At 72.8% G+C, this 219,161-nt stretch carries 180 protein-coding genes, 1 tRNA gene, 1 rRNA gene and 4 pseudogenes; 113 read left to right on the top strand and 73 right to left on the bottom strand.

Annotated features, from left to right (window positions below):
• From rrf to AB0D49_RS11420, 3 genes are all read left to right on the top strand, one after another.
• Positions 1-93 (top strand): 5S ribosomal RNA (rrf, locus tag AB0D49_RS11430); the annotation flags it as partial.
• A 151-nt stretch (positions 94-244) separates the two neighbouring features.
• The gene (locus AB0D49_RS11425) at positions 245-1,351 is read left to right on the top strand and encodes a hypothetical protein (protein ID WP_362754606.1); all 1,107 of its coding nucleotides are present in this window, start codon (positions 245-247) and stop codon (positions 1,349-1,351) included.
• Positions 1,330-2,088, top strand: coding sequence for a tetratricopeptide repeat protein (locus tag AB0D49_RS11420; protein WP_362754603.1), 759 nt, complete (start codon positions 1,330-1,332; stop codon positions 2,086-2,088). The genes AB0D49_RS11425 and AB0D49_RS11420 overlap by 22 nt, the downstream gene beginning before the upstream one ends.
• Positions 2,089-2,160: 72 nt before the next feature.
• Here AB0D49_RS11420 and AB0D49_RS11415 read toward each other — a convergent pair whose 3' ends face one another.
• The gene (locus AB0D49_RS11415; protein ID WP_362754537.1) at positions 2,161-3,450 is read right to left on the bottom strand and encodes a DUF1015 domain-containing protein; all 1,290 of its coding nucleotides are present in this window, start codon (positions 3,448-3,450) and stop codon (positions 2,161-2,163) included.
• Positions 3,451-3,522: 72 nt separating this feature from the next.
• On the opposite strand from AB0D49_RS11415, the gene AB0D49_RS11410 reads away from it, so the two are divergent.
• From AB0D49_RS11410 to AB0D49_RS11395, 4 genes are all read left to right on the top strand, one after another.
• Positions 3,523-4,551, top strand: coding sequence for an HAD hydrolase-like protein (locus tag AB0D49_RS11410; protein ID WP_362754534.1), 1,029 nt, complete (start codon positions 3,523-3,525; stop codon positions 4,549-4,551).
• Positions 4,552-4,670: 119 nt separating this feature from the next.
• A complete protein-coding gene (locus AB0D49_RS11405; protein WP_362754530.1) occupies positions 4,671-5,714 on the top strand; it encodes an iron ABC transporter permease in 1,044 nt (347 codons plus the stop codon).
• Positions 5,715-5,770: 56 nt separating this feature from the next.
• Positions 5,771-6,817, top strand: coding sequence for an iron chelate uptake ABC transporter family permease subunit (locus AB0D49_RS11400; protein WP_362754528.1), 1,047 nt, complete (start codon positions 5,771-5,773; stop codon positions 6,815-6,817).
• A 497-nt stretch (positions 6,818-7,314) separates the two neighbouring features.
• Complete coding sequence (locus AB0D49_RS11395) at positions 7,315-8,133, top strand: ABC transporter ATP-binding protein (protein ID WP_362754525.1); 819 nt, start codon at positions 7,315-7,317, stop codon at positions 8,131-8,133.
• 67 nt (positions 8,134-8,200) lie between these two features.
• Here AB0D49_RS11395 and AB0D49_RS11390 read toward each other — a convergent pair whose 3' ends face one another.
• A complete protein-coding gene (locus AB0D49_RS11390) occupies positions 8,201-8,548 on the bottom strand; it encodes a sterol-binding protein (protein WP_362754522.1) in 348 nt (115 codons plus the stop codon).
• Positions 8,549-8,590: 42 nt separating this feature from the next.
• Between AB0D49_RS11390 and AB0D49_RS11385 the strand changes: the two genes are divergently transcribed.
• From AB0D49_RS11385 to AB0D49_RS11365, 5 genes are all read left to right on the top strand, one after another.
• Positions 8,591-8,881, top strand: a complete 291-nt coding sequence (locus AB0D49_RS11385) for a hypothetical protein (RefSeq protein WP_362754519.1) — start codon at positions 8,591-8,593, stop codon at positions 8,879-8,881.
• A 7-nt stretch (positions 8,882-8,888) separates the two neighbouring features.
• Entirely contained in the window at positions 8,889-9,704 is an 816-nt protein-coding gene (locus AB0D49_RS11380) for a TlyA family RNA methyltransferase (RefSeq protein WP_362754516.1), read from the top strand.
• Entirely contained in the window at positions 9,701-10,639 is a 939-nt protein-coding gene (locus AB0D49_RS11375; protein WP_362754513.1) for an NAD kinase, read from the top strand. The genes AB0D49_RS11380 and AB0D49_RS11375 overlap by 4 nt, the downstream gene beginning before the upstream one ends.
• 278 nt (positions 10,640-10,917) lie before the next feature.
• Entirely contained in the window at positions 10,918-12,636 is a 1,719-nt protein-coding gene (recN, locus tag AB0D49_RS11370) for a DNA repair protein RecN (protein WP_362754600.1), read from the top strand.
• A gap of 238 nt (positions 12,637-12,874) precedes the next feature.
• Positions 12,875-13,999: a glycosyltransferase family 4 protein gene (locus AB0D49_RS11365; protein WP_362754510.1), complete on the top strand. Its 1,125-nt coding sequence runs from the start codon at positions 12,875-12,877 to the stop codon at positions 13,997-13,999.
• Positions 14,000-14,209: 210 nt separating this feature from the next.
• On the opposite strand, the gene AB0D49_RS11360 is transcribed toward AB0D49_RS11365, so the two are convergent.
• Both AB0D49_RS11360 and AB0D49_RS11355 read right to left on the bottom strand, forming a co-directional pair.
• Positions 14,210-15,916, bottom strand: coding sequence for a PucR family transcriptional regulator (locus AB0D49_RS11360; RefSeq protein WP_362754507.1), 1,707 nt, complete (start codon positions 15,914-15,916; stop codon positions 14,210-14,212).
• A 111-nt stretch (positions 15,917-16,027) separates the two neighbouring features.
• The gene (locus AB0D49_RS11355) at positions 16,028-17,830 is read right to left on the bottom strand and encodes a glycoside hydrolase family 15 protein (protein WP_362754597.1); all 1,803 of its coding nucleotides are present in this window, start codon (positions 17,828-17,830) and stop codon (positions 16,028-16,030) included.
• Between the two features lie 731 nt (positions 17,831-18,561).
• Between AB0D49_RS11355 and AB0D49_RS11350 the strand changes: the two genes are divergently transcribed.
• The 17 genes from AB0D49_RS11350 (at position 18,562) to der (ending at position 38,234) form a co-directional block, all read left to right on the top strand.
• Positions 18,562-20,244: a CTP synthase gene (locus AB0D49_RS11350; protein WP_362754504.1), complete on the top strand. Its 1,683-nt coding sequence runs from the start codon at positions 18,562-18,564 to the stop codon at positions 20,242-20,244.
• Between the two features lie 92 nt (positions 20,245-20,336).
• The gene (locus AB0D49_RS11345; protein WP_362754501.1) at positions 20,337-20,978 is read left to right on the top strand and encodes an NUDIX hydrolase; all 642 of its coding nucleotides are present in this window, start codon (positions 20,337-20,339) and stop codon (positions 20,976-20,978) included.
• Positions 20,979-21,732: 754 nt separating this feature from the next.
• Positions 21,733-23,694 (top strand): tetratricopeptide repeat protein, encoded by a 1,962-nt coding sequence (locus tag AB0D49_RS11340; protein ID WP_362754594.1) that lies wholly within the window; start codon positions 21,733-21,735, stop codon positions 23,692-23,694.
• Positions 23,695-23,955: 261 nt separating this feature from the next.
• On the top strand, positions 23,956-25,080 hold the full coding sequence (ald, locus tag AB0D49_RS11335) for an alanine dehydrogenase (protein WP_362754498.1): 1,125 nt from the start codon (positions 23,956-23,958) through the stop codon (positions 25,078-25,080).
• A gap of 446 nt (positions 25,081-25,526) precedes the next feature.
• Complete coding sequence (locus AB0D49_RS11330) at positions 25,527-26,705, top strand: ParA family protein (RefSeq protein WP_362754495.1); 1,179 nt, start codon at positions 25,527-25,529, stop codon at positions 26,703-26,705.
• Complete coding sequence (locus AB0D49_RS11325) at positions 26,690-27,274, top strand: hypothetical protein (protein ID WP_362754492.1); 585 nt, start codon at positions 26,690-26,692, stop codon at positions 27,272-27,274. Before AB0D49_RS11330 ends, AB0D49_RS11325 begins: the two co-directional genes overlap by 16 nt.
• Before the next feature lie 501 nt (positions 27,275-27,775).
• The gene (locus AB0D49_RS11320; RefSeq protein WP_362754591.1) at positions 27,776-28,759 is read left to right on the top strand and encodes a segregation/condensation protein A; all 984 of its coding nucleotides are present in this window, start codon (positions 27,776-27,778) and stop codon (positions 28,757-28,759) included.
• The gene (gene scpB, locus AB0D49_RS11315; RefSeq protein ID WP_362754489.1) at positions 28,756-29,403 is read left to right on the top strand and encodes an SMC-Scp complex subunit ScpB; all 648 of its coding nucleotides are present in this window, start codon (positions 28,756-28,758) and stop codon (positions 29,401-29,403) included. The genes AB0D49_RS11320 and scpB overlap by 4 nt, the downstream gene beginning before the upstream one ends.
• Before the next feature lie 22 nt (positions 29,404-29,425).
• Positions 29,426-30,502 carry a pseudouridine synthase gene (locus AB0D49_RS11310; protein WP_362754486.1) on the top strand — a complete coding sequence of 359 codons (1,077 nt, stop codon included), beginning with the start codon at positions 29,426-29,428 and terminating at the stop codon, positions 30,500-30,502.
• A gap of 150 nt (positions 30,503-30,652) precedes the next feature.
• Positions 30,653-31,216: a TIGR03086 family metal-binding protein gene (locus tag AB0D49_RS11305; protein WP_362754483.1), complete on the top strand. Its 564-nt coding sequence runs from the start codon at positions 30,653-30,655 to the stop codon at positions 31,214-31,216.
• Positions 31,217-31,329: 113 nt separating this feature from the next.
• Positions 31,330-32,076: an NUDIX domain-containing protein gene (locus tag AB0D49_RS11300; RefSeq protein WP_362754480.1), complete on the top strand. Its 747-nt coding sequence runs from the start codon at positions 31,330-31,332 to the stop codon at positions 32,074-32,076.
• The gene (locus AB0D49_RS11295; protein WP_362754477.1) at positions 32,073-33,095 is read left to right on the top strand and encodes an ADP-ribosylglycohydrolase family protein; all 1,023 of its coding nucleotides are present in this window, start codon (positions 32,073-32,075) and stop codon (positions 33,093-33,095) included. Before AB0D49_RS11300 ends, AB0D49_RS11295 begins: the two co-directional genes overlap by 4 nt.
• 137 nt (positions 33,096-33,232) lie before the next feature.
• Positions 33,233-33,742, top strand: coding sequence for a YidB family protein (locus tag AB0D49_RS11290; RefSeq protein WP_362754474.1), 510 nt, complete (start codon positions 33,233-33,235; stop codon positions 33,740-33,742).
• A gap of 169 nt (positions 33,743-33,911) precedes the next feature.
• Positions 33,912-34,997: a prephenate dehydrogenase gene (locus AB0D49_RS11285; protein ID WP_362754471.1), complete on the top strand. Its 1,086-nt coding sequence runs from the start codon at positions 33,912-33,914 to the stop codon at positions 34,995-34,997.
• A gap of 337 nt (positions 34,998-35,334) precedes the next feature.
• A complete protein-coding gene (gene cmk, locus AB0D49_RS11280) occupies positions 35,335-36,021 on the top strand; it encodes a (d)CMP kinase (protein ID WP_362754468.1) in 687 nt (228 codons plus the stop codon).
• Complete coding sequence (locus AB0D49_RS11275; protein ID WP_362754464.1) at positions 36,018-36,665, top strand: lysophospholipid acyltransferase family protein; 648 nt, start codon at positions 36,018-36,020, stop codon at positions 36,663-36,665. Before cmk ends, AB0D49_RS11275 begins: the two co-directional genes overlap by 4 nt.
• A gap of 90 nt (positions 36,666-36,755) precedes the next feature.
• Complete coding sequence (gene der / locus AB0D49_RS11270) at positions 36,756-38,234, top strand: ribosome biogenesis GTPase Der (protein WP_362754461.1); 1,479 nt, start codon at positions 36,756-36,758, stop codon at positions 38,232-38,234.
• A 60-nt stretch (positions 38,235-38,294) separates the two neighbouring features.
• On the opposite strand, the gene AB0D49_RS11265 is transcribed toward der, so the two are convergent.
• Complete coding sequence (locus AB0D49_RS11265; protein ID WP_362754458.1) at positions 38,295-38,678, bottom strand: hypothetical protein; 384 nt, start codon at positions 38,676-38,678, stop codon at positions 38,295-38,297.
• A gap of 79 nt (positions 38,679-38,757) precedes the next feature.
• Positions 38,758-39,540, bottom strand: coding sequence for a hypothetical protein (locus AB0D49_RS11260; RefSeq protein WP_362754455.1), 783 nt, complete (start codon positions 39,538-39,540; stop codon positions 38,758-38,760).
• Between the two features lie 536 nt (positions 39,541-40,076).
• On the opposite strand from AB0D49_RS11260, the gene AB0D49_RS11255 reads away from it, so the two are divergent.
• Entirely contained in the window at positions 40,077-40,712 is a 636-nt protein-coding gene (locus tag AB0D49_RS11255; protein WP_362754452.1) for a transglycosylase family protein, read from the top strand.
• Between the two features lie 70 nt (positions 40,713-40,782).
• Positions 40,783-41,820, top strand: a complete 1,038-nt coding sequence (locus AB0D49_RS11250; RefSeq protein ID WP_362754449.1) for a YafY family protein — start codon at positions 40,783-40,785, stop codon at positions 41,818-41,820.
• Here the strand turns inward: AB0D49_RS11250 and ctaD are convergent.
• Positions 41,702-43,396, bottom strand: coding sequence for a cytochrome c oxidase subunit I (ctaD, locus tag AB0D49_RS11245; RefSeq protein ID WP_362754445.1), 1,695 nt, complete (start codon positions 43,394-43,396; stop codon positions 41,702-41,704). The two genes, AB0D49_RS11250 and ctaD, sit on opposite strands and share 119 nt — an antisense overlap.
• 353 nt (positions 43,397-43,749) lie before the next feature.
• Between ctaD and AB0D49_RS11240 the strand changes: the two genes are divergently transcribed.
• A complete protein-coding gene (locus tag AB0D49_RS11240) occupies positions 43,750-43,965 on the top strand; it encodes an I78 family peptidase inhibitor (RefSeq protein ID WP_362754442.1) in 216 nt (71 codons plus the stop codon).
• 16 nt (positions 43,966-43,981) lie between these two features.
• Here AB0D49_RS11240 and AB0D49_RS11235 read toward each other — a convergent pair whose 3' ends face one another.
• Positions 43,982-45,205, bottom strand: coding sequence for a phosphatase PAP2 family protein (locus tag AB0D49_RS11235; protein WP_362754439.1), 1,224 nt, complete (start codon positions 45,203-45,205; stop codon positions 43,982-43,984).
• 264 nt (positions 45,206-45,469) lie between these two features.
• Positions 45,470-46,627 (bottom strand): glycosyltransferase family 39 protein, encoded by a 1,158-nt coding sequence (locus AB0D49_RS11230; RefSeq protein WP_362754436.1) that lies wholly within the window; start codon positions 46,625-46,627, stop codon positions 45,470-45,472.
• Between the two features lie 330 nt (positions 46,628-46,957).
• Between AB0D49_RS11230 and AB0D49_RS11225 the strand changes: the two genes are divergently transcribed.
• Complete coding sequence (locus AB0D49_RS11225; RefSeq protein ID WP_362754433.1) at positions 46,958-48,574, top strand: MFS transporter; 1,617 nt, start codon at positions 46,958-46,960, stop codon at positions 48,572-48,574.
• Between the two features lie 109 nt (positions 48,575-48,683).
• On the top strand, positions 48,684-49,886 hold the full coding sequence (locus AB0D49_RS11220) for an acyl-CoA dehydrogenase family protein (RefSeq protein WP_362754430.1): 1,203 nt from the start codon (positions 48,684-48,686) through the stop codon (positions 49,884-49,886).
• 70 nt (positions 49,887-49,956) lie between these two features.
• On the opposite strand, the gene AB0D49_RS11215 is transcribed toward AB0D49_RS11220, so the two are convergent.
• Positions 49,957-50,394 (bottom strand): cell division protein SepF, encoded by a 438-nt coding sequence (locus AB0D49_RS11215; protein ID WP_362754427.1) that lies wholly within the window; start codon positions 50,392-50,394, stop codon positions 49,957-49,959.
• Positions 50,395-50,740: 346 nt separating this feature from the next.
• On the opposite strand from AB0D49_RS11215, the gene AB0D49_RS11210 reads away from it, so the two are divergent.
• The 7 genes and pseudogenes from AB0D49_RS11210 (at position 50,741) to AB0D49_RS11180 (ending at position 59,381) form a co-directional block, all read left to right on the top strand.
• Entirely contained in the window at positions 50,741-51,904 is a 1,164-nt protein-coding gene (locus AB0D49_RS11210; protein ID WP_362754424.1) for a DUF5685 family protein, read from the top strand.
• Positions 51,905-52,462: 558 nt separating this feature from the next.
• The gene (locus AB0D49_RS11205) at positions 52,463-54,226 is read left to right on the top strand and encodes an FAD/NAD(P)-binding protein (protein WP_362754420.1); all 1,764 of its coding nucleotides are present in this window, start codon (positions 52,463-52,465) and stop codon (positions 54,224-54,226) included.
• A gap of 50 nt (positions 54,227-54,276) precedes the next feature.
• On the top strand, positions 54,277-55,086 hold the full coding sequence (locus AB0D49_RS11200) for an LLM class flavin-dependent oxidoreductase (protein WP_362754417.1): 810 nt from the start codon (positions 54,277-54,279) through the stop codon (positions 55,084-55,086).
• Between the two features lie 100 nt (positions 55,087-55,186).
• A pseudogene (locus AB0D49_RS11195) lies at positions 55,187-55,402 on the top strand (LLM class flavin-dependent oxidoreductase); the annotation flags it as partial.
• A gap of 499 nt (positions 55,403-55,901) precedes the next feature.
• Entirely contained in the window at positions 55,902-56,741 is an 840-nt protein-coding gene (locus AB0D49_RS11190; RefSeq protein ID WP_362754414.1) for a DUF1684 domain-containing protein, read from the top strand.
• Between the two features lie 244 nt (positions 56,742-56,985).
• On the top strand, positions 56,986-57,891 hold the full coding sequence (locus AB0D49_RS11185; protein WP_362754411.1) for a S1 family peptidase: 906 nt from the start codon (positions 56,986-56,988) through the stop codon (positions 57,889-57,891).
• Between the two features lie 407 nt (positions 57,892-58,298).
• The gene (locus AB0D49_RS11180) at positions 58,299-59,381 is read left to right on the top strand and encodes a S1 family peptidase (protein WP_362754408.1); all 1,083 of its coding nucleotides are present in this window, start codon (positions 58,299-58,301) and stop codon (positions 59,379-59,381) included.
• Positions 59,382-59,497: 116 nt separating this feature from the next.
• Here the strand turns inward: AB0D49_RS11180 and AB0D49_RS11175 are convergent, their stop codons facing one another.
• Entirely contained in the window at positions 59,498-60,568 is a 1,071-nt protein-coding gene (locus tag AB0D49_RS11175) for a DUF3533 domain-containing protein (protein ID WP_362754405.1), read from the bottom strand.
• A gap of 177 nt (positions 60,569-60,745) precedes the next feature.
• Here AB0D49_RS11175 and dnaE point away from each other — a divergent pair, with 177 nt between their 5' ends.
• The 3 genes from dnaE to AB0D49_RS11160 all read left to right on the top strand — a co-directional run bounded on the left by dnaE (position 60,746) and on the right by AB0D49_RS11160 (position 66,683).
• Positions 60,746-64,312, top strand: coding sequence for a DNA polymerase III subunit alpha (dnaE, locus tag AB0D49_RS11170; protein WP_362754401.1), 3,567 nt, complete (start codon positions 60,746-60,748; stop codon positions 64,310-64,312).
• The gene (locus AB0D49_RS11165) at positions 64,309-65,301 is read left to right on the top strand and encodes a hypothetical protein (protein ID WP_362754398.1); all 993 of its coding nucleotides are present in this window, start codon (positions 64,309-64,311) and stop codon (positions 65,299-65,301) included. The genes dnaE and AB0D49_RS11165 overlap by 4 nt, the downstream gene beginning before the upstream one ends.
• A 524-nt stretch (positions 65,302-65,825) precedes the next feature.
• Entirely contained in the window at positions 65,826-66,683 is an 858-nt protein-coding gene (locus AB0D49_RS11160; protein WP_362754395.1) for an alpha/beta fold hydrolase, read from the top strand.
• Positions 66,684-66,762: 79 nt separating this feature from the next.
• Here the strand turns inward: AB0D49_RS11160 and AB0D49_RS11155 are convergent, their stop codons facing one another.
• Together AB0D49_RS11155 and AB0D49_RS11150 are read right to left on the bottom strand one after the other, a co-directional pair.
• Positions 66,763-67,842: a lytic polysaccharide monooxygenase gene (locus AB0D49_RS11155; RefSeq protein WP_362754392.1), complete on the bottom strand. Its 1,080-nt coding sequence runs from the start codon at positions 67,840-67,842 to the stop codon at positions 66,763-66,765.
• A 207-nt stretch (positions 67,843-68,049) separates the two neighbouring features.
• Positions 68,050-68,184 (bottom strand): hypothetical protein, encoded by a 135-nt coding sequence (locus tag AB0D49_RS11150; RefSeq protein WP_362754389.1) that lies wholly within the window; start codon positions 68,182-68,184, stop codon positions 68,050-68,052.
• Positions 68,185-68,361: 177 nt separating this feature from the next.
• Between AB0D49_RS11150 and AB0D49_RS11145 the strand changes: the two genes are divergently transcribed.
• The gene (locus AB0D49_RS11145) at positions 68,362-68,973 is read left to right on the top strand and encodes a class I SAM-dependent methyltransferase (protein ID WP_362754387.1); all 612 of its coding nucleotides are present in this window, start codon (positions 68,362-68,364) and stop codon (positions 68,971-68,973) included.
• A gap of 490 nt (positions 68,974-69,463) precedes the next feature.
• On the opposite strand, the gene AB0D49_RS11140 is transcribed toward AB0D49_RS11145, so the two are convergent.
• Both AB0D49_RS11140 and AB0D49_RS11135 read right to left on the bottom strand, forming a co-directional pair.
• Positions 69,464-69,997, bottom strand: a complete 534-nt coding sequence (locus tag AB0D49_RS11140; protein ID WP_362754384.1) for a DUF402 domain-containing protein — start codon at positions 69,995-69,997, stop codon at positions 69,464-69,466.
• On the bottom strand, positions 69,975-70,907 hold the full coding sequence (locus AB0D49_RS11135) for a GNAT family N-acetyltransferase (protein ID WP_362754381.1): 933 nt from the start codon (positions 70,905-70,907) through the stop codon (positions 69,975-69,977). Before AB0D49_RS11135 ends, AB0D49_RS11140 begins: the two co-directional genes overlap by 23 nt.
• A 70-nt stretch (positions 70,908-70,977) precedes the next feature.
• Between AB0D49_RS11135 and AB0D49_RS11130 the strand changes: the two genes are divergently transcribed.
• On the top strand, positions 70,978-71,346 hold the full coding sequence (locus AB0D49_RS11130) for a GntR family transcriptional regulator (RefSeq protein ID WP_362754378.1): 369 nt from the start codon (positions 70,978-70,980) through the stop codon (positions 71,344-71,346).
• A gap of 86 nt (positions 71,347-71,432) precedes the next feature.
• Here the strand turns inward: AB0D49_RS11130 and AB0D49_RS11125 are convergent, their stop codons facing one another.
• The gene (locus AB0D49_RS11125; RefSeq protein WP_362754376.1) at positions 71,433-72,527 is read right to left on the bottom strand and encodes a DUF5925 domain-containing protein; all 1,095 of its coding nucleotides are present in this window, start codon (positions 72,525-72,527) and stop codon (positions 71,433-71,435) included.
• A 76-nt stretch (positions 72,528-72,603) separates the two neighbouring features.
• Here AB0D49_RS11125 and AB0D49_RS11120 point away from each other — a divergent pair, with 76 nt between their 5' ends.
• The gene (locus AB0D49_RS11120; protein ID WP_362754373.1) at positions 72,604-74,007 is read left to right on the top strand and encodes a xylan 1,4-beta-xylosidase; all 1,404 of its coding nucleotides are present in this window, start codon (positions 72,604-72,606) and stop codon (positions 74,005-74,007) included.
• A 13-nt stretch (positions 74,008-74,020) separates the two neighbouring features.
• Here the strand turns inward: AB0D49_RS11120 and AB0D49_RS11115 are convergent, their stop codons facing one another.
• The 7 genes and pseudogenes from AB0D49_RS11115 to AB0D49_RS11085 form a co-directional block, all read right to left on the bottom strand.
• A complete protein-coding gene (locus AB0D49_RS11115; protein ID WP_362754370.1) occupies positions 74,021-77,719 on the bottom strand; it encodes a polysaccharide biosynthesis C-terminal domain-containing protein in 3,699 nt (1,232 codons plus the stop codon).
• Positions 77,712-78,512, bottom strand: a complete 801-nt coding sequence (locus AB0D49_RS11110) for a polysaccharide deacetylase family protein (protein WP_362754367.1) — start codon at positions 78,510-78,512, stop codon at positions 77,712-77,714. The genes AB0D49_RS11115 and AB0D49_RS11110 overlap by 8 nt, the downstream gene beginning before the upstream one ends.
• 223 nt (positions 78,513-78,735) lie before the next feature.
• A pseudogene (locus tag AB0D49_RS11105) lies at positions 78,736-79,689 on the bottom strand (glycosyltransferase family 2 protein); the annotation flags it as partial.
• The gene (locus AB0D49_RS11100; RefSeq protein WP_362754363.1) at positions 79,686-80,540 is read right to left on the bottom strand and encodes a glycosyltransferase family 2 protein; all 855 of its coding nucleotides are present in this window, start codon (positions 80,538-80,540) and stop codon (positions 79,686-79,688) included. The gene AB0D49_RS11100 and the pseudogene AB0D49_RS11105, both read right to left, overlap by 4 nt.
• Before the next feature lie 354 nt (positions 80,541-80,894).
• Positions 80,895-81,995, bottom strand: coding sequence for a GNAT family N-acetyltransferase (locus AB0D49_RS11095; protein WP_362754360.1), 1,101 nt, complete (start codon positions 81,993-81,995; stop codon positions 80,895-80,897).
• Between the two features lies 1 nt (position 81,996).
• Positions 81,997-82,491, bottom strand: a complete 495-nt coding sequence (locus AB0D49_RS11090) for a hypothetical protein (protein ID WP_362754357.1) — start codon at positions 82,489-82,491, stop codon at positions 81,997-81,999.
• A 320-nt stretch (positions 82,492-82,811) separates the two neighbouring features.
• Positions 82,812-84,020 carry a S8 family peptidase gene (locus AB0D49_RS11085; RefSeq protein WP_362754354.1) on the bottom strand — a complete coding sequence of 403 codons (1,209 nt, stop codon included), beginning with the start codon at positions 84,018-84,020 and terminating at the stop codon, positions 82,812-82,814.
• A 325-nt stretch (positions 84,021-84,345) separates the two neighbouring features.
• Here AB0D49_RS11085 and AB0D49_RS11080 point away from each other — a divergent pair, with 325 nt between their 5' ends.
• The gene (locus tag AB0D49_RS11080) at positions 84,346-85,149 is read left to right on the top strand and encodes an SGNH/GDSL hydrolase family protein (RefSeq protein WP_362754351.1); all 804 of its coding nucleotides are present in this window, start codon (positions 84,346-84,348) and stop codon (positions 85,147-85,149) included.
• A 44-nt stretch (positions 85,150-85,193) separates the two neighbouring features.
• On the opposite strand, the gene AB0D49_RS11075 is transcribed toward AB0D49_RS11080, so the two are convergent.
• On the bottom strand, positions 85,194-86,828 hold the full coding sequence (locus AB0D49_RS11075; RefSeq protein WP_362754347.1) for a protein kinase: 1,635 nt from the start codon (positions 86,826-86,828) through the stop codon (positions 85,194-85,196).
• Positions 86,829-87,019: 191 nt separating this feature from the next.
• Between AB0D49_RS11075 and AB0D49_RS11070 the strand changes: the two genes are divergently transcribed.
• The 3 genes from AB0D49_RS11070 (at position 87,020) to AB0D49_RS11060 (ending at position 88,809) form a co-directional block, all read left to right on the top strand.
• Positions 87,020-87,616, top strand: a complete 597-nt coding sequence (locus AB0D49_RS11070; protein ID WP_362754344.1) for a sigma-70 family RNA polymerase sigma factor — start codon at positions 87,020-87,022, stop codon at positions 87,614-87,616.
• Complete coding sequence (locus AB0D49_RS11065) at positions 87,613-88,413, top strand: anti-sigma factor (RefSeq protein ID WP_362754341.1); 801 nt, start codon at positions 87,613-87,615, stop codon at positions 88,411-88,413. Before AB0D49_RS11070 ends, AB0D49_RS11065 begins: the two co-directional genes overlap by 4 nt.
• 126 nt (positions 88,414-88,539) lie before the next feature.
• Positions 88,540-88,809, top strand: a complete 270-nt coding sequence (locus AB0D49_RS11060; protein WP_362754338.1) for a hypothetical protein — start codon at positions 88,540-88,542, stop codon at positions 88,807-88,809.
• 125 nt (positions 88,810-88,934) lie between these two features.
• Here AB0D49_RS11060 and AB0D49_RS11055 read toward each other — a convergent pair whose 3' ends face one another.
• Positions 88,935-89,717: an ABC transporter permease gene (locus tag AB0D49_RS11055; RefSeq protein ID WP_362754335.1), complete on the bottom strand. Its 783-nt coding sequence runs from the start codon at positions 89,715-89,717 to the stop codon at positions 88,935-88,937.
• A complete protein-coding gene (locus AB0D49_RS11050) occupies positions 89,714-90,718 on the bottom strand; it encodes an ATP-binding cassette domain-containing protein (protein WP_362754330.1) in 1,005 nt (334 codons plus the stop codon). The genes AB0D49_RS11055 and AB0D49_RS11050 overlap by 4 nt, the downstream gene beginning before the upstream one ends.
• A 63-nt stretch (positions 90,719-90,781) precedes the next feature.
• Between AB0D49_RS11050 and AB0D49_RS11045 the strand changes: the two genes are divergently transcribed.
• Positions 90,782-91,495: a TetR/AcrR family transcriptional regulator C-terminal domain-containing protein gene (locus AB0D49_RS11045; RefSeq protein WP_362754326.1), complete on the top strand. Its 714-nt coding sequence runs from the start codon at positions 90,782-90,784 to the stop codon at positions 91,493-91,495.
• Positions 91,496-91,508: 13 nt separating this feature from the next.
• Here the strand turns inward: AB0D49_RS11045 and AB0D49_RS11040 are convergent, their stop codons facing one another.
• Genes AB0D49_RS11040 through hmgA form a run of 3 tightly spaced genes read right to left on the bottom strand, consistent with a single transcriptional unit; the run spans position 91,509 to position 94,792 of the window.
• Positions 91,509-92,666, bottom strand: a complete 1,158-nt coding sequence (locus tag AB0D49_RS11040; protein ID WP_362754323.1) for a type ISP restriction/modification enzyme — start codon at positions 92,664-92,666, stop codon at positions 91,509-91,511.
• A 32-nt stretch (positions 92,667-92,698) separates the two neighbouring features.
• Positions 92,699-93,448 carry a GntR family transcriptional regulator gene (locus tag AB0D49_RS11035; protein WP_362754320.1) on the bottom strand — a complete coding sequence of 250 codons (750 nt, stop codon included), beginning with the start codon at positions 93,446-93,448 and terminating at the stop codon, positions 92,699-92,701.
• Positions 93,449-93,475: 27 nt separating this feature from the next.
• Positions 93,476-94,792, bottom strand: coding sequence for a homogentisate 1,2-dioxygenase (gene hmgA, locus AB0D49_RS11030; protein ID WP_362754317.1), 1,317 nt, complete (start codon positions 94,790-94,792; stop codon positions 93,476-93,478).
• A 200-nt stretch (positions 94,793-94,992) separates the two neighbouring features.
• On the opposite strand from hmgA, the gene AB0D49_RS11025 reads away from it, so the two are divergent.
• From AB0D49_RS11025 to AB0D49_RS10990, 8 genes are all read left to right on the top strand, one after another.
• Positions 94,993-95,502, top strand: a complete 510-nt coding sequence (locus tag AB0D49_RS11025) for a hypothetical protein (RefSeq protein ID WP_362754314.1) — start codon at positions 94,993-94,995, stop codon at positions 95,500-95,502.
• Positions 95,503-95,572: 70 nt separating this feature from the next.
• The gene (locus tag AB0D49_RS11020; RefSeq protein ID WP_362754311.1) at positions 95,573-96,184 is read left to right on the top strand and encodes a TetR/AcrR family transcriptional regulator; all 612 of its coding nucleotides are present in this window, start codon (positions 95,573-95,575) and stop codon (positions 96,182-96,184) included.
• Positions 96,185-96,480: 296 nt separating this feature from the next.
• Entirely contained in the window at positions 96,481-98,751 is a 2,271-nt protein-coding gene (locus tag AB0D49_RS11015; protein WP_362754308.1) for a molybdopterin-dependent oxidoreductase, read from the top strand.
• 135 nt (positions 98,752-98,886) lie between these two features.
• Positions 98,887-100,338, top strand: coding sequence for a citrate:proton symporter (locus AB0D49_RS11010; protein WP_362754305.1), 1,452 nt, complete (start codon positions 98,887-98,889; stop codon positions 100,336-100,338).
• Between the two features lie 46 nt (positions 100,339-100,384).
• The gene (locus AB0D49_RS11005) at positions 100,385-101,608 is read left to right on the top strand and encodes an MFS transporter (protein WP_362754301.1); all 1,224 of its coding nucleotides are present in this window, start codon (positions 100,385-100,387) and stop codon (positions 101,606-101,608) included.
• 223 nt (positions 101,609-101,831) lie between these two features.
• Positions 101,832-102,323, top strand: a complete 492-nt coding sequence (locus tag AB0D49_RS11000; protein WP_362754298.1) for a DUF3574 domain-containing protein — start codon at positions 101,832-101,834, stop codon at positions 102,321-102,323.
• Between the two features lie 168 nt (positions 102,324-102,491).
• Entirely contained in the window at positions 102,492-103,877 is a 1,386-nt protein-coding gene (locus tag AB0D49_RS10995; protein ID WP_362754588.1) for an aldehyde dehydrogenase family protein, read from the top strand.
• A gap of 35 nt (positions 103,878-103,912) precedes the next feature.
• Positions 103,913-104,995 (top strand): Zn-dependent alcohol dehydrogenase, encoded by a 1,083-nt coding sequence (locus tag AB0D49_RS10990; RefSeq protein ID WP_362754295.1) that lies wholly within the window; start codon positions 103,913-103,915, stop codon positions 104,993-104,995.
• Positions 104,996-105,244: 249 nt separating this feature from the next.
• On the opposite strand, the gene AB0D49_RS10985 is transcribed toward AB0D49_RS10990, so the two are convergent.
• On the bottom strand, positions 105,245-105,892 hold the full coding sequence (locus tag AB0D49_RS10985) for a TetR/AcrR family transcriptional regulator (RefSeq protein WP_362754292.1): 648 nt from the start codon (positions 105,890-105,892) through the stop codon (positions 105,245-105,247).
• Positions 105,893-105,983: 91 nt separating this feature from the next.
• Here AB0D49_RS10985 and AB0D49_RS10980 point away from each other — a divergent pair, with 91 nt between their 5' ends.
• The 3 genes from AB0D49_RS10980 (at position 105,984) to AB0D49_RS10970 (ending at position 108,249) form a co-directional block, all read left to right on the top strand.
• Complete coding sequence (locus AB0D49_RS10980) at positions 105,984-107,135, top strand: acyl-CoA dehydrogenase family protein (protein ID WP_362754289.1); 1,152 nt, start codon at positions 105,984-105,986, stop codon at positions 107,133-107,135.
• Between the two features lie 90 nt (positions 107,136-107,225).
• Positions 107,226-107,513, top strand: a complete 288-nt coding sequence (locus AB0D49_RS10975) for a YiaA/YiaB family inner membrane protein (protein ID WP_362754286.1) — start codon at positions 107,226-107,228, stop codon at positions 107,511-107,513.
• Between the two features lie 82 nt (positions 107,514-107,595).
• Complete coding sequence (locus tag AB0D49_RS10970) at positions 107,596-108,249, top strand: TetR/AcrR family transcriptional regulator (RefSeq protein WP_362754283.1); 654 nt, start codon at positions 107,596-107,598, stop codon at positions 108,247-108,249.
• Positions 108,250-108,551: 302 nt separating this feature from the next.
• On the opposite strand, the gene AB0D49_RS10965 is transcribed toward AB0D49_RS10970, so the two are convergent.
• On the bottom strand, positions 108,552-109,013 hold the full coding sequence (locus tag AB0D49_RS10965) for a MaoC family dehydratase (protein WP_362754280.1): 462 nt from the start codon (positions 109,011-109,013) through the stop codon (positions 108,552-108,554).
• A 144-nt stretch (positions 109,014-109,157) separates the two neighbouring features.
• Here AB0D49_RS10965 and soxR point away from each other — a divergent pair, with 144 nt between their 5' ends.
• Complete coding sequence (soxR, locus tag AB0D49_RS10960) at positions 109,158-109,619, top strand: redox-sensitive transcriptional activator SoxR (protein WP_362754277.1); 462 nt, start codon at positions 109,158-109,160, stop codon at positions 109,617-109,619.
• A 204-nt stretch (positions 109,620-109,823) separates the two neighbouring features.
• On the opposite strand, the gene AB0D49_RS10955 is transcribed toward soxR, so the two are convergent.
• Complete coding sequence (locus tag AB0D49_RS10955; RefSeq protein WP_362754274.1) at positions 109,824-110,591, bottom strand: 3-keto-5-aminohexanoate cleavage protein; 768 nt, start codon at positions 110,589-110,591, stop codon at positions 109,824-109,826.
• A 26-nt stretch (positions 110,592-110,617) separates the two neighbouring features.
• Positions 110,618-111,220 (bottom strand): hypothetical protein, encoded by a 603-nt coding sequence (locus tag AB0D49_RS10950; RefSeq protein WP_362754271.1) that lies wholly within the window; start codon positions 111,218-111,220, stop codon positions 110,618-110,620.
• A gap of 234 nt (positions 111,221-111,454) precedes the next feature.
• On the opposite strand from AB0D49_RS10950, the gene AB0D49_RS10945 reads away from it, so the two are divergent.
• Positions 111,455-114,253, top strand: coding sequence for a penicillin acylase family protein (locus tag AB0D49_RS10945; protein ID WP_362754268.1), 2,799 nt, complete (start codon positions 111,455-111,457; stop codon positions 114,251-114,253).
• Positions 114,254-114,434: 181 nt separating this feature from the next.
• On the opposite strand, the gene AB0D49_RS10940 is transcribed toward AB0D49_RS10945, so the two are convergent.
• Complete coding sequence (locus AB0D49_RS10940) at positions 114,435-115,670, bottom strand: DUF1343 domain-containing protein (protein ID WP_362754265.1); 1,236 nt, start codon at positions 115,668-115,670, stop codon at positions 114,435-114,437.
• A gap of 140 nt (positions 115,671-115,810) precedes the next feature.
• Here AB0D49_RS10940 and AB0D49_RS10935 point away from each other — a divergent pair, with 140 nt between their 5' ends.
• Together AB0D49_RS10935 and AB0D49_RS10930 are read left to right on the top strand one after the other, a co-directional pair.
• Entirely contained in the window at positions 115,811-116,575 is a 765-nt protein-coding gene (locus AB0D49_RS10935) for an SDR family oxidoreductase (protein WP_362754262.1), read from the top strand.
• Positions 116,576-116,687: 112 nt separating this feature from the next.
• A complete protein-coding gene (locus AB0D49_RS10930; protein WP_362754259.1) occupies positions 116,688-117,281 on the top strand; it encodes a TetR/AcrR family transcriptional regulator in 594 nt (197 codons plus the stop codon).
• Positions 117,282-118,333: 1,052 nt separating this feature from the next.
• Here AB0D49_RS10930 and AB0D49_RS10925 read toward each other — a convergent pair.
• The 8 genes from AB0D49_RS10925 to AB0D49_RS10890 form a co-directional block, all read right to left on the bottom strand.
• A complete protein-coding gene (locus AB0D49_RS10925; protein WP_362754256.1) occupies positions 118,334-119,548 on the bottom strand; it encodes an acyl-CoA dehydrogenase family protein in 1,215 nt (404 codons plus the stop codon).
• Positions 119,549-119,552: 4 nt separating this feature from the next.
• Positions 119,553-120,614, bottom strand: a complete 1,062-nt coding sequence (locus AB0D49_RS10920) for a phosphotransferase family protein (RefSeq protein WP_362754253.1) — start codon at positions 120,612-120,614, stop codon at positions 119,553-119,555.
• A 258-nt stretch (positions 120,615-120,872) separates the two neighbouring features.
• Entirely contained in the window at positions 120,873-121,169 is a 297-nt protein-coding gene (locus AB0D49_RS10915; protein ID WP_362754250.1) for a hypothetical protein, read from the bottom strand.
• 111 nt (positions 121,170-121,280) lie between these two features.
• The gene (locus AB0D49_RS10910; protein WP_362754247.1) at positions 121,281-121,607 is read right to left on the bottom strand and encodes a DUF202 domain-containing protein; all 327 of its coding nucleotides are present in this window, start codon (positions 121,605-121,607) and stop codon (positions 121,281-121,283) included.
• A 7-nt stretch (positions 121,608-121,614) separates the two neighbouring features.
• A complete protein-coding gene (locus AB0D49_RS10905; RefSeq protein WP_362754244.1) occupies positions 121,615-122,007 on the bottom strand; it encodes a DUF202 domain-containing protein in 393 nt (130 codons plus the stop codon).
• Positions 122,008-122,077: 70 nt separating this feature from the next.
• A complete protein-coding gene (locus AB0D49_RS10900; protein WP_362754241.1) occupies positions 122,078-122,569 on the bottom strand; it encodes an NUDIX domain-containing protein in 492 nt (163 codons plus the stop codon).
• The gene (locus tag AB0D49_RS10895; RefSeq protein WP_362754238.1) at positions 122,566-122,715 is read right to left on the bottom strand and encodes a hypothetical protein; all 150 of its coding nucleotides are present in this window, start codon (positions 122,713-122,715) and stop codon (positions 122,566-122,568) included. Before AB0D49_RS10895 ends, AB0D49_RS10900 begins: the two co-directional genes overlap by 4 nt.
• 105 nt (positions 122,716-122,820) lie before the next feature.
• The gene (locus AB0D49_RS10890; RefSeq protein ID WP_362754235.1) at positions 122,821-123,729 is read right to left on the bottom strand and encodes a DMT family transporter; all 909 of its coding nucleotides are present in this window, start codon (positions 123,727-123,729) and stop codon (positions 122,821-122,823) included.
• Positions 123,730-124,238: 509 nt separating this feature from the next.
• Between AB0D49_RS10890 and AB0D49_RS10885 the strand changes: the two genes are divergently transcribed.
• The 4 genes from AB0D49_RS10885 to AB0D49_RS10870 all read left to right on the top strand — a co-directional run bounded on the left by AB0D49_RS10885 (position 124,239) and on the right by AB0D49_RS10870 (position 128,320).
• Positions 124,239-125,189 (top strand): hypothetical protein, encoded by a 951-nt coding sequence (locus AB0D49_RS10885; RefSeq protein WP_362754232.1) that lies wholly within the window; start codon positions 124,239-124,241, stop codon positions 125,187-125,189.
• Between the two features lie 183 nt (positions 125,190-125,372).
• Complete coding sequence (locus AB0D49_RS10880) at positions 125,373-126,923, top strand: APC family permease (RefSeq protein WP_362754229.1); 1,551 nt, start codon at positions 125,373-125,375, stop codon at positions 126,921-126,923.
• Between the two features lie 85 nt (positions 126,924-127,008).
• Positions 127,009-127,725, top strand: coding sequence for a molybdopterin-dependent oxidoreductase (locus tag AB0D49_RS10875; protein WP_362754226.1), 717 nt, complete (start codon positions 127,009-127,011; stop codon positions 127,723-127,725).
• A complete protein-coding gene (locus AB0D49_RS10870; RefSeq protein ID WP_362754223.1) occupies positions 127,709-128,320 on the top strand; it encodes a cytochrome b/b6 domain-containing protein in 612 nt (203 codons plus the stop codon). The genes AB0D49_RS10875 and AB0D49_RS10870 overlap by 17 nt, the downstream gene beginning before the upstream one ends.
• A gap of 21 nt (positions 128,321-128,341) precedes the next feature.
• Here AB0D49_RS10870 and AB0D49_RS10865 read toward each other — a convergent pair whose 3' ends face one another.
• From AB0D49_RS10865 to AB0D49_RS10855, 3 genes are all read right to left on the bottom strand, one after another.
• On the bottom strand, positions 128,342-129,919 hold the full coding sequence (locus AB0D49_RS10865; protein WP_362754220.1) for a hypothetical protein: 1,578 nt from the start codon (positions 129,917-129,919) through the stop codon (positions 128,342-128,344).
• Between the two features lie 203 nt (positions 129,920-130,122).
• A complete protein-coding gene (locus AB0D49_RS10860) occupies positions 130,123-131,520 on the bottom strand; it encodes a gluconate:H+ symporter (protein ID WP_362754217.1) in 1,398 nt (465 codons plus the stop codon).
• Between the two features lie 61 nt (positions 131,521-131,581).
• Positions 131,582-132,088: a gluconokinase gene (locus tag AB0D49_RS10855; RefSeq protein ID WP_362754213.1), complete on the bottom strand. Its 507-nt coding sequence runs from the start codon at positions 132,086-132,088 to the stop codon at positions 131,582-131,584.
• A 189-nt stretch (positions 132,089-132,277) separates the two neighbouring features.
• On the opposite strand from AB0D49_RS10855, the gene AB0D49_RS10850 reads away from it, so the two are divergent.
• Complete coding sequence (locus AB0D49_RS10850; RefSeq protein ID WP_362754210.1) at positions 132,278-132,979, top strand: FadR/GntR family transcriptional regulator; 702 nt, start codon at positions 132,278-132,280, stop codon at positions 132,977-132,979.
• 13 nt (positions 132,980-132,992) lie between these two features.
• Here AB0D49_RS10850 and AB0D49_RS10845 read toward each other — a convergent pair whose 3' ends face one another.
• The 4 genes from AB0D49_RS10845 to AB0D49_RS10830 all read right to left on the bottom strand — a co-directional run bounded on the left by AB0D49_RS10845 (position 132,993) and on the right by AB0D49_RS10830 (position 139,172).
• Positions 132,993-133,343 carry a YchJ family metal-binding protein gene (locus AB0D49_RS10845; protein WP_362754585.1) on the bottom strand — a complete coding sequence of 117 codons (351 nt, stop codon included), beginning with the start codon at positions 133,341-133,343 and terminating at the stop codon, positions 132,993-132,995.
• A gap of 59 nt (positions 133,344-133,402) precedes the next feature.
• On the bottom strand, positions 133,403-134,782 hold the full coding sequence (locus AB0D49_RS10840) for a M1 family metallopeptidase (RefSeq protein ID WP_362754208.1): 1,380 nt from the start codon (positions 134,780-134,782) through the stop codon (positions 133,403-133,405).
• A 69-nt stretch (positions 134,783-134,851) separates the two neighbouring features.
• Positions 134,852-138,733 carry a Pls/PosA family non-ribosomal peptide synthetase gene (locus tag AB0D49_RS10835; RefSeq protein WP_362754204.1) on the bottom strand — a complete coding sequence of 1,294 codons (3,882 nt, stop codon included), beginning with the start codon at positions 138,731-138,733 and terminating at the stop codon, positions 134,852-134,854.
• 351 nt (positions 138,734-139,084) lie between these two features.
• Positions 139,085-139,172, bottom strand: a tRNA-Leu gene (locus AB0D49_RS10830).
• Positions 139,173-139,394: 222 nt separating this feature from the next.
• Between AB0D49_RS10830 and AB0D49_RS10825 the strand changes: the two genes are divergently transcribed.
• From AB0D49_RS10825 to AB0D49_RS10815, 3 genes are all read left to right on the top strand, one after another.
• Positions 139,395-140,720 (top strand): M20/M25/M40 family metallo-hydrolase, encoded by a 1,326-nt coding sequence (locus tag AB0D49_RS10825; protein ID WP_362754201.1) that lies wholly within the window; start codon positions 139,395-139,397, stop codon positions 140,718-140,720.
• Positions 140,721-140,869: 149 nt separating this feature from the next.
• Positions 140,870-141,103 (top strand): chaplin ChpH, encoded by a 234-nt coding sequence (gene chpH / locus AB0D49_RS10820; RefSeq protein WP_362754198.1) that lies wholly within the window; start codon positions 140,870-140,872, stop codon positions 141,101-141,103.
• Between the two features lie 116 nt (positions 141,104-141,219).
• Positions 141,220-142,194 carry a chaplin family protein gene (locus AB0D49_RS10815; RefSeq protein ID WP_362754195.1) on the top strand — a complete coding sequence of 325 codons (975 nt, stop codon included), beginning with the start codon at positions 141,220-141,222 and terminating at the stop codon, positions 142,192-142,194.
• A gap of 91 nt (positions 142,195-142,285) precedes the next feature.
• Here the strand turns inward: AB0D49_RS10815 and AB0D49_RS10810 are convergent, their stop codons facing one another.
• Positions 142,286-142,474, bottom strand: a complete 189-nt coding sequence (locus AB0D49_RS10810) for a DUF5703 family protein (RefSeq protein ID WP_053673944.1) — start codon at positions 142,472-142,474, stop codon at positions 142,286-142,288.
• A 47-nt stretch (positions 142,475-142,521) separates the two neighbouring features.
• On the opposite strand from AB0D49_RS10810, the gene AB0D49_RS10805 reads away from it, so the two are divergent.
• Positions 142,522-143,268, top strand: a complete 747-nt coding sequence (locus tag AB0D49_RS10805) for a hypothetical protein (protein ID WP_362754191.1) — start codon at positions 142,522-142,524, stop codon at positions 143,266-143,268.
• Positions 143,269-143,387: 119 nt separating this feature from the next.
• On the opposite strand, the gene AB0D49_RS10800 is transcribed toward AB0D49_RS10805, so the two are convergent.
• Positions 143,388-145,652 (bottom strand): helix-hairpin-helix domain-containing protein, encoded by a 2,265-nt coding sequence (locus AB0D49_RS10800; protein ID WP_362754188.1) that lies wholly within the window; start codon positions 145,650-145,652, stop codon positions 143,388-143,390.
• Positions 145,649-146,632 (bottom strand): aldo/keto reductase, encoded by a 984-nt coding sequence (locus tag AB0D49_RS10795; protein ID WP_362754185.1) that lies wholly within the window; start codon positions 146,630-146,632, stop codon positions 145,649-145,651. The genes AB0D49_RS10800 and AB0D49_RS10795 overlap by 4 nt, the downstream gene beginning before the upstream one ends.
• A 182-nt stretch (positions 146,633-146,814) precedes the next feature.
• On the opposite strand from AB0D49_RS10795, the gene AB0D49_RS10790 reads away from it, so the two are divergent.
• Together AB0D49_RS10790 and AB0D49_RS10785 are read left to right on the top strand one after the other, a co-directional pair.
• The gene (locus AB0D49_RS10790) at positions 146,815-147,870 is read left to right on the top strand and encodes an LLM class F420-dependent oxidoreductase (protein ID WP_362754182.1); all 1,056 of its coding nucleotides are present in this window, start codon (positions 146,815-146,817) and stop codon (positions 147,868-147,870) included.
• A gap of 314 nt (positions 147,871-148,184) precedes the next feature.
• Positions 148,185-148,973: a ferritin-like domain-containing protein gene (locus AB0D49_RS10785; RefSeq protein WP_362754179.1), complete on the top strand. Its 789-nt coding sequence runs from the start codon at positions 148,185-148,187 to the stop codon at positions 148,971-148,973.
• A gap of 167 nt (positions 148,974-149,140) precedes the next feature.
• Here the strand turns inward: AB0D49_RS10785 and corA are convergent, their stop codons facing one another.
• Positions 149,141-150,136 carry a magnesium/cobalt transporter CorA gene (corA, locus tag AB0D49_RS10780; RefSeq protein WP_362754176.1) on the bottom strand — a complete coding sequence of 332 codons (996 nt, stop codon included), beginning with the start codon at positions 150,134-150,136 and terminating at the stop codon, positions 149,141-149,143.
• Between the two features lie 62 nt (positions 150,137-150,198).
• On the opposite strand from corA, the gene AB0D49_RS10775 reads away from it, so the two are divergent.
• From AB0D49_RS10775 to mshC, 4 genes are all read left to right on the top strand, one after another.
• Positions 150,199-150,885, top strand: a complete 687-nt coding sequence (locus AB0D49_RS10775; protein ID WP_362754173.1) for a histidine phosphatase family protein — start codon at positions 150,199-150,201, stop codon at positions 150,883-150,885.
• Positions 150,886-150,992: 107 nt separating this feature from the next.
• A complete protein-coding gene (locus tag AB0D49_RS10770; RefSeq protein ID WP_362754170.1) occupies positions 150,993-151,583 on the top strand; it encodes a DUF3090 domain-containing protein in 591 nt (196 codons plus the stop codon).
• Complete coding sequence (locus AB0D49_RS10765) at positions 151,547-152,401, top strand: SCO1664 family protein (protein WP_362754167.1); 855 nt, start codon at positions 151,547-151,549, stop codon at positions 152,399-152,401. Before AB0D49_RS10770 ends, AB0D49_RS10765 begins: the two co-directional genes overlap by 37 nt.
• Positions 152,402-153,141: 740 nt before the next feature.
• The gene (gene mshC / locus AB0D49_RS10760) at positions 153,142-154,371 is read left to right on the top strand and encodes a cysteine--1-D-myo-inosityl 2-amino-2-deoxy-alpha-D-glucopyranoside ligase (protein ID WP_362754164.1); all 1,230 of its coding nucleotides are present in this window, start codon (positions 153,142-153,144) and stop codon (positions 154,369-154,371) included.
• 68 nt (positions 154,372-154,439) lie between these two features.
• Here the strand turns inward: mshC and AB0D49_RS10755 are convergent, their stop codons facing one another.
• The 8 genes from AB0D49_RS10755 to AB0D49_RS10720 form a co-directional block, all read right to left on the bottom strand.
• A complete protein-coding gene (locus tag AB0D49_RS10755; RefSeq protein WP_362754161.1) occupies positions 154,440-155,369 on the bottom strand; it encodes a PAC2 family protein in 930 nt (309 codons plus the stop codon).
• A 177-nt stretch (positions 155,370-155,546) separates the two neighbouring features.
• Positions 155,547-156,218, bottom strand: coding sequence for a FadR/GntR family transcriptional regulator (locus AB0D49_RS10750; RefSeq protein ID WP_362754158.1), 672 nt, complete (start codon positions 156,216-156,218; stop codon positions 155,547-155,549).
• A 176-nt stretch (positions 156,219-156,394) separates the two neighbouring features.
• Positions 156,395-157,165, bottom strand: a complete 771-nt coding sequence (locus tag AB0D49_RS10745; protein WP_362754155.1) for a nucleoside phosphorylase — start codon at positions 157,163-157,165, stop codon at positions 156,395-156,397.
• A gap of 94 nt (positions 157,166-157,259) precedes the next feature.
• On the bottom strand, positions 157,260-157,712 hold the full coding sequence (locus tag AB0D49_RS10740; RefSeq protein WP_362754152.1) for a phospholipase: 453 nt from the start codon (positions 157,710-157,712) through the stop codon (positions 157,260-157,262).
• 769 nt (positions 157,713-158,481) lie between these two features.
• Positions 158,482-160,098: a glycerol-3-phosphate dehydrogenase/oxidase gene (locus tag AB0D49_RS10735; protein ID WP_362754149.1), complete on the bottom strand. Its 1,617-nt coding sequence runs from the start codon at positions 160,096-160,098 to the stop codon at positions 158,482-158,484.
• A 180-nt stretch (positions 160,099-160,278) separates the two neighbouring features.
• Positions 160,279-161,817 (bottom strand): glycerol kinase GlpK, encoded by a 1,539-nt coding sequence (gene glpK / locus AB0D49_RS10730; RefSeq protein WP_362754146.1) that lies wholly within the window; start codon positions 161,815-161,817, stop codon positions 160,279-160,281.
• Between the two features lie 167 nt (positions 161,818-161,984).
• Positions 161,985-162,776, bottom strand: coding sequence for an MIP/aquaporin family protein (locus AB0D49_RS10725; RefSeq protein ID WP_362754143.1), 792 nt, complete (start codon positions 162,774-162,776; stop codon positions 161,985-161,987).
• A 705-nt stretch (positions 162,777-163,481) separates the two neighbouring features.
• Positions 163,482-164,246 (bottom strand): IclR family transcriptional regulator, encoded by a 765-nt coding sequence (locus AB0D49_RS10720; protein ID WP_362754140.1) that lies wholly within the window; start codon positions 164,244-164,246, stop codon positions 163,482-163,484.
• 544 nt (positions 164,247-164,790) lie between these two features.
• On the opposite strand from AB0D49_RS10720, the gene metH reads away from it, so the two are divergent.
• From metH to AB0D49_RS10700, 4 genes are all read left to right on the top strand, one after another.
• Complete coding sequence (metH, locus tag AB0D49_RS10715; protein ID WP_362754137.1) at positions 164,791-168,306, top strand: methionine synthase; 3,516 nt, start codon at positions 164,791-164,793, stop codon at positions 168,304-168,306.
• A 365-nt stretch (positions 168,307-168,671) separates the two neighbouring features.
• A complete protein-coding gene (locus AB0D49_RS10710; RefSeq protein WP_362754134.1) occupies positions 168,672-169,367 on the top strand; it encodes an HAD family phosphatase in 696 nt (231 codons plus the stop codon).
• Positions 169,368-169,863: 496 nt separating this feature from the next.
• Positions 169,864-171,468, top strand: coding sequence for an ABC transporter substrate-binding protein (locus tag AB0D49_RS10705; RefSeq protein WP_362754131.1), 1,605 nt, complete (start codon positions 169,864-169,866; stop codon positions 171,466-171,468).
• Between the two features lie 60 nt (positions 171,469-171,528).
• Positions 171,529-173,109 carry an ABC transporter substrate-binding protein gene (locus AB0D49_RS10700; RefSeq protein WP_362754128.1) on the top strand — a complete coding sequence of 527 codons (1,581 nt, stop codon included), beginning with the start codon at positions 171,529-171,531 and terminating at the stop codon, positions 173,107-173,109.
• A 173-nt stretch (positions 173,110-173,282) separates the two neighbouring features.
• Here the strand turns inward: AB0D49_RS10700 and AB0D49_RS10695 are convergent, their stop codons facing one another.
• Positions 173,283-173,954 carry a response regulator transcription factor gene (locus AB0D49_RS10695; protein ID WP_085572980.1) on the bottom strand — a complete coding sequence of 224 codons (672 nt, stop codon included), beginning with the start codon at positions 173,952-173,954 and terminating at the stop codon, positions 173,283-173,285.
• A gap of 459 nt (positions 173,955-174,413) precedes the next feature.
• Positions 174,414-175,340, bottom strand: a pseudogene (locus tag AB0D49_RS10690) (RecB family exonuclease); the annotation flags it as partial.
• A gap of 173 nt (positions 175,341-175,513) precedes the next feature.
• Here AB0D49_RS10690 and AB0D49_RS10685 point away from each other — a divergent pair.
• The 9 genes from AB0D49_RS10685 to prcA all read left to right on the top strand — a co-directional run bounded on the left by AB0D49_RS10685 (position 175,514) and on the right by prcA (position 185,624).
• Positions 175,514-177,031 carry a site-2 protease family protein gene (locus AB0D49_RS10685; protein ID WP_362754123.1) on the top strand — a complete coding sequence of 506 codons (1,518 nt, stop codon included), beginning with the start codon at positions 175,514-175,516 and terminating at the stop codon, positions 177,029-177,031.
• Between the two features lie 67 nt (positions 177,032-177,098).
• The gene (locus AB0D49_RS10680) at positions 177,099-178,004 is read left to right on the top strand and encodes a tRNA (adenine-N1)-methyltransferase (RefSeq protein WP_362754120.1); all 906 of its coding nucleotides are present in this window, start codon (positions 177,099-177,101) and stop codon (positions 178,002-178,004) included.
• Positions 178,005-178,247: 243 nt separating this feature from the next.
• Positions 178,248-178,829 (top strand): hypothetical protein, encoded by a 582-nt coding sequence (locus AB0D49_RS10675; RefSeq protein ID WP_362754117.1) that lies wholly within the window; start codon positions 178,248-178,250, stop codon positions 178,827-178,829.
• 567 nt (positions 178,830-179,396) lie between these two features.
• On the top strand, positions 179,397-181,163 hold the full coding sequence (gene arc, locus AB0D49_RS10670; RefSeq protein ID WP_362754114.1) for a proteasome ATPase: 1,767 nt from the start codon (positions 179,397-179,399) through the stop codon (positions 181,161-181,163).
• Between the two features lie 228 nt (positions 181,164-181,391).
• Positions 181,392-182,903 carry a depupylase/deamidase Dop gene (gene dop / locus AB0D49_RS10665; RefSeq protein WP_362754111.1) on the top strand — a complete coding sequence of 504 codons (1,512 nt, stop codon included), beginning with the start codon at positions 181,392-181,394 and terminating at the stop codon, positions 182,901-182,903.
• 189 nt (positions 182,904-183,092) lie between these two features.
• Complete coding sequence (locus AB0D49_RS10660) at positions 183,093-183,311, top strand: ubiquitin-like protein Pup (protein WP_362754107.1); 219 nt, start codon at positions 183,093-183,095, stop codon at positions 183,309-183,311.
• 50 nt (positions 183,312-183,361) lie between these two features.
• A complete protein-coding gene (locus AB0D49_RS10655) occupies positions 183,362-183,967 on the top strand; it encodes an endonuclease VII domain-containing protein (RefSeq protein ID WP_362754104.1) in 606 nt (201 codons plus the stop codon).
• Positions 183,919-184,764 carry a proteasome subunit beta gene (gene prcB, locus AB0D49_RS10650; protein WP_362754101.1) on the top strand — a complete coding sequence of 282 codons (846 nt, stop codon included), beginning with the start codon at positions 183,919-183,921 and terminating at the stop codon, positions 184,762-184,764. The genes AB0D49_RS10655 and prcB overlap by 49 nt, the downstream gene beginning before the upstream one ends.
• A gap of 62 nt (positions 184,765-184,826) precedes the next feature.
• Positions 184,827-185,624, top strand: coding sequence for a proteasome subunit alpha (prcA, locus tag AB0D49_RS10645; RefSeq protein ID WP_362754098.1), 798 nt, complete (start codon positions 184,827-184,829; stop codon positions 185,622-185,624).
• A 71-nt stretch (positions 185,625-185,695) separates the two neighbouring features.
• Here the strand turns inward: prcA and AB0D49_RS10640 are convergent, their stop codons facing one another.
• The gene (locus tag AB0D49_RS10640) at positions 185,696-186,799 is read right to left on the bottom strand and encodes a LacI family DNA-binding transcriptional regulator (protein ID WP_362754095.1); all 1,104 of its coding nucleotides are present in this window, start codon (positions 186,797-186,799) and stop codon (positions 185,696-185,698) included.
• A 115-nt stretch (positions 186,800-186,914) separates the two neighbouring features.
• On the opposite strand from AB0D49_RS10640, the gene AB0D49_RS10635 reads away from it, so the two are divergent.
• The 10 genes from AB0D49_RS10635 (at position 186,915) to tatC (ending at position 196,028) form a co-directional block, all read left to right on the top strand.
• A complete protein-coding gene (locus AB0D49_RS10635) occupies positions 186,915-188,174 on the top strand; it encodes an MFS transporter (protein WP_362754092.1) in 1,260 nt (419 codons plus the stop codon).
• 9 nt (positions 188,175-188,183) lie between these two features.
• On the top strand, positions 188,184-189,545 hold the full coding sequence (pafA, locus tag AB0D49_RS10630) for a Pup--protein ligase (RefSeq protein ID WP_362754089.1): 1,362 nt from the start codon (positions 188,184-188,186) through the stop codon (positions 189,543-189,545).
• Positions 189,546-189,737: 192 nt separating this feature from the next.
• Positions 189,738-190,742 carry an FKBP-type peptidyl-prolyl cis-trans isomerase gene (locus AB0D49_RS10625; RefSeq protein ID WP_362754086.1) on the top strand — a complete coding sequence of 335 codons (1,005 nt, stop codon included), beginning with the start codon at positions 189,738-189,740 and terminating at the stop codon, positions 190,740-190,742.
• A gap of 94 nt (positions 190,743-190,836) precedes the next feature.
• Complete coding sequence (locus AB0D49_RS10620) at positions 190,837-191,208, top strand: FKBP-type peptidyl-prolyl cis-trans isomerase (protein WP_362754083.1); 372 nt, start codon at positions 190,837-190,839, stop codon at positions 191,206-191,208.
• A 407-nt stretch (positions 191,209-191,615) separates the two neighbouring features.
• A complete protein-coding gene (locus AB0D49_RS10615; protein ID WP_362754081.1) occupies positions 191,616-192,569 on the top strand; it encodes a WYL domain-containing protein in 954 nt (317 codons plus the stop codon).
• Between the two features lie 35 nt (positions 192,570-192,604).
• Positions 192,605-193,630, top strand: coding sequence for a WYL domain-containing protein (locus AB0D49_RS10610; protein WP_362754078.1), 1,026 nt, complete (start codon positions 192,605-192,607; stop codon positions 193,628-193,630).
• A gap of 289 nt (positions 193,631-193,919) precedes the next feature.
• Positions 193,920-194,213, top strand: a complete 294-nt coding sequence (locus AB0D49_RS10605) for a hypothetical protein (RefSeq protein ID WP_362754075.1) — start codon at positions 193,920-193,922, stop codon at positions 194,211-194,213.
• Between the two features lie 38 nt (positions 194,214-194,251).
• Positions 194,252-194,446 carry a hypothetical protein gene (locus AB0D49_RS10600; protein ID WP_362754072.1) on the top strand — a complete coding sequence of 65 codons (195 nt, stop codon included), beginning with the start codon at positions 194,252-194,254 and terminating at the stop codon, positions 194,444-194,446.
• 299 nt (positions 194,447-194,745) lie between these two features.
• Positions 194,746-195,033: a Sec-independent protein translocase subunit TatA gene (gene tatA, locus AB0D49_RS10595; protein ID WP_362754068.1), complete on the top strand. Its 288-nt coding sequence runs from the start codon at positions 194,746-194,748 to the stop codon at positions 195,031-195,033.
• A 47-nt stretch (positions 195,034-195,080) separates the two neighbouring features.
• Positions 195,081-196,028 (top strand): twin-arginine translocase subunit TatC, encoded by a 948-nt coding sequence (gene tatC, locus AB0D49_RS10590; protein ID WP_362754065.1) that lies wholly within the window; start codon positions 195,081-195,083, stop codon positions 196,026-196,028.
• A 79-nt stretch (positions 196,029-196,107) separates the two neighbouring features.
• Here tatC and AB0D49_RS10585 read toward each other — a convergent pair whose 3' ends face one another.
• Positions 196,108-196,605 (bottom strand): hypothetical protein, encoded by a 498-nt coding sequence (locus AB0D49_RS10585; RefSeq protein ID WP_362754062.1) that lies wholly within the window; start codon positions 196,603-196,605, stop codon positions 196,108-196,110.
• A gap of 223 nt (positions 196,606-196,828) precedes the next feature.
• Between AB0D49_RS10585 and AB0D49_RS10580 the strand changes: the two genes are divergently transcribed.
• Positions 196,829-199,678 carry a DEAD/DEAH box helicase gene (locus tag AB0D49_RS10580; protein WP_362754059.1) on the top strand — a complete coding sequence of 950 codons (2,850 nt, stop codon included), beginning with the start codon at positions 196,829-196,831 and terminating at the stop codon, positions 199,676-199,678.
• A gap of 195 nt (positions 199,679-199,873) precedes the next feature.
• Here AB0D49_RS10580 and atzF read toward each other — a convergent pair whose 3' ends face one another.
• The 5 genes from atzF to AB0D49_RS10555 form a co-directional block, all read right to left on the bottom strand.
• Entirely contained in the window at positions 199,874-201,523 is a 1,650-nt protein-coding gene (atzF, locus tag AB0D49_RS10575) for an allophanate hydrolase (protein ID WP_362754056.1), read from the bottom strand.
• Between the two features lie 377 nt (positions 201,524-201,900).
• Positions 201,901-205,437 (bottom strand): 5-oxoprolinase/urea amidolyase family protein, encoded by a 3,537-nt coding sequence (locus AB0D49_RS10570; RefSeq protein ID WP_362754053.1) that lies wholly within the window; start codon positions 205,435-205,437, stop codon positions 201,901-201,903.
• A complete protein-coding gene (locus tag AB0D49_RS10565; protein ID WP_362754049.1) occupies positions 205,434-206,159 on the bottom strand; it encodes an urea amidolyase associated protein UAAP2 in 726 nt (241 codons plus the stop codon). The genes AB0D49_RS10570 and AB0D49_RS10565 overlap by 4 nt, the downstream gene beginning before the upstream one ends.
• On the bottom strand, positions 206,156-206,980 hold the full coding sequence (locus tag AB0D49_RS10560) for an urea amidolyase associated protein UAAP1 (RefSeq protein WP_362754045.1): 825 nt from the start codon (positions 206,978-206,980) through the stop codon (positions 206,156-206,158). Before AB0D49_RS10560 ends, AB0D49_RS10565 begins: the two co-directional genes overlap by 4 nt.
• Before the next feature lie 111 nt (positions 206,981-207,091).
• A complete protein-coding gene (locus tag AB0D49_RS10555; protein ID WP_362754042.1) occupies positions 207,092-207,358 on the bottom strand; it encodes a hypothetical protein in 267 nt (88 codons plus the stop codon).
• Here AB0D49_RS10555 and AB0D49_RS10550 point away from each other — a divergent pair.
• The 6 genes and pseudogenes from AB0D49_RS10550 to AB0D49_RS10525 all read left to right on the top strand — a co-directional run bounded on the left by AB0D49_RS10550 (position 207,357) and on the right by AB0D49_RS10525 (position 213,533).
• Positions 207,357-207,986: a TetR/AcrR family transcriptional regulator gene (locus AB0D49_RS10550; RefSeq protein ID WP_362754039.1), complete on the top strand. Its 630-nt coding sequence runs from the start codon at positions 207,357-207,359 to the stop codon at positions 207,984-207,986. The two genes, AB0D49_RS10555 and AB0D49_RS10550, sit on opposite strands and share 2 nt — an antisense overlap.
• Before the next feature lie 822 nt (positions 207,987-208,808).
• Positions 208,809-210,464 carry an ATP-binding protein gene (locus tag AB0D49_RS10545; RefSeq protein ID WP_362754036.1) on the top strand — a complete coding sequence of 552 codons (1,656 nt, stop codon included), beginning with the start codon at positions 208,809-208,811 and terminating at the stop codon, positions 210,462-210,464.
• Positions 210,461-210,868, top strand: a complete 408-nt coding sequence (locus tag AB0D49_RS10540; RefSeq protein ID WP_362754033.1) for a roadblock/LC7 domain-containing protein — start codon at positions 210,461-210,463, stop codon at positions 210,866-210,868. The genes AB0D49_RS10545 and AB0D49_RS10540 overlap by 4 nt, the downstream gene beginning before the upstream one ends.
• A 206-nt stretch (positions 210,869-211,074) precedes the next feature.
• Positions 211,075-211,401 (top strand): annotated as a pseudogene (locus AB0D49_RS10535) (DUF742 domain-containing protein); the annotation flags it as partial.
• Positions 211,382-212,002 (top strand): ATP/GTP-binding protein, encoded by a 621-nt coding sequence (locus AB0D49_RS10530; RefSeq protein ID WP_362754030.1) that lies wholly within the window; start codon positions 211,382-211,384, stop codon positions 212,000-212,002. The pseudogene AB0D49_RS10535 and the gene AB0D49_RS10530, both read left to right, overlap by 20 nt.
• 37 nt (positions 212,003-212,039) lie before the next feature.
• Positions 212,040-213,533 carry a cytochrome P450 gene (locus AB0D49_RS10525; RefSeq protein ID WP_362754027.1) on the top strand — a complete coding sequence of 498 codons (1,494 nt, stop codon included), beginning with the start codon at positions 212,040-212,042 and terminating at the stop codon, positions 213,531-213,533.
• A 55-nt stretch (positions 213,534-213,588) separates the two neighbouring features.
• Here AB0D49_RS10525 and AB0D49_RS10520 read toward each other — a convergent pair whose 3' ends face one another.
• Both AB0D49_RS10520 and AB0D49_RS10515 read right to left on the bottom strand, forming a co-directional pair.
• A complete protein-coding gene (locus tag AB0D49_RS10520; RefSeq protein WP_362754024.1) occupies positions 213,589-214,572 on the bottom strand; it encodes a pseudouridine synthase in 984 nt (327 codons plus the stop codon).
• A gap of 66 nt (positions 214,573-214,638) precedes the next feature.
• A complete protein-coding gene (locus AB0D49_RS10515; RefSeq protein ID WP_362754021.1) occupies positions 214,639-216,243 on the bottom strand; it encodes an ATP-binding cassette domain-containing protein in 1,605 nt (534 codons plus the stop codon).
• Positions 216,244-216,638: 395 nt separating this feature from the next.
• Here AB0D49_RS10515 and AB0D49_RS10510 point away from each other — a divergent pair, with 395 nt between their 5' ends.
• Positions 216,639-217,220: a GNAT family N-acetyltransferase gene (locus AB0D49_RS10510; protein ID WP_362754018.1), complete on the top strand. Its 582-nt coding sequence runs from the start codon at positions 216,639-216,641 to the stop codon at positions 217,218-217,220.
• A gap of 64 nt (positions 217,221-217,284) precedes the next feature.
• On the opposite strand, the gene AB0D49_RS10505 is transcribed toward AB0D49_RS10510, so the two are convergent.
• The gene (locus AB0D49_RS10505) at positions 217,285-218,820 is read right to left on the bottom strand and encodes an amino acid permease (protein WP_362754015.1); all 1,536 of its coding nucleotides are present in this window, start codon (positions 218,818-218,820) and stop codon (positions 217,285-217,287) included.
• Positions 218,821-219,161 lie beyond the last annotated feature (341 nt).

Here is a 219,161-nt window from a genome sequence, read left to right as displayed (position 1 = left end):
ACGCCCGGTTACATTCCGAACCCGGAAGCTAAGCCTTACAGCGCCGATGGTACTGCTGGGGGGACCCGGTGGGAGAGTAGGACGCCGCCGAACAATCTTTGGAGGACCCCTGGTCCCAGCGTTCAGCTGGGACCAGGGGTCCTTTTGTTTTTACAATGCTTGCGGTACCGAAGACAGGAGTCACCGATGTCCACCAACTCTCCCGACGATCGACCGGAGCGCGACCAGCGGCGACGGGACAGTGGTGACCGCGGGAACCGGGGGGAGCGCAGCGACCGTGGTAGTGCCGGTCGCGGTGACCGCGGTGACCGTGGCGGGTTCCGCCGGGACAACGACCGGCGGGACAACGACCGTGGTGGCTATCGCCGTCCCGGTGACGGGCGGCGGGACGACAACCGTGGTGCGGGGCGCGGCGAGCGTTCCGAGCGGTCTGACCGCCCGGGTGACCGCGGTGGCTTCCGTGGGCGGGACGACCGGCGTGATGGTGGCGATCGGGGGTCCAGGCCGTCGTACCAGCGGGACGATCGTGCGCGGGGCCCTCGGCGTGAGGACGAGCGGAGTCGGGGTGGGTTCCGGCGGGACGACCGCGGGGACCGGCCGGCGTTCCGGCGGGACGACCGTCGTGATGACCGGAGGGATGATCGCCGGGACGACCGTAGGGACGATCGTCGTGACGGTGATCGGGGAGGTTACCGGCGGAGCGACGACCGCGGTGGGTTCCGGCGGGATGACCGGCGTGATGATCGGCGGGACGACAACCGTGGGGGTTATCCGCGGCGGGACGACCGTCGTGACGATCGGCGCGATGAGCGGCGTAGTGACGACCGTGGGGGATACGTCCGGCGTGATGAGCGGCGGGACGATCGTGGTGAGCGCAGTGGTGGCGGGTTCCGTCGGGACGATCGGCGGGACCAGCGGGGGGATCGGCCGGCGTTCCGGCGGGATGATCGTGGGGAGCGTCCGGGTTTCCGGCGGGATGACCGCGGAGAGCGGCCGGGCTTCCGGCGGGATGACCGTGGGGATCGGCCGGCCTTCCGGCGCGACGACCGTCGGGACGAGCGGCGTGATGACCGGCGGGATGATCGACGGGACGAGCGTCGTTTTGAGCGGCGGGACGATCGGGGTGAGCGGTCCGGGGTCCGGCGGGACGGTGGGGAGCGCGGAGGGTTCCGTGGGCGGGACGACCGTGGTGCTCGGGATGACCGGCGGGGCGGGCCCCGGCGGGACGACCGTGGTGGGTTCCGGGGGCGGGACGACCGGCGGGGGCCTGCCGGTGGTGGGGGTCGGTTCCGTGAGGAGCGTGACCGGGACCGTGAGCCGATCAAGCGGCTGCCCATCCCGGAGGATGTGACCGGCGAGGAGATCGACAAGGACGTACGGCAGGAGTTGCTGAGTCTGCCGAAGACGCTTGCTGATGATGTCGCCAAGAACCTGGTGATGGTCGCTCGGCTGATCGATGAGGATCCTGAGGGGGCCTATGGGTATGCGCGGGTCGCGTTGCGGCTGGCGTCGAGGGTCGCTGCCGTACGGGAGGCGGCCGGGTTCGCGGCGTATGCGCATCAGAAGTACGGGGAGGCGCTCGCGGAGTTCCGGGCTGCTCGGCGGATGACCGGGAATGCCGATCTGTGGCCGGTGATGGCCGACTGTGAGCGTGGGCTCGGGCGGCCGGAGAAGGCGCTGGACATGGCCGGGGCGCCGGAGGTGCAGAAGCTGGACAAGGCCGGGCAGGTCGAGATGCGGCTGGTCGCGGCCGGGGCGCGGCGGGACATGGGGCAGCTGGACGCGGCCATCGTGACCTTGCAGAGTCCTGAGCTGGCGTCGAACTCCGTACAGCCGTGGACCGGGCGGCTGCGGTACGCCTATGCCGATGCGCTGCTGGAGGCGGGGCGGAAGGACGAGGCGCGGGAGTGGTTCGCCAAGGCCGTCGAGGCGGACCGGGACGGTGGTACGGACGCGTCGGACCGGCTCGCTGAGCTGGACGGGGTGGAGTTCATGGACGCGTTGGACGAGGAGACCGACTCCTCCTCCGGTGATGCGGTGGAGAAGGAGACGGGGTCGGGGTCGGAGCCCGGGGGTAGCGCGGGCTGATGTGAGGTGGGGGTGGGTTTCCCGGTTGGTCGGGAAGCCCACCCCCTTTTTTTGTTGGTGCTTCGGGGGGTGTCAGAGGTCCAGGGCTCTCAGGACCAGGCCCGAGGCCGGTTTTGGGCCGAAGGATGTCGACTTTCGGGGCATGGTGACACCCTGGCGGGCCAGGTCGCGGACCAGTTCCTCGCGGACCGGGTGCATAAGGACGGCCGTACCGCCGTCCTGTTCGGCCTTGGTGACGGTGGCCGCCGTGTCGTGGATGTAGGCGATGTGGGTCGGGGAGTCCTCCGGGATCTGCCAGAGGTGGTCCAGGAGGGTGCTGTGCAGGACCGTCGCGTCCAGGGTGCGCCAGGTGGAGGGGCGGTCGGTGGGGACCGTGCGGGCGAGGAGGGCCTGGTTCGGCTGGTCGACCAGGTGGTAGGTGCCGTCGCCCGCCAGGAGGTAGGCGTTGCTGTGGGCCGCTGCCTCGGACAGGGCGGCTAGGGCCTGGTCCAGGGGGGCGCGCAGGGAGCGGATGCGGAAGTGGGGCTTCAGGGCCGCCAGGGCGTCCGGGACGGGGAGGTGGGGGAGGTAGCGGTGGATGGCCCGGACGCGTAGGGGGTAGCGGGCGGTGTCCACGAGGAGGACCAGGCCGTCGTCCCAGGGGCTGGGGGAAGGGTGCTCCGCGCGGAGCCGGCGGTAGGTGGCCCAGCGATGGTGGCCGTCGGCGATCAGGGCCTGGTGGCGGGCCAGGTCGGTGGTGATCGTCGTGAGGTCGGTGGGGGAGGTGAGGGACCAGAGGCGGTGGTGGTAGCCGTCCTCGGTGGTGGTGGAGAAGAGCGGGGAGGTCTGGGTGGTGCGTTCGATGATCTCGGCGGTTGTCGTGTGCTCGTCGCCGCGGTAGGTGAGGAGGAGTGGCTCCAGGTTGGCGGAGGTGGCGCGCATCAGGGCGGCTCGGTCGGCCACCAGGTGGGGCATCACGTCCTCGTGGGGCAGGACGATCCGGTCCTCGGGGTCCGTGACGCGCAGGGCGCCGATGATTCCGCGTTGCAGCAGGCCCTCGCCGTCGCTCTGTTCGTAGAGGTAGAGGCCGGGTTCGGGGTCGGCGGACAGTGTGCCCTCGGTGCGCCAGCGGGTGAGGGTGGCGGCGGCCTGGGCGTTGCGGGCCTCGGGGGTCTCGGCCTGCGGGAGGATCAGCCGGACGATGTTGTGCGGGTCGGCGGCCTGGAGCTGGTGGAGGCCGTCGGGGCGGACCACGACGTCGTAGGGCGGGGACGTCACGGCGGCGAGGCTGCCGACCCGGTCGGGGTCGTAACGAAGGCCGCGGAACGGGGTCAGTTCCAGGCCCCGGCGCTCCGTCGCTTCCGAGTGACCTGCTGTATTCATCCCGGCATCGTACGTGTGTCAGTGCCATGGGGGATGATCGGGGGAAAGCCGGTGGAGCGAGGAGCGGGTGCGATGAGGCAGGGCGTCAGGACCAGGCCCGGGGGCAGTGCGCGGGCGCTGAGCGAGGCGTACGACACGGCGCTGCTCGATCTCGACGGTGTGGTGTACGCGGGCGGGAACGCGATCGCGCACGCCGTGGAGTCGCTGGCCACCGCGCGGGACGGCGGGATGCACCTGGCGTATGTCACCAACAACGCGCTGCGGACGCCGGACACGGTGGCGGCGCATCTGACCGCGCTCGGGATACCGGCGGCGGCCGGGGATGTGATCACCTCGGCGCAGGCGGTCGCGCGGCTGATCGCGGAGCAGTTGCCCGCGGGGGCGCGGGTGCTGGTGATCGGCGGGGACGGGCTGCGGGTGGCGCTGCGCGAGCGCGGGCTGACGCCGGTGGAGTCGGCGGACGACGATCCCGCGGCGGTGGTGCAGGGGTACGGCGGGCCGGAGCTGGCGTGGGGGCGGTTCGCGGAGGCGTGTTACGCCATCGCGCGCGGGGTGCCGTGGTTCGCGTCGAACACGGATCTGACGATTCCGAGCGCGCGGGGCATCGCGCCGGGCAACGGGGCGGCGGTGGAGGTCGTGCGGATCGCCACGGGGGCGGAGCCGCAGGTGGCGGGGAAGCCGCTGCCGCCGATGCACCGGGAGACGATCCTGCGCACCGGGGCGCGGCGGCCGTTGGTGGTGGGGGACCGGCTGGACACGGACATCGAGGGCGCGTTCAACGGGGATGTCGACGCGCTGCTGGTGCTGACCGGGGTGACGGACGGGGCGCAGTTGCTGGCCGCGCCGCCGCGGCACCGGCCGACGTATGTGGACGCCGATCTGCGCGGGATGCTCACCGGGCAGCCGGAGGTCACGCCGGTCGGGGACGGCTTCCGGTGCGGGGGATGGACGGCGACGGCGGGTGCCGAGCGGCTGGAACTCGACGGTGAGGGGGCGGCGCTGGACGGGCTGCGGGCGTTGTGCGCGGCGGCTTGGACGGCGGCGGGGGATGGGGCGTGTGCGTTGGATGGGGGGAAGGGGCTGGCTCGGCTGGGGTTGTGAGGGTGCGGGGGGCGAGGGCGGGCCAACGGTCGCTTGAGTGGGCCGGTGCGTGGGGTGCCTGCGGTGCCGCCGAGGTCAGCGGGGCGGCGCGCTGACGAGGGTAGGCTAACCTAACCTCCGTGTTGGTTGAGAGTCCTCCCAAGCCGCGCGTGGCAGCCGTTCCCGTGCCGCCGACTCGTCAGGTGATCCGAGGCGTCGGGCTGCTGGTCGCGCTGGCGGTACTGGTGCTGGTCGCCCTGGCGAGCATCGCGATCGGCGCGAAACCGCTCTCCCCGGGCGAGGTGTGGCACGGTCTGTTCCAGGATTCGGGCCGGTACGCCGATGTGGTCGTCGGTGAGCGGGTGGCGCGGACGGTGCTCGGGCTGCTCGCCGGAGCCGCCCTCGGGCTGTCGGGCGCGGTGCTCCAGGCGCTGACCCGTAATCCGCTGGCCGATCCGGGGCTGCTCGGCATCAACGCCGGGGCGTCCGCCGCGGTCGTCACCGCCATGACCTATCTCGGGGTCACCAGCCTGATCGGCTATGTGTGGTTCGCGTTCGCGGGGGCGGCGCTGGTCGGCGCGCTGGTGTGGTTCCTCGGCGGCAGCCGCGGGGCGACCCCGGTCCGCCTCGCCCTCGCGGGCACGGCAATCAGCGCAGCCCTGTACGGCTATCTCCAGGCCGTGATGATCATGGATCAGGCGGCGCTGGGCAAGATGCGCTTCTGGACCGTCGGTTCGCTGAACGCGGCGACCGGCGACACCATCCTCCAAGTGCTGCCGTTCCTCGTCCTCGGCACGCTGCTGGCGCTCGGGCTGGCCCGGCCGCTCAACGCCATGGCGATGGGCGACGACACCGCCAAGGCGCTGGGCGCCCACCTCAACCGGACCCGGGCGCTGTCGATGCTGGCCGCGACCGTGCTGTGCGGGGCGGCGACCGCCGCGTGCGGTCCGATCGTGTTCGTCGGTCTGATGGTGCCGCATGTGGTGCGGTCGTTCACCGGTCCCGACATGCGCTGGATCCTGCCGTACGCCACGGTCCTGTCGCCGGTGCTGCTGCTCGGTGCCGATGTGATCGGGCGGGTCGTGGCGCGGCCCGCGGAGGTGCAGGTCGGGATCGTCACGGCGGTGCTGGGCGGGCCCGTCTTCATCTATCTCGTACGACGGCGGAGGACGGCGCAGCTGTGAGGGGCGTGGCGAAGGACGCGGTGGACACGGCCGCCGGGGAACGTGCCGTTCCGGCCATGAGGGCAGGTCGGGTCCGGGGGTCCGTCTGGGCGTTCGGTGGGGTCTCCGTGCGGGTGGACGCGCGGGTGGCCGGGGTCACCGCCGTGCTGGTGGTGGTCGCGCTGGTGATGGGGGTGCTGCTGGTCGGTACGGGGGACTTCCCGATCCCGGCCGGTGAGGTGCTCAGGACGCTGGCGGGGCGGGGCGATGCCGGGCAGGAGTTCATCGTCCGGGAACTGCGGCTGCCGCGGGTGCTGGTGGGGCTGCTGGTGGGGGCCGCGCTCGGGCTGGCCGGGGCGCTGTTCCAGTCCATCACGCGCAACCCGCTGGGCAGTCCGGATGTGCTCGGGCTCGGGCAGGGCGCGACCGCCGGTGCGCTGATCATGATCGTGCTGGTGTCCGGGAGCGCCGGGCAGGTCACCATGGGGGCGCTGGTCGGGGGGCTGGTAACCGGGGCGGCGATCTATCTCCTCTCCTGGAAACGGGGGGTGCAGGGCTATCGGCTGGTGCTGGTCGGCATCGGTGTCTCGGCCGTGCTCACCGCCGTCAACGGATATCTGCTGACCAGGGCGGACATCGTGGACGCCAGCCGGGCCATGGTCTGGATGACCGGTTCGCTGGGCGGCCGGGGCTGGGAGGAGGTCTGGCCGCTGCTGGCGCTGTGCGCGGTGCTGGTGCCGCTGGTGCTGGTCAACGGGCGCGGGCTGCGGATGCTGGAGATGGGCGACGATGTGTCGTACGCGGTCGGGGTGCGGGTCGAGCGGGTGCGGCTGGTGCTGATGCTGGCCGCCGTGCTGCTGGTCGCCGGGGCCACCGCCGCCGCCGGGCCGGTCGGCTTCGTGGCGCTCACCGCACCCCAGCTGGCCCGGCGGCTCACCCGCTCACCCGGCCCGAATCTCGTGCCGTCGCTGTGCATGGGCGCCGCGCTGCTGGTCACCGCCGACTGGACGGCACAGCGGGTCTTCGGCGCCGATCAGCTGCCGGTCGGCGTGGTCACCGGGGTGCTCGGCGGTGGCTATCTGCTGTGGCTGCTGGTGACCGAGCGGCGGGCGGGGCGGATATGAGCGGGGGGACGAGCGGTGGCCGGGGCGGGGCGATGAGCGCGGAGGCGAGCGGTGGTCGAGGCGCGGAGACGAGTGGTTGCCGGGGCGGGGAGCTGAGCGTGGAGATGAGCGGCGACCGGGGTGCGGAGTTGAGCGCGGAGGTGAGCGGTGGTCGAGGCGCGGAGATGAGCGCGGAGACGAGTGGCGGCCGGGGTGCGGAGTTGAGCGCGGAGGCGAGCGGCGGTCGAGGCGCGGAGGCGAGCGGCGGCCGGGGTGCGGAGTTGGGCGCGGAGGTGAGCGGCGGTCGAGGCGCGGAGATGAGCGGTCGCCGGGGCGGGGAGTTGAGCGCGGAGGCGAGCGGCGGTCGAGGTGCGGAGACGAGCGGGCGCCGAGGCGGCGAGTTGAGTGCGGAGACAAGCGGCAGCGCAGGCGCCGCGATGAGCGCGCGTACGGGCGCCGACCCGAGCCCCGTCGCCGTACCGGCGTCCGGAACAAGTACCTCCCAAGGAGCAAGCACCGTGAACCGTCTGACCGCGGAGCAGGTCACCCTCGCCTACGACCAGCGGGTCATCGCCGAGCGGCTGTCCGTGGCGATACCCGACCACTCCTTCACCGTGATCGTCGGTCCCAACGCGTGCGGCAAGTCGACGCTGCTGAGGGCGCTGTCGCGGATGCTGCGGCCCAGCGAGGGCCGGGTGCTGCTGGACGGGCAGGTCATCCAGTCGATGCCCGCGAAGAAGGTGGCCCGGACGTTGGGGCTGCTGCCGCAGTCGTCCATCGCGCCGGACGGGATCACGGTCGCCGATCTGGTGGGCCGGGGCCGGTATCCGCATCAGGGGCTGCTGCGGCAGTGGTCGGCGGAGGACGAGCGGGTGGTCCAGGAGTCGATGGCGCAGACGGGCGTGGCCGAGCTGGGCGAACGGTATGTCGACGAGCTGTCCGGCGGTCAGCGGCAGCGGGTGTGGATCGCCATGGCGCTGGCCCAGCAGACGCCGCTGCTGCTGCTGGACGAGCCGACCACGTATCTCGACATCCAGCACCAGATCGATGTTCTCGACCTCTGTGCCGAGCTGCATGAGGAGCAGGGGCGGACGCTGGTCGCCGTGCTGCACGATCTCAATCACGCGGCGCGGTACGCCACGCATCTCATCGCGCTGCGGGACGGGGAGGTGATCGCCGAGGGGGCGCCCCGCGACATCGTCACCGCCGAGTTGGTCGAGCGGGTGTTCGGGCTGCGGTGCCAGGTCATCGACGATCCGGAGACGGGTACGCCGCTGGTGGTTCCGGCGGCGCGGCGGGCACGGGCGGCGGTGGCTGTGGAGGCCAAGGCTTCCTGAAGGAGGGGGCTTCCTGAAGGGGGCTTCCTGAAGGGGGCTTCCTGAGGGAGGGCCCCTGAAGGGGGCGCTACAGGAGCTTTCTCAGGTGCAGCAGGTCCCGCAGGCCCGCGGTGAGCTTCACCCGGCCCGAGCCCCAGGCGCGGGCGAAGTTCAGCTCGCCGTCGACCAGGGCGATCAGGTCGTCGCCGGTCAGGACCAGTCTGATCTGGGCCTTCTCGCGCGGTGGCCCGGTGTGGGTGTCGTCGATCCGCAGGCCGCCGTCCGCGGTCCGGCCGGCGAAGGTGACCTCCAGGTCGGTGAGGTGACAGCTCACCGAACGGTCCAGGTCGGCAGCCGCGCGGAGGTCGCCCTCGGCGCTCCGCATCCGGTCCGAGAGTCGGTCGAGTGCGTCGCGGCACTCCTCGATCGTCGCCATCGTGAGCGACGGTATCGCAGTGCCACGCGGTAGCGTCGGGGCATGAGCGAGTCGATGTCGGAGGCCGAGAGCGACGCCGGTGACGCCGGCGAGGAGGCCGGCGCGTACGAGCCCGCCGCTCCCGCGCCGCTGGACGTGCCCCGTGAGCCCACCGGTGAAGCCGGTGTCGACGCCCAGCTCCAGCGGCTGGCCGACGCCGACCACCTGGCGACGGACGGGCATGTCGAGGTGTACGAGGATGTGCACCGGGGGCTGCGTGACGCGCTGACCGCGCTCGACGCCCGTCCGGGACCTCCGGCGCCCCCGCCGCCGTACCCCCAGAGCAGGAGCTGAACCGAACGTGGCAGGAGTCGCACGCCGCCGTCTGGACGCGGAGCTGGTCCGCCGGAAGCTCGCGCGGTCGCGGGAGCACGCCAGTCAGCTGATCGCCGCCGGGCGGGTCAGTGTCGGCCGGACCCTCGCGACCAAGCCCGCCACCCAGGTGGAGACGGCCGCGGCGATCGTCGTCGCCGCCGACGACAGCGATCCCGAGTACGTGTCCCGGGGCGGGCACAAGCTCGCCGGGGCGCTGGCCGTCTTCGTACCGGCGGGGCTGGTGGTGGACGGGCGGCGGGCGCTGGACGCCGGGGCCTCCACCGGCGGGTTCACCGATGTGCTGCTGCGGGCCGGGGCCCGGCAGGTGGTCGCCGTGGACGTCGGGTACGGCCAGCTCGCCTGGACTTTGCAGAGCGATGAACGCGTCACCGTCAAGGACCGTACGAACGTACGCGAGTTGACGCTCGACGCGATCGATGGGGAGCCTGTGGAACTGGTCGTGGGGGATCTGTCCTTCATTCCGCTCGGGCTCGTGCTGCCCGCGCTGGCCCGGTGCGTGACGCCGGACGCCGATCTGGTGATGATGGTCAAACCCCAGTTCGAGGTGGGCAAGGAACGGCTGGGCAGCGGGGGAGTGGTCCGCAGTCCGGAGCTGCGGGCCGAGGCGGTGCGCGGAGTGGCCGCCAGGGCGGGGGAGCTGGGACTCGGGGTGCGGGGAGTGACGGCCAGTCCACTGCCCGGACCCTCGGGGAATGTCGAATACTTTCTGTGGCTGCGGGCCGGGGCTCCGGAACTGGACCCGGCCGACGTTGACCGTGCAGTGGCGGAGGGGCCGCGTTGACAACGAACCCTGGTTCCGGTTCCGGTTCTGGATCTCGTTCTGGTTCTCGGACTGTTTTCCTGCTGGCGCACACCGGGCGGCCCGCGGCCATCCGCAGTGCCGAACTGGTGGTGAAGGGACTGCTCCGCTCCGGTATCGGGGTGCGGGTGCTGGAGCACGAGGCACGGGATCTGCCGCTGCCCGCGGAAGTGGAGCTGATCAAGGAGGCCACCCCGCTGTGCCTGGACGGGTGCGAGCTGCTGATCGTGCTCGGGGGCGACGGGACGCTGCTGCGCGGCGCCGAGTTCGCCAGGGCGTCCGGGGTGCCGATGCTCGGGGTGAACCTCGGGCGGGTCGGGTTCCTCGCCGAGGCCGAGCGGGACGATCTCGACAAGGTCGTCGACCGGGTGGTGACCCGGGCGTACGAGGTCGAGGAGCGGATGACCGTCGATGTCGTGGTGCACAGCAACGGGGACATCGTGCACACCGACTGGGCGCTGAACGAGGCGGCGGTGCAGAAGGCCACCGCCGAGAAGCTGCTGGAGGTCGTGCTGGAGATCGACGGGCGGCCGGTGACGGGGTTCGGGTGTGACGGGATCGTGCTGTCCACGCCGACCGGGTCCACGGCGTACGCGTTCTCCGCGGGGGGGCCGGTGGTGTGGCCCGAGGTGGAGGCGTTGCTGATGGTGCCGATCAGCGCGCACGCGTTGTTCGCCAAGCCGCTGGTGACCTCGCCGGATTCGGTGCTGGCGGTGGAGGTGCTGCCGCATATTCCGCCGGGGGTGTTGTGGTGTGACGGGCGGCGGACCGTCGAGCTTCCGGCGGGGGCGCGGGTGGAGGTGCGGCGGGGGGCGGTGCCGGTGCGGTTGGCTCGGCTGCATCATGCGTCGTTCACTGATCGGCTGGTGGCGAAGTTCGCGTTGCCGGTGTCGGGGTGGAGGGGGGCGCCTCACTGACACCGGGCGTTTCATCCGGGAGGGTGGTTTCGGGGTGGGCGAGTGCGGGTCCGGTGGGGCTTCTCGCGCAGTTCCCCGCGCCCCTGAGGGGGTGGTGGCGGGTATGGGTGAGTGGCTGCGGGTGTGATGTGGCTGGTCGCGCAGTTCCCCGCGCCCCTGGGAAGTGGCTGGTTGCGTAGTTCATCCCCAAGAGGGGGTACCCGCAGCACCCCTCAGGAGGGTGGGGCGGTCGCATGGGGTGGGGGGGACCTCGTAAGGTCGTGTCCGTGTTGGAGGAGATGCGGATACGGTCGCTCGGAGTCATCGACGACGCCGTGGTCGAGCTGTCGCCGGGGTTCACGGCCGTCACCGGGGAGACCGGTGCGGGCAAGACGATGGTGGTGACCAGCCTCGGGCTGCTGCTCGGTGGCCGGGCGGACGCGGCACTGGTGCGGATCGGCGCCGAGAAGGCGGTCGTCGAGGGGCGGATCACGCTCGCCCGCGGCGCGTCGGCCGCCGTACGGGCCGAGGAGGCCGGGGCCGAGCTGGACGACGGGGCGCTGCTGATCAGCCGTACCGTTTCCGCCGAAGGGCGGTCTCGGGCGCATGTCGGCGGGCGGTCCGTACCGGTGGGGATGCTGGCCGAACTCGCCGACGAACTCGTCGCCGTGCACGGCCAGACCGATCAGCAGGGGCTGCTGAAGCTGTCCCGGCAGCGGCAGGCGCTCGACCGGTACGCGGGGGACGCCGTCGCCGTACCGCTCGCCAAGTACGCCGAGGCGTACCGGCGGGTGCGGGCCGTCGCCGTCGAGCTGGCCGAGATCACCACCCGGGCGCGGGAGCGGGCGCAGGAGGCCGATCTGCTGCGCTACGGGCTGGACGAGATCGCCGGGGTCGAGCCGCGCGCCGGGGAGGATGTGGAGCTGGCCGAGGAGGCCGAGCGGCTCGGTCACGCCGAGGCGCTGGCGTCGGCGGCGACCGTCGCGCACGCCGCTCTCGCCGGGAACCCCGAGGACCCCGAGGGGGTCGACGCCTCGACGCTGGTCGCGGGCGCCCACCGGGCGCTGGAGGCCGTACGGTCGCACGATCCGGCGCTGGCGGCGCTGGCCGGCCGGATCGGGGAGATCGGGATTCTGCTGGGCGATGTGGCGGGCGAACTCGCCGGGTACGCCGACGATCTCGACGCCGATCCGCTGCGGCTGGCGGCGGTTGAGGAGCGCCGGGCGGCGCTGACCGGGCTGACCCGGAAGTACGGGAACGACATCGCCGCCGTGCTGGACTGGGCCGAGCAGGGCGCCGCGCGGCTGACCGAGCTGGACGGCGACGACTCGCGGATCGACGAGCTGACCGCCGAGCGGGACGCGCTCCGCGGTGAGCTGGGCGGGCTGGCGCAGGCGCTGAGCGAGGCACGGCAGGAGGCGGCGGAGCGGTTCGCCGCCGCGGTGACCGCCGAGCTGGCGTCGCTGGCCATGCCGCACGCCCGGGTGTCGTTCGCGCTGCGGCAGACCGAGGACGCGGAGGGCGTCGAGATCGGCGGCCGGACCGTGGCCTACGGGCCGTCCGGCGTCGACGAGGTCGAGCTGCTGCTCGCCCCGCACCCGGGGGCGCCGGCCCGGCCGATCGCCAAGGGCGCGTCCGGCGGTGAGCTGTCCCGGGTGATGCTCGCGGTGGAGGTGGTGTTCGCCGGGACGGACCCGGTGCCCACGTATCTCTTCGACGAGGTGGACGCGGGCGTCGGCGGCAAGGCGGCCGTGGAGATCGGGCGGCGGCTGGCGCGGCTGGCCCGGTCCGCTCAAGTGGTGGTCGTGACGCATCTGCCGCAGGTCGCCGCGTTCGCCGACCGGCAGTTGCTGGTGGAGAAGACCAACGACGGGTCGGTGACCCGCTCCGGGGTGAAGGTGCTGGAGGGCGAGGACCGGATCAGGGAGCTGTCGCGGATGCTGGCGGGCCAGGAGGACTCGCAGACGGCACGGGCCCACGCGGAGGAACTGCTCGCGGCGGCCCGCGGGGAGTCGTAGGACGGGTCCTCGGGGCGTGCGGTGGGGGGCGGCTCGGGCGCAGTCCGTGGTCACTCGTGTGAGTGGATCGTGCGGGCTCCGTGTGACCCCCCATGACCTCGGGCGTTGCGGGAACCGGTGGGCGTGCTGGCATCCTTGGGAGGGTGCAGGGAGGGGGCCGCGCGGTGCACGGTGCGGGGTCGAACCTTCTGTACGTTGCTTCGTGACCGTTCGATGCCGACCCAGGAGCCCCGGCCACGTGACCCCCGTGAGCAGTCACCCGCACGGCCAGTCGACGCTGCGCACCGTGCAGGTGCTGGGCGGCGGGCACGCCGGAAGCAGCGCGCATGTGCGGTCGCTGGCCGCCGGGCTCGTCGCCCGGGGCGTGCGGGTCACGGTGTGCGCCCCCGTCGAGGCCGAGCGGGAGTACGACTTCAGCGGTGCCGGGGCCGATCACGCCCATGTGCCGCGCGGCAGCGACCCGTCGTCGGTGGCGGCGCTGCGGGCGGCGTGCGCGGACGCCGATCTGGTGCACGCGCATGGGCTGCACGCCTCGTTCCGGGCCGCGCTGGCGCTCAGCGGGCGGCACATTCCGCTGGTGGTGACCTGGCACAGCCGGGCCCGGGTCGAGGGGGCGCGGGCGCGGCTGCTGCGGCTGCTGGAGCGGCGCGTGGTGCGGGCGGCGGCCGTGGTGCTGGGCACGTCGTCCGATCTGGTCGACCGGGCCCGGCGGCGCGGCGCGCGGGACGCCCGGCTGGCGCCCGCCGCACTGCCGGGGACGTGGGTGACACCGGGGGACGAGTGCGATCCGGCGAAGCTGCGCGCCGAACTCGGGGCCACCGGACGGCCGCTGGTGCTGGCGGTGGCCCCGCTCGAACGGAACCGGGGGTACGACGTGCTGCTGGACGCGGCCCGCACCTGGCGGCTCCTCGACCCCGCGCCGTTCGTGGTCGTCGCCGGTGAGGGCGAGCTGCGGGGGCCGCTCCAGCGCCGGATCGAGGACGAGGAACTGCCGGTGCGGCTGCTCGGCCGGCGCGACGACATCGCCGAACTGCTCGCCGCCGCCGATCTGGTGGTGCTGCCCAGCCGGTGGGAGTCGCGGTCGGTGCTCGCCCAGGAGGCGCTGCACGCCGGGGTGCCGCTGGTCGCCGCCGCCGTAGGGGGCATCCCGGACCTGGTGGGGGACGCCGCGGAACTCGTCCCGTACGGGGACGCGGAAGCGCTCGCCGCCGGTGTCGTACGGCTGCTCGGGGACGCCGGGCGGTGCGAGGAGCTGCGGCGCAACGGGGAACGGCAGGCGGCGACCTGGCCGACCGAGGACGAGACGGTGGCTCAGGTGCTGAGTGTGTACGACGAGTTGACGCAGCCGCGCGCGATGGTGTGAGCGGTGGGGGGTTCGGCGGGGCGGGGGTGTTGGTGTGGACGCCGGTGGGTTCGGTGAGGCGGGGGCGTTGGTGTCGGCGCCGGTGGGTTCGGCGCGGTGGCGGGCGTCGGTGTGAGCGCCGATGGGTTCGGCGCGGTGGCGGGCGTCGGTGTGAGTGCCGGTCGGTTCGGCGCAGTCGTTCGCGGTGGTCCGGGCTGATCTGCGCGCCGGTCAGCCCACGTGCCGGCGGGCGCGCAGGGCCAGGCTGAGGGCGAGCACGGTCTGCGGGTCGTCCAGGTCGGTGCCGAGGAGTTCGCCGATGCGGGCCAGCCGGTTGTACAGGGTCTGGCGGTTGAGGTGGAGTTCGCGGGCCGTCTCCGCCTTGCGCCCGGCGTGCGCGAGATAGGTCTCCAGAGTGGGCAGCAGGGGCGGCTTGGAGCGGCGGTCGTGGTCCCGGATCGGGCCGATCGCCCGGTCCACGAACGCGGCCAGGTCGGGATGGTCGCGCAGCCGCCACAGCAGCAGGTCGATGTCCAGGCGCCGGGCGTCGTACCAGGGCCGGTCGGCGAGCCCCTGGGCGGCGGTCGCCGTCTCCGCCGCGTGCCGCAGGCCCGCCGAGGCCGCCGCCCAGCCGCCCGCCACACCCACGACCACCACCGGCGGCCGGGCCCCGGGCCGCTGCATCCCGGCCCGCTCGACGCCCGCCCGCAGCGCCGCCGCCACCCGGTCGGCGACCGTGGCCCGCTCCGTCTCGGCGCGCAGCCCCACCAGCAGCGGCACCCGGCCCTCCACCGGCCGCACGCCCAGCAGCACCGGCACTCCGACCGAGGCCAGTTCCTCGGCGACCGCGCGGGCCAGCAGCGCCCAGCCGCCGCCCTGCGCGATCGGGTCGCCCAGCCGCATCACCACCGGCAGCAGCGGACCGGCGGAGGGCTTGAAGCCCAGGACCCGGGCCTGCGCCGGGGCGTCGTCGGCGGCGATCCGGCCCTCGGCGAGGTCGGTGAGGAAGTCGCCGCGGCCCCGGGCGGCCAGTTCCTCCTCCTGGCGGGCCTGCATCAGCACCACCGCGAGGATCTCCGCGACCCGCTCGGTGGCGATCCGGTGCACCGGCGCGAGCGCCCCGCGCACCGGCAGGGTCACCAGCCGGGCCCGTACCGCGCCCGATCCATGGCCGCCGCCCGGTACGTCCACCAGGACCGAGCCCGCCGGGGGCGGGGTCTCCTTGTGCTGGCCGCGCAGCCCCTCCCACACCTGGAGCGGCTCGGCGCCCTCGGGGCCCGACCCGGCCGCGTACAGGAGCAGGCCCTCGGGGGTCTCCAGGAAGACCGGGTTGCCGCTGAAGTCCGCCAGGACGGCCAGCACCTGCGGGACCCCGCCGCCGCCGAGCAGGGCCTCGGTGCACCGGCGGACCACGTCCTCGGCGCGCTGGAGCAGGGCGTAGTGGCCGTTGACGATCTCGGTGTGGATCTCCTCGGTCACCGTCACGAACGGGACCTCGCGGTGCAGCTGGATCAGCGGGAGCCCGGTCGTACGGGCCGTCTCCACCAGCGTCGCCGGGAGCCGGGTGAAGCGCGGGCCCAGCTCGACCACCAGGGCGGCGATCCCGCGCTCGGCGAGGGTGCGGACGAACGCGCGCTGTTCGGCGGGGCGGGTGCCCAGGCCGTAGCCGGTGGTGAGCAGGAGTTCGCCGCCCTTGAGCAGGGAGGCGATGTTCGGCACCTCACCGGCGTGCACCCAGCGCACGGTGCGGTGCAGCCGGTCGGCGCCCGCGAGGACCTCGGGGAGCCCGCTGCGCAGTCCGGGCAGCTCCAGGGCGCGCTGCACGGTGATACCGGCGCCGGAGCTGTCGTACCGCTGATCGGTCCGGTGGTCATGCCGCTGGTCGTACCGGGGGGCGTCGGTCCGGTGGTCGGGGCGGGGGTCCGTGCGGCTGTCCATGGAGCGGACGCTACCCGCGTGGACGGGGTGGTGACAGTTCAGGGCGGTGATGGGCGGTGGTGGCGGCCCCGGGAACTGCTCCGGGACCGCCACCGGGGGTGTCCGGCGAGGTCAGCCGCCGTACGCGCCCGATGCCGTCAGGCGCAGGGCCGTGTCGATCAGCGGGACGTGGCTGAACGCCTGGGGGAAGTTGCCGACCTGGCGCTTGAGACGCGGGTCCCACTCCTCGGCGAGCAGTCCGAGGTCGTTGCGCAGGGCGAGGAGGCGTTCGAAGAGCCTGCGGGCCTCGTCGACCCGGCCGATCATGGCGAGGTCGTCGGCCATCCAGAAGGAGCAGGCGAGGAAGGCGCCCTCGTCGCCGGGCAGGCCGTCGACTCCGGCGTCGGGGCCCTCGGTGGGGTAGCGCAGGATGAAGCCGTCCGGGGTGGACAGCTCGCGCTGGATGGCCTCGATGGTGCCGATGACCCGCTTGTCGTCCGGGGGCAGGAAGCCCATCTGGGGGATCAGCAGCAGGGAGGCGTCCAGCTCCTTGGAGCCGTAGGACTGGGTGAAGGTGTTGCGCTCCTTGTCGTAGCCCTTCTCGCAGACGTCCCGGTGGATGTCGTCGCGCAGGTCGCGCCAGCGGTCCAGGGGGCCGTCCGCGTCGCCGGACTCGATCAGCTTGATGGTGCGGTCCACCGCGACCCAGGCCATCACCTTGGAGTGCACGAAGTGGCGGCGCGGGCCGCGCACCTCCCAGATGCCCTCGTCCGGCTCGTTCCAGTGGTTCTCCAGGTAGTGGATCAGCTTGAGCTGGAGCAGTGAGGCGTAGTCGCTGCGGGCCAGACCGGTCATGTGGCCCAGGTGCAGGGCCTCGGTGACCTCGCCGTAGACATCCAGCTGGAGCTGGTGGGCCGCCCCGTTGCCGACCCGGACCGGGGCCGAGTTCTCGTAGCCGGGCAGCCAGTCCAGCTCGGCCTCGCCCAGCTCGCGCTCGCCGGCGATGCCGTACATGATCTGGAGGTTCTCCGGGTCGCCGGCCACCGCGCGCAGCAGCCACTCGCGCCAGGCGCGGGCCTCCTCGCGGTAGCCGGTGCGCAGCAGCGAGGAGAGGGTGATCGCGGCGTCCCGGAGCCAGGTGTAGCGGTAGTCCCAGTTGCGGACGCCGCCGATCTCCTCCGGCAGGGAGGTGGTGGGGGCGGCCACGATGCCGCCGGTGGGGGCGTACGTCAGCGCCTTCAGGGTGATCAGGGAGCGGACCACCGCCTCCCGGTACGGGCCGTGGTACGTGCAGTGCTCGACCCACTCGCGCCAGAAGTCCTCGGTCGCGGTGAGCGACAGCTCGGGCTCGGGCAGGGCGGGCGGCTCCTTGTGCGACGGCTCCCAGGAGATGGTGAACGCGATCCGCTCGCCCGGCGCGACCGTGAAGTCGGCGTACGTGGTCAGCGCCTTGCCGTAGGTCTCGGCCGGGGTGTCGAACCAGACCGAGTCGGGGCCCGCGACGGCGACCGTGCGCCCGTCGTGCTTGTGGACCCAGGGCACGATCCGGCCGTAGGAGAAGCGCATACGCAGGGTGGAGCGCATCGGGACACGGCCCGAGATGCCCTCCACGATGCGGATGACCTGGGGCGCCCCGTCGCGCGGGGGCATGAAGTCGGTCACCCGGACCGAGCCGCGCGGGGTGTCCCACTCCGACTCCAGGATCAGGGAGTCGCCCCGGTAGGTCCGCCGGGTCGCCGAGGGCGGTTCGGCGTCCGGCGCGTGGGACGGGCCGATCCGCCAGAATCCATGATCCTCGGTGCCGAGCAGACCGGCGAAGATGGCATGTGAGTCGAAGCGGGGCAGGCACAGCCAGTCCACTGTGCCGTCCCGGCAGACCAGTGCGGCGGTCTGCATGTCTCCGATGAGTGCGTAGTCTTCGATGCGCCCGGCCACGTGCAACTCCAGTCGAACGGCCACGTCACCCCGTGAAGGGGCTGTCGCTTGGTGCGGTCAAGGGGAAATGTCATGTGTCGTTGAACGATGAAGCAAAACGGCCGGTCGGCGCCGATGTGCAGAACGGCAGTCTGTGCTCAACGAACTGACGAGCTCTCGTTGTTCCGGCTTGTTCCCATGGAATTCCGGTGGAATTCCGGTGGAAAACGGGCGGGGGGTGGTGCCGTTGTTCCAGTGGGCTCGGCAGCGAGTGTCCGAGCAGGATACGACGCACGTAGATGATCTGCGTGCCGCTCCGGGCAACGCGGGTGAGCCGATCGGGTGAGCGAGCGGTGAGAGGCGTGTGAGGCGCGCCGCGCGGGTGCGGTGGTTGTGGCGCGTTTGTGCCGATGCGCACGGTGTGCTGGTGCGGCACATGGGCGGATGCGGGTGCTGTGCCAGGGCCGCACGGGTGTGGAGGTGAGTGCCGTGTATGTGCCGTGTAGGTGTCGATGTGTACGCGGAGCGTGGCGGGGGTGTGGCCGGGCCGTATCGCCCCGGGGCGCTGTTACCCTGGTAGCCCGTGGACCGGTGGGCGTAGAACCCCCGAACCGCAGCGACGGCGCCCCCGGCGGCCGTACGCGGTCCCCGGCGGAATCTCCGAAGGAATCCCGCAGGGAAGCTCGTACGCGATCCGGTACGCACGCGCCACCGCACCCCCAGACCGCGACCACGGGAGCCCCGTTTTGGCCATGCCGCCCGCTGCTTTTCGAAACAGCACAGCCACGACGACCAAGCACATCTTCGTCACCGGGGGTGTCGCCTCCTCGCTCGGCAAGGGTCTGACGGCCTCCAGCCTGGGCATGCTGCTCAAGGCCCGCGGTCTGCGCGTGGTGATGCAGAAGCTCGACCCCTACATCAATGTCGACCCCGGCACGATGAACCCCTTCCAGCACGGTGAGGTGTTCGTCACCAACGACGGCGCCGAGACCGATCTCGACATCGGCCACTACGAGCGCTTCCTCGACCGCGACCTCGACGGCTCCGCCAATGTCACCACCGGCCAGGTGTACTCGACGGTGATCGCCAAGGAGCGCCGCGGCGAGTACCTCGGCGACACCGTGCAGGTCATCCCGCACATCACCAACGAGATCAAGAACCGCATCCGGCGGATGGCCGCCGACGACGTGGACGTCGTGATCACCGAGGTCGGCGGCACGGTCGGCGACATCGAATCGTTGCCGTTCCTGGAGACAGTCCGTCAGGTCCGCCACGAAGTGGGCCGGGACAACGTGTTCGTCGTCCATATCTCGCTGCTGCCCTACATCGGCCCCTCCGGCGAGCTGAAGACCAAGCCGACCCAGCACTCGGTGGCCGCCCTGCGCAACATCGGTGTCCAGCCGGACGCCATCGTGCTGCGCTGCGACCGTGAGGTGCCGACCGCCATCAAGCGCAAGATCTCGCTGATGTGCGATGTCGACGAGGCCGCGGTCGTCGCCTGTCCGGACGCCCCCTCCATCTACGACATCCCCAAGGTCGTGCACTCCGAGGGGCTGGACGCGTACGCCGTGCGCCGGCTCGACCTGCCGTTCCGGGACGTGGACTGGACGACCTGGGACGATCTGCTCGACCGGGTCCACAACCCGCGTCATGAGATCACCCTCGCCCTGGTCGGCAAGTACATCGACCTGCCCGACGCCTATCTCTCGGTCACCGAGGCGCTGCGCGCGGGCGGCTTCGCCAACAAGACCCGCGTCAAGATCAAGTGGGTCACCTCCGACGACTGCAAGACCCCGGCCGGGGCCGCCGAGCAGCTCTCCGACGTGGACGCCATCTGCATCCCCGGCGGGTTCGGCGACCGGGGCGTGTCCGGCAAGGTCGGCGCGATCCGCTACGCCCGTGAGCAGAAGATCCCGCTGCTGGGGCTCTGTCTGGGCCTCCAGTGCATCGTGATCGACGCGGCCCGCAACCTGGCCGGGATCACGGACGCGAACTCCACCGAGTTCGACCCCGCCACCGGGCACCCCGTCATCTCCACCATGGCCGAGCAGCTCGACATCGTCGCCGGTGAGGGCGACATGGGCGGCACCATGCGGCTCGGCATGTACCCGGCGAAGCTGGCCGAGGGCTCGATCGTGCGCGAGGTGTACGACGGCAAGGAGTACGTGGAGGAGCGGCACCGGCACCGCTACGAGGTGAACAACGCCTACCGCGCGGAGCTGGAGAAGAAGGCCGGGATCGTCTTCTCGGGCACGTCCCCCGACAACAAGCTGGTCGAGTACGTCGAGTACCCGCGCGAGGTCCACCCCTACCTGGTCGCCACCCAGGCCCACCCCGAGCTGCGCTCCCGGCCGACCCGGCCGCACCCGCTGTTCGCCGGGCTGGTGAAGGCGGCGGTGGAGCGCAAGGGGGCCGCGGCGGAGCGGTCGGTGTAACGGCCGGTTGTACGGTGGGTGGCCGGGGTGGGTTCCTGAGAGGGGCGCACCCCGGCTTCCTTTTTCTGTTCGCGCGTGGGAGGGCACCCGGAATGCACGGCACGACGATCGAGGACAGCCCCGAGGAATGGGAGGTCCGGGGGACCGCGACGCCGTTCGTGGGCAAGAAGACCTCCGTGCGGACGGACGAGGTGGTCATGCCGGACGGGAGCGTGGCCCGGCGGGACTACCAGGTGCATCCCGGGTCGGTGGCCGTGCTCGCGCTGGACGAGGCGGACCGGGTGCTGGTGCTGCGCCAGTACCGGCATCCCGTGCGGCAGAAGCTGTGGGAGATCCCGGCGGGCCTGCTGGACGTGCCGGGGGAGAACCCGCTGCACGCGGCGCGGCGGGAGCTGTACGAGGAGGCGCACGTCAAGGCGGAGGACTGGCGGGTGCTGACCGACGTGTACACGACGCCGGGCGGCTGCGATGAGGCGGTACGGGTGTTTCTCGCGCGGGGGTTGTCGGAGGTCGAGGGCGAGCGGTACGAGGCGGAGGGGGAGGAACTGGACCTCGAACTGTGCCGGGTGCCGGTGGGGGAGCTGGTACGGGGGGTGCTCGCGGGGGAGCTGCACAACAACTGCCTGGTGGTGGGGGTGCTGTCGCTGGTGGCTGCGCGGGGTGAGGAGGGCGGGGGGTTGGACGCGCTGCGGTCGGCTGAGGCGGCGTGGCCTGCGCGGCCGTTCGAGTCGTGAGGGTCTGTTGCCCTGCGCTGCGGCGCACCTAAGGGGCGCGGGGAACTGCGCGACCAGCCCTCCACGAGCCGCACCCGAACGACGACCGGCGTCGCCGTGAGGTGGCCGGGGTGGGGGTGTCACTCACCGCGTTGGCGGGTGCCGCTGCGCCCACCCGTGCCGCCCTGGGGGTCCCCCCTCTGGGGGAGGCACGACTGCCCGCAGTTAGAGGGGCGTGGGGATCTGCGCGACCAGCCCGCCATGGAGCGCAGCTGGGTGGCGGCCGGTGTCGCCACGGGACGGGGCGGGGTGTCACTGCCCGCAGCGATGCGGGCACAGGGGGCGCGGGGAACTGCGCGATCGGGCGTCCACGGGCCGCGGTCGAACGAGGCCCCGCGGCCAACAGGGCCGCGGGAAACCGCGCGGCCGGTCACCCACGGCCCGCACCCCGGGGACGGACCCGTGCCGGAGAGACACCCCGGCACACCCCTGGCGCACGGTATGACCATCCGCTGATCCGATCGGGGGACCCGCCCGGCGCTTTGCCGGGGGCCTTGCGGAGGGTGAACTAGGCTCGTCGCGACCAGCCAGGGACAGGCGCAGACGCCGGTGGACGGGAGTGTGGCCCGTGACGGATCAGGCGGTGGACACGGACGGCGGCTCGCCCGCACCGAACGGGCAGACCACGAAGTGCTCCCCGGTCAGCCCGGCGCGGCCGGCCGAGCCGTCGGGACACCCGTCGCAGGACCGTGGATTCCTGGGCCGGACACGGGAGTTGAAGGAACTGCGCGCCGACATCGAGCGCGCCGGACTGGACACCCTCGCCGGGACCAAGGCCCCCCGCGCCCGGGTCCTGCTGATCGCCGGGAAGCCCGGTTCCGGCCGCAGCGCGCTCGCCGGGGAACTGGTCGCGGAGATCGCCGACCGCTACCCGGACGGCGTGCTGCGCACCCGGCTGACCGAGCCGGACGGCACCCCCGTACCCGTCGCCCGCGCCGCCCGTGACCTGCTCACCGCGCTCGCGCTGCCCACCCCGCCCGGTGCCGCCGAGGACGATCTCACCGCCGATCTGCGCGAGGCGCTCACCGGTCGCCGGGCCGTGCTGCTGCTGGACGACGCCGCCGACGCCGAGCAGGTCGACGCCCTGCTGCCGGACACCCCGGAGTGCCTGGTGGTCGCCGTGGCCCGGGGACCGCTCACCGGGATCGCCGATGTCCGCCCGTGCACCCTCGGCGGCCTGGACACCAAGTCCGCCGTGGAACTGCTGTCGCGGCACACCGGCTCCGTACGGATCACCGTCGACCCCCAGGCCGCCGAGGCGCTCGTCGAGGCGTGCCAGGCGCAGCCCGCCGCGCTGACGCTGGCCGGGGGCTGGCTGGCGGCCCGCCCGAAGGCGGCCGTCGCCGACCTCGGCAAGCATCTGCACGCCGAGGGCGACGAGGGCGGCGCGCTGGCCCGGGTCCTGCGGCTGGTGCACGCCTCGCTCCCGGCCCAGGCCGCCCGGATGCTGCGGCTGCTCTCCCTCGCCCCGGCCGGTCTCGCCGACCCGCACACCGCCTCCGCGCTCGCGGGCTGCTCGGTCGGCGGCGCCCGCCAGACACTGGACGACTTCGTGGCGTACGGGCTGCTGCACCGCGCGCCCGGCACCCTGCCGCAGTACGAGGTCCCGGGGTGTCTGCACCCCCTGCTGGTCGCCCTCACCGAGACCCACGACAAGCCCGCCGAACTCCAGCTCGCCCGCGCCCGGATGCTGGAGCGCACGGTACGGCTGCTCCAGTCCTGCCGGGCGATCACCGAGACCGACAACCCCGAGGCGCGCGAGAAGCTCCAGGGCATGCCCCGCGCCCTGCGCTTCCCCACCCCCCGGGCCGCAGCCGAGTGGCTGGGCGGCCGGCGCCCCGCCCTGCTGGCGTCGGCCCGGCTCGCGGTGGCCGACGGTGAGCTGGACACCCTGGCCCGCCGGCTGATGTCCCAGCTGGTCCGCGCGATGGTGGCGCACGTCGGCACACACGCCGCCGCGGCCGACCTGTACGGCGTCCACCGGCTGGTCCTGGATGTCGCCGAGCGGCGCCGACTGCCCCGGGAGCGGGCGGCGGCCCTGCTGAACCTGGGCGATCTGGACGCCCGTACCGGCCGTACGGCGGACGCGCTGGTGCGCTACCGGGCCGCGCTGGACGCCGGACGGGAGGCGAACGACCCGTATGCGACCGGGCGCGCGATGGAATCCGTCGGCGGCGCCCATCTGGAGCTGGGGGACTACGAGCGGGCGGCGGACTGGTTCGGCCGGGCGCTGGCCGAGCGGCTGGCCCGTGGCGAGCGCGCGGACGTGGCCCGGCTGTACGGCCGGATCGCCACCGCCCACACCTACGCGGGCCGCTACGGCGAGGCGCAGCGCGGCTGGCGGGCGGCGCTCGCCGGGTACCGCAGGCTGGACGACGTGGGCGCCTACGCGCGGGCGCTGAGCGAGCTGGCCCGGGTCCAGGAGTACGCGGGACGGCCCGAGGAGTCGCTGCGCACCTGCCAGGAGGCGGTGGAGTGGGCGCGCCGCGCCGACGACACCCGGCTCCAGGCCGCACTGCATCTGCGGCTCGCCGACACCCTCCAGCATCTGGGCGACACCACGGCCGCCGGACTGCACCGCGGTGCGGCCGAGCGCATGCTGGGGGAGGACACCCCGGGTGAGGAGCGGGCGGAGCGGGCGGAGCGGGCGGAGGTGCTGGGAGAGGTCGCCGGATGACGGCACCGCTCGCCGTCACTCCCGCCGTCACACACGCACCACACACGCACCACACACGCTGTCACTCCCGCCTTCACCTGGAACACGGTGCTAATGCCTGCGAAATCCGTAGTACATCCACTGAAGATTGCCTCAATGAAAGGCTAGACAGCGGGAACGCCTTCATTAAACTGGCTCTACCGCACGTTCTCTGCGGTGTCTCCCGGTGTGCCCGTGTGTGCCCGGGTATATCGGACAAGCACCCCTTCTGAGCCAAGGACCGTGATCGACGTGAAGGTCGGCATCCCCCGCGAGGTCAAGAACAATGAATTCCGGGTGGCCATCACCCCGGGCGGCGTGCACGAGCTGGTGCGCCACGGCCATCAGGTCGTCGTCGAGCGCGGGGCCGGTCTCGGCTCCTCGATCCCGGACGAGGGCTACGTCTCGGCGGGTGCCGAGATCCTGGACACCGCCGACGAGGTGTGGGCCGCCGCCGACCTGCTGCTGAAGGTCAAGGAGCCCATCGCCGAGGAGTACCACCGGCTGCGCAAGGACCAGGTCCTCTTCACCTATCTGCACCTGGCCGCCTCCAAGGAGTGCACGGACGCTCTGATCGAGTCCGGCACCACCGCCATCGCCTACGAGACCGTCGAGCTGCCGAGCCGCGCGCTGCCGCTGCTCGCCCCGATGTCCGAGGTCGCGGGCCGGCTGGCCCCCCAGGTCGGCGCCTACCACCTGATGCGCCCGGCCGGTGGCCGCGGTGTGCTGCCGGGCGGTGTGCCGGGCGTGACCCCCGCCAAGGCGGTCGTCATCGGCGGCGGTGTCTCCGGCTGGAACGCCACCCAGATCGCCGTCGGCATGGGCTTCGACGTGACCCTGCTCGACCGGGACATCAACAAGCTCCGCGAGGCCGACAAGATCTTCGGCACCAAGGTCAAGGCGGTCATGTCGAACGCCTACGAGCTGGAGAAGGCCGTCCTGGAGGCCGACCTCGTGATCGGCGCGGTCCTCATCCCCGGCGCCAAGGCCCCGAAGCTGGTCACCAACGAGCTGGTCTCCCGGATGAAGCCGGGAAGTGTCCTTGTCGACATCGCGATCGACCAGGGCGGCTGCTTCGAGGACTCCCACCCGACCACCCACGCCGAGCCGACCTTCCGGGTGCACGAATCGGTGTTCTACTGCGTCGCCAACATGCCCGGCGCGGTCCCCAACACCTCCACCAACGCGCTCACCAACGCCACGCTCCCGTACATCGTGTCGCTGGCGGACAACGGCTGGGTCGAGGCGCTGCGCCGCGACCCCGCGCTGGCCAAGGGCCTCAACACCCATGACGGCAAGGTCGTCTACAAGGAGGTCGCCGAGGCGCACGGCCTGGAGCACCTCGCCCTGGAGACGCTCCTCGGCTGACCGGCGGCTCACCACCGACGGACCCCCGGCCCCCGGCGCGCACCCCCGACACGCCGGTGGACCGACCGCGATGCGGCACTGTCAAGCCGTCATCCGGCAAAAGGCGATTCGTCAACACGGTTCGTCAACCCCACACGCCCGGCCGGACCTTGCCCGACAAGGTCCGGCCGGGTGTGTGTATGGTCACTTTGCCGCACTCGGTCAACTCGCCTCGAACGTAACCCTTGAACCGACCTTGGACCGATTCGCACACCTGGGAAACCCACCGTGCGACGGCCGTACGCCCTTGACAGAGGGATGTTTCATTGCCGACACATCCTGCCGGGTCCGGCGGATTGTGTTGCTGCGGACGCCCGACACGCCATAGAGTCGCCAACCGTCGGCATGGTGCCACGCTGACCTGTCGATAAATGTTCCTGGTCACATCCAAGGAGGTAAGACGACTTGTGAATGAGTCGACATTTTCTCCCGGGGGTGGTCAACCAGGAAGCCTCGCGCGGGGCCAGGCTCCCGCGGGGTTCGAGGCTGTCGGCTCCGTAGCGGTGCGCACGTTCGCAGCCCACCAGGGTCACCTCAAGCCTGGGGTGACTCAGTCAGCACACCAGAGCATGGATGGCCATCACGTGAACGCCATGACCGGCGACGGAAGTGGCGTGCCCCACAACCACTTCGCCGACTACGACGTACTGCCCGACGGGCACTTCTACGACCCGGACGCCGAGTACGAGCCCGACCCCGAGTACGCGGCCACCCTCGCGCCCGACGCGGCCCGCCAGCGCCGTGAGCGCGTCGGTCCGACCGGGCGTCCGCTGCCGTACTTCCCCATCCCGGGTCCGCTGACGGACCACGGGCCCGCGAAGATCATCGCGATGTGCAACCAGAAGGGCGGCGTCGGCAAGACCACGTCGACCATCAATCTGGGCGCCGCGCTCGCGGAGTACGGCCGCCGGGTGCTGCTGGTGGACTTCGACCCGCAGGGCGCGCTGTCGGTCGGTCTCGGCGTGAACCCGATGGAACTCGATCTGACGGTCTACAACCTGCTCATGGAGCGGGGGATGTCCGCCGACGAGGTGCTGCTGAAGACCGCGGTCCCCAACATGGACCTGCTGCCCAGCAACATCGACCTGTCGGCCGCCGAGGTGCAGTTGGTCTCCGAGGTCGCCCGGGAGTCCACGCTCCAGCGGGCGCTGAAGCCGCTGCTGCCCGACTACGACTACATCGTGATCGACTGTCAGCCCTCGCTCGGTCTGCTCACGGTCAACGCCCTGACCGCCGCGCACAAGGTCATCGTCCCGCTGGAGTGCGAGTTCTTCGCGCTGCGCGGGGTCGCCCTGCTGACCGAGACCATCGAGAAGGTCCAGGAGCGGCTCAACCCGGAGCTGGAGCTGGACGGCATCCTCGCCACCATGTACGACTCGCGCACGGTGCACAGCCGTGAGGTGCTCGCCCGGGTGGTCGAGGCGTTCGACGACCACGTCTACCACACGGTCATCGGCCGCACGGTCCGCTTCCCGGAGACCACGGTCGCCGGTGAGCCGATCACCACCTACGCCTCCAACTCCGTCGGGGCCGCCGCCTATCGCCAGCTCGCCAGGGAGGTGCTCGCCCGGTGTCACGCCGAGTGAGTCTGCCGGGGGCCGACGAACTCTTCCGTACGACAGGGGGCATGGCGCTCCAGCCGTCCACCCCGCGGCGCGGGGCGGGCGGTGAGGCCCGGGTGCCGGCGCCGGCCGGGGAGAGCGACCCGCAGGCCGCCGAGGACGCCCCGCACTCCGTGCCCGCCCAGGGCGGCGACGGCGAGGGGCCCGAGCATGTGGCCGCGGGCGCCGAGCCCGAGACCGAGGCGCGGGGGCGTGAGCGGGACCGCGAGCGGGGCGCCCGCCGGGGCGCCACGGCCGCGCAGGAAGGTTCACCCGCCGGGAACACCGCGTCCGGCGCCGCGCCGAAGAAGCGCGGACGCGGCGGCGGCGCACGGCGCCCCAGCGGGCGTGAGCGGCACGACGAGAAGATCACCGTGTATGTCTCCGCCGAGGAACTGATGGACCTGGAGCACGCGCGGCTGGTGCTGCGCGGCGAGCACGGGCTGGCGGTGGACCGCGGCCGGATCGTCCGCGAGGCGGTCGCCGTGGTCCTCGCGGACCTGGAGACGCGGGGGGACGCCAGCATCCTCGTACGACGGTTGCGCGGGCGGTAGGGGTAGCCTGCGGGGGCTATGACCTCCAGTGACGCTTCTGCCCCCGGTGACAGCCGTGCCGGGCGACGGCGTGCGCTGGGGCGTGGACCCGGGGCCGCGGGTCCCGGGCCCGGGGTGGACGCGGTGGACGGCGGCGATCGGTCGTCCGTCGACGGGCTCGTGGAGCCGGACCCTGCGGAGATGCCCGGACCGCCGGGCCTCCCGGTCGAACCGTCTGGCGGGCCCTGGGCCGGTCAGACCGCCGGACGGCCCGCCGAGCCCTTTGAGCCGGACGTCTTCGGGGCGGATACCTCCGGGAGCGGCGCGTCCGAGGCGGATGCCTTCGAGGCAGGCGCCTCCGAGGTCGTTCTGTCCGAGCAGGAGAGTCCCGCGCCGGATGGCTTCGTTCTGTCCGAGCCGGGGCGTCCCGCGCCGGATGGCTTCGGGCCAGGCGCCCATGACGCCGGAACCCCTGAGCCCGGCGCCCCTGGGCCCGCTGTCCGCGGGGCGGGCGCGCCCGAGCTGGATGCCGTCGAGGCGGGTGTCGCCGAGCCGGGCGCATCCGGGGCGGATCGCCCCGGGCCCGGTGCTTCGGAGGCTCGTGCACCCGAGTCGGCCGCCGCCTTCGAGACACGTGCCACCAAGACAGACGCCCCCGAACCCGACGCCTCCGCGGCGGACGGGGTCGACGGCGACGACGGGGGCTTCACTGTTCGGCTGGCGAACTTCGAAGGGCCCTTCGATCTGCTGCTTCAGTTGATCTCCCGGCACAAGCTCGATGTCACCGAGGTCGCCCTGTCCAAGGTGACCGACGAGTTCATGGTGTACATCCGGGCGATGGGCGCGGACTGGGACCTGGACGAGACCACCGAGTTCCTGGTCGTCGCGGCGACGCTGCTGGACCTGAAGGCCGCCCGGCTGCTGCCCGCCGCCGAGGTGGAGGACGAGGCCGACCTCGCCCTGCTGGAGGCCCGTGACCTGCTGTTCGCGCGGCTGCTCCAGTACCGGGCGTACAAGCGGATCGCGGACATCCTCAGCGGGCGCCTCGACGACGAGGGCCGCCGCTACCCCCGTACCGTCGGGCTGGAGCCGCACCATGCCGAGCTGCTGCCGGACGTGGTGATCAGCATCGGGGCCGAGGGGTTCGCGCGGCTCGCGGTGAAGGCGATGCAGCCCAGGCCCAAGCCGCAGGTGTACGTGGACCACATCCACGCGCCGCTGGTGAGCGTGCAGGAGCAGGCCCGGATCGTGGTCGCCCGGCTGCGGGAGCTGGGCGAGGCCAGCTTCCGGGAGCTGGTGCGGGACACCGACGACACCCTGACCGTCGTCGCCCGGTTCCTGGCGCTGCTGGAGCTGTACCGGGAGAAGGCGGTCGCGCTGGAGCAGGAGAGCGCGCTCGGCGAGCTGCTGGTGCGCTGGACGGGCGGCGAGGCGGGCACCGGGTCGCTGGTCACCGACGAGTTCGACCGGGCGCCCGAGCCACCGAAGGAGGAGAGGACGTCATGACGGACGGTGCCGTGGAGAGCCCGGCGGCGGGAGCGGTCGCCGATCTCGCGCTCAAGCCCGCGCTGGAGGCCGTCCTGATGGTCGTGGACGAGCCCGCGACCGAGGAGCATCTCGCCAAGATCCTCCAGCGGCCCCGGCGCCGGATCGCCGACGCGCTGCGTGAGCTGGCCGACGAGTACACCGCTCAGGGCCGGGGTTTCGAGCTGCGGCTGATCGCCGGGGGCTGGCGGTACTACACCCGGCCCGCGTACGCGGCGGCCGTCGAGGGGTTCGTGCTGGACGGTCAGCACGCCCGGCTCACCCAGGCGGCGCTGGAGACCCTCGCGGTGGTCGCCTACCGCCAGCCGGTCAGCCGCAGCCGGGTCTCCGCGGTGCGCGGAGTGAACTGTGACGGGGTCATGAGGACCCTGTTGCAGCGCGGACTGGTCCAGGAGGCGGGCACGGAACCCGAAACAGGTGCGATCCTGTACACGACGACGCACTACTTCCTGGAGCGGATGGGCCTGCGCGGCCTGGACGAGCTGCCGGAACTCGCGCCCTTCCTCCCGGAGGCGGAGGCGATCGAGGCCGAGACGATGGAAGGGGTGCCGTCGTTCGACCCGGACGCGCCCGACGCCCCGGGCGCAGACGACGCGGACGACTAGACGGAACCAGACGGAACTTTTGATGCGAAGCAGCGGCAGCGGCAACAGCGGCGGGCGCGGTAACCACCGCGGTGCCGGGAACAACAGGGACCAGAAGCAGGGGCAGGGCCAGAGCCAGGGCCGTCCCCGCAAGCCCCGCCCCGAGGAGCGCCGCTACGACGTGGGCCCCGCGGGAACCCAGGACGGGCCGAAGTCCGGGCGCGGCGGCGCGGCCCGTGGCGGCGCCAAGGGCGGCCCCAAGCAGGGCCAGCCCGCGCGGGGCCGTACGGCCCCCGGGCGCTCGCGCGAGTACGAGGCGCGGGCGGAGGAGCGCAACCGGGAGCGGTACGCGGGCAAGAAGGACGTGAAGCCGCCGAAGACCTTCCCGGGCGCCGAGCAGGAGGGCGAGCGGCTCCAGAAGGTGCTGGCGCGGGCCGGTTACGGCTCCCGGCGGGCCTGCGAGGAGCTGATCGACCAGGCCCGGGTCGAGGTGAACGGCGAGATCGTCACCGAGCAGGGCAAGCGGGTCGACCCGGAGAAGGACGAGGTCAAGGTCGACGGGCTGACCGTGGCCACTCAGTCGTACCAGTTCTTCTCGCTGAACAAGCCCGCCGGTGTGGTCTCCACCATGGAGGACCCCGAGGGGCGGCAGTGTCTCGGGGACTACGTCACCAACCGGGAGACCCGGCTCTTCCACGTGGGGCGGCTGGACACCGAGACCGAGGGCGTCATCCTGCTCACCAACCACGGTGAGCTGGCGCACCGGCTGACCCATCCCAAGTACGGCGTGAAGAAGACCTATCTCGCGCACATCGTCGGCCCGATCCCGCGCGACCTGGGCAAGCAGCTCAAGGACGGCATCCAGCTGGAGGACGGGTACGCGCGCGCTGACCACTTCCGGGTCGTCGAGCAGACCGGCAAGAACTACCTGGTCGAGGTCACCCTGCACGAGGGCCGCAAGCACATCGTGCGGCGGATGCTGGCCGAGGCCGGGTTCCCGGTCGACAAGCTGGTCCGGGTCGCCTTCGGCCCGATCACCCTGGGCGACCAGAAGTCGGGCTGGCTGCGGCGGCTGTCCAACACCGAGGTCGGCATGCTGATGAACGAGGTCGACCTGTAACAGCCGTTTCCGTCCGGGCGGCGGACATCAGCGGTGGCGCCTCACGGCCGGTCCTGGAATTCTCCGGGACCGGCCGATGTCTTTCGCCCGCCCGGCCGGTCTGTAGGGAGGACGGAAGCGGGTGCGGGACCACACGGGAGGGAGTGCCGGATGACCGGGACGGGACTGGACGATCCGGGGGAGCTGCTGGAGCGGTCGCTCGCCTACGCGCTGGGCAGCGTGGCCGGGGTGGAGGGGACGAGCCTCGGGCGGGACACGCCGTGCGCCGGATGGGACCTCGGGGCGCTGCTGGGACATCTGGACGACTCCCTGGACGCCCTGTACGAGGGGCTGACGGGCGGGACGATCGGCCTGTTCCCGGGGGCTCCGGAGGCCGCCGCGTGCGGGTTCCGGCGGCGGGCGTGCGCGGTGCTCGGGGCGTGGGCGGCGGGACCGCCGGGGCGGGTGCTGATCGGGGACCGGCCGTTGGGGACCCGGGTGCTGGCCGCGACCGGCGCGGTGGAGATCGCCGTGCACGGGTGGGACGTGGCGCGGGCGTGCGGACGGACCCGTCCGCTGCCGGTGCCGCTGGCCGCCGAGCTGCTGCCGGTCGCCCGCCTGGTGGTCGCGGACGCGGACCGGGGGGTGCGGTTCGCCGCGCCGCTCGCCGTACCGGCCGGCGCGGGGGCGGACGAACGGCTGCTGGCGTTCCTGGGGCGCCGGGCGGGGGACTGACGGCGGGGACCGGCACCAAGGGGGTTGCCGCCGCCTCCGGGACCTCTTTATAGTCGCTCTTTATAGTCGTACTGACTATTAAAGGTGGGGTCCATCGAAGGTGCGGGGTGGCTGTGAGCGGTGGCAGTGGGCCGGGCGGGCTCGACGGATACGACAAGCACGCCTACGAGCCGTTCGCCGTCACCGTCGACCTCGCCGTGTTCACGCTGCGCGCGGACGTCCTTCATGTGCTGCTCGTCCAGCGCGGGCAGGAGCCGTACGCCGGGCGCTGGGCGCTGCCCGGCGGGTTCCTGCTGCCGGACGAGTCCGCCGAGACGGCCGCCCGGCGGGAACTGGCCGAGGAGACAGGGCTGACCGATGTCTCCGGGCTGCACCTGGAGCAGCTGCGCACCTACAGCGAACCCGGGCGCGACCCCCGGATGCGGGTGGTGTCCGTCGCCTTCGCCGCGCTGCTGCCGGGCCCGCCCGAACCGCGCGGCGGCGGCGACGCGGCCCTGGCCCGCTGGGTGCCCCACGCGGACGCCCACGGCCTCGCCTTCGACCACGACCGGATGCTGGCCGACGCCCATGACCGGGTCGGCGCCAAGCTGGAGTACACCTGCCTCGCGACCGCCTTCTGCCCGCCCGAGTTCACGCTCGGCGAGCTGCGGCAGGTCTACGAGAGCGTCTGGGGCACCGCGCTGGACCGGCCCAACTTCCGGCGCAAGGTGCTCACCACCCCCGGCTTCGTCGCCCCCGTGCCCGGCGCCGCCCGGCTCACCGGCGGACGCGGCAAACCCGCGGCGCTCTACCGCGCGGGCCCCGCCACCGCCCTCCACCCGCCCCTGCTGCGACCGTCCCGGGAAGGACACCCCCGATGACCGCGACCACCGTCCGCAAACAGGCCGCCACCGGCTCCCTGCTCGGCCTCGCCCTCGGGGACGCGCTGGGCTTCCCCACCGAGTTCGACGACGTGCCCTCGATCCTCGCCAAGTGCGGGCCCTGGCGGGAGATGGAACTGCCCCGCCCGGCGTTCGCCACCGACGACACCCAGATGACCCTGGCCGTCGGCCGGGCCATACGCACCGCCATGGACCGTGGCGTGCTCGGGCCCGAGACCCTCACCGGGCCGCTGCGCGAGGAGTTCACCGCCTGGTACCACTCACCCGACAACGACCGCGCGCCCGGCCGCACCTGCCTCGTCGCCTGCGAACAGCTCACCGACCCGGACCGCGCCTGGCAGGACGCCAGCCAGATCCACTCCAAGGGCTGCGGCGCCAACATGCGGGTCGCGCCCGTCGGCCTGGTCCCCGGCCTCAGCGACGAACAGCGCGCCGGAGCCGCCCAGTTGCAGGCCGCCCTCACCCACGGCCACCCCACCGCCCTCGCCGCCGCCGACCTCACCGCCCACGCCGTACGGCTGCTCGCCCAGGGCGCCGAACCGACCGGCCTGGTCGGACTGCTCCGGTCGTACGCCTATGACAACCGGGGCCGCTACCACGAGCGGTGGCTCGGCGATCTGTGGACGCGGGGCCAGGACCCGTCCGCCGCGCACTACATCGCCCGCGGCTGGGACGAGTGCCTCGCGGTGCTGGAACGGCTCGGGGACGCCCTGCGGACCGTCTCGCCCGAGACCGACCCCTGTCTCGCCACCGGCGACGGCTGGATCGCCGAGGAGGCGCTCGCCACCGGGCTGCTCTGCTTCCTCCAGTTCGTCGACGAGCCGGTCACCGCGGTGCGCCGGGCCGCCTGCACCCGTGGCGACTCCGACTCGATCGCCGCGCTCGCCGGTGCGTTCGCCGGGGCCCGGTCGGGCGCGGGGAGCTGGCCCGCCGAGTGGGCCGACCGGATCGAGTACCGGGGCGAACTGGTCACGCTGGGCGCCCTCTGGGACGCGTGACGTCACCACGGCACTGACCTGCGGTTCCTTGCCCCGACGGGCCGCCGGGTAGCGGAACGGGACCCGCCACGTGACATTGGCAGAGTCGGGGCCGGAGTCGCGTCCTGCGCCCGGCCGCCCTCTCGAAAGGCACGATCATGGCGGGAAACGATCTCGGTAGCCTGCTCGGCGGTCTGCTCGGCGGCGGTCAGAAGAGCGCCGCCGGAGCGGGCGGCGGGAGCGGTGGGAGCGGTGCCGTGAACATCCTGGGCTCGCTGCTCGGCACGCTGATGGCCGGCAAGACCGGAGCGGCGGGCGGCGCGGCGGGGACCGGCGCCGCGGCCTCCGGTACGGGTGCCGCGGCCTCGGGCGACGGCGCCCAGAACCCGCTGGGCGGGCTGCTGGACATGCTGAAGAAGTCCGGCCTCGTCGACCAGGCGCAGTCCTGGATAGGCCAGGGGCAGAACAAGCCCGTCAGCGGCGCCCAGATCAAGGAGGCGCTGCCCGACGAAACCCTCGGCAAGGTGGCCCAGGAGTCCGGGGTCAGCCCCGACAAGGCCGCCGACGAACTGGCCTCCGTGCTGCCGCAGGCGGTCGACAAGCTCACCCCGCAGGGACAGGTCCCCTCCGGATCGCTGGAGGACATCATCCAGCAGCAGCGGCTCTGAGGACCGTCGAGCCGTACCGGCCCCGGCGCGCGCCGCCCGGCCCCGTCTCACCGGCCGGGCGGCGCGCGTCCGGCATGTCCGCGCTGACTACGCTGGACGGGCGTGAGCCGATGCCCGCCGCCAGGCGACGGCTCCCGTGCCGCAGCCGCCCTTCGCAAGGACACGCCCAGTGAGAACCGCACTCGTCATCGGCACCGGCCTGATCGGCACCTCCGTCGCCCTGGCCCTGGTCCGGCGCGGGGTCACCGTCCATCTCGCCGACCACCACCCCGAGCACGTCCGCACCGCCGCCGCGCTCGGCGCCGGGACCGAGGAGCCGCCCGAGGGGCCGGTCGACCTGGTCGTCGTCGCAGCGCCGCCCGCCCAGGTGGCCGCGGTACTCGGCGACGCCCTGCGGCGCGGCGCCGGACGCGGCTACCTCGACGTGGCCAGCGTCAAGGGCGGACCCCGCCGCGCACTGGAGGCCCAGGGTCTCGACCTCACCGCGTACATCGGCACCCACCCCATGTCCGGCCGGGAGCGGTCCGGGCCGCTGGCCGCCAGCGCCGACCTCTTCGAGGGCCGCCCCTGGGTGCTCACCCCGACCCGGGACACCGACACCGAGGTCCTCAACCTCGCCCTGGAACTGGTCTCGCACTGCGCCGCCGTCCCGGTCGTCATGGACGCCGACGCCCACGACCGGGCCGTCGCCCTGGTCTCCCACATGCCCCACCTGGTCTCCTCCCTGGTGGCCGCCCGGCTGGAGCACGCCGAGGAGACGGCCGTACGGCTGTGCGGACAGGGCATCCGGGACGTGACCCGGATCGCCGCCTCCGACCCGGCGATGTGGATCGACATCCTCTCCGCCAACCCGGGCCCGGTCGCCGATCTGCTCACCGACGTCTCCGCCGACCTCGACGAGACCGTCCGCGCGCTGCGCGCCCTCCAGTCCGCCGACGAGGCCAAACGGCAGGGGGGCGCGGATGGCGTGCGGGACGTGCTGCGGCGGGGCAACGCCGGGCAGGTGCGGGTGCCGGGCAAGCACGGGTCCGCTCCGCGGGCGTACGAGGTGGTGGCGGTGCTGATCGACGACCAGCCGGGGCAGCTGGCGCGGATCTTCGCGGACGCGGGGCTCGCCGGGGTCAACATCGAGGACGTGCGGATCGAGCACGCGACGGGGCAGCAGGCGGGGCTGGTGCAGTTGATGGTGGAGCCGAAGGCGGTCGGTGTGCTGTCGGGGGCGTTGCGGGAGCGGGGGTGGGCTGTGCGGCAGTAGGGGGTTTGGGTGGTCCGGCGTTCCCTGTGCTGGCCGGTGTCGCCGTGGACGTCCGGGGGCTGCCGCCCCCGCGCCCCCGCTTCGGCCCCGAAAGGGCCTCGTCCTCAAACGCCGGACGGGCTGAAGGTGACCGGGCTCGCCATGGAACCGGACGGGCCGGAGCAGCCCGCCGGGACTGACAGGGTGCGGTGGCCTCCTCCTCCGCGGGCCGGACGAGTCAGCCGTACGCAGTAACCTTGTGCAGGGCCCCCGCACGCCCCCGTATCCCGTCCCACCCCGTCACAACCCGTCTCACCCCGCCACAACCCCTCGCACCGCACCAGGAAGGTGTCCCTCCGTGGAAAACGGCGCCGCCCAGCCCGTGATCGTCGCTATCGACGGTCCGTCCGGCACGGGGAAGTCGAGCACGTCCAAGGCTGTCGCCGCCCAGCTGGGGCTCAGCTACCTGGACACCGGCGCCCAGTACCGGGCGATCACCTGGTGGATGGTGAGCAACGGGATCGACACCGACGACCCCTCGGCGATCGCCGCCGCGGCCGGGAAGCCGGAGATCGTCTCCGGGGTGGACCCGGCCGGGCCGACCATCGAGGTCGACGGGACGGACGTGGCCGGGCCGATCCGGACGCAGGACGTGACCGCCAAGGTCAGCGCGGTCAGCGCGGTGCCGGAGGTGCGGGCCAGGATCACCGAGTTGCAGCGGACCATCGCGGCCGGTGCCGGGGGCGGCATCGTGGTCGAGGGCCGGGACATCGGTACGACGGTGCTGCCGGACGCCGATCTGAAGATCTTCCTCACCGCCTCCGCCGAGGCCCGCGCCGCCCGCCGCAGCGGCGAGCTGAAGGGCGCCGACCTCGCCGCCACCCGCGAGGCGCTGGTCAAGCGGGACGCGGCCGACTCCGGCCGCAAGACCTCCCCGCTGGCCAAGGCCGACGACGCCGTCGAGGTGGACACCACCGAGCTGACCCTGACCCAGGTCGTGGAGTGCGTGGTCACCCTGGTCGAGGAGAGGCGAGCCGCGAAGTGACCGAGTCGCCCACCACCCGCAGCGCCGAGATCGGCCGCCGGATCGGCGTGCCGCTGATGTACGGGCTGTTCCGGCCGCGTGTGCTGGGCGCCTGGCGGGTGCCCGCCGCCGGACCGCTGATCCTCGCGGTGAACCACTCGCACAACGTCGACGGTCCGATGGTGATGGGCGTCTCGCCCCGCCCGGTGCACTTCCTGATCAAGAAGGAAGCCTTCATCGGCCCCCTGGACCCGTTCCTGACCGGTATCGGTCAGCTGAAGGTGGACCGGGACAGCACCGACCGGACCGCGATCAGCCGGGCCGTCGGCGTCCTGGAGCAGGGCGGCGTCCTCGGCATATTCCCCGAGGGCACCCGAGGCGAGGGCGACTTCGCCGCGCTGCGCGCCGGACTCGCCTACTTCGCGGTGCGGGCGAACGCCCCCATCGTCCCGGTGGCCGTGCTGGGCAGCGCGGAGCGCAGCGGACGGCTGGTCAAGGCACTGCCACCGCTGCGCAGCCGGATCGACGTGGTCTACGGCGACCCCTTCGACGCGGGCGACGGCAGCGGCAGGCGCACCCGCAAGGCCCTGGACGCGGCCACCGAGCGCATCCAGAAGCAGCTCACCGCCCACCTGGAAAACGCCAGGCGCCTGACCGGGCGCTGAGCGACACTGAGTAGTGGATCAGTTCCGCGGGAACGCCGACGAAGCGGCGGAACACTCCACGATCACCACGATGAACGAGGTACGCACTTCATGAACGACGACATCCACTCCGCGGGCTCGCCGGGCGAGCACGACCACGGAGCGCTCGGCGACGCCGAGTACGCGCGGTTCATGGAGCTGGCCGCCGAAGAGGGCTTCGACGTCGAGGACGTCGAGGGCGCGATCGAAGAGGCGGGCCATGGTCCGCTGCCCGTCCTCGCGGTGGTCGGGCGGCCCAACGTCGGCAAGTCGACCCTGGTCAACCGGATCATCGGGCGCCGTGAGGCGGTCGTCGAGGACAAGCCCGGCGTCACCCGCGACCGGGTCACCTACGAGGCCGAGTGGGCGGGCCGCCGTTTCAAGGTGGTCGACACCGGCGGCTGGGAGCAGGACGTCCTCGGCATCGACGCCTCCGTCGCCGCCCAGGCGGAGTACGCGATCGAGGCCGCCGACGCCGTGGTCTTCGTGGTGGACGCCAAGGTCGGCGCCACCGACACCGACGAGGCCGTGGTCCGGCTGCTGCGCAAGGCGGGGAAGCCCGTGGTGCTGTGCGCCAACAAGGTGGACGGCCCCAGCGGCGAGGCCGACGCCTCCTATCTCTGGTCGCTGGGCCTCGGCGAGCCCCACCCGGTCTCCGCGCTGCACGGCCGGGGCACCGGCGACATGCTGGACGCCGTCCTGGAGGTGCTGCCGACCGCGCCCGCGCAGTCCTTCGGCACCGCCGTCGGCGGTCCGCGCCGGATCGCCCTGATCGGCCGCCCCAACGTCGGCAAGTCCTCGCTGCTGAACAAGGTGGCGAACGAGGAGCGGGTCGTCGTCAACGAGATGGCCGGCACCACCCGCGACCCGGTGGACGAGCTGATCGAACTGGGCGGGATCACCTGGAAGTTCGTGGACACCGCCGGTATCCGCAAGCGGGTCCACCTCCAGCAGGGCGCCGACTACTACGCCTCGCTGCGCACCGCCGCCGCGGTCGAGAAGGCGGAGGTCGCGGTCGTCCTGATCGACGCCGCCGACAGCATCTCCGTCCAGGACCAGCGGATCGTGACGATGGCCGTGGAGGCCGGGCGCGCGATGGTGCTGGCCTTCAACAAGTGGGACACGCTGGACGAGGAGCGCCGCTTCTATCTGGAGCGGGAGATCGAGACCGAGCTGGCCCAGGTCGCCTGGGCGCCCCGGGTCAATGTGTCCGCGCGCACCGGCCGCCATATGGAGAAGCTGGTCCCGGCGATCGAGACGGCCCTCGCGGGCTGGGAGACCCGGGTCCCGACCGGCCGCCTCAACGCCTTCCTGGGCGAGCTGGTCTCGGCCCATCCGCACCCGGTGCGCGGCGGCAAGCAGCCCCGCATCCTGTTCGGCACCCAGGCCGGGACCAAGCCGCCCCGGTTCGTGCTGTTCGCGTCCGGCTTCATCGAGGCCGGATACCGGCGGTTCGTGGAGCGCCGGCTGCGCGAGGAGTTCGGCTTCGACGGGACGCCGATCCACATCTCGGTGCGGGTGCGCGAGAAGCGCGGTACGAAGAAGAAGTAGCCCGGCACGACTGAGGGGCGGTCCGTGGATACGGACCGCCCCTCAGTCGTGCGTCATGGCTCACATGCCCCGGCGCGGTGCCGGTGGCAGGGCCGCCGGGATCTGCCCGACCCGCTGCCAGGGCGACGGCTGGGCGCCGCCCTGTCGCGCGCTGTTGGCCCCCGCGCTGTACGCGCTGTAGCTGCTGCTGAACGAACCGCCGCCGAACAGCCCGCTGCCGAGCCCGTACGACCCGATCCCCGGTGGCAGGTTGCCGAACGCGGTGAACCCCAGCTTCTCCTCACCGCTGCGGTCGCCCGGCAGGGTGCGGAACGACTTGACGTACTCGGCGTAGAGCGCGTCGAAGATCGGTGTGGTGGAGGGGCCGCCGGGGTTGTCCGGGGCCGTTCGGCCGGCGGGGATCGACGGATAGGACGGACGGGACGGAACGTCGTATGCGTGCACGTCTGTACAAACGACCCGAACCGCGAAGAGATGCGGTTACCGGACATACCGAAGAGTGCGGGGCGGGGCGGACGGTCTGTCAGGTGCCCGCGAGGGGCAGCGCGGCGGCGACCAGCTTGCCGTTGGCGGCGGCCTTGTCCAGGGCGTCGCGCAGCAGGTCCTCGCGCGGCTGGCGGCCGATCGAGCCCACCGGGGCCGCGCACATCAGCACCTGCTGGTGCTTGTTGGCGGCGGACCGCCAGCCGTCGGTGACCTGGAGCGGCTGGTGCGCCTGCCACCAGGCCACCGGCTGGCCGCCGGCCGGGCCCGGCTGGAGGACGGCGTGCAGCTGGCCCATCGCCAGCAGTACCGACCAGCCGTGCAGGACCGACGGGACGCTGGACAGTTCGGTGACCGGCATGAAGCCCTGCTCGATCAGCAGCGGCAGGAAGTCGTCGCCGATCCCGCTGGAGCCGGGCCGGACGATCGGCGCGGTCGGCTCCACGACCAGCGCGGGGTGCAGTTCCCCGGCGATCAGCACCAGTCCGCTGGTGACGCCGAGCACGGCCTGCTCGGGGGCGACCTTGTGGGGCTCCAGGTCGGCGGCGACCCCGCCGATGGACCGGACGGCGCCCTGGAGCTGCTCCTCGGTCACCTGGACGATCTGGGAGGGCAGACAGGAGGCGTGGGCGAAGGCGAGGACGGCGGTCTCGTCGCCGATGAACAGCACGGTGCTGGTGCGCTCGTGCTGGGAGTCGCCCGGGGTGCGGCAGGACGTGCAGTCGTAACTGCCCGGGGCGTTGTCTCCGGCGAGCAGCCGGTCGGCTTCTTCGTCGCCGATCTCGGCGCGAACCTCGTCGCTGACATCGAGCATGCGCGGCACGGGTGGCTCCCTCGGGATGCGGTGCGTGGGTCGGGGCCGGTGGGGTGCCGGCCCATGGGTCCGGGTGGCCCCGGGCTCATGAAGCAACAACGGGCGACCTGTGGCGGGGGTCACGCGTGACAGCGGACGGAATCGAACCGGCGGACGCGGTCGGTCACGCCTGGCGCGGAATCGACCACTCATAGTCAAGTACGGGGAATGTCAATGCATTTACGGCGGTGAGGTGTCTCACAGGTTTCGCCCAGGTGTGGTGGATATAGGGCGACATCAGCGAATTAAATGGGTGTCCTGATCTCGCCGCTACCTGGGGTAACGGTCAACTGGCCTGCCCCGACAGGCCGTTCATTGCCTCCGGCTCGCACTTCTCCGTACATTCCTGCGCCGAGTGCACCGAGCACCGTCCGGGTACGTCCGCCACGCACCACCGGCCCTCCGGCCACCGGCCCCACGGCGGACGGGACGGGCATGTCGCACCGCGCCCCCGCGCGGAGCGCGTGCCGCGTCCGGGGACCCCGGGTCCGTGGAGAGGGAACTACATGTCCGAATGTGCCGATACCACCCGCGGCAACGTCCGTAAGACCCGTACGACGGCGGTCCTCGCCGGGGCGGCGCTGCTCGCCCCGCTCGGGCTGCTGGCCGCGACCGGCAACGCCGCGGCGGCGGACGGCGGGGTGTGGGACCGCATCGCCCGGTGCGAGAGCGGCGGCGACTGGGACATCAACACCGGCAACGGCTACTACGGCGGCCTCCAGTTCTCCGCCGGGACCTGGCGGGCGTACGGCGGCACGGCGTACGCGCCCACCGCCGACCGGGCGACCAAGGAACAGCAGATCGCCGTCGCCACCAAGGTGCAGCGCGGCCAGGGCTGGGGCGCCTGGCCCACCTGTTCGGCGAAGGCGGGCGCCTACGGGGCCGCCCCCTCGGCACCGGCCCCTTCGGCATCGGCTCCCTCGGCACCGGCCCCCGCCGCCACGCCGGGCACCTCCACGGAGCGGGTCCAGCCCGCCCGCGCCGCCAGCGGCGGCGGCCACTACACCGTCCGCGCGGGCGACACCCTCAGCGCCATCGCCGACCGCCACGGCACCACCTGGCAGCGGCTGCACGCCGCCAACCGGGACGTGATCGGCGCCGACCCCGATGTGATCGTGCCCGGCCAGCGCCTCGCCGTCTGACCGGAACGGTGAGCGGACCACCGCCGGGACGCGGACCGGCGGTGTCCGTGAGCGCTGGCAGACTCGGGGGATGCTCGACACCTCCGCCCGTCTGCTGCGTCTGCTCTCCCTGCTCCAGACCCGGCGCGAGTGGCCCGGCGCCGAACTGGCCGGGCGGCTCGGGATCACCGCCCGGACCGTGCGCCGGGACGTCGAACGGCTGCGCGCCCTCGGCTACCCGGTGCACGCGAGCCCCGGCACCGGAGGCGGCTACCGGCTCGGCGCCGGCGCCGAACTGCCGCCGCTGCTGCTGGACGACGACGAGGCGGTCGCCGTCGCCGTGGGGCTGCGCACGGCCGCCGGACAGGGCGTCGAGGGCATCGGCGAGACCTCGGCACGGGCGCTGGCGAAGCTGGAGCGGATGCTGCCGGACCGGCTGCGCCGCCGGGTCGGCACACTGCACGCCTACACCGTGCCGATGCAGCACGCCGGCCGCCCCGCCGCCGTCGACCCGGCGCTGCTGAGCGAGCTGGCCGGGCTGTGCCGGGACGCGGAGCGGCTGCGCTTCGACTACGCGGACCACGAGGGGGCCGTCAGCCGCCGCAGCGTGGAGCCGCACCGGCTGGTGTGCAGCGAGCGGCGCTGGTACCTGGTCGCCTGGGACCTGGACCGGTCCGGCTGGCGGACATTCCGCGCCGACCGGATCGTCCCCAGGCCCCCGCACGGACCCCGGTTCCCGCCCCGCGAGCCGCCCGACGAGGACATCGCCGGGTATGTCGCCCGGGGCGTCTCCACCGGCGCCTACCCCACCCGGGCCGTGCTGCGGGTGCTGGCGCCGCTGGAGGAGGCCGCGCGGCAGGTCTCGCCCACCGACGGCACCCTGGAGGCCGAGACCGCGACCACCTGTCTGCTGCGCACCGGCGCCGCCGGCCTCGATGTGCTGGTGGTCCATGTGGTGCTGCTGGGCCTGGAGTTCGAGGTGCTGGAACCCCCGGAGCTGACCGGCGCGATCAGGGCCGTACGGGACCGGCTGGGCCGGGCTCTGGAGCGGGGCGCTGGCCTCTCGCGTACCGGGGATGGTGCAGATCGAACGCCGGGGACTCCGAGCGGATCCGGGGCAGGGTCGTGAAGTTGTGCCGGGGCGGCGGGCAGGAGGTCGCCCACTCCAGGGAACGGCCGTAGCCCCAGGGGTCGTCGACGGTGACCGGTACGCCGTACTTCGTGGTCTTCCAGACGTTGTAGAGGAACGGCAGGGTCGACAGGCCGAGGAGGAACGCGCCGATGGACGACACCATGTTCAGCGCGGTGAAGCCGTCCGCGGCCAGATAGTCGGGGTAGCGGCGGGGCATACCCTCCGCGCCCAGCCAGTGCTGGACCAGGAACGTGGTGTGGAACCCGACGAACAGCGTCCAGAAGTGCGTCTTGCCGAGCCGTTCGTCCAGTATCCGGCCGGTGAACTTCGGCCACCAGAAATAGAACCCGCCGAAGATCGCGAAGACGACCGTGCCGAAGACCACGTAATGGAAGTGCGCGACCACGAAGTACGAGTCGGTGACATGGAAGTCCATCGGCGGGGAGGCGAGGATGACGCCGGTCAGGCCGCCGAAGAGGAAGGTCGCCAGGAAGCCGACCGCCCACAGCATCGGGGTCTCGAAGGAGAGCGAGCCGCCGAGCATGGTGCCGGTCCAGTTGAAGAACTTCACCCCGGTCGGCACCGCGATCAGAAAGCTCATGAAGGAGAAGAACGGCAGCAGCACCGCCCCGGTCGCGAACATGTGGTGCGCCCACACCACGATCGACAGCCCGGTGATCGCCATGGTGGCGCCGACCAGCGCCTGATAGCCGAAGACCGGCTTGCGGCTGAAGACCGGGATGATCTCCGTGATGATCCCGAAGAACGGCAGCGCGATGATGTACACCTCGGGATGGCCGAAGAACCAGAACAGGTGCTGCCACAGCAGCGCGCCCCCGTTCGGCGCCTCGAAGACCCGGCTGCCGAACCGCCGGTCCGCCTCCAGCACCAGCAGCGCCGCCGCCAGCACCGGGAACGCCAGCAGCACCAGGATCGAGGTGAACAGGACGTTCCAGGTGAACACCGGCATCCGGAACATGGTCATGCCGGGCGCCCGCATCCCGAGGATGGTGGTGATGAAGTTGACCGCGCCGAGGATCGTGCCGAACCCGGCCAGCGCCAGCCCCATGATCCACAGATCGGGCCCGACACCGGGCGACCGCTCCAGGCTGTTGAGCGGGGCGTAGGCGAACCAGCCGAACGCGGCCGGACCGTCCGGCACCAGCAGCGAACCGAGCACGATCAGCCCGCCGAACAGGAACAGCCAGTAGGCGAACATGTTCAGCCGGGGGAAGGCCACGTCCGGGGCGCCGATCTGGAGCGGCATCAGCTCATTGGCGAAGCCCGCGAAGCTGGGGGTGGCGAACAGCAGCAGCATGATCGTGCCGTGCAGCGTGAACAGCTGGTTGAACTGCTGGTTGTCCAGGATCTGGAGGCCCGGCCGGGCCAGTTCGGCGCGCATCAGCAGCGCCATCACCCCGGCGATCAGGAAGAACCCGAACGACGTGACCAGATACAGATGGCCGATCTTCTTGTGGTCGGTGGTGGTCAGCCAGTCCACCACCACCCGGCCCCGGTGCCGTCCGCGTACGGTCCGGGCCGCCTCGCGCACGGTCTCCGTCTCCGTCCCCATGGCCCGCTCGCCCCTTCGCTCGCCCCGGCGTCCGCTCACCCGTGTCACCGGCGTGGCGCCCCGGCATTACCGGCCCGCGACAGGCTTCCCGGCCCGTCCGGAAACGGAATGGAATGCGGTACGGGAGCCAGCCTCGCGGAACTCTCCGCACGGCATTTCCGGGGGGCGTACCGACACGCGGGAATTACGTTCGAATGCCCATGGAAGTCGGCTGGATACCGTCATTCGGGTGACCGAGTTCCGATGGAACGCCTGTCGTGATCCTGTGACACAAGCGTGACCGGGCGGGTATCGGTGACCCTCGGTGTCCGGCTCCGCTTCCGCCTTTTGCGCCGAGCGCCTAGCGTGGCGTCATGGCACGGATACCGACACCCCCCAGGGACCCCGACGACCGCACCGACAGCTATGTCGGCCTCGACGCGGACGCCGCCGAACGACGGGCGCGGGAGCGCGGCTGGAGCACGGTCAGAGCGCTGCCGCCGGGCGCCATCATCACCATGGAGTACCGCCAGGGACGGCTGAACTTCGAGGTCAGGGACGGACGGGTGACCCGCGCCTGGAAGGGCTAGGGGGTGTCTGACGGACTCACGCGTCGCGCTGGCCGTTCGCGGTGAGCGGGCGGCCGGTCGGCGGGCCGCCGCGGGCGGGACCGCGCTCGGTGTGCGGGGGGCGGCGGGTGCCGGTCGGGGTGACCGGCGCGCGCTCGCCGCGGACCGGGTGCGTGCCGTGCGCGCCGGGGCTCAGATGGGCCGCGGCGCGGGTGGTGGCCCCGCGCGGGGTCGCGGCGGGCTCGCAGACGGCGGCTTCGTGCGCCGCGGGTACGGGTGCGGATGCGGGCGTGGATGCCGGTGCGTGCGCGGGTACGGGCTCGGCGCCCGGCGCCTGGTACGGCGGGAACGCCGGCACGGAGGCGGCCGGTGCGGCCGGAGTCGCCGGGGCGGGCGGACCGGCTGGAGTCGCCGACGCGGCGGAGGGGGCCGGGGCGGACAGCGGGACGGGCGCCAGGGCCGGGACCTGGGCCGGGGCGCCGCGCCGGGCGGGCAGCCGGGCAAAGACTCCGTCGCGCAGGGTCAGCAGCCAGGCTTCTGCCTGGCTGATCAGCGGCTCCATCCAGGGCAGCGCCAGCAGCACCAGCAGCCCGGCGGCCCAGCCCAGCAGGACATCGCTCAGCCAGTGCGTGCCGAGATACACCGTGGTCAGGCCCACGGACAGGGACATGATGGCGGACAGCGCCGACAGATAGCGGCGGGCGGCGGGCGTAGACGCCAGATAGGCGAGGATGCCCCAGGTCACCACCGCGTTCGCGGTATGGCCGGAGGGAAATATGTCGCTGCCGGCCTGGAACCAGTGCCACATCTCGTTGGAGCCGACCTCGGTCGCGTAGTGCGGACCCGAGCGGCCCAGGCCGTACTTGACCGCGCCCACCGTGATGTTGAGCAGCAGCAGCGCCGTGCCGAAGGCCAGCAGCGGGCGCAGGGTGTGCTGCCGCCAGCAGCGCCAGCCCAGCCAGGCGGCGACCATCACGGCCGTCGGACCGCGCTGGCCGAGGACCACCCAGTAGTCCAGGAACGCGTGCACCTCGGGCCACTGCTGGTAGGGGCGGAACAGCATCGCCTGCCAGTCCAGCCGGACCAGCCATGAGGTGGTCACGACCGCCAGCACGATCGTGATGTAGAAGGTGAGCGTCGCGCCGAAGAGCACCGCCCGGTGCCGCGTCATCCGGGGTACGTCGAGGCCCGGCCGGGCCGGCTCACGGTCCAGTCGGGCGAACATCCGGTCCAGCCGGGTCGGCTTTGGTTCGGTACTCACTCAATCGACGTTACAGGGAGTGAGCTGTGAATCCCGTGCGGACTGCGCCTTTGTGATGACCATGTGATGTGGGATTGGTCGCGGCGCCGACGAATTCCCAAGGAATCCACAATCCTTGAGCCGCCGTCACCTTAAATTCCTTTGATCATTCCAAGTGCGGCGTTTTACTTGGATTATGAATTCGTTCACCGGGGCATGACGAGGAATTTCCCCGCCGCTCACCCGGTCGGGTGACCGGACCCCGGGGCCGCCGGGCCGCCACCGTCACGGCGGGCCCGAGCCGTTCAGCCAGAACGCCCCGTACACCGCCGCCGCCACCGCGACGGCCCCCAGCGCGGTCCCCGCCCGGGGGACACGGGTCCGGGCCAGCGCCACGGCGAGCGGCAGCAGCAGCGGGAAGGCCGGCATCAGCAGCCGTGGCTTGGACCCGAAGTAGCTCGACGCGCACAGGGCCAGTGCGGTGACGACCCCCGCGTACACCAGCAGCGGCAGTGGCTGGCGCTGCCGGACGCAGACCGTGTACAGCCAGATCACCAGGGCGACCCCGGCGAGCAGGCCGAGACCCGCGAGGACGGACCCCGGGGAGGGGGAGGCGAACTTGGCGGCGATGAACCGGGCGAAGGCCACACCGCCGTCGAAGCCGTTGCCCCAGCCCGCCTGGACGTCGAGATAGCCGAGCGGGCCGCCCCCGGTGCGGTGCCCCACCCACAGCACGTATCCGGCGGCGCCCAGCGGCGCGAGCAGTACGCCGAGCACCGGCCGCACGGGGAGCGGGCGCCCCGCCCGGCGCTCCCGGAGCAGATGCGCGAGCGCCCCCGCCCACACCGCCGCGACCACCGCCGCCCCCACCGGCCGGGTCAGCCCCGCCAGCAGCGCCAGGGTCCCGGCGGTGAGCCAGCGGCCGGTCAGCACCGCGTACAGCGACCAGGCGGCCAGCGCCGTGAACAGCGACTCGCTGTACGCCATCGACTGCACGATCCCGACCGGCAGCACCGCCCACAGCAGCACCGCGCACACCCCGGCCCGGCGCCCGTACAGCAGCTCCGCGACGGCGAAGATGCCCCAGGCCGCCGCGAGCGAGGCGACGACGCTCACCGCGAAACCGGCGTCCGCGTACGACAGCGGGGTCAGCTGCTGCCCCAGCCGCTCCAGCCAGGGCAGCAGCGGGAAGAACGCGAGATTGGAGTGCACGTCCCCGTCGGGCAGCCGTACCTCGTAGCCGTAGCCCAGTTCCGCCACCCGGGTGTACCAGAGCGCGTCCCAGCGGGCGGTCAGCAGGGTGTACGCGCTCTTGTCCCGCGCGGCGCTCCAGCCCGCCAGCACCAGCAGTCCCAGGACGCGGACGGCCGCGAACCCGAGGAGGGCCGGGGCCGCCCGGCGCAGCCCGGGAGGCGTTGCCACGCGCGTTTCAAGATCGGTCACAGGCTCGATTATCGGATGCGGACCCGGCGGCCCGGCCGACCGGGTGGGGTGCGGACGACGGAGAAGGGGCGGAGAAGGGACGGAGAAGCGGGAGAGAAGTGGGAGAGAGGGAGTGGCGGAGCCGGACGGGGGAGTGGTGTACGCCACAGGTGTGGAGGTGACGTGGGGTGAGGTCCGCCACGCGGCATCCGGAGGGCGTCGCGTACGCTGACGTGTCACTCGCCGTCCGCCGCGCGGGCCGGAGACCACCGCTCCTCTCCGGCCGAGTCATGGGGGAGCCCCACCCCCGCGATCCCGCCGACGGCGAGGGAACATCTGGGAGGTACGTACATGCTCGGGACGACCACGGCCGCCGCTGCGCTGCGCCGTCGGGCGGCCGGGGCCGGTGCCAACCGCTGGGTCGTCCTCGTGGTCCTCTGCACCAGTCTGCTGCTGGTCGCGGTCGACGCCACCGTGCTGCATGTCGCGGTACCTGCCGTCACCGAGGACCTCCGCCCCAGCGCGATAGAGCTGCTGTGGATCGTCGACACCTATCCGCTCGTCTGCGCCGCCCTGCTGATCCTGTTCGGCACGCTCGGCGACCGGGTGGGCCGCCGACGGGTGCTGCTCCTCGGCTACGCGCTGTTCGGTGTGGCCTCCGCCATGGCGGCGCTCGCCGATACCGCTCAGGTGCTGATCGTGGCGCGGGCGCTGCTCGGTGTCGGCGGCGCGATGATCATGCCGGCCACGCTGTCGATCCTGCGGCAGGTCTTCCCCGACCGCCGGGAGCGGGCCGTCGCCATCGGGATCTGGAGCGCGGTCGCCGCGGTCGGCGCGGCCGTCGGACCGCTGCTCGGCGGGTTTCTGCTGGAGCACTTCTGGTGGGGTTCGGTCTTCCTGGTCAATATCCCGCTGATGCTGGTCAGCCTGCCGGTGGGGCGGCTGCTGCTGCCCGAGTCCACCGGCTCGGGCGACGGCCCCTGGGACGTGGTCGGCGCGCTGATGGCGGCGGGCGGGCTGTTCGGGGTGGTGCTCGGGGTCAAGCGGCTGGGCGGCGGCGAGCAGATGGCGAGCCCGTTCACCGTGCTGCCGTTGGTCGTGGGCACGGTCCTGCTGGTCCTCTTCGTCCGGCGGCAGCGGCGGCGCCGCCATCCGCTGGTCGATCTGAAGCTGTTCTCCCGTCCGGCGTTCAGCACCTCCGTCGGCTGCATCGTGCTGGCGATGCTCGCGCTGGTCGGGCTCGAACTGATCGCGGCGCAGTACCTCCAGCTGGTGCTGCGGCTGTCGCCGCTGGAGACCGGGCTGCGGCTGCTGCCGCTGACCGTCGCCGCGATGGCCGCCGGGCTGGTCGGGGCGCGGCTGCTGCGGCGGTTCGGGCCCCGGCGGATGGTGGCCGCCGGGTTCTGCCTCACCGCGTTCGCGGTGGTGCTGCTGACCGCGATGGGCCGGGAGGACAACGCCCCGCTGCTGCTCAGCGGTTTCGTCCTGCTCGGCTTCGGCCTGGAGGTGACCCTCTTCGGGTCGTACGAGTCGATGCTCGCGGAGGCTCCCCAGGAGCAGGCCGGGGGCGCGGCGGCGATCGGCGAGACCTCCTACCAGCTCGGTGCCGGGCTGGGGATCGCGCTGCTCGGCAGTGTGATGAACGCGGCCTACGCACCCGGGCTGAAGGCGGTGCCGGGCGTCCCGGCGTCGGCGTCGGCCGCTGCGGGCCACTCCCTGGGCGAGGCGTACGAGGTGGCGGGTCGGCTCGGCGGGTCCGCCGGGGGCGCCCTGCGCCGGGCGGCCCGGGACTCCTTCGTCCAGGGACTGCATATGACGCTGCTGGTCAGCGCGGGGCTGTTGCTGCTGGGGGCGGTGATGGCGCTGCGGCTGCCCCGGCTGATGCAGTGCGAGGCCGGGGTCGTGGAGGTCCCGGCGCCCCGCGAGGTCGCCCATCCGCCCGCCCGTGACTCCCTGCTGCGGAGCTGACGGACCGGGACTCCCCGGCAAGGCCCGGTCTCTGGATCTGCGGGGCGCCGGGCCGTAGCGTCGGCGTCAGTTCCTAGCGCTGCTAGTTTTCCGCATCTGGAGGCCCTCCATGTCCGCCCAGTCCCCGTCGTCCGCTCCGCCCGTCCGCTTCGACCCCCGGGACCCGCTCGGCCTCGACGATCTCCTCGAACCCGAGGACCTCGCCGTCCGGGACACCGTGCGCCGCTGGGTGGCGGACCGGATCACCCCCCAGGTGGCCGAGTGGTACGAGAACGGCGAGCTGCCCGGCATCAGGGAACTGGCACGGGAACTCGGCGCCCTCGGCGCGCTCGGTATGCCGCTCGACGGATACGGGTGCGCCGGGGCGAGCGCCGTCCAGTACGGGCTGGCGTGTCTGGAGCTGGAGGCGGGGGACTCCGGTATCCGCTCGCTGGTGTCGGTGCAGGGATCGCTGGCGATGTACGCGATCCACCGCTTCGGCAGCGAGGAACAGCGCCGGGAGTGGCTGCCGCGGATGGCGTCCGGCGAACTGATCGGCTGCTTCGGGCTGACCGAGCCCGACCATGGCTCGGACCCCGCCTCGCTGCGGACGCGCGCGGTGCGCGACGGGTCGGACTGGGTGCTCACCGGGCGGAAGATGTGGATCACCAACGGGTCGGTCGCCGGGGTGGCCGTGGTGTGGGCGCAGACGGACGACGGCATCCGGGGATTCGTGGTGCCCACCGACCGGCCCGGGTTCTCGGCGCCGGAGATCCACCACAAGTGGTCGCTGCGCGCCAGCGTCACCAGCGAGCTGGTGCTCGACGCGGTCCGGCTGCCCGCCGACGCGGTGCTGCCGGAGGTCACCGGGCTGCGCGGACCGCTGAGCTGTCTGTCGCACGCCCGGTACGGGATCGTGTGGGGCGCGATGGGCGCGGCGCGCAGCTGCTTCGAGACGGCCGTCGACTACGCGAAGTCCCGGGAGCAGTTCGGGCGGCCCATCGGCGGCTTCCAGCTGACCCAGGCCAAGCTGGCGGACATGGCGGTCGAACTGCACAAGGGGATTCTGCTCGCCCACCATCTGGGGCGGCGGATGGACGCCGGGCGGCTGCGGCCGGAGCAGGTCAGCTTCGGCAAGCTGAACAATGTGCGCGAGGCGATCGAGATCTGCCGTACCGCGCGGACGATCCTCGGGGCCAACGGGATCTCGCTGGAGTACCCGGTGATGCGGCACGCGACCAATCTGGAGTCGGTGCTCACCTATGAGGGCACGGTCGAGATGCACCAGCTGGTGCTGGGCAAGGCGCTCACGGGGCTGGACGCCTTCCGCTGAGTCGAGCGCGGGCCGTCCCCGACCTGGGAGGCGGGGCGAGCGTGGGCGGGGCCGGGTGAGCGGCCCCGCCTCAGCTCTGGTTGAAGAAGCCGTCCGTGCGATGCGCGGCCGACTCACCGCTGATGATCTCCGTGTCCGCCGGGGTCAGCAGGAACACCCGGTTGGACACCCGCTCGATGGAGCCGCGCAGCCCGAAGATCAGGCCCGCCGCGAAGTCGACCACGCGCTTGGCGTCGCCGGCGTCCATCGCCGTCAGGTTCATGATGACCGGGACCCCGTCCCGGAACAGCTCGCCGATCGCGCGGGCGTCCCGGAAGCTGTCCGGGGTGACCGTGCCGATCCGGCGGCCCTTCTCCTGCGCGGAGTCCGTGGCGACCTTGACCCGGGGGTCCGTGACCCAGGCGTCCTGGGACTCGTTGCCCTCGTAGTTGTCGTCGTCGTAGTAGCGCTCGTCTTCACTGTCGTCGACGAGGCCGAGCCACGCACTCGCCTTGCGCACCGATCCCATGGACGCCTCCTCTCACTGCGGTCTCATCTGCGTTCCGCATCCCTATGGTCATCCATGATGCGTATGACGCGCCAAGTGGATAGACGCCGCGCGGGGGGTTTGTGACGGTACTGGTGCACGGCCGATCCGTCGAGAGCCCGTGTGCCCCAAGGCTTCCCAAGGGTCTTGGTGGTCATGGCTGCTGACTGTGAGTGAAATATGACTCTTCCCGGCGTATGGGTGAGGGACGGGGTCGTACGGGTGAACGAGACCTCCGGTGCGCGCGGTCGGCTGGCCGATATCATGCCGCCCGGGGGCGCCTGTCCGACAGGGCGTCAATATCGGTGCGTACCACGGGGGGAACGCCATGTTCGGGATCGTCCGGCCCTGCCGTCATCGGCTCGGGGAGCGGCTGGCAGCGCAGTGGATGGCGCATTTGTGCGGGTTGTGTCTCGCCCTGCGCAAGGACCACGGACAGTTCGCCAGGATCGTCACCAACTACGACGGGTTGCTGATCTCCGTGCTGACGGAGGCTCAGCTGTCCGCGCCGGTACGGGAGACGGGCGCCTGGCGGCGCACCGCCGGGCCCTGTCCGCTGCGCGGGATGCGCACCGCCTCCGTCGCCCGCGGCGAGGGCGCCCGGCTGGCGGCGGCGGTGTCGCTGGTGCTGGCCTCGGCCAAGGTGCGCGACCATGTCGCCGACGGGGACGGGCTGCTGGCCCGGCGTCCGGTGGCACCGGCCGCCCGCCGGGTCGCCGAGAGCTGGGGACGGGCCGGGGCGCGCGGCGGGTCCGCCGTCGGCTTCGACACCGGTGTCCTGGTCGACGCCGTCGAGCGGCAGCTCGGCATCGAGGCGCTCGCCGGTCCCGGCACCCCGCTGCTCACCGTCACCGAGCCCACCGAGTCGGCCACCGCCGCCGCCTTCGCGCACACCGCCGTGCTCGCCGGACGGCCCGCCAACGCGGCCCCGCTCGCCGAGGCGGGACGCCTCTTCGGGCGGCTCGCGCATCTGCTGGACGCCGTCGAGGACCGGGACACGGACGCCGCGGCCGGTGCCTGGAACCCGCTCACCGCCACCGGCACCCCGCTCACCGAGGCCCGCAGGCTCGCCGACGACGCCGTGCACGGCATCCGGCTGGCGCTGGCGGAGGTCGCGTTCGACGAGGGACGGCTCGCGCACCGGCTGCTGGTGCACGAACTGCCCGCCTCCGTCGACCGCGCCTTCGGCACCACGTCCTGCGCGGCGCACGGCCACCACGACGTCCGCGGCGCCAACCCCTTCGCGCCGCCCGGCAGCCCCGGCACCCCGCCGCCGCCCGAGCCGCCGCGCAGACGCGGACTGATCCCGGGCTGCGCGGTGTTCCTCGGGCTGGCCTGCACCTGCCAGCTGTGCTGCGGGGAGTACGACGATCCGTGGACCGGTGAGCGCCGACAGGGCGGCTGTGAGGGCTGCGACTGCTGTGAGTGCTGCCAGTGCGACGGTTGCGGTGACGGATGCTGCTGTGACGGGTGCGGTGGCTGCAACTGCTAAGCGGTGACCGGGTACCGGTGGGTGGGGCGAGCGGGTGAACCCGAGGGTGGCTGACTGCTGACGCGAGGGGCGCGTGTGGAGGCGAGGGCTGCGCGTCCCGACGCCGGGCGGACCGGTGGGCGTGCGGGAGTCACGCGGGAGACACGGGAGGCGTCCGCTCAGCGGGACGGACGCGGGCAGTGCGGTCGGGGTCGGCTCAACAGGAACAGGACCACACGCGACCGAAGTCGATGTGGGAGCGGGTGACCAGCCACTGCTGCGGATGCATGGGGCAAGTGGAACAGGCATCCGGTTTCCCGTCAACCGCCGCCCGCCGCGCCGCTCACAGTTCGGACAGCCTTGACATGGCCCGCGAACGGGCCCGTACTCTCATCGCACCACGGCCCTGCTGAGGGGCTCGGCCGTGCCGCGCCGCCAGCGGCGCCCGTGTGAAGGCACCACCGGTGTTCGAGTTTCTCGAACCGTTGTGTCATGGAGCCTTCGTATGCCTTCCAGGGCCCTGAGTGCCTTCCCTCCTGCGCGTCCCCTCCGCCCCGTCCGTTGCTTTGGACCCGTGCGATGAGGCCCTCCGTGGTGATCGTCGGCGCCGGGCCGCGCGGGACCGGGGTGATCGAGCGGCTCGCGGCCAACGCCCCCGAGCTGTACGCCGGTACGGGCCTCGACCTGCATCTGGTCGACCCGTATCCGCCGGGCGCCGGACGGGTCTGGCGTACCGACCAGTCACCGCTGCTTTGGATGAACTCGCACGCCGAGGACGTCACCATGTTCACCGACGACACCGTGACCATGGACGGCCCCGTCCGCCCCGGGCCCACCCTGCACGAGTGGGCGGGCGTCGCCGGGCACACCTTCACCGACCGCCGGCTCCAGGGCGCCTATCTGCGCTGGGTGCACGAGCGGGCGGTGGCCGCCCTGCCGCCCGGGGTCACCGTCCACCACCACGCCCGGCGGGCCATACGGGTCGGCGGGTCCCGCGAGGGGCGCCAGCGGGTGTGGCTCGCGGACCGGCCGCAGCCGCTCCTCGCCGACCTGGTGATCCTCACCCTCGGCCATCTCGACGCCGAACCCGACGCCGAACAGCGCGAGCTGAGCGCGTACGCGGCCACCCATGGGCTGGTGCACCTCCCGCCGGAGTTCACCGCCGACAGCGACCTCGACGTCCTCGCGCCCGGCGAACCGGTCGTGGTGCGCGGCTTCGGACTGGCCTTCGTCGATCTGATGGTGCTGCTCACCGAGGGACGGGGCGGACGCCACGACGGGGACACCTATGTGCCCTCGGGCCGGGAGCCGGTGCTGTACGTGGGCTCGCGGCGCGGAGTGCCGTACCACGCGAAGATCGGGTACGACCTGGACGGGGAACGGCCGCCGCTGCCGAGGTTCCTGGGGCCCGCGCAGATCGACGGGCTGCTCGCCCGGCCGGACGGCGTCGACTTCCGGCGGGACGTCTGGCCGCTGGTCGCGAAGGAACTCGGCTTCGCCCACTACCACCGGCTCTTCCACGCCCATCCGGAACGCACCCGCATGGACTGGACCGTCTTCGAGGAGAAGTACGCCGCCGGGGACGCCGGGGACGCCGGGGAGCGGGCCGCGCTCGCCGCGGCGGCCGTGCCCGACCCGGCCGACCGGCTCGACCTCGCCCGGCTCGACCGGCCGCTGACCGGGGTGCGCCATGGCTCGCACGCCGGGTTCCAGGAGGCGCTGCGGGACCATGTGGAACGGGACCTGACCCGGCGTCACGATCCCGCGCACAGCCCCGACCTCGCGGTCTTCCACGCCCTGCTGTCGGTGTACGGGCAGCTGGTGCGGCTCGGGGACATCGGGTCCTGGTGGCACGGCTTCTTCAGCTATCTGGCGTCCGGACCGCCGGGGCCACGGCTGCGGCAGCTCCAGGCGCTGTCCCGGGCCGGGGTGGTGCGGTTCGTCGGCGCCGACATGGCGGTGGCCGCCGAGGACGGGGTGTTCCGGGCGTCCAGTCCGACCGTGCCGGGCTGGAGCGTCGAGGCGCGGGCGCTGGTCGAGGCCCGGCTGCCGGACCCCACGCTGGAACGCGCCCGCGACTCCCTGCTGCGCGCGCTGCACACCGACGGCGCCGCGGCCACGCCCGACGGGCTGCTCGCGGTGGACCCGGCCGACGGGCGGGTGCTGGACCGGGCCGGACGGCCGCATCCACGGCGGTTCGCGCTCGGACCGCCCACCGACGGACGGGGCGCCGGGGCGTTCACCCGGCCGCGCACCGGCGGCCCGGCGTTCCGGCAGAACGACGCGACCGCGCGGGCGGTGCTGCGGTTCCTGGCGGCGCTGGACGGGCGCGCGGTCGCGTGATGTCCGGTCCCAGGGAAGGGCGTGCCCCGATGACCTCCTCTTACGGATCCTTGTCCGGTTCCTCGTACGGTCGTGGGCTGCCGCATCTCGCCGCCGCCGTGGATCAGCGGGTGCCGGGTGACGGGGGGAGCGTGGTCGAGCTGATCCGGCTGGCCGAGCGCGGCGGGCTGGACTTCGTGACGCTCGGCGACGGGCGCGGCGGGCCGGACGTGCCCGGGACGCTCGCCTTCGCGGCGCCGGTCACCCGGCGGATCGGGCTGGTCGCGCGGGTGGCCGGGCCGGACGCGGCGGCGCTCGGCACGCTCGACTGGATCAGCGGGGGCCGGGCCGGGGCGTGTACCGAGGGGCCGGGGGCGGCCGGGGACGTGGTGCGGGTGGCCGACGCCACGGCGGGGCGGGCCGGGCAGTGGGCCGATGTGGTGCTGATCCGGGCGGGCGGCCCCGAACAGGCCGCCGCCGCACGGGCCGAGGTGCGCCGGGAGGCCGCCGCGGCGGGCCGCGACCCGGCGGGGGTACGGGTGCTGGCGGCGCTGCTGGTCGACCTCGGGGACGGCGAACGGGCCGCCGAGCCCGGCCACGGCGGCGGCGGACCGCGCTTCACCCCGGGTGGGCCGCTGTACCGGGGCGGACCGGTCGACCTCGCCGACCTCGTCACGGCCTGGCACACGGGCGGGGCCGTGGACGGCTTCCATCTGACCCCGGTCGAGCCGCGCCGGGACCTGGAGCGGCTGGTGAACGGGACGGTGGGGCTGCTCCAGCACCGAGGGCTGTTCCGTACGTTCTATCCGGGCAGCACGCTGCGTGAGCACCTCGGGGTGGGCGCGCGGCGGCCGGACGGGGTCGCGGAGGGAGCGGCGTGAGCGGCGGCGTGAGCGGCGTGGCGCGGGAGAGGACGGTGTGATGGACGGGTGGCTGCGGCTGGGGGTGCGGCTGCCGCTGGACGACCCCGGGATCACCTACCCGGTGGTGGAGCGGCTGGCGCGCACCGCCGAGCGCGGGCTGCTCGACTTCGTCCTGGCGGACGGGGCGGTCCCGGCTCTCGACCCGGTCACCGTGCTGAGCGCGCTGGCCGCCGTCACCGGGCGGACCGGACTGGTCGCCGGGGTGCGGGGCGGGCGGGAACTCGCCCGCCGGGTGGCGGAGCTGGACCGGTTGAGCGGGGGACGGGCGGGGTGGGCGGGCTGGTCTGAACGGGCGGACCGGTCGGACCGGTCGGACCGGGACCGGGCGGGCCGGTCGGAGCGGGCGGGCCGGTCGGGCGGCGACGGGGAGGCGGGCGTGGTGAGCGGGGTGGGCCCGGTGGGCGTGACGGGCGTGGTGAGCCCGGTGGGCGCGGTGGGCGTGACGGGCCCGGTGGGCCCGGTGGGCGTGGCTGTCGTGGTGGTCCGTCGGGACGATCCGGGATGGGACCTCGCCGATCTGCGGATACTGGGGCCGGTCGGGATCGACGGCCCGCCCGAGGAGGTCGCCGACCGGATCACCGACGCCCCGGTCCGGCGGGCGGGCGCCGACGGACTGCTGCTCGCCCCGCGCGCGGTCCCCGACGGGCTGGACGGGTTCGTGGACCGCGTCCTGCCGCTGCTGCGCGGACGCGGCGTGTTTCGTACGGAATACGGGGGTGCGGCATGGCGCTCCCCTCTGGGGCGGACCGCCCCGGTAAGGAAGGGTTAGGTAGATGACGGACGCAACCGATGCGTGGAAGCGGTGGCACGAGGCGCGGCTGGAGTCGGTCTCGGCGCCCTATGGGCCGCTCGCGCTGACCGGCACCCACTGGCTGGAGGACTATCCGGAGGGTCGAATTCCGGCCACTCCGGGGGAGTGGACGGTCGACGGGGACGCCGTACTGCTCACCGCCGCCGCGGACGACGGGCTGACCCTGGACGGCGAGCCCTTCGCCGGGCGGGTGCGGCTGGCCGCCGACGCGGGACCGGCGCGTGCCGCCCGGGTGGCGCACGGGGCGCGCCGACTGGTGGTGCTGGAGCGCGAGGGCAGCTGGGGCGTGCGGGACTTCGACCCCGACGCGCCCGCGCGCCGGGCGTTCACGGGCATCGACGCCACCCCCTACCAGGAGCGCTGGTCGGTGCCGGGCCGGTTCACCCCGTACGACGAGCGGCGCACCGTGCGGGTCGGCAACGCGGACGGCCGGGAGCGCGGGCTCGGGCTCGGCGGGGAGCTGGCGTTCACCCTGGACGGGCGGGAGCTGACCCTCCAGGTGTCGGTGGAGGGCGACGGCTCGCTGTGGGCGGTGTTCGCCGACGCGACCAGCGGAAACGGTAGTTATCGGTTCCGCTTCCTGCGGCCCGCGGCGCCGGACGCCGAGGGGCGGACCACGGTGGACTTCAACCGGACGCTGCTGCCGCCGTGCGCCTTCGCCGATCACTTCATCTGCCCCTTCCCGCCGCCGGGCAACCGGCTGGAGGCGGCGGTCGCGGCGGGGGAGCGGGACGTGGCGCCGGGCGGCGCGGGGGACGGGGCGGGGGGCGGGGCGGGGGACGGGGCGGACGTGGCGCATTGACGCCGGGGGTCCGTCCCGACATCCGGGGGAAGCACAGGTAACGGCCTTCGGCGCCAGGGGGATTCGGGGGCGCGCGGCCGAAAGGCACCCTTGCGCCGATCGGCCGTGCCCCCGAATACTCCCCCTCAGCGCTTGTCAGGGTCACGGCAGAAACCGGAATCCGGACAACGGCCGACCCCGGCTGCGCCTCACGGGCCCCGACCCCACGAGAGGGCCCCCGACTTCCCCTGTGGAGGAACGAAAAGTGAGGATCAAGCGCACTACCCCCCAAAGCGGTATCACGAGACCGACCCGGCTGATCGCCGTCTCCACCGGACTCGTGGCCGCGGCCGCGATCGCGATCCCCAACGCGAGCGCGTCGGACGTCACCACCTTCAGCGCCAACCAGCTCAAGAGCGCCAGCGACTCGGTGCTCAAGGCCGACATCCCCGGCACCGCCTGGGCCGTCGACAGCAAGACCAACCGCGTGCTCCTCACGGTCGACTCGACCGTGTCCGACGCGGAGCTGGCCACCATCAAACGGCAGGCCGGAGCCAACGCCGACGCGCTGACCGTCAAGCGCACCCCGGGCAAGTTCAACAAGCTGATCGGTGGCGGCGACGCCACCTACGCGACCAGTTGGCGCTGCTCCCTCGGCTTCAACGTCCGTGACAGCGCGGGCACCTCGTACTTCGTGACCGCCGGTCACTGCACCGACGGCGCGGGCACCTGGTACGCCAACTCCGCCCGCACCACCGTGCTCGGCCCGACCGCGGGTTCCAGCTTCCCGGTCAACGACTACGGCCTGGTCCGCTACAGCAACACCACGATCACGAAGTCCGGCACCGCCGGGACCGTGGACATCACCAGCGCGGCCACGCCCGCCGTCAACACCAACGTCATCCGCACCGGGTCGACCACCGGCACCCGCACCGGCCGGGTCACCGCGCTCAACGCGACGGTGAACTACGGCAACGGCGATGTGGTGTACGGGATGATCCAGACCACGGTGTGCGCCGAGCCGGGCGACTCCGGCGGCCCGCTGTACGGCAGCAACGGGGTCGCCTACGGGCTGACCTCGGGCGGCAGCGGCAACTGCACCTCCGGCGGGACGACGTTCTTCCAGCCGGTGACCGAGGCGCTGTCCGCGTACGGCGTGAACGTGTTCTGAGCACCGTGCTGAACCCCGGCGGCTGACCGGATCAGGCGAGTCCCCGCGCATCTGGTGGTGTGCGGGGGCTCGCCCTTGTGTGGTGCCCGGGGGCGCCCTCGGTGTGCCGGTGGCGGTGCCTGTGCCTGTGCCTGTGCCTGTTCTTGTGCCACCCGCGCCCCCGCCTACCACCCGCTCGCACATGGTGTTTGCGCTGTGAACGATTCCGGGGGCGACCGTGGACGGACCTGTGGACGGCGGGCCGGTCAAGGCGTAGGGGGCGCACGGCCGTTGTCGTACGCGCGTCCTGAGGTCGACCTTGTGTGCTCCCTGCACCGGTCGGGATAGTGGGCCGCCAGTCCCAGCACAGAGCGGCCGGTCCGGGTCCCCACAACCTGGTCGGCCGTCCCCCCACAGGAGGACCTGAGTTGAAGCACCGACGTATACACCGGCGGCGGGTCGCCGCGGCCGGCGCGGGTGTCGCCGCACTGGTCGCGGCGGGTGTCACTTTCCAGACCGCGAACGCCAGCGAGGCCCCGGACATCGCACAGCCGAAGATCCTCTCGGCACCGGCGGCCGGAAGACTCGCCTCGGTCCTCGGTCAGGGCCTCGGCACGGACGCGGCCGGAACGTACTACGACGCGAGGACGGAGAGCCTCGTCGTCAATGTGGTCGACGAGGCCGCCGCCCGGGTCGCCGAGAAGGCGGGGGCGCGGGCGAGAATCGTCGAGCACACGCTCGCCGAGCTGACGGCCGCGCGGACCACGCTCACCGCGGACGCCGCCCTGCCGGGCACGTCCTGGGTGACGGACCCGCGCACCAACACCGTGGTGGTCACCGCCGACCGGACCGTGACCGCCGCCGGGTGGGCCACGCTCACCGAGGTGGTCGGCGCGCTCGGTTCCCGGGCCGAGCTGAAGCGGACGGCGGGGGAGTTCACCCCGCTCATCGCGGGCGGTGACGCCATCACCGGCGGCGGTGGGCGCTGTTCGCTCGGCTTCAACGTGGTCAAGGGCGGCGAGCCGTTCTTCCTGACCGCGGGCCACTGCACCGAGTCCATCTCCACCTGGTCGGACGCGTCCGGCACGGTGATCGGCAAGAACGCGGCGTCCAGCTTCCCGGGCGACGACTACGGCCTGGTCCGGTACACCGCCCAGGTCGCCCATCCGAGCCAGGTGAACCTCTACGACGGCTCCGCCCAGCGGATCAGCGGCGCCGCCGAGGCCACCGTCGGGATGGCGGTGACCCGCAGCGGCTCGACCACACGGGTCCACTCCGGCACCGTCACCGGCCTGGACGCCACCGTCAACTACGGCAACGGCGACGTCGTCGGCGGTCTGATCCAGACCGATGTCTGCGCCGAGCCCGGCGACAGCGGTGGCCCGCTGTTCTCGGGCAGCGGTGCCGTCGGACTCACCTCGGGCGGCAGCGGGAACTGCACCTCCGGTGGGACGACGTTCTTCCAGCCCGTGACGGAGGCGCTGTCCGCCACGGGGACACAGATCGGCTGACCTGACCGGTCGGCCGTGGCACGGGTCCCGCCTCTCCTCCGGGGGCGGGACCTCTCCGTATCCCGGAGCCGATCCCGTACCCCCGAGCCGACCCCGTACCCCGCAGCCACCCCCCGTCACCGCCGCTGCACGGTCGCCGCGTCCACCAGTTCCCGGCGGCGGCGCAGTCCGGACGACAGCAGGGTGAGCAGGATGCCGCCCAGGGCCCAGGCGGAGAGCACCAGCAGCGCGCCGGTGAGCGCGTTGCCGTGGAAGTAGGCGATCGAGCGGGCCGCCCAGGTGCCCGCGCCCGGCGGCAGCGCGGCGCCGATGGTCCCCCAGAACGGCGGCAGCATCGGGTACGGGAAGGCACCGCCCGCGCTGGGGTTGCCCGCGATCACCACCACCAGGATCGCCAGACCGATGCCGACGATCCCGAAGATCCCCTGGAGGGCGAGCGTGGCGGCGCCGACCGCGAAGGTGATCAGCGCGCCGAGCCCCCACAGCGCCCCCACCGGACCCGGCAGCGCGCCCAGCACCGGCCCGACGATCAGCGCCCCGCCGAGCCCTCCGACGACCGCCACCGCCGCCATCGCGGCCAGCCGGATCACCGCGCGGCGGGGGTTCGCGGGCCGCGCGCCGGTGCTGATCGCCAGGATCGAGGCGCACAGATAGCCGCCGACGCACCAGCCGACCACCAGATAGAAGGACGACAGCCCGTTGAAGTCCTCGGGGGAGGCCGGGGCCACGTCGACGGTCCGGACCGTCCGCCCCCGGGTCCCGTCCACCGCGCCGACCAGCCGCTCCAGGGTGGTGGCGAGGACCGTGCCGCCGCCGGAGGCGACCAGCAGGGTGTCGGTGGGCCGGGCCGGGTCCACGATCAGCGCCCCGTCGATCCGCCGGTCGAGGATCTGGTCGCGGGCGCTCGCCTCGTCGGCCAGCGGACGCGGGTCCAGCGGGGAGCCGGGCAGCTCGGCGAGCGCGGTCACCGTCCGTCCGGCCGCGGCGGCGGGGGCGACCACCCCGAAGGGCACGTCCCGGGGCCGGGGGTCGTGCAGCGCGCCCACATAGGACGCGATGAACAGCAGCTGGAGCGCGACCACACCGATCACCAGCAGGGTGGCCCGGGGGGTGACGGCGTCCCGTACCTCGGCGAGAAGGCCGTGCCGGGTCGCGGGTCCCACGGTCGGCGGCATTCCCTGTGTCATGTCCTCACGGTCCGGGTCCCGGGGCATTTGCGCAGGTGGGAGGCGGCCGAACGGATGTCGTACTGACGTTCGAAGATGGGTCGGGATGGGGGTATGGTGGGCGGTGGAAGAAAAGAGAACTGATGTTCGAGAGAGTCGGTCCGGAGCGGACCCGGCTCACCAGTGCGGGAGGTGCGGATGCCGGGCTTCACGCATCTGCGCACCGTCTCCGGGTTCTCCGCGCGCCATGGCGCCTCGCACCCGGAGCGGCTGGCCGAGCGCGCCGCCGAACGGGGCATGGACGCCCTCGCGCTCACCGACCGGGACACGGTCGCCGGGACCGTGCGGTTCGCCAAGGCGTGCGCGAAGGCCGGTGTCCGCCCCCTGTTCGGCGCCGACCTGGCGGTGGAGGGACCCGACCCGGTCCGCGCTGCCCCGCGCGGCGCCACCCGCCGTACCCCGGTGCGTGGCGGCGCCTTCCTCGACGAGTCGACCCCGCGCGTCACCTTCCTCGCCCGGGACGGCGCGGCCGGCTGGGCGGATCTGTGCCGGCTGATCACCACCGCCCACCAGCACCCCGACACCCCGCTGCTGACCTGGTCCGCGAACCACGCCGACGGTCTCACCGTGCTGCTCGGCCCCGGCTCCGACGTGGGCCGCGCCCTCGCCGCCGGACGCCCGGACCGCGCGGCCCGGCTGCTCGTCCCCTGGCGCGAGGTCTACGGCGACGCCCTGCGGCTGGAGGCCGTCTGGCACGGCCGCGAGGGCACCGGCACCGGCTCCCTGCGGCTGGCCGCCCGGACCGTCGGGTTCGCCGCCGAACAGCGCGTCCGGCCGGTGCTCAGCAACGCCGTGCGGTACGCAGACCGGGGCATGGGCCCGGTCGCCGACGTCCTGGACGCGGCCCGCCGGCTCGTCCCCGTGGACCCCACCAAGGAGCTGGACTCCGGTGAGGCATGGCTCAAGGACGCCGCCGCCATGCTGCGCTCGGCCGAGCGGATCGTGGAGGCGGCCGGGTTCCGGCGCGACACCGCGTACCGGCTGCTGGAGCAGACCCAGGCCACCGCCGCCGCCTGTCTGGTCGACCCCGAGGACGACCTCGGGCTGAACAGCGTGCACTTCCCCGAGCCGGAGCTGGTCGGCGCCGGGCGGCGCGGCGCCCAGCGGGTGCTCGCCTCCCGGGCGGCGGCCGGGATGGTCCGCCACGGCTACACCGGCCGCCGCGCCTACTGGGAGCGGATGCACGACGAGCTGGACGTCATCGCCCACCACGGCTTCGCCTCCTACTTCCTGACGGTCGCCCAGGTCGTGGACGATGTGAAGGCGATGGGCGTACGGGTCGCCGCGCGCGGCTCCGGCGCCGGTTCGCTGGTCAACCATCTGCTCGGCATCGCGCACGCCGACCCCGTCGAGCACGGGCTGCTGATGGAGCGGTTCCTGTCCCGGCGCCGCGCGGTGCTGCCGGACATCGACATCGACGTGGAGTCCGCGCGGCGCCTCGACGTGTACCGGGCGATCATCGGCCGGTTCGGCGCCGAGCGGGTCGCCACGGTCGCCATGCCGGAGACCTACCGGGTGCGGCACGCGGTCCGGGACGTCGGCGCGGCCCTGTCCATGGACCCCGCCGACATCGACCGCATCGCCACGTCCTTCCCGCACATCCGCGCCCGGGACGCCCGCGCCGCCCTGGCGGAGCTGCCCGAACTGCGCGCGCTGGCCCGGGAGGTACGGGACGAGGAGAGGAAGTACGGCCGGTTCTGGGACCTGGTGGAGGCGCTGGACGCGCTGCCGCGCGGGGTCGCCATGCACCCCTGCGGCGTGCTGCTGTCCGACGCCGGGCTGCTGTCCCGCACCCCGGTGGTGCCGACCAGCGGCGAGGGCTTCCCGATGGCCCAGTTCGACAAGGACGACGTGGACGACCTCGGGCTGCTCAAGCTCGATGTGCTGGGGGTGCGGATGCAGTCGGCGATGGCCCACGCGGTCGCCGAGGTGGCCCGTGCGACGGGGGAGCGGATCGACCTGGACGCGGTCGCGGACGGCGATCCGGCGACGTACGCGCTGATCCGGTCGGCCGAGACGCTGGGGTGTTTCCAGATCGAGTCGCCGGGCCAGCGGGATCTGGTGGGGCGGCTCCAGCCGGCCACCTTCGACGATCTGGTGGTGGACATCTCGCTGTTCCGGCCGGGGCCGGTCGCGGCGGACATGGTGCGGCCGTTCATCGAGGCCCGGCACGGCCGGGCGCCGGTCCGCTATCCGCACCCGGACCTGGAGGAACCGCTGAGGGAGACATACGGGGTCGTCGTCTTCCATGAGCAGATCATCCATATCGTGCACCTCATGACCGGCTGTGGCCGCGACGAGGCGGACCGGGTGCGGCGCGGACTGTCCGACCCGGGGTCGCAGGGCCGTATCCGGGTGTGGTTCGCCCAGCACGCGGCGGCCCGCGGATACGACGCAGAAACGATTCAGCGCACCTGGGGGATCGTCGAGGCGTTCGGGTCGTACGGCTTCTGCAAGGCGCACGCGGTCGCGTTCGCCGTACCGACGTACCAGTCGGCGTGGCTGAAGGCCCATCACCCGGCGGCCTTCTATGCCGGGCTGCTCACCCACGACCCCGGGATGTATCCCAAGCGGCTGCTGCTGGCGGACGCGCGGCGGCGCGGGGTGCCGGTGCTGGCGCTGGATGTGAACCGGTCGGGGGTCGCCCATCGGGTCGAACTGGTGTCCGAGGCTGAGGGTGCGGGCACGGCGTGGGGGCTGCGGCTGGCGCTCTCCGATGTGCATGGCATCACCGAGGCCGAGGCGGCGCGGATCGCGGACGGCCAGCCGTACGCCTCCCTGCTGGACTTCTGGGAGCGGGCCCGGCCCAGCCGGCCGCTGGCCCAGCGGCTCGCCCAGGTCGGCGCGCTGGACGCGTTCGGCGCCAACCGGCGGGATCTGCAACTGCATCTGACCGAGCTGCACCGGGGCGCGCGCGGCGCGGGCGGCGGCCAGCTGCCCCTGTCCGGCGGGCGCCGGACCGCCTCCGCCGGGCTGCCCGACCTCACCCCGGCGGAACGGCTCAGCGCCGAGCTGGGCGTGCTGTCCATGGACGCCTCCCGCCATCTGATGGACGACCACCGGGAGTTCCTGCGCGAGCTGGGGGTGGTGTCGGCCAAGCGGCTGCGCGATGCCCGGCACGGCGAGAGCGTGCTGGTCGCGGGCGCCAAGGCGGCCACCCAGACACCACCGATCCGGTCCGGCAAGCGGGTCATCTTCTCCACCCTGGACGACGGCACCGGCCTGGTCGACCTCGCCTTCTTCGACGACTCGCACGACGCCTGCGCGCACACCGTCTTCCACTCCTGGCTGCTGCTGGTGCGCGGGGTGGTGCAGCGGCGCGGGCCGCGCAGCCTCAGCGTGGTCGGCTCCGCCGCGTGGAATCTCGCCGAGCTGATCGAGCTGCGCGCCGAGGGCGGCCTCGACCAGGTGGCGACCCGGCTCGCGACGCCGGAGGGACGGGAGGTGCCGGAGGGGCAGGAGGGACAGGGGGCGCCGGAAGGACGGGAGGCGCCGGAGGGACAGGGGGCGTCGGAGGGGCGGGAGGTGCCGGAGGGGCAGGGGGCGCCGGAGGGACGGGGGGCGCCGGAGGACCCGACGCACGGCCGTCGGATCCGGCTGCCGACCGGATACGAGCTGCATCCGTGGGCCGATCTGCGTCCCGCGGGGCAAGAGCCCTCACAGGTACGGAAGTTGTGGCACCAGAGCCCGGGGAGTGCGGGATGACCATTCTCTGCGTACGTTTCCAGCAGCCGCCGCGGGACACCGCCGCGCCGTCGCCCGAAGGGGTCCTGCCGGGGCTGCTCGCCCTGCTGGAGGAGTTCACCCCGGTCGTCGAGGCGCTGCCGCCCGACGGGGCGCTGGCCGATCTGCGCGGCGCCGAACGGTACTTCGGCCGGGACGCGGTCCAGCTGGCGTCGGTGATCCGGGTGCGCGCCCTGGCCCGGTACGGCGTGGACTGCGCGATCGGCGCCGGACCCGGCCCGCTGCTCGCCCGGCTCGCGCTGCGCACGGCGGTGCCCGGGGCGACCCGCGCGGTGCCCGCCGACCCGGACGGGATCGCGGAGTTCCTCGCCGGGCAGCCGGTCGGTGTACTGCCCGGCGTCGGCACCGCGACCGCCCGCACGCTCTGCGCGTACGGCCTCGACAGCCTCGGCGCGGTGGCCGCCGCGCCGCTGTCCACGCTCCAGCGGCTGATCGGCGCGAAGGCCGGGCGCGAACTGCACGAGCGGGCGAACGGGGTCGACCGCGGCCGGGTGGTGCCGAACGCCGTCTCCCGCTCGCTGGTCGCCGAACGCCTCTTCGCCCTGGACGAGCTGGACCCCGACCGGCACCGGCGGGCGCTGCTCTCGGCGGCCGGGGAACTGGGCGGCCGGCTGCGGTCGCTGGAGAGGATCTGCGGGGGGCTCACCCTCACCGTGCGGTACGCGGACCGGTCCGCGACCACCCGCACCCGCACCCTGCGGGAGCCGACCGCGCACTCCGCTGCGCTGACCCGGGAGGCGTACCGGATGTACGAGGCGCTGGGGCTGCAACGGGCGCGGGTACGGGCGGTGCTGCTGCGGGCGGAGGGGCTGACGTCCGCCGAACGGGCCGCCCATCAGCTCACCTTCGACCCGGTGGAGGAGAAGGTGCGCCGGATCGAGGAGGTCGCGGACCGCGCGCGGGCGAGGTTCGGGGCGAAGGCGGTGATGCCGGGGAGTCTGGCGGCGTGACGCCGAGCGGGCCCCGGTGACGGACGGGCCGGGTTCCTGGTGCCGGCTTCGCGTGGGCGGGCGTGGCTGGTGGTGTCGACTTCGCGTGGGCGGGCCCCGGTGACGGACGGGCCGGGCTCCTGGTGCCGGCTTCGCGTGGGCGGGCGTGGCTGCGCGCCGCGCGGGAGACGGCGGGGGACGCGGTGCGCGGGTGGGGTACGGCCGTGGGGGCGGGCGAGGTCCGGGAAGTGCGGCGCGGACTGCCGGAGACCGCGTCGAGAGAGCCCCTGCGTCCGGCGTGGTGCGTGCGGTGCGCACCTGATGGGCGGGCGGGCTTTGTCATCCGGGAGCTAAGTCGGGTCGGGCGACGCACCTCATTATCACGGTGACATGTGCAGGTGCGGAGGGTGCGCAAGGTTTTACTCGCCCGTAACTTCCCCCTTGAACTACTGGTCCGTAACTTGACGAGTGAACAGCATCCTCGTGATCCGGATCACAGGGCGTAAGGCCGTCGTAATTCCCTTGAGCCGCAAGGAGATCACCCGATGCTGCCCTGGAGAAGAGTGCTCCGACCGCTGGCGGCAGTGCTGCTGACCGGCGCGCTGGCCACCGTCCCCACCGCCACCGCACAGGCCGCAGCGCCCAGCGCGGGCTGGAACGACTACTCCTGCAAGCCGTCCGCCACGCATCCGCGCCCCGTCGTCCTCGTGCACGGCACATTCGGCAACTCGGTCGACAACTGGCTGGGCCTCGCGCCCTATCTGACCCAGCGTGACTACTGCGTCTTCTCCCTCGACTACGGCCAGCTTCCCGGAGTCCCGTTCTTCAACGGCCTCGGCCCGATCGACAAGTCGGCGGAGCAGCTCGGGGCGTTCGTCGACACGGTGCTCGCCGCGACCGGCGCCAAGGAGGTCGATGTCGTAGGCCACTCGCAGGGCGGCATGATGCCCCGCTACTACCTCAAGTTCCTGGGCGGGGCGGCCGAGGTGAACACCCTCGTCGGTCTCTCCCCCGACAACCACGGCACCACCCTGAACGGCCTCACCGGGCTGCTGCCGTACTTCCCCGGCGCCGAGGACCTGCTCAAGACCGCCACCCCGGCGCTCGCCGACCAGATCGCCGGATCGGCGTTCCTCACCAAGCTCAACGCGGGCGGCGACACCGTGCCCGGGGTGAACTACACGGTCATCACCACCAAGTACGACCAGGTGGTCACGCCGTACCGCAGTGCCTTCCTGGACGGTCCGAACGTGCGGAACGTGCTGCTCCAGGATCTGTGCCCGGTCGATCTCTCCGAGCATCTGGCGATCGGGCTGTTCGACCGGATCGCCTTCCACGAGGTGGCCAACGCGCTCGACCCCGCCCGCGCCAAACCCACCACCTGCGCGTCCGTGTTCAGCTGAGCCGGACCCGCCCGGACCCGGGTCCGGGGTCCGACCGGCCTGAGCCGCCGGTCGAGCCCCGGACCCGGGAGTGTCCGGGTCAGCCGCCGCTGCGCGCCCGGCGCCGGACCGACGCGAACAGCGCGGCCGAGCCCAGCGCGAGGGCCGCCGCGCCGCCGACCGCGATCACCGGGGTGGTGCTGTCCCCGCCGGTCTCGGCGAGGGCGGTGCCGTCACCGGAACCGTCCGCGGCACCGTCCGCCACGGGCCGTGCGGGAGCGCCCGCGGCCTTCGGCTCGTTGCCCGCGCCCTCGGCACCGGCGGCGGGGGTCGGGTCGGTCGTGGTGTGCGCGTCGTGGTCGCCGTGGCCGCCGTTCTCCACCGTCGACTTCTCCGTACCGGCGTCGATCTGCTTCTCCGAGGGCGCGGAGGCGGTGGGCGCCGGGGTGGCACCGCCGCCGGAGCCGCCCTCCGTCCCCGTCGAGCCGCCGCTCGCCCCGCCGAAGGTGATGTCCGCGCAGGAGTAGAACGCCTCCGTGCTGTCCGAGCGCTGCCACACCGCGTACAGCACATGCTTGCCGGACCGCTCGGGCAGGGTGCCCCGGAAGGTGTAGAAGCCGCCGTCCGAGCTACGGGTGGTGGGGGTCGAGGCGACCGGGTTGGCCAGGTCCAGGTCGCCCCAGGCGAGCGCCTTGGACGGGTCGAAGCCGGGCTTGGTCAGATACACCTTCATGGCCCCCTGGTGCGGCGCCGTCACCCGGAACTTGAAGGTGTACGCACCGGCCTGGACGCTGGTCGCGGGCCAGTCGGCGCGCGGCAGGTCCATCCCCTTGAAGGTGGGGTCGTTGGCGCTGCACAGCTTGCCGTCCGGGATCAGCTGCTGGTGGCGGCCGTCGGCGTTGCCGATGCGGATGCCGTTCCAGTCGTAGAGCGCCTGGGTGCCGCCGGCCGCGACCGCCGCCTTGCACGCCGCGGACCGGGGGTTCTCCGGTCCCTCCGCGAGACACTGCGAGACCCGGCTGACCGGGTCGCCCAGCGCCCCGTGCGCGGCGGCGGGCGCTCCGGTCAGCACGGTCAGCGCGGTCAGGGCGAGCGGGACGACGGCGGTCGCGGCGACGGCGGCGGCCGTACGGCCGGTGGGACGGCTGAGGGACGGGCGGACGGGCAGGCGGACGGGCATGGGGGCACTCCTCGCAGCGGTCGTTCGCGGGATCTCCGGGTGACCGGTGATCCCGTGGGGGCGATCAGAAGCTAGCCCCAAGAAACCGCCCCGACGGCTGTGGAGAGCGCGTCGGGGCGATCTTTATGTTCGAATTAAGGGAGTGCTCAGGCTGGGCTGAGGTAGGTCCGGTCCAGGTGCCCGGCGCGCGGCCGGGACGGCTCCCGCTCAGTCCTCGGGCCACCAGGTGCGGGCGATGTCCTCGCGCACCTCGGAACGGTCCGCGGGGCGGTCCTCGCGCTTCTCCCGGACCCGTCGGGCGTCCGTCTTCTTCAGGGGCTTCTGCACGGTCGTACGGCGCATGGCTGCCTCCTTCAGTGCCTACCGGGTTCCGTGGCGGCACGGAGGCAGGCCCTTGGGGGGAGAGTTCCTCATGGACGCCGGTCTGTCAGTGGCGGACATCACGATTGAACGTCCGGTCGGTGTACGGCGGCGCGGGGAATGGACGGGATTGTCAGTGCCGGGTGTCACTCTGGGTGCATGACGAACGACAGTGACACCGGTGTGGGCGAGGTGGACTGGGACGCGGCGGCGGCCGGGTTCGACGACGAGCCGGACCACGGGCTGCGCGACCCGGTGGTGCGGGCCGCCTGGGCCGCCCGGCTGCGCGGCTGGCTGCCCGCGCGCCCCAGCGATCTCCTCGACCTCGGCTGCGGCACGGGCAGTCTGGCCCTGCTCGCCGCCGAGCAGGGCCACCGGGTCACCGGGGTCGACCGCTCCCCGGCCATGGTCGAGCGCGCCCGAGCCAAACTCGCCGGGCGGGACGCCGCGGTCCTCGTCGGCGACGCGGCCACCCCACCGGTCGGTGAGGAGCGGTACGACGTGGTGCTGGTCCGGCATGTGCTCTGGGCGCTCCCCGACCCCGCCCGCGCCCTGCGCCAGTGGCGCGGACTGCTGCGCCCCGGCGGCCGGCTGGTCCTGGTCGAGGGCGTGTGGGGCACGGCCGCCCCGACCGGCATCCCCGCCACCCGCCTGACCGCCCTGCTCGCCCCCACCACGGCCGAACTGCGCACCGAGTCCCTGTCCGGGGAGCCGGACCTGTGGGGGAGAGCGGTGGACGACGAACGGTATGTGGTGGTGGCGGTGGTGTGACCGGGGCGGCTCAGGGGGGCGCGGCTTGGGGTCGGGGCGTGGAGGGGGATCGGGGTGTCTGGCGGGACCCGGCGCCCACCGGGGCCGGGGCGTGGATCGGGGTGCGGATCAGGATCGCGGTGCCTGCCGGGACCCGGCGCCCACGGGGGTCGGGGCGTGGATCGCGGCGTGGATCGGGGCCGGGGTTGCCGGGATCCGGGCGCGGATCGAGGCCGGGGCGTCTGGCGCGACCCGGCGCCCACCGGGGCCGGGGTGCGGATGGGGATCGCGGTGCCTGCCGGGGCCCGGCGCCCACGGGGGTCGGGGCGTGGATCGCGGCCGGGGTGTCTGCCGGGACCCGGGCGCCTACCGGGGTCGGGGCGCGGATCGAGGCCGGGGCGTCTGGCGCGACCCGGCGCCCGCCGGGGTCGGGGCGTGGATGGAGATCGGGGCTTCCACCGGGACCCGGGGCGCTCACCCCGACCCGGGCGCGCACGCCCCGGCCCATGTCTCAGCCCAGCCGCTCCCCGAACCGCTCCCCCCAGGAACCCTCCCTGTCCCCCGTCCTCGCCAGGCGCTCCAGTTCGTCCAGTGCCGCCACGGCCGCCGTCGCCGCCTCCGGGTCACGGGTCGCCAGGCCGCTGCGGGTGAACTCGTCCTCGTCCAGGCGGCGTACGTCCGTGCCGTCGGCGGAGCGCCACAGGTCCAGGTCGAGGTCCTCCACGACCAGCTCGCCCCCGGTACGCACGGCCGGGCGGGTGATGTCGCAGTACCAGCCCTTCAGCGTGCCGCCCGCGTCCCGGACCTCCTTCACCGCGTACCACCGGTCACGCCAGTAGTACTCGGTGAAGACATCACCGGCCTCGAACCGGACGAACCCGAAGTCCCGGGTCCCGGCGCCCGCCCAGGGGGCGCGGACCGCGATCCGCACACCGTCGTCCGCCAGCAGTTCGGCGGGGTAGCGGATCTTCGTGCGGCCCGCCTTGACCAGGACGATGTCCAAGGTCGTGGCGGCCGACGGGTCAGCCGCCGAGGGCGCGGGCATGGCTGACCTCCGTCACACGGATCTCATAGCCGAACGCCTTGTTGATCGCGAGCATCGGCCCGTTGTCCGCGTCGTTGCCGGTGATCGCCTCGGTGCGGCCGGCCGCGCGGGCGCGCAGCAGCGAGTCGGTCTTGGCGAGCTTGGCCAGCCCCCGGCCGCGGTGCGCGCGGGCCGTGCCGGTCATGGCGGAGCCGTAGCGGCCCAGCTCGTCGGTGTAGGCCGCGCTGAACGCCGCGGGTACGCCGTCGACCAGCACCACCGAGGTCAGCTCATGGTTCAGCAGCGGATGGTGCCAGGTCTCGGCGAGCCACGCCGGATAGTCGGTCAGCGCCGCCTCGATGTCGCTGGGCTCGTCCAAGGTGGTCTCGGCGTCCAGCGTGAACAGCGGACGGGGGTCGTCGGCGAAGTCGGCGCCGGTGCGCAGCTCCACACCGGGCGGCAGCGGGGGGAGGCCGGGGAGCGCGGCCGTCGTCAGGTCCAGCCGCAGGAAGTGCGCGGCGCGGCTGGGCGTGTAGCCGCGGCGGGCGGCGAAGGCCCGGTCCTCCGGGCGGTCCAGCACCCAGGCGAACACCTTGGTCGCGCCCGCGGTCGCGAGATGCTCCTCGGCCGTGCGCACCAGCAGCGATCCGGCGCCCTCACCGGTGCGGTCGGGCCGGACGTACACATTGAGGTACGCCTGGCCGGGCTCGGGGCTGTCGGCGGACAGACCGGTCTGGGCGGTGCCGACGATCTCGCCGTCCACCTCCGCCACGAGCAGTCGGTGCCGGGCCTCCGGGCGCTGCCGGATGAGGTCGTGGACCACCGAGTCGGCGGTGGCCATCAGATACGGCAGAGCGAGCCGGCGGGTCGCGCAGAACCCCTCGGCGTCGGCCCTGACCCCGGGACGGATGTCACGTACGAGCACGGTCATGTGGGCGCACGCTACGGGGGCCGTGCGCCGGGCGCCTCCGAATTTTCCCCGGGTGCGGAAGAATCGGGGCGTGACCTTGAAGATCCGGATCGATGACAGCGCACCGCCGTTCGAGCAGGTGCGGGCACAGATCTCCACGCAGGCGCGGTCGGGGGTGCTGCCGGTGGGGTACCGGCTGCCGACGGTACGGGGGCTCGCCGAGACCCTGGGCCTCGCCGCGAACACCGTGGCCAAGGCGTACCGGGCGCTGGAGACGGACGGCGTGATCGAGACCCGGGGGCGCAACGGCACATATGTCGCCGCCGCGGGCTCGGCGGCCGAGCGGGAGGCGGCGTCGGCGGCCCAGTCGTACGCCGAGCGGGTACGGCGGCTCGGCGTGGCGGAGGACGAGGCGCTGACCGCCGTACGGGACGCCCTGCGGGCGGCTTACGGGACGTGACGGGGCGGGTCGGGGAACGCCCCCGCCTTCCCGACGCCCCCCTACGGGCACAGCCCCCTACAGGCACAGCCCATACAGGAAGCCCCCTACAAGTACAGCCCCGCCTCCGCGCCGCCCCGCGGTTCCGGCAGGGACGTCGGGGAGATGCCCCGGCGCAGGGCGTACAGCTCCGCCAGGGTCGCGCCCTCGCGTCCGACGCCGTCCTCCGTGCCCAGCCAGCTCACCGCCTCCGACCGGGTCAGCGCGCCGACCTCGATCCGGGCGAGACAGCGGCCGGGGCGGACCACGGCCGGGTGCAGCCGCTCCAGGTCCTCGTTGGTGGTGACCCCGACCAGCACGTTGCGCCCCTGGCCGAGCAGTCCGTCCGTCAGGTTCAGCAGCCGGGACAGGGCCTGGCCCGCCGTGTGCTTGGCCTCGCCGCGGATCAGTTCGTCGCAGTCCTCCAGCAGCAGCAGCCGCCAGCGGCCCTTCCCGTGGGAGTCGTCCTCACCGATCGCGATGTCCATCAGATAGCCGACGTCGGAGAAGAGCCGCTCGGGGTCCAGGACGCAGTCCACCTGGCACCAGTCCCGCCAGGACCGGGCGAGCGTGCGCAGCGCGGAGGTCTTGCCGGTGCCCGGCGGGCCGTGCAGCAGGAGCAGCCGCCCGGCGATGTCCTCCGGGGTGGTCTTCATCAGACCGTCCATCGCGTCGGCGACCGGCGCGGTGTAGTTGGACCGCACCTCGTCCCAGGTCCCCGCCGCGATCTGCCGGGTCGTGCGGTACGGGCCGCGCCGCGGCGACATGTACCAGAAGCCCATCGTCACATTCTCCGGCTGCGGCTCGGGTTCGTCCGCCGCGCCGTCCGTCGCCTCGTCCAGCACCTTCGCGGCGAGTTCGGCGGTGGTCGCGGTGACCGTGACATCGGCGCCCCGGTTCCAGCGGGAGATCAGCAGGGTCCAGCCGTCGCCCTCGGCGAGGGTGGCGCTGCGGTCGTCGTCGCGGGACAGGCGCAGTACCCGCGCGCCCTCGGGCAGCAGGGTCGCGCCGGAGCGCACCCGCTCGATGTTCGCGGCGTGCGCGTACGGCTGCTCGCCGGTCGCGAAACGGCCGAGGAACAGCAGGTCGACGACGTCCGACGGGGAGTCGGAGTCATCGACGTTGAGCCGGAGCGGCGGGACGCCGTGCGGGAGGTCGGACATGCCGCCATGATCGGGCACGGGCGGCCGGTACGCACCCCGTTTCCACCGGGTGGTCGCACGGTTACTGTTGCCCCCGATGGCACGTCATGAGGCGAATTCGGGGGCGCGGCGCTGGCGGCTCACCGCGCTGCTCGGTGTCGGAGCCGCCGCGGTCGCGCTGCTCGTGACCCTGCTCACCGCCCTGCCCGGCGGCGGGGCCCCGTCCGGCACCACCTCCGACGGCGACCGGCCGCACGGCACCCCGGCGGTCCCCGCCGACACCGGTCCCGACGTCGGCTGGGGCTTCACCCACACCCAGTTCAGCGCCGACGACGGCGACCCGGCCGCGGTGTCCCGGGTCGAGGAGCGGCTCACCGGCAGCGGTCTGCCGCAGAACCAGCACATCATGGGCTGGGGCGCCGACAACCCCGAGCCGTCCGAGGGCCGTTACGACTTCGCCGCCCTGGACCGCCGGATCGACTTCGCCCGCGCGACCGGCGCCACCCCCGTCGTCACCCTGTGCTGCGCGCCCGACTGGATGAAGGGCGGCGACCCCGGCAGCACCGACTGGAGCGCCCTGGAGACGGCCCCCGACCCGGAGCACTTCGCCGACTTCGCCGCCCTCGCCGCGACCGTCGCCCGGCGCTACCCCGACGTCCGGCACTTCGTCGTCTGGAACGAGTTCAAGGGCTTCTGGAACGACACCGCCGCCCGCTGGGACTACGAGGGCTACACCCGGCTCTACAACCAGGTGTACCGCGCGCTCAAGAAGGTGGACGCGGACATCCTGGTCGGCGGGCCCTATCTCGTCATGGACAGCGTCGACCCCCGCCAGACCGAGCTGGCCTCCCCCACCCTCAAGGGCCCCTGGGGCGCCGCCGACCAGCGGGTCCTGGACGCCTTCGACTACTGGAACGCGCACAAGGCGGGCGCCGACTTCGTGGTCGTCGACGGCTCCAGCTACACCCGGGACGACGAGCTGCTGCCCGACGAGTTCGCCGCCACCGACAAGTTCACCGCGGTGAGCGCGTGGGTGCGCGCCCGGACCGGGGAACTGCCGCTGTGGTGGGCCGAGTACTACGTCGAGCCCGCCGACTCCAACGACGACCGCGAGGGCTGGTCCGAGCCGCACCGGGTCGCCGTCCAGGCCGCCGGACTGATCGCGCTGGCCCGCGGCGGCACCACCAGCGGCTTCTACTGGAACCCGGAGAAGGAACGCGGCCCCGACTGCCCCGGCTGTCTGTGGACCCCCACCGACACCCCCGGCGGCGGGACCGCCCTCCCGCTGTACGACCTGCTGGCCCGCTTCTCCGCCGCGTTCCCGCCCGGCACCCGGTACGAGGACGTCCCGGTCGTCGCCGACGACCCGGCGGACGTGCGGGTGCTCGCCGCCGCGGAGACCGTCCTCGTGGTCAACACCCGGGACCGCCCGGTCACCGCCGAGATCGACGGGCGGCGGCTCGACCTGACGGCGTACGAGGTGCGCTGGCTCGACCGCTGACCCCCTGACCTCCTCACTTCATCGTCAGGAACCGCTGCACCAGCGACGCGACGAACAGCGCCAGCAGCGGCAGCGAGAACCAGAAGCTCCCCTGGAGCAGCCGTAGCTGCCGCACACTCGGCCGGACCGCCACCCGCACCACCTCCCGCGCCATGAGCAGCACGATCAGGGTGACCGCGGCCAGCGCCCCCACCACCGACCACGGCGTCCAGGTCACCCGCGGCCCGACCGGGCCGGGATCGGCGCGCGGCACCGGATCGGACGGCTGCTCCCGCAGGGTGTAGAGCGTGACGTCCCCGTTCACGAACGGCTTGGCCAGCTCCGGCCGCCGGTCCAGGTTCTCGATCAGCCGCGCCTCCCACGCCACCGGATAGCCCGAGTCCATCGTCAGATACACCACCTGACTCCGGTTCACCATCAGATACGCGTTCGGCCCCGCGTCCCTGAGCGCCTTGACCAGGCTCGACACCAGCACCGGATCGGGCGGTGCGAGCGTCGGCACGTACTCCACCTTCTCCATGTCCCGCGCGCCCCAGGGCAGGGCGGGCGTGACGTTCTCCAGGACGTCGTCGCTCAGCCACAGCAGCCGCAGCGTCGGATCGTCGTGCGCGTACACGTACTCCATCGCGGCGACCTCGCCGGGCCGGACCCGTTCGAACGGCTCGTTGCCCCAGCGGGCCACCAGGAAGCCGCCCATCAGCACCAGTCCCGCCATGAGCGCGGCCAGCGGGGCGAGGCTCGCCGCGTCCTTGCCGCGCTCCTCGGGCGTGGCGCCGGTCCTCGGGAACAGGGCGAGCGCGGCGAGCAGCGCGGCGCCGGGCAGCGCGAACATGAAGACCCGCAGCGCCATCTCCCCGCCGTACGACTGCATACCGAAGCCGAGGAACGGGACGAACGCCAGTACCGGCAGGACGCGTTCGCGGTAGCGGTGGAAGCGGCGCCGCCACCAGCCCCAGCAGGCGAACGCCAGCACCCCGCCCGCCAGCAGCACCCGCACGTACAGCACCAGCTTGTGGCTGGAGGAGCCGCCCTCGATCCGCCCCGACACCGACGAGGAGACATTGCCGCCGACCCCGCCGATCCCGCCGAACAGCTCGTCGAAGTGCCCGGACCAGTACGGCTCGGCGAGGAAGCCGATCCAGGCCGCGACCATCACCGTGAACAGCACCGGCAGTCCGCGCAGCTCCGACCTGCCGGTCAGCACCAGCGCCGTGACCACCCCGAGCATCACGAACGGGGTCAGCTGATGCGCCGGGACGCTCGCCGCGAACAGACCGGTCACCACCAGCAGCAGGACCGTGCGCTGCCCCCGGTCCGCCGGTTCCACCTCTGTCTCGCCCGGCCGCACCCGGCCCCAGATGACGTGCGGGGCGCGGAACCACACCAGCAGCAGCGCCACGAACACCAGATAGAGCAGATAGGTGAAGCCCTGCGGCGAGAAGTAGTCCTGGCCGACCCAGCCGCTCAGCACGAAGATCCAGATCCCGGTCCAGCGCGCCCGCCAGCTCACCCGCAGCGCCCGGGTCAGCAGGAACATCGGCGCGAGGTACAGCAGTTGGATCGCCGTCGGCCACCAGCGGATCACCTCGGTGAAGTCGTCCACCCCGCACGCCTGGGCGACGAACGCCACCGCCGCGAAGAAGCCCGGCCAGCTCCACCGGGCGTCCAGATCGGGCACCGCCGACCCGGTCCGGTCGATGTAGTCCAGAAACCCGAGATGCTGCCACGCCGTCGCGAACCGCGGCTCGGTCTCGATCACCGCGGGCAGCGCGTGCAGCGATACGACGGTGGCCAGCAGGGTCACCAGCAGCAGCGCCCGGCGCTCCCGGTGCGGCCAGAGCAGCGACGAGAACACCACGACCAGCAGGGCCGCCCCGGCGAGCGTGGGCACCGGCAGCACCGAGATCAGCCCGAGGCCGCCCATCCGGTCGAGATCGCTCTCGCCGAGCCGCGCGGCCGGTACCCAGTACAGCGCCAGGGCGACGGCCAGCAGACAGCCGAGGACCACACCGACCCGGGTGGGGCGGAGGGAGCGGCGGGTACGGGGGGTACGGGGGTGGGGGCCGGGCCCGGTCTCCGCCGGCCGTTCCCTCGCGGCTGCGGGCTCCGCCACTTGCTCCTTCGCGGCGGTGGGCTCCGCCACTCGTTCCTTCGCGGCGTCCCACACGGCCGCCCGCTCCGGCGGCAGCGCCCACGCCGGGGTCCGCACCACCCGGACCCCCCTGGGCGGCGTCCCCGGGCCCGGCCGGACGTCCGGCCGCCGTTCCGCGTGGTCGAAGTCGGCCGGGAGGCGCAGCGCGAGGGTGTCGCCGTCCGGCGCGTCCCCGTCGCCACCGTCCGGGGCGTCCGGGGTTTCCGGCGGGGCCGTCGGCGGGGTCGCCCGGATCGTGCGGTACAGCCGGGGCGCGGCCAGCGCCACGATCACCGCGAGGCTGCCGATCTCGGCGACCGCGGCCCCGGTCAGCCCCATCCGGGGCAGCAGCGCCAGCGTCAGCCCCAGCACCAGCGCGCACAGCAACCCCTGGAGCCAGGCGAGTCCGGCGGTCCGGCTCTGCGCCCGCAGCACCGCGAAGTACGTCTCCATCACGACCCGCAGCACCGCGCCCACCGCGAACCAGCGCAGCAGCGGCGTCGCCGCCTCCGCGTACCCGGCGCCGAACACCCCGAGTATCCAGGGCGCGCCGAGGAACAGCGCGGCGGCGACCGGCAGCATGATGCGGGCCATCCGGCCGAGCGCGGCCCGGGTGTTGGCGGCGAGCCGCGCCGGGTCGTGCGAGCCCTCGACGGTGAGCGAGGCGCCCATGTTGATGGCGAGCAGATTGACCGTGCCGCCGATGGTGGTGGCGATGTAGAAGTAGGCGTTGTCGACCGCGTCGACCTGCGCGGCCACGATCACCGGCACCAGATAGACCACGGCCAGCGAGAACAGCGACCCGGTGTAGTCCCCGGCGAGGAACCGGCCGACCTCCCCGAGCGTGGGCGGCGCGGCCCTGCCCTCGGTGGCCCGCACATGGCGGGGCACCAGCCGCCGGAACACCAGCCAGCCCAGCGGCAGCACCGAGCAGGCGATGGCCGCCACCCAGGACACGAACACCCCGGCGACCGGCACCGCCACCGCGAACGCCACCAGCAGCCCCAGCTTGACGGCGGAGAACACGGTGTTGCCGACCGGCACCCAGGTGGCGCTGCGCAGCCCGGTCAGCACCCCGTCCTGGAGGGTCAGCAGATTCCAGCCGACCACCGCCAGCACGAAGAACAGCGCGGGCCCCGGCCCATGCAGAAACCGGTACGACGGCCCCCAGAGGTCCAGCGTCAGCAGGAACGCCCCGGCGGCCACCGCCACGACCAGCGAACTCCCGGCGTAGGTACGGAAGATCAGCCGTCCGGTGGTGCGCCCGGCGATCGGGATGAACCGGGTGAGGGCGCCGGTCAGGGTCACCGCGGTCAGCCCGGCCAGCAGCTTCATCGCCGCGATGGCGGCCGAGCCCTGACCGACCGACGACTCGTCGTAGTACCGGGCCGCGGCCAGCCAGAAGCTCAGGCCCAGCACCGCGGAGACCCCGGTGTTCAGCATCAGGGCGTAGGCGTTGCGGAAGAGCGGGCTGCCGCCGCCGTCGGGGCGGCCGGGCCGGGGCAGCCGCAGCCGTCGCCGCGGTGGCCCGGTGCTCTCGGTGACAGGTGCGGTGGCGGTGGTGGTGGTCGTGTCAGACACGGGATCGGGTGGCCTTCCGGCGGACCTGGCGGGCGCGGCGGACCACGGCGTACCCCTTGGTCAGGGCGCGGTCCCGGGCGAAGGTGCGGGCGAGGGAACGGCCGTCGAGCAGCCGCTCGAACTCCTCGTCGCCGGTGCCGCGCCGCACGGTCACCCGGCGCAGCGCGTACGGCCCCTGGCGGCGGGCGGCGAGCGCGTTGCCGACGGCGAGCGCCTGGGCGTACCCGGCGGCCCGCACCTCCTCGCGCACCCGGCGGTCGGAGTACCCGTAGGGGTAGGCGAAGGAGGCGGGCGGGGTGCCGAGTTCGCCGGTGACGACGTCCCGGCAGCGGGTCAGCTCGGTGTGCAGGGAGTCGTCGTCGAGCTGGTCGAGCTGCGGATGGCTGTGGCTGTGGCCGCCGATCTCGACCCCGGCGGCGGCCAGCGCGCGGACCTGCTCCCAGTCGAGCATGGTGTCCGGTCCGCCGCCGGTGCCGTGGGGGCCGCGCAGCCAGCCGGTGGAGACGAACAGCGTGGCGGGGAAGCCGTGCCGGGCGAGCACGGGCAGCGCGTGCCGGTGCACGCCCTCATAGCCGTCGTCGAAGGTGATCAGTACGGGCCGGGGCGGCAGCGGGCGGCCGTCGCGCCACCGTCCGGCCAGCTCGGCGGTGGTCAGCGGGGTCATCCGCAGTTCCGCGACGATGCCGAGTTGGGCGGCGAACGCCTCCGGCGACACGGACAGCGTCCGGGTGGCCGGGCTGGGTTCGGCGGCGACCGAGTGGTACATGAGGATCGGCACCCGCGTCTCACCCATGACGGCCACCCACGGGTCTCCCGCCGCCCGGTCCGGCGGCCACGTCCTCCTCGGGCGCGCCCCTCTGGGATCCACCCCTCTCGGACACGCCCTCCTCAGGCACGCCCCTCTCGGACGCGCCCACCTCAGACACGTCCGACCCGCCCCGCGCCCCCACACCCTCGGCGGAGACACCGGTGCCGCCCCCCGCCGTACCCCCCGCCCCGCCGATCCGCCCCGCCTCGAACGTCGTCCCGCCGCGCCGCGCCCGCACGCTCCCCACGGCGTACCCGGCGGCAGCCGTCAGCACCCCCGTGACGATCGCGCCCGCGCGGCCCGCGCCGCCCGGCCGGGCCAGCACGGCGTCCCGCAGTCCGCGCAGCACCCCCGACGGCAGTACCCGGGTGGCGTACCGGCGCTCCGACTCCAGCCCCTTGGCGGCGCCCACGCTCCGGGTGACCAGCGCCTTGGAGAGCCCCTCGGCGTAGACCCGGGTGCGGAAGTAGCCGAACCGCTCGCGGGCGCCGGGCACCCGGTGGTGGATCACCGCCCGGTCGTCCAGCAGCAGCACGGCGTCCGGCACGGCGTGCGCCAGCCGGATGCACAGCTCCGTCTCCTCGCAGCCCAGCGGGCGCCGGTCGCCGTCCCGGCCGATGCCGGTGGCGAAGCCGCCCGCCGCGTCGAACGCGGTCCGGCGGAACGAGGCGTTGCCGCCCAGGACGTTGCGGACCCGGGCGACCCCGCCGGGCTGGCCCCGGTAGGTGCAGCCGACCACCCAGTCGAACTCCTCCGGGAACCAGACCGGGCGCCGCCCCGACGCCCACACCGGCTCGGTGCGCCCGCCGACCGCCATCACCCGCGGGTCGGCGTAGTGCCCGGCGAAGCCGCGCAGCCAGTCCGTCTCGGCGACGGCGTCGTCGTCCAGGAAGGCGATCACCTCGCCGCGCGCGGCGGCGATCCCGGTGTTGCGCCCGGCGGACAGCCCGCGCGGCCCGGCGTTGGCGAGCACCCGCACGCCTTCGGTGTCCGCGTAGTGCGCGCCGAGACGGGCGAGGAGCCCCGGATGGTGGTCGACGACCAGCAGGGTCTCCAGGGCGGGCAGGGACTGGGCCCGGACCGAGCCGACCGCGGCGAGGATGTCCTCCCAGCGGTCCTCGGTGTAGGCGCAGATCACGACGGAGATGCCGGGACCGCTCACGACGCCTCTCCCCGTACCGTGTCGAGCAGGGGGGAGGGGCGGGTGGCCCGGCGGCGCAGCGCCCGCCGGTTGGAGCGCTCCGCGAGGATCACCCGCAGCACCCGCAGCCCGTCCCGGACGGCCCGCAGATTGCTGGTGCCGTGGATGCGCAGATATTCATGGCTGGGGATCTCCTGGACCTTCAGCCCGGCCTTGACGACCCGGATGTTCATCAGGGTCTCCACCTCGAAGCCGGTGCAGTCCAGCTCGATCTTGTCGAGGCAGTGCCGCCAGAACGCGTTGTATCCGTAGCAGAGATCGGTGTAGCGGGCGCCGAACTTCCCGTTGACGACGGCACACAGGGCGCGGTTGCCGAGTCTGCGGATCAGCGTCATGTCGTCGGTGCCGCCACCGTTGGCGAACCGCGACCCCTTGGCGAAGTCGGCCCCGGAGACCAGCGCGGAGACGTACGAGACGATCTCCCCGCCGTCGGCGGAGCCGTCCGCGTCCACCATCACGATGATGTCGCCGGTGCACGCCTCGAACCCGGTGATCAGCGCGTCGCCCTTGCCCTTGCCGCGCTGTTCGACCACCCGCACCCCGGGCCACAGCTCGCGGGCCACATCGACGGTGGCGTCGGTGGAGTTGCCGTCGACCAGCACGACCTCATGGATCCAGCCGGGCAGGCTCTTGAAGACGTACGGCAGGTTCTCCGCCTCGTTCATGGCGGGGATCACCACGCTCACCGGTGGGGTGATCGCCAGATGGGAGGAGATCGGCCGGTAGGCGCGGGCGGTGGAGTCGTCCGGCGGGCCGGACTGCGTTATGGACGGATCGTCACCCGTGCTCACCGGGTGCAGTACAGAACTCATGGGTCCGGTCCCTCTCGTCCGGTGGACCGCCCGCCCCTGGGCGGCCCGGCTCTGTGTCCGGTTCGAAAGGGGGGTTCTCACCTACGGCACAGCGCGGCTGACGCTCCGTGACACCGGGTGAGCTGGCGGAACGCCGGACACCGCACAGCGGCGCCCGGTCGCGCGGCTCGGCCCGTCGGCCCTGCGGCCACCGGGCACGGCACCCCCCTGCCGCGCTCCCGCCCCGGCGTCCCTCGGAAGGCCCTGAGCCCTCCCCTGGAGCCCTCCGGTGATGTCCGGTGCGGGTGAGTTGTACGACGGTATAGATGGTTGAGTGTTGATGGAAGACTTACAACAGGTCTCCCATATCGCTTGTTATTTCGCTTGTTTTGACCGAATCTTTCCTATCCGCTTCAGTAGACGATCAGCGGGTTCGAACAGCTCCGGCCGGGTCACCACCGCGTTGCGCAGTGCCCGTACCGGCGCCCGCCGCGCCCGATGCCCGACCGCCACCGGGTGACGCCGGGTCACCCACCCCTCCGACACCTGGATGTCCCGGGTCTTCAGGGAGTCCTTGTACTCCTTCTGGCCGCGGCCGAGGTCCAGCTGCCCGATCCCGTCGGCCGCCGCCCCCTCGGCCATCCGCAGATGCAGCACCAGCCCCGGCGAGTACTTCGCGAACGCCGGGTCGTACGCCGGGAACCAGCAGGCCAGCACCTGCCCGGTACGCGGCCCGAAGTGCGCGGCGACCGGCCGGTCCCCGGCGTACAGCACCGACAGCAGCCCCGCGAACGGGGCCGAGCGGGTGTGGAAGAGCTGCGCCACCAGCCGGGTGATCCACTCCTGCGCGAACCGGTCGCTGCGGCCGGTCCTGCGGTACTGCGCCGACTTCCACGCCATCAGCGTGCGCAGCGCGGCCGGGTCGCGCTCGTCGTGGACATAGCGCACCTCGCCCGCGTCCCGCCCGAGCCTGCGCTCCTTGGCGAGGGTGGTGCGGGTGAACTTCGGCGACCGGGCCCGCAGCCCGCTCAGATACGCCGCGAAGCCCTGGTCCAGATCGATGACCGGGGACGGGAAGGTGCCCGAGGCGCCCTCCTCGAACGGCCGCTGCCCCGCCACCAGATGGTCGTACTCGAACACCGCGAGACCGCAGGCCCGCAGCAGTTCCCCGGCGTCCCAGGTGAAGCCCGGCCGGTGCACCACGCCCTGCGCGTCGGACACCCCGAGCCCGATCGCCCGGCCGACGCCCGCCGCCGTGCGCTGGAACGGGAAGTACGCGACGCCCTCGCCGCCCTCCCGGACCACCGCGATCCGCACCCCCCGCCGGCACCGGCCGACCGCGAGCGCGAACTCGGGGGAGAGGAACGGATTGGCCAGCTCCGGCGCGCCGTGCAGCGGGGCGTCGCTCTGGAGGGCGGTCCAGGCCGCCCGGTCGGCGGCGGTCAGCTCGCCGGGGCGGTACACACGGATGTCCACGTCACGCGTCCTGTCCGCGCACCGCCGCGGTACGGGCCCGTCTGCGCCGCACCAGCACCAGCAGCAGCGTCCCGGCGCTGAACGCCGAGACCGCCAGGGTCCCGCCGGGCGCCGACCAGCGGTGCAGCGCCAGCATCGTCTGGGCGACCAGCATGTCGACCACGACCGCGCCGGCCAGCGCGGCGACCAGCCGGGCGAACGGGTCGAGGCCCGACAGCGCGGCGCCGATGGCCGCGGCCGGGGCGGCGAGCAGGAAGAACAGGGTGAAGGGCGCGCGCAGCGGTGAGTCGGAGCCGGTGAGCGCCAGCGCGGCGCCGATCCCTCCGACGGCCGTGGCGGCGCCCGCGAGCAGCGGTGCCAGGTCCCTCCCCGGTCCTGACGCCTGTCCTGATCGCGACCCTGATCCCGGTCCCGGCCGGTTCCGCCGGGTGTCCTGCGATGCCGTTGTTGTCGTCGTTGCCGCTGTTGCGGCTTTCTTGCTCTGTAAGCCCTGCATTGGCGACTTTGCCCCCCGAAGCGCCGGATGCCGGGCTTCAATGTCGCGCAGCGCTCGGGGGGACGTCAAGATGCGGAACCTGGTCACCGGGCGTGCGGGGGCGGGCTCCCCGGAGGGTGTGAGCCACTCCGGAGAACCCGCCGGTCACACCGGGCGCACGGGGACGGACCCCGCGCGCTCCGGGGCGGTACGGGTGGAACTCGGGGGAGTAATCCCGGGACACCCCAGGGAAGGGCCCAGGAAGAACCCCGGGCGGAACCCCAGGAAGAACCCCAGGAAGAACCCGGGGGAGGTCCCCGGGAAAGGCCCGGGGTCCGGGCTCAGGGGACGATCTTCAGCAGCCGGTTCGGGGACCCGGTGCCGGGGCTCGTCACCTTGCTCGGCGTAGAGCCGTTCACCAGCGCCGTGGCCACCTGGGCGGGTGTGGAGCCGGGGTGGCCCGCGAGGTAGATCGCCGCGGCGCCCGCCACGTGCGGGGTCGCCATCGACGTACCCGAGATGGTGCTGGTCGCCGTGTCGCTGGTGTGCCATCCGGCGGTGATGGAGGAGCCGGGGGCGAAGAGGTCGAGCACCGCCCCGTAGTTGGAGTAGCTGGCGCGGGCGTCGGTGCTGGTGGTGGCGCCGACGGTGATCGCCTCGGTGACCCGGGCGGGCGAGTACGAGGAGGCGTTGAGGTTGCTGTTGCCCGCCGCGACCGCGTAGGTGACGCCGGACGCGATGGAGTTGCGCACCGCCGTGTCCAGCGTGGCCGAGGCGCCGCCGCCCAGCGAGAGGTTGGCGACCGAGGGCCCGGAGTGGTTCCGCGTCACCCAGTCCACGCCCGCGATGACCCCGGCGGTGGTGCCGGACCCGTTGTTGTCGAGGACCCGTACGGCGACGATCCGCGCCTTCTTGGCGACGCCGTAGGTGGAGCCCGCGATGGTGGTGGCCACATGGGTGCCATGGCCGTTGCCGTCGGCGGCGGTGGTGTCGCCGTCGACCGCGTCGTAGCCGTAGCTGGCCCGGCCGCTGAGCTGCTGGTGGGTGATCCGCACCCCGGTGTCGATGACGTACGCGGTGACGCCGCTGCCCGCGCTGTCGGGGTAGGTGTAGGTGGTGGACAGCGGCAGCGAGGTCTGGTCGACCCGGTCCAGGCCCCAGGGGGCGCTGGTCTGGGTGGTGTCGGCGACCTGGACGCGCTGGTTCTGCTCGACGGACGCGACGGCCGGGTCGGCGGCCAGTCTCCTGGCCTCCTGGGCGGTGAGGGTCGCGGTGTAGCCGTTCAGCGCGCTGCCGAACGTCTCGTCCACCGTGCCGCCGTACGCGCCGATCAGGCCCTTGCCCGTACGGGAGGACGCCGTGAAGCCCGCGTCCTCGGTGAGCGTGACGAGGTAGCTGTCCTTGACGGCGGTGGGGGAGCCGGCCGCGATGACCGTGCCCTCGGCCGGAGCGGCCTGGGCCGGTATCGCGGTGAGCCCGCCGACGAGGGCGGCGGTCGCCAGCGCGGTGATCGCGGCGAGCCGCCCATGGGTGCTGCGCAGTGGTGCCATGTCGAGGAAGTCCTCCTGTGGCGGCGCGCGCCCGGGATGAGGGCGCGCGGCTGTGGGGGGCGCACGCGCTGGTGCGCGTGCCAGCCCTGGAACGTTGCGTTCCGCTCCGGGCCGGGACCCAGCGTGGGTCATCCGCCCCCCGGGTTCAAGAGTGTTGAGCACTCGTCAACATAAATGACATGTTCATGTAATTGAAGGGTGAAGAACTGCCGCGAGATGTGCGGGAACTCGGGGGAATGTCTGAAATTCATGGCATGACCACTTCCTGTCAACGCGCGTAGTTGGTATCCCGGTTGCGGCAGAGATCCTGCTAAAGGGAGGTTCCATGAGACGTTCCCGACTTGTCGTACTCGTCAGCTCGTTCCTCCTCGCCGTCGGCACCGCCCTCACCGGGGCGGCCACGGCGCAGGGCGCCGAGGCCGCCGCTACCGGCTACGTGGCACTCGGCGACTCCTACTCCTCCGGCGTCGGCTCGGGCAGCTACATCGGCTCCAGCGGCGACTGCAAGCGCAGCACCAAGGCGTACCCGTCCCTGTGGGCCGCCGCCAACTCACCCTCCTCGTTCAACTTCACGGCCTGCTCCGGCGCCCGAACGGATGAAGTTCTGGCGGGTCAGCTCACCCCGCTGGGCACCGGCACGGGCCTGGTCACCCTCAGCGCCGGCGGCAACGACGCCGGCTTCGCGGACGTCATGACGACCTGCGTCCTCCAGTCCGACAGCGCCTGCGTCTCCCGGATCAACACCGCGCGGGCGTACGTCGGCTCGACCCTGCCCGGCAAGCTCGACACCCTCTACTCCACGATCCGCTCCAAGGCCCCCGCCGCGCGGGTCGTGGTCCTCGGTTACCCCCGCTTCTATCTGCTCGGCCAGTCCTGCCTTGGCCTGTCGGAGGCCAAGCGCAAGGCCATCAACGACGCCTCCGACCTGCTGAACAGCACCATCGCCAAGCGGGTCGCCGACCACGGCTTCACCTTCGCCGACGTCCGCTCCCCCTTCACCGGCCATGAGATCTGCTCCGGCAACTCCTGGCTGCACAGCGTCAACTGGCTCAATGTCGGCGAGTCCTACCACCCCACCGCGGCCGGCCAGTCCGGCGGCTATCTGCCCGCCCTCAACAACGCGGTCTGACCCCCATCCGGGCCACCGGTTCCGCGTCCGGCCCTCCCGACCCGTCAGTACGCCGGTGTCGCGGAGCCGGACGCGGCACCGGACGCCGGAGCGGAGGCCCCGCCCGTCGGGGTCTCCGTCGGCGTCCAGGTCGGCGTCCCGGTCACACAGGTCACCGAGAACGCCACCGCGTTCGAGGTGGCCTCCACCGGCTCACGCACCTCCACACTCACCTCGTTGCGGTACGTCCCGCTCGCGTCGTACGCCGTCACCGTCACGCTCTCCCGCCGGGTGCGCTCCCCGCCCGCCGGGAACGACAGCGTCCGCCAGCCCTCGTCGACGACCTCCCCGTCCCGCGCCACCCACCGGTAGCTCACCTCGGCGGGCAGCCGCCCCACCGTGAACGTCGCCGTGAACGCCGGTCCCTCGGACCCCGGCGGCGGACACACGCCCGCGTAGTCGGTGTGCGCCCCGGCCACCGTCACCGTCACCGACTGCGGCGACGCCGCACCCGACGGCTCCCGCACCGCCCCGCCCGGCGTCCCCGACACCCCGCTCCCGCCGGACGGTTCGCCCCCCGCGCCGCCCGCGTCCCCCTCGTCCGGGGCGCCCGACGCCTCCGACGAGGCCCCGGCCGCGCCCCCGCCGTCCCCGCCGGTCCGGTCCAGCAGCGCGTACGTCAGCCCGCCGATCGCCAGGACCAGCGCCACCACCCCGGCGACCAGGAGGGGAACGGCCCGCCGGTCACGGGTGGGAACGGCGGGGGCGGTGCCCGGGTCCGTCCCGGTGGGCCGGGTCTCCGCTGCCACCGGCGTCGGCGCCGCGACCGTCGGCGCCGTCGAGGTCGACCACGCGGTGTCCGCCCGGGGCGTGCCGCCCGCGCCCACCAGCCGCAGTTCCCGCTCCGCGTCCGCCGCCGCGGGCCGCTCGGCCGGGTCCTTGCGCAACAGCCCCGCGACGACCGGCCCCAGTGCGCCCGCCCGGCGCGGCGGCGGCAACGCGTCCTCCACGACGGCCCGCAGCGTGCTCAGCGGGGTGTCCTGACGGAACGGCGAGATCCCCTCCACCGCCGCGTACAGCAGCACGCCCAGCGACCACAGGTCCGACTCGGGCCCCGGCGTCCGGCCGAGCGCCCGCTCCGGCGCCAGGAACTCCGGCGACCCCACGACCTCGCCGGTCATGGTCAGCGCCGAGGTGCCCTCCAGCGTCGCGATCCCGAAGTCCGTCAGCACCACCCGGCCGTCGTTCGCCAGCAGCACGTTGCCGGGCTTCACGTCCCGGTGCAGCACGCCCGCCTCGTGCGCCGCCCGCAGCGCCGCCAGGACCTCCGCCCCGACCAGAGCGGCCCGCTGCGGCGTCATCGGCCCGTCCGCCTCCAGCGTCTCGGACAGCGACACGCCCCGGACCAGCTCCATCACGATCCACGGACGGCCCTCCTCGGTGGCGACGTCGTACACCGTCACCACGTTCCGGTGCGACACCCGCGCCGCCGCCCACGCCTCGCGCTCCAGCCGGGCGTACATCCGCTCCACGTCCGGTGCCGGGAGCCCCGCCGGGGCGCGCACCTCCTTGACGGCCACCTCGCGGTGCAGGACCTCGTCCCGCGCCCGCCACACGGTCCCCATGCCGCCCTCGCCCAGCGGCGACAGCAGCCGGTACCGGCCCGCGACCACCCGCTCCTCGCCCGGCTCTCCGGACATCCGCGCACCCCCATCCGCCCGGCCGCCGCCCCCAGCGGACCCGCTCCCCAAAGTAGGGTCAGCCGCACCCGGACGCGACCCCCTGGACCACGGCTCCGCCCCCGCGCACCCCCCGGGAATTCCCGCCCCCGCCCCACCCGCGTTTTCGGCCCGCCGATCCGTACCTCCTCCCGGAGGTGGCTGTGGTGCGGATGTCAGGGGTACGGGGACGGCCGGACGGCTGCGGCGCGACGCAGGAGGCCCGGCGGGCGGCCGACCCGCTGCTGCTGAAGGTGGCGGACGGCGACCAGCGCGCCTTCGAGGAGCTGTACACCCTGGTGTCAGGCCCGGTGTTCGGCCTGGTCCGACGGGTGGTACGGGACGCCGCGCAGGCCGAGGAGGTGGCACAGGAGGTGCTGCTCGAACTCTGGCGCACCGCCGCCCGGTTCGACCCCGCGCGCGGCTCCGCCCTGTCCTGGATCCTCACCGTCGCCCACCGCAGGGCCGTCGACCGGGTGCGCAGCGCCCGCGCCGCCGGGGAGCGCGAGCAACGCGAGGCCCTGCGGACCGCCGGACCCGCCTTCGACCAGGTCGCCGAGGAGGTGGAAGCCGGTCTGGAACGGGAACTGGTACGCCACTGCCTGGACCGGCTCACCGACCTCCAGCGCCAGTCCGTCACCCTCGCCTACTACGACGGCTACACCTACCGCGAGGTCGCCGAACGGCTCTCGCTGCCGCTCGGCACCGTCAAGACCCGGATGCGCGACGGACTGACCCGGCTGCGCCACTGTCTGCGCGGTGGAGCGTGAGGGCACGGGACCGGCTGCCGGGCCGCCGCGACCCGCACGCGCTGGCCGCGCCCTACGCCCTGGACGCCCTCGGCCCCGACGAGCGCCGCCGCTTCGAACGGCATCTCGGCGGCTGCCACCGCTGCGCCGCCGAACTGCGGGAACTCTCCGAGGACACGGTCCGGCTGGCCTGGACGGCGACCACCCCGGCGCCCCCGGCCCTGCGCGCCCGGGTCCTGGCCGCCGTACGGACCACCGCGCAGGAGCCCGCCCCCGCGTACGCCCCGGTGCTGCCGTCCTCGGTGTGGGGGACCCGGCCGCCGCCGGAGCGCTCCTCCCGGTGGCGCCCGCTGCTGGTGCCGCTGAGCGCCGCGACCGCCGCCGCGGCCCTGGTGGTCGCCGCGCTGTTCGCGGTCCAGGCCGGGCGGAGCGAGGAACGGCTGACCGCCGAGCGGGCACGGGCGCGTGAGATCGCCCACGTTCTGGCGGCGCCGGACGCCCGCTCCGCCACCGGCCGGGACGCCGGGGGCCGCGGCATCGCGGTGGTCGCCTCCGCCGCAGAGGGGCGCGCGGTGGTGACCTTGAGCGGTTACGGCACGCTCCCCGGGGGGCGGGTGCATCAACTGTGGCTGATGCGCCCCGACGCACCTCCACGCTCCCTGGGCCTGTTCAGCGCCGACACACCCCTGGCCGCGTCCGGTCTGGACCCCACCGCTTCGTCACTCGCCGTGACCGTCGAGCCCGACGGCGGCTCACCACACCCCACCGGCCAGCCGATTGTCCAACTCGCCCTGGAATCGGTTGGATTCGGAGAGTAACCGAAATGTGTACGTCAACACCCTTACGGGAAAGGTGAATCCTGTGACCGCGATACACGAGTGCCCCAAGGGGGCGATAGGGTTAGCCTGCCTGGGCCGGGTGGACTCGTACGGGTGGGGAGTGACATGGATCAGATAACAGTGCGCAGCAGGGCAAGGGTCCCTGCGATCACCTGCGGGAGCAGCGCGACCAGTTCGCGCCTCGACCGCCACCTGTCGGTACTGGCGGGTCCCCCCGTGCCACAGCGGGAGGCGGCGGAGGCCACCTCCCTGATGCGGGAACTGACCGCGCGTGACACCACGCAGGACCAGACCTCCCGGGGTGCCCGGGTCCGGCGCGTCTCGCTCTTCGCCCCCCTGCGCCGACTGCGCCGCTCGCTGTTCGGCGGACGCTGAGCACCCCCGGCGTCCGCCCGGACGTCCCCCACTCACCCCGACCGATCTGACGCCCCCGACTCCCCACGGGCGGCGTCATCGGCGTATCACGCCCCATTTCTCCCAGCTTCCCCCTGTTTCCCCTCTCACCGCTCCCCGCGGGCGTATCGGCGTACCGCGAGCGGGGCGCACACCAGCAGGATGAGCGCGCACCACAGCAGCGACCCGGCGACCGGGTGCGCGACCGGCCAGGCGGCGTCCGAGGGAACCGGCGCGTTACCGAACAGCGCACGCAGCGCCGTGGTGAGCGCGCTGATCGGATTCCACTCGGCGAGCGTGCGCAGCCAGCCGGACAGCCCCTCGGTCGGGATGTAGGCGTTGGACAGCAGCGGCAGCAGGAAGGTCGCCGCACCGAGCTGACCGGCCGCCTCCTCGTTCCGGGTGAGCAGCCCCAGCAGAATCCCCGCCCAGGTGGCCGCGGCCCGGAACAGCAGCAGCAGTCCGAGAGCGCCCAGCGCGCCGAGCACGCTCCCCTCGATCCGCCAGCCCACCGCCAGCCCCACCAGCAGCAGCGGCACCATCCCGGCCGCGGTCACCACCAGATCCGCGAGGACCTGCCCGAGCGGTACGGCGGCCCGGCTGATCGGCAGACTGCGCAGCCGGTCCGTCACTCCCCGGTGCACGTCCTGCGCGGCCTGGAACATCCCGGTCATGATCCCGTTCGCGGCCGTCGCCACCAGCAGCCCCGGCACCAGATACGCCCGGTACTGGGCGCCGGGCATGGCGAGGGCGCTGCCGAGGACATAGCCGAAGAACAGCAGCATGGTGATCGGCATGGTCTGGGTGAGGATCAGCAGCCCGGGGTTGTTGCGCAGCCGGGTCAGCTGACGGCCCAGCAGGGCGGTGCCGTCGTGCGCGAGCGCGTTCATGCGGCGGTCTCCTTCTTGGTGCCGGTGCCGGTGCCGGTGCCGGTGCCGGTGACATCGGCGGGGTCCGGTGCGCCGGTGGCGGTGAGACGCAGGAAGACCTCGTCGAGGGTGGGCGGGCGCAGAGTGGCGTCGAGCAGCGGGACACCGGCCGTGTCCAGCGCGCGGACCAGCCGGGGCAGGGTCAGCGTGGGGTCGCGGGTGACCGCGCCGACCGCGGCGCGCTCGCGGTCGAAGGACGGTTCGCCGCCGGTGAGACGGTCCAGGACGCCCGCCGCGCGGGTCAGCGCGTCCGGGTCGGCGACCACGGCCTCCGCGTACGTCCCGACGAGCCCCTTCAGTTCGGCGGGGGAACCGGTGTGGGCGACCCGGCCCCGGTCCAGCACGGCGATGTCGTCGGCCAGCCGGTCGGCCTCCTCCAGATACTGGGTGGTGAGCAGCACGGTGGTGCCGTCGGCCCGCAGGGCGTCCACGGCGTCATGGATCGCGCCGCGGCTCGCCGGGTCGAGACCGGTGGTCGGCTCGTCCAGGAACAGCACCGCCGGGCGGCGCACCAGGCTCGCGGCGAGGTCCAGACGGCGGCGCATCCCGCCGGAGTAGGTGGCGGCGGGGCGGTCGGCGGCGTCGTCGAGACCGAAGCGGGCGAGGAGTTCGGCGGCCCGTGCGGCGCTGTCGCGGACCCGGTGCAGCCGGGCGAACAGCCGCAGGTTCTGGCGTCCGGTCAGATCCCCGTCGACCGACGCGTACTGCCCGGTCACCCCGATGGCCCGGCGGACCGCGTCCGGTGCGCGCACCAGGTCGTGGCCCGCGATCCGGGCCGACCCGGCGTCCGGGCGCAGCAGCGTGGTCAGCAGCCGGACGGCGGTCGTCTTGCCCGCCCCGTTGCGGCCGAGCAGCCCCAGCACGGTCCCCGGGGCGACGGCGAGATCGAGCCCGTCCACCGCGCGCACCGCGCCGAACCGCTTCTCCAGACCCTCACTAAGTACAGCGTACGTAGTAGCCATGGCGGCACCATAGCGCACTACGTACGTTGTACGTAACTACGATGGTGGCCGAGGTGATGAGCGATGGCGGGCCGGACCGGCGTACCCGAAGTGATCTGGGCGCGACCCGAGCGGACGGGGCGTGGGCCGAAACCGGCGTACACCCGGGCCGGGATCGCGGCGGCGGCCGTGCGGGTCGCCGACGCGGAGGGACTGGAGGCGGTCACCATGCGGCGGGTGGCGGCCGAACTCGGCTGCGGCACCATGTCGCTCTACAACTACGTCCCCCGCAAGGAGGATCTGTACGAGCTGATGCTCGACGCGATCGGCGCCGAGCACGAGATCCGTGAGCCGTCCGGGGACTGGCGGGCCGACATGCTGCGCAACGCGCGCGAGACCCGGGCGATCATGCACCGCCACACCTGGGTGCCCCGGCTGATGCCCGGTGTGCACGGCTTCAGCCCCAGCAGCCTGCGCTATCTGGAGCACTGCCTGGAGTGCCTGGAGCCGCTCGACGCGACCTACGCGGTCAAGACCGAGCTGGTCGCCCTGCTCACCGGGGTGGTCAGCACCTACGCCGCCCAGGAGATCGCCACCACCGAGCGGACCCGGGCGATGCCCTGGAGCGCGGAGGAGGAGAACGCCGTACGGTTCGCCTACCTCGGTGGCCAGGTGGCGACCGGCGCCTATCCCCGGCTCGCGGCGGCGTTCGCGGAGGCGAGCGGACCGGTCGACCTGGAGGCGGTGTTCGAACGGGCCCTCAACCGGGTCCTGGACGGCTTCGACCCCAGGCCCTAGTCCTCCCCGGCGTTCAGAGCAGGGCGAGTTGGCCCTCCGGGCCCTCCTCCGGGGTGTCCAGGACCGAGGCCGGGCGGCGGGTCGCCGGCGGGACCGGCAGGACGCCCGCCGCACGCAGGTCGGCCGCCGTGACGGCGGGGGCGGACAGGTCCTCGGGCAGCGGGGGGAGTTCGGCGAGCAGGGCCAGCACCGTGATCAGCTCCAGCAGCTCCGACGTCCACGCCTGGGGCCAGGACACGGGACGGATCGCGGCCAGGGCGCCCGGCCCGGATTCACCCGTCCGGGCGAGGAACCACTGCTCCAGCACCCGCGCCCCGCCCGCCTCGAACTCCCAGGCGGCCACCGGCACCGGCGCGATCCGGCCCTCCCCGATGAACAGCGCCTCCTCCTCCCGGTCGTAGCGCAACTCCCCGGCGCGGTCCGGCAGCGGGGCGCGGACGTACGGGCGGCGCCCGCCGGGCAGCTTGGGCCGCTCGCCGTCCCGGAGCATCAGCCACAGCGCCCGGCGGCCCGACTCCACCCCGAGCGCCCAGCGCGCGGGGTCGGCGGTGAGCGGCACGGTGAGATCGGCGCGGACCGCGCTGAGCGTCCAGGCGAGCACGTCCAGCGGGTCCGGTACCGAGCCGAGCTTGGTGCCCAGATACGCCGTCAGGCCCGGCGCCAGATTGGGTTCCCGGCCGCCGGGGCGGCGGAACAGCGGGCGGACCCGGCCGGAGCGGACCAGCGGGAACAGGGCGGTCGCCAGCAGGGGCGGACCCGGCTCGCCGCCCGTCCCGGCGACGAAGACCTGCCGTTCGTCCGCGATCCGCCACAGCTCGGGACGGGCCGCGTCGATCAGCCGGTGGTCGGGGATCAGCCACTGCTCGTCGAACGGCGCCACCAGCGCCCGGACCGGCTCCGGGCAGGGGCCCGCGGCGCGCCCGAGGCGCTCGGTACCGCCCGCCTGGCCCGGCAGCCGTCCCACCGCCGACCGCGTGGTGCGGGCCCGGGTCGGCTCGAACAGCGCCTCGCGGTCCGGTCCTTCGGCCTTCATCAGCGCGTCCCAACGGGCCCGCAGGGACACCGGGTCGGGTCCCGCGGGCCACCCCCGGCCCAGGCGGGGCGGTGCGACGGACCACGGCATGAGGTCCGCGAGCGGCACAGCGTCGTCGTCGTACGGCACGCCCGGCATCGTACGACGGGTCGGGCGCGGGTCCGGCGGGGTCAGGTCGCGTCCAGGGTCACCGAGAAGGCGAAGCGGTCGCCCCGGTAGTGGATGACGGCCACGTCCAGGACCCGGCCCGCGCTGTCGTAGGTGATGCCGGTGTAGTGCAGGATCGGGCTGAGCAGCGGGACCCGCAGGAGGCGGGCCGTCGCGGGGTCGGCGAGCCGGGCCTCGACGGTGTCCGTGATCCGGCTGATGTCCGCGCCGACCACGTCCCGCAGCACCTTGGTCATCGGCCGGCGGACCAGTTCCTGCGGGTCGAAGCGGGCGGCGAGTTCGGGGCGGACGTAGTTGCGGGCGTGGTTGGTGGGCTCACCGGTCTTCTCGTCGCTGCGCAGCCGGTGGTACGTCACCGCCTCCGTGAGGTCCGGGAAGTGCTCGGCGAACTCGGCGGGCACCGGCACCCGCCCGTGCTCCAGCAGTTCGGCGGTCATCCCGGACTGCTGGGCCACGATGGCGTCCACCGAGCCCAGCAGCCGTACCGGGGCGCCCCGGGTGGCGTCCGGTTCGATGAAGGTGCCCCGGCGGCGGTGCCGGGTGATCAGGCCCTCGTCCTCCAGCTCCTTCAGCGCCTGGCGCATGGTCAGCACGCTCACGCCGTAGTGCTCGGCGAGCCGCTCCTCGGTGGGCAGCCGCAGCGGGTCGGCGGTCGAGCGGCCGAGTATCGAGGCGCGCAGCGACTGCGACACCTGGTACCACAGCGGCAGCTTGCGGTTGAGGACGATCGAGTCTGGGGCGAAGGAGCTCACGGGCCTATCCGTACCGGTCGGGTGCGATCAGTGCAACGGGCGGAAGTGCCGTTCGAGGCCCCGCCACACGTCGTCGTAGCCCTGCTGGAGGTGGTCGGCGCCCGCCGCGTGCGGGGTCAGGGTCACCGGCCAGCGGGTCTCGAACATGAACGCCAGACCGTCGTCGATCTTCTGCGGCCTCAGCTCCGCCGCGCTGGCCTTGTCGAAGGTCTCCCGGTCGGGTCCGTGCGCCGACATCATGTTGTGGAGCGAGCCGCCGCCCGGGACGAAGCCCTCCGCCTTGGCGTCGTAGGCGCCCTCGATCAGGCCCATGTACTCGCTCATCACATTGCGGTGGAAGTACGGCGGCCGGAAGGTGTCCTCGCCCACCAGCCAGCGCGGTGCGAACACCACGAAGTCGACGCCCGCGAGCCCCGGGGTGTCCGACGGCGAGGTCAGCACCGTGAAGATCGACGGGTCCGGGTGGTCGTAGGAGATGGAGCCGATGACATTGAAGCGGCGCAGGTCGTAGACGTACGGGACCAGGTTGCCGTGCCAGGCGACCACGTCGAGCGGGGAGTGGTCGTAGGTCGCGGTCCACAGGTTGCCGCAGAACTTGTTCACCACCTCCACCGGGCCCTCGACGTCCTCGTACGCGGCGACCGGGGCCTGGAAGTCACGGGCGTTGGCCAGGCCGTTGGCGCCGATCGGGCCGAGGTCGGGGAGGACGAACGGGCTGCCGTAGTTCTCGCAGACATAGCCGCGCGCCGCCTCGTCCAGCAGCTCCACCCGGAAGCGGACCCCGCGCGGGATCAGGGCCACCTGTCCGGGCTCGGCGTGCAGCAGGCCGAACTCGGTGCGCAGCAGCAGCCCGCCGTGCTCGGGGACGATCAGCAGTTCGCCGTCCGCGTCGCTGAACACCCGCTCCATGGAGGCGGTGGCGTGGTAGAGGTGCACGGCCATGCCGGTGCGCTGGGTGGCGTCGCCGTTGCCGCCCAGCGTCCACAGCCCGGCCAGGAAGTCCGTGCCGGTCTCCGGGCGGGGCAGCGGGTTCCAGCGCAGCCGGTTGGGGTCGGGCGGGGTCTGGGTGAACGGGGCCGTGCGCAGCGCCCCGTTGCGGGTGCGGGTGAACGCCGGATGGGCGGCGGACGGGTGGATGCGGTACAGCCAGGAGCGGCGGTTGTGGGCCCTCGGCTCGGTGAACGCGGTGCCGCTGAGCTGCTCCGCGTAGAGCCCGAGCGGGGCCCGCTGGGGCGAGTTGCGGCCGACCGGGAGCGCGCCGGGCGCCGCCTCCGAACCGTGCTCGTTGCCGAATCCGGAGAGATAGACCAGCGATTCGGCGGTCTTGCGCGCTTCCGCACTCATGTTCCCAGCTCCTCAGCCATGTTCCCGGCTCCCGTGGCGACCCCTATTCCTATAGTCCACCATAGGAATAGGGCGGGGTCCCGCGCAAGAGGGAGGCGGCGGGTAGGGGGTCCGTGTCGTCTGTAGGTACTACGGCCGACCGGGCGAACCCGCCTCCAGAGGGATTCGGGGCGTCGTACCGGTGTTCTACGCTCGCCCGTATGACGAGGACGCGGGGGAGATACGCGGTGCTCGCGGTCGCTGTCCTGCTGCTGGCCGGATCGGCGGGCTGCGACTCCGGCGGCGGGCAGGAGCGGGCGACCGACCGGACCTCTCCGGTCGGCAAGGTGCTGGAGGACACCGACGAGGACGGCTCCCGGCTGCGCGAGATCGCGCACGAGGTCGCCCCCGACGTCGACATCGAGGTGCAGCCGGTCGGCGGCGGACAGGGCTGGGAGGTCCGGCTCACCGTCGAGGACTTCAGCTTCTCCCCGCTCGGTACACCGCCGGAGGCCGTCGCCGGGCGAGGGCTGGCCCGGCTGTTCGTCGACGGCCGCCCCGTCGCCGATCTGCGCACACCCCGGCACCGGCTCACCGCCGACCTGATGGGCCGCGGCACCCACCACGTCACCGCCCGGCTGTACGCCGACGACGGGACTGTCTGGGCCGACGACGGCCAACCGGTGGAGTCCACCGCGGATGTGACGGTCTCCGATCCGGGTCCGGCTTAGAGCCTGGTGTTTGTCCGGTTCCCTCATCGGCCCGCTTCACCCCGGAGCGGCGGCGAGGCATCATGAGCCCGTGCCTGATGCGACGACCACGCTCCGCCGCGCCCCCGTGCAGCGGCGCAGCGCCGAGCGGCTGACCCGGATTCTCGACGCCTGCGCCGCCCTCCTCGACGAGGTCGGCTACGACGACCTGAGCACCCGGGCCGTCGCCCAGCGGGCCGGTGTCCCCATCGGCTCGGTCTACCGCTTCTTCGGCAACAAGCGGGCGATGGCCGACGCCCTCGCCCAGCGCAATCTGGAGCGGTACGCCGAGCGGGTGCGCACCCGGCTCGACGCTCTCGGCGACACCGGCTGGCGCGGCGCCCTGGACGCCGTGCTCGACGAGTACCTCGCCATGAAGCGCACCGCGCCCGGCTTCTCCCTCGTGGACTTCGGCAACCAGATCCCGGTCGGCTCCCGCCACGACGAACCCAACCACCGGGTCGCCGACCGGCTCACCGACCTGCTCGCCGCATCGCTCGACCGGCGCCCGGACGACACCCTGCGCCGCACCTTCCTGGTCGCCGTCGAGACCGCCGACGCCCTGGTCCACCTCGCCTTCCGGGTCGACCCGCAGGGGGATCCGGGGATCATCGAGGAGATGCGGGAGCTGCTGCGGGCGTATCTGGGACGGGTGCTGGACTGATCCCTCGCCGGTGCCGGTGCCGGTGCCGGTGCCTGTGCCTGTGCCGGTGACGCTTCACGTCCAGCGCCTGACGTATGACGCCCGACCTCCGACCCCCGGCTGACGTCCGGCGCCTGACCTCCGATGCCCGACCTCCGACTGGCGTCCGGCGCCCGGCCCCCGATCCCCGACCTCCGGCGCCGACTCCGGCGGCACCCACCTCCCGCGCTCCCTCCCCACGCCCCCTCCCCTCCATGCCTACCGGTCGGTATCCTCGGGCTGTCCGTGCGCCACGCCGCCGTGCCCCGGGAGGACCCGTGTCCCGCACCGCCCTGCGTATCTGTCCGCTGTGCGAGGCCACCTGCGGGCTGACGCTGACCGTCGAGGACGGCCGGGTGACCGGCGCCCGCGGCGACCGCGACGATGTGTTCAGCAAGGGGTTCATCTGCCCCAAGGGCGCCGCCTTCGGCGCCGTCGACCAGGACCCCGACCGGCTGCGCCGCCCGCTGGTCCGCAAGGACGGGGAACTGCGCGAGACGGACTGGGCGGAGGCGTTCGACACGGTGGCCGCCGGAATCCGCCCCGTCGTGGAGCGGTACGGCGCGGACGCCGTCGGGGTCGTCCTCGGCAACCCCAATGTGCACACCGTCGCCGGGGCCCTCTACCCGTCGCTGCTGCTCGCCGCGCTCGGCACCCGGAGCCTGTTCACCGCGTCCACCGTCGACCAGATGCCCAAGCACGTCTCCAGTGGACTGCTCTACGGCGACGCGGGCGCCATCCCCGTCCCCGACCTCGACCACACGGACCATCTGCTGCTGCTCGGCGCCAACCCGATGGAGTCCAACGGCAGTCTGTGCACCGCCCCCGACTTCCCCGGCCGCCTCAAGGCCCTCAAGGCGCGCGGCGGCACCCTCACCGTGATCGACCCGCGCCGCACCCGCACCGCCCGGCTCGCCGACCGCCATCTCGCGATCCGCCCCGGCACCGACGCGCTGCTGCTCGCCGCCGTCGCCCACGTCCTGTTCGCCGAGCACCTCACCGACCTCGGGGACCTCGCCCCGCACGTCCTGGGCGTGCCCGAAGTCCGGGACGCCGTACGGGACTTCACCCCCGAGGCGGTGGCGCCGGTCTGCGACATCGACGCCGGGACGGTCCGGGTCCTCGCCCGGGAACTCGCCGCCGCGCCCACCGCCGCCGTCTACGGCCGGATCGGCTCCTGCACCGTCCCGCACGGCACCCTCGCCTCCTGGCTGGTCGATGTGCTGAACATCCTCACCGGCAACCTCGACCGGCCCGGCGGCGCCCTCTTCCCGCTCGCCGCCACCGACCGCGCCCCCCGCCCGGCGGGCCCCGGCCACGGCTTCCTGCTGGGCCGCTGGCACTCCCGGGTCGCCCGGCACCCCGAAGCCAAGGGCGAACTGCCGATCGCCGCGCTCGCCGAGGAGATCGACACCGCCACCGAGCACGGCGAGCCGCTACGCGCGCTGATCGTCAGCGCCGCCAACCCGGTGCTCTCCGCCCCCGACGGCGACCGCCTCGACAAGGCGCTGGGCGCCCTGGACTTCATGGTGAGCGTCGACCCCTACCTCAACGAGACCTCCCGGCACGCGCACGTCGTGCTGCCCCCGCCGCCGCCCGCGCAGAGCCCGCACCACGACTTCGCCCTCAACGCCCTCGCCGTGCGCAACCAGGTCCGCTACACCCGCCCCGCGATCCCCCTGGAGCCCGGCCGGATGGCCGAGACCGAGATCCACGCCCGGCTGGTGCTGGCCGCCGCCGGACTGCACGGCGCCGCCCCGGACACGGTGGACGACCTCGCCATCGACCAGACCCTCACCAAGGCAGTACGGCAGGAGCACGGACCCGTCCACGGCCGCGACCCGCGCGCGCTGGCCGCCCGGCTCACCGGCGAGAACGGACCCGAGCGGCGGCTCGACCTGATGCTCCGCCTCGGCCCCTACGGCGACGGCTTCGGCGCCCGGCCCGGCGGACTCACCCTGGAGCGGCTCCTCGCCCACCCGCACGGCATCGACCTCGGCCCGCTCAGGTCCCGGCTGCCGGGACCCCTGAGGACCGTCAGCGGCCGGATCGAGCTGCTGCCCGCGCCGATCGCCGCCGACCTGCCCCGGCTGCGCCACGCCCTCACCGCACCGCCCGCCGGGCTCGTCCTGGTCGGCCGCCGCCATCTGCGCTCCAACAACAGCTGGATGCACAACGTCCCCGCCCTCACCGGCGGCACCAACCGCTGGGCCGTCCAACTGCACCCCGAGGACGCCGCCCGGCACGGGGTGCGCGACGGGGCGCCGGTCCGGATCAAGGGCGCCGGGGGAGCGGTGACCGCGCCCGCCGAGATCACCGACGCCGTACGCCCCGGGGTCGTCAGCCTTCCGCACGGCTGGGGGCACGACCGCCCCGGCACCCGGCTCGGCCACGCCGCCAAGAACCCCGGCGGCAATGTCAACCAGCTCCTGGACGGCACCCTCCTCGACCCGCTCTCCGGGAACGCGGTGCTCAACGGGGTACCGGTCGAGATCATCCCGCTCACCGAGGGCACCGCAGACGTCCCCGCCACCCCACCACTGACCTGAGCGAAGCTGTGACCTGGAGTTTTGCGCTTATTGCTCGCACGTCAACATCTTGTTAACGCTGTTTGACGGGACCTAACGTCGTCGCACCGCCGGCTCTGGTGGGAGTTCAAGGGCGAACGTTAGGTGTCCACAACCATGCTGACCATCCTCGGCTTCGCCATGATCGCGACCTTCCTGGTCCTGATCATGCTGAAGAAGATGTCGCCCATCGCGGCGCTCGTGCTGATCCCCGCGCTCTTCTGTGTGTTCGTCGGCAAGGGCGCCGAGTTGGGCGACTACGTCATCGACGGTGTCTCCAGCCTCGCCCCCACGGCGGCGATGCTGATGTTCGCGATCGTCTACTTCGGGCTGATGATCGACGTCGGGCTCTTCGACCCGGTCGTCAAGGCCATCCTGAAGTTCGCCAAGGCCGACCCCCTGCGGATCGTCGTCGGCACGGCCCTGCTCGCCGCGATCGTCTCCCTGGACGGCGACGGCTCCACCACCTTCATGATCACCGTCTCGGCGATGTACCCGCTGTACAAGCGGCTGAAGATGAGCCTGGTCGTGATGACCGGTGTCGCCGCCACCGCCAACGGCGTGATGAACACCCTGCCCTGGGGCGGCCCGACCGCGCGGGCCGCGACCGCGCTCAAGCTGGACGCCAGCGACATCTTCGTCCCGATGATCCCGGCGCTCGCCGTCGGACTGGTCTTCGTGATCGTCCTCTCGTACTTCCTCGGTCTGCGCGAGCGCAAGCGGCTCGGGGTGCTGACGCTGGACGAGGTGCTGGAGGAGCGCGCCGAGGACAAGGAGACGGTGCTGGTCGGCTCCGCGGGTGACGGCGGCACGGTGGGCGCCGGCAAGACCGGCGCCGGTCAGAGCGGCGGCACGACCGGCCTCGGCAAGAGCGGCGGCACGGTCGCGACCGGCGGTACGGACGCCGACGCCGAGGACGACGACGACTTCCAGGGCCTCGACCCGAACCGGCCCACCCTGCGCCCCAAGCTCCTCTGGTTCAACGTGCTGCTCACCGGCGCCCTGCTGACCGCCATGATCATGGAGCTGCTGCCCATCCCGGTGCTGTTCCTGCTCGGCGCCGCGCTCGCGCTCACCGTGAACTTCCCCCGCATCCCCGACCAGAAGGCCCGGCTCGCCGCCCACGCCGACAACGTCCTCAACGTCTCCGGGATGGTCTTCGCCGCCGCCGTCTTCACCGGCGTCCTCCAGGGCACCGGCATGGTCGACTCCATGGCCAAGTGGCTGGTCGACATCATCCCCAGCGGCATGGGCCCGCACATGGGCATCGTCGCCGGACTGCTGAGCCTGCCGCTCACCTACTTCATGTCCAACGACGGCTTCTACTTCGGTGTCCTGCCGGTCCTCGCCGAGGCGGGCGCCGCCCATGGCGTCAGCCCCGTCGAGATGGCCCGCGCCTCCCTCGTCGGCCAGCCGCTGCACATGTCCAGCCCGCTGGTCCCCGCCGTGTATGTGCTCGTCGGCATGGCCAAGGTCGAGTTCGGCGACCACACCCGGTTCGTGGTGAAGTGGGCCGCGCTCACCTCGCTGGTGGTGCTCGGCGCCGCGATCCTGTTCGGCATCATCTGACCGACCGGAGCCCTTCCCCGCCCGAACTCCCCAGGAGGTCACCGCCGTGAGGCCCGGCAGGAACCGCGGCTGGCTGCTCCGCCTCGTCATCGCCTTCAGCTTCGCGCAGGCGGCGGTGTCGATGGCCCGGCCCGCCGTCTCCTACCGGGCCCTCGCGCTGGGCGCCGACGAACGGGCCGTCGGGGTCATCGCCGGGGTCTACGCCCTGCTCCCGCTGTTCGCCGCCGTCCCGCTGGGCCGCCGTACCGACCATGGGCGGTGTGCCCCGCTGCTGCCCGCCGGGGTCGTCCTGATCGCGGCGGGCTGCGCGCTCAGCGGACTCGCCGGGTCGCTGTGGACGATGGCGGTGTGGAGCGGGGTCATGGGCCTCGGCCACCTCGCCTTCGTGATCGGCGCCCAGTCGCTGGTCGCCCGCCAGTCCGCGCCGCACGAACAGGACCGCAACTTCGGCCACTTCACCATCGGCGCCTCCCTCGGCCAGCTCGTCGGCCCGATCGCCGCGGGCGCGCTGATCGGCGGTCCCGACATGGCCCGCACCAGCGCCCTCGCCCTGGTGGTCGCGGGCGCGGGCGCGGCCGTCGCGGTCACCTCCCTGTGGCGCATCGAGGACCGTACGGCGCTGTCCGGGCGCGCCCGCACCGGCGACCGGGTGCCGGTGCGCCGCATCCTGGGCTCCCGGGGCGTACCCGCGGGCATCCTCATCAGCCTCTCCGTGCTGTCCGCGACCGATGTCCTCACCGCCTACCTGCCGGTGGTCGGCGAGCACCGGGGCATCCCGCCCTCCGTCGTGGGACTGCTGCTCAGTCTGCGCGCGGCGGCCACCATCGCCTGCCGCCTCGTCCTCACCCCGCTGCTGCGGCTGGGCCGCACCCCGCTGCTCACCTCCACCTGTCTGCTGGCCGCCCTGCTGTGCGCGGGCATCGCGCTGCCGGTGCCGGTGTGGGCGCTGGCCGTGATGCTGGCCGCGCTCGGCTTCTGCCTCGGCGTCGGCCAGCCGCTGTCCATGACGACCGTCGTGCGGGCCGCGCCCGAGGGCGCCCGCTCCACCGCCCTCGCCCTGCGGCTGACCGGCAACCGGCTCGGACAGGTCGCCGCGCCCGCCGGAGCGGGCCTGATCGCCGGGGTCGCGGGGGTGGCGGCGCCGTTCGTGCTGCTCGGCGGACTGCTGCTGCTGTCGGCGGGGGTCGCGCTGCGGTCCCCGGCGGCTGTGGCGCCTGCCGCGCCGGGCCGGGACGCGTCCGCGTCGCGCCCGCACAACTCCCGTACCTGAGCGCCGACTTCCCTCTGTTCCCCCCTTCGGGGCGGACATCCCGGCGGTCCGGCGCGGCGCCGGGACAGCGGCGTGGGCGGTCCCGTAGGGGAGGGGCATGGCATCTCAGCGAAGCGTTCGGCGGACATCTCGGCGGGCACTTCGGCGGGCCGATCGGCAGACACCTCACCAGGCCGATCAGCGGACCCTTCGGCCGTCCCTTCGGCCGACCCTGCGGCGGCCCGTGCCGCGCGCCCGCACCCGTACCGCCCGCACCCGTACCGCCCTCGTCGCCGCCGCCCTGCTGGCGGTCGCCGTGCCGACCGCCGCGTACGCCACGCTCGACGCGGTGGAGCGCCCCGCCGCCTCGGCCGCCTCCGGCGCCTCTCCCGCCCCGGTGCGCGGTGAGCCCTACGCCGAGACCCGGCTCTACTTCGGCACCGCGCGGCCGGACGGCGGACCGGCGGTCACCGACCGGCAGTTCATGGCGTTCGTCGACCGCGAGGTCACCCCGTCCTTCCCCGCCGGGCTCACCGTGCGGAGCGGACGCGGCCAGTGGCGGGACGCCACCGGCACCATCGAGAAGGAGCGCTCCTGCGAACTGCTCCTGCTGTACCCGGTCGCGGGCGCCGACACCGCCGACCGGGCCATCGAGGAGATCCGGCGGGACTACGAGAAGCGGTTCGGGCAGGAGTCGGTGGGGCGGGTGGACGACCGGGTACGGGTCGACTTCTGAGCGGTGTGGCCGGAGCCCCCTGGAACGCCGGACCTGGCGCCGGAAAACTATCGCCGCTAGTTTGGGCGGGGCGGGGCGGGACACCGGGTCGCGCGGCTTGGGCGGAGGCAGGGCATGACGGGCACGGCACGGGACGGTACGCACCGGAACGGGATGCTCCGGGACGGGATGCTCCGGGACGGGATGTACATCGACGGCGCCTGGCGCCCGGCCGCCGGACCCGGGCTGATCGACGTGGTGAACCCGGTCGACGAGCAGGTGATCGCCCAGGTCCCGGCGGGCGACGCACAGGACGTCGACACCGCCGTCCGGGCCGCCCGCGCCGCGCTTCCGGGCTGGGCGGCGACCCCGCCCGCCGAGCGCGCCGCCCGGCTCGCGGCGCTGCGGGACGTCCTCGCCGCCCGCCAGGACGAGATCGCCCGGACCATCACCGCCGAACTCGGCTCCCCGCTCGCCTTCTCGCAGGCGGTGCACAGCGCCCTGCCCGTCGCGGTGACCGGTTCGTACGCCGAACTGGCCGCCACGTACGCCTTCGAGGAGAAGGTCGGGAACTCCGTCGTCCATCTGGAGCCGGTCGGGGTGGTCGGCGCGATCACCCCCTGGAACTACCCGCTGCACCAGATCGTCGCCAAGGTGGCCCCGGCGCTGGCGGCCGGCTGCACGGTGGTCGTCAAGCCCGCCGAGGACACCCCGCTCACCGCCCGGCTGTTCGCCGAAGCGGTGCATGAAGCGGGCGTACCGGCCGGGGTGTTCAACCTGGTCACCGGGCGCGGCCCGGTCGCCGGACAGGCCCTGGTCGAGCATCCCGGCGTCGATCTGGTCACCTTCACCGGCTCCACCGCCGTGGGCCGGGCGGTCGCGGCGATCGCGGGCGCGGCGGTCAAGAAGGTGGCCCTGGAGCTGGGCGGCAAGTCCGCGAACGTGATCCTGCCCGGCGCCGACCTGGCCCGCGCGGTGAATGTCGGGGTCGCCAATGTGATGGCCAACTCCGGCCAGACGTGCAGCGCCTGGACCCGGATGCTGGTCCACCGCGACCAGTACGACGAGGCTGTCGCCCTCGCCGCCACGGCCGCCGCCAAGTACGGCGACCGTATCGGCCCGCTGGTCAGCGCCCGGCAGCGGGACCGGGTGCGCGGCTACATCCGGCAGGGCGTCGCCGAGGGCGCCCGGCTGGTCACCGGGGGCCCCGAGGCGCCGCGCCCGACCGGCTTCTACCTCAGCCCGACCGTCTTCGCCGAGGTCACCCCGGACATGACCCTCGCCCAGGAGGAGATCTTCGGCCCGGTCCTGTCGGTGCTGCGCTACGAGGACGAGGCCGACGCCCTGCGGATCGCCAACGGCACGGTGTACGGGCTCGCCGGAGCGGTGTGGGCGGGCGAGGAGGCGCGGGCCGTCGCCTTCGCCCGGCGGATGGAGACCGGGCAGGTCGACATCAACGGCGGCCGGTTCAATCCGCGGGCCCCGTTCGGCGGGTACAAGCGGTCGGGCGTGGGGCGGGAGCTCGGCGCGCACGGCCTGGCGGAGTACCTCCAGACCAAGTCGCTCCAGTTCTGACCCGCGCAGCCCAGCCCTCCAGGAGACGCCCCCTCATGACCGTACGCGCCGCCGTCCTGCCCGCCATCGGTGCTCCGCTGGAGATCACCGGGATCGAACTGCCCGAGCCGGGCCCCGGCCGGGTCCGGGTGCGGCTGGCCGCCGCCGGGGTGTGCCACTCCGATCTGTCGCTGTCCGACGGCACCCTGCGCGTCCCCGTCCCGGCGGTCCTCGGCCATGAGGGCGCGGGCACGGTGGTGTCGGTGGGCGAGGGCGTCACGGACCTGGCCGCCGGTGACCGGGTCGTCCTCAACTGGGCCCCGTCCTGCGGAGCCTGTCCGGCGTGCGGGCGCGGCGAGGTGTGGCTGTGCGCCAACGCGCTGAACGGGGCGGCGGACGTCCACGCCCGCACGGTCTCCGGCACCGATGTGCACCCTGGGCTGAACGTGGCCGCGTTCGCCGAGGAGACCGTCGTCCCGCGGTCCTGTGTGCTGCCGCTGCCCGCGGACCTCCCGCTCGCCGACGCGGCGCTGCTCGGCTGCGCGGTCCTGACCGGCTACGGCGCCGTCCACCACGCGGCGAAGGTGGCGCCCGGCGAGACGGTCGCCGTGTTCGGCGCGGGCGGGGTGGGGCTGGCCGCGCTCCAGGCGGCGCGGATCGCGGGCGCGTCCCGGATCGTCGCGGTGGATGTCTCCCCGGCGAAGGAGGAACTGGCGCGTGCCGCGGGCGCCACCGACTATGTGCTCGCCTCCGACACCACGGCCCGCGAGATCCGGGCGCTCACCGGCACGGAGGGCGTGGACGTGGCGGTGGAGTGCGTGGGGCGCGCGGTCACCATCCGCACCGCCTGGGAGTCCACCCGGCGCGGCGGTCGCACCACGGTGGTCGGCATCGGGGGCAAGGACCAGCGGGTCACCTTTCACGCGCTGGAACTGTTCCACTGGGGCCGCACCCTCTCCGGCTGCGTCTACGGCAACTGCGACCCCCGGACCGACCTCCCGGTCCTCGCCGCCCATGTCCGCGCGGGCCGACTCGACCTGTCCGCGCTGGTGACGTCCCGGATCGGGCTCGAGGACATCCCGGCGGCGTTCGAGGACATGGCGCGGGGGAGGGGCGGCCGGGCACTGGTCACGTTCTGACCGCCGAGTCACCGGGCCCGCTCCCCGGCGGCCCGCTCGTACGGATCCGGTCGACCGGTTGTTCGACCCGCCCCCGGCGACCGGCCCGTACGGAACCGGTCGGCGGGGCGAGCGGCCCGTGAGGAACCAGTCGACGGGGCGAGCGGCCCGTGAGGAACCGGTCGACCGGTTGTTCGGCCTGCCCCCGGCGACCGGCCCGTACGGAACCGGTCGACGGGGCGACCCGCCCGTCCAGAACCGGTCGGCCGGTTACCCGGCCCGCTCCCCGGCGACCCGCTCGTACCGCGCCGCCAGTCCGTCCAGCAGGGCCGTGAGCCCGGTCTCGAACGCCCGCTCGTCCACCGTCTCCTGGCGCTCCGCCAGGAGATGGGCCTGGCCCAGATGCGGATAGTCGGCGGGGTCGTAGGCGCTCTCGTCCCCCACGAACCCCCCGGCGAACGACCCCAGCGCGGCCCCCATGACGAAGTACCGCATCACCGCGCCCACCGACGTGGCGTGCGCGGGTGGCCATCCGGCCTCGACCATCGCCCCGTACACGGCGTCCGCGAGGCGCAGCGCGGCCGGGCGGCGGCCGGGGCCCTGGGCCAGCACCGGCACGATGTGGGGGTGGTCGCGCAGCGCCTCCCGGTAGGAGAGCGCCCAGTCGTGCAGCGCGGTCCGCCAGCCGCGGCTGTCCTCGAACATCGACAGGTCGACCTGGGCGCTGACCGAGTCGGCGACCGCCTCCAGGATCTCGTCCTTGGTGCGGAAGTGGTTGTAGAGCGACGGCCCGCTCACCCCTAGCTCGGCGGCGAGCCGACGGGTGGAGACGGCGGCGAGCCCCTCCGCGTCCACCAGTTCCCGTGCGGCCGTGACGATCCGTTCGGTGCTCAGCAGGGGCTTGCGCGGTCGGGCCATGGCGCACATAGTAGGTCGGGAGACAGAAAACTAGCAGTGCTAATTTAATGGCTCGCTCGGGAGCCGGAACGCAGCTGAGGCGGGAGCCGGTATGCATCTGGAGCCGACCCGGGAACAGACCGCCGCACGCGGGCTGGCCCGGGACTTCGTGGCCCGCGAGGTCACCCCGTACGCCGCCGACTGGGACCGCGCGGAGAGCGTCGACCGCGCGCTGGTCGGCAAGCTCGGCGCCCTCGGCTTCCTCGGGCTCACCGTCCCCGAGGAGTACGGCGGCTCCGGCGGCGACCATCTGACCTACTGCCTGGTCACCGAGGAGCTGGGACGCGGCGACTCGGCGGTGCGCGGCATCGTCTCGGTCTCCCTCGGACTGGTCGCCAAGACCGTCGCGGCCTGGGGGAGCGAGGAGCAGAAGCGGCGCTGGCTGCCCGGATTGACCGCCGGTGAGCTGATCGGCTGCTTCGCGCTGACCGAGCCCGGCACCGGCTCCGACGCCGGGAACCTCACCACCCGCGCGGTCCGTGACGGCGACTCCTACCGCCTCAGCGGCACCAAGATGTTCATCACCAACGGCACCTGGGCCGATGTGGTGCTGCTCTTCGCCCGCTCCACCGACGCCCCCGGCCACCACGGTGTCTCCGCCTTCCTGGTACCGGCCGACAGCCCCGGACTGACCCGCCGGGCGGTGCGCGGCAAGCTGGGACTGCGCGGCCAGGCCACCGCCGAACTCGTCTTCGAGGACGTCCGGGTGCCCGCCGACGCGCTGCTCGGCCCGGCGGGCAAGGGCTTCTCGGTCGCCCTGTCGGCGCTGGCCAAGGGCCGGATGGCGGTCGCCGCCGGGAGTGTCGGCATCGCCCAGGCCGCGCTGGACGCCGCCGTGCGCTACGCGGGCGAGCGCACTCAGTTCGGCAAGTCCATCGCCCACCACCAGCTGGTCCAGGAGCTGATCACCGACATCGCGGTCGACGTGGACGCGGCCCGGCTGCTCACCTGGCGGGTCGCCGATCTCATCGACCGGGGCGAGCCGTTCGCCGTGGCGTCCGCCAAGGCCAAGCTGTTCGCCTCCGAGGCCGCCGTGCGCGCCGCCAACAACGCCGTCCAGGTCTTCGGCGGCTACGGCTACATCGACGAGTACCCGGTCGGCAAGCTGCTGCGGGACGCCCGGGTGATGACCCTCTACGAAGGCACCAGCCAGATCCAGAAACTGCTGATCGGCCGGGCGCTGACCGGCGTATCGGCCTTCTGACCCGCCCGCCGCGCGGTGCCCGCGACCTGAGTACGCGGCTGAGTACGCCGACGGATGTGGCGCGCGCCACTCTCCCCGACCCTGGTCCCCATGAGCGACTCACCCGTCACACCGCACAACACGGCCGCCTTCCACGGCCAGGCCGTCGTGTCCTTCGCCCTCGCCCTCGGCGCCACCGCCGTCGGCATCTTCCAGTTGGAGGCCGACCCCTGGGTCCGGGCCTTCCTGGGCATCGCCGTCCTCTACCTCGTCACCTCCGCCTTCACCCTGGCCAAGGTGGTCCGCGACCGCCAGGAGGCCGGGCAGATCGTCAGCCGGGTCGACCAGGCCCGGCTGGAGAAGCTCCTCGCCGAACACGACCCCTTCGAGAAGCTCTGACCCGCCCCCGCACGCCCACTAAGCGCTCGCTCACCTTCGGTTGTATGGTGGTGCCCCGGTCGGCGAGAGGGGCGAGACGGCGATGAGTACGGCGGAGGAGACGTCCGGCGACGAGAACGAGTCGTGGGGCGAGGTCACCCCGGACGCGGCGCGGCGGCTGCTGATCGCCGCGGTGGACGCCTTCGCCGAGCGCGGCTACCACGCCACCACCACCCGGGACATCGCCGGCCGCGCCGGGATGAGCCCGGCCGCGCTCTACATCCACTACAAGACCAAGGAAGAGCTGCTCCACCGGATCAGCCGGATCGGCCATGAGAAGGCGCTGGACATCCTGCGCACCGCCGCGCGCGGCGACGGCACGGCGGGCGAGCGGCTGGCCGACGCCGTCGCCTCCTTCGTCGGCTGGCACGCCGGGCGCCGCACCACCGCACGGGTCGTCCAGTACGAGCTGGACTCGCTCGGGCCGGCCGCCCGCGCGGAGATCGTCGCGCTGCGGCGGCAGTGCGACGCCGAGGTCCGCGGGATCATCGAGGACGGCATCGCCTCGGGCGAGTTCGACGTCCTGGACGTCCAGGGCACGACCCTGGCCGCGCTGTCGCTCTGCATCGACGTGGCCCGCTGGTTCAGCACGCGGGGACCGTGGACGCCGGACGAGGTGGGCGCGATGTACGCGGCGCTGGTGCTGAGGATGGTGGGGGCGGGGGGTTCCACGGGGGGTTCCGGGGGGCGGGGGTAGGGGTCCGGGTGCGGGCTGCCGGGTACGGCGGGGCTGGTACGGAGTTCCGCGGGGCCCGGTCGGTCGGAGGGGGTGCCCGCGACGCCCGGTCGGTCGGGGGGAGTGCCCGCGACGCCGGGGCTCAGCCGGAGGGAGTGCCCGCGACGCCCGGTCTCGGCCGGAGGGGGGTGCCTGCGGCGCCCGGTCGGTCGGGGGGAGTGCCCGCGACGCCCGGTCTCGGCCGGAGGGGGGTGCCTGCGGCGCCCGGTCTCAGCCGGAGCGAGTGCCCGCGACGCCCGGTCAGAGGGCCCGCGCCATCCCGGTCACAGGTAGTACCGCGACACCGACTCCGCCACGCACACCGGCTTGTCGCCGCCCTCGCGCTCGACCGTGAACGCCACCGCCACCTGGACGCCGCCCGGCACCTCGTCCACCGCGCTGATCGTCGCCGTCGAGCGCAGCCGGGAGCCGACCGGGACGGGGGCCGGGAAGCGGACCTTGTTGGTGCCGTAGTTGACGCCCATGGTCACCCCCTCGACGGCTATGAGCTGCGGCGCGAACAGCGGCAGCAGCGACAGCGTGAGATAGCCGTGCGCGATGGTCGTGCCGAACGGACCGGTCGCCGCCTTCTCCGGGTCGACATGGATCCACTGGTGGTCGCCGGTCGCCTCGGCGAAGAGATCGATCCGCTTCTGGTCGATCTCCACCCAGTCCGTGTGCCCCAGCGACTCGCCCACCGCCGCCTTCAGCTCGGCCACGCCCGTGAAGATCCTCGGCTCCGCCATGTCCCTCGCCCTCCCGCTCGTTCACCCGATCGCCCGGTTGCTCGCCGGCCCGATTATCGACCTAAGCAACTGCTTAGCATGGTCGAGGGGGGTACGCATGTCAACGGGCGGGCGGGGCGGGCGCCGATGGGTAGGGTTGCGGTGATGCCGCAGATTCCAGAGAACATCCATGAGCTGACCGTCGGCCAGTTGTCGGCGCGCAGCGGCGCCGCCGTCTCCGCGCTGCACTTCTACGAGGCCAAGGGCCTGATCAGCAGTCGCCGGACGACGGGCAACCAGCGGCGCTACTCACGGGACGCGCTGCGCCGGGTCGCCTTCGTCCGGGCCGCGCAGCGGGTCGGCATCCCGCTGGCCACGATCCGGGACGCGCTGGCGGAGCTGCCGGAGGAGCGGACGCCCACCCGGGAGGACTGGGCGCGGCTGTCCGAGGCGTGGCGCTCGGAGCTGGAGGAGCGGATTCGGCAGCTGAACCGGTTGCGGGACCATCTGACCGACTGCATCGGCTGCGGGTGCCTCTCCTTGGAGAGCTGTGTGCTGTCCAACCCCGACGACGCGTTCGGGCAACGGCGGACGGGGTCGCGGCTGCTGGTGGAACGGGGGGCGTAGCACGCGGGCGGGGCGTCTTGCTTCTGCCTCTGGGGGCGGCCGGTCCTCGTAAGGCAGCCCAAGGCAGCCCCGTTTCCGTGAGGCGGCCCCGTCGCGCCGGATCACCGCGCAACGAGCCGCGCTCTGAGCCGCACCCGGGCCTCACCCCGCGCTGCACCTGGGCCTCCCCCCGCACCGCACCCGGGCCCCACCCCGACCGTCCCGTCATCCCACCGCCACCCGCCCCGACACCCCGACCGCCGCCTCCACCAGCTCCGCGTTGGACCTCGCCCGGCCTCCGCCCGGCAGGGTCAGCGTATCCGCCAGGCCGATCCGGGTTTCCAGGCCCAGCCAGCGCGCCAGGTGGAGGACCGGCCAGGTGCCGCCCTCCGTGCCGTGCAGCAGGATCGGGCGGCCGTGGGCCGTGCCGATCCGGGCGAGCAGTGTGCGGGCCGAGTCCGCCGCCGTCGCCGGGTCGTGGTTCCCGACCTCGGCCAGCACCCTCAGGACCCGGTGCCGCAGGGGCGAGCGGGCGAAGCGGTCGGGCCCGTCGGTGTCCGACCACAGGCCCGCCTCCACCGCCACCCCGCGCTCCAGCAGCGCGGCGGCGAGCCGCTCGGCGCCCGGTTCGTGCCAGTCGACCGAGGCGTGGTCCGGCAGGACCGTCCAGGAGGCCACCCGCTCCAGCCGGTCGGCCGGGCCCGGCTCCGCGCGGGCGCCCGCGCACACCCCGACCGGCACCCGCACCCGCGCCCGGACCGCCGCCAGCACCGGCCCGAGCACCCTCGGGGACAGGGAGCCCCGGCCGCACGGTGTCCTGGGATGGACCTGGACGCCGGTCGCCCCGGCCGCCACCGCCGCCGCGGCGGACCCGGCCAGCGCGTCCGGGGTCAGCGGGACGACGGCGCCGTCCGCGGCGGACCGGGTGCCGTTGAGACAGACCAGCAGGGACCGCGCGGCGGGCGTACCGCCGCCGCTCCGGGGGCGCGGCATCCCCGGCGCACCCCCGGTGCCACGCGTCACGCGGACATCAGCAGGGGGCCGCGCCGCGCGTAGGCCAGTGCCTCCGAGGTCAGGACCGGACGCGGGACCAGGATTCCGCAGTCCGCGCAGACCGGTCCGGAGGACGGTTCATGGTCGAGTTCGTACTTCCAGACGAGGCGCTCCCCGTCGCAGACCGGGCACTCGGCGCCCGGCTCGCGCTCCAGGGCCGCGATCAGCCGGCGCAGCACCTCCGCCAGGGGCTCGCCGGGGTGCAGCCGGGGGTCGTCGCACCAGGCGACGCCGAAGCCGCCCCAGGTCAGCCGGTGCCAGTCGTCGACGCTGCCGGGTCGGCGCAGCCCGTCGTGCTTCTCCTTCCTGCGGCGCTCGGCGAACTCCGTCTCGTAGGACAGCCAGACCGCCCGCGCCGCCTCCAGCTCCTCCAGCGCGGCCACGAGCCGCACCGGGTCGGGGGAGCGGTCCTCGGGGTCGAACCCGGCCCGTGCGCACAGGTGGTCCCAGGTGGCCCTGTGCCCGTAGGGAGCGAACCGCTCAAGGCACTTGCGCAGTGAGTAGCGCCGCAGCGCCAGATCGCACCGAGGATCGCGCACCTGTCTTGCCAGACTCCGGAAACCCGCCATCGCCCTGCACCTCCGTCACATCTGCACCTGTACTTCGGTCACTGCGGCGTCGTCGTACGGACGTCCCCGAATAGACGTATCGACAAGCGATTCGGCTCCCTTCCGGCTCCCGCCGGTTTTCCGGCGGCCCCGGCGGACGGGGGGAGCGAACCGAAAACTTGACGCATGTTCATCTTTCAACCGGGCACTAACCGCCGGTAACATCCGGCTCCATCCCCATCGGGAGGAGCTGCCATGTCACGGCGCACCCCACGCACCGCGCTCGACAGAGTGAGAACTCCCCACACTCCTCGTGGGTTCCTGAAGACGGCTTCCGTATGCGTCCTGATGGCCGGGCTTTTGTCTCCGCTTTCCCAAGCCGCCTCGGCCGCCACCCCCACGGTGGCCGATGCGGCGGCGATCGTGGACCACTGCGGCAACCAGTGCTCCGACATCCTGCCGCCCGGCCAGAACGGCAATGCCACCCTCGCCCAGATCCTCCTCAACCAGGCGTTCGGTACCCAGCCCGAACACGCGGAGGACCAGCTCGGGCCCTATGCGAAGCTCGCCACCGGCTATCAGTCCCTGACCGATTCCACGATCAACACCTTCTTCAACGACGCCTCCTTCGGCGTCCCCGCCGACCAGGTCGCCTCCACCCTCCGGCCCGCCGGACGCACCGACGTCACCATCGTCCGCGACAAGAAGTCGGGTGTGCCGCACATCACGGGCACCACCCGCTACGGCACCGAGTTCGGCGCCGGATACGCCGCCGCCCAGGACCGGCTGTGGCTGATGGACCTGTTCCGGCACGTCGGCCGCGGCCAGCTCACCACGTTCGCGGGCGGCGCCCTCGACAACCAGGGCCTGGAGCAGACCTTCTGGCGCAACGCCCCCTACACCGAGGCCGACCTCCAGGCCCAGATCGACCGGGCCGCCACCACCAACGGCGAGCGGGGCCGCCAGGCCCTGGAGGACGTCAAGGCGTACGTCGACGGCATCAACGCGTACATCGCCGCCTCCGACAGCGGACGCTACTTCCCCGGCGAGTACGTCCTCACCGGCCACAAGGACTCGATCACCAACGCCGGGACCATAGAGCGCTTCAAGCCCACCGACCTGGTCGCCCTCGCCTCCGTGATCGGCGCCCTGTTCGGCGCGGGCGGCGGCGGCGAGGTCAACAACGCCCTGTCCCTGCTGGCCGCCCAGCAGCGCTACGGCGTCCAGAAGGGCACCGAGGTCTGGGAGTCGTTCCGCGAGCGCAACGACCCCGAGGCCGTCCTCACCGTCCAGGACGGCAGCTTCCCGTACGGCACCAAGCCCGCGAACCCGCAGGGGGCCGCCCTGCCCGACCCCGGCTCGGTGAAACAGGAACCCCTGATCTACGACCGCACCGGCAGCGCCGCCGGCCAGGCGGCCACCGGCACCTCCGCCGACGCCGCCGCGCAGGCCGTCACCTCCGCCCGGCGCGGGATGTCCAACGCCCTGGTGGTCAGCGGCGAGCACACCGCGAGCGGCCATCCCGTCGCCGTGTTCGGGCCGCAGACCGGCTACTTCGCGCCGCAACTGCTGATGCTCCAGGAGATCCAGGGACCCGGTCTGAGCGCCCGAGGCGCCTCCTTCGCCGGGCTCGGCATGTACGTCCAGCTCGGCCGCGGCCAGGACTACGCCTGGAGCGCCACCACCTCCGGCCAGGACATCGTCGACAGCTACGCCGTCGAGCTGTGCCAGGACGACTACCACTACCTCCACCGGGGCGTGTGCACGCCCATGCAGAAGATCGAGCAGAAGAACGCCTGGAAGCCCACCACCGCCGACGGCACCGCCGCCGGTTCCTACACGATGCGCGTCTGGCGGACCGCGTACGGCCCCGTCGAGTACCGCGCGACCGTCGGCGGGAAGAAGGTCGCCTACACCACTCTGCGCTCCTCGTTCCTGAACGAGGCCGAGTCCATCGTCGGCTTCCAGATGCTCAACGACCCCTCCTATGTGACCGGCCCGCAGTCCTTCCAGGAGGCCACGCGGCACATCAACTACACGTTCAACTGGTTCTACGCCGACGCCCAGCACACCGCCTACTACAACAGCGGCGACAACCCGGTCCGCGCACCCGGCGTCGACCCCGAGTTCCCCGCCTGGGCGCGCCCCGCGTACGAATGGCGCGGCTGGGACCCGGCCACCAACACCGCCGACTACACCCCGCCCGCCCAGCACCCGAACTCCGTCGACCAGGACTACTACATCTCCTGGAACAACAAGCAGGCCAAGGACTACGCCGCCGCCCCCTGGGGCACCGGCTCGGTGCACCGGGGCAATCTGCTGGACGACCGGGTCAAGAAACTGGTCCAGCAGGGCAAGGTGACCCGCTCGGCGCTGGTCCGGGCCATGGCCGACGCCGGGCTCGCCGATCTGCGCGCGGAACAGGTCCTGCCGGATCTGCTGCGGGCGGTGACCAGCGCGCCGGTGACCGATCCGGCCGCCGCCGCGGCGGTGGGCAAACTCCAGGCGTGGGTCGCGGCGGGCGCGAAACGCACCGAGACCGCGGCGGGCTCCAAGACCTACGCCCACGCCGACGCCATCCGGATGCTCGACGCCTGGTGGCCGCTGCTGGTCAAGGCCCAGTTCGAACCCGGACTCGGCACCGGCCTCTACACCGCGATCACCGCCAACCTGCCCGTCGACGAGTCCCCGTCCGCCGCCCACGGCCCGACCGGCGCCCACGCCGGAAGCGCCTTCCAGTACGGCTGGTGGAGCTATGTCGACAAGGACATCCGCGCGGTCCTCGGCGAGACCGTTCGGGGCCCGCTCGGCGACCGGTACTGCGGCGGCGGCTCCCTGCCCGTCTGCCGTGACGCCCTGATCACCAGCCTCGTCCAGGCCGCCGCCAAGACCCCCGCCCAGGTCTACCCCGGCGACGCCCTGTGCGCGGCGGGCGACCAGTGGTGCGCCGACTCCGTCGTCCAGCGCGCCCTCGGCGGGATCAAGCACCCGAACATCAGCTGGCAGAACCGGCCCACGTACCAGCAGGTCGTGGAGTTCACCTCACACCGCTGAGCCGGTCCCGCACGGCCCCGGCGGCGGCCCGGACCCTCCCTCCGGACCACCGCCGGGGCTCACCTGCGCCGGGTGCCGGGTGCCGGGTGCCGGGCGACAGGTGCCGGGTGCTGGGCGACGGGTGACGGGTGACAAGGCGACCCGCGTCCACCGCCCACCGCCCGCCGCCCGCCGTCCCGCCTCACCGGTACAGCAGATACCGCGCCCGTGTCCGCCGGAACACCGCCAACTCGTCCTGCCAGGCCGCCACCACGTCATCGGTCCCCGCCCCGGCGTCGATCATCGTGCGGACCAGGGTGGACCCGGTGAGCGTGTCGATCCAGTGGTTCGGCAGCCAGTGGAACTCCGCCCACGCGCGCCGGGCCGTGACCAGCAGCCCGATCCCGGTACGCACCGGGTCGTAGACCCGCCGGTCGTGCACATGGACCTGCACCCCGCCGACGGTGCGGTGGGGGAACTTGGAGAACGTCGGTGTGAAGTACGCCTCCCGGAACCGCACACCGGGCAGGTCCAGTTCCCCGGCGGCGGCGGCCCAGCGCCCGTCCAGGCCCTCCGCGCCGAGCAGTTCGAAGGGCCGCGTGGTGCCCCGCCCCTCGGACAGGTTCGTCCCCTCGAACAGACACGTCCCCGCGTACACGAGCGCGGTCTCCGGCGTCGGCATGTTCGGACTCGGCGGCACCCACGGCAGCCCCGACCGGTCGTAGAAGTCCGCCCGCCGCCAGCCACTCATCGGTACGACGTCCAGCGCCGGGGGCGCGGGCAGGAACTCCCCGGCGAACAGCCGCGCCAGTTCGCCCACGGTCATCCCGTGCGCCTGCGCGATCGGCTGCCGCCCGACGAAGCTGGCGAACTGCGGCTTCAGCACCGGACCGGACGCCCCGCGCCCGGTGACCGGGTTGGGCCGGTCCAGCACCACCATGCGCTTTTTGGCCAGCCGGGCCGCCTCCATGCAGTCGAACAGCGTCCAGATGTAGGTGTAGAACCGGGCGCCGACATCCTGGATGTCGAAGACGACGGTGTCCACACCGGACGCCGTGAAGATGTCGGCCAGCGGCTGACCCCGCCGACCGTAGGTGTCGTACACGGGCAGACCCGTCGCCGGGTCGTCGTAGCGGCCCTCGGAGCCGCCGGCCTGCGCGGTGCCCCGGAAGCCGTGCTCCGGACCGAAGACCGCGACCAGGTCGACCCGGTCGTCGGCGTGCATCACGTCCACGATGTGCCGGACGTCCCGGGTCACCCCGGTCGGGTTGGTGACGACTCCGACCCGCTCACCGCCGAGCGGGGCGTAGCCGTCGGCGACGAGGCGTTCGAAGCCGGTGCGGGCGGAGGTGTGCCGGTCCGCGGCCGTGGCGGCGGGCGCGGAGACGGTGAGGGCGGCGGCCGTTCCGGCCAGGACCGTACGTCTGGTGGGAGGCATGAGGGGGACGGTAGGGGGTCGCGGCGCCGGTGGGGAGGGTGCCGACCGGGTGTGTCGGTCGGCCGGATCTCGCTTCCTCCGCACATACCGACCGGTTAGTCTGGATCGGCGGGGACCGGGAGCGGCAGGACTGGAGGGCGATGGTGGTCAGCGTGCGGGGTGCCGGAGTGGTCGTCACGGGAGCGGGCGACGGGATCGGGGCCGCCCTCGCGCGGCGGTTCGCCCAGGAAGGCGCCCGGGTCGTGGTCAACGACCTCGACCCGGCGAAGGCGGAGGCCGTCGCCCAGGAGATCGGCGGGACCGCGCTGGCCGGGGACGCCTCCGGCATCGCCCCGGCCGCGCTCGACGCCCTCGACGGCCGGGTCGACGTGTACTGCGCCAACGCCGGGCTCGGCTCGGGCGGGTCGGAGCGGGCCGCGGACGAGGTGTGGGACGCCGCCTGGGACGTCAATGTGATGGCCCACGTCCGGGCCGCGCGGGCGCTGCTGCCGGGCTGGCTGGAGCGCGGCGAGGGACGGTTCGTGTCCACCGTGTCGGCCGCCGGGCTGCTCACCATGATCGGCGCCGCCCCCTACAGCGTCACCAAGCACGGCGCCTTCGCCTTCGCCGAGTGGCTGTCGCTGACGTACCGGCACCGCGGGCTGAAGGTGCACGCGGTCTGTCCCCAGGGGGTGCGCACCGACATGCTGGAGGCGTCCGGCAGCGCGGGCGACCTGGTCCTGCGTCCGACCGCCATTGAGCCGAAGGACGTGGCCGACGCGTTGTTCCAGGGCATGGCCGAGGAGCGGTTCCTGATCCTGCCGCATCCCGAGGTCGCCGACTACTACCGGGCCCGCTCCGGCGACCCGGACCGCTGGCTGACCGGGATGAACCAGCTCCAGCAGAAGTGGGAGGCGGAGCGGTGAGCGGGGTCCTGCCCGGCGCGCCGGACGCGGCGGATGGGAAGATCCCCCGTCGGGAGTTGCGCTCCCGTTCGCGGGAACGACGGTAGAACATCACGGAAGGCAGGTGGCGGCAGTGCCCAGAACGACGGACGGGGACGGGGCGCCCGTCCCCCAGCGGCTGCTCGCCGCCGCCACCCGGCTCTTCGCCGAGCAGGGCTACGACCGGACCTCGGTCCAGGAGATCGTCGAGGCCGCGGGCGTCACCAAGGGGGCGCTCTACCACTACTTCGGCTCCAAGGACGATCTGCTGCACGAGGTCTACGCGCGGGTGCTCCGCGTCCAGCAGGAACGTCTCGACGCCTTCGCCGACGCCGACGAGCCGGTGGACAAGCGGCTGCGGGACGCGGCGGCGGACGTGGTCGTCACCACCATCGAGAACCTCGACGACGCCATGATCTTCTTCCGCTCCATGCACCATCTCGGCCCGGAGAAGAACAAGCAGGTACGCGCCGAGCGCCGCCGCTACCACGAACGGTTCCGCGCGCTCATCGAGGAGGGCCAGCGCGAGGGCGTCTTCTCCGACGCCACCCCGGCCGACCTGGTCGTGGACTACCACTTCGGGTCCGTCCACCATCTGTCGACCTGGTACCGCCCCGACGGCCCGCTCAGCCCCCAGGAGGTCGCCGACCACCTGGCGGACCTGCTGCTGAGGGCGCTGCGCCCGTAGGAAGCGGGCCCGCGCGGGGCGGGATTCTGGCGGCGCCCGCACCCCGAGTGCGGTGAGTGTCGGGCGGCGCCCGCGCCCTGAGCGGGGCGGGATTCGTGCGGCGTCTGCGCCCCGAGTGGGGTGAGTGTCGGGCGGCGCCCGCGCCCTGAGCGGGGCGGGATTCTGGTGGCGCCCGTGCCCCGAGTGCGGTGAGTGTCGGGCGGCGCCCGCGCCCCGAGCGGGGCGGGATTCGTGCGGCGTCTGCTGCCCCGCGCGGGGCAGCTTCTGCGTGGTGCCTGCGCCCCGCGTGGGGCCCGCTGCGGGTGGTGAGTGGCGCTGGGGGAAGCCGGGTCCGCGCGGGGCCCGCTTTGGGCGGCGCCTGACGGGGGAGCCGGGTCCGTGGGGGCTCGCTGTGGGTGGTTGCCTGGCGTGCAGGAGCGGTGTCTGCGCGGGGCCCGCTTTGGGTGGCGCCTGACGGGGGGGAGTCGGGTCGGTGGGGGCTCGCTGTGGGTGGTTGCCCGGCGTGCAGGAGCGGTGTCCGCGCGGGGCCCGCTACGGGGGCGTCTGACGCAGGGAAGCCGGGTCCGCGCGGGGCCCCCCGCTACTGGTGGTGCCTGGTGCTGCGGAAGCCCGCCCCGCGCGGGGCGGCGCACCCGGGTGGCGTCCGGCGTGTCGGTGCGGGCGTGCGCTCCAGGTGGCACCCGGCGTCCGTGTGCGTGGCCGCTCCCGGCGGCGCCCGGCATCCGCGCGGGGGAGCGCCCCGGCGTTCCGGTGGGTCCTGGCCTGCGAGTGGTCCCGCCCCCGCGCGGGAGCGCCCCCAGACCACCCGCGCCGACCAGCTCACCGCCTCCTCCTGGCCCCCGCGCGCGAGCGCCCCGCCGCTGCCGTCGCCGACCCGTGCCAGTGAGACTCCCGGCTCCCCGCGCGGGAGGGCCTCCAGATCACCCGCGCCGACCGGCCCACCGCCTCCTCCCGGCCCCCGCGCGGGAGCGCCCCGGACCGTGCCCGGCCTACGGGTGCGGGGCGGTCGTCACGCTCACCGCCCCGCACCCGTGTGCCCCTCGCGGGTACCTCTACAGGTACCCCTTCAGCTCCCTGCGCGCCAGCGAACGCTGATGCACCTCGTCCGGCCCGTCCGCGATCATCAGGGTCCGCGCGGCGGCGTACAGCTCCGCCAGCGGGAAGTCCTGGCTGACCCCGCCCGCCCCGTGCAACTGGATCGCCCGGTCCAGGATGCCGACGACCGCGCGGGGTGTGGCGATCTTGATGGCCTGGATCTCGGTGTGCGCGCCCCGGTTGCCGACGGTGTCCATCAGCCAGGCCGTCTTCAGCACCAGCAGCCGTAGCTGCTCCACGGTCACCCGCGCGTCCGCGATCCAGTTCTGCACCACACCCTGCTGCCCCAGTGCCTTGCCGAAGGCGGTCCGGGACACCGCCCGGCGGCACATCAGCTCGATCGCCCGTTCCGCCATCCCGATCAGCCGCATGCAGTGATGGATCCGGCCGGGGCCGAGCCGGGCCTGCGCGATGGCGAACCCGCCGCCCTCCTCGCCGATCAGGGCCGACGCCGGGACCCGCGCCCGGTCGAAGACCACCTCGGCGTGGCCGCCGTGGGAGTGGTCCTCGTAACCGAACACGCGCATGGCGCGCCGTACGGTCACTCCGGGCGTGTCGCGCGGGACCAGGACCATGGACTGCTGACGGCGGATGTCGGGGCCGTCCGGGTCGGTCTTGCCCATCACGATGAAGACCGCGCAGTCCGGGTTCATCGCCCCGGAGATGTACCACTTGCGCCCGGTGATCACATAGTCGTCGCCGTCCCGCTCGATGCGGGTGGTGATGTTGGTGGCGTCGGCGGAGGCCACCTCCGGCTCGGTCATGGCGAACGCCGAGCGGATCTCCCCGGCGAGCAGGGGTTCCAGCCACCGCTTCCTCTGCTCGTCGTCGCCGAACTGCGCCAGCACCTCCATGTTCCCGGTGTCCGGGGCGGCGCAGTTGGTCGCGATGGGCGCGAGATGCGGGGAGCGGCCGGTGATCTCGGCGAGCGGCGCGTACTGGAGGTTGGTCAGCCCGGCCCCGTACTCGGCGTCCGGCAGGAACAGGTTCCACAGGCCGCGCCGCCGGGCCTCCGCCTTCAGCTCCGCCACCACGGCGGGGGTGTCCCAGGGGGAGGCCAGGGCCGCCCGCTGCTCCTCGGCGACCGCCTCGGCCGGGTACACATGCTCGTCCATGAAGGCGAGCAGGGAGCCGCGCAGTTCCTCGGTGCGCGCGTCGAACGCGAAGTCCATGGCGTCAGCCTTCCTCGGGGTGGTGCGGGGGACGGGGGGTGTCCTGGTGGCCGCGGAGCGTCGTCAGGCCGTGCTCGATGAAGACGGGCACCAGGCCGCCGATCCGGTCGAAGCCGGGGCCGACCGTCTGGCCCAGCGTGTAGCGGTAGTGGATGCCCTCCAGGATCACCGCGAGCTTGAACCAGGCGAACGCGGTGTACCAGGCGACCGCCGACACATCGCGCCCGGACCGGGCCGCGTACCGCTCGATCAGCTCGGCGGGCGACGGATGCCCGGCGGCCTCGGCGGTGGTGGAGACCGGCGAGTCGGGCGCGCCGAGCGGGATGCTGTACATCGCCAGCAGCCCCAGGTCGGTCAGCGGATCGCCGAGCGTGGACATCTCCCAGTCGAGGACGGCCGTGATCCGGTCCGAGCCGTCCAGCAGCACGTTGTCGAGCCGGTAATCGCCGTGGATCACCGTCGGGGCGGGGGAGCGGGGCAGCGCCCGGCCCAGGGCAGCGTGCAGTTCGTCGACGCCGGCCAGGTCACGGTTGCGGGAGGCGTCCAGCTGCTTGCCCCAGCGGCGCAGCTGCCGGTCGAGGAACCCCTCGGGGCGCCCGAAGTCGCCGAGCCCCACCGCCTCCGGGTCCACCGCGTGCAGCTCGACCAGGGTGTCGACCAGCCCGAGCACCGCCTGCCGGGTCCGCTCCGGGCCCAGCGGGGCGAGCTGCTGCGCGGTGCGGTACGGGGTGCCGGGCACATGCTCCATCACGTAGAACGGCGCCCCGAGCACCTCCTCGTCCTCGCACAGCAGCAGCGGTTCCGGTACCGGGACGGCGGTCGCGTGCAGGGCGCTGATCACCCGGTGCTCGCGCCGCATGTCGTGCGCGGTGGCCAGCACATGGCCGAGCGGGGGCCGCCGCACCACCCAGCGGCCGACGCCGTCGGTGACCCGGTACGTGAGGTTGGAGCGTCCGCCCTCGATCAGCCGGGCCGTCAGCGGTCCGGCCACCAGTCCGGGCCGCTCACGGTCCAGGAGGGCGCGCAGCCGGACGGGATCGAGACCGGGTGGGTGGTCGGCAGCCATCGTCGCTCCTACGGAAGCGTGAATAAGACGTGACTCATGATGCCGACCGGTCGGTATGTCGTCCAGACGCCCACGGGTGAACGTGATCGGGCCCACCCTAGGCCGACGGCTCCCCGCGGGGTGTGCGGGGAGCCGTCAGAGGGTGGTTTTCGGCCGCGGGGAGGCTCTGGGGGCCGTCCTAGGGAGCCGCTCCGGGGAGCGCGCCCTATTGGAGCCCGTCCCCGGGGGCGGGCTCTGCGGGTCGTCCTAGTGGTCGTCCTAGTGGTCGTCCCAGTGGTCGCCGTGCGCCGCGTGCCGGTGGCCGTCGTGGAGGTAGTCGACATGGTCGCCGTGCAGGACCGAGGCGTGGCCGCAGTCCTCGCCGTGCCGGTGCTGGTGCTCCGCGTGGGCGGTGTGTCCGGCGGCCTCGCACTCGTCCCAGTGCCCCTCGTGCGCGCGGTGCAGATGTCCGTCGTGCGCGTAGTCGACATGGTCGCCGTGCGGGACGGCCGTGTGCCCGCAGTCCGGGCCGTGGCGGTGCGTGTGGGTGGTGTGTTCGAGGTGCGTGGTGGTCATGGCGCTCACCTTGGGTCGGGGACGGCGTCGAACAGGGTGCCATATCAAAGCTACAAAAGTGAGCATATGGGGCGTATCACCCGGGTGCCTCGCCGAGGGGCGCGCGGGCCGTCAGAGGATGATCGCCGCCGCCGCGCAGACCGCGAGCGCCACCGTGCACAGGGTCGCGGCGGCGGCCTGCCGGTGCGGCAGCCCGGACGGCCGGACGGAGCCCGCGAGGGCGCGTATCCGGCGATGCGCGATCAGCAGGAAGCCCAGCCACAGCAGACAGCAGGCGGCACAGGCCAGCACGGACCCCACCGAGATCCCGCCGCGCACGGTGGTCCGTACGGCGAGGATCGCGGCGACCGTGCCCGCGAGGGTGGTCCGCCGCCAGGCCAGCCTGGTCCGTTCCGGCTGGAGCCCCGGGTCCCGTACGGGCGTGGCCTCGGCGCTCACGCCCCGCTCACCCCTCCCAGCCGAACAGCACGACCACGACCATGCCCAGCGCCACCAGGGCGACGACCAGGCTCAGCAGCGCCGGGAACCGGGACACCGGAAGGTCCTCGCCGCGCCGCATGGCCCGCTCGCAGCGCACCCAGTGGTTGACCGCCCGCAGCGAGCACAGGACCCCGGCCGCGAGCAGCGCCAGCGCCAGCGCGACCCGGACCGCCCAGCGCAGCTCCGGCAGGAACTGGTCCACGGCGAACCCGCCGCCGATCAGCGCCAGGGCGGTGCGCAGCCAGGCCAGAAACGTCCGCTCGTTCGCCAGCGAGAAGCGGTAGTCCGGCGTGGCGCCCTCCGCGCGGACCTGCTCGGGCGCGAACCACAGCCGGACGTTCCTGACGAATTCGCTCACACGCCCGACCCTAGCGCCGGGCCGGGGAGAGGGCGCGGCTAGCCCCTGCGCCCCGGTGCCTCGACCGTGGCTAGCCCCGGCCCCCCGGCTGGTCCCGCAGCCGCCGGTACGCCGCCAGCCCGTCCGGCACCCACTCCCAGCCGTCGTCGGGGCCGTCGTCCGGGCCGAGCCGCCGCTCGATCTCGCCCTCCGGCAGGAAGGCGTGCCAGGCGACCTCCTCGGCCTGGGGCCGCACCGGCAGCTCACAGCGCACCTCGTACACCGCCGACCACCAGCTCCGCCCGGCCCCGTCGTCGTAGAGGAACTTGAACAGGTACGACGGGGTCGGCAGCCCCGTGACCCCCAGTTCCTCCTCGGCCTCGCGCAGCGCCGCCGTGTCGTACGACTCGCCCGCGCCGACCACACCGCCGACGAACATGTCGTAGAGCGACGGGAACACCAGTTTGGTCGCCGTCCGCCGATGCACGAAGATCCGCCCGGCACCATCCCTGACCTGCACGAACACACATCTGTGCCGGAGCCCTCCGGCGTAGACGGCACCGCGCGGGGCCTGTCCCGTCACCTGGTCGTACTCGTCGACGACATCGAGGATCTCGTCAGCCGGATCAGCGGGATCAGCCGGATCAGCGGGATCAGCGGGATCAGCGGGATCAGCCGGATCGGCCGGATCAGCCGGATCAGCCGGATCGGCGGGATCGGCGCCAGCAAGGGGGCCGTCGCTCATAGGGGCGTCGCTCATGGAGGCATCCCATCAGAGCCGGGCCGCCGCCCCCGCACGCCCCGCCCCGCCCCGCGAGCCCTCCAACCGTCCCCTCAGCTGGGCCGGACCGGCTGGAGCTGCCCCATCGTCGCCGTGGTCGCCGAGGTCGCCCCGCGAGGCATCGCCGGGTGCATCCCCAGCAGGACGATGCCCGCGACCACCGCCGCGAGCCCCGCCGCCTCCCAGGCCAGGGCGCCCGCGTCGGTGCGCAGCCGGTCGCCGAGGAAGCCGACGCCGCAGATGATCCCGGCGATCGGCTGGGCGGCGGTCAGCGCGGGCAGCGACATCCGCAGCGACGCCGTCTCGAAGGCGCTCTGCACCAGGATCAGCCCGGTGATCCCGAGCAGCAGCACGGCGTACGGCTGCCAGCTGGTGAGCACCGCCACGATCCCGCCGTCGCCGAACCGCTGGCCGCTGACCCGGGTCAGCGCGTCCTGCACGCCGTAGAGGAGGCCCGCCGCCAGGGCCAGCAGCACCGGGGCGGAGCCCAGCCGGAAGCGCTTGGCGTACGCGGTGAGGAGCAGCGCGAGCCCCACCATCACGCCGATGATCAGCCAGTGCCGCAGCGGTTCGACCACCGCCGTGCCGCCGTGCGGCTGTCCGGCGACGATGAACGCGGTGACCCCGCCCGCCAGCAGACCGAGCCCGGCCCAGCCCTGGCGGCCCAGCGGCTGCTTGGTCTGGCGCCGGGAGAGCGCGAGGGCGAACAGCAGGTTCGTCGCCAGCAGGGGTTCCACCAGGGACAGCTGGCCCTGGCCGAGGGCGACCGCGCCGAGCGCCATACCGGCGGCCATCAGGGCGATGCCGCCGAGCCAGCGCGGCACCTTCATCAGGTCGAGCAGCAGCCGCGGGGAGAGGAAGTCGCCCAGCGGCGCCCGCTGTGCGGCGTTCTGCTGGAGGACGAAGCCGAAGCCCAGACAGCACGCGGCACTCACGGCGAGAACCAGAACCAGAACCGACACGCTGTACCTCGGGATCATCCGGCCGGAAACACGGGGTGCGGTACGGCCGACTGTAGGGGACCGGGGGCGTCGCTGCCCCTGGGGAGCGCCCGAACGCGGGGGGCCGGGGCAGCGGGGGAGCTGCGGCGGCGGATCTGCCGGGGGGCGCTGAATGCGTGCTCCCCATGGTCGGGGGCGCCACCCGGTACCGCTATGACGCACGCCACACCACCTCCGGAAAACCGGAGTGCCGCACTCCGCGCACCGGTCGGACGACGTCGACTCGCCGACCGTTCTCCGGGTTCATGGCCGAGAATCGACTATGTGACTTAGCTCACATTCGTGAGCCCGTATCAGGGTCCGTGTACGTCGATCTCCATGAAGTCGACACAACTGTCGCGCCTTTCCCACGAGTTGACGCGTGTCACGAGTGGAACACACTTGACGCTGAGCGTTGGCTGCCGGTTTGCTGTCCGTGATCGGCCGATAGCACGCCGACCATCCGCATCGTCGCTCAGGAAGTTCCCGCGGTGTCCCCACCCCCGCCTCCTCTCGGCCGAGGCCGCAGGCGAGCGGCCCAGGCTCATGACGCGGCTCTCGACGACACCGAACTCAGTGCCGCGCGTGCCGCGTTGGCCCAGGGCCGCTGGCAGGCCGTCCGTTCCCTGCTGGTGCGCACCGCCGACGACTGGGACCGCCGGGGCCACCGGATCACGGTCCTGGGCGCCGAGTCGTACTCCGCCGCCTGGGCGGGCGAGTGGCAGCTCGCCGAGCCCGAGTCCGGCGACGCCGCCGTGCTCGTCGCCTTCGCCCAGGTGCACCGCGCCCTGCGCGGCAAGCAGAAGCCGGACCGAGCCCGCGACGCGTGCCGCGCCGCCGCCCGGCGCGTCCCGGCCGACCCCACCCCCTGGCTCGGACTGCTCCTGCTGGAACGATCCCTCGGTTCCGAGGAGGACGTGGTCCGGCTCTTCGACGAGGCCCGCCACCGCCATCCCGACCACCACCACGCCCACCACCTCCTGGTGGCGCGGCTCGCCGAGCGGCTCACCGAGGCCGGTGCCGACCCGCTGCACGAGGTGTACGACTTCGCCAACTGGGCCGCCGAGCAGGCCCCCGCCGACTCCCCGCTCGCCATCCTCCCCGTGGTGGCGCACGCCGAGCGGTTCCGGGTGCTGGCCGCCGCGGGCCATCTGCCGACCGACCCGGCTGCCTCCGGGCACTGGGACGGACGCCGGGCCCGCCAGGTGATGAAGGCCGCGTTCGACTGGTGGCTGGAGTGGGAGCACGAGGAGCATCCGCGCCGACTGGTCGACCTGAACTTCCTCGCCCACGCCAAGGTCTGCGAGGGCCGCCCGGCCGAGGCGGCTGCCCTCTTCCACCGCATCGGCGAGCGCTTCACCCCGCAGCCCTGGTCGTACCCGGACCGCGACCCGTACACGGCGTTCCGCACGGCCCGCGACAACGCGCTCGGCACGACATGAACACTCCGCGGCCCGACATGAACCCCCCGGAGCACCCGCACGCCCCGCGCACCTCGCACGCCCCGCACACCTGAGCACCTCGCAGCACCACCCAGCCGTACCCGAACACCCGCAGCACCCCCAGCCGTACCCGTACACCCCGCAGCACCCTGATCCGACCGCGCCCGAAAGGACCCGCTCCGCATGAGCACCGGCACTCCCCGCACCAGCAGACAGACCGCCGCCTCCGACGGCATCAGCACCTTCAAGGGCCAGGAGCGCGCACTGCGCGCCGACCGGCTCGGCACCGGGGGCCTGCTGCTCTCCGTACTCGCCGCGACCGCCCCCCTCATGGTGGTCGCAGGTGTCATGCCCACCACATACGCGGTGATGGGCATCGTCGGACAGCCCCTGCTGTTCGTCCTCCTCGGCGTGGTCCTCGTCCTGTTCGGCATCGGGTACGCCGAGATGAGCCGCCATGTCCACAACGCGGGCGCGTTCTACGCCTACATTTCGCGGGGCCTCGGCGGCACCGCGGGAGCGGGCGCCGCGATGGTCGCCCTGGTCGCCTACAACGCCCTCCAGGCCGGTATCTACGGCATCTTCGGCTTCGAGGTCGCCGGACTGCTCCAGACGTACGCCGACATCACCGTCGCCTGGTGGATTCCGGCGCTGCTGGCGCTGGCCCTGGTCGGCGCGCTCGGCTGGCTGAAGATCGACGTCAACGCCAAGGTGCTCGGCGTACTGCTGATCATCGAGGTGGCCCTGGTGGTCGTCTTCGACATCGCCGCGCTCGGCGACCCCGGCCCCGAGGGGCTCTCCCTGCACGCCTTCAACCCGGAGACCCTCTCCGGCGCGGGCGTCGGCACCGCCCTGTGCTTCTGCATCGCCGCCTTCCTCGGCTTCGAGCAGGCCCCCGTGTACGCCGAGGAGACCAGCCGGCCGCACATCCTGGTGCCCCGGGTGATGTTCCTGGCCGTCGCCGGTGTCGCGGTCTTCTTCGCCTTCAGCAGCTGGGCCCTCACGGTCGCCGCCGGACCGCAGCAGATCGTGCCGACGGCCCAGGAACAGAGCGCGGGACTGCTGTTCTTCCTCACCGAGGCACGGCTCGGCGAGACCTTCACCGACGTCATGCACGTCCTCTTCGTGACCGGCATGTTCGCGGCGCTGCTCAGCTTCCACAACGTCGTCGCCCGGTACGCCTTCGCCATGGGCCGTGAGGGACTGCTCCCGTCCGCCTTCGGCCGCACCACCGGCTCCAGCGGCGCCCCCGGCACCGGCTCGCTGCTCCAGACCGTGGTCTCCGCCGTCATCGTGATCGCCTTCGCGGTCACCGACGACAAGCCGGACGGCGACCCGACCGCGCCGATCCTGCACCTGTTCACCTGGTTCGGGAACCTCGGCGCGCTCGGGGTGATCGTGCTGATGGCCGCCGCCTCCCTGTCCGTGGTGGTGTTCTTCGTCCGGCGCGGCGCCGCGGGCACCCAGGCGTGGCGCCTGGTCACCTCCTCGCTCGCCGGGATCGCGCTGCTGGTGATCGCGGTCTACACGGTCAAGGACTTCGACGTCCTGGTCGGCGCCGGACCGGACTCCTCGCTGCGCTGGGTACTGCCCGGCATCATCGGCCTGGCCGTCCTCGCGGGTCTGGCCCAGGGCCTGGTCATGCGGGCCCGCAACCCCGAGGCGCACGCCCGGATCGGCCTCGGCAACGAGGCGTTCCAGCTGGAGAAGGCGGCCGGGTCGGACGAGGACTGACCGCCCCGCCGTCCCGGATGACGGAAGTCTGACGGCCACCCGCGAACCCTGGCCCGACCGGGTTCGCGGGTGCTCGAATGAACGGGTGACCTCCGACCCCCGCGGCGCCCCCGTCGGCCGCCGCGTCCTCCTCGGCACCCTGGGCCTGGGCGCCCTCGGCGTGCTCGCCGCACCCGCGCTCCAGCGCGGCCTGGAGTCGTTCCTCGCCGGTGCCTCCGACAAGGACCCGACCGGCCTCACCGACCTCCTCCCCAACGGCGGCGGCTTCCGCTACTACTCGGTCGCCGCGTCCGTCCCCCGCAGAACCGCCGCCGACTACCGCCTCACCGTCGGCGGCCTGGTCGACCGGCCCACCACCCTCACCCTCGCCGACCTCCGCGCCCTGCCGCAGACCCGGCTGGTCCGCGACGTCCAGTGCGTCACCGGCTGGCGCGTCCCCGACACCGCCTTCGAGGGCGTACGGCTGTCCCGGCTGCTGGACGCCGCCGGGGTCCGCCCGGCCGCCCGCGCGGTCCGCTTCGACTGCTTCGACGGCACCTACTCCGAGAGCCTCACCCTCGAACAGGCCCGCCGCGCCGATGTCCTGGTGGCCCTGCGGATGCGCGACGAGGACCTCGGACACGCCCACGGCGGCCCGGTCCGCCTCTATGTGGCCCCGATGTACTTCTACAAGTCCGCGAAATGGCTCTCCGGCATCACCCTCACCGAGGACGTCGAGCCCGGCTACTGGGAGGAACGCGGCTACGACACCGACGCCTGGGTGGGCCGCTCCAACGGACGTGACGATGTCCCTACGAGCTGACGCCCCGCCGACCGCCCGCGTCCCCCGCTTCACCCGGGCCGAACGCTGGATCCACCGCACCACCGCCGCGCTGATGGGCGTCTGCGTCCTGACCGCCGCCTGTCTCTACGTCCCCGAACTCGCCCAACTGGTCGGCCGCCGTGCCCTGCTGGTCCGGCTGCACGAGTGGTCCGGCCTGGCGCTGCCCGTCCCGGTGCTGACCGGACTCGCCTCCCGCGCCTTCCGCGCCGACCTCGGCCGGCTCAACCGCTTCGGCCCGCACGACAAGGTCTGGCTGCGCGCCGCCCTGCGCCGCCGAGGCCACCGCCCCGCGGACAAGTTCAACGCGGGCCAGAAGATCTACGCGTCCTGGCTCGCCGGGGCGGTGCTGGTGATGCTGGGCACGGGGCTGCTGATGTGGTTCACCGGCCTCACCCCGCTGCGCTGGCGCACCGCCGCCACCTTCGTCCACGACTGGCTGGCCCTGACCCTCGGCATCGTCCTGGCCGGTCATGTCGGCATGGCCCTGGCCGACCCGGAGTCCCGGCGCGGGATGCGCACCGGTTCGGTCAGCCGGGAGTGGGCGACCCGCCGCCACGACGGCTGGCTCCGCTGACGCCCCGGCGCTGACGACGGCTCAGGACGCGGGCGCGGGCGCGGGCACGGATGCGGATGGGGACGCGGGCGCGGGCGCGGGCACGGATGCCGACGCGGATGCAGAGGCGGGCGCGGGCACGGATGCCGACCCGGATGCAGAGGCGGGCGGGGGCACGGATGCCGACCCGGGCGCGGACTCCTCCACCGTCTCCGGGCCCTCGGCCACGGACTCCGGCGGCGTCTCCCCCTCCCCGTCCGGCACGACGGGAGACGTGACGGGAGACGCGCCCGGCGGCACGACAGGCGGCGGCACGACAGGCGTCACGGCGGGAGGTAGGGCAGGCGGTCCGCTCGGCGGTGCGACTGGCGGTCCGACCGGCGGCCCGACCGGAGGTACGACAGGCGGCGGCCCGCCCGACGGCACGACCGGCAGCGCCCCAGGCGCGAGCCCCATCGGCGGATCAACCACCGCTGCCGACCCCTCGCCCGCCGCCCCGCCCGACGACCCTTCGCCCGACGACCCTCCAGCCGCCACCCCACCCGGCGGCGCCTCACCCGGCGGCGCCTCACCCGGCGTCCCCCCAGACCCGCCCGGATGCTCCGACCCCGGCTCAGACCCCGGCCCCGACCCCGGCCCCGCCGGGACCACCCCGAACGCCCCCTCCAGCACCGCCGCCACACCCCCGTACCGCACGGTGACCCCCACCGTCCGGGGCAGGCCCGTCAGCGCGGGCACCACGAACGTCACCGTGTCCGGCCCCTCGGGCGTCACGGTGACCGGATGCCCGTCGACCAGCACCTCGCCGCCCACCGCGAGTTCGGCGACATCGAAGAACGCCCCGCTCAATCCGGTCCGGACCCGTTCCCCGGGCCGCACCGCCACCGCGCTGCCGCTGTCCACGGACGCGATCGTGAAGGCACAGGCGGGGGCCGTCTCGGTGGCGGAGCCGAGCACCGCGCTGCGCCCGGGATGGCGCCGCTGGAACTCCAGCAGCCCGTCGAGCACGGCGAGCGCGGCCCGTCCCTTGCAACTGCCGTCGCCGGTCTCCGCGTCCGCGACCGCGTCCCGCGCCTGTCGGGCGGTGTCCCAGTCGCCGTGCCGCCCCTGTACGGCCAGACACGCCGAGGCGAGCCCGCGCAGCACCTGCCACTCGGGGTCGTCGGCCGCCGCGGGCACCGCGGCCAGCGCCTCACCGCAGCGGCCGGGGTCGCGCAGCACGTCGTACACGCTCGCCGGGTCGGCGGTCCGGTCGGCGTCCGGGGAGACCGGTCCGGGCGGCAGCCAGCGCAGCCGTACCGTCCCGGGGTGGCCGGTCGCGGAGGGGCCGGGCACGGGCACGTCACGCGGCGCGCGGGTCACCGGTGTCGGCGGGCCGGTGATGGTGGGGGCGGCGACGCCCCCGGCGGGCGACGACAGCGGGGGCGGGGGCGCGAGCGGCGGCGCGGGCGTGGCCGTACCGCCCACCGCTCCGGACGACGGGGTGACGACCACGGGGCCGCCGGACCGGTCCGGGAGGGTCACGGCGTCACGTCCGCCGTCCGTGAGGACGACGGCGACGCTCGCCACCGCCCCCGCAACCAGCCACCCCGAGACACGTGTCCCCAGGGAAACCGCCATGACGCCCCCCGCTGTGATGATCCCCGGCGACCGATCCGGGTCGGCCGAAGCCGTTCCATCATCATCCAGCCGGCGTCAACAGAAAAGGCACGAGGAGATCAAGTCCGTACCAATATCGCTACGAACCGGTCCCTTATGGCCATGACCTCGCCATCGCCCTCGCCGCGAGCCGTCCCCGCGCGACCGCCGTCACGGACCCGCCGCTACATCACCAGGGACAGCAGCAGCACGAACGCCCCGGCGACCACCGAGATGATCGTCTCCATCACCGACCAGGTCTTGATGGTCTGCCCGACGTCCAGCCCGAAGTACTCCTTGACCAGCCAGAACCCGGCGTCGTTGACATGGCTGAAGAACAGCGACCCGGCGCCGATGGCCAGCACCAGCAGCGCGGTCTCCCCGCTGGACATCCCGGCGGCGAGGGGCGCGACCAGACCGGCCGCGGAGACGGTCGCCACGGTCGCCGAACCGGTCGCGAGCCGGATCACGACCGCGATCAGCCAGGCCAGCAGCAGCGTCGGGATAGCCCAGTTCTCGGATATCTCCAGGATCATCTGGCCGACCCCGGAGTCGATCAGCGTCTGCTTGAAGCCGCCGCCCGCGCCGACGATCAGCAGGATGCCCGCGATCGGCGCGAGCCCCTTCTCGACCATCCCCGACACCCGCTCCTTGGCGAACCCGGCGGGCCGCAGCAGGGTGAAGATGCCGACCAGGACCGAGGCCAGCAGCGCGATCATCGGGGAGCCGACGACGTCGAAGATCCGCTGGGTGGTGTTCTCGGGGTCGTCGATCACGATGTCCACCAGCGCCTTGGACAGCATGAGGATGACCGGCAGCAGAATGGTGATCAGCGTGGCGCCGAAGCTCGGCCGCTTCTCCAGGGTCTCCGAGGCGCGCTGCGGGATCATCCGCTCGGGCGCCGGGACGTCCACCCAGCGGGCCGCGTACTTGGCGAACAGCGGTCCGGCGATGATCACCGTCGGGATCGCCACCAGCACACCGAGCGCCAGCGTGATGCCCAGATCGGCGTCCACCGCGTCGATCGCGACCAGCGGGCCGGGGTGCGGCGGCACCAGTCCGTGCATCACGGAGAGACCGGCGAGCGCGGGGATGCCGATCCGCATCAGCGAGTAGTTGCCGCGCTTGGCGACCATCAGCACCACCGGGATCAGCAGCACCACACCGACCTCGAAGAACAGCGGCAGTCCGATCACCGAGGCGATCAGCACCATCGCCCACGGCATCGACCGCCCACCGGTCTTCGCGAGGATCGTGTCCACGATCTCGTCGGCACCACCGGAGTCGGCGAGCATCTTGCCGAGGATCGCGCCCAGCGCGATCAGCACGCCCACACCGGCGACGGTGGTCCCGAGCCCGCTGGTGAAGGACTTGATGACCTTGTCCAGCGGCGCCCCGGCGAACGCGCCGAGCGCCAGCGAACCGATGGTCAGGGACAGGAAGGCGTGCAGCTTGAACTTGGTGATGAGCAGGACGATGACGGCGATACCGGCCAGGACGGCGATGCCCAACTGGGCATGTCCGGCCGAGGTGATCGGCTCGACGGTGTCCGCTGCCAGCACCTCGACGCTGAGTCTGGTCACGGGTGATTCCCTTGCAGATACGGGGGACGGGGGATGTTGGGGGGAGGGGGAGAAGCGGGGGCTACTGGACGGCGGCCAGCGCCCGTACGGCCCGGTCCGTGATGTCCTCCGGTGTGCCGGAGACATCGACGGCGACGCCGGACTCGTCCGGCCCGAGCGGTTCGAGCGTGGCGAACTGCGAGTCCAGCAGCGCGGTCGGCATGAAGTGCCCGCGCCGGTGGGCCATCCGGTCCTCGATCAGGGCGCGGTCGCCGGTGAGGTGGACGAAGACCAGCCCCGGCGCGGCGGTCCGCAGCCGGTCCCGGTAGCTCCGCTTCAGCGCCGAGCTGCTCACCACCCCGCCGAGCCCGCTCCGGCCGTCCGCCCAGGAGCCGATCGCGTCGAGCCAGGGCCACCGGTCCTCGTCGGTCAGGGGCGTCCCGGCCGACATCTTGGCGATGTTGGCGGGCGGATGGAAGTCGTCGCCCTCGGCGTACGGGACGCCGAGCCGGGCGGCGAGCAAGGGACCGATCGTGGTCTTGCCGGTGCCCGCGACGCCCATGACCACGACGACGTGGGGGGTGCTCATCGTTGCTGCCTCGCTGTCTTCGCCGTGTTCGCCGTGTTCGTCGCGTTAGTCGCCTTCGCCGTCTTCGTCGGCATAGGGACCTCACCTTGATGTCGAGACACTGAAACCCATTAGGTACGACTAATTCAAGAGCTTGTGATGAATAAGTCTGACTTTTTCTTGCTGTGATCCGCCCCGTACGCTGAGTGCATGAGCACAGCGGGCCGGGGGCTGCACGGCCGGGTACTGGACACCCTCGGCCCCGAGATCACAGCGGGCGGCTATCCCCCGGGAAGCGTTCTGCGCACGGACGAACTCGCCCAGCGCTTCGACGTCTCCCGGTCGGTGATGCGCGAGGCGGTACGGGTCCTGGAGTCCATGCACCTGGTCGAGTCGCGCCGCCGGGTCGGTGTCACGGTCCGCCCGGAGTCCGAGTGGAACGTCTACGACCCGCAGGTCATCCGCTGGCGGCTGGCCGGCAGCGACCGCCCCCGCCAACTGCGCTCCCTGACCGTGCTGCGCTCGGCCGTCGAACCGGTCGCCGCCGGACTCGCCGCCCAGCACGCCACCCCGGAGCAGTGCGCCGAACTCACCGAGTGCGCCCTCGGGATGGTCGCCAACTCACGCGGCGGGCGCCTGGACAAGTACCTCTTCCACGACATCGCCTTCCACCGGGTGATCCTCGCGGCGTCCGGCAACGAGATGTTCGCCCGGCTCGGCGATGTAGTCGCCGGAGTGCTCACCGGCCGCACCGAGCACGACGTGATGTTCGAGGACCCCGACCCGGCCGCCGTCACCCTGCATGTCCAGGTCGCCGAGGCGGTCCGTGAGCGCGACGCCGCCCGCGCCGAACACCTCACCCGTGAGATCACCGTCGGCGCCCTCCAGGAACTGGACATCCTGGCGCCCTGACCCCGCCGCCCCCTCAGCCCGCCGGGAACTCCCCGTCGACGTACACCCACGCCCCGTCCACCCGCTCGAACCGGCTCCGCTCACGCAGCGCCCCGCCCCGGTACGACGCCCGGAACTCCACCACCCCGGTGCTGTGGAAGGCGCTCCCGTCGACCGTCGCCAGGATCTCCAGACCGGTCCAGCGCGTCCCCGGATCGAGGTCCAGCGTGCCGGGCCGGGTCCGCGGATGCCAGGTCCGCAGCAGATACCCCGCGTCCCCCCGTACGAAGGCGCAGTACCGCGACCGCATCAGCGCCTCCGCGGTCGGCGCGGCGGCCGTCCCCGCGTGGAACCGCCCGCAGCACTCCTCATACGGCACCGGCAGCCCGCACGGACAGCCCGCCGGGGCCGCCGACGCCCGCCGCCGCGTCGTACGCCGGCCGCTCACGCCGCCCCTCCCGCACTCGGCGGATACGGCGGCCGGGCGGGCATCCCCGGCGCCAGGGACGGCAGCGGCGGCAGCGCCGCCCCGTACACCCACGCCGCGAACAGCTCGTCCAGCGGCTCACCCGCGAAGCGCGCGGCGTGCGCGGCGAACATCGCGGTCGTCGCCGACCCGTTGCGGTACTGCGCCGTCCAGCCGCGCAGCATCCGGAAGAACGCCTCGTCGCCCAGCGCGCAGCGCAGCGCGTGCACGGCAAGGCCGCCGCGCTCGTAGAGCCGGTCGTCGAACATCAGCTTGCGGCCCGGGTCGGCCAGCCGCAGATCCTGCCGCAGCCCCGCCAGCTTCCGGTGCGCGAGGGCCGCCAGCTGCTGCGCCGGGCGCCCGCCCGACCGCTCCGACCACAGCCACTCCGCGTACTTGGCGAGCCCCTCGTTCAGCCAGATGTGCCGCCAGTCGGCGATCGACACACTGTTGCCGAACCACTGGTGGGCCAGCTCGTGCGCCACCAGCCGCTCCGCGCCCCGCACCCCGTCCACATGGTTCGCGCCGAACAGCGACAGCCCCTGCGCCTCCACCGGGACGTCCAGCTCCTCCTCCGTCACCACGACCGCGTACTCGTCGAACGGATACGGCCCGAACAGCTCCTGGAACAGCTCCATCATCTGCGGCTGCCGCGCGAAGTCCCGGGAGAACTGCGGCAGCAGCTGCGCCGGGATGTGCCCGTGCTGCGGCACCCCGCCCGGCCCCGGATCGCCCAGCAGCACCGTCTGGTACTTCCCGATCGACATCCCGACCAGATAGCTCGACGTCGGCGCCGCCTGCTCGTACACCCAGGTCGTCGTGGACGCCTTCGTCGTCCGGGTCAGCAGCCGCCCCCCGGCGACCACCGAGTACGCCGACGGCGTCGTCACCGAGATCTGGTACGACGCCTTGTCCGCGGGCCGGTCGTTGCACGGGTACCAGGACGGCGCCCCCACCGGCTGGCTGGCCACCAGCGCCCCGTCGGTCAGCTCCTCGAACCCGATCCCGCCCCAGGGACTGTTCACCGGCTTCGGATTGCCCGACCAGTGCACCTCCACCGTGAACGCGGCGCCCGCCCGGATCGCCTTCGGCGGCTTGATCCGCAGCCGCCCCCCGCGATGCGTGTAGTGCGGCTGCCGCCCGTCCACCCGGACCCGGCCGATCCGGAAGTCGGCCAGGTTCAGCTGGAAGTCGTGCAGCGCCACCCGGCCCGCTATCGCGTTGATCCGGGCCGTGCCCGCCAGCCGGTTCGGCCCCGGCCGGTAGTCCACGACCAGTTCATAGCGGTGCACCCGGAACCGGGCGTCACCATTGCCCGGAAAATACGGATCAGGACCCGCCGCCTGCTGAACTGCCACTGCCCCGCCTGCTCCCTGCCCTGTGCTCGTACGACGTACCGCGTCCCCCGCCGGGACCGCGCCCACCCCCTAACGGCGCCACGCCTCGATCGGGTTGCCCAGCCAGCGGGTGTCGTCGGGGAGGGACTCCGCCGCCATCACCAGCGACGCGGGGCCCAGGGTCGTACGGGCCCCGACCGTGGAGCCGGGCAGAACGATTCCGCCAGGACCCAGCGTCGCGCCCTCACGGAGAACCACAGTATCCGTCCGCAAGATCCGGTCGTGGAAGAGGTGAGTCTGGAGCACACAGCCCCGATTCACCGTGACCGCGTCCCCCAGCGACACCAGATCCGCCTCGGGCAGCCAGTACGACTCCAGCCACACGCCCTTCCCGATCCGCGCCCCGAGCCCGCGCATCCACAGCGTCAGCACCGGCGTGCCCGGCACCGCGCCCGCCAGCCACGGCACGCCCAGCACCTCCACGAAGGTGTCCGCCAGCTCATTGCGCCACACGAAGCTGCTCCACAGCGGATGCTCCCCGGCCCGGTGCCGCCCCACCAGCAGCCACTTCGCCAGCACCGACACCGCGCACGCCAGCACACCCGCGCCCAGCAGCACCGGCCCGCCCAGCAGCCACGCCCAGCCGCCCAGCGCGCTCAGCGCCGCCACCGTCAGCACCGCGAGCCCCGCCGAGCACAGCACCGGCAGGAACCGGCACAGCTCCACCAGCGCCCGCGCCCACAGCAGCCGCACGGGCGGCTCGTACGTCCGGCTCTGGTCCCCGTCCGACGCGCTGCGCGGCAGCTTCACCGGCGGCAGCCCCAGATACGACGTGCCCTTCTTCGCCTTCTTCGGCGTCGCCGACAACACCCCGACCAGCCCGCCGTCCGGCACGGTCCGCCCCGGCGCGGTCATCCCCGAGTTCCCGAGGAACGCCCGCCGCCCGATCTCGGCCCGCCCGATCCTTATCCAGCCCCCACCCAGCTCGTACGGCGCGGTCAGGGTGTCGTCGGCCAGGAACGCGCCCTCGCCGACCGTCGTCAGGCTCGGCAGCGCCAGCACCGTCGACACCTCGGCGCCCTTGCCGATCCGCATCCCCAGCAGCCGCAGCCACACCGGTGTGACCAGCCCCGCGTACAGCGGGAACAGCGTCTCGCGCGAGCGGTCCATCAGCTGCGTCACCGTCCACGCCTGCCAGCCGATCCGGCTGTGCGTCGGATGCGTCCCCTCCCGCAGCCCCAGGCTCAGCACCCGCACCCCGACCAGGATGAGCAGCGCGTACGCCGCCCCGAACGCCAGCGTCGCCGGGACCAGCGCCTGCGCCGCCCCCGCCAGCGCCGCGCCCAGTCCCGTGCCCGGCGCCACGAACACCCGCGCCACCAGCAGCGCCGCGAGCCCCGCCAGCACCGGCAGCAGACTCAGCGCCACACCCGTCACGCCGTACATCACCCGCCAGGACGCGCCCCGCTGCGGACGCCCCTCGGGCCAGTTCCGCTTGGCCTTGCCCAGCTTCACCGCCGGAGAGCCCGCCCAGCGCTGCCCGGTCGGCACCGTCCCGCCGACCGCCGAACCCGGCGCCACCTCGGCCCGCTTGCCGACCCGCGCCCCCGGCGCCAGCACACTGCGCGTCCCGACCACGGCGTGCGCCCCGACCTTCACCGCCCCGATCCGCAGCCGGTCCCCGTCCAGCCAGTACCCCGACAGATCCACCTCGGACTCCACCGCCGCGCCCCGCCCCAGCTTCAGCAGCCCCGTCACCGGCGGCAGCGAATGCAGATCCGCGTCCTGCCCGACCTTCGCGCCCAGCGCCCGCGCGTACCGCAGCAGCCACGCCCCGGTCAGCCCGGTCGCCCCGCTGAACTCCGCCAGCCGCTCCGCCGTCCACAGCCGCAGATGCACACTCCCGCCGCGCGGATACCGCCCCGGCTGCACCCCGCGCAGCAGCAGCCGCGCCCCGCCCGCCGCGAGCGCGATCCGCCCCGGCGGCGTGAAGAACAGCAGCGCCCCCGCGATCACCGCCCACCAGGGCGCCACCGGCAGCCACCCGTACCCGCCGGGCCCACCGAGCACATTGCCCGCCGCGGCCAGCACGACCGTCCAGCGCAGCCCCAGCAGCGAGAACAGCGGCACCAGGGCCAGCGTCTGCACGAGCTGCGCCCGCACCGGCACCGGCTCGATCTTCCGCGCGGTCGTGTCCTCCTGCGCCGCCTCCTCCAGCCGCCGCGCCAGCTTGCGCAGCGTCGGCCGCTGATAGATGTCCAGCACGGCCGCGCTCGGATACCGCGCCCGCAGCCGGGTGGTGAGCTGCGCGGCGGCCAGACTGCCGCCCCCGATCGCGAAGAAGTCGTCGGACGCGCTGGCCACCGGCGCCCCCAGCACCGCCGTCCACTGCTCGGCGAGCCACGCCTCCGTCCCGTACAACTGCTCCGCCGGACCGCCCGTCGCCAGTCCCTCCAGCGGCCACGGCAGCGCGTCCCGGTCCACCTTCCCCGACGTCCGGGTCGGCAGCTCCGCGACGGGCGCCAGCAGCGGCACCAGCGCCGCGGGCAGCCCCGCCCGCAGCTTCTGCACGGCCACCGCCGGGTCCCACCCGTCCTGCGTGACCACATACCCGACCAGCAGCTGATTGCCGCTGCGCGCGGTCCGCACGGCCGCCGCCGCGCCCGCGACCCCGGGCAGCGCCTGGAGCGCCGCGTCCACCTCACCCAGCTCGATCCGCCGCCCCCCGAGCTTGATCTGCTCGTCGGCCCGCCCGAGGAACACCAGCCCCTCGGCGTCCGCCCGCACCAGATCCCCGCTCCGGTACGCCCGCTCCCACCCCAGCGACTCCAGCGGCGCGTACTTCTCCGCGTCCTTCTCCGCGTCCAGATACCGGGCGAGCCCGACCCCCCCGATGACGAGCTGCCCACTCCCCCCCATCGGCACCGGCTCACCGCTCTCATCGACGACCGCCAGCTCCCACCCCGTCAGCGGCAGCCCGATCCGCACCGGCTCCTCCCCGGTCAGCAGCGCCGCACACGCCACCACGGTCGCCTCGGTCGGCCCGTACGTGTTCCAGACCTCCCGCCCCTCCGTCACCAGCCGCTGCGCCAGCTCCGGCGGACACGCCTCCCCACCGAAGATCAACAGCCGTACGTCGTCCAGGGTCTCCGGCTCCCACAGCGCGGCCAGCGTCGGCACCGTCGAGACGACGGTGATCTCCTGCTCCACCAGCCACGGCCCGAGATCCGCGCCGCTGCGCACCTGCGCCCGCGGCACCGGCACCAGACACGCCCCGTACCGCCAGGCCAGCCACATCTCCTCGCAGGACGCGTCGAACGCCACCGACAGCCCCGCCATCACCCGGTCCCCGGGCCCGATCGGCTCCTCCGCCAGGAACAGCGCCGCCTCGGCGTCCACGAACGCGGCGGCGCTGCGATGGCTGACCGCGACCCCCTTGGGCTTCCCGGTCGACCCGGAGGTGAAGATGATCCAGGCGTCGTCCTCGACCCCCGGCCGCGCCTCGCCCGCCGCCTCCGCTTCTTCCCCGGCCCCGCTCACCGAGTGCCCCGCGCCGATCACGGCCCGCACCCCGGCCTCGCCGAACACCAGCTCGGCCCGCTCGTCCGGGTCCTCCGCGTCCACCGGCACATACGCGGCCCCGGCCGCCAGCACCGCCAGGATCGCCACATACAAGTCATTGGTCCCGGACGGCACCCGCACCCCGACCCGGTCGCCGCGCCCGACCCCGGCCCGCGCCAGCCGCGCCCGCAGCCGCGCCACCGCCACGGCGAGCGCCCGGTAGCTCAGCCGGGCCGTCCCGTCGTCGAGCGCCGGCTCGTCGGGCCAGGACCGCACCGACGCCTCGAAGACATCGATCAGCGTGCGCGGCGCGGTCGGCTGACCGCCGGAGAAACGTGCCGTGTCACCGAACCGCTCGCGGATCTCGTCGTCGAGCAGGCCGAGAGCGTCGCTCTCGTGAATGGCTGCCATCGGGTCCTCGCGTCTCGATCCCGGAAGCCTCCGGGGCGCTGGATGGTCCGCAGGTCTGCCTGGGGTTGTCCGCCTCCAGCTCCGTAACAAGCCGGAAATTTTAGTACGACGCTAGTTTCCCCACCTGCCGACGGCCACCGGACACGGCCGTACGAGCGCCCACCCGCCCCACCGCGCCCCCTGTGACCTCGGGATCTTCAACAGAGCGAGAGATGCCCCACACGGTGCGTGAAACGCCCCCGGACGGTTCCCGCGCAGGTCTCAGCACATGTCTCAGCGCATGTCCCCGAGCATGTCTCCGCCCATGTGCCCGGACATGCAAAAGACCCCTGATCTCTCAGGGGTCCTGGCTGGTGTCCGAGGGGGGACTTGAACCCCCACGCCCGATAAAGGGCACTAGCACCTCAAGCTAGCGCGTCTGCCATTCCGCCACCCGGACAAGGTGTTTGTCGCGCGGGAATTTCCCCGTGGCGACGACGTAAACATTACCAGGCTTTCGAGTCCCCCCGATCACAGCCCCGGCCCGTCCCGCCACTCCCGTGAACGGCTGAAGTCGGACGCTGATGTCGGACGCTGATGTCGGACGGGGACCGGTCTTGGGGTCGCGGCCGGTCGGAGAGAGGATGAGGGGGTTGCCAGCAGCTATATCGGGAGGAACAGCGTGAGCCAGACGGACACCGCGGGCGGCGTCACCGGCGAGGACGAGGTCGTCGACCTGTGCCGCGAACTGATCCGGATCGACACCAGCAACTACGGCGACCACTCCGGGCCGGGAGAGCGGGCGGCGGCCGAGTACGTCGCCGAGAAGCTCGCCGAGGTCGGGCTCGAACCGAAGATCTTCGAGTCCCACAAGGGCCGGGCCTCCACGGTCGCCCGGATCGAGGGCGAGGACCCGTCCCGGCCCGCGCTGCTGATCCACGGCCACACCGACGTCGTCCCCGCCAACGCGGCGGACTGGACCCACGACCCGTTCTCCGGCGAGATCGCCGACGGCTGTGTCTGGGGCCGTGGCGCGGTCGACATGAAGGACATGGACGCGATGACCCTCGCGGTCGTCCGCGACCGGCTGCGCAGCGGGCGCAAGCCCCCGCGTGACATCGTGCTGGCCTTCCTCGCCGACGAGGAGGCCGGCGGCGCCTACGGGGCCCGCTTCCTGGTCGACAAGCACCCCGAGCTGTTCGAGGGGGTCACCGAGGCGATCGGCGAGGTCGGCGGCTTCTCCTTCACCGTCAACGAGAAGCTGCGGCTGTATCTGGTGGAGACCGCCCAGAAGGGTATGCACTGGATGCGGCTCACCGTGGACGGCACCGCCGGGCACGGCTCGATGACCAACGACGACAACGCCATCACCGAACTGTGCGAGGCCGTCGGCCGCCTCGGCCGCCACACGTGGCCGGTCCGCGTCACCAAGACCGTACGGTCCTTCCTGGACGAGCTGTCCGACGCGCTCGGCACCGAACTCGACCCCGAGAACATGGACGAGACGCTCGCCAAGCTCGGCGGCATCGCCAAGATGGTCGGCGCCACCCTGCGCAACTCGGCGGCCCCCACCATGCTCGGCGCCGGGTACAAGGTGAACGTCATCCCCGGCCAGGCCACCGCCCATGTCGACGGCCGCTTCCTGCCCGGCTACGAGGAGGAGTTCCTCGCCGACCTCGACCGCATCCTCGGCCCGCGCGTGCGCCGCGAGGACGTGCACGGCGACAAGGCGCTGGAGACCGACTTCGACGGCAAGCTGGTCGACGCCATGCAGCTCGCCCTCGGCGCCGAGGACCCGATCGCCCGCGCGGTGCCCTACATGCTCTCCGGCGGCACCGACGCCAAGTCCTTCGACGACCTCGGCATCCGCTGCTTCGGCTTCGCCCCCCTCAAGCTCCCCCCGGAGCTGGACTTCGCGGGCATGTTCCACGGCGTCGACGAGCGGGTCCCGGTGGAGGGCCTCCAGTTCGGCGTCCGCGTCCTGGACCGCTTCATCGACGCCTCCTGACCCGCCACCGGCCCCCCGGATTCGTCCATGTGTACGGCGCTCACCGGGACGAGTGAATGCGCTCATCAGGTCGTAGCCCTAATGCGCGCCCCTCGTTACTGGTGTTGCGATCCGCGGTACGGGATCGCTTTTGCCAACAAGGAGGAATAATGATCAAGAAGGTCGTCGCCGCTGCGGCTGCCACTGGTGGGCTGGTTCTCGCGGGCGCGGGCCTGGCCGTTGCCGACTCCGGTGCCCAGGGTGCCGCGGTGCACTCCCCGGGTGTCGCCTCCGGCAACGTCGTCCAGGTTCCGGTGCACGTCCCGGTGAACGTCTGCGGCAACACGATCTCGGTGATCGGGCTGCTGAACCCCGCCTTCGGCAACACCTGCATCAACAAGTGACGTTGCGTCTCGCCCGATGAGGGTCTGAGCCTTCGGCCCCGGAGCGCCCGCCGCGCTCCGGGGCCGATCGCGTTCTTCCCCCCGCTTCTCACATGTCGAAGGCAGGAATCTCAGCAATGCGACAGGTCACCCGCAAGGGTCTGATGACCGTGGCCGCCGCGACCGGTGTGCTCGCCGCCGCGGGCGGCACGGCCCACGCCGACTCCGGCGCCTTAGGCGCCGCCACCGACTCACCCGGCGTACTCTCCGGGAACTCGGTACAGGCGCCGGTGCACGCGCCGGTCAATGTCTGCGGCAACACCGTGAACGTCGTCGGGCTCCTCAACCCGGCGATGGGCAACGCGTGTGTCAACCAGGGAGCGGGACCGTCCGCCGGCCCGGGGAATGCCGGCGGCTCCCACACCCGGGGCCACACCACCGACTCACCCGGTGTCGCCTCCGGCAACCATGTCGAGGCACCCGTGTACGCCCCCGTCAACGTCTGCGGCAACACCGTGGACATCATCGGCATCGGCAACTCCACGACGGGCAACGAGTGCGCCAACACGGGGGGCGAGGGGGACGGGGGGTACGGCGAGCAGCCGGGCACGCCGGGGAACCCTGGCAACCCCGGTAACCCCGGCAATCCTGGTGAGCCGGGGAATCCCGGTAACCCGGGCAATCCCGGGAATCCGGGTCAGCCGGGTGAGCCCGGGAATCCCGGCAACCCTGGGAATCCGGGCAATCCCGGTCAGCCTGGTGAGCCCGGCAATCCCGGTACGCCAGGTACGCCCGGCAACCCTGGTACTCCGGGCAACCCCGGGAATCCGGGTCAGCCCGGCAACCCGGGTACTCCAGGTACCCCCGGCAACCCCGTCGAGCCCGGCACCCCGACCGGTCCCGCCGGTCCCGGCACCGGCCCGCACGGCACCCCCGGAACCCCGGTCACCCCCGGGAACTGGCCCGGGACGCGGTCCGTCGTGCAGCCGCACGCCGCCGCCCAGCTCGCGCAGACCGGTGGCTCGGTGCCGCTCGGCGCCGCCGCCTCGCTGGCCGCGGGCGCGCTGCTCGCGGGCGCGGTGATCTACCGCCGGGCGCGGATCTCGGCCTGACCGGGCCGCCGCCCCTGACGCGCGGATCGATGAGGGAGCGGGCCCCGCCTACGACGGGGCCTGTTCCTTGTGTGCCGCCGTTCCCGTCCCGCTACCAGGTCGCCCGTACCTGGCGGATGATCCGGCGCCGCAGCCGCACCCGCCGACTGCCGTCACGCAGCAGGCTCAGTCGGTACAACTCCCAGTGCCCGTACTCGGCGTGGTCGGTCAGCAGACGTGCTGCTTCCTTGCGGGAGACCCCGCGCGGCACGTACACGTCGACAAATTCGTATTCCGGCATCGCATCTATTGTGCGGGCTGGCCCCCCGTACGGATAGCGTCTGCACTATGTCTGATGCTGCGCAGCCCACCGCTGCCGAGGTACGTGCCGCCGCCGAGGCGGTCAAGACCGCGCTCGACCGCCACCTGGCCGCGGTCGAACGCCGGTCCGAGGAGGACGACCAGGCCGTCTACGAGGCGTTCAACGAGCTGGCCGCGGCGGCGGAGGCGTACGACGAGCTGCTCTACGACCGCTATGACGAGGTCACGCCCTTCGAGATCCCCGGCGCGGAGGACTCGCTGCCGCCCTACACCGGTCCCGAGGAGCCGAACGCGCTGAGCGTGCTGATCCGCCGGGACTACGCGGTCGCGGAGCCGCAGCGGCTGCTGGCCCAGGCGCAGCGGATCGAGGCGGTGGACCAGGAGGACGGCGCCGAGGGCGACCGGGCGGCGGGCACCCTGCACGGGGCGCTGGGCGTGCTGTTCGGTGAGTACGAACCGGACGAGATCGCCTCCCGGCACAAGGAGTTCGGTCTGGAGGAGGGCGACTCCACGCTGTGGGTGACCGCGGCGGATGAGTCGGCCGACCCGGGGGAGTGGCTGGACGCCCCGTTCGACCAGGTCGACCCGCAGCGGGTGGTGTGCCGCTTCGACGTCAGCTCGGTCTTCGACGAGGACGACACGGACGTGGATGACGAGGACGACGAGGGCGACGAGGACGGTGACGAAGGGGCCGAGGTGGATCTCGACGGTGTGGAGCTGGACGCGCTGGACGAGGACGAGGACCTGGAGCCCTTGGACGCGGACCGGCGTTAGCCGCCGGTGACCGGTGGGTGTGCGGCGGTGGCCGGGAGCGATGTGCTCCCGGCCACCGCCGTCGCCCTGTCCGCCCCTGTCCGCCCCTGTCTGGCCCTGTCTGGCCCTGTCTGGCCCGGTCAGCCCTCCGTCGGCACCTGGGGGCGCAGCAGCACCGGCAGCCGGGTGGTGCGGGGCTTGGCGGTGGCCTCGGCGACGGCTCTGGGCAGGGCCTGCTCCACGCCGTGGACGACGGACAGATGGCGGTCGGCCCGGCCGAACGCGGTGTAGATCCAGGGTCGGCTGAGGCTCTGCGCGGCGTCCCCGGGGAGCACCACGACCACGGCGGGCCAGCGGGAGCCCACGGCCTGGTGCGCGGTGAGCGCCCAGCCGTGCCGCACGGTGGGGGCGACCCGGTCCTTGGGGACGACGATCCGCTCGCCCGCGCAGGACAGGTGCAGTCCCTCGGTGTCCGCCGTGACGACCGTGCCCGGCACCGCGCGGCCCGGCGCCGGGGCGTGGACGATCCGGTCGCCGGGGTCGAAGCCGCCGAACCGGCCGGGGCCGGGATTGAGCCGTTCCTTGAGGGCCGTGTTCAGGGCGCGGGTCCCGGCGGCGCCGCCGTGTCCCGGGGTGACGACCACCGTCTGCTCGGGGGGCACGCCGATCGCGCGGGGCACGGAGTCGGCGACCAGCTGGACCGTGCGGTGCACGGCCTCGCCCGCGTCCCGTACGGGCACGATGACGATCTCCTTGCCGGGCGCCTCCACTTGGTGCAGCTCGCCGACGCCGATGCCCGACACCAGCTCGCCCAGCGGGCCGGGGTCGGGGCGGCGGGAGGCGATCTGCGGGCAGTGCCGGGTGGCCAGCAGATCGGCGAAGACCCGGCCGGGGCCCGCCGACCACAGCACCGCCGGGTCACCGGCCAGCACCAGCCGGGCGCCGTCCGGCAGTGACTCGGTGAGCAGCGCGGCGGCCTCCACGTCCAGCTGCGGCGCGTCCAGCACGATCAGCAGGTCCAGGTCGAGCGCCCCGTCCGGGTCCCGCCCCGGGCCGTGGGCGCCGGACAGCAGTGCCGCGACCGTGGTCGCCTCCGGCGTCGTCCCGGGCGTGTCGCCCTCGCCGCCGGTCAGCCGGGCCGCGAAGCGCTCCCGGCCGTCCGGGGTGTGGGCCGCCGCCCAGGCGCGCAGTCCCAGGGCGGCTGCCGCGGTCAGCAGGGCGGCCGGTTCGGCGAGGGATGCCTCGGCGCCGGTGTGCAGCACCAGGCCGTGGCCCGCGACCGCGCGGATCAGCTCGGCGGCGGCCCCCTCGGCGGCCCCGGCGGCCCGCTCCCAGTCGTCGGCCGAACCGTCCTGCTTGGGCACGGAGTTGATCAGTCGGGCCAGTCCGTCGGCGAGGCTCTCCTCGGCGAGCGCGTACCGCTCCAGGCCGACCAGGACCCGGACCGGGCGCTCCTCCTCGCCGTCGTCGCCGTCGCCGGTCGTGGCGGCTGCGGGCTCGTCCAGGGCGTCCTGGAAGACGAGGGCCTCGCCCTCCGCGAGGGCGTTCTGCACGGCCTCGTCCGGGTCGGGGACCCCGTACCGGGTCAGGGTGGTGAGCAGGGCGGGCAGGTCGAGCGCGGTGTGTCCGGCGAGCGCGGCCTGCTCCAGCAGCCAGCACACCACCGCGCGGCCCCGCCGTTCGTCGTCCGGGCCGCACTCGGTGCCCAGCAGCGCCCGCGCGAATCCGTCCGCCTGCTCGGGCCGCACTCCGGTGACCCGCAGCAGCCGCCAGGGGTCCTCGCGCAGCAGTGCGGGCGCGTCCTCGCCGAGGGTCTCGGCGGTCTGCGCGGCGAGCGTGGCGGGGGCGCCGCCGTCGGCCAGCACCTGCCCGACGGCCGTGACCGCGTCCGCCGTGGGGCCCGCGGGCGACGCGGCGGGCACCGGCTCGGGGCGGCGGACCGGCGCGGGCGCGGGGGCGGGGCGGCGCGGGGCCGGTTCGGGTCCGGGGAACGCGCTCGCCGAGGGCTTCTCGCCGCTCTCCACCGCACGGACCGCCGCCAGTAGATCCGCCGCCGTACCGCTGAGCTTGGCGCCGCTGTCGATGGGGCCCGCGCGCTCGGCCCTGCGGCGCTCGATCCGCTCCCGCTCCACCTGCTGCGCGGCCAGCTCGGCCGCGGCCTCGGAGCGGTCGCCGGGATTCTGGGCGGTGGCGTCCGTGTCGGTGTCCTGGGCGGTGGCGCCGGACTCCTCGGTGCCGGGGTCCTCCGTGCCGGTGCCGGTGCCGGGGTCCTCCGTGCCGGGGTCGGGGTCCTGGGCGGTCGCGTCGGGGTCCTGTGCGTCGCCGGCCGGGGTGTCCGGTGTGTCCGGGGTCTCGGGGGCGTCCTCGCCGGGGCCCTCCGGCGTGCTCTCCGGCTCCGTGCTCACAGCGTGCTCCAGTCGTGATCGGGATAGCGGTGCACGGGTGCCGACACATCGTCGAGCGCCCGGCAGATCTCGTCAGGAAGACTAAGCGCCTCCACTGACAATGCGGCGCTGAGCTGCTGCGCGTTGCGCGTGCCGACGATCGGCGCGGTCACTCCGGGCCGGTCCCTGACCCAGGCGAGGGCGATCTGGAGCGGGGTCACCGCGAGTCCGTCGGCGGCCGTGGTCACCGCGTCCACGATCCGGCTGGCGGTGTCGTCGAGATAGGGCTCCACGAACGGGGCCAGGTGCTCCGAAGCGCCGCGCGAGTCCGGCGGCAGGCCCTCGCGGTACTTGCCGGTGAGCACCCCGCGCCCGAGCGGCGAGGACGGCAGCAGGCCGATCCCGAGGTCCAGCGCGGCCGGCAGCACCTCGCGCTCCACCCCGCGCTGGAGCAGCGAGTACTCCATCTGCGTACTGGACAGCCGGGTGCGGGTGCCGGGGGCGGCGAGTTGCCAGGTGGCGGCCTTGGCGAGCTGCCAGCCGCAGAAGTTGGACACCCCGGCGTAGCGGGCGCGTCCGCTGGCGACGGCGAGATCGAGGGCCTGGAGGGTCTCCTCCATGGGCGTGTCGGGGTCGTAGGCGTGGATGTGCCACAGGTCGACATGGTCCGTGCCGAGGCGGGCGAGGGAGGCGTCGAGGGCGGCGAGCAGATGGCCGCGCGAGCCGTTGAACCGGCGGTCCGGGTCGGGCACGCTGCCCGCCTTGGTGGAGAGCACGAAGTCCCGGCGCGGAACGAGGCCCTCCATGAGGCGCCCGAGCAGATATTCGGCCTCTCCGTCGCCGTACACGTCCGCCGTGTCGATCAGGTTCCCGCCCGCCTCCCAGAAGGTCTTCAAGAGGTCCGCCGCGTCGTGCTCGTCGGTGTCTCTGCCCCAGGTGAGGGTGCCGAGTCCGATGCGGGACACGCGCAGGCCGGTGCGGCCGAGATGCCTCTGCTCCATGAACGCCGAGAGTACTGGCCAGAACTGGTGCCGTGGGTTGCCGGTGGACAACGGGTTCCGTCCCGCCCGCGCTGGTCGGGCCGCCCGGCGCGACGCTCGTCACAGCCGTCTCGCCCCCGGCTCCGGCCCGCGCTAGGGTCTGCGGACACAGGGACGTTACTGATCAGTAAGGGGATGCGGTCATGCAGCTCGGGATCAACCTCGGCTACTGGGGCGCCGGGATGGACGCGGACAACCTCGCCGTCGCCAAGGAGGCCGACCGGCTCGGGTACGCGGTGTGCTGGGCCGCCGAGGCGTACGGCTCGGACGCGGCCACCGTACTGACCTGGGTCGCCGCCCAGACCGAACGGATCGACGTCGGCTCGGCCATCTTCCAGATCCCGGCCCGCCAGCCCGCCATGACGGCCATGACCGCCGCCACCCTCGACTCGCTGTCCGGCGGCCGGTTCCGCCTCGGCCTCGGCGTCTCCGGCCCCCAGGTCTCCGAGGGCTGGTACGGCGTCAAGTTCGACAAGCCGCTCTCCCGGACCCGCGAGTACGTGGAGATCGTCCGCAAGGCGATGAGCCGCGAACGCCTCTCCCACGACGGCGAGCACTGGACCCTGCCGCTGCCCGGCGGCCCCGGCAAGCCCCTCAAGCTCACCGTGCACCCCGAGCGCGAGCACATCCCGCTCTACATCGCCGCGATCGGCCCGAAGAACCTGGAGCAGACCGGCGAGATCGCCGAGGGCGCCCTGCTCATCTTCCCGTCCGCCGACCACCTGGAGGACACCGCCCTGAAGTACCTCCGCGCGGGACGCGAGAAGGCCGGCAAGACCCTGGACGGCTTCGACGTCTGCCCGACCCTGCCGCTCGCCCTCGGCGACGACAAGGACGTCGCCGCCCTCGCCGACACGTTCCGTCCCTACACCGCGCTCTATGTCGGCGGTATGGGCAGCGCCAAGCAGAACTTCTACAACCAGCTCGCCCGCCGCATGGGCTACGAGCAGGCCGCCGCCGAGATCCAGGAGAAGTACCTCTCCGGCGACAAGCAGGGCGCCGCGGCGGCCGTACCGCACGACCTGATCGACTCCACCGCCCTGCTCGGCTCCGTCGACCGCATCGCCGACCGGATGACGGCGTACGCGGCGGCCGGGGTCACCACCCTCACGCTCGCCCCGGCCGGGTTCACCCTGGACGAGCGACTCGCCGCGCTGCGCGCCGGGACCGAGGCCCTGGAGCGCGCCGGGCTCGCATGACACGGCGTCACGGGACGTGACGGGGCCCGGGAGGCGGGGGAGGGGGGATGTTCCGCGGCCGTGGTGGGGGCTCGGGGGTCTTCCCCGCCACGGCCGTCACGGCGTACAACGCGCCGGGGCGGGCCCGGTTACGCCCCCGCGCGGCACCCGCGTCCGTCATTTGGCGGAGTTGTCGGACACACCTGTTGCACCACCACTGCGTGGGCATTTGACTCGTTCTCCGTGGAGTTCTTTCGTGGAGTCGTGCTGTGAGTTCTTCTGCGCGTTCTTCTGTGCGTTCTTCCGTGCGGGGTTCCCCCAGAGAGGTGCCTCAGATGCTTTCGGCCAAGAGCCTGTTCCAGGAGATCCTCGACAACGACGAGTCCTTCCGGCTGTTCTGCTCCATCGCCGCCAGCGGTGAGTCGCAGGGCGGCTGGGAGAACGCCCGGATCGCCGCGCTGGTCCCCGCGAGCGAACGGGACCTCGCCCCCAAGATCACCCGGCACGGCGCGGACGAGGACAAGCACGGGCGGATCTTCCACGCCCTGATGAAGAAGCGCGGCCTCGAACCCGTCGACGTCCCCCCGGCGACCGACTACACCATGCTCCTGGAACGCAGCGGGATCGGCCTCGCCCACGAGAAGCTCAAGACCGACCAGGCGCTCACCCTGCCGGACATCATCACCTACCTCGCCCACAGCCGGGTCACCGAGCAGCGCGCCTCGGAGCAGATGGACATGCTCCGCGCCCACTTCGGCGACCACCCCGACGTCGGCCGCGCGGTCCGGATGATCTCGAACGACGAGGACAACCACCTCGCCTACTGCCACGAGGAGCTGCTCCGCTACGCCGCCGCGGGCCACGGCCGCGCCATCCAGCGCACCCTGCGTACCTGTGCGCTGGCCGAGATCCGGGTCTACCGGGACGTCAGCCTCGCCGTCATGGCCCACATGGGACGCGTCCTCGGCTGGTCCCGCCCCAAGGCGGCCGTCCTCGCCTCCGGCATCCACGCCGTCTATCTCTACGAGCGGCTCGGCGGCTGGCGCCGGATGGTCTCCCTGCGGATGCCGGAGCGCCGGGACGCCCTCGGCGGGCCCGCGGGCGCCGCGCCCGAGTTCGCCTGAACGGCGCCGGACGACACGCCGGTCCCCGCGCGTGGACGCCACGCCGGTCCCCGCGTCTGGACGACACGCCGGAGACGTCCCCTACGACACGCCGTACGCCCCCGCCGTAAGACACCGGGCGCGCCCCCGCGCGGTACCCGCTTCCGAACCCGCACCCATAGCGCGCCCTACAGCCACCCGCGCCGTTTGAACGTCCGGTACAGCACCGTCACCAGCGCCCCCATCAGGGCGATGACCGCCGGGTAGGACCAGATCCAGTGCAGCTCCGGCATGTGGTCGAAGTTCATGCCGTAGATGCCCGCGATCATCGTCGGCACCGCCGCCATCGCCGCCCAGGCGGAGATCTTCCGCATGTCGTCGTTCTGCCGCACGCTCATCTGCGCCAGATGCGCCGACAGGATGTCCGACACCAGCCGGTCCAGGCTCTCCACGGCCTCGTTCACCCGGGCGAGATGGTCGTTGACATCCCGGAAGTACGGCCGCGCCTTGTCGTTCACGAACGGCACCGACCCGCCGAACGGGCCCAGCCCCGCCAGCCGGGTCAGCGGCAGCACCAGCGGCACCGACGCCCGGCGGAACTCCAGCACCTGCCGCTTGAAGGCGTAGATCCGCATCGCCGCGTTGCGTGAACTGCCGCCGTCCGGGGAGAACACCTCGGCCTCCAGCTCCTCCAGATCGGTCTGGAGCTCCCCGGCCACGTCCAGATAGTGGTCGACCACCGCGTCCGCGATGACGTACACCACCGCCGTGGGGCCCTTGCCCAGCAGCTTGGGATCGCCCTCCAGCCGGTGCCGGACGGCCGCCAGGGGAGCGCCCTCACCATGCCGGACGGTCACCACGAAGGCGTCCCCGATGAAGATCATCACCTCACCGGTGGTGACGGTGTCGCCCTCCGGCTCGTACAGGACCGGCTTCAGCACCAGGAACAGCGAGTCGTCGAACACCTCCAGCTTGGGCCGCTGATGCGCCTTCAGCGCGTCCTCCACGGCCAGCGGATGCAGCCCGAACTCCTCCGTGACCAGGTCGAACTCGCCCGGCGTCGGCTCGTACAGCCCGATCCACACGAAACCGCCGCCCGCGCGGGCCTCCGCCAGAGCCGCCGAGAAGTCCTCCGGCGCCTCCGCGCGGCGCCCGTCCCGGTAGATGGCGCAGTCCACGATCACCCTGCGTATTCTCCCGCCACCGCCCGGCCACCGCACGCGCGGCTGCGCCTACCCTGGGCGGCATGCCCACGCTGATCCTGGTCCGGCACGGACGCTCCACCGCCAACACCGCGGGACTGCTCGCCGGCTGGACGCCCGGCGTCACCCTCGACGACCGAGGCCGCGCACAGGCCGCCGGCCTGCCCGGACGCCTCTCCGCCCTGCCCCTCGCCGAGATCGTCACCAGCCCCCTCCAGCGCTGCCGGGAGACCGTCCGGCCGCTCTCGGAGGCCCGCCCCGCCCTCACCGTCCACGAGGACGACCGCATCGGCGAGGCCCACTACGGCGACTGGACCGGCCGCAAGCTGGCCGAACTCAACGACGAACCGATGATGAGGGTCGTCCAGGGCCACCCCTCCGCCGTCGCCTTCCCTGGCGGCGAGTCCATGCGCGCCATGTCCACCCGGGCCGCCGAGGCCGTACGGGAGTGGAACGTCCGGGTGGAGCGCGACCACGGGGCCGACGCCGTGTACCTGATGTGCTCGCACGGCGACATCATCAAGGCGCTGGTCGCCGACGCACTCGGACTTCATCTCGACCTCTTCCAGCGGATCTCCGTCGAGCCCTGCTCGATCACCGTGATCCGGTACACCCGGCTGCGGCCCTACCTGGTGCGGCTCGGCGACACCGGCGACTTCGCCTCCCTGGCGCCCCACGAGACACCGCCGGAGGGGGACGCCCCGGTGGGGGGCGGTGCGGGCGCACCGTGATCGTCGGCCGCAGTAGGGTTGAGCGGTCGCGGTAGCCGCCACCGACCCCCCACGGCCCGTGCCCCACGACCGCCCGATTCCCCACCCCGACTGCTCTGGAGCTGGACGTGTCCCGTCAGGTGTTCCTCTACGACCCACCGGACCGCTTCGTGGCCGGTACCGTCGGGCTGCCCGGACGCCGTACGTTCTTCCTCCAGGCCACCGCCGGCCCCCGCGTGACCAGCGTGGCCCTGGAGAAGACCCAGGTCGCCGCCCTCGCCGAACGCATGGACGAACTGCTGGACGAGGTCGTCCGGCGCAGCGGCGGCAGCGCCTCCGTCCCGGCCGTGGCACCCGCGGAGGTCTCCGACACCGGCCCCCTGGACACGCCCGTCGAGGAGGAGTTCCGCGTCGGCACCATGGCCCTGGCCTGGGACGGCGAGGAACAGCGCATGATCGTCGAGGCGCAGGCGCTGGTCGAGCTGGACGCCGAGTCCGAGGAGGACCTCGCCGAGGCCGAGGAACGGCTCCTCCAGGACGAGGAGAACGGGCCCCCGATGCTGCGGGTCCGGCTCACCGGCGCCCAGGCCCGCGCGTTCGCCAAACGCGCCCTGGACGTCGTCAACGCCGGCCGGCCGCCGTGCCCCCTGTGCAGCCTGCCGCTCGACCCGGAGGGACATGTATGTCCGCGCCAGAACGGATACCGCCGCGGAGCATGACCGACGTGGGACCCCCCGGCACCACTCCCGCGCCCCCGGACGCCGCGCTGCTCACCGAGGGTGAGCTGACGGTACGCGGCCGTATCCGGGACGCCTCCAACGCCGCCCTCTACTGCACCGTCGCCCACGCGGGCCGCGAGGCCGCCTGCGTGTACAAACCGGTCGCCGGTGAACGCCCGCTGTGGGACTTCCCCGACGGCACGCTCGCCCAGCGCGAGGTCGCCGCCTACGAGGTCGCCGCCGCCACCGGCTGGGACCTGGTCCCGCCGACCGTGCTCCGCGACGGCCCCTACGGCGAGGGCATGGTCCAACTGTGGATCGAGGGCACCCCCGACACCGAACTGCTCGCCCTGGTGGACGCCGAGGAGCCCGCGCCCGGCTGGAAGGCCATCGGCCGCGCCGAGGTCGCCGAGGACCGCACGGCCCTGCTGGTGCACGCCGACGACCCCCGCCTGCGCCGCCTCGCCGTCCTGGACGCGGTGATCAACAACGCCGACCGCAAGGGCGGCCACCTCCTGCCCACCGCCGACGGCCATCTCTACGGCATCGACCACGGCGTCACCTTCCACACCGAGGACAAGCTGCGCACCCTGCTGTGGGGCTGGGCGGGCGAGCCCCTGCCCGCCGAGGCGCTGGACGCCCTGCGCCGCCTCCAGGACGACCTGAAGCCCGGCGGCGGCCTCGCCGGACGCCTCGCCGCCCTCATCACCCCCGCCGAGCTGGACGCGACCCGCGCACGGGTCGACGCCCTGCTGACGACCGGCGTCCACCCCGCGCCCGGCGGGGAGTGGCCCGCGATTCCCTGGCCGCCGGTGTAGCCGAGCGGGCGCGCTGTGGTGGGGGGCGCCGGTCATGTGCGGTGCGGGTGGGCTGCGCGGGGCGGGTCCTCTGCCGTGTCCTGCATCGCCGGGTGGCGTCGTCGTCGTAGGCCGGACCGCGCGGGGTGGGCTCCGGGCCTCGCGTGGGGAGGCTGGGTGCCGGTTCCGTAGGCCGGGCCGCGTGGGTGCTGGCCCCGTGCCCCGGACCGCGCTGGGTGTGGATCCCGTGTACCGGGCTGCGGACCTCCTTCCCGTACGCCGGACCGCATGGGTGTGGGTCCCGTGCCCCGGGCCGCGCGGAGCTTCGTCCCGTACGCCGGACCGCGCGGGTGTCGGTCCCGGGCCCCGGACCACGCGGGCGGCCCCCCTCCCGTATCCCCGACCGCGCGGGGACTGGTTCCGTACGCCGGGCCGCGCGGACCCCCCCCGCCCCGTGCCCCGGGCCGCGCGGAGCCTCGCCCCGTACGCCTGACCGCGCGGAGCCTCGTCCCGTACGCCGGCCCGCGTGGGTGTCGGTCCCCTACCCCCGAACGCGCGGAGCCTCGTCCCCTACGCCGGACCGCGCGGACCCCGGTCCCCGAACGCGCGAACCCCGTCCCGTATCCCCGGCCACCGCTCCCGTAGCGCGCCCCCGTCCCGCCCCCCCCCGCATATCGGCGCACCCCGCGCAAGACCGCCGTACCGGCCATCCGGCCTGGTCCGGTTCGTATGCGGAAGTGTCGTCCGGTTAGGCTCACGTCATGCATGCCTGGCCCGCTTCCGAGGTCCCCGCCCTGCCTGGTCAGGGCCGCGACCTGAGGATTCACGACACCGCGACCGGCGGCCTCGTCACCCTCGACCCCGGTCCCGTCGCCCGTATATACGTCTGCGGCATCACGCCGTACGACGCGACCCACATGGGTCACGCGGCGACCTACAACGCGTTCGACCTCGTGCAGCGCGTATGGCTCGACACCAAGCGCCAGGTCCACTATGTCCAGAACGTGACTGACGTCGACGATCCGCTGCTGGAGCGGGCCCAGCGCGACGGCCTCGACTGGACCGCCCTCGCCGAGCAGGAGACGACCCTCTTCCGCGAGGACATGACCGCCCTGCGGATGCTGCCGCCCCAGCACTACATAGGCGCGGTGGAGGCCATACCCGGCATCGTCCCGCTCGTCGAACGGCTGCGCGACCTCGGCGCCGCCTACGAACTCGACGGTGACATCTACTTCTCCGTGGAGTCCGACCCCCGCTTCGGCCAGGTCTCCCACCTCGACGCCACCGCCATGCGGCTGCTGTCCGCCGAGCGCGGCGGCGACCCCGACCGCCCCGGCAAGAAGAACCCCCTCGACCCGATGCTGTGGATGGCCGCCCGGGACGGCGAACCCCGCTGGGACGGCGGTTCCCTCGGCCCCGGCAGACCCGGCTGGCACATCGAGTGCGTCGCCATCGCCCTCGACCACCTCGGCATGGGCTTCGACGTCCAGGGCGGCGGCTCCGACCTCGCCTTCCCGCACCACGAGATGGGCGCCTCCCACGCCCAGGTCCTCACCGGCGAGCACCCCATGGCCAAGGCGTATGTGCACGCCGGGATGGTCGGGCTGAACGGCGAGAAGATGTCGAAGTCCAAGGGCAACCTGGTCTTCGTCTCCCAGCTCCGCCGGGACGGCGTCGACCCCGCCGCCATCCGCCTCGCCCTGCTCGCCCACCACTACCGCGCCGACTGGGAGTGGACCGACCAGGTCCTCGCCGACGCCGTGGCCCGCCTGGCGCGCTGGCGCGCCGCGGTCTCCCGGCCCGACGGCCCGTCCGCCGACGCCCTGGTCGACGAGGTCCGCGCGGCCCTCGCCCACGACCTGGACGCCCCGGCCGCGCTGGCCGCCGTCGACCGCTGGGCCGCGCTCCAGGAGGAGACGGGCGGCACGGACGAGGGCGCCCCCGGCGTCGTCTCCCGCACGGTGGACGCGCTCCTCGGGGTCGCCCTCTAGGCACCGGACACGGCACCGGACACGACAGCGGGGCGCACCCGTGAGGGCGCGCCCCGCTGCCGTCCCGCTCAGTCCTCCGACGACTCGTCGTCGTCCGGCGACGACTTCGGCGGCTTCGGCGGACGGGTCCTCTCGCCCGGCGTGGGCGGCCCCACCCCACCGTCCCGGCGCCGCAGATACCGCTCGAACTCCCGCGCGATGGCCTCACCCGACGCCTCCGGCAGCTCCGCGGTGTCCCGCGCCTCCTCCAGCGTCTGCACGTACTCCGCGACCTCGCTGTCCTCCGCCGCCAGCTGGTCCACCCCGACCTGCCAGGCCCGCGCGTCCTCGGCCAGCTCACCGAGCGGAATCCGCACGTCGATCAGGTCCTCCAGCCGGTTGAGCAGCGCCAGCGTCGCCTTCGGGTTCGGCGGCTGCGACACGTAGTGCGGCACGGCCGCCCACAGCGACACCGCCGGGACACCCGCGTGCGTGCACGCCTCCTGGAGCACTCCGACGATCCCCGTCGGGCCCTCGTACTTGGTCTCCTCCAGGTCCATGCGCTGCGCCAGGTCCGCGTCGGACGTGGTGCCGCTGATCGGGACCGGGCGGGTGTGCGGGGTGTCGCCGAGCAGCGCGCCCAGGATCACGACCAGCTCGACCCCCAGTTCGTGCGCGAAGCCCAGCAGCTCGTTGCAGAACGAGCGCCAGCGCATCGACGGTTCGATGCCGCGGACCAGTACCAGATCGCGCGGTTTGTCCCCGCCGACCCGCACCACCGACAACCGGGTCGTCGGCCATGTGATCTTGCGCACCCCGGCGTCCATCCACACCGTGGGGCGGTTCACCTGGAAGTCGTAGTAGTCCTCGGCGTCCAGCGCCGCGAACACCTCGCCCTTCCATTCCCGCTCCAGATGCGCGACCGCGGTGGAAGCGGCGTCGCCGGCATCGTTCCAGCCCTCGAACGCGGCCACCATCACTGGGTCGATCAGCTCGGGAACCCCCTCCAGCTCGATCACCCAGCGCCTCCTTCCGACATGCCCTCGCCTGACCACCCAACCTTACGGCGTGCGGCGGGGGCGCCCGCAGCCCCCTTGCACGGGGCAGTGAACGGATCACTGCCCCGCCCGCCACCCCGGAACACCCGCAGAACAGCTCTGCGAATCATCCGAGCACCGGCGTACGCGGGAGGGCGGTCAGAGGGTCGAGCGCAGCCACTGCTCCACGCTCGCGATGTGCACGGTCGCCCACGAGCGGGCCGCCTCCGCGTCCCGGTCGCGCAGCGCCGCCAGGATCGCCCGGTGCTCGCGCAGGGTGCGGGCGACCGCGTCCTCCTGGGTCAGCCCGCGCCAGATCCGGGCCCTGGTGGTGGGCCCGGACAGACCGTCCAGCAGCGAGCACAGCACCGAGTTCCCGGACTCCTGCACGATCCCGCGGTGGAACTCCAGATCGGCGGCGACCAGTTCCTCCACCGAGGGCGCCTCGCCCAGCGCGTCCAACTGGGCGGCCAGCGCGTCCAGCCGCGGCGCGCCGATCCGCGCGGCGGCCAGCGCGGTCGCGGCCGGCTCCAGGATGCGGCGCACGGCGAGGAACTCCAGGACGGTGTCGTCCCGGTGGAAGTCCACGACGAAACTCAGCGCCTCCAGCAGCAGCTGCGGGTCCAGACTGGTGACATATGTGCCGTCCCCCTGGCGGACGTCCAGGATGCGGATCAGTGACAGGGCCCGCACCGCCTCGCGCAGCGAGTTGCGCGACAGTCCCAGCTCGGCCGCCAGCTCGCTCTCCTTGGGCAGCCGGTCGCCGGGCCGCAGCGCGCCGGAGACGATCATTCCCTTGATCTTCTCGATCGCCTCGTCGGTGACCGCCATCGCCCCGCCTCCCGCCAGCCCGGACCCTGGTCAGACAGCCGAAAGACATCGGATGTCTCACCGTCATTATGCGCGGTCCGGCGGACGGACGGGCAGGGGGACGAACCCGCCCGGCGCACGCCTACGACGGCGGCGCGGGCGCCGGCGAAGGTGGCGGGGCGGGGGCGGCCGGGGGCTCAGCCTTCCTCGCCGCCGGGCCCCCGACCGCTCTCCGCCAGCAGCCGCAGCGCCTCAAGGCTCACCACCGCGCCGCGCGCCACACCCGTCTCCACGACCTCGCGGTGCGGGTCGTACGCCCCGGTCGCGCGGTCGTCGGCGAGTTCGTCGGCGTTGACGCCGTCGATCACCAGGACGCCGCCCGCGACCAGGCCGCGCAGCGAGGCGGTGATCAGCAGCGCCGACAGCTCCATCTCGATCGCGGCCAGGCCCGCGCCCTCGTAGCCGGTCAGCGGGATCAGGCCGGGCTGGAACGCCGCCCGGGTCCAGACGATGCCCCGGTGGTAAGGGGCGGCCGTCTCCCGCGCGGCCCGCTCCAGCGCGAGCACCGCCTCGGGCGCGGCCACGGCCGGATACTCCGGGGGCAGCAGCTGTCCGGTCACCCCGTCGTCGCGTACCGCGGCTTCCGCGATCACCAGATCGCCGTCGGCGACACCGGGGCGCATCGCGCCCGCCGTGCCGAACCGGAGGAACGTACGCACGCCCGCGTCCGCCATCTCCTGGAAGAGCAGGATCGCGCCGGGCCCGCCGATCCCGTGCGAGGCGACGGCGACGGGGAGCCCCTTCCAGGTTCCGGCGAACACCCGGTACTCACGGTGGTACGACACCTCCCGCGCGTCCTCCAGCAGCGCGGCGACGGCCGCGGCGCGCGCCGGGTCGCCGACGACGACCGCGTGGGACGGCAGCCCGGTGCGGGGTATGCGGGTCAGTGGCTGGAGGTCCTGCGGCATACGACGGCTCCCAGGGTGCGGGCGGCGGATCGGGCGGCGTCGCGATCATACGAACCGCCCCGCCCGGTACCCGCACCCCGGGTCCGCGCGGGCGTCAGCCGAAGGCGCGCACGGCCTGGTAGTAGGTCCAGGCGGTGCTGTTGCAGGCGGCCTTGGACGCGCCGCCGTAGCCGTTGCAGACGCGCTTGAGGTCTTCGTAGAACGCGCTGTCGAGACGGGCCTTGTTGGCGCTGAAGGAGCCGGCCGCCTTGTAGTTGCGGTAGCCGAAGTCGTGGCGGGCGCAGGACGTGGCGAACGGGAAGCCGAAGGGGTTGTCGGGGGAGGACGAGCAGTAGTCGGTGGTCCAGTCGAACTGGTAGGCGGACCAGGCCGCCTGGTTGGCACGGGCGGCGGTCCAGGCGTTGTGGCTGGACGCGCTGGTCTGGGTCCAGCTGGACAGGACCTGGGGCTTGTCGGCGGGCGCGGCGGTGGCGCTGGTGGCGGTCGCGGCGACGGTGATCACGGCCAGGGCCGAGGCGGCGAGACCGGTGGCGAGTCTGCGGTGCATCCCACACCTCCATGAGACTGCGGCCCGTCCGGTGGACCGCAGGTTCATGACAAGATGATTGACGCCTCATCAATGTCGTTACACCGCCGGTGCTCCAATACGCCGTGAACTCTCCCGCGCGCCCGGCGATCGGGGGATGAACGGAGGGGTGATCACCTGTGAGCCGGGGTGCGCGGGCAGACGGAAGGGGCGGCTCCGCCGCGGGAACCGCCCCTTGGGGGACGTAGGCATGGGACGGCGTTTCGGGTCGGGATGTCTGCGACTGCTGCTTCAGCGACGCGCCTGTACGGCGGCTTCCTGAGCCCAGCCCTGTACGGCGGCTTCCTGAGCCGCGCCCTGTACGGCGGCTTCCCGGCGCCGGTCAAAGGCGACCGCTTCCCGGGTGCCTGCGGCGGCTTCCTGAGCGCCGCTCCCATACGGCGGCCCCCGGGTGCCGCGCACATGCGCCCGCTTCCCGGGTGTCTGCCGCGGTTTCCCAAGTGCCGCCCCTATGTGGCGGCTTACCGTGCCCGCCCCTATGTGGCGGCTTCCCCGGCCCCGCCCGTGCGTGACCGCTTCCGAGCCCCGCCCACAAGCGCCCGACATGGGCGCCCGACATACGAGCCCGCCCCGGGAGCGTGCCTAGGCGGCCGACACCTGGGAGCGTGCCTACGGGGCCGACACCCGGGAGCCCGCCAACTCGGCCGGCGCCCCGGGAGGGAGCCCGTCCGCGCGGCCGTCTCCCAGGTGCCGTACCTACGTGCCGCCGTCCTCCGTCGAGCCGCCCCCTCTACCTCGCGTCGAGTACGTCCCCCACCCGCGCCCGGATCTCGTCCGTCGCCAGACCGCGGATCGTCAGGGTCGTACGGCGGCGCAGTACATCGTCCGCGGTCTCGGCCCACTCGTGGTCGCGGGCCCAGACCACCTGGGCCCAGATCTCGGGCGCGTCGGGGTGGACACGGCGGGCCAGCTCGGGGTTCTCGTTGGCGAGCCGGGCGATGTCGAAGGCCAGCGAGCCGTAATGGGTCGCCAGGTGCCTCGCCGTGTCGGCGGCCATCCGCGGGCCCGGCGCCGGGCCGTCGGCCAGCAGCCGGTGGGCGACCGCGCGCGGACTGGCGACACCGGGCAGCGGCAGCTTGCGCGGCAGCCGCGAGACCGGCTCGAAGTCCTCGCCGAGCGGATGACCCGGCAGCGACTCCAGCTTGCGCATCACGGTCCGGCCGATGTGCCGGAACGTCGTCCACTTGCCGCCCGCCACCGACAGCATCCCGCCCGGACCCTCGCTCACCACGGTCTCCCGCTTGGCCTTCGCGGTGTCGCCGGGCCCGCCCGGCAGCACCCGCAGCCCGGCGAAGGAGTAGGTGATCAGCTCCCGGCTCAGCTGCCGGTCCCGGACCGAGAACGCGGCCTCGTCCAGGATCTGCGTGACGTCCCGCTCGGTGACGGCCACGTCCGCCGGGTCGCCCTCGAACTCCTCGTCCGTGGTGCCCAGCAGCAGCATGTCCTCCCAGGGCAGGGCGAACGTGATCCGGTACTTGTCGATCGGGGTGGCCAGCGCCGCCTTCCACGGAGCCGTCCGCTTGAGCACCAGATGGGCGCCCTTGGACAGCCGGATGGACGGGGCCGCCGCCGGGTCCTCCATCCGGCGCAGATGGTCCACCCATGGCCCGGTCGCGTTCAGCACCAGCCGGGCGTCGACCCCGAACTCGTCGCCGGAGAGCCGGTCCCTCAGTTCGGCGCCCGTCACCCGCCCCCGGGTGAAGCGCAGCCCGGTCACCTCGGCGTGGTTGAGGACGACCGCGCCCGCCTCGACCGCCGCGCGGACCGTCATCAGCGCCATCCGGGCGTCGTTCATCTGGTCGTCGCCGTACACGGCCACGGCCCTGAGGTCCTCGGTGCGCAGCTCCGGCACGTCCCGCGCCGCCTTGGCGGGGGAGAGGAGATGGCCCACGCCGTCACCGAACGCGGACAGCGCCGAGTACGCGAAGACGCCCGCGCCGAGCTTCGCCGCGCCATGTGGGCCGCCCTTGTAGACCGGGAGGTAGAACGTCAGCGGGTTCGCCAGGTGCGGGGCGATCTGGCGGGAGACCGCACGCCGCTCGAAGTGGTTCTCCGCGACCAGCTTCACGGCGCCGGTCTGGAGGTAGCGCAGCCCGCCGTGCAGCAGCTTGGAGGAGGCGGAGGAGGTGGCTCCGGCGAAGTCCCCGGCGTCGACCAGCGCCACCCGCAGTCCGGACTGCGCGGCGTGCCAGGCGGTGGAGATACCGAGGATGCCGCCGCCGACGACCAGCAGGTCGTACGACGCTCTGGCCAGCTGGTCGCGGGTCTCGGCACGGCTCGGGTTCGCCCCGGAGGCCGGGCGGGTCCCCAGCGCGGGCACGGACGGAAGGATGGACTGACTGGTCATGCGGGGTTCCCACTCCTCACCTGAGACCGGGGCGGGACCGGGGTACCGGCCCGCCCTGGTGCTCGTCGGCTCACAACGGCCCGCGAAGGCCCCCGTTCAGGACCCTTCGCAGACCTGCGTTCAGCTCACGCCGGCTGCCGTCGGCTCACGTCGGCCGACGGCAGCGCTCGTCAGCTCTCGTCAGCTCTCGTCTTCGAGCCAGCCCATGGTCCGCTCCACGGCCTTGAGCCAGCTCTTGTACTCCCGCTCACGCGTCTCCGCGTCCATGCGGGGCGTCCACTCGGCGGCCCGGCGCCAGTTGGCGCGCAGATCGTCGGTGTTGTTCCAGAAGCCGACGGCCAGACCGGCGGCGTAGGCGGCGCCCAGGCAGGTGGTCTCGGCGACCATGGGGCGCACCACGGGCGCGTCCAGCACGTCGGAGAGGGTCTGCATGAGCAGGTTGTTGGAGGTCATGCCGCCGTCGACCTTGAGCGTGGTCAGCTCCACGCCCGAGTCCTTCGTCATGGCGTCCGCGATCTCCCGGGTCTGCCAGGCGGTGGCCTCCAGCACGGCACGGGCCAGATGCGCCTTGGTGACGTACCGGGTGAGTCCGGCGATCACCCCGCGCGCGTCGGAGCGCCAGTAGGGGGCGAACAGCCCGGAGAACGCGGGGACGAAGTAGGCGCCGCCATTGTCCTCGACACTGAGCGCCAGCGTCTCGATCTCGGCGGCCGTCGAGATCAGCCCCATCTGGTCGCGCATCCACTGCACCAGCGAGCCGGTGACCGCGATCGACCCCTCCAGGGCGTAGACCGTGTCCTGGTCGCCGATCTTGTAGCCGACGGTGGTCAGCAGCCCGCTGTAGGAGTTGATGATCTTCTCACCGGTGTTCATCACCATGAACGTGCCGGTGCCGTACGTCGACTTGGTCTCGCCCTCGGCGAAACAGGTCTGGCCGAACAGGGCGGCCTGCTGGTCGCCGAGCGCGGACGCCACCGGGATGCCGCCGAGCAGCTCGCCGAGGCGCCCGCCGGTGATCTCGCCGTACACCTCGGAGGAGGAGTGGATCTCCGGGAGCATCGACAGCGGGACGCCGATGGACTCGGCGATCTTCGGGTCCCAGGCCATGGTGTGCAGGTTCATCAGCATCGTGCGCGAGGCGTTGGTGACGTCGGTGACGTGCTTGCCGCCGTTCACCCCGCCGGTCAGGTTCCAGATGACCCAGGTGTCCATGGTGCCGAAGAGGATGTCGCCGGCCTCGGCGCGCTCCTGGAGACCGGGCACGTTGTCCAGCAGCCAGCGGGCCTTGGGGCCGGCGAAGTAGGAGGCGAGCGGGAGGCCGGTCTCCCGGCGGAACCGGTCCTGGCCGACGTTGCGCCCCAGCTCCCGGCAGAGCGCGTCGGTACGGGTGTCCTGCCAGACGATGGCGTGGTGGACCGGCTCACCGGTGTTCTTGTCCCACAGCACGGTGGTCTCGCGCTGGTTGGTGATACCGATGGCCAGGATGTCGTCACGGGTGATGCCGGCCTTCTCGACCGCCCCGGCGACCACCTCCTGGACGTTGGTCCAGATCTCGGTGGCGTCGTGCTCGACCCAGCCGGGCTTGGGGAAGATCTGCTCGTGCTCCTTCTGGTCGACGGAGACGATCCGGCCGTCCCGGTCGAAGACGATGCAGCGCGAGGACGTGGTGCCCTGGTCGATGGCGGCGATGAAGGGTCCGGCGGTGTGGGCGTCGGTCACGGTGTGCTCCTGGGGGTTCCGTGGGCGGGGGCTGCTGCCACCCGGTCCGGCTGGGACTGCTGGTGCCCGCTGCGGCTCTGGTCCGATGCGGCTGATACCCGGTACGGACGGGTCCGTGCGCTCGGCTCGGCGCGCGCGGGTCAGCGAGGTCGGCTCACGCGGTCCGCTCAGTGCGGGAACGCCGCGTTGAAGAGTCCGGCCGCCGCCGCGGCGCCGATCAGCGGACCGACCACCGGAATCCAGGCGTAGCTCCAGTCGGAGCCGCCCTTGTTCGGCAGCGGCAGCAGGGCGTGCACGATCCGCGGACCGAGGTCGCGGGCCGGGTTGATGGCGTACCCGGTCGGACCACCGAGGGACAGACCGATGGCGACCACGACGAAGGCGGTGATCAGACCGCCGAGGATGCTGAGGCCGTTGCCGTTGTCGTTCAGACCCTGTGTCAGGATCGCGATGAGCAGCACGAACGTGCCGATGATCTCGGTGGCGAGGTTCATCCACACATTGCGCACCTCGGGGCCGGTGGAGAAGATGCCGAGCACCGGGCCTGCACCCCGCTCCCGGGCCTCCAGGGCCTTGTCCGCCTTGGGGACCGGCTCGCCGACGATCTCACGGTCGGTGAGATGGGCCTGGAACTGGCCGTAGTACGCGACCCAGGTGAGCACCGCGCCGATCATGGCGCCGAGCACCTGACCGCCCCAGTAGATCGGCAGGTCGCTCCACTTGCCGTCCTCGATGGTGAGCGCGAGGGTCACGGCCGGGTTGAGGTGGGCGCCGGAGAGCGGCGCCGAGACGTAGACCGCCGTCATGACGGCGAAGCCCCATCCCAAGGTGATGGCGACCCAGCCGGCGCCGCGCGCCTTCGACGCCTTGAGGGTGACGGCGGCGACTACGCCGGCACCGAGCAGGATGAGCAGGGCGGTACCTATGGTCTCGCCGATGAAGATGTCGGAGCTGGACACCCGCGACTCCTTTGTCCTTCGTCCAGGGGAAGCAGAACCCCTTCATCCCTTTCCGGGGTCCGTCGGCCCGCCAGGTCACCACACTCTAACGCGTATTGCCGGTAGGTGTTCGACAATGCCGACCGATGGACGCGAGTCTTGCTTCGGGTCCCGCATCCGTCAAGGGTTCTGTTATCGGAAGCGTGATCGTTATTGATCGGCTCCGATTATCAATCTGCGGTGAGATCTGACCCCCTTTCGGGGGATTTGTTGATTTCAGGGTAGGGCGAAGCCTGGAAGTCGACCTGTCGACTCGGGCGGGCACCGGGGCGGTGACGCCGGGGGCCGGGGCTGTCGGGCCAGGCGTCGAGGCCGGCGCTGTGGCGCCGGGTACGGCAGCGGCTCCCGGTACGGCTGTGGCGCCCGCCCGGCCCTGTGCGGACTGGACGCGTGTCCTCCGGTACGGGGGCCCCGCCGGCGCGGGAGCCGTGTCGGTACGGGAGCCCCGCCGATACGGGAGCCCTCCGGTGCGGAAGCCCCGCCTGAGGGGCCCGCCCTCAGGAACCCGCCCCCAAGGAGCCCGCTATCAGAAGTCCGCCCCAGGAGCGGTCCGGCCCAGAGCGCCCCGCCCTCAAGGAGCCCGCCATCAGAAGCCCGCCCCAGAGAGCGCCCCGCCCCAGGAGCGCGCCCGCCCCTAGAAGCCCCCAAAAGCCCCCGAGACGCCCCCTAGAAGCGTCCCGCCCCCAGATCCCGGGACACCGCCCGCGCACAGTCCCGTACCGCCGCGATCAGCTCCGGCCGCAGCTCCCCGCCGCGCGCCAGCCGCTCCACCGCGCCCGTGATGCCCACCGCCCCGACCGGCATCCGCCGCCGGTCGTGGATCGGCGCGGCGATCGACGCCACGCCCTCCCAGGTCTCCTCGACGTCCGCCGCGTACCCGCGCGCCCGCGTCAGGTCCAGCAGCTCCTCGAAGCCCGCCGCGTCACACACCGTGCGGTCGGTGAACGGCTTGCGCTCGCTCTCCAGCGCCTCGCTGTGCGCCACCGGGTCGTACGCCGACAGGACCTTGCCCAGCGCCGTGGAGTGCAGCGGCTGCATGGCGCCGATCTCCAGCACCTGCCGGCTGTCGTCCGGCCGGAACACGTGGTGCACGATCAGCACCCCGTGCTGGTGCAGCACCCCGAGATGGACGCTCTCGCCGCTGGAGCGGGCCAGGTCGTCGGTCCACACCAGGGCCCGCGCCCGCAGCTCGTGCACATCGAGATAGGTGGTGCCCAGCCGCAGCAGCTCCGCGCCCAGCTGATAGCGCCCCGACGCCTCGTCCTGCTCCACGAACCCCTCCAGCTGGAGGGTGCGCAGGATGCCGTGCGCGGTGCCCTTGGCGAGGCCCAGCGAGGAGGCGATGTCCGACAGGCCGAGCCGTCGCTCGCCGCCCGCGAGCAACCGCAGCATCGCCGCGGCCCGCTCCAGCGACTGGATGTTCCGTGCCATCGCCGTCCTGCCTCCGTCCGTTCCCCTCGGCCCCATAGACCCCGCGTGCGCCTGGTGGCCCCGCGTGCGCCTGGTGGCCCCGCGTGCGCCTGGTGACCCCGTGCGCCACTGTCCGGTGCCCCTCCGGTGCCGCCCTCTGGCGCCGCCCTCTGGTGCCGCTGCCCTGGTGCCGCGTCCGGTGCCGCCGATCGGCCCCGTCGGGGCGCCGCCCGCCGCCGTCCACCGCCCGGGGCGCCTTTTCGGCCCTGCGGGACGGCTGTCCAGCCATCGTTCGGCATTGTCGAACAGTATCGTTCCGTACCGACCTCCCGCCAACGCTCGGCGGGGACGTGTCGGTACGCCCGTCCGTCACTTCGGTGCATATCCGTACTCCGGCCGGACGCCCGATCGAGCGTCCGTCCCGTGGACGTGCTGACGATAAGCCCTGACGCCCGGCTACCCTGGGCGGCGTGCGTCCCAGGACCGGGAGGCGCCCGGCGCCCGCCGAGCGCATCCTGACCGGGACGCAAAGCCGACAGCCGTCGCATCCGAGGGAGCCCACTCCATGGCCTTCGTGCCGCCGACCCCTTCCGCCGACCCCCGGACCCGTGTGTCCGCGCTCCGAGAGGCGCTCGCCACCCGTGTGGTGGTCGCCGACGGCGCCATGGGCACCATGCTCCAGGCGCAGGACCCCACCCTGGACGACTTCCAGCAGCTCGAAGGCTGCAACGAGGTCCTCAACGTCACCCGCCCGGACATCGTCCGCTCGGTCCACACCGAGTACTTCGCCGCGGGCGTCGACTGCGTCGAGACCAACACCTTCGGCGCCAACCTCTCCGCACTCGGCGAGTACGACATCCCCGAGCGCGTCTTCGAACTCTCCGAGGCCGGCGCCCGGATCGCCCGTGAGACCGCCGACGCCTTCACCGCCGACACCGGACGCCAGCGCTGGGTCCTCGGCTCCATGGGCCCCGGCACCAAGCTGCCGACCCTCGGCCACACCACCTTCACCGCGATCCGCGACGCCTACCAGCAGAACGCCGAGGGCCTCCTCGCGGGCGGCGCCGACGCCCTGCTCGTGGAGACCACCCAGGACCTCCTCCAGACCAAGGCGTCCGTGATCGCCGCCCGCCGCGCCATGGCCGCCGCCGGGTACGACGTACCGCTGATCGTCTCCGTCACCGTCGAGACCACCGGCACCATGCTCCTCGGCTCCGAGATCGGCGCCGCGCTCACCGCGCTGGAGCCGCTCGGCATCGACATGATCGGCCTGAACTGCGCCACCGGCCCCGCCGAGATGAGCGAGCACCTGCGCTTCCTCGCCCGGCACTCCCGCATCCCGCTGTCCTGTATGCCCAACGCCGGACTCCCCGTCCTCACCTCCGACGGCGCCCACTACCCGCTGACCGCCCCGGAGCTGGCCGACGCCCAGGAGAACTTCGTACGGGACTACGGGCTGTCCCTGGTCGGCGGCTGCTGCGGCACCACGCCCGAGCATCTGCGCCAGGTCGTCGAGCGGGTCCGCGAACTGACCCCCGCCGAGCGCAGCCCCCGCCCCGAGCCCGGCGCCGCCTCCCTCTACCAGTCCGTCCCGTTCCGCCAGGACACCTCCTACCTGGCCATCGGCGAGCGCACCAACGCCAACGGCTCCAAGAAGTTCCGCGAGGCCATGCTGGAGGCCCGCTGGGACGACTGCGTGGAGCTGGCCCGCGAACAGATCCGCGAGGGCGCCCACCTCCTCGACCTGTGTGTCGACTACGTCGGCCGGGACGGCGTCGCCGACATGGAGGAACTCGCCGGCCGCTTCGCCACCGCCTCCACTCTGCCGATCGTGCTGGACTCCACCGAGGTCGACGTCATCCGGGCGGGCCTGCAAAAGCTCGGCGGACGCGCGGTCATCAACTCCGTCAACTACGAGGACGGCGACGGCCCCGAGTCACGGTTCGCCAAGGTCACCGCGCTCGCCCAGGAGCACGGCGCCGCACTGATCGCGCTCACCATCGACGAGGAGGGCCAGGCCCGCACCCCGGAGAAGAAGGTCGAGATCGCCGAACGGCTGATCGACGACCTCACCGGCAACTGGGGCATCCTGGAACCCGACATCCTCATCGACACCCTCACCTTCACCATCTGCACCGGCCAGGAGGAGTCCCGGGGCGACGGCATCGCCACCATCAAGGCCATCCGCGAACTCAAGCGCCGCCACCCCGACGTCCAGACCACCCTCGGCCTGTCCAACATCTCCTTCGGCCTCAACCCGGCCGCCCGTATCCTCCTGAACTCCGTCTTCCTCGACGAATGCGTCAAGGCGGGCCTGGACTCGGCGATCGTGCACGCCTCCAAGATCCTGCCCATCGCCCGCTTCAGCGAGGAGGAGGTCACCACCGCCCTCGACCTGATCTACGACCGCCGCGCCGAGGGCTACGACCCGCTCCAGAAGCTGATGGCCCTGTTCGAGGGCGCCACCGCCAAGTCCCTCAAGGCGGGCAAGGCCGAGGAACTCGCCGCCCTGCCCCTCCAGGAGCGCCTCAAGCGCCGCATCATCGACGGCGAGCGCAACGGCCTGGAGGCCGACCTCGACGAGGCCCTGACGACGACCAGCGCCCTGGACATCGTCAACAAGATCCTCCTCGACGGCATGAAGGTGGTCGGCGAACTGTTCGGCTCCGGCCAGATGCAGCTGCCGTTCGTCCTCCAGTCCGCCGAGGTGATGAAGACCGCCGTCGCCCATCTCGAACCGCACATGGAGAAGACCGACGAGGCCGGCAAGGGCACCATCGTGCTCGCCACCGTCCGCGGCGACGTCCACGACATCGGCAAGAACCTCGTCGACATCATCCTCTCCAACAACGGCTACAACGTGGTCAACCTGGGCATCAAGCAGCCCGTCTCCGCGATCCTCGACGCCGCCGCCGAGCACCGCGCCGACGTCATCGGCATGTCCGGGCTCCTGGTGAAATCCACGGTGATCATGAAGGAGAACCTGGAGGAGCTGAACGCCCGCGGCATGGCCGCCGACTACCCCGTCATCCTCGGCGGCGCCGCCCTCACCCGCGCCTACGTCGAACAGGACCTCCACGAGATCTACCAGGGCGAGGTCCGCTACGCCCGGGACGCCTTCGAGGGCCTGCGCCTGATGGACGCCCTCATCGGCGTCAAGCGCGGAGTGCCCGGCGCCGTTCTGCCCGAGCTGAAGCAGCGCCGGGTGCGGCCCGCCGCCACCGCGGTCACCGAGGAGCGGCCCGAGGAGGGCCATGTCCGCTCCGACGTCTCCACCACCAACCCGGTCCCCGCACCGCCGTTCCGCGGCACCCGCGTCATCAAGGGCATCCAGCTCAAGGAGTACGCCTCCTGGCTGGACGAGGGCGCCCTCTTCAAGGGCCAGTGGGGCCTCAAGCAGGCCCGCACCGGCGAGGGACCGACGTACGAGGAACTCGTGGAGACCGAGGGCCGCCCCCGGCTGCGCGGGCTCCTGGACCGCCTCCAGACCGAGAACCTCCTCGAAGCCGCCGTCGTCTACGGCTACTTCCCCTGTGTCTCCAAGGACGACGACCTGATCGTCCTGGACGACGACGGCAACGAACGCACCCGCTTCACCTTCCCCCGCCAGCGCCGGGGCCGCCGCCTGTGCCTCGCCGACTTCTTCCGCCCCGAGGAGTCCGGCGAGATCGACGTCGTCGGCTTCCAGGTCGTCACCGTCGGCTCCCGCATCGGCGAGGAGACCGCCCGGCTCTTCGAGGCCGACGCCTACCGCGACTACCTCGAACTCCACGGCCTCTCCGTCCAGCTCGCCGAGGCCCTCGCCGAGTACTGGCACGCCCGGGTCCGCTCCGAACTCGGCTTCGCCGGGGAGGACCCGGCCGACATCGAGGACATGTTCGCCCTCAAGTACCGGGGCGCCCGCTTCTCCCTCGGCTACGGCGCCTGCCCCGACCTGGAGGACCGGGCGAAGATCGCCGACCTGCTGGAACCCGGACGCATCGGCGTCGAACTGTCCGAGGAGTTCCAGCTCCACCCCGAACAGTCCACGGACGCCATCGTCATCCACCACCCGGAGGCGAAGTACTTCAACGCCCGCTGACCCCTGCGGGGCTTGACCAGGGTTGTCTGGTGGGGTTGGGAAGAGGCCGGGGCGGGCTGCCGCGCGGTGGGGCGCCCCGGTGTAGTGCTGGGCGTGGGCTGTGCTCGCGCAGGGCGTCGGGCCGTCGAACCCGCCGGTGACCATGGCAACGCAGGACCAGCTATCTCAGGGGCGCTGGGGGTACCCCCTCTGGGGGAGGAACTGCGCGAATACCCCCCACGGCCCCGCACCCGACACCCGGCCCGCACTACCCCCCACCACCTCACCCGACACTCTGATCGAACCCGACGTACACTTATCGGTCCACGCCAGGCCGGTTCCCCGCGCGGGAACCGGCCTGGTCGTCCCTCAAGGAGGTACGCCGGATGACGACCACCGTCCCCGCACTCGGCACCCGTACGGCCGAAGGCTCCGGCCTCCAGGCCGTGCTCCTCGACATGGACGGAACCCTGGTGGACACCGAGGGCTTCTGGTGGGACGTCGAGGTCGAGGTCTTCGCCGGCCTCGGTCACGCCCTCGACGACTCCTGGCGCCATGTCGTGGTCGGCGGCCCGATGACCCGCAGCGCCGGGTTCCTCATCGAGGCCACCGGCGCCGACATCGCGCTGGCCGACCTCAGCGCGCTGCTCAACCAGGGCTTCGAGGACCGGATCGACCGCGCCCTGCCGCTGATGCCCGGCGCCGCCCGGCTGCTCGCCGAACTGGCCGCGCACCGCGTCCCCACGGCCCTGGTCTCCGCCTCGCACCGGCGCATCATCGACCGGGTGCTCACCTCGCTCGGCCCCCAGCACTTCACGCTCACCGTCGCCGGGGACGAGGTCTCCCGCACCAAGCCCTACCCCGACCCGTATCTCTTCGCGGCGTCCGGTCTCGGCGTGGACCCGGCGCGCTGCGCGGTCGTCGAGGACACCGCGACCGGCGTCGCCGCCGCCGAGGCGGCCGGCTGCCAGGTCATCGCCGTACCGTCCGTGGCGCCCATCGCACCGGCCGCCCGGCGGACGGTCGTGAACTCCCTGGAAGAGGTGAACCTCGCTTTTCTGCACGGTGTGATGGCGGCCTGAGACAACTCGCCGAAAGAGCCCTCGATGACAGAAATGCGTCACCTGTTCACCCAGCGTGCGGAGAGCCCAGCGGAACGGAATTCCAGAACGTTCTTGCAGTAACCCGCTAGGCTCCCGCCGGGAGAATTCTTCTCGCCCCGATGACCGAATTCAGGCACCCTCACCCCCGATTGGCGATGTGACGTTCACCACGTCATCGGGGGTCGACAGGGGTGAACGCATGTGCTTTCCGCCCCGATTTCGGCTCCGTTACCGCGCAGTTGCCGCACCGTTGTGTCCCGATTGGCGAAATGCCGCACGAATCCTTCCGCTGGCGGGTTTTCAGTGCGTCCGCGACCGGTTCCGCAGCGTGATGAGCACTCAACTCCGGTGACCGTGAACGCCGGTGCGGGCGCCGACTAATCTCATCGCCAGACCCTCGACCTCACCCCCGTCATCCACCACGACACCCCTGTGTGTGCGATGCCCGGACCCGAAGCCCTGGAGAAACCCGAGCATGAACCGCAAGATTCTCGTGCTGCCGGCCGTGGCCGGTCTGCTCGTCCCGGCGCTCGCCGCCTGTGGAGGGTCGGACGGCGCCGGCGACGGGGGCGACGCGATCGTCACGGGTACCACCGACCGGTTCATCGCCACCAAGGACGCCCCCGCGCCCCTGGACCCCGCGTACTCCTACGACGTCGGCAGCTGGAACGTGCTGCGCCAGACCGTCCAGACGCTGATGGTCCAGCCGCGCGGCGAGGGCGAACCGGTCCCCGAGGCCGCCGAGAGCTGCACCTTCACCGACAGCGGCAACGAACGCTATGTCTGCAAGCTCCGCAAGGACCTCAAGTTCTCCAACGGCGACAAGGTCACCGCCGAGGACGTCAAGTACTCCATCGACCGGGCCCTCGCCATCAAGGCCGACAGCGGTGTCTTCGCCCTGCTCTCCACCATCGACACCGTGGAGACCTCCGGCGACCGCGAGGTGATCTTCCACCTCAAGTCCGCCGACGCCACGTTCCCGTACAAGCTGTCCACGCCCGTCGCCGGCATCGTCAACCCCGACGACTACACCAAGAGCAAGCTCCGCGACGGCTTCGACATCTCCGGCTCCGGGCCCTACCGCATCCAGCCCAAGGTCGAGGGCGGCGAGATGGTCTCCGCCGTGTTCACCCGGAACCCGCACTACAAGGGCTCCCTCACGGTCAGCAACGACAAGGTCGAGATCCGCCCCTTCAAGGACCCCGACGCCATGGGCGCCGCCCTCGACAAGGGCGACATCGACGTCATGACCCGCTCCATGACGCCCGAGCAGATCCAGAAGCTCTCCGACAGCGCCGACGGCTCCGTCGAACTCGTCGAGATCCAGGGCCTGGAGATCCGCTACCTCGGCTTCGACACCGACGCCCCGACCGTCCGCGACAAGGCCGTCCGCCAGGCCATGGCCCAGCTCATCAACCGCGGCAGCCTGGTCTCCGAGGTCTACGGCACCCAGGCCGAGCCGCTCTACTCGCTCGTCCCGGCCGCCGTCACCGGCCACTCCAACTCGTTCTTCAACAGGTACGGCGACCCCAGCGTCGACAAGGCCAAGGACCTGCTCGCCGACGCGGGCGTCAGCACCCCGGTCCGGCTGACCCTGAACTACACCACCGACCACTACGGCGCCGCCACCAAGCAGGAGTTCGAGGTGCTCCAGAAGCAGCTCAACGACAGCGGCCTGTTCGACGTCAGCATCAAGGGCACCGCCTGGGACACCTTCGTCCACGCCGAACGCAAGGGCGAGTACGAGGTCTACGGCATGGGCTGGTTCCCCGACTTCCCCGACGCCGACAACTTCCTCGCCCCGTTCCTGGACAAGGACAACTTCCTCAAGCTGCCCTACGCCAACACCCGCATCCGCGGCTCCCTCATCCCGGACTCCCGCCGCGAGGCCGACCGGATCTCCGCGTCCGACGCGCTCACCGAGATCCAGGACATCGTCGCCGAGGACGTCCCCCTGATCCCCCTCTGGCAGGGCAAGCAGTACGTCGCCGCCCGCGACGACATCACCGGCACCGCCTACGCCGTCAACTCCTCCTCCACGCTCCAGCTGTGGGAGCTGAACCGCGGTGTCGGTGGCTGACGCCCGCCCCACCGCGCCCGCCCCCAGGTCCGCATCCGAACGACGACAAGGCTCTCCCAGGTGAACAAGCGCAACCAGTGGCCCGTGCTGCCGCTCGTGGCCGGACTGGCCGGTGGCCTGCTGACCGGATGCGGGACCCAGACCGGCGGTTCCGGCGGCGACGGCGGCAATGTCGTCATCGGCATGTCCGACGACGTCCTCGCCACCGACCCCGCGTCCGGCTACGACCCCGGCTCATGGCTGCTGTTCAACAATGTCTTCCAGTCCCTGCTGAGCTTCCCCGAGGGCAGCACCGAGCCCCAGCCGGAAGCCGCCCGCAGCTGCGGCTTCAAGGACACCACCGCCAAGCTCTACGCCTGCACCCTGAAGCCCGACCTCAAGTTCTCCAGCGGCGACCCGCTCACCTCGAAGGACGTCAAGTACTCCTTCGACCGCCTGCTGAAGATCGACGACCCCGACGGCCCCGCCGTCATGTTCCCCACCCTCGACCGGGTGGAGACGCCGGATGAGGAAACGATTCTCTTCCATCTCAAGACCCCCGACGCCACCTTCCCCAGCAAGATCGCATCCGGCGCCGGCTCCATCGTCGACCACCGCTCCTACGACACCGACGGACTGCGCGAGGACGGCGAAGCCGTCGGCTCCGGCCCCTACAAGCTGGAGTCCTTCTCCGAGGACCAGGCCGTCTTCGCGGTCAACGAGCACTACACGGGCAGCGCCGAGGTCGCCAACGAGGGCGTCACCCTCCGCTTCTACCAGGGCGACCAGAAGCAGCTGAAGCAGGCCCTCTCCGCGGGCGACGTCGACGTCGCCTACCGCGGACTCAGCGCCGGGGACATCGCCGACATCGAACGCACCTCCGACGGCACCGGCACCGAAGTCGTCGAAGGCAGCAGCGCCGAAGTCCAGCACCTCGTCTTCAACATGGACGACCCGGTCACCGGACAGCTCGGCGTCCGCCGCGCCATCGCCTACCTCCTCGACCGCGAAGCCCTGGTCCAGAAGGTCTACCAGGGCACCGCCACCCCCCTGTACTCGATCATCCCGGCGGGCATCGGCGGCCACAACACCGCCTTCTTCGACACCTACGGCGCCAGCCCCTCCAAGGCCAAGGCCGAAGAGGCGCTCACCGCCGACGGCATCACCGAAAAGGTCCGCCTCACCCTCTGGTCCACGCCCTCCCGCTACGGCCCCGCCACCGACCAGGAACTCAAGGCGATAGCCGACCAGCTCAACGCCAGCGGCCTGTTCGACGCCGACGTCCGGTCCGTCCCCTTCGACCAGTACGAGAAGGACATCGCCGACGGCAAGTACGGCGTCTACGTCAAGGGCTGGGTGCCGGACTACCCCGACCCCGACAACTTCACCGCCCCGTTCTTCGGCGACGGCAACGTCCTCGACAACAACTACACCAACGACACCATCACCGGCACGCTCATCCCGCGCACCGCCGCCGAGAGCGACCGCACCGCCACCGACGCCGACTACGACCGCCTCCAGGACCTCGTCGCCGAAGAGGTCCCCATGATCCCGGTCTGGCAGGCCAAGCAGTACGCGGTCGTCCGCGACGGCGTCTACGGCCTGGAGTACTGCCTCGACGCGTCCACCGTGTTCCGGTTCTGGGAGATCAGCAAGGGCTGACACCAGCGACCGGCCCGGCAGCACCGGTACGAACACGCGGCGCGGGGCACCCCTCCTGGAAGGGGACGCCCCGCGCCGCTGTTCCGTACCGGCCGTACGACCCGCGTACGGCTCGCACAGGGCCCGCGTACGGCTCGCACAGGGCCCGCGTGAGGCACGCTGGGGCCCGCGCCCTACTGGGCGCCCGGCCGCACCAGCCCGCTCTCGTACGCGTACACCGCCGCCTGCACCCGGTCCCGCAGCCCCAGCTTGGTCAGCACATGCCCCACATGCGTCTTGACCGTGGTCTCGCTGACGAACAGATCCGCCGCGATCTCCGCGTTGGACAGCCCCCGCGCGACCAGCTTCAGCACCTCCACCTCACGGTCCGTGAGGGTGTGCAGCGTGTCCGGCACCGGCTCGTCACCCGACGGCAGATGCGTGGCGTACTTGTCCAGCAGACGGCGGGTGATGCTCGGCGCGAGCATCGCCTCCCCGGCCGCCACCACCCGGATCGCCTGCACCAGCTCATTGGCCGGCGCGTCCTTCAGCAGGAACCCGCTGGCCCCCGCCTTCAACGCCTCCACCACGTACTCGTCGAGATCGAACGTGGTCAGCACCAGCACCTTCGCCGGACCGTCCCGCTCCGGGCCGGTGATCTGCCGGGTCGCCTCCACCCCGTCCATCCGCGGCATCCGGATGTCCATCAGCACCACATCGGGCTGGAGGGCACGCACCTGGTCGAGCGCCTGGAGGCCGTCCCCGGCCTCGCCCACGACCGCGATGTCCTGCTCGGCCTCCAGAATCATCCGGAAACCCGTGCGCAGCAGCGGTTGGTCGTCGACCAGTAGGACACGGATGGCCACGTCACTCTCCTTCGTTCGTCCCGCCCATTCTGCCCTGCGCACCCGCCCCGACCGGGGCCGCCCGCACCGGCACCACGACGTCTGCGGCGCGGATCACATCGCGGGGGAGGGAGAGAGGGAGGGGGAGGAGGGGGCGGGTGAGGATTCGGGGGAGGGGGAGGAAGGCGCACCGTAGGGCGAGCCCGCCGCGCCGGGGGATGTGCCGGAGGCGAGCCCTTCCGCCGAGCCGGGCGCGGGCGCGGGCCCGTCCACCGTGCCGGGAGATGCGCCAGGCGCGGGCGGCGGCTCGACCTCCCCGGCGTCAGCGCGGGACTCGGGTGCCGCCGCCTCCCCGGAGTCGGCGCGGGACTCGGGTGCCGCCGCGTCCCCGGCGTCGGCGCCGGACTCAGATCCCGCCGCGTCCCCGGCGTCCATGCCAGCCGCAGGGGATGAGCCCCCCGCCCCCGCCCCCGTCACCGTCACTGGCAACGGATACGGCGGAGGCGTCCCCCCGAACTCCGGGCACACCGCCCGGTGGTCGCACCACCCGCACAGCTTGGTCTGCCGGGGCCGCCAGTCACCGCTCTCCGTCGCCCGCCGGATCGCCTCCCACAGCGCCAGCAGCTTGCGCTCCACCCGCTCCAGATCGGCCAGCACCGGGTCGTACGTCAGCACGTCCCCACTGCCCAGGTACACCAGCTGGAGCCGCCGCGGCACGATGCCCTTCAGCCGCCACACCACCAGCGCGTAGAACTTCATCTGGAACAGCGCGCCCTCCGCGTACTCCGGGCGGGGCGCCTTGCCCGTCTTGTAGTCGACGATCCGGACCTCGCCCGTGGGCGCCACGTCCACCCGGTCGATGATCCCGCGCAGCCGCAGCCCCGACTCCAGCTCCGCCTCCACGAACAGCTCCCGCTCGGCGGGCTCCAGCCGCGTCGGGTCCTCCAGCGCGAACCACCGCTCCACCAGCTGCTCCGCCTCGCCCAGCCAGCGCGCCAGCCGGTCGCCCCCCGGATCGTCAGCGAACAGCTCGGCCAGCTCCGGACGGCTCTCCCGCAACCGGTCCCACTGCCCCGGAACCAGCGCCTTCGCCCGCGGCGCCGTACGCTCCCCGGCCGGGGCGTCGAACAACCGCTCCAGCACCGCGTGCACCAGCGTCCCGCGGGTCGCGGCCTCCGACGGCTTCTCCGGCAGCCGGTCGATCACCCGGAACCGGTACAGCAGCGGGCACTGCATGAAATCACCGGCCCGCGACGGCGACAGCGACGCCGGAGCTATGACGACCGGCCCGACGGGCCGCGCCGCCGCCCCGGCCGCACCCTCCGTCACCACGCCCGACCCGGGCGCCACCGCCTCCGCCGTACCGCCCCCGGGCACCAGGGCCTCGCCCCCGCCGCTGCTCTCCATGCCACAGACCTTACGGCCCGCCACTGACAGTGACCCACCCGCGTTCGTAACAGGAGGGACGGGAGAGGAAACTGGTGGGGTGCCGGGGCGTACCGCGCCCGCACGGCCACATACCATCGACCCATACCCTTCCGCCCGGCAGGAGCGGAAGACGCGTCGAACGAGGGGACAGCGTGGACGAGAGCGGCGGGACCCGGCAGCCGCGGTCGGAGAACGACGAGCCGACCGAGCGCCCCACGGCGCCCACGGCCACGCCCGGGAACGGCGCCGCACCGGCGGAAGCCCCCCGGGACGCGGGCGACGCACGGGACACCGGACAGCCCCGGGACCCGCAGGACGCCGAGAACGCCGGGGACGCCGGGGACGCCGGGGACATCGAGCACGCGGCGCCCGACCACCCGGAACCCGGCCCCCAGCCCCCACCCCCGGCCACCACCCTCCACAAACCCCCACCCACCCCCGACCCCCACGACTCGCACCCCGACCGCGCCCACGCCCACTCCGACCTGCCCAGGACCCAGCCCCCGCAGCGCCCCCGGGAACCCGGCGGCGGCCTGCTCATGGGCCGCCCCTTCGGCGTCCCCGTGTACGTCGCGCCCAGCTGGTTCGTCGTCGCCGCACTGATCACCTGGGTCTTCGGCGGACAGCTCGACCGCGTCCTGCCCGAGCTGGGCGCCGCCCGCTACCTGGTCGCCCTGTTCTTCGCCGTCGCCTTCTACGCCTCCGTCCTCGTCCACGAACTCGCCCACACGGTCGCCGCACTCCGCTTCAAACTGCCCGTGCGCCGCATCCAGCTCCAGTTCTTCGGCGGAGTCTCCGAGATCGAGAAGGAAGCCGAGACCCCCGGCCGGGAATTCGTCCTCGCCTTCGTCGGCCCCCTGCTCTCCCTCGTCCTCGGCGGCGTCTTCTACCTCGCCATGCAAGTCGTCGAACCCGGCACCGTCCCCGGCGTCCTCCTGGCCGGCCTCATGGTCTCCAACCTCATCGTCGCCGCCTTCAACCTCCTGCCCGGCCTCCCCCTCGACGGCGGCCGGATGCTCCGCGCCGTCGTCTGGAAGCTCACCGGCCGCCCCATGAGCGGCACCGTCGCCGCCGCCTGGGTCGGCCGCGCCCTCGCCGTCTCCGTCCTGATCGGCCTGCCGCTGCTCACCCAGTCCGGCGTCCTCGGCACCAGCGCCGCCGACAACGTCGGCATGGACACCGTCATGGACGCCCTGCTCGCCGCGATCCTCGCCGCCATCATCTGGACCGGCGCCGGCAACAGCCTGCGCGTCGCCCGGCTCCGCGAGCACCTGCCCGAACTCCAGGCCCGCGCCCTCACCCGCCGCGCCGTCCCCGTACAGAGCGACACACCGCTCTCCGAGGCCCTGCGCCGCGCCAACACCGCCGGAGCCCGCGCCCTGGTCGTCGTCGACGGCGACGGCAACCCCGTCTCCCTGGTCCGCGAGGCCGCCATCGTCGGCGTCCCCGAACACCGCCGCCCCTGGGTCCCGGTCAGCGGACTCGCCCAGGACCTCACCGACGGCATGCGGGTCTCCGCCGAACTCGCCGGGGAAGACCTCCTCGAAGTCCTGCGCGCCACCCCCGCCACCGAGTACCTCGTCATCGAACAGACCGGCGAGATCTACGGCGTCCTGTCCGCCGCCGACGTCGAGCGCGCCTTCGTCAAAGCCATGGCCCGCCCCTCCTGACCCGCCCCCGCGCGGAGCCCCGTCCACCATGGTCGGCGGCCCCGCCGGGGGCCGGTAGGCTGTTCACATGTCCGAACCGACCGGTGCCGCCCGCAGGCGCGGGCCCTTCAAGGTCGGGGACCAGGTACAGCTGACCGACCCCAAGGGCCGCCACTACACGTTCACGCTCGAAGCCGGGAAGAACTTCCACACCCACAAGGGCTCCTTCCCGCACGACGAACTGATCGGCGCACCCGAGGGCAGCGTTGTCCGCACCACCGGAAACGTCGCCTACCTCGCGCTGCGCCCCCTGCTCCCCGACTACGTCCTGTCCATGCCCCGCGGGGCAGCCGTCGTCTACCCGAAGGACGCGGGGCAGATCCTCGCCTTCGCCGACATCTTCACCGGCGCACGCGTCGTGGAGGCAGGCGTCGGCTCCGGCTCGCTCAGCAGCTTCCTGCTCCGGGCCATCGGCGACCAGGGCATGCTGCACTCCTACGAGCGCCGCCCGGACTTCGCCGACATCGCCCGGCAGAACGTCGAGCGCTACTTCGGCGGCCCGCACCCCGCCTGGCAGCTCACCGTCGGCGACCTCCAGGACAACCTGTCCGACACCGAGGTCGACCGCGTCATCCTCGACATGCTCGCCCCCTGGGAATGCCTGGAGGCCGTCTCCAAGGCCCTCGTCCCCGGCGGCATCCTGTGCTGCTACGTCGCCACCACCACCCAGCTCGCCCGGACCGTCGAGTCCATCCGCGAGATCGGCTCCTTCAACGAGCCCACCGCCTGGGAATCGATGATCCGCAACTGGCACATCGAGGGTCTCGCCGTCCGCCCCGACCACCGCATGATCGGCCACACCGGCTTCCTGCTCACCGCCCGCCGCCTCGCCGACGGCGTCGAACCGCCCCTGCGCAGACGCCGCCCCGCCAAGGGCGCCTACGGTGACGACTACGCCGGCCCCAATGCCGACGGAGGCATGGCAGGCCGCTGAGCCCCACCGTCACCCCTCCAACGCCCCGGCGCCGCCGCCGAGTTCCCCCACCCACCGCGGAACTCGACGGCGGCGCCTCTCCATTCCCCCTCGATTCCCCGCCACCCCCACCAAACACCCCGGGACCCGACCGCCCGTCAGTTCCCGCGTGACAACCGCCGACCCCGCCGTTCCCCCCACCTGTGACGTGTGGCACCATGCAGGCCACCCCCACCGGCACAGCCCTCACAGGAGACACTCCTAGTGCAGCAATCCGCCGTTCCGGAACTGGCCCAGGCGCACGCACACACCCGCCCCATCCACTGGCTCGCCACCGCGACCGCCCTCGCCGGCGTCATCGCCCTCTCCTCCATGGCGCAGCCCGACGCCGCGACCGCCGCCCAGCCCGGCGACCGCGCACCCCGCCCCGCCCCCGCCGCCGCGCCCCCCTCCACCGAGGGCGTCGCCTTCCCGCTCGACTGCGGCCCCGTCGACGCCGTCGTCGAGCGGCGCGCCACCGGCGACCTGGACGGCGACGACCGCCCCGAGACGGTCGCCGTGGTCCACTGCGACGCCGCGATGAGCACACCCCCCGACGGCGTGTACGTCCTCACCCAGGGCCCCGCCGCCACCCGGCCCCGGATCGTCGCCACCCTCGTCGACCCCAAGGACCGCATCACGGTCCAGGACCTCGCGATCCGCGACGGATCGATTCAGGCCACTCTGCTGGGCTACTCCGCCTCCGATGTGCCCACCTGTTGCCCGGACGTCACCGAACATCCGACCTGGACCTGGAAGGACGGATCGTTCCTGCGCGCGGAGTCCGCAGGCGCCCGCAGCGTCTGAACCGCCCCGCGCGGAGGCCCGCCGGAGTCTTCCAGCGGATCCGCCACGAGCCCCCCAGGCGCCCCCCAAGCGCCCGCCCAGGGACCCGCGCGGCGACCCGCCCACCCGGTCATGAATCGATCACCATGAGTGATCAAACAACTTTGACGGCCCTCTCCCCGCGCCCCCGCACCAAGCTCGCCCACCCCCTCGGGACCCCCGACCCACCCCCGCGCGTCACCACTCTCCGTAACCACGCGCGGAACGGGCCCCCACACACACGACCCCCGCCCCCACCAAGATCCACACCCCGCCCGCACCGCCCCCCACCACCGCCCGAACCGCCCCGGCGCAGGCAGTCCCGCCCTCCGCGCGGGCAACTGCGGCCCCCCACGAAGGGTCTTGGCCACCCTCCCCTCGGAACAGGCGGCTTCTGAATAGCGTTGAGTGGGTATCCAGACCGCGTGAGGGAGAGCGCAGGGTGACCGACGACACACCTTGACAGTCTTTGTGATCTAGGGGTTTCAATCGACACCCACCCAGGTAGGGTCTGGAAGCGTCCAGCTCCCCTTGGAGGAGGTGAGGACCGTGGCAGCCCACGACGACGACATGAACCGCGGCATCCGCCCGGGACGCGGGTCCGACGACCCGGCAGGGCAGATTGCCTACCTTGAGCAGGAGATCGCCGTCCTGCGACGAAAGCTCGCCGACTCTCCGCGACACACGAGGATTCTCGAAGAGCGGATCGTCGAGCTGCAGACAAACCTGGCCGGCGTGTCCGCCCAGAACGAGCGACTCGCCAACACCCTCCGCGAGGCCCGCGACCAGATCGTGGCCCTCAAGGAGGAAGTCGACCGGCTCGCCCAGCCCCCGGCCGGCTTCGGTGTCTTCCTGCAAGCCAACGAGGACGGCACCGCCGACATCTTCACCGGAGGCCGCAAACTCCGCGTGAACGTCAGCCCCAGCGTCGAACTCGACGGGATGCGGCGCGGCCAGGAAGTCATGCTCAACGAAGCGCTCAACGTGGTCGAAGCCATGGCCTACGAGCGCGTCGGCGACATCGTCACCCTCAAAGAAATCCTCGAGGACGGCGAGCGCGCCCTGGTCACCGGCCACACCGACGAGGAACGAGTGGTACGGCTCGCCGAACCACTCCTGGACGTCACCATCCGCCCCGGCGACGCCCTCCTCCTCGAACCCCGCTCCGGCTACGTCTACGAAGTCGTCCCCAAGAGCGAGGTCGAAGAACTCGTCCTCGAAGAGGTCCCCGACATCGGCTACGAAGCCATCGGCGGCCTCGGCAACCAGATCGAGGCCATCCGCGACGCGGTCGAGCTGCCCTATCTCTACCCCGACCTGTTCAAGGAGCACGAACTGCGTCCCCCGAAGGGAGTCCTCCTCTACGGACCCCCCGGATGCGGCAAGACACTCATCGCCAAAGCCGTCGCCAACTCGCTGGCCAAAAAGGTCGCCGAAGTCACCGGCCAAGCCGCAGGCAAGAGCTTCTTCCTGAACATCAAGGGCCCCGAGCTGCTCAACAAATACGTCGGCGAGACCGAACGGCAGATCCGCCTGGTCTTCCAGCGAGCCCGCGAGAAGGCCAGCGAGGGCACCCCCGTCATCGTCTTCTTCGACGAGATGGAATCCCTCTTCCGCACCCGCGGCTCCGGCGTCAGCTCCGACGTCGAGAACACCATCGTCCCCCAGCTCCTCGCCGAGATCGACGGCGTCGAAGGCCTCGAGAACGTGGTCGTCATCGGCGCCTCCAACCGCGAGGACATGATCGACCCCGCCATCCTGCGCCCCGGCCGCCTCGATGTGAAAATCAAGATCGAACGCCCGGACGCCGAAGCCGCCAAGGACATCTTCGGCAAATACCTGACCGAACGCCTCCCCCTGCACGGCGACGACCTCGCCGAACACGGAGGCTCCAAGACCAGCACGGTCGACAGCATGATCCAGACGGCCGTGGAACACATGTACGCAGAATCCGAGGAAAACCGCTTCCTGGAAGTCACCTACGCCAACGGCGACAAAGAAGTCCTCTACTTCAAGGACTTCAATTCCGGCGCCATGATCGAAAACATCGTGGGCCGCGCCAAGAAAATGGCGATCAAGGACTTCCTGGAGCACAACCAGAAGGGCCTCCGCGTCTCCCACCTCCTCCAGGCATGCGTGGACGAGTTCAAGGAGAACGAAGACCTCCCCAACACCACCAACCCGGACGACTGGGCCCGCATCTCCGGAAAGAAGGGCGAGCGGATCGTCTACATCCGCACCCTGATCACCGGAAAGCAGGGCGCCGACACCGGCCGCTCCATCGACACGGTGGCGAACACCGGACAGTACCTGTAAAAGACAGGACGGCTGCGGGTCCCCACCGGGTACCCGCAGCCGCCTGTTTTTCAGGCCACGGTTGGAGCAGCCAATGACGCAAATGATCTCCCCACCAGTGCAAAGCCGTTCTAGGCTCTTCCGTACCGCCGGGTCGCGCAGTGCGGGGACGGGCACCGCACAGGCACCGGAGCACCAGCGGTACTTGAGCGGCCCCCACCTAGGGTGCCGCCGGGCAAGGAGGGCCGCATGACCGTACGGCGAGTAATGGGCATCGAGACGGAGTACGGAATCTCCGTCCCCGGCCACCCCAATGCCAATGCCATGCTCACCTCGTCCCAGATCGTCAACGCCTACGCAGCCGCGATGCACCGCGCCCGCCGGGCCCGCTGGGACTTCGAGGAAGAGAACCCGCTCCGCGACGCCCGCGGCTTCGACCTCGCCCGCGAATCAGCCGACGCCAGCCAGCTCACCGACGAGGACATCGGCCTCGCCAACGTCATCCTCACCAACGGAGCCCGGCTCTACGTCGACCACGCCCACCCCGAATACAGCGCCCCCGAAGTCACCAACCCCCGCGACGCCGTCCTCTGGGACAAAGCCGGCGAACGCATCATGGCCGAAGCCGCCGAACGCGCCGCCCAGCTCCCCGGCGCCCAGCCCATCCACCTCTACAAGAACAACACCGACAACAAAGGCGCCTCCTACGGCACCCACGAGAACTACCTGATGAAGCGGGAAACCCCCTTCTCGGACATCGTGCGCCACCTCACCCCCTTCTTCGTCTCCCGCCAGGTCTTCACCGGAGCCGGCCGCGTCGGCATCGGCCAGGACGGCCACGACCACGGCTTCCAGCTCAGCCAGCGCGCCGACTACTTCGAAGTCGAAGTCGGACTGGAGACAACCCTCAAACGGCCCATCATCAACACCCGGGACGAACCCCACGCCGACGCCGAGAAATACCGCCGCCTCCATGTCATCATCGGCGACGCCAACCTCTCCGAGATCTCCACCTACCTCAAACTCGGCACCACCGCACTCGTCCTCTCCATGATCGAGGACGGCTTCATCGCCGTCGACCTCGCCGTCGACCAGCCCGTACGCACCCTCCACCAGGTCTCCCACGACCCCACCCTGAAACGACTCGTCACCCTCCGCAGCGGACGCACCCTGACCGCCGTACAACTCCAGATGGAGTACTACGAGCTGTCCCGCAAATACGTCGAAGAACGCTACGGAGCCGACGCCGACGACCAGACCAGAGACGTCCTCACCCGCTGGGAGGACACCCTCAACCGTCTGGAGCACGACCCCATGAGCCTCTCCGGCGAACTGGACTGGGTCGCCAAACGCGAACTCATGGAGGGCTACCGGCGCCGCGACGGCCTCGACTGGGACGCCGCCCGCCTCCACCTCGTCGACCTCCAGTACGCCGACGTACGCCCCGAGAAGGGCCTCTACAACCGCCTCGTGGCCCGCGGACGCATCAAACGCCTCCTCGACGAGCCCGAGGTCGAACGCGCCAAGAGCAAACCCCCCGAGGACACCCGCGCCTACTTCCGCGGACGCTGCCTGGAGCAGTACGCCGACGACGTCGCCGCCGCGTCCTGGGACTCCGTGATCTTCGACCTGCCGGGCCGGGACTCCCTCCAGCGGGTCCCAACCCTCGAACCGCTTCGCGGAACGCGTAATCACGTCAAGGAGCTGCTCGACCGCTGCCGGACCGCGGAAGACCTGGTCAGAGTGCTTTCCGGCGGCTGACAGCGCCCTCGGGCGCACAGGGCCGACCGGGCGCGCCGGGTGGAAATCCGCGTGTCCGGGAATCATCGAGATGGTCCCCGAACGTTGGAAGAACTGCGGGGCCGTTGTCAGACCCGGCGAGTAGGGTCTGATCATGACCGATCGGCAGCAATGCCGAGATTGTCGGGCGAACCGAGCGGGGTGAGGGTGATGGCAGCCAAGGACACCGGCGGCGGACAGCAGAAGGCGACGCGCTCCACGGAGGAGGTCGAGGAGCAGGCGCAGGAAGCGCAGGCCTCGGAAGACCTCAAGGAGCGACACGAGAAGCTCAGCGACGACGTGGACTCCGTCCTGGACGAGATCGACGACGTACTCGAGGAGAACGCAGAGGATTTTGTGCGAAGTTTCGTGCAAAAAGGTGGAGAATAAAGGCTGACTGGCCACTCTGCCTTCGAATCGAAAATCACGGGGGAGTGGGCGTGGTCGCGGAGCCTGATGCGAAGCAGTGCAGGAAGTGCGGACGGGAACAGCCCCTCGCGGCCTTCGCGAAGGACCGGAACCGGCGGGACGGCCTGCAGGTGCACTGTCGGGAGTGCGTGGCGCGGTACAGCGCCGCGCACTACCGGCGCCGCCGGGAGGCGATGGGTGCGACCGTCCGGGAGCGGGTGGAGGTTCCGGACGGGCACAAGCTGTGCCGGACGTGCGGTGAGATCAAACCGCACAGCGACTGGCACCGGAACTCCACCGCCTCGGACGGTCTGGCGACCCGCTGCAAGTCCTGCAAGGCGGCCCAGGGCCGTGCCGGTCACCTCAAGCGTGCCTACGGCATCACCGAGGCCGAGCGCGATGCCATGGTCGCGTCTCAGGTGGGCGTATGTGTGATCTGCCTGAAGGCTCCTCCCGTTCATGTGGATCACTGCCACAAGACGGGTAGGGTCCGTGGCGTACTGTGCTTCAACTGCAATTCGGCCATCGGCAAGTTGGGAGACGATCCCGACGCTGTACGTCGGGCTGCCGCCTATCTGGAAGGAAACTCGTGGAAGCCAACACTCGTGGCACGGGGCGTCTACCAGCTGCCTTCCTGACGCCTGGGTCGTCCTCGTTCGTGGACTTCCTCTCGGACCACCAGCCGGAGCTGCTGCCGGGCAAGCGCACGCTGCCCCCCGTGCAGGGCGTGATCGAGGCGCCGCACGGGACGACGATCGTGGCGGTGACGTTCCCGGGTGGTGTGGTGCTCGCCGGTGACCGGCGGGCGACGATGGGGAACATGATCGCGCAGCGGGACATCGAGAAGGTGTTCCCGGCGGACGAGTACTCGGCGGTCGGGATCGCGGGCACGGCGGGTCTGGCCGTGGAGATGGTGAAGCTCTTCCAGCTGGAGCTGGAGCACTTCGAGAAGGTCGAGGGCGCCCAGCTGTCGCTGGAGGGCAAGGCGAACCGGTTGTCGACGATGATCCGGTCGAATCTGGGCATGGCGATGCAGGGGCTGGCCGTGGTGCCGCTGTTCGCGGGCTTCGATGTGGACCGGGGCAAGGGGCGGATCTTCTCGTACGACGTGACGGGTGGCCGTTCGGAGGAGCAGGGGTACGCGTCGACGGGTTCGGGTTCGATCTTCGCGCGGGGCGCGATGAAGAAGCTGTTCCGTGACGATCTGACCGAGGAGCAGGCGACCACGTTGGTGGTGCAGGCTCTGTATGACGCGGCTGACGACGATTCGGCGACCGGTGGTCCGGATGTCGCCCGTCGGATCTATCCGATCATCACGGTGATCACGGACGACGGTTTCCGCCGGTTGACCGAGGATGAGTCCTCGGTGATCGCCCGGTCGGTGCTGGAGCGGCGGCTGGAGCAGCCTGACGGTCCGCGGGCCGCGCTGCTGTAGCGGGCTGTGTCTGCTTGTGTCCAGGTGATCGTGTGACTTCCACAGAAAGGGACGGATAACCGGTGTCGACGCCGTTCTATGTCTCACCTCAGCAGGCGATGGCGGACCGGGCGGAGTACGCCCGTAAGGGCATCGCGCGGGGCCGCAGTCTGGTGGTGCTCCAGTACGCCGACGGCATCGTGTTCGTCGGTGAGAACCCGTCCCGTGCGCTGCACAAGTTCAGCGAGATCTATGACCGGATCGGTTTTGCCGCGGCCGGTAAGTACAACGAGTACGAGAATCTGCGGATCGGTGGTGTGCGGTACGCGGATCTGCGGGGCTACACGTACGACCGGGACGATGTGACGGCCCGGGGTCTGGCGAATGTGTACGCGCAGACGCTGGGGACGATCTTCTCCAGTACGGCGGAGAAGCCGTACGAGGTGGAGTTGGTGGTCGCGGAGGTCGGGGTGACGCCGGACGGGGATCAGATCTATCGGTTGCCGCATGACGGGTCGATCGTGGATGAGCACGGTTCGGTGGCGGTGGGTGGTAACGCGGAGCTGATCAGTACGTATCTGGATCAGCGGCATGAGGACGGGATGTCGCTGTCGCAGGCGTTGAAGCTGGCGGTGCAGGCGTTGTCGCGGGAGTCGAACGGGACGCAGCGGGAGATTCCGGCGGAGCGTCTTGAGGTGGCGGTGCTGGATCGGACGCGTCCGCAGCAGCGGAAGTTCAAGCGGATCACGGGTGGTCAGCTGGCGCGGCTGCTGGAGAACGGTTCGGCGGCGGAGGCGGCGGCGACGCAGGACGAGTCGGATGATGAGTCGGGCGAGTCGGGTTCTGGTGCCGGTGAGGGTGGGTCCGGCGGCGACGCGTGACGTCGTAGGGCGTGTGCCCGAGTGAGTTTCTGTGCCCCGGTCTGTTGGCCGGGGCACAGGTGTGTCCGGGCTCAGGTGCCCGTGCCCGTGTCGCCCTGCGGGTCTGACGGGTCTGCCGGGGGTGCTGTGGAGCCTCGGGGGACTAGGTGGACGGGGATGTCCCGGCCGTCGGGTTCGCGGCCGTCGAGGACGGCGAGGAGGGCGTGCATGCCGTGTTCGCCGAAGAGTTCGGCGTCGAGGCGGACGGTGGTGAGTTCGGGGTCGAGGGCGGTGGCGAGGGCGAGGTCGTCGAGGCCGGTGACGGAGAGGTCGTCGGGGATGGTGAGGCCGAGGCGGCGGGCGGCTTTGTAGACGCCTGCGGCGAGTTTGTCGTCGTCGCAGACGACGGCGGTGGGGCGGGGGCCGGGGGTGGTGAGGGCGGCGGTGGTGGCGTCGCGGGCGGCGTCGATGTCGATGGGGGCGTGGGTGGTGCGCAGGGTGGTGCCGGGGGTGGCGGCCAGTCGGGTGGTGAGTTCGCGGGCGCGGATGTCGAAGGTCCAGGAGGGGATGTCGGCGGCGAGGTGGAGGAGGTGGCGGTGGCCGAGGGTGGTGAGGTGGTCGGTGATCTGCCGGATGCCGTCGGCGATGTCGAGGTTGACGGTGGCGGCGCCGAGGCTGCCGTGGGGGTCGCTGTCGAGCATGACGAGGGGGAGTTGGTCGCCGCGGAGGGTGGTGAGGGCGTCGGCGGCCATGGAGGAGGCGAGGATGCCGTCGAGGGCGGCCTGTGCGGAGGCGAAGGGGTCGGGAATGGGGGTGGCCCGCCAGGGCCTTCCTTTGGGGGCGGTGGTGGGTGACGGGCGGGCGGGGCCGATGCCTTCGGGGGAGGGGTAGAGGACGACGCCGAAGCCGTGGCGGGCGGCGACGCGGGCGGCTCCGGTGTAGACGCCGGCGAAGAATTCGGTGGTGAGGGCGGGGACGACGAGGAGGACGGTGCGGGTGTGGCCGAGGCGGAGGTTGCGGGCGGCGAGGTTGGGGCGGTAGCCGAGGTCGCGGGCGGCGTCGCGGACGCGTTGGGCGGTGGGTGCGGAGACCCGGCCGCGCCATTTGTCGCCGAGGACGAGGGAGACGGCGGCCTGGGAGACGCCGGCGGCTTGGGCGACGTCGCGGCTGGTGGGGCGGGTGCTGCCGTGTGCCACCGTGCGGCTTCTCCTTCTGTGTGGATGTCCGGCTGTGTGGACGTCCGGTCAGCGCTCATGGTACGTATGACGGCGGACGTTATACGTAACACTTGAGCGTGGAGGGGCGTGCGCGGTGGCCACGGGGTATCTGGAGATCCTCAGGACGAGATACGCGGCCCGGCTGCTGGCGGGGACGCTGGTGGGGCGGTTGCCGAACGCGACGGCGGCCATCGCGATCGTGCTGTTCGTGCGCGCGGAGGGCGGTTCGTACAGTCTGGCGGGCGGTCTGGCGGCGGTGTACGGGGTGGCGAACGCGGTGGGGCAGCCGCTGCTGGGGCGGCTGGTGGATCTGCGGGGGCAGCCGCGGGTGCAGTTGCCGGCCGTGCTGGTGTCGGCGGCGTCGATGGCGGTGTTCGCGTTCGCGGGGATCGGGTCGCTGGGGGTGGCGTACGCGGCGGTGGCCGGGGCGGGGCTGTTCACGCCGCCGCTGGAGGGCGGGCTGCGGGCGCTGTGGCCGTCGGTGCTGCGCAAGGAGGGGCAGGTCCATACGGCGTACGCGATGGACGCGGTGGCGCAGGAGGTGATGTTCACCGTCGGGCCGCTGCTGGTGACGCTGTGTGTGTCGGTGTGGTCGGCGCAGGCGGCGCTGCTGGTGCTGAACGTGGTGGGGGTGCTGGGGGCGCTGTCGGTGGTGGTGTCGCGGCCGTCGCGGGAGTGGCGGTCGGCGCCGCGGGAGGCGCACTGGCTGGGCGCGCTGCGTTCGCGGGGGCTGCTGGCGCTGCTGGCGGCGTTTCTGTTCGTGGGGGTGGCGCTGGGGTCGATCACGGTGGCGGCGGTGTCGTACGCGGACGACCGGGGCGGCGATGTGGTGTACGGCTGGCTGATGGCGGGTCTTGGGCTGGGCGCGCTGGTGGGCGGGATGGTGTACGGGGCGCGGCAGTGGGCGGGGGCGCCGGAGCGGCGGTTGCGGGTGCTGGTGGCTTTGCTGGCGGTGTGTTATCTGCCGTTGCTGCTGGTGCCGGGGCCGGTGGCGATGACGGTGCTGACGGGGGTGGCGGGGGTGTTTCTGGCGCCGGCCATCGCGTGTGCGTTTGTGATCGTGGATCGGCATGCTCCGGCGGGGACGGTGACGGAGGCGTTCTCGTGGTTTGTGACGACGTTCACGGTGGGGGCGTCGGTGGGGACGGGGCTGGCGGGGCCGGTGGTGGAGTCGGGCGGGGCGCTGTGGGGGTTCGCGGTTCCGGCGGTGGCGGGGGCGGCGTCTTTGCTGGTCCTGCTGGCCACGGGGCGGGTGCTGGGGGTTCCGGTGCGTGGGGCGGTGATCGCGGCTTCCTCGGAAAATGATCAGAACCGGACCGTCGAACCCCGTTTCAGTTCTGGTGAACGGGCGTAATGTTCAGTCATGGACCGCCGCATTTTCGGGCTGGAGAACGAGTACGGCGTCACGTGCACGTTCAGGGGACAGCGGCGCCTGTCTCCTGACGAGGTGGCGCGGTACCTCTTCCGCCGTGTCGTGTCATGGGGCCGTAGCAGCAATGTTTTTCTGCGCAACGGCGCCCGGCTCTATCTCGACGTCGGATCACATCCGGAATACGCGACACCGGAATGTGACAACGTGATCGAACTGGTCACCCACGACAAGGCCGGCGAGCGCATTCTCGAAGGTCTTCTGGTGGACGCGGAACGACGCCTGCACGAGGAAGGAATCGCGGGCGACGTCTACCTCTTCAAGAACAACACCGACTCGGCGGGAAACTCCTACGGCTGCCACGAGAACTATCTGGTGGCGCGGCACGGGGAGTTCTCGCGACTCGCGGACATTCTGATTCCGTTCCTGGTGACGAGGCAGTTGCTGTGCGGCGCGGGCAAGGTGCTCCAGACGCCGCGGGGTGCGGTGTACTGCGTCAGTCAGCGGGCCGAGCACATCTGGGAGGGCGTGTCGTCCGCGACGACCCGTTCCCGTCCCATCATCAACACCCGTGACGAGCCGCACGCGGACGCCGAGCGTTATCGGCGGCTGCATGTGATCGTGGGTGACTCGAACATGTCCGAGACGACGATGCTGCTGAAGGTCGGCGCGACCGATCTGGTGCTGCGCATGATCGAGGCGGGCACGGTGATGCGGGATCTCACGCTGGAGAACCCGATCCGGGCGATCCGCGAGGTGAGCCATGACATCACGGGCCGCCGCAAGGTGCGGCTGGCCAGCGGCCGGGAGGCGTCCGCGCTGGAGGTGCAGCGGGAGTACTACGAGAAGGCCGTGGACTTCTGTGAGCGCCGCGGTATCCGCACGGGCACGGTCGAGCAGGTGCTGGAGCTGTGGGGCCGTACGCTCGACGCGATCGAGGCGGAGGATCTGGACCGGATCGGTACCGAGATCGACTGGGTGATGAAGTACAAGCTCATCGAGCGGTACCGGGCGAAGAACAACATGACGATGTCGCATCCGCGGGTCGCGCAGATAGACCTCGCGTATCACGACATCCACCGGCGCAGGGGGCTCTACTACCTGCTGGAGCGCAAGGGCCAGGCCGCGCGGATCTGCAACGACTTGAAGATCTTCGAGGGCAAGTCGGTGCCGCCGCAGACGACTCGGGCGCGGTTGCGCGGGGACTTCATCCGGCGGGCGCAGGAGCAGCGCCGGGACTTCACGGTGGACTGGGTCCATCTGAAGCTCAACGACCAGGCACAGCGCACCGTGTTGTGCAAGGACCCGTTCCGCTCGGTGGACGACCGGGTGGAGAAGCTGATCGCGGGGATGTGATCGCGGGCATGTGACCGCCGCAGGATGACCCCGGGGGCGTGCGGGATGTGACTCCCGGGAAAAGAGTGTTCCGTTCCGGTCGATCGCCGGAACGCCACACGGGCGCCGTACGTTCTTCGTGCGGCGCCCTTCTCACGCCGTAGAGTTGCGCGCACGCCCACTACAAGATCGATTGATTACGAGGCCCCCACCGTGCGCCGACGTTCCGTTCTCATCGCCGTTCCCGCCGGCCTGGTCACCCTCGCCGCCTGCGGGGACGACGGGTCCGACTCCAGCAGCGCCAGTGGTTCGGCGTCGCCGTCCGCGTCGGGTTCGTCCTCCGCCGCGCCGCCGCCGAAGATCGTCGAGGGTCCGCTCCCGGCGATCACGGCGGGCACGAAGTTCGACGAGAAGCCGACCGTCGCCAAGGGCACGGGTGAGCCGTCGGACCAGCTCGCGGTGAAGACGGTGATCGCGGGCGGTGGTGCGACGGTCGCGGAGAACGACTACATCCAGGCGAACTACCTGGGCCAGATCTGGGACACCGCGAAGGTGTTCGACAACTCCTACGACCGGGGCACGCCGCTGCTGATCCAGCTCGCCGCGGGTTCCATCATCGACGGCTGGCGCTATGGCCTCGCGGGCAAGAAGGCGGGCAGCCGGGTGGAGATGGCGGTGCCGCCGACCTGGGGTTATGGCACCGGGGGCAATGAGCAGGCGGGGATCAAGGGCACGGACACGCTGGTGTTCGTGGTCGACATCCAGCAGACGTTCAACGCGAAGAGCTCCGCCAAGGGCACCGATGTGGCCCAGGACAACGTGGACCTGCCCAAGGTGGGCACCAACACCGACGGCAAGGCCCCCACGATCACGGTCCCCAAGACGGACCCGCCGAAGGAGCTGGTGGCGAACTACGTCATCGAGGGCGACGGCCCCGAGGTGGCCGCGGAGAGCACGGTCCTGGTGCAGTACAAGGGGGTGCTGTGGGACACCGGCAAGGAGTTCGACTCCAGCTACAGCCGCAGCGCGCTGACGTCGTTCTCGCTCCAGCAGGTCGTGCCGGGCTGGGCGCAGGGCCTGACCGGCAAGAAGGTCGGCAGCCGGGTCCTGATCGTCATCCCGCCCGCGCTGGGGTACGGGGACCAGCCCCCGCAGGGCAGTGACATCAAGAAGGACTCGACGCTGGTCTTCTCGGTGGACATCCTGGCGAAGATGTGATGTCGGCCCGGCGGCACCCGTGCCCGCGCCCCGGCGCCGCCGAGGTGAAAGACTGGGCGCGTTGCACTATCCGTAGAACACGCAGGAGCGAGACGTGAGCATCGACAAGCCCGAGGTCGACTTCCCGGGCGGCGAGCCCCCGGCGGACCTGGAGATCAAGGACATCTGGGAGGGCGAGGGCCCGGAGGCGAAGGCGGGCGACACCGTCTCCGTGCACTACGTGGGCGTGGCCTTCTCCAGTGGCGAGGAGTTCGACGCGTCCTGGAACCGTGGCACCCCGCTGAGTTTCCAGCTCGGTGTCGGCCAGGTCATCTCCGGCTGGGACCAGGGCGTGCAGGGCATGAAGGTCGGTGGGCGCCGCCAGCTGGTCATCCCGCCGCACCTGGCGTACGGCGACCGGGGCGCCGGCGGCCGGATCAAGCCGGGCGAGACCCTGATCTTCGTCTGCGACCTGGTCTCGGTCTGACCGGAGAGCAACGTCCGACCGGACCGGAGCCGGATGTCCGGCGGGGCCGGAACCGGATCGGTGACCGGGATCCGAGCTCGGGCGTCCGACCGGACCGGCCCCGGATGTCCGACCGGATCGGAGCCGGATGTCTGACGGGGCCGGAACCGGATCGGTGACCGGGACCGGATCGGTGACCGGGGTCCGAGTCGGGCGTCCGGCCGGACCGGAGCCCGGCGGCTGTCGGGCCGGTCCCGGGCCGGTGTCCGGGCCGGAGTCGGAAATGGTCCGGAGCGGGTCCGGATCGGACCGGGGATCGATCAGTCGGGGTCCATGCCCGTCCGGGCATGGGCCCTCGGCTTTTGTGACCGTACGGTGGACCGGTACGGTCATCGGTCTAAGCACCATACGGAAGGCGAAGGGCGTCGATGGCCATTGCCAAGGCCGAGCGGCTGATGAATCTGGCGCTGTGTCTGCTCGGGACGCGGCGTCCGCTCAGCAAGCGCGAACTTCGGGAGTCCATCGAGGCGTATCTCGAAGCGGGCAGCGACGACTCGTTCAACCGGATGTTCGAGCGTGACAAGGACGATCTGCGCGAACTGGGCCTGGTCATCGAGACCGTGGAGAACCTGGACGGCGAGGTCGGCTATCTCGCCCGCCGGGACAGCAACCGGCTGCCGCCCATCACCCTGGACGCCGAGGAGGCCGCGGCGCTCGGCCTGGCCGCCAAGGTGTGGCAGCAGGCCCGGCTGGCCGGAGCCGCCAGCGGCGCCCTCCAGAAGCTGCGCGCCGCGGGCCTGCCCGAGGACGTCGACCCGTACGAGGCGCACAGCGCGCTCGAACCGCGTATCCCGGTGCACGAGGCGGCGTTCGAGCCGCTGATGCTGGCCTGCCGCGACCGCCGCCCGGTCGCCTTCGAGTACCGCAAGGCCACCGCCGCCCACCCCGGGACCCGTACGGTCGAGCCCTGGGCGCTGGAGTGCTGGCGGGGCCACTGGTACCTGGCGGGCTTCGACCGGGACCGGGGCGCCGAGCGGGTGTTCCGGCTGTCGAGGATCACCGGGAAGGTGCGCTCGCGGGCCGGGCGGTTCACCGCGCCGGTCCCCGATGTCGTCACCGTCCGCGAGACGGTCGCCGGGTGGGCCGGGGAGACCGCGGACCGCAGCGCCCGTATCCGGCTGCGCACCGGCTCCGGCTACCCCTTGCGGGCGAAGGCCACCGCGGTACGGGAACTCGGCGACGGGTGGGACGAGTTGGATGTTCCGTACGGGCATGGACTCGACGCGTGGCTGGTGGAGTTCGGGCCCGATGTGGTGGTCCTGGAGCCGTCGGAGCTGCGGGCCGACGTGGTCGACCGGCTGCGTGCCGTGGCCAAGGGCTGAGGGGGAGCGGACGACGAAGTGAGGAAGTGGGGACAGTGGCCGGCAAGCCGATCAGGCCCGTGAACGCGATCGACCAGACCCGGCGGATGCTGTCCCTGGTGACATATCTGCGGGAGCGGCCCGGCGCGCGGATCGAGGACGTGGCGCGCGCCTTCGGGATCACCGAGGACGAGCTGGTCTCCGACCTGGATGTGCTGCCCATGTGCGGGACGAGCTTCCGTGGCGGTGATCTCCTCGACATCGACACCGACGGCGAGCGCATCTGGTGGCACAACCCGGCGGCGCTCGGCGCGGAGGCCGCGGAGCCGCTGCGGTTGGCCGCCGACGAGGCGACGGCGCTGCTGGTCGCCGCGCGGGCCGTCGCGACCCTGCCGGGGCTGCGTGAGGGCGACCGGCAGGCGCTGCTGCGGGCCACCGCCAAGGTGGAGGCGGCGGCCGGGGAGGCGGCCGGGGCGAGCGCCCGGCTGTCGGTGACGTTCGAGTCCGAGGGCGGGGTGTTCGCCGATGTGGACCGGGCGATCTCGGAGCGGCGCCGGTTGTGGATCCGCTACTACTCGCCCGCGCGGGACGAGCTGACCGAGCGGGAGATCGACCCCATCCGCCTGGTCAGCGTCGGGCACACCTATGTGGAGGCGTGGTGCCGCCGCTCCGAGGCCCGGCGTACGTTCCGGCTCGACCGGGTCGCCGAGATCCGGGTCCTCGACGAGCCGTCCGCGCCGCCCGAGGTCGAGCTGCGGGACCTGTCGGAGGGGCTGGTGCAGCCCGCCGCGGAGGACCCCGAGGTGGTGGTGGAGGTCGGCCCCGGCGGACGCTGGGTCGCCGAGTACTACCCCCATGACAGCGCCGATGAACTCGCCGATGGCGGTCTGCGGATCACCCTGCGCACCCCCGACCCGGCCTCGCTGAGACGGCTGGCGCTGCGGCTGGGCGCCGACGGCCGCATCGTGGCCCCCCGCGAGCTGGCCGACAGCGCCCGCACGGCCGCCGGGGACGCCCTGGCGGCGTACGACGACGTCGAGGCGGCCGGGACGGACCGCGGGGCGGACACCGGGAACGGCTGAGACGTCCCGGCGCGCCCGGACCGGGCGGCGCTGCGACCGGGGCGAGGCTGCGCCCGCGACGGCGACAGCGGCAGAGGACGGCGACGGCCGTGGGACACGCGGGAGCGATGCCGTACGGGCCGGGCCGGGACATGTGGTCCGCGCACGGGACCAGCGGAGCGGGACGTGCCCCGGGATGTGCGCGCGGGGGATGGACGAGCGGGACGTACGCGGTGGCGTGCGAGAGGGACCCCGGTGTCCGCCGGGGCGGTCGGCAGGCGAACTGAGCGAGGGAAGAGGAGCAGACACGGTGAGCGAATCGGTGTCGTCCGGTGCGCGGGGCATGACGGTCGCCGCCGCGTTCGCCGGGATGCGGAATGTGGCCCCCGTGGTGTTCCGGGCGGGCTGCCCGGACTGCCGGGGCAGCTTCGAGCTGGCCGCGAGCGCGCTGCGGCTGGCCATCGGCGGCAGCAGCCGCACCACGTTCTACTCCTTCACCTGCCCGGACTGCGACACCCTGGTCCGTAAACCGGCCGGTGAGCGGATCGTGGAGCTGCTCACCGGGGGCGGTGTGAGCACGCTGAGACTCCAGCCGGTCCGCTGAGCGTCCCCGCCGGTGACGGGACGGTCTAGGCTCGGGCCATGTTCTGGCCGATGTTCGCGGTAGTGGTGGGGTTCCTGGGGATCGTGGTGCTCGGTGTGCTCGCCGTGCGGGTGTTCCTGGCGGCGCAGGGCCTCGGCCGGCAGGTGACGGAGTCCGCGGCGCGGATCAGCCGGGCCGCCGAGGAACTGGAGCGGGCCTCGGTGAGCACGGCGCGGTCTGTCGATTCGCTGTGAATCCCGGCCCCGGCGGGGGCCCGGTACCGGTGTCGTGCCTGGGCTGCGGCGTTGTGAGTGCCGTGCGCCACGCGATTTGGGTCGCTTCGCCCTGTCAACAGGCCGTATCCGGAAGGTACGCTGCTGATCGCGGCCCGGAGATGAGGCGCGGACCGCGGAGCGGGAGTAAGGAGTACGCACAGGGATTGCTTCGCGTTCACCCCTGAGCGTTACGATCGCTGGCGTACGGCTGATCGGACTGGTGTCCGACCGGCTGGTCAGCACCCCACCCAGCCGCCTCGGTGAGAAGGTAAAGACTTATGTTCGGAAGGCTCGGACCGACCGAGATCATTCTCATCCTCGTCGTCATCATCCTGCTGTTCGGCGCGAAGAAGCTTCCGGACATGGCCCGTTCGCTCGGTAAGTCCGCGCGCATCCTCAAGAGCGAGGCCAAGGCCATGAAGGACGAGGGGAACAAGGACCCCGCCCCCGCCGACCCGCCGAAGACGGACGAGCAGGCCCCGGCCCAGCGCATCATCCAGGCTTCCCCCGGCGATGTGACCAGTTCCCGCCCGGTCACCGAGCCGACGGACTCCGCCAAGCGCTGACCGAGGGCCGGTGACCTCCGGCCCGCCGAACGAGATGGGAACGTGGGTTGCTGAAGTCCGCCCGCAAGACGGAGAAGGACCCCGACGGGCGGATGCCCCTCGCGGAACATCTTCGTGAGCTACGCAACCGGCTCGCGAAGGCGTTGCTGGGCATCGTTGTCGTCACGGTCGTCGCCGCGTTCTTCTACTACGAGATCATCAACATCATCACCCGGCCGATCCTGGACTCTGTCGGGTGTGACCAGTCCTTCGAGGAACTGGCGCGGTCCACCTCCGGGGACCCGTGCGCGCAGATCACCGTCAGTGGTCTGCTGATGCCGTTCACGCTGGCGCTGAAGGTGTCGCTGACCGCCGGTATCGTCCTGGCCTCGCCGGTCTGGCTGTACCAGTTGTGGGCGTTCGTCGCGCCGGGTCTGCACCGGCACGAGCGGAAGTACGCGTACTGGTTCGTCGGCATGGGGGCCCCGCTGTTCATCGGTGGCGCCTACTTCGCCTACCAGGTGCTTCCCACGACGGCCGAGGTGCTGATCGGGTTCACGCCGAGCGGCACGCTCAACCTGCTGCCGCTGGACGACCTGCTGGACATAGTGACCCGGATGGTCGTCGTCTTCGGCGTCTCCTTCGAGCTGCCGCTGCTGCTGATCATGCTCAATCTCACCGGGGTCCTCACCGGCAAGCGGATGCTGGGCTGGTGGCGGGCCATGATCCTGGGCATCACCCTCTTCGCGGCTCTGGCCACGCCCAGCACCGACCCGCTGACGATGCTGATGCTGGCCGCGCCGATCTGGGTGTTCTACTTCGGGGCGGTGCTGTTCTCGCTGGTGAACGACAGCCGCCGCCGTCGTCGGGAGGCAGCCGGACCCGACGACGACGAGGCGTCCGAGCTGGATCTCTCCCCCGAGCGCATCGACGAGGTCGAGACGGTGTCGGCGAGCCGGATGCTGCCGGAGCAGTCCAGCGGACGGCAGGTCAACGGCTATGACGACGTGACCTGACCGCCGTATCCGACCTGATCGGTAGACGCCCTGGGGTGCTGCTCGCGTGCGGCACCCCAGGGCGTTGTGACGTACTGGATCAGATGGACGGTGAGCCGCCCAGCTGCCAGGTCTTGTCGCCCTCCCCGTCGAGGTCGATGTTGTAGGTGACCGTGCCGTCGGCGGTCCAGCCGCCCGTCGTGGCGCTGCGGTACTCGGGGGTGCTGTTGCTCCCCGAGCCCGAACCGGCCGAGTTCATCACGTTTGAGTAGTTGGTCGTGTTCGTGCGGTAGACGGTGTCGTTCCGTTCCACGCGTACCTGCACGTAGAACTTCTCCATGCCTCCCGAGTTGCCCTGACCGCCGTCGGCCCAGGACACGTACGCGGTGGCCTTGTAGTCGTTGCTCGCGTCGCGGTAGACGCACAGGGTGATGTAGGCGTCCAGATTGACGCCGAGCGTGTCGAACTCCTTGTGCTGTCGTGCACTGCATTCGCTGGCGGCGGCAGCCGATGCGGTGCCGGGCATCGCGACGAGACCCGCGACGGCGAGCGCGGCGGCACCGGTTGTGGTCAGCAGACGAGGCAGGCGGAGCGTCAAGGTTCTTCCTCTCGAAGGCAGGTGTGCATCCGATGATTCGAACGTGCGTTCAAGCACTCTGACTCTTTCCGGCATGGCGGGGTCGCGTCAACGGAGATGTCAGTAAATGGCTGACTTTTGTTCACCGTGGCTTCATTTGATCTTTGGTTCGATGCGGGGCGTTCTGATGCGGCGGACGGGGCGTCGTCCGAGCCCGAACGGGGCATGCCGGGCGATCGGGATAATGATCGTCCTGTTGTCAGTGCGGCCCGGTACGCTCGAAAGCACGATGACAGAGGACCTCTCACCTGCCGAGCGCTATGCGGCAGCCCGCAGGCGCGCTGTGGAGCAGGCCACCGCGCTCGCGTCCTTCCGCGAGATGTACGACTTCGGGCTCGACCCCTTCCAGATCGAAGCCTGTGAGGCGCTGGAGTCCGGCAAGGGCGTGCTCGTCGCCGCCCCCACCGGCTCCGGCAAGACGATCGTGGGCGAGTTCGCCGTCCACCTCGCCCTCACCCAGGGCCGCAAGTGCTTCTACACCACGCCCATCAAGGCGCTGTCCAACCAGAAGTACAACGACCTGTCCCGTCGCTACGGCAGCGACAAGGTCGGCCTGCTCACCGGTGACAACAGCGTCAACTCCGACGCCCCGGTGGTCGTGATGACCACCGAGGTGCTGCGGAACATGCTGTACGCGGGCTCACAGACCCTCCTCGGCCTCGGCCATGTGGTCATGGACGAGGTGCACTATCTGTCCGACCGCTTCCGGGGGGCGGTGTGGGAAGAGGTGATCATCCATCTTCCTGAGTCCGTGACGCTGGTGTCACTCTCGGCGACCGTCTCCAACGCGGAGGAGTTCGGCGACTGGCTCGACACCGTGCGCGGCGACACCGAGGTGATCGTCTCCGAGCACCGGCCGGTCCCGCTGTTCCAGCACGTGCTCGCCGGACGGCGGATGTACGACCTGTTCGAGGAGGGTGAGGGCCACCGCAAGGCCGTCAACCCCGATCTGACCCGGATGGCCCGGATGGAGGCCAGCCGCCCCTCCTACCAGGACCGCAGACGCGGACGCGCCATGCGCGAGGCCGACCGGGAGCGGGAGCGCAGACAGCGCTCCCGGATCTGGACGCCCGGCCGCCCCGAGGTCATCGAGCGGCTCGACGCCGAGGGCCTGCTGCCCGCCATCACCTTCATCTTCAGCCGCGCCGCCTGCGAGGCCGCCGTCCAGCAGTGTCTGCACGCCGGGCTGCGGCTCAACGACGACGAGGCCCGCGCCGAGGTCCGTGCCCTGGTCGAGGAGCGCACCGCCGCCATCCCCACCGAGGATCTCCATGTCCTCGGCTACTACGAGTGGCTGGAGGGCCTGGAGCGCGGGATCGCCGCCCACCACGCGGGCATGTTGCCCACGTTCAAGGAGGTCGTGGAGGAACTGTTCGTCCGCGGACTGGTCAAGGCCGTCTTCGCGACCGAGACCCTCGCCCTGGGCATCAACATGCCCGCCCGCTCCGTCGTCCTGGAGAAACTCGTCAAGTGGAACGGCGAGCAGCACGCCGACATCACCCCCGGCGAGTACACCCAGCTCACCGGGCGGGCCGGGCGGCGCGGCATCGACGTCGAGGGCCACGCCGTGGTGCTGTGGCAGCGCGGGATGAACCCCGACCACCTCGCCGGACTCGCCGGGACCCGTACCTATCCGCTGCGCTCCAGCTTCAAGCCGTCGTACAACATGGCGGTCAATCTGGTCGAGCAGTTCGGGCGGCACCGCTCGCGGGAGCTGCTGGAGACGTCGTTCGCGCAGTTCCAGGCCGACCGGTCGGTCGTCGGGATCTCCCGGCAGGTGCAGCGCAACGAGGAAGGGCTCGACGGCTACAAGGAGTCGATGACCTGCCACCTCGGCGACTTCGAGGAGTACGCCGGGCTGCGCCGGGAACTGAAGGACCGCGAGACCGAGCTGGCCCGGCAGGGCGTCGCCCAGCGGCGCGCCGAGGCCGCCGTCGCCCTGGAGCGGCTCAAGCCCGGTGACGTCATCCATGTCCCGACGGGGAAGTACGCCGGTCTCGCCCTGGTCCTCGACCCCGGGCTGCCCGCCGGACGGTCCAACGGCCACCGCGGCTTCGAGCAACACGACGGGCCCCGCCCCCTGGTGCTCACCGCGGAGCGCCAGGTCAAGCGGCTCGCCGCGATGGACTTCCCGGTGCCGGTGGAGCCGCTGGAGCGGATGCGTATCCCCAAGTCCTTCAACCCGCGCTCCCCGCAGTCCCGCCGCGATCTCGCCTCCGCGCTGCGCACCAAGGCCGGGCACATCCCCGCCGAGCGGCACCGCAAGCAGCGCTCCCAGGCCGCCGACGACCGGGAGATCGCCCGGCTGCGGGCCGCCCTGCGCGCCCACCCCTGCCATGGCTGTGCCGACCGGGAGGACCACGCCCGCTGGGCCGAGCGTTACCACCGGCTGCTGCGGGACACCGCGCAGCTCGAGCGGCGTATCGAGGGCCGTACCAACACCATCGCCCGCACCTTCGACCGGATCGTGGCGCTGCTGACCGACCTGGACTATCTGCGCGAGGACGAGGTCACCGAGCACGGCAAGCGGCTCGCCCGGTTGTACGGGGAGCTGGATCTGCTGGCCAGCGAATGTCTGCGGGCCGGGGTGTGGGAGGGGCTCGGTCCCGCCGAGCTGGCCGCGTGCGTGTCCGCGCTGGTGTACGAGGCGCGGGTCTCGGACGACGCGATGGCGCCGAAGGTGCCGTCCGGGAAGGCCAAGGCCGCGCTGGGGGAGATGGTGCGGATCTGGGGGCGGCTGGATGCGCTGGAGGAGGAGTTCCGGATCACCCAGACCGAGGGGGTCGGCCAGCGTGAGCCGGATCTCGGGTTCGCCTGGGCCGCGTACGAGTGGGCTTCCGGGAAGGGGCTCGATGAGGTGCTGCGGGAGGCGGACATGCCTGCGGGGGATTTTGTGCGGTGGTGCAAGCAGGTGATCGATGTGTTGGGGCAGGTGCAGGCGGCTGCGCCGGGCGGGTCGACGGTGGGGAAGGCTGCGCGTAAGGCGGTTGACGGGTTGTTGCGGGGGGTTGTGGCTTACTCGTCTGTGGGGTGACGGGGGCTCCGCCGGCTGACCGGAGGGGTTGGTTTTCGGGTGCGGGTGGGTGGGGGTGTTTGCGCAGTTCCTCCCCCAGAAGGGGGTACCCCAGCGCCCCTAAGAGGTTGACTCTCGCGTGCGGGTGAGTGGGGGCTGGTCGCGCAGTTCCTCCCCCAGAGGGGGTACCCCCAGCGCCCCCAAAAGGGCGCCTCCTTATCCGGCGTTCAAGTATGCGCGCCAGCCTCCGTATGGCGTGATGTCCCTCGTGTTGGGCAGGGCGTCTGGTTCGCAGAGGAAGCCTGGGGTTGTGGTGCCGTCTGACAGGTGGATTCTGCCTAGGGTCATCGGGCGGGGGAGGGTTGTCAGGAGGTGGGCCAGGGACTCTGGGGGGAGGGTCCAGATCTCGCATTCGATCGGGGCGCCCCCTGTCTCGCCCACGTGGACCAGGCCCGGTTTCGGTGGGGTCGTGGGCAGGGCGTGCAGGCGGTAGAGCGGGGCCGTGGTCGTCGTGCGGGTCAGATGGGCGCCCAGGGCGCGGAGTTGGGGGTTGAGGGGCTGGCCCGTCAGGTGGGCGCCCACCACCGCCACGTATGCCGGGGGCCGTAGGAGGCGGGCGACGCGGGTGAGGAGGTCTTCGGTGAACGCCGGGCCGATCAGCATCACGCCGAACGGGAGTCCGCGCACCTCGTCCGCCGGGACGGCGACCGCCGCCAGGTCGAAGAGGTTGGTGGAGTTGGTGAAGCGGCCCAGGCGGGCGTTGGCGCCCAGCGGATCGGCGGCGACCTCCGCCAGGGTGGGGTGGCCCGGGGTGGTGGGCAGCAGCAGGGCGTCCGCGTCGGCCAGTTCCTCAAGTGCCCGTGCCCGCAGGGCCGCCAGGCGGGCCTGGTCGGTGTAGAGGCGGTGGGCCGGGATGTCGCGGGCGCCGCTGATGATCGCGGCCACGGTCGGGTCGAGATCCCGCGCCCCGGCGGTCAGCGAGCGGTCCACGAAGGCGCCCACCGCCGAGTACCGCTCGGCCACGAACGCGCCCTCGTACAGCATCGCCGCCGCCTCGGTGAACGGAGTGAGGTCGAGGGTGCGCAGTTCCGCGCCGGCTGCCGACACGCGGGCCACCGCCGCCTCGTACGCCTGTGCCCAGCCCTCGTCCAGGGGGCCGAGCTGGCCGGGGCGGGGGATCGCGATCCGCCAGGGGCCCGGGGTGCGCTGGGGGAGCGGGGGGAGGGGCCTGGTCACGGGGGTGGTGAGGTGGGCGAGGGCGGTCTCCGCCTCCGGGAGGGTGCGGGCGAACACCGTCACACAGTCCAGGCTCGCGCACGCCGGGACCACACCGTCCGTCGGGATCAGGCCCCGGGTCGGTTTGACGCCGACGACGCCGTTGAACGCGGCCGGGACCCGGCCCGAGCCCGCCGTGTCCGTGCCGAGGGCGAGATCGGCGATGCCCAGCGCCACCGCGACGGCCGAACCGGAGCTGGAGCCGCCGGACACCCGCGTCGGATCGACGGCGTTCCGGACCGGGCCGTAGGGCGAGCGCGTGCCCACCAGGCCCGTGGCGAACTGGTCCAGATTGGTGGTGCCCAGCACCAGCGCGCCCACCGCCCGCAGCCGGGCCACCGCCGGGGCGTCCCCGTCCGGACGGTAGGCGTACGAGGGGCAGCCCGCCGTCGTGGGCAGGCCCGCCACGTCGATGTTGCCCTTGACGGCCAGCAGCCGTCCCGCCAGCGGGAGGCGTTCCCCGGCGGCGAGCCGGGCGTCCAGTGCCACCGCCTCGGCCTCCGCGTCGGCGCGCGGGCGCAGATCGATCCAGATCTCGGGGCGGTCCACGGCCGCGATCCGGTCGTAGGCGGCGCGCACGCGGTCGAGCACGGGGGGTGGGGGAGCGGGGGTTGGGGCGGGGGTTGTCGGGGCGGTCGCTGTGGGGGCAGCGGTCGTCGGGCGGGCGGTCGTCGGAGCAGCGGGTGTGGGGTCGGTGGCTGTGGGGGGAGTGGGTGTCGGGGCAGCGGCCGTGGCGGGATCGGGTGTGGGGTCGGTGGCTGTTGGGGGAGTGGGCGTCGGGAGAGTGGCTGTCGGCTCGGCGGCCGTCGCGGGACCGGCTGTCGGGTCGGTGGCCGGAGGCGGAGGAGTGGCCTCAGGGGTGGTGGCCGGAGGCGGAGTGGCCTCAGGGGCGGCGGCCCGCAAGGCGGCGGTGTGCGTTGCCGGACCGGTCGGTGAGGCGGCGGTCGTGGGGGAAGAGGGCGTCGTCGTCATGGGGTCTCCCGGGTCGGGGTGTCGGAGGGCGGGGACAGGACGAGGAGGGCTGTGCCCGCCTCCACCTGGTCGCCGGGGCGGGCCAGTACCTCGCTCACCACGCCGTCCGCCGGTGCGGTCACCCGGGATTCCATCTTCATCGCCTCCAGCGTCAGCAGCGGCTGGCCCGCCGTCACCCGGTCGCCGGGGCGGACCGTCACCTGCCAGACCGACGCCGTGAACTCCGCCTCGACCAGCCGTCCGCCCGGTGGTACGGCGATCTCGCCCACCGGGACGGCCGGTGCCGCCGCCGCCTCGGCCCGCGTGAACTCGCCCGCCGCCTCCCAGGCGTCCCGCTCCGCCGCGAACGCGGCCCGCTGCCGGGCCCGGAACGCGGCGATGGCGTCGGCGTCACGGTCCAGGAACTCCTGGTGGGCGGCGAGCGAGAAGGTGCCCTCCTCGATCCTCGGGGCGAACCGGCCGGAGATCAGGTCCGCGCGCAGCTCCAGCAGTTCGTCCGGCTCCACCGGGTACCACTTGATCCGGTCGAAGAAACGCAGCAGCCAGGGCTTGCCCGGCTCGAACGCGCCGCGCTGCGCCCAGCCCGACCACACCTGGGTGGTGCGGCCGACGAACTGGTAGCCGCCGGGCCCCTCCATGCCGTACACGCACAGATAGGCGCCGCCGATGCCGACGGAGTTCTCGGCGGTCCAGGTGCGGGCCGGGTTGTACTTGGTGGTGACCAGCCGGTGGCGGGGGTCGAGGGGAGTGGCGACCGGGGCGCCCAGGTACACATCGCCGAGGCCCAGGACCAGGTACTCGGCGTCGAACACCGTCCGGTACACGTCGTCCACCGAGTCCAGGCCGTTGACGCGGCGGATGAACTCGATGTTCCACGGGCACCAGGGGGCGTCGTCGCGGACCCCCGCCATGTAGCGGGCGATGGCCTCGCGGGTCGCCGGGTCGTCCCAGGACAGGGGGAGGTGGACCGTGCGGGACGGCACCACCAGGTGGTCGGTGGGGGGCAGGGCCGCCACCAGCCGCCGTACCCGGGCCAGCAGGTCAGGCTGGGAGATGCCGGCCGGGTCGTGGCGGATCTGGAGGGAGCGGATGCCCGGGGTGAGGTCCTGGATCGCCGCCAGGTCGGCGGCTGCCGCCTCCACCGCCTGCATCAGCGCGTGCACCCGCATCCGCAGCGCCAGGTCGAGCCGCATCGGGCCGAACTCGACCAGCAGGTTGTCGTCGCCGCCGCGCCGGTAGGTCACATCGCCGTCCCGGGCGAGGACACCGCCGTCGACGATCGCCGGGCGGGGTGTGCCGTCCACCGTGACCGGGACGAAGCGGACCGTGTCGCCGGGGCGGAGCTGGCCCAGTTTCCAGCGTTCGCCGCTCAGGACGGTCGCCGGGCAGACGAACCCGCCGAGGGAGGGCCCGTCGGGGCCCAGCAGCACCGGCATGTCCCCGGTGTAGTCGACGGCGCCCACGGAGTACGGGGTGTCGTGGATGTTGGACGGGTGCAGGCCCGCCTCGCCGCCGTCGGGGCGGGCCCAGCGCGGGCGGGGGCCGACCAGCCGTACGCCGGTGCGGGCCGAGTTGAAGTGGACCTTCCACTCGGCGGCGTAGAAGGCGTGGATGTCGTCCTCGGTGAAGAACTCCGGTGCCGCGTGCGGGCCCTCGACGGCGCCGATCCGCCACGCGGTGGTGAGGGGCACGGTGTCGGTGACCGGGGTCCCTTCGGTGACCGTGCCGCCGTGCAGGACGTCCCCGGTGCGCAGGGCGCGTCCGCCGTGGCCGCCGAACCGGCCCAGCGTGAAGGTGCTGGCGCTGCCCAGGAACGGGGGGACGTCCAGGCCGCCGCCCGCGAACAGGACATACGTGCGCAGTCCGGGTCCGGTGGCCGCGCCGACCTCCAGGACGGCCCCGGCGGGGACGGTGACCGGTTCCCCGAGGGCGGCCGGGACGCCGCCGACGGTTACCGGGGCGGGGGCGCCCGTGACACAGACGGTGGTGGCGTGGGTGAAGCGCAGCGCCGGGCCCTTCAGGGTGCACTCCAGGCCGGGGGCGCCCTCCGGGTTGCCGAGGGCCTCGTTGCCGAGGCGGAAGGAGCGGTCGTCCATCGGGCCGCTCGGCGGGACCCCGATCTGCCACAGCCCGGTTCGGCCGGGCCAGTCCTGCACGGTGGTGAGGGTGCCCGCCGACACCACCTCGATCCGGGGCGTCGGGTCGTGGACGGCGGCCAGGGTGGCGGTGCCGTGGGCGGCCCGGCGGAACTCCGGGTCGGCGAGGGCCGCGCGGACCAGACCGAGGTTGGTCTCGATGCCGTCCACCCGGGTCGCGGCCAGCGCCGCGTCCAGCCGGGCGAGCGCGGTCTCCCGGTCCGGCCCGTGCGCGATCACCTTCGCGAGCAGCGGATCGTACGACGTCGTCACCTCCGTCCCGGCCTCCACCCAGCCGTCCACCCGGACGCCCGGCGGGTACGCCACCCGGGTCAGCAGGCCACCGCCCGGACGGTGGTCGCGGGACGGGTCCTCGGCGTACAGCCGGGCCTCGACGGCGTGTCCGCGCGGCGGCCCCGGCTCCCGGACGACCTCGCGCTCCCCGCGCGCGAGGCGCAGCATCCAGGCGACGAGATCGACGCCGTACGTCTCCTCGGTGACCGGGTGCTCCACCTGGAGGCGGGTGTTGACCTCCAGGAAGTACGCCTCCTCGCGGGCGGCGTCGTAGACGAACTCGACGGTTCCGGCGGAGCGGTAGCCGACCGAGGCGCACAGGTCGCGGGCGGCGGTGGCGAGGCGGGCACGGACGTGGCTGGGCAGGCCGGGGGCGGGGGCCTCCTCCAGGACCTTCTGGTGGCGGCGCTGGAGGGAGCAGTCGCGGTCGCCGAAGGTGACGACCCGGCCCGCGCCGTCGCCGAAGACCTGCACCTCGACATGGCGGGCGGGCTCCACCAGCCGCTCCAGGAACACCCCGGGCGTGGCGAAGGAGGCGGCGGCGACCCGCTGCACCCGCTCCCACGCCCCGGCCAGTTCGGCGGCGTCCCGGCAGGCGGACATGCCGATGCCGCCGCCTCCGCCGGTCGCCTTCAGCATCACCGGGTAGCCGAGCGCGGACGCCCGGTCGAGGGCCTCGTCCAGGGCGGACAGCAGACCGGTGCCGGGGGCCAGCGGCACACCGGCCGCCTCGGCCGCCGCCCGCGCGGTGTGCTTGGTGCCGAACAGCTCCAGTTGCTCGGGGGTCGGGCCGACGAACTCGATCCCGGCGTCCGCGCAGCGCCGGGCGAAGGCCGCGTCCTCGGACAGGAAGCCGTACCCGGGGTGGATCGCGCCCGCCCCGGTGTCCTTGGCCGCGCCCAGCACCAGATCCGCGTCGAGGTAGGAGGCGCGGGCGGGCGCCGGACCGAGCCGCACCGCCTCGTCCGCGAGCCGCACATGCGGGGCCGCGCGGTCGGCGTCGGAGTACACGGCGACCGTGCGCAGCCCCAGTTCCCGGGCGGTGCGGATGATCCGTACGGCGATCTCGCCCCGGTTGGCGATCAGCAGGGTGTCGAAGCTCATCCGGGGGCCCCGATCGTCAGTTCGACGGCGGTCGGCTCGAAGCCGTTGCACGGGTTGTTGATCTGGGGGCAGTTGGAGACCAGGACCAGGACGTCGGTGTCGGCGCGCAGGGTGAGGGAGCGGCCGGGGGCGGAGCGGCCGTCGACGATACCGAGGGTGCCGTCCGGCTCGACGGGGACGTTCATGAACCAGTTGACGTTGGAGACCAGGTCCCGTTTGCCGAGGCCGTGGCGGGCGCCCTCGGCCAGGAAGTTGTCGACGCAGGCGTGCTGGGACCAGGTGTGGTGGCCGTAGCGCAGGGTGTTGGACTCCTTGGAGCAGGCGCCGCCGACGGTGTCGTGGCGGCCGACCTCGTCGGCGGTGACCGTCATCAGCGGGGTGTGCTCGGTGGAGAGCAGCACACTGCCGGTGGTGAGGAAGAGGCTGCCCTGGGCGTGCAGGGTGTCGGGGGCGCTGTAGCGCGTGGCGGTGTCGTGGGCGTCGTAGACAAGGAAGTCGACGGCCTGGTTGCCGTGCAGGTCGGTGAGGGTGAGGGTGTGGAGGGCGGGGATCACGGCGGACCAGGCGGCGCGGGGCGGGACCAGGGTGGGGCGGGTGGCGCCGGGTGGGGCCACGGTGGGGCGGGTGGCTGGGGACGGGGTCACGGTGGCGCGGGGGGAGTGCGGCGGGGTCTCGGTGGGGCGGGGAGCGGCGGCCTGGGTCGGAGGTGGTGTGCCGGTCATGCGAGCCCCCTCGCGGTGAGGAATTCGGTGGTGTTGAGGAAGGCGCGGCGGCCTTCGGGGGTGGCGTCCCACAGGGGGTCGCCGGGGCGGGTCGGTGCCGCCCGCCAGGCCAGCACCTCCAGCGGGGTGCTGTGGTAGGCGGGGCGGGGGTCGGCCGGGTGGGGCACGTTCGCCAGCAGGACGGTGATGTCCTGCTCGGCGCGCAGGGTGACGCTCGCGCCGGGGCCCGCCGAGCCGGTGAAGTCCAGGGAGCCGTCGGCGGCGACGCGGACGCCCTGGAAGAAGGAGAGCGAGGGCGGCAGATCGCGGGGTTCCAGGCCGTTCTTGGCGGCGGCCAGCTTGAACAGCTCGCGTCCGGCGGGGGAGGCGGACTGCGGGCTGCCGTCGCCGTAGCGGGCGGTGTTGCGGGCCAGCGCGGAGGTGCCGCACAGGGCGTCGTGGCGGCCGGAGGTGTCGGCGACCAGGCAGGCCAGGACACGGCCCTGGTCGGAGAGCAGCAGGACGCCTTCGCCGAGGTAGGCGTTCCACTGGACCTTGACCGTATCGGCCACGTTCAGCCGCTCCCAGGGCCGGTCGGCGGCGTACAGCAGCAGATGGGCGCAGGCGTCGCCGTGCGGGTCGGTGAGGCGCAGCTCGGTGCCGCGGGCCAGGACCCGGTGGGTGTAGCCGCCGCCCGCGACCGTCTCCGCCCACACCAGATGGCCCGCCTCGCAGGGCGGGTCGGGCCAGTCGGCGGCGGGGACGACGGGCATGGCCTCGGCGCGGGTGCCGTCCTGGGCCCGCGCGTGGGCCCGTGCGCCGTACGGGGTGGCTGTCGCCATGGGGAACCTCCGGCGGGGGTGCCTGGTCGGGGACGAGGGGGGAGTTTCTGTCGCGCGACAGAAATTAGGCGGGGGCCGGGTCCTGGGCGTTGCCCGGACGTTCCCGCGCGGTTACCGATCCCTCACGGGGGGCGGGGCGCGGTGCTGGGCGCGGGTGTGGGCGGCTTCGGCGGCCTGTCCGTCGGCGTCGGTGGGCTGGCCTGGCTGGGCGGTGGCGGTGGCGGTGGCGGTGGCGGTGGTGGCGGTGGTGGTGGCGGTGGTGGCGGTGGTGGTGGGCTGGCCTGGCTGGGTGGTGGTGGTGGCGGTGGGCTGGCCTGGCTGGGCGGTGGCGCGGGGCCGTGATCGCCGGGCGGTGCGCTGTGCGACGATCGGGCCCATGGGGACCACGGGCGGCGCACGGCGGGTCGGACGGCCGAGGGCCGCCGCGCGCCCGGACAGCGGGCTGACGCCCCGGGCTGAACTGCTGCGGGCCGCCGCCGAGTTGTTCACCACGCTCGGGTACGGGGCCACCTCCACCCGGGCGGTCGCCGAGCGCGCCGGGATGCGGCAGGCGTCCATGTACCACTACGTCTCCGGCAAGGAGGAACTCCTCGCCGCGCTGCTGGAGTCCACGGTCACGCCGTCCCTCGCGTACGCCCGCGAACTGCTCGCCGACGACTCGGCGGACGCCGGGCGGCGGCTGTGGGAGCTGTGCCGGGCGGACGTGGAGCTGCTCTGCGGCGGGCCGCACAATCTCGGCGCGCTGTATCTGCTGCCCGAGGTGCGCAGCGAGCGGTTCGCCGGGTTCCACGCGGTGCGGGCGGAGCTGCGGGACGCCTACCGGCAGTTGCTGGCGGCCACGGAGGCGGGCGGCGCGCTCGGCAAGGGGGAGCTGGAGCTGCGGACCGATCTGGTCTTCGGGCTGATCGAGGGCGTGATCCTGGTCCGCCGCGCGGGCCCGGACCGGCCGGTGGGAGCGCTCGCACGGGCCACGGCGGACGCGGCGCTGCGGATCGCGGGGGGTTGAAGCGGGGGACGCGGCGCTGCGGATCGCGGGGGGCTGAACCGGGGGCGCGGCGCTGCGGCCCGGGGGACTGAAGCGCGGGCGGAGTGTCGCGGATCACGGGGGCTGAACCGGGGGCTGCGGCTCGCGGAGGGCCGACGCGCGGGCGGGGTGCCGTGGGTCGCGGGGGCTGACGCGCGGGCGGAGTGTCACGGACCACGGGAGCTGAACCGGGGGCTGCGGCTCGCGGAGGGCCGACGCGCGGGCAGGCCGCCCCGGGTCGCGGGGGCTGACGCGCCGCCCGGGTGTCGCGGACCGTGGGAGTTGACGCGGGGACGGGGTGCCGTGGACCCCCGGAGTTGACGCGAGGGCGCGGCACACGCGCCGGTACGGCGGCCGACCCCGGCGTCAAGCGCGGCTGCTCCGGCATCGAGCGCGGCCGACCCGGCGTCGAGCGCGGCCGACCCGGCGTCGAACGCCGCTGCCCTGGCGTCGAACACCGCTGCTCCGAGCCCCCCGGAAGCCCCCGTTCACCCCTCCCGGTGAGGGAATCTCGTACGCTCGTACATCGTCACACACCGTGTGCGAAATGCCGCGCAGCGTGTAAATGGGGCTGAGGGTACTCCTGTCGCGGGGGGCATTTCAGGTGCTTGCCGAATATGACACGGCGATGATCCGCCCGGACTAAGCTCGCCCGCAGCGCACCGGGTTGAGACGTAATCGTGCGTTTGTTCCCTATGGTGCCGAAGATCTCGAACGCCCGGAACATCCGCATGGACGCGTTCCCCCAGCACACGTGCCCCGAGCACGCCCGAGTTCCCCGTCGATCCGCTTCCGAGGGCCCACATGGTGAGTGTTCCAACCCCACCCCGACGCCGCGAAGTCCCTTACGCGCGCCTGCTGTTGCTGCCCGCCATACTGATGGCCGCGGCGACCGGAGCCGCCGTCGCCCTGGTGGCACCGTCCGCGCGGGTCGCGGTCGGCGCCTGCGGTGCCGTGGCCACGCTTCTGGTGACCCTGACCGCCGCCGAGGTGGCGCGCCGGGGACGCGCCGTGCGGGAGCTGAAGGCCGGGCACGCCCGGCAGCTCGCGGAGCTGGAGCGCCGGATCGAGGAGAACGACCGGCGGATGCTGTATCTCGCCACCGACATCGTCCCCGGCTCCATCGACCACCTGCGCAAGGGCAACTCCATCAACGAGGTGCTCAACCAGCTCGACGAGATCGAGGCCGGCTGGTCCACCATCCCGGAGGTCCAGAAGGAACTGATCCGGCTGATGCTGCGGATCGTCGACCAGGAGGAGAACCTGCGCGACTCCGCCCAGCGCTCCTTCGTCAATGTCGCCCGCCGCGTCCAGGCCATCGTCCACCAGCAGGCCAATGAACTGCGGGAGATGGAGGAGGACCACGGCACCAACCCCGAGGTCTTCGACGACCTGCTGCGCATCGACCACGGCACCGCGCTGATCGGCCGGCTCGCCGACTCCATCTCCGTGCTCGGCGGCGGACGCCCCAGCCGCAACTGGCCCCAGGCCGTCTCCATGTACTCCACGCTGCGCGGCGCGATGTCCCGCATCCTGGAGTACCGCCGGATCTCGCTGGACAACATCGCGCGGATCAGCGCCAAGGGCGTCTACGTCGAGCCGATCATCCACGCCTGCGCCGAACTCTTCGACAACGCCACCCGCTACTCGCCCCCGCACACCAAGGTGCATGTCACCGCGGTCGAGGTGCAGAGCGGACTGGCCATCGAGATCGAGGACGGCGGCATGGGCCTGGGCGAGGAGTCCCGGGCCAGCGCCGAGGAGATGCTCGCCAACGCCATGATGGGCGTCGACATGCAGGAACTCGGCGACAGCCCGCGCCTCGGCCTCGCCGTCGTGGGCCGGCTGTGCACCCAGTTCAATATGCAGATCTCCCTGCGCACCTCCGCGTACGGCGGGGTCCGCGCGGTCCTCGTCGTCCCGATGAACATGCTCACCCATGAGCGCGGTGTCGGTCTCGCGCACGGCATCGGCGCCACCGGCGTCCCCGTCACCATGGAGGCCCTGGAAGGCCCCAAGCGACCGCCCAAGACCCGGCGCCCCACCAGCCCGAAGATCCCGCTCGGCGTCTCCATGGAGGACGACGTCCCGGTCGTCACCGAGTGGACCGCGGGCGGTCTGCCGCAGCGCCGCAGCCGCGCCACCATCCCGATCACCCAGCGGATCACGGAGCAGTACGCCGCCCAGTACGCCGCCGAGCGCGCCGAGAAGGAGGAGCGCGAGGCCCGTGAGGCGGCCCGCGCCGCCGGTGCGCAGCCGCCGGAGCCCGAGCCGGAGCCGGAGCAGAAGGAGTTCGTCGCCCCCGGCGCCTGGGTCGAGTCCTTCTGGGAGGGCCTGAAGAAGGACCTGCCACCCGGCACCCACCCGACCGACTTCACCCGGAACCCGACCAAGTACCTCCATCTGATCGACGACGACCCGGCCCGCTACAAGGCCGATGACGAAGGGGACGTCACATGACGTACCGCGCCAACTTCGACTGGCTGCTGAAGGATCTGTACGACGGTGTGCCGGGCATCGAGATGATCGTCGTGCTGTCCGCCGACGGTCTGCGGCTCGCCCGCTACTCCGGCGACCCCGACGCCGCCGACCGGGTCGCCGCCGCCTGCGCCGGGATGCAGAGCCTCGCCAACGCCGTCGCCCAGGAACTGCCCGGCAGCGACGGCGAGATGAACCTGATCGTCATCGAGATCGACCGCGGCTACTTCTATCTCATGGCGGCCGGTGCCAACGCCTATCTCGCGGTCCTCTCCGACATCACCTGCGAGCCCGGCATGATGAGCAACCGGATGCGCGATCTGGTCGTCCGGATCGGCGCCCACCTCACCAGTCCCGCCCGGCACAGCAACGGGCAGACCGTATGACGGCTCCGAAACGCCGCAGGCGCCACCCCCTGGAGCCGTCCCAGCCGTCCCAGCCGCCCCCCGGCCGTCCGGGCGCGGGCCCCGGAGGACCGGCGGACCACGGCCGGGCCGCGCGGGACCCCCACCCGCACGACCGGGACCAGGACCGGGACCGGGACCCGAGCGCGCACGCCCCCGACGGGACACCGGGCGACGACGGCCGCGTCGGCGGCAACCCCGAGCGGTTCTATGTCATCGGCGGCGGCGACGGCGACCGCGCGGGACTGGACCTCGTCACCCTGGTCGTGGCCCGCGCCGAGGACCCGCCGCCGTCCACCACCCCCGAACAGGCGGCGGTGCTGCGGCTGTGCGCCGCACCCCTGTCCGTGGCCGAACTCTCGGCCTACCTCAGCCTTCCGTACAGCGCGGTGACCGTCCTGCTCACCGACATGCTGACGTCCGAACTGGTCCAGGCGCGGGCCCCCATCGTCCGCCAGGCGCTGCCCGACCGGTCCCTCCTCGAAGCGGTGATGCATGGACTTCAAAAGCTCTGACACCGTTCCCGGCCCACGCACCGAGGACCATCTCCCGCACACGGCCAAGGCCGCGGTGAAGATCGTGATCGTGGGCGGGTTCGGGGTCGGCAAGACCACCATGGTCGGCTCGGTCAGCGAGATCAAACCGCTGACCACCGAGGAGACCATGACCCAGGCCGGGATCGGCGTGGACGACAACCGGGGCTCCGACACCAAGACGGCGACCACCGTCGCCATGGACTTCGGCCGGATCAGCGTCTCCGAGCACCTGGTCCTCTATCTCTTCGGCACCCCCGGCCAGGAACGCTTCTGGTTCCTGTGGAACGGCCTGTTTGAAGGCGCCCTCGGCGCGGTGGTGCTGATCGACACCCGGCGCCTGGAGGTCAGCTTCGACGTCATGGGGCGGCTGGAGGAGCGCGGAGTGCCCTTCGTGGTCGCCGTCAACACCTTCCCCGACGCCCCCCACTACCCCGTCGAGGATCTGCGCGTCGCGCTCGACCTCGCCCCCGAGATCCCCATCGTGGAGTGCGACGCCCGGCGCCGCGCCTCCAGCCGGGACACCCTGATGACCCTCATGCGGTTCCTGCACAAGCTCGCCATGGCCGGCGCGCTCACCTGACCCGGCCTCCCCCCGCCCCTTCTCCGGAGCAACCCCCGTGACGTCTGAAACCTCCTCCGCCCCCGGCCCCGGCGCCCTGCCCGGCGGCCCCCCGCCCGGCTGCCCCGCCCACGGCGCCACCGGCCCCGGCGGACTCCACCGGATCTACGGCCCCGAGGCGCTCGACCTCAGCGGCATGTACGAGAAACTCCGCGCCGAACACGGCCCCGTGGCGCCCGTACTGCTCCACGACGACGTCCCCATGTGGGTCGTCCTCGGCCACGCCGAGAACCTCCACATGGTGCGCAGCCCCTCGCAGTACACCCGCGACAGCCGTATCTGGACACCGCTGAACGAAGGCCGGGTCAAGCCCGACCACCCGCTGATGCCGCACATCGCCTGGCAGCCCATCGCCTCGCACGCCGAGGGCGACGAACATCTGCGGCTGCGCGGCGCGGTCACCGGCGCCATGTCCACCATCGACCACCGCTCGCTGCGCCGGCACATCTACCGGCACACCCAGCGGCTCGTGAACCGCTTCTCCGAGCGCGGCACCGCCGACCTGGTGGGCCAGTTCACCGAGCATCTGCCGATGGGCGTGATGTGCGAGATCCTCGGTATGCCCGACGAGTACGGCGACGAACTCGTCCAGGCCGCCCGCGACACCCTCAAGGGCACCGAGACCGCCATCGCCAGCCACGCCAAGGTGATGGACGCCCTCAGCCGGCTCACCCTGCGCCGCCGCGCCGAGCCGCTGGAGGACTTCACCAGCTATCTCGTCCGCCACCCCGCCGGGCTCTCCGACGACGAGGTCCGCGAACACCTGCGGCTGGTGCTGCTCGCCTCCTACGAGGCCACCGTCAACCTGCTGTCCAGCGTGCTGCGGATGGTCCTCACCGACCCCCGCTTCCGCGCCCAGCTCAACGGCGGCCAGATGACCGTGCCCGAGGCGGTCGAGCAGTCCCTGTGGGACGAACCCCCGTTCAGCACCGTGTTCGCCTACTTCGCCAAGCAGGACACCGAACTGGGCGGCAAGCGCATCCGGCGCGGCGACGGGCTGCTCTTCGCGCCCGCGCCCGGCAACATCGACCCCCGGGTCCGGCCCGACCTCGCCGCCCATATGCAGGGCAACCGCTCCCACCTCGCCTTCGGCGGCGGCCCCCACGAGTGCCCCGGCCAGGACATCGGCCGCGCCATCGCCGACGTCGGTGTCGACGCGCTGCTGATGCGGCTGCCCGACGTGGAACTGGACTGCCCCGAGGAGGATCTGCGCTGGACCGAGTCCATCGCCTCCCGCCATCTGGTCAGCCTGCCGGTGACCTTCGACCCCAAGCCGACCCAGGACATCCAGTCGCCCCCGTCGGTCCGCCACGCCGCACCCCGCCAGACCTGGGAGATCGTCTCCCCCAAGCCCGCCCCCACGACCGAACTGCGGTCCACACCCACCGCCCCGCCCCCGGACTTCGGCGCACCGGCCCCGGTCGAGACGCCCCGCCCGGAGCCGCGCCCCGGCGCCTGGCGCCGCTTCGTCCGCTGGTGGCGCGGCGACTGAGACACCGGCAGTTCAGTAGCGGCGACTGAGGCACCGGCCCCCGCAGACGCTCAGCTCAGGGACGCGGACCGTCGGCCCACTCCCCGGCCCACTCCTGGGCCCACTCCTCGGGCCGTGTCCACGCCGTCAGCTCCCGCCTGCTGCGCAGCCGGTGCTCCACCCCCGTCACCGGGTCGGTGAACTCCAGCGAGCGGGCCAGGAGCTGGAGCGGACGGCGGAAGTCGCCCGGCGCCACCGGCGGGGCCACCACCGGGTACAGGGGGTCGCCCAGGATCGGGACGCCGAGCGCCGTCATATGGACCCGCAGCTGATGGGTCTGCCCGGTCTCGGGGGTCAGCCGGTAGCGGGCCAGACCGTCGGCCCGGTGCCCGGCCAGCGCGACCCCGGTCACCGCGTTCGGCGCGCCCGGCACCTCCGCCGCCGCCAGCACCCCGCGCTCCTTCACGATCCGGCTGCGTACCGTCCGGGGCAGCGCGAGCCCCGGATCGTACGGCGCCACCGCCTCGTACTCCTTGTGTACCCGGCGGTCCGCGAAGAGCTGTTGATAGGCGCCGCGCTCGGACGGCCGGACGGTGAACAGGACCAGGCCCGCCGTCAGCCGGTCCAGGCGGTGGGCGGCGCCCAGCTCCGGCAGGTCCAGCTCACGGCGGAGCCGGGCCAGCGCGCTCTGCACGACATGGCCGCCGCGCGGAGTGGTGGCGAGGAAGTGCGGCTTGTCGGCGACGACGATGTGTGCGTCCCGGTACACCACCGCCATCGGGAACGGCACCGGGACCTCGTAGGGCAGGTCGCGGTGGAACCACACATACATGCCCGGTACGAACCCGGTCCCCGGCGCGACCGGGGCGCCGTCCGCGCCGACGACCAGGCCCGCGTCGACCATCTGGGCCACCGCCCCGGGTCCCGCGCCCGACAGCCGCTCCACCAGATACTCCAGGACCGACGCCCAGGGCCCCTCCTGCGGCAGCCGCACCCGCACCGGATCGATCCCGTCACGCTGCGGCAGCGGGGAGGGCGGGGGCACGGGGCGGCGGCTCATGATGGGTCCAGCGTACGAGGGGGAACAGGTCGCCGGGCCCCGCGCGCCCGCGGCGGCCCGGAGCCGTCAGCCGGAGGGCGTGTCGGCGTCCAGGTCCAGCCAGCGGGTGATGCCGATCCGGTGGAGGAACGGCAGGTCGTGGCTGACGACGATCAGCGCGCCCCGGTAGCCGGCCAGGGCCTGGGCGAGCTGGTCGATGCTGGCCATGTCGAGGTTGTTGGTCGGCTCGTCCAGCAGCAGGAGCTGGGGAGCGGGGTCGGCCAGCAGCAGCGCGGCCAGGGACGCGCGGAACAGCTCTCCGCCGGAGAGCGTGCCCACGATCTGGTCGGCGCGTCCGCCCCTGAACAGGAAGCGGGCCAGCTGCGCACGGGTCTGGTTCCCGCCGGCGTGCGGATTGAGGTGGGTGACGTTGTCGAGGATCGACTTGCCGCCGTCCAGCAGGTCCAGGCGCTGTGGCAGATAGCGCAGCGGGACATGGGCGGTGACCTGGCCCTCGGCGGGCGGAAGCTGCCCGGCGACCGTGCGCAGGAGGGTGGTCTTGCCGCTGCCGTTGCGGCCGGTGAGCGCGATCCGTTCGGGTCCGTGGACCCGCAGGTCGTCGATCGGGCGGCCGGTGCGCAGACGGGCGCCGTCGAGGGTGAGGACGGTGCGGTGGGGCGGGACGGCGGTGTCCGGCAGGTCGACGCGGATCGTGTCGTCGTCGCGCAGCCGGTCCCCGGCGGCGTCCAGGCGGTCCCGGGCGTCGGTCACGCGCTGGTCGTGGACGGCCTGCTGCTTGCCGCGGGAGACCTGGGCGGCGCGCTTCATGGTCTGGGCGGTCGTCTTGTCGACCCGGTTGTCGGCGTACATCTGCTTGCCGTAGCGGGCGCTGCGTGCCTGGCGGGTCTGGGCGGCGGCCAGGTCGCGGCGCTGTCGGGCCAGGTCGGACCTGGCCGTGGCGAGTGCGCGCTCGGCGGCCTCCTGCTCGGTGGCGATGGTCTCCTCGTAGGCGGTCAGGTTGCCGCCGAAGTCGCGTACCGTGCCGTCCCGCAGTTCGGTGATCTGGTCGACGCCGTCCAGCAGTTCACGGTCGTGGGACACGATGATCACGGTTCCCCGGTACTCGGTGATCGCCTGGCGGAGATGGTGGCGGGCCTGCCGGTCGAGGTTGTTGGTCGGCTCGTCCAGCAGCAGGACGCGGGGGCGTGCCAGCAGCAGCGCGGCCAGGCGCAGCAGGATCGCCTCGCCGCCGGAGATGTCGCCGACGGTGCGGTCCAGGCCGATGTGGTCGAGGCCCAGGCGGGTCAGGGTGGCCTGCGTGCGTTCCTCCACGTCCCACTGGTCGGCCAGGGTGGTGAAGTGGTCCTCGCTGGTGTCTCCGGCTTCGATGGCGTGCAGGGCGGCGCGGATCCGGGCCACGCCCAGGACCTCGTCGACGGGCGTGGCGGGGTGGAGGGTGAGGTCCTGGGGCAGGTAGCCGGGTTCGCCCGCGACGTGCACGGTTCCCGACGTCGGGGCGAGCCGTCCGGCGATCAGCCGCAGGAGGGTGGACTTCCCGCTGCCGTTGCGGCCGATCAGACCGGTCCGGCCGTCACCGGCCGCCCAGGAGATGTCGTCCAGGACGCTGGTGCCGTCCGGCCAGGCGAACGACAGTCCGGTGCACAGGACAGGTGCGGTGGTGTGCTTGGTCATAGGGGTCTCCCGCGTACGTACTGGTGAAGGGGGCCAGCGTGTGGAGACACCGCGCATCCGCCGGGAACCGGGGATGTCGTGAAGACGGGCGCCGAACCGAGGGCCGGACCAGGCAGGGACGTACCAGGCCCGTGGGCAGCTCGCTTCCGAGGTCACACCCGTGGACGCCGCGACGGCGCGCACGGTGTCTCAGACCTCAGCGGAGCACGTGCCCCTCCCAACGGCGACAACAGATACGCCGTCGACGCTACACGCCCGCTCGGGCGAGCGACACACAATTTCGACGGCGGGAACCCTCCCCGGAAGGCAGATGCGGGACGGCACAGGGGGAGCACCGGACGGCGGGCGGGAAAACGGGTGGGGCGGGCGAGGGGGCGCCGGGCAGGATGCCGGACATGCCTGATCTGACGCCCGAGGCCCTGCCCGCCGGTACGTTCACCGCCCTCCCGCAGCCCACGCTGTCCGGCGCGGACGGACTGCTGCTGCGGCCCTGGCGGGCCGGGGACGCGCCCGCCGTCCACCGGATCTTCCGCGACCCGCTGCTGCACCGCTGGCATCTGCGGGCCTGCGCCGACGAGGCCGAGGCGGGGCGCTGGGTCGAGGAGTGGCGGACGCACTGGACGGCCGGGACGGGGGCCCATTTCGCGGTCGTCGGCGCCGAGTCGGGACGGCTGCTCGGCCGGGTCGCGCTGCGCGGGCTGGTCCTCGCGGACGGGGCGGCCGAGGTGGCGTACTGGACGGCCGCCGAGGCGAGGGGCCGCCGGGTCGCCGTGCGCGCCACCGACGCCCTCGCCCGCTGGGCCCTGGACACCATCGGCTTCCAGCGCCTGGAACTGCTGCACTCCGTCGCCAACGAGGCGTCCTGCCGGGTCGCCGACCGTACCCGGTTCGCCCTGGAGGGCACCAAACGCGCCGCCGGGCTGCACCAGGACGGCTGGCACGATATGCATCTGCACGCCCGGGTACGGGGCGACTGACCCGCCGTCAGACGGCGGTGCGGGGCTGTCCCATGCGGGGGGCGACGGGGACCGGCCCCCGCCGTCAGACGGTGCTGCGGGACCGCCGGACGCGGTACGCGGCGCCCGCCGCCACCGTCACGGCCAGGAACAGCAGCGTGAACCACTGGAAGTACCAGTGTCCGCCCGCCGGGTCGTACACCGCGGCGCGGGGCCAGGCCAGGTTGACGGTCATGAACAGGCCGTAGAGCAGGGCCAGGGCGTTCACCGGGACGCCCCAGCGGCCCAGCGAGAACAGCGGGGCGCCCGTCTCGTCGGTGCCGGTCCGGGGCAACCGGCCGCGCAGCCGGGCGACCAGCAGCGGGCCGGTGACCATCGCGTACGCCAGGTACAGCAGCACGATGCAGGTGGTGCCGATGGCGAGGAACGCCTCCGGGGAGGCGAAGTTCAGCAGCAGCAGGGCGGCGGCCAGCACGCCGATGACCACGGCGGGGGCGTGCGGCATCCCGGTGCGCGGGTTCACCCGGGCAAGCCGGCGGGAGCAGGGCAGCTGTCCGTCCCGGGCCATGGAGAACAGCATCCGGCACGCCGAGGTCTGGATGGCGAGCGTCGCCACCGCGACGGCCACCGCCACATCGGCCAGCAGCAGCCGCCCCACCCCGTCACCGAGGCTGCTGGTGAGGACATAGCTGAGGCCGTCCACCGCGAGGCGGCCGTCGGTCAGGCTCGGCGCGGCCAGCAGTCCGCCGAGCACGATCAGCCCGCCCAGCAGGCCCGCCGCGGCCAGCGCGGTCAGGATGGTGCGCGGCGCGGTCCGCCGGGGCTGGTGGGTCTCCTCGCTCATCTCACCCGCGCTGTCGAACCCGATCATCACGTACGCCGCCGTGAACGAGCCCACCAGCAGCGCGCCCAGCAGCCCGGTCTCGGTGCCGCCGGTCAGGTGCAGGGTGACGCCGGGGGAGCGCTCGGCGTGGGTGAGGAGCAGGACGACGATCAGGACCGCGCCGATGATCTCGGCGGTGACGCCGATCCGGTTGACCGCCGACAGGACCCGGTTGTCCAGCACGTTCACCAGAGTGGTGAGGGCGAGCAGGACGACCCCTAGGACGGCCGCGTTGGCGGCGCCGTCGGCGGAGGTGGGGGCGGGGTCGGAACCGATCAGCTGGAAGCCGGACCAGATCGGGGGCAGCACGAGTTGGAGCGCGAGGGCCGCCGCGGCGACCACCACGATCTGTCCGATCACCATGATCCAGCCGGCGAACCAGCCGAACGTGGCGTTCGAGAGGCGGGTGGACCACTGGTAGATGGCGCCGGATATCGGGTAGCGCGCGGCCAGTTCGGCGAAGCAGGCGGCCACCATGAGCTGTCCGGCGAGCACCACCGGCCAGGTCCAGAAGAAGACCGTGCCGCCGAACCCGTAGCCGATGGTGAAGAACTGGAAGACGGTCGTCAGGACGGAGATGAAGGAGAAACCGGCGGCGAAGGAGGCGTACCTGCCCAGGCTGCGGTGGAGTTCCTGGCGGTAGCCGAACGCCGCGAGCGAGGCGTCCGGGACGGCGGCGGTCGTGGTGGGGGAGTGCGGCGGGTCGGGGCGGACGTCGGAGGGGGCGGTGGTGGTCACGGCGGCACCTGCCTGGGGCACGGAGGGTCATGGGCGCGACGGGAGCGGGGGCGGACGGGTCCGGAGGGTCCGGGAGGGTCTGGAGGGTCTGGAGGGTGGGTCTGGAGGGTCTGGAGGGTCCGGAGGGGTCCGGAACCGGGATCGACCGGAGCCGACCGGGATCGAGCGGGCTCGATCGGGGCCGACCCGGTACGACCGGGATTCCTGTCGGGTGACAGAAATTAGGGACGCGCTGTTTCGGCCGCGTCACACCGGCGTGTCCGCTCCGGGCCCAAGTCCTCACGCCCTACTGCCGCGCGCCGGACGTGCCTGACGGTGTGGGGGACTGGGGGACTGGGGTA

The organism is Streptomyces sp. NPDC048290 (assembly GCF_040652095.1).
In the GTDB taxonomy this organism is placed as follows: Bacteria; Actinomycetota; Actinomycetes; order Streptomycetales; family Streptomycetaceae; genus Streptomyces.
The sequence above is the reverse complement of the archived record's forward strand: the minus strand, read 5'-3'. Positions and strand labels throughout refer to the sequence as shown.

Excerpts from the sequence above, each read along its gene's own strand:
- AB0D49_RS11415 (WP_362754537.1), bottom strand. The coding sequence starts at position 3,450 with ATGAATACAGCAGGTCACTCGGAAGCGACGGAGCGCCGGGGCCTGGAA.
- AB0D49_RS11410 (WP_362754534.1), top strand. The coding sequence starts at position 3,523 with ATGAGGCAGGGCGTCAGGACCAGGCCCGGGGGCAGTGCGCGGGCGCTG.
- AB0D49_RS11400 (WP_362754528.1), top strand. The coding sequence starts at position 5,771 with ATGAGGGCAGGTCGGGTCCGGGGGTCCGTCTGGGCGTTCGGTGGGGTC.
- AB0D49_RS11390 (WP_362754522.1), bottom strand. The coding sequence starts at position 8,548 with ATGGCGACGATCGAGGAGTGCCGCGACGCACTCGACCGACTCTCGGAC.
- AB0D49_RS11385 (WP_362754519.1), top strand. The coding sequence starts at position 8,591 with ATGAGCGAGTCGATGTCGGAGGCCGAGAGCGACGCCGGTGACGCCGGC.
- recN (WP_362754600.1), top strand. The coding sequence starts at position 10,918 with ATGCGGATACGGTCGCTCGGAGTCATCGACGACGCCGTGGTCGAGCTG.
- AB0D49_RS11360 (WP_362754507.1), bottom strand. The coding sequence starts at position 15,916 with ATGGACAGCCGCACGGACCCCCGCCCCGACCACCGGACCGACGCCCCC.
- AB0D49_RS11350 (WP_362754504.1), top strand. The coding sequence starts at position 18,562 with ATGCCGCCCGCTGCTTTTCGAAACAGCACAGCCACGACGACCAAGCAC.
- AB0D49_RS11345 (WP_362754501.1), top strand. The coding sequence starts at position 20,337 with ATGCACGGCACGACGATCGAGGACAGCCCCGAGGAATGGGAGGTCCGG.
- scpB (WP_362754489.1), top strand. The coding sequence starts at position 28,756 with ATGACGGACGGTGCCGTGGAGAGCCCGGCGGCGGGAGCGGTCGCCGAT.
- AB0D49_RS11310 (WP_362754486.1), top strand. The coding sequence starts at position 29,426 with ATGCGAAGCAGCGGCAGCGGCAACAGCGGCGGGCGCGGTAACCACCGC.
- AB0D49_RS11305 (WP_362754483.1), top strand. The coding sequence starts at position 30,653 with ATGACCGGGACGGGACTGGACGATCCGGGGGAGCTGCTGGAGCGGTCG.
- AB0D49_RS11295 (WP_362754477.1), top strand. The coding sequence starts at position 32,073 with ATGACCGCGACCACCGTCCGCAAACAGGCCGCCACCGGCTCCCTGCTC.
- AB0D49_RS11290 (WP_362754474.1), top strand. The coding sequence starts at position 33,233 with ATGGCGGGAAACGATCTCGGTAGCCTGCTCGGCGGTCTGCTCGGCGGC.
- der (WP_362754461.1), top strand. The coding sequence starts at position 36,756 with ATGAACGACGACATCCACTCCGCGGGCTCGCCGGGCGAGCACGACCAC.
- AB0D49_RS11255 (WP_362754452.1), top strand. The coding sequence starts at position 40,077 with ATGTCCGAATGTGCCGATACCACCCGCGGCAACGTCCGTAAGACCCGT.
- AB0D49_RS11250 (WP_362754449.1), top strand. The coding sequence starts at position 40,783 with ATGCTCGACACCTCCGCCCGTCTGCTGCGTCTGCTCTCCCTGCTCCAG.
- ctaD (WP_362754445.1), bottom strand. The coding sequence starts at position 43,396 with ATGGGGACGGAGACGGAGACCGTGCGCGAGGCGGCCCGGACCGTACGC.
- AB0D49_RS11240 (WP_362754442.1), top strand. The coding sequence starts at position 43,750 with ATGGCACGGATACCGACACCCCCCAGGGACCCCGACGACCGCACCGAC.
- AB0D49_RS11225 (WP_362754433.1), top strand. The coding sequence starts at position 46,958 with ATGCTCGGGACGACCACGGCCGCCGCTGCGCTGCGCCGTCGGGCGGCC.
- AB0D49_RS11220 (WP_362754430.1), top strand. The coding sequence starts at position 48,684 with ATGTCCGCCCAGTCCCCGTCGTCCGCTCCGCCCGTCCGCTTCGACCCC.
- AB0D49_RS11215 (WP_362754427.1), bottom strand. The coding sequence starts at position 50,394 with ATGGGATCGGTGCGCAAGGCGAGTGCGTGGCTCGGCCTCGTCGACGAC.
- AB0D49_RS11210 (WP_362754424.1), top strand. The coding sequence starts at position 50,741 with ATGTTCGGGATCGTCCGGCCCTGCCGTCATCGGCTCGGGGAGCGGCTG.
- AB0D49_RS11205 (WP_362754420.1), top strand. The coding sequence starts at position 52,463 with ATGAGGCCCTCCGTGGTGATCGTCGGCGCCGGGCCGCGCGGGACCGGG.
- AB0D49_RS11190 (WP_362754414.1), top strand. The coding sequence starts at position 55,902 with ATGACGGACGCAACCGATGCGTGGAAGCGGTGGCACGAGGCGCGGCTG.
- AB0D49_RS11175 (WP_362754405.1), bottom strand. The coding sequence starts at position 60,568 with ATGACACAGGGAATGCCGCCGACCGTGGGACCCGCGACCCGGCACGGC.
- dnaE (WP_362754401.1), top strand. The coding sequence starts at position 60,746 with ATGCCGGGCTTCACGCATCTGCGCACCGTCTCCGGGTTCTCCGCGCGC.
- AB0D49_RS11165 (WP_362754398.1), top strand. The coding sequence starts at position 64,309 with ATGACCATTCTCTGCGTACGTTTCCAGCAGCCGCCGCGGGACACCGCC.
- AB0D49_RS11160 (WP_362754395.1), top strand. The coding sequence starts at position 65,826 with ATGCTGCCCTGGAGAAGAGTGCTCCGACCGCTGGCGGCAGTGCTGCTG.
- AB0D49_RS11155 (WP_362754392.1), bottom strand. The coding sequence starts at position 67,842 with ATGCCCGTCCGCCTGCCCGTCCGCCCGTCCCTCAGCCGTCCCACCGGC.
- AB0D49_RS11150 (WP_362754389.1), bottom strand. The coding sequence starts at position 68,184 with ATGCGCCGTACGACCGTGCAGAAGCCCCTGAAGAAGACGGACGCCCGA.
- AB0D49_RS11145 (WP_362754387.1), top strand. The coding sequence starts at position 68,362 with ATGACGAACGACAGTGACACCGGTGTGGGCGAGGTGGACTGGGACGCG.
- AB0D49_RS11140 (WP_362754384.1), bottom strand. The coding sequence starts at position 69,997 with ATGCCCGCGCCCTCGGCGGCTGACCCGTCGGCCGCCACGACCTTGGAC.
- AB0D49_RS11135 (WP_362754381.1), bottom strand. The coding sequence starts at position 70,907 with ATGACCGTGCTCGTACGTGACATCCGTCCCGGGGTCAGGGCCGACGCC.
- AB0D49_RS11125 (WP_362754376.1), bottom strand. The coding sequence starts at position 72,527 with ATGTCCGACCTCCCGCACGGCGTCCCGCCGCTCCGGCTCAACGTCGAT.
- AB0D49_RS11120 (WP_362754373.1), top strand. The coding sequence starts at position 72,604 with ATGGCACGTCATGAGGCGAATTCGGGGGCGCGGCGCTGGCGGCTCACC.
- AB0D49_RS11110 (WP_362754367.1), bottom strand. The coding sequence starts at position 78,512 with ATGGGTGAGACGCGGGTGCCGATCCTCATGTACCACTCGGTCGCCGCC.
- AB0D49_RS11100 (WP_362754363.1), bottom strand. The coding sequence starts at position 80,540 with ATGAGTTCTGTACTGCACCCGGTGAGCACGGGTGACGATCCGTCCATA.
- AB0D49_RS11090 (WP_362754357.1), bottom strand. The coding sequence starts at position 82,491 with ATGCAGGGCTTACAGAGCAAGAAAGCCGCAACAGCGGCAACGACGACA.
- AB0D49_RS11085 (WP_362754354.1), bottom strand. The coding sequence starts at position 84,020 with ATGGCACCACTGCGCAGCACCCATGGGCGGCTCGCCGCGATCACCGCG.
- AB0D49_RS11080 (WP_362754351.1), top strand. The coding sequence starts at position 84,346 with ATGAGACGTTCCCGACTTGTCGTACTCGTCAGCTCGTTCCTCCTCGCC.
- AB0D49_RS11075 (WP_362754347.1), bottom strand. The coding sequence starts at position 86,828 with ATGTCCGGAGAGCCGGGCGAGGAGCGGGTGGTCGCGGGCCGGTACCGG.
- AB0D49_RS11070 (WP_362754344.1), top strand. The coding sequence starts at position 87,020 with ATGTCAGGGGTACGGGGACGGCCGGACGGCTGCGGCGCGACGCAGGAG.
- AB0D49_RS11060 (WP_362754338.1), top strand. The coding sequence starts at position 88,540 with ATGGATCAGATAACAGTGCGCAGCAGGGCAAGGGTCCCTGCGATCACC.
- AB0D49_RS11055 (WP_362754335.1), bottom strand. The coding sequence starts at position 89,717 with ATGAACGCGCTCGCGCACGACGGCACCGCCCTGCTGGGCCGTCAGCTG.
- AB0D49_RS11050 (WP_362754330.1), bottom strand. The coding sequence starts at position 90,718 with ATGGCTACTACGTACGCTGTACTTAGTGAGGGTCTGGAGAAGCGGTTC.
- AB0D49_RS11045 (WP_362754326.1), top strand. The coding sequence starts at position 90,782 with ATGGCGGGCCGGACCGGCGTACCCGAAGTGATCTGGGCGCGACCCGAG.
- AB0D49_RS11040 (WP_362754323.1), bottom strand. The coding sequence starts at position 92,666 with ATGCCGGGCGTGCCGTACGACGACGACGCTGTGCCGCTCGCGGACCTC.
- hmgA (WP_362754317.1), bottom strand. The coding sequence starts at position 94,792 with ATGAGTGCGGAAGCGCGCAAGACCGCCGAATCGCTGGTCTATCTCTCC.
- AB0D49_RS11025 (WP_362754314.1), top strand. The coding sequence starts at position 94,993 with ATGACGAGGACGCGGGGGAGATACGCGGTGCTCGCGGTCGCTGTCCTG.
- AB0D49_RS11010 (WP_362754305.1), top strand. The coding sequence starts at position 98,887 with ATGCTGACCATCCTCGGCTTCGCCATGATCGCGACCTTCCTGGTCCTG.
- AB0D49_RS10995 (WP_362754588.1), top strand. The coding sequence starts at position 102,492 with ATGCTCCGGGACGGGATGTACATCGACGGCGCCTGGCGCCCGGCCGCC.
- AB0D49_RS10990 (WP_362754295.1), top strand. The coding sequence starts at position 103,913 with ATGACCGTACGCGCCGCCGTCCTGCCCGCCATCGGTGCTCCGCTGGAG.
- AB0D49_RS10985 (WP_362754292.1), bottom strand. The coding sequence starts at position 105,892 with ATGGCCCGACCGCGCAAGCCCCTGCTGAGCACCGAACGGATCGTCACG.
- AB0D49_RS10980 (WP_362754289.1), top strand. The coding sequence starts at position 105,984 with ATGCATCTGGAGCCGACCCGGGAACAGACCGCCGCACGCGGGCTGGCC.
- AB0D49_RS10975 (WP_362754286.1), top strand. The coding sequence starts at position 107,226 with ATGAGCGACTCACCCGTCACACCGCACAACACGGCCGCCTTCCACGGC.
- AB0D49_RS10970 (WP_362754283.1), top strand. The coding sequence starts at position 107,596 with ATGAGTACGGCGGAGGAGACGTCCGGCGACGAGAACGAGTCGTGGGGC.
- AB0D49_RS10965 (WP_362754280.1), bottom strand. The coding sequence starts at position 109,013 with ATGGCGGAGCCGAGGATCTTCACGGGCGTGGCCGAGCTGAAGGCGGCG.
- soxR (WP_362754277.1), top strand. The coding sequence starts at position 109,158 with ATGCCGCAGATTCCAGAGAACATCCATGAGCTGACCGTCGGCCAGTTG.
- AB0D49_RS10955 (WP_362754274.1), bottom strand. The coding sequence starts at position 110,591 with ATGCCGCGCCCCCGGAGCGGCGGCGGTACGCCCGCCGCGCGGTCCCTG.
- AB0D49_RS10950 (WP_362754271.1), bottom strand. The coding sequence starts at position 111,220 with ATGGCGGGTTTCCGGAGTCTGGCAAGACAGGTGCGCGATCCTCGGTGC.
- AB0D49_RS10945 (WP_362754268.1), top strand. The coding sequence starts at position 111,455 with ATGTCACGGCGCACCCCACGCACCGCGCTCGACAGAGTGAGAACTCCC.
- AB0D49_RS10940 (WP_362754265.1), bottom strand. The coding sequence starts at position 115,670 with ATGCCTCCCACCAGACGTACGGTCCTGGCCGGAACGGCCGCCGCCCTC.
- AB0D49_RS10935 (WP_362754262.1), top strand. The coding sequence starts at position 115,811 with ATGGTGGTCAGCGTGCGGGGTGCCGGAGTGGTCGTCACGGGAGCGGGC.
- AB0D49_RS10925 (WP_362754256.1), bottom strand. The coding sequence starts at position 119,548 with ATGGACTTCGCGTTCGACGCGCGCACCGAGGAACTGCGCGGCTCCCTG.
- AB0D49_RS10920 (WP_362754253.1), bottom strand. The coding sequence starts at position 120,614 with ATGGCTGCCGACCACCCACCCGGTCTCGATCCCGTCCGGCTGCGCGCC.
- AB0D49_RS10915 (WP_362754250.1), bottom strand. The coding sequence starts at position 121,169 with ATGACCACCACGCACCTCGAACACACCACCCACACGCACCGCCACGGC.
- AB0D49_RS10880 (WP_362754229.1), top strand. The coding sequence starts at position 125,373 with ATGAGCACCGGCACTCCCCGCACCAGCAGACAGACCGCCGCCTCCGAC.
- AB0D49_RS10870 (WP_362754223.1), top strand. The coding sequence starts at position 127,709 with ATGTCCCTACGAGCTGACGCCCCGCCGACCGCCCGCGTCCCCCGCTTC.
- AB0D49_RS10865 (WP_362754220.1), bottom strand. The coding sequence starts at position 129,919 with ATGGCGGTTTCCCTGGGGACACGTGTCTCGGGGTGGCTGGTTGCGGGG.
- AB0D49_RS10855 (WP_362754213.1), bottom strand. The coding sequence starts at position 132,088 with ATGAGCACCCCCCACGTCGTCGTGGTCATGGGCGTCGCGGGCACCGGC.
- AB0D49_RS10850 (WP_362754210.1), top strand. The coding sequence starts at position 132,278 with ATGAGCACAGCGGGCCGGGGGCTGCACGGCCGGGTACTGGACACCCTC.
- AB0D49_RS10835 (WP_362754204.1), bottom strand. The coding sequence starts at position 138,733 with ATGGCAGCCATTCACGAGAGCGACGCTCTCGGCCTGCTCGACGACGAG.
- chpH (WP_362754198.1), top strand. The coding sequence starts at position 140,870 with ATGATCAAGAAGGTCGTCGCCGCTGCGGCTGCCACTGGTGGGCTGGTT.
- AB0D49_RS10815 (WP_362754195.1), top strand. The coding sequence starts at position 141,220 with ATGCGACAGGTCACCCGCAAGGGTCTGATGACCGTGGCCGCCGCGACC.
- AB0D49_RS10810 (WP_053673944.1), bottom strand. The coding sequence starts at position 142,474 with ATGCCGGAATACGAATTTGTCGACGTGTACGTGCCGCGCGGGGTCTCC.
- AB0D49_RS10805 (WP_362754191.1), top strand. The coding sequence starts at position 142,522 with ATGTCTGATGCTGCGCAGCCCACCGCTGCCGAGGTACGTGCCGCCGCC.
- AB0D49_RS10795 (WP_362754185.1), bottom strand. The coding sequence starts at position 146,632 with ATGGAGCAGAGGCATCTCGGCCGCACCGGCCTGCGCGTGTCCCGCATC.
- AB0D49_RS10790 (WP_362754182.1), top strand. The coding sequence starts at position 146,815 with ATGCAGCTCGGGATCAACCTCGGCTACTGGGGCGCCGGGATGGACGCG.
- AB0D49_RS10785 (WP_362754179.1), top strand. The coding sequence starts at position 148,185 with ATGCTTTCGGCCAAGAGCCTGTTCCAGGAGATCCTCGACAACGACGAG.
- AB0D49_RS10775 (WP_362754173.1), top strand. The coding sequence starts at position 150,199 with ATGCCCACGCTGATCCTGGTCCGGCACGGACGCTCCACCGCCAACACC.
- AB0D49_RS10765 (WP_362754167.1), top strand. The coding sequence starts at position 151,547 with ATGTCCGCGCCAGAACGGATACCGCCGCGGAGCATGACCGACGTGGGA.
- mshC (WP_362754164.1), top strand. The coding sequence starts at position 153,142 with ATGCATGCCTGGCCCGCTTCCGAGGTCCCCGCCCTGCCTGGTCAGGGC.
- AB0D49_RS10750 (WP_362754158.1), bottom strand. The coding sequence starts at position 156,218 with ATGGCGGTCACCGACGAGGCGATCGAGAAGATCAAGGGAATGATCGTC.
- AB0D49_RS10745 (WP_362754155.1), bottom strand. The coding sequence starts at position 157,165 with ATGCCGCAGGACCTCCAGCCACTGACCCGCATACCCCGCACCGGGCTG.
- AB0D49_RS10740 (WP_362754152.1), bottom strand. The coding sequence starts at position 157,712 with ATGCACCGCAGACTCGCCACCGGTCTCGCCGCCTCGGCCCTGGCCGTG.
- AB0D49_RS10735 (WP_362754149.1), bottom strand. The coding sequence starts at position 160,098 with ATGACCAGTCAGTCCATCCTTCCGTCCGTGCCCGCGCTGGGGACCCGC.
- AB0D49_RS10720 (WP_362754140.1), bottom strand. The coding sequence starts at position 164,246 with ATGGCACGGAACATCCAGTCGCTGGAGCGGGCCGCGGCGATGCTGCGG.
- metH (WP_362754137.1), top strand. The coding sequence starts at position 164,791 with ATGGCCTTCGTGCCGCCGACCCCTTCCGCCGACCCCCGGACCCGTGTG.
- AB0D49_RS10710 (WP_362754134.1), top strand. The coding sequence starts at position 168,672 with ATGACGACCACCGTCCCCGCACTCGGCACCCGTACGGCCGAAGGCTCC.
- AB0D49_RS10705 (WP_362754131.1), top strand. The coding sequence starts at position 169,864 with ATGAACCGCAAGATTCTCGTGCTGCCGGCCGTGGCCGGTCTGCTCGTC.
- AB0D49_RS10680 (WP_362754120.1), top strand. The coding sequence starts at position 177,099 with ATGTCCGAACCGACCGGTGCCGCCCGCAGGCGCGGGCCCTTCAAGGTC.
- dop (WP_362754111.1), top strand. The coding sequence starts at position 181,392 with ATGACCGTACGGCGAGTAATGGGCATCGAGACGGAGTACGGAATCTCC.
- AB0D49_RS10660 (WP_362754107.1), top strand. The coding sequence starts at position 183,093 with ATGGCAGCCAAGGACACCGGCGGCGGACAGCAGAAGGCGACGCGCTCC.
- pafA (WP_362754089.1), top strand. The coding sequence starts at position 188,184 with ATGGACCGCCGCATTTTCGGGCTGGAGAACGAGTACGGCGTCACGTGC.
- AB0D49_RS10615 (WP_362754081.1), top strand. The coding sequence starts at position 191,616 with ATGGCCATTGCCAAGGCCGAGCGGCTGATGAATCTGGCGCTGTGTCTG.
- AB0D49_RS10600 (WP_362754072.1), top strand. The coding sequence starts at position 194,252 with ATGTTCTGGCCGATGTTCGCGGTAGTGGTGGGGTTCCTGGGGATCGTG.
- tatA (WP_362754068.1), top strand. The coding sequence starts at position 194,746 with ATGTTCGGAAGGCTCGGACCGACCGAGATCATTCTCATCCTCGTCGTC.
- AB0D49_RS10580 (WP_362754059.1), top strand. The coding sequence starts at position 196,829 with ATGATCGTCCTGTTGTCAGTGCGGCCCGGTACGCTCGAAAGCACGATG.
- AB0D49_RS10570 (WP_362754053.1), bottom strand. The coding sequence starts at position 205,437 with ATGAGCTTCGACACCCTGCTGATCGCCAACCGGGGCGAGATCGCCGTA.
- AB0D49_RS10565 (WP_362754049.1), bottom strand. The coding sequence starts at position 206,159 with ATGACCGGCACACCACCTCCGACCCAGGCCGCCGCTCCCCGCCCCACC.
- AB0D49_RS10560 (WP_362754045.1), bottom strand. The coding sequence starts at position 206,980 with ATGGCGACAGCCACCCCGTACGGCGCACGGGCCCACGCGCGGGCCCAG.
- AB0D49_RS10550 (WP_362754039.1), top strand. The coding sequence starts at position 207,357 with ATGGGGACCACGGGCGGCGCACGGCGGGTCGGACGGCCGAGGGCCGCC.
- AB0D49_RS10555 (WP_362754042.1), bottom strand. The coding sequence starts at position 207,358 with ATGGGCCCGATCGTCGCACAGCGCACCGCCCGGCGATCACGGCCCCGC.
- AB0D49_RS10545 (WP_362754036.1), top strand. The coding sequence starts at position 208,809 with ATGGTGAGTGTTCCAACCCCACCCCGACGCCGCGAAGTCCCTTACGCG.
- AB0D49_RS10540 (WP_362754033.1), top strand. The coding sequence starts at position 210,461 with ATGACGTACCGCGCCAACTTCGACTGGCTGCTGAAGGATCTGTACGAC.
- AB0D49_RS10530 (WP_362754030.1), top strand. The coding sequence starts at position 211,382 with ATGGACTTCAAAAGCTCTGACACCGTTCCCGGCCCACGCACCGAGGAC.
- AB0D49_RS10520 (WP_362754024.1), bottom strand. The coding sequence starts at position 214,572 with ATGAGCCGCCGCCCCGTGCCCCCGCCCTCCCCGCTGCCGCAGCGTGAC.
- AB0D49_RS10515 (WP_362754021.1), bottom strand. The coding sequence starts at position 216,243 with ATGACCAAGCACACCACCGCACCTGTCCTGTGCACCGGACTGTCGTTC.
- AB0D49_RS10510 (WP_362754018.1), top strand. The coding sequence starts at position 216,639 with ATGCCTGATCTGACGCCCGAGGCCCTGCCCGCCGGTACGTTCACCGCC.